The sequence below is a fragment of the Paenibacillus sp. Leaf72 genome, from assembly GCF_001422685.1.
Taxonomy (GTDB): domain Bacteria; phylum Bacillota; class Bacilli; order Paenibacillales; family Paenibacillaceae; genus Pristimantibacillus.
The window spans coordinates 1,095,758-1,326,443 of the sequence record NZ_LMLV01000001.1; the positions used below are offsets into that span (position 1 = coordinate 1,095,758).

The following is a 230,686-nucleotide window of genomic DNA, read 5'->3' on the forward strand; positions in this document are numbered from 1 at the left end:
CTACATACCCAAGCTGCTCCAGCTTGTTGATGAGCACGGTCGTCGTCGGCTGTGTGCGATGGATTTTCTCCGATAATGCCTTGACAGACAGCGGCTGCTTCTCCCGATATAAAAACATGAGAATATCGCCGTGCGAAGGTACTATTCCCGTAATTTGCTTCGCTTCCAGCTCGCTTACAATCAGCTTATTGGCTTTGTCTCGAATTTTAGCAACTAATGACAATGCGTTGTGTTTTATCATATTGCGATTATACATAGATGTCTATGTATTTTCAAGCACTTATTATTTCAATGCTAGTATTTCCCTCGCTATGCTCAAAATAATCACAAGAACGGCTTAGCCATAAAAAAAGCAGCTCCTGGCTTTCATGAGAAAAGCAGGAGCTGCTGTAGGGCAAAACGATTAAATTTTATGAGGAATCGTTATAAAAAAGGTCAGACGGTCAGGTCCATCGGCATAAATGTCAATTGTTCCTTTATACTTGTCTACAATAGATTTCACGATGGACAAGCCCAGCCCTTGGTGATCCTGATCACCCTTCGTGGAATAGCCCGCTTGGAAAAGCGGCATGGCCGCCACCTTCTCAGCATCCTCGCATGTATTCGTAATCGTAAATTCTAGAAAGCCGTTTCGCTGCAAGCCTTGCAGCTCAACCACTCGCATGCTCTCCGGATATCTCATCGTCTCATCGAAGGCATTGTCAATGAGATTGCCGAGAATACGGTTCAAATCAAGCGTTTTGACGCCCATTTCCAGCTTGTCGAAGCTTGTAAAAGTACACTCAAACATAATTCGGTAGCTTTCCGCCTGCGAAGTTTTTGAGCGAATGAGCGCGGCAATCGCCGGATTGCCAATATTAATAATATCGTTCATTTGCCGAATTTCGCCCGTCAGCTCCTTCGTATACGCAATGAGCTCCTCATGCTTGTTCAATTCTGCAAGCGAATGGATCGTCTGCACATGGTTGAGAAAATCATGGCGCTGCGCCCGAATCGATTGAAACATCTGATTGATTTCATCGACGTACGTTTGCTGAGTGACCTGCACGGCATTATCACGCGAACGGCGGTAATAGTTCATCACGACACCTGCCGTCACTAGGCTAAGCGCCGTTACAAGGACAATAATGATGGCAATATTCAGCAGCTGCGTAGACATTTGGTCACGAATAACCTGATAATCGGACACCAGCGTCAGCACATAGCTGTCCATTGGCACGCCGTTCTCATCCACAATATTCAGTCCTTTGTCCTCGGTAAAGACGGGAATGAACATTTTGAAAACATGCTTGCCGCCCACTACCTCATCGACGGTTACATTTTGCTTCGTGTTGAAGGCCTTCGACACATTAGCTACGTCGCTGTCCGCAACATAATTATAGCTCCCGTACAAGATCGGCTGCTGCAAAATATGCTCCTGCACATCGCCATTCGGGTGAACCGTCTCAAAAGGGCCTTTCGCAAACGTCTCCGGATTAAGCACTGTAACTTCCAGAAGCGCTTTATTGCTTGCAATCGTCTTCTTAATCAACGAATCTACACCTGTCAGCTCCTCGTATTCCGCCAGCTTCGTGTAGCTGACATAAGGATCGGTTATGTAATTCGTCGTCCCGTCAAAATAATAGCCCCATTTATAAATGCTGCCTGGATCGGTAGAAGCCACCTCGAATGGACCGCTCCAAAAGTTGGGCAGCGATTTGCCAAGCCAGTCGATTTCCACATTTCGCTGATCAAACAGCTGGTTAAACACGATAAACCAAGGGTCCCAAGATTTTGTGCTTTTGCCTAGCTGCGTTTTATCGGACGATTTATATAATAAAATATCGTCCTTCACGCGTTTAAGCAGCGTAATGTGGTTGACGCCAAGCTTCGCGCTCAGCTCCACCAATTGCTCATTCGTTACTTTATCGACGTCGGGATCAAGGGCATATTGGGCAGCAATCGATACGACCCGAAGCTCGTCGCCGATTAAATCCTGATAACGCTCCGCCCCTAGCCGCGATTGCTCCACTGAAAACTCAATCTGCCTGGCCACGGCGGCAACTTCCCGATTTAACGCATCTTCCAATGATTCTTTCGTTAAAAAATAATAAGCTGTGTTATTCAATAAAATAATGACCACAATAACTGAAATCGCCATAAACCATATATTTCGCTGCATGTATTGCTCCTCTATCGTGTACGCTATTAATTAGATTATGTACGATTTTTAGGCAAACGACAATAAACGTTTTTTAAACGCCGCATTGCAATCTTTGCCATTACTTGCTCCATCTTCTGAACCACAAGCGAAGAGCCCATTTTCGCTCGCCGCGTTTTTTATATTTGGGCAGCGTTCGATAAATGCGCAAGCCTTCCTCAATTGCGTTTTTCGCATCCTGCTCCTTGCCCATCGTCTTGTATATGCCCGCAAGGCGCTCGTAAGCCTCGCAGGAGGACGATTGAATGCTTTGAAACGCTTCAATATATGAAATAGCCTGAGATGCATCTTTGCCTGCATACAACGCAGCCAAACGCAAATACGGCGCGCCGTATTTCACCCGCTCGTTTAAAGTTAGCGCCCGTTTAATGGCCGCTTCGCCGCGCTCCGTCTGTCCCGTTTGCAGCAGGCAAAGGCCAAGGTCATCCCAATATTCGGCGGAATCCTCCAGCGTATGCTCCATAGGAGAAAGCCAGGCTAACGCTTCGTTATATTTTTTCTTCTCGATTAAAATTCTCGCGATTTCCTGTTTGGAGGACACATCATTGGGAGCCATATCGACATGGCGTCTCAGCTTTCTGAGCTGGCTCGATCTTCGCAAAGGACGCACAAAGCTAGGCGTCAAGCCGACAAATCGGCGATCCAGCGCATACAAAATAAGCAGCAGCACGATAATCGCAATAAACGGATTTCCCGTGAGCCAAGTCAAGAAGAAAAATAAAAAGATTTTACTCATTCGTTCCTCCCATGCCTGAATAACACCGCGAGCATATACAGCAGGGGCTCCGGCGTCGATTGGTTAAATTTTCATCTATCATACCATAAAATTCTCCGCTTGCGCCCAATTTCTCCGCCAACAGCACCATTAGTACCCGTCATTCATACTATATTTTGACTGTATCCCTTAACCTTGTTAAACCATAAAAACCCAAGCAAGGAGGGGTGACTGAAAAGGTGAAAGGTAGCGACCATAAGAGCAAGTTTTTACTGACACATCGTGAGCGCGAGGTATTCGAGCTTCTAGTCCAAGACAAAACAACACGAGATATTGCGCAACAGCTGTTCATTAGCGAGAAGACCGTCCGCAACCATATCTCTAATGTGATGCAAAAATTAAACGTTAAAGGTCGTTCGCAAGCGGTTGTCGAGCTAATCAAGCTCGGGGAGCTGCAGATTTAATTCACGGCTCTCCCTTCTTTATTGCTTTGGCAAAAGCCATTTGCTAATAGGTTGTTACCATTTATGGTATTTCGCGAGGCAGCATAGTGCGCTATGCTGTCTTTATTTTTGGTTCTGAAGCAAAGCTGATACCACAGCAAATCCATTTTTTCCCAAGCCCCTTTAGTCTCTTTTCATTATAAGGAGGTGGTACAAGCTCTGAATCAACAGAGCCTGCAGCGAGGCAACCGACAACAGCTAGTTTACAGACTAGATCGTTTTCCATAAACCCAGAACGAGGAGGCGTAACGGTTGAAAATGTCCAAATCCTTTCGATTCGCCAGCATCACCCTTTGCTTCGCTCTAATTTTGAGTGTATGGCCATTCACTGCTTCTATTCCAAAGGCCGAGGCTGCTAATGCCAGCTCCTACCCCTATCAAGCGATGAGACTGGAAAATGTCAACAAAGGCTGGAACTTGAACATTCTCGGCTACAGCAGCAATTCTGAAGTGAACGTATGGCCTACGAATGGAGAAAGCAACGAAAGATGGCGATTTGAAACGACAGACGGAGAGTACTTCAAGCTCATTAATGAAAAAACAGGCCTGCTGCTCTCTCCGCTTAATTGGTCCTTGGCAGATGGAACAGCGGCCGTGCTTTATGCAGACTCGAACAGAAACGAGCAATTGTGGAAAATAGTTGGCAACGATACCGATGTTAATGACGACTATATTTCCTATCATGTCTTAAATAAAGCTGACAGCACGAAGGCACTTATCCTTAATTTATCGACAAATAAAACGATGATAGGCACCTATGCAGGCAGCACTACCCACAAGTGGAAGCTCGTCTCAGACGGACTTGTCGGCTTTGCCGGATTCGCCAAAGATTTGAACGGGTACAATAAAACCGGAACGATCGGCGGCTTGCTGGGAAAAACGGTTTTCGTCCATACGCTTGCCGAGCTGAAAACCGCCTTGCTCGATACAAAGCCGCTGACGATCGTCATTTCCAGCAATATCGACAATGCCAACTCGGAGGTTTACGATTTACGGATCGCCTCCAATAAGACGATTATCGGATCCTTTGCAGCCAACAGGCTGACAGATGCGCGTCTGCGCACCGATGACTATTTTAAGGCAGAGGGCGTCAGCAACAATGTCATCATTAAAAACATCAACTTTGAAATCAAAAACAGGAGAGATGTTGTGACCGTCGCCATCTACGGGTCCCGCAACGTATGGATTGACCATAACACCTTTACCTCCTCACTCGGCATTGATGTTGGCGAGGTCGGCAAATTTATTTGGGTCAATACGAGCGTTTATTCCAACACCGACCCGGATTATGTCACCATATCCTACAACAAGCTTTCTAACCGCTATTGGACAGTCGCTTTCGGCACAGTAACCGCACTGAACAAAAATAATGCGACAGTTATGCTCAACAACTTTAATTCGACCGTTCGCAGAACGCCGCAATCGGGCAACGGCCGGCTGCATGTATTAAATAATTTGATTCAGCGGACGCTGCCAAGCACGGATGACGCCGGCTATGCAGCCATTATCGGCGGCTCGGGCGCACACGTATATTCGGATTCCAACATATTCCATAATTTCAAGAAAGAATCCAGCGGTTATTGGGATACGGAAATTACGATTGATTCAAATGCTACCATCAAAGATGTTGGCTCCTATACAAATAAAGGTGAAAATGCGCCGGTAGCGACGCCTTATGCCCTGCCAACTCCAGCCGGTAAGGTGACGACCTTCAATCCCGCCACCAAATACAGCTATCCAATATTGAAAGCGTATACAGCGTCAGGAAACGACGTAAAAACCTTCGCAACCCATTTTGCAGGTGCCGTAAGCAGCGCCTCAAGCTTGAAATACATTCATTATCCTGAATTCGCAAACTACCTGCAATAAGCTTTAGAATACGACTTGTGAAATTTTTATAATGCAAAAAAAAGCGCAAATACCGAGGCTGCTCGAGCGTCAGTACTTGCGCTTTCTCCTTCATCGTTGCCTACTTTAGCAATAATCAATTTGCATCGTTCCACGTGCTTGCTCCTTGCACAAAGATAGAATTGTTGGACACAGCAGCCTCTATTCCAACAAAACCACGGGTATGGCATGTGTTGCGGACTCAGGAGCCGCTAATACGCTGACAAAAGCCTTTTTGATAGGATAAGGAGGGCAATAGCGGATTTCATGTCCGCTTACTATCTGAAATCTTAACAATAGCCACAATAGCGGAACCTCAGTCCTCAAAAAAAGGAGGGATCATCCCGAGCTCTGTGATCACACACAGCTACAGTGATTTCAGCAACAATCGTATGTTGCTATTCCCCAGCCTTGGATTGTTTGATGAAATTTTCCTCGAACAAGTGCTGAGCATGGAGCAACAGGCCGACTCCGGTTTTCATACTCCCTCTAGTAAGAAAAATATATAAATCGCCCATTGGGTAATTCAGATTGATACTCTTCAAATCGAGCATATTGAGATTGATGTAGGAATGCTTCCTAATTCACATAAAGGTTTGCTTGGTTTAGATATTCTGAGGGCCTATGGTTTTATTGTAGATATGAACAAGTTAGAACTTCTCTCATCTCTTTCGGCTTTAGACACTTGAATCGCCTTTCACATCAATAGCCCCTTTTCTAAAAGTTTAAGTTTTGCTTTACATTTCCTGTTTGTGTGCTTGAAATTGTATCACATTAGTGATGCAAAAATTAAACGTTAGACCGAGCAATCAATTAAAGTAATATAAGAAGAATAAAAATGGAGTAGAGGTCGCCCTACATTTAGGGCAACCTCTACTCTATTTTACTACCCCTCCAAAACCGCAGGCTGCTCCACCCGCATGCGCTGGAACAAGGCAAATAGGACAGCACTGGTCAAAATAATGACAATCCCCGACCAGAAAAACCATGCCTGTACGCCATACTTATCGACAACAGGTCCTGCTAATGCCAGCCCGATTGGCGAAGAGAACATCATCACGCTTGTAACGAGAGAAATCACACGTCCCAGCATCGAAGGGTCAAATGCCCTTTGGATCATCGCCATATATGGCCCATTGAAGAAGGGCGCTGCCGCTCCCATAAAAAACGACACAATGACGAACAGTATGAACGCCTCCTTGCTGACCACGCCGCTAAGCAAACAGGTCAGACCAATCACAGCCAAGCTCAGGCTCATATATGTGATGTCCTTCCATTTTGAAGCGACTACCGACAGCAGCACGCCACCCACAATCATGCCAATACCAAAAATCGCTTCAACGATGCTTGCACTGTAACCCCCACGCCCAAAATGAGTCAACGTCATATAAGGAAACAAGGTCGCCAAAGGCATAAACACAGTGGAGAAAATAGCGGTAGCCAACGTAATCACGATTACGGGCTTTACTTTAATGAAAGCATCCCAGCCTAGCTTAAACTCTTTGATAAAAGAGGGAGCTTGTGTCGCCTCCGGCTTTGGCTGATGAATTTTAACAAACAATAACATGACATTTGCAATAAGCGCACCAGCCACATCAAGCAATAGCACCGTTCCAAGCGAGGTCGCTGAATAAACAGCAATGCCAAGCGCCGGCCCGATTATACTCGAAAAAGAATAAACCATCTGCTGCCAGCCCGCTACACGCGTCAACTGATCAACAGGCGCCAATAATGGAATGGCCGCTTGAAAGGATGGCCCATGGAATGCAGAAGCGGCAGAACGAACCATTAAAATAACATAGACAAACGCTAAACTCGGTTCTCCAAAAAAGAAATAAACACCTAAAACCAAACTAAAAAAGGCGATCGCACTATCAGCTATAATCATCGTCAGTTTACGGTTCCAGCGGTCCAGCCACACCCCAATAAAGGAGCCTAAAACAGCCTGTGGCAAAAATCCTGCCAAACCCGCTATCATTAAAACCGAAGCGGACCCCGACGTTTGCGTCAAATGCCAAATCACCGAAAACTGCACCATCGAACTCGTTAGTATGGAAAAGATTTGTCCACTGAAAATAATCGCGAACGTTTTTTGCCATTTAAGCTGCATGATTATAGTCTCCTTCATTCATTTTGACTATTACATATGCACCTCAAATTAACGTAAACGCATGAAATGGGCCAAAGTAGACACCTCCTAAAAATTAACATTATTATAGCAAATAATAGTGAGGCAGAAAAGACAAATTAAGCTGAACGCAAACGAAAGCAGCCGGCTCTGATTCGCCGGCTGCTTTATCATAGATGCTTTTACGTGCGTCACGCTGAATGCGTCATGCCTTATTTTTCACTAAACGTTAGTCGTAAATCATCGGGCTGCTTCTGTGGGCATTTGTATAATTATCGCGGTCTGTACGGTCGGTCATGCTGCGATAGTTCATGTTGCCATCGTAACCACGCGTTTCAATTTTGTTAGCGTTGGCCGGGAACAAGCGCTCAGCCATTGCATTAAATTCGACTAGGAAGCCTTGGATCGGATGACCGTTGCGAACATCAGTCATGTAGCTCGTCATACGGCCGACAAAATCGGGATTAGCCGATACGTAGACATTGTCTACACCTGGCTTCACCTTTTTGACTTCCTTGGCAATTTCGGCTTTAATTTGCTGAGTCAGCGCATTTTCGCCTGTGCTCATCGTGTTCATGCGGCGTTGGTAATTCGAGCCGTCACGGCCCATATAGCTGGAGTTGGTGCGGCTCATCAGCTTTTTATCGCCATTTTTGAGATTGTCCTCAAAGGATACCGCCACATAGGCATTGTTATCGGTCAGCAAAACGTTTGCGGATTTTACGTTATGCTTATTGGCAATACGTTTCGCAATTTCTTCGCTCATTTCCATTTTATAATTTTTATGACTACCTACAATATTATTGCCTCGGATGCTTTTTCCATTTACGTAATTTTTCTCATTCATATGATCGTTAGCGAAACGATCGTTTAACATTCTGTTCCCATTTGCATCTTCCCTTACCATTTTGGTGCGAATGTTCTTATTTCCCAAATCCCCTTGATTGGCTGCACAGCCTGTCAACATGGCGCTAAGCAGGGCGCCTGCGGACAAGACAGCAAAAAAATTCGTTTTACGCATGTGCCGTATTCCTCCCTTGTTGTTGTTTACAGGCCTCATGACCCGCTATTAGGATGGGCGATCGGGATTCAGACTATGCACCAATTGGACTTGACAAAATGTATGGAGAGGAGTAATTTATTATCAGGTATTAGCATCTGGTACTAAATTATGAAGGAGTTGTTTTTCATGACCATTTCCACTCTCTTACAATCCCATGCAGCAGTAACGGCTATCGGCACTTATGTACCTGATCGCATTTTAAGCAATTCAGATTTAGAAAAGCTTGTAGATACTTCGGATGAATGGATTTTTCAACGTACAGGCATCCGCGAGCGCCGAATAGCCCAAGAACAGCAATATGCCAGCGATTTGGCCATTGAAGCCGTTCGCGATTTAATCCACAGATATAACAAAACCGTTCATGATGTCGACTACATCATCGTTGCAACTTCCACACCGGATGCTTTCGTCCCAAGTGTAGCTTCACGAGTGCAGGCTTCTTTCGGCATGAAGGGCTGCGGAAATGCTGATTTGCAAGCCGCTTGCGCCGGCTTCACGTCCGCCCTGCAAATGGCCAATGGCCTATTGCTCTCCAAGCTTTGCCGCAAAATTTTAATTATTGGCACCGAAACCCTTTCGCGCGCTACCGACTATACAGACCGGACGACCTGCATTTTATTCGGCGATGGTGCCGGTGCCATGCTCGTTGAAACGCTGGAGATGGGAGCCGATTTAAGCAGTGCGTCTACCGCTGGTTCTACACTGCCTGCTGGCGACATACTCGCTTCAAATGCGAGCACCGATGGTGAGCAGGGGCATCACGTATACCGCAGCAGCCTGGCGCCACACATCGGCAGCTTCGAGCTTTCACAAAATAACATGCTCGTCCAAAATGGACGGGAAGTGTATCGCTGGGCGTTAAGCCGCGTAGCAGCAGGCGTTCAAGAGCTGCTGGACGGCAGCGGCCACACCGCTCAGACGATTGACTGGTTCGTTCCGCACAATGCCAATCAGCGTATTATAGATGCTTTATGCGAGCGTATCGGTTTTGAAGAGCAGCAGGCGCTGTCCAGCATTGAGCATTATGGCAACACCTCTGCCGCTTCCATTCCGCTTGCGCTGGATGCAGCCGTCAAAGACGGCAGAGTGAAGCCGGGTCATCTGCTGCTGTTATATGGTTTTGGAGGCGGACTTACGCAATCTGGCGTTATTATGCGGTGGTCCATTTAAGCTGCCGCAGCTAGAACAGCGTGCCCCAAGCCTCATTATGAAAATAAAATGGACAGCATCGCATGCAGCCTATGGGCATAAGTATGCTCGCTCAGCGTGCGATGCATGCCGCGAATGGCAATTTCCTTGCGCTCATTTTCATGATTCAAATAATAGTCCAGCTTTTCCACCATATCCTGCGGAGATTCATACGTCACAATTTCCACACCCGGTGTGTAGAAAGAAACGAGATCTTCCCGCACATCCGTTAGCTGGAGTACAGCACAAGCCGAAATTTCAAATGTGCGCGGATTTGGCGAAGCCGCCGTTATTCCTAGACTGTTGCTGTTAAATAAAGCATCATCATGAGCCCGGTGCATATTGATGACGATTTTGGACGCATTATAAGCAAGCGCCGTATCCTGCGGAGTCATCCATTCTCCTAGATTGATTTTAGATCGCAGCCTATCGAAATGTTCCAGCCGATCCCACCATATCCCCGATATGAGAGTATCTTTGGTAGCCAGATAGGAAGCTGCCTCGTTAAAATATTGAACTCTGTTCAAATAGCCCGAGCCGATGAAGCTGATCTCCTTGCGTTTGCTGCGCTGCGGGTTCATCGGCCTGAACTGGGCAGGCATGACGCAGAACGGCAAATAATGCACATTGGCACATCCGCGTTCCTGATAAAGCGCTACACAATTTCGATCAAGCGTAAACACGGTATCATAATGCGGGGCAAGCGTTGTCGTGATATCCGCGTAATAAGGGTCATCTGTAAACCAAATAGCTGTACGAATGCCCAAAGCGCGCATGGCATCAATTTGCGCTACATCAAACTGCAGCCCATCCAGCACAATAACATAATCCGGACGAGCTTGCGCGGCGATTTCTGCTACAGGCTCCCCCGTCTTCACGACAGTTAGCTGAGCGACCATTCCCGATAATGTAGCGGCTACCGCTTCATCCAGCGGCGAATAAGGAAATCCCTTTCCTGTGGACACGTACATGACATGTACAGGCCATACTCCTACTATGGGGGGGATACGGCTAATAACCGACTCGCATTGGCCAATCCAATAACCGTCCCCCCAGCCTGCATGGTAGCCTGCAGCTCTCCCTAGTTCCACTTCAGTAGGCGGAATCTGCCTTTGTCGCAAAGCCGATCGTTTAGCCATTCGGCTCTCCCTCCCTCATAATAAGCTGTAATAACTGCACGGCACGTGCTCTGAATGTATGGTCTCTCAGCGTCCGGCGCAGACCATTAACTGCGATCCGGCTGCGGGCTTCCTCATTTTTCAAATAAAAATCGATTTTTGCTGCGAGCTCCTCAGCATCTTGAAAAGTCTCAATTTCCTGTTCAGGCGTGTAATAATACGGCAAGTCCTCACGAATATCCGTTAGTTGAAAAGTGCCGCAAGCGGCAATCTCATACGTTCGCGGATTGATCGAGCGCCCCGGGCTTTGTAAAGCATTAAAATTGTCTGAGCCTGCCTCTGTCGTTCGATGAATATTAATGACGATTTTAGCGCTGTTATAATAAGGGATCGTCTGTTCAGCACTCAACCAGTCGGTATGAATAAACGGCTGCAGCCGCTTATAGGCCGCTAAACGCTCCCATAGCCCCCCGGACAAAAAGATTTTGCGCCTCTTTGCCAGCAACCGCTCGCTAATGGCATCAAGAAGCCCGATTCGGTTCCAAAATCCTTGCCCAATAAAGCAAACATCGCTGGCAAAAGCTGAATCCTTTCGCTGCGGCCGATACAAGCCGGAATGCACCGCCAAAGGCAAATAATGTACGTTGGTGCAGCCAATGCTGCGATACAGCTCAAGTGTCCCAAGCTCATGCGTCAGCACGATATCATAATGCGGCGCTGCTATAACCGTCTTCTCTGTCATATATGGATCATCTACGAACCATACCGCTGTGCGGATGCCGCGCTGCTTGACCTCGCCGATCTGCTGAAGATGATTGGCTGGAAAAGTATGCAGGCCGTTCATCACAAGCACGATGTCGGGGGAAATAGCTGCCGCTTGCTCAGCAAGCTGTTCTGCGCTTCCGACATGAAGCTCGGTTACACTCGCTTGCAGCGCCTCAATGAGGCCCGTGTCAATGGCTTCAAATCCTTGCGGAATATAGAGCATTCGCATTGGAACGGGCGTCAGCTCCGGCGGAGGCAACAGTCCGCTTATTGCTTCGCAAGCGCCGTCTCGCCAGCCGGTATGAAAGCCGGTTTCATACCCACTTTGCCGTACTTGCTTGCGGGAATTATTTTTTCTGGCTACCATTTGCTGCACCGCCTTGCTTCGATTTCAATCGCTGCACAACACGCTTCCAATATGTATATGTCAAAAACAGACCAGCTAAGCGGCACTTATCCCTGCATCGCAAAAATTGGCGTTTAACCTGCTTTTTCCGCCAAGATTTTTGCCATATATGGATAGGAACACAGCTTGTCCTCAGGCCAATAATCCAAAAAAAGCTCTAACCTGCTGATGGCGGAATAAACCATCAAACGGGCTGAGCTAATTTAAATATAATGTTCGCATACTTCCGTAAAGCATGACGAGGTGCGTACCGGTTACGGCGTTTGCTCATATGCCAGCTGATGTCCATCTTCAAAACCTTTCGCAAATCCAGCATTATAGCCGGAATTATACGTCTGGTTGAAGCCCTCATTAAAGGTCTCCGGCTCCATCACGCGTTGTCTGACCACTTTCCTGCGGCGGCGCAGCGATGAGCTGCTTCCTGTTCTTTTTCCTGTTGCCCTGCGCTTACGCGAGCTTTTTGGGCGGCGCGCTACAGCTTTGCTGGCAGAGCGTTTCGTTGCCCGTTTGCGGACGGACACGCGTTTTTTCATACTCAATTCCAATTCCTCCTGTTCACTTGCGGATGCCACCGCACCTGCTTTTCTCGCAGCTCGTTAAGGAGCCATGGCTTGGGCGGGCTGCCCTTCTTTACCCGGTAGCTGCGCACTGGCCAACCCGTCACGCTTTCCGCTAGCTGCTCCTGCATATTGGTTAGCAGGCGTACATTTTCACCAATTCGCTTGGCTGTTTGAGGAGTCAGCTCCGCTACATCAGCCACGCTGTTCAAAATGCGGGCAAGCGCGAGCTGGCTCCGCGCAATCGAAGCCAGCACCTCCAATTTAACCTCTCGCTCGCGGCGCACCATTTCTCTCAATTCCCGCCTCCGAAGCCACCGCCAAATTGGAAATCCGATCCCGAGGAATCGTCTTCCCCTCCATCCTTTTGCAATACGGCTTTGAGCACGGATACGATGCCTTGGCTCATTTTAGTAATGCCTTCAATCGTCTCGACCATCTGGTCATGTACAACTAGCGTTTGCTTAAGCTGCGTACGGTCGCCTGGAAACGTGCCCGTATGAACATGATTGCATATCCAGTTGCGGGCCTTCTCCGCTTCCTCCGCTTTCGCTTCCAGAATTAGTGCCACGTTCCACTGCATATTGGCTGTAGCGCCCAACATGCGCATATAGGCTTGCTCTCGGTCCATGACATGCGCTCCCCTTTTCGCTCCGTCATTCTTCCTCGCCCGGGTTCAGCTCTTTTATCATATAAGACAGCTGAGATGCCAGCGTCTCTTGCAGCTCAGCCATGCTGTTTAAATAAGCAATAACGCTGCCGAACAGCGATTGCGATTCCCCGAGCAGATCGTCTACGCCGCCAAAATTCGGTTGATGATCGGGGAGGCTTTTCACAATTTCGGCCATTCGTACCGTGACATGGCGCTTTGCCTCCAGCATTCGTGCCACCTGGCTGTTGGAATGAGATAAATGCTCAATAATTTCGGTTGCGATATGCTGCATGGCCAACGATCCTCCCTCTGGCTGTGGCTTGGCCCTGTGCCGCCACTTGAATTGGTGCAGCTATTTACAGCATATGCACGGCAATACACAGTGATACTTGGCGTCAAACAGTGGCCGGAAAACCATTTTATAGTTGTTGGCGAAGCTTGACAGTTGGTATAATCGGCAATCCCTCTGGGATCGCATGCAGCTGCTCCAATGTAAGCTGGACGGATGGCCTTGCCTTAAGCGCCCAGCCTTCAAAAGCAGCTTCCGTTATCATTTTCCGCTTCAGACCCTGCTGCATATAATAATGAAAACCATCTAGCCCGCTAACGGTTTTGCCATGAAGGTCGCTGCCTTCCATCGCCAGCATTTGCTGCCACTTGGCATGAACTTCCTCGCTAGATATCGGCGAGCCCAGCGGCCAGCGTCTGATGTCAATTTGTCCGATGCGGATGGCTTCTCCGCTAAACTCGCCTTCAACAGGGCGCCTGCTGCCGCCTTCAATCCAATACACTCTACCAGTTAATGAAGTAACCGCAATGCTATCCGGGTAATAAGCCGCTTCCCCAAGCGTCGCCAGCTCGACCTGCAGTGCAGGCTGCTCGGCAGCACGATGCTTCATAACGCTTACCAGTTCATGCGGATTGCCCCATTTATTCATATAATGCTGCAGGTTGCGGTTATTAACCTCCTCAAGCTGTGCACCTAAAGCTTTGATGCTGACGCTGCCAAAATGGTGGATAAACGAGTCGCGGGCAATGACAAGCGAATACCCCAGCAGCTTCACTCGAATGTTATAGTCATCATCTTCAAAATTGCCAATTTCAAAGCCTTCGTCAAAATAGCCAATTTTCTCCCACAGTTCTCTGCGGAGCAAAAGGCAGAAGCCCGTCAGCCGTTCAACCTGCTGCCAGCGTTTGGCATCAGGCACATTATTAAGTCTAGCAAAGTCCGGCATATCCGCCACGTTCGTATAGGGAACCTCTATCAGCTGCTCCCCGCCAATATAATTGGTGACAGGCCCGACCATGCCAATTTGCGGATTGCTGTTCAAGCAGGCCAACAAATTTTCCAGCCAATTGTCGGTTACGAGTGTGTCATTGTTTAATATAAGCATCATCGTGCCTTTAGCCATCATCATGCCTCTGTTGACTGCCCCAGCGAAGCCATAGTTTTCGCTTAAAACCCGATAGCGCACCTGGCCATCAAGCTGGGCCAAATAGCTCCCCGTCCCATCGGTCGAAGCATTATCAATGACGATAATTTCATAAGCAAGGTCCGTATGGTCTACAATACTTTCAATGCACAGCTTCAAATATTGGAGCTGATTATAGCTCGGTATAATGATGCTCGTTCCTTGAAACTTTTCATTGTAGCTAGTAAGCCCCGCTTGCCGCCCATCCTGATAGCCTTGCTCGACACCTTGGGCATACGACGCTTGCTGCCGCACGCGAGATTGTTTTGTAGTGCGGGGCCGCTTTCTTGCCGCTATTCTTCTCATTCTCCCGTCTCCTTCAACAGCCTCGCGGCCGCTTCATGCAAGGATTCGAACGTGCCCGCATCCGTCCACCATCCTGCAAGTGTATGGGAAGCGAGAGTTCCCGCACGGGCATACATATTGTTCAAATCGGTAATTTCCAGTTCGCCGCGGCCTGACGGCTCCAACCGATCAATCGCTGCAAAAACACTGGAATCATACATATAAATGCCCGTTACGCATAAATCCGATAGCGGCTCAGCTGGTTTTTCATCTATATAAGCAATTTGTCCCGCTTCCTGAAACACTGCTATGCCATAGCGATGGGGGTCTGGCACCTGTTTGAGCAGCACCATTGCGCCTTCCTGCTGCTGGGCAAATTTCCGCACATAAGGAGCCAAATTATCCTCGAACAAATTGTCGCCGAGCAGCACGATAAACTTCTCATCATTCCGTATAAAATCGCGCGCCAGCTCCAGCGCTTCCGCGATGCCGCCCGCTTCCTCCTGAATACGGTAAGTCAGCGAGACACCAAGCTCGCGGCCGCTTCCTAAATACTCCGCAAACAAACCTATCGACTGCCGTCCTGTCACGAGCAGCATTTCTGTAATGCCTGCCTGATGCAGCTTATCGATGCCATAAAAAATCATCGGATGCTTGCCTACAGGTAACATATGCTTATTCATTAATGTAGTCAGCGGTTTTAGCCGCGTCCCTGTTCCTCCTGCCAAAATGACTGCTTTCACGGTTTAACCTCCATGCCGCTTTAGCCATAGCCTAAAGCGCAAACTCGCGACAGCGACGGTAATCCTCAAAGCCGCCACGTTCATTAGATTGTGTAATGAGCCAGTGGATCGCTTCCAAATGATCCCCCACAATGAGATGCTCCAACGGGCTGCGCCGTTCGCGCTGCGGCCTGCGCCTGTTTATTTTGCCAACATTGACCGTATGCACAGCTTCAACCTTCAAACCAAGCCGAATCGCTCTCGCATGGGCAAGTGGTGGGACGCACAGCGCCTCTGCTCCGATTAGAGACAAGCATTGCCTGCTTATGGCATGGGGGACTGCTGTGAAGGAAGCTCCTTTCAAATCTGGGCGTTCCAGCACAATATTGAGCGTGTGCTTCGCAAGCACGACGCTGTGCACAGTGGTTTTGTCCACGGGACCGGTATAATCATTTAAAGCAGCATCTGCGCCGCGATGCAGTACTGCATAGACAAAATGCCGCAATTGTGCGGTGCTGATGACCATATCTCCATCCACAAACAGCAATACTTCACCTAGGGCAGCCCGCGCTCCAACGCTTCGTCCAACATCATGGCCAAGCGCCTTTTCATAACGGAGCACTCGTGCTCCTGCACGCCTGGCAATTTCGGCTGAACCATCCGTCGAGCCATTTGCAACGACGATAACCTCAGTCCGGGGATGGACACCCGCCGCCTCCCTTATAACCCTTCGAATGGTAGCCCGTTCATTCATAACGGGAATAATAACGGATACGACTGGAGACTGCATCGGCTGCGCTTCTCCGGCATATTCGTCTGCGGCCGCACCGCTCTGGGCGGGATGCGGCTTTTTCACAGCGCGGAAATTCCGGGCTTTTTTCCCCTTTGCACCCTTCGCTTTCTTCATCCGCTTTGTTCACCTCGGTATACGCCTATAGTTCAAAATGGTGCTGCAACGTAATTACACCACATTGTATGTACCTCCATCATCTGCGCAACGGCAAATGTACAACTCCCATGATGTCTGTCCCGCACCCATATCAACGGCAGTAGGCGGTTAACAGTAAAAAAAAGAAATTCCCCTCGCGCCTTGCGTGAGAGGAATTTTTTTCCGTGCTAAATTACAGCATCTTATCAGCAAATCGCTGATGGCATTTTAAGCAAACCTTATTGTCCGATTGCAATCCAGTTGATGGTGCCGATGAAAGCCTCACTGAAAAAACGGCGATTAATGGATAGGATGACATGCCCCGGCTCCTTCGCTTGAATGCATACATAGCAGGCCGGGTGATCGGTCGTTGCTGTAAGCACATATTGATTGCTTGCGAACGGTTCGTCAAAAAGAATAACCTGCTCTAACTGCTGTTTCTCAGGAGGAAAGCTGTACGGGCATAACCCAAATTGCTGCTTGCTAATGCTGCCCCTCCGACCAACGATTGGCGAAAAAGCAAGAGCCGATACCGTTACGCTGGCAGGCGCTAGATGCGCGGCGGTGACAGCACCATGCGTGATTTTGTCACTCGTTACGCTGTCGGTCGACAAATGCTCCGCCTTCACGGCTCCTTCCGCCAGCGACTCACTGCCTACACTCGCAAAGGCCAGCTTCGTCGCTGTTATGCTCGCTTCGCCCAGCTTTTCCGTTGTGACACTGCCTTCCGCTAGCTTTTCGCTCGTTACACTCTCTGCCGATAGATGCTTGGTGATCACAGCCCCTTCTGCCAACGCTTCACTGCCTACGCTCGCAAAGGCCAGCTTCGATGCCGTTATGCTCGCTTCGCCCAGCTTTTCTGTTGTGACGCAGCCATCTGCTAGCTTTTCGCTCGTTACGCTCTCTGCCGATAGATGCTTGGTGATCACAGCCCCTTCTGCCAGCGCTTCCCTGCCTACGCTCGCAAAGGCCAGCTTCGACCTCGTTACACTCGCTTCACCTAATTTTTCCGTCGTGACACTGCCATGCGCTAGCTTTTCGCTCGTTACGCTCTCTGCCGATAGATGCTCCGCCTTCACGGCTCCTTCTGCCAGCGCTTCACTGCCTACGCTCGCAAAGGCCAGCTTCGATGCCGTTATGCTCGCTTCGCCCAGCTTTTCCGTTGTGAAGCAGCCATCCGCTAGCTTTTCGCTCGTTACACTCTCTGCCGATAGATGCTCCGCCTTCACGGCTCCTTCTGCCAGCGCTTCACTGCCTACGCTCGCAAAGGCCAGCTTCGATGCCGTTATGCTCGCTTCGCCCAGCTTTTCCGTTGTGAAGCAGCCATCCGCTAGCTTTTCGCTCGTTACNAAAGGCCAGCTTCGATGCCGTTATGCTCGCTTCGCCCAGCTTTTCCGTTGTGAAGCAGCCATCCGCTAGCTTTTCGCTCGTTACGCTCTCTGCCGATAGATGCTCCGCCTTCACGGCTCCTTCTGCCAGCGCTTCACTGCCTACGCTCGCAAAGGCCAGCTTCGATGCCGTTATGCTCGCTTCGCACAACTTTTCCGATGTGAAGCAGCCATCCGCTAGCTTTTCGCTCGTTACGCTCTCTGCCGATAGATGCTCCGCCTTCACGGCTCCTTCCGCCAGCGCCTCACTGTCTACGCTCGCAAAGACCAGCTTCGACCGCGTTACACTCGCTTCACCTAATTTTTCCGTCGTGACACTGCCATTCGCTAGCTTATCGCTCGTCACGCTATCCGTCGCCAAATGCTCAGCGGCAACAGCTCCATACGTGATTTTGTCGCTCGTTATGCTGCCTGTTGACAGATGCTCCGACTTCACGGCTCCTTCCGCCAACGCCTCACTGTCTACGCTCGCAAAGACCAGCTTCGAACCCGTTATGCTCGCTTCGCCCAGCTTTTCCGTCGTGACACTGCCATTCGCTAGCTTATCGCTCGTCACGCTATTCGTCGCCAAATGCTCAGCGGCAACAGCTCCATACGTGATTTTGTCGCTTGTTATGCTGCCTGTTGACAGATGCTCTGCTTTCACGGCTCCTTCCGCCAACGCCTCACTGTCTACGCTCGCATAAGCCAGCTTCGAACCCGTTATGCTCGCTTCGCCCAGCTTTTCCGTCGTGACACTGCCATTTGATAGCTTATTGCTCGTCACGCTACCCGTTATGCTCGCTTCGCCCAGCTTTTCCGTCGTGACACTGCCATTTGATAGCTTATTGCTCGTCACGCTATTCGTCGCTAAATGCTCAGCGGCAACAGCTCCATACGTGATTTTGTCGCTCGTTATGCTGTCCGTCGACAGATGCTCTGCCTTCACGGCTCCTTCCGCCAGCGCTTCACTGTCTACGCTCGCAAAGGCCAGCTTCGAACCCGTTATGCTCGCTTCGCCCAGCTTTTCCGTCGTGACACTGCCATTCGCCAGCTTATCGCTCGTCACGCTATCCGTCGTCAAATGTTCGGCGGCAACAGCTCCATACGTGATTTTGTCGCTCGTTATGCTGCCTGTTGACAGATGCTCCGCTTTTACGGCTCCTTCCGCCAGCGCCTTACTGCCTACGCTCGCAAAGGCCAGCTTCGACCTCGTTATGCTCGCTTCGCCCAGCTTTTCCGTTGAGAAGCAACCATCTGCTAGCTTTTCGCTCGTTACGCTCTCTGCCGACAGATGCTCCGCCTTAACGGCCCCATACGCCAACGCCTCACTGTCTACGCTCGCATAAGCCAGCTTCGAACCCGTTATGCTCGCTTCGCCCAGCTTTTCCGTCGTGACACTGCCATTTGATAGCTTATTGCTCGTCACGCTATTCGTCGCTAAATGCTCAGCGGCAACAGCTCCATACGTGATTTTGTCGCTTGTTATGCTGTCCGTCGACAGATGCTCTGCTTTCACGGCTCCTTCCGCCAGCGCTTCACTGTCTACGCTCGCCAAGGCCAGCTTCGTCGCCGTTATGCTCGCTTCGCCCAACTTTTCCGTCGTGACACTGCCATTCGCCAGCTTATCGCTCGTCACGCTATTCGTCGCCAAATGCTCAGCGGCAACAGCTCCATACGTGATTTTGTCGCTTGTTATGCTGTCCGTCGACAGATGCTCTGCTTTCACGGCTCCTTTTGCCAGCGCTTCACTGCTTACGCTCGCATAAGCCAGCTTCGACCGCTTTATGCTTGCATCGCCTAGCTTTTCCGTCGTGACACTGCCGTCTGCTAGCTTTTCGCTCGTTACGCTCTCTGCTGTCAGATGTTCGGCGATTACGGCTCCTTCCGCCAGCGCTTCACTGCTCACGCTCGCAAAGGCCAGCTTCGAACCCGTTATGCTCGCTTCACCTAATTTTTCCGTCGTGACACTGCCATTTGCCAGCTTATCGCTCGTCACGCTATCCGTCGCCAAATGCTCAGCGGCAACAGCTCCATACGTGATTTTGTCGCTCGTTATGCTGTCTGTCGACAGATGCTCCGCCTTCACAGCTCCTTTTGCCAGCGCCTCACTGCTTACGCTCGCAAAAGCCAGCTTCGACCGCGTTATGCTTGCATCGCCCAGCTTTTCCGTCGTGACACTGCCGTCTGCTAGCTTATCGCTCGTTACGCTCTCTGCTGTCAGATGTTCGGCGATTACGGCTCCTTCCGCCAGCGCTTCACTGCTTACGCTGGCAAAGGCCAGCTTCGACGCCGTCACACTCGCTTCACCTAATTTCCCCGTCGTGACGCAGCCATCCGCCAGCTTCTCAGCTCGGATTGAGCCATTTTTGAGCTTGCTTCCAAAAATGCTCTCATCCTCGGCACGGTCAACCGTAATAATATCGGCTGCGAGATGCGCTATAGATAGCGAGTTTTTTCGAATATGATAGCCCTGCACCGTTTCGGCACGAAGATGCTTGCCGGCTATCGTCTCCAGCTGCAAATGGTCCCCAGATACGGAATCCTTGCCAAGCTTTGCCTCAGTCACACTGCCATCCTGCAAATTAGCACTGGCTACGCTGTTTATAGCCAAATGCTCCTCGCTGATGCTATATGGCTGAATATGCTTTTCTCCTACGGAAAGCGGGGCCAGTTGTTCAGCAGTCACCGCCTGACTTTGCAAATGCTCCGTACTGATAATAAGCGGCTGGAGCGCTGCGCTGGTGATTGCCGCCTCCTGAATATGCTCGCTTGCAACGCTTGCTTCCGCCAGATTCGCCGCTGTCACAGCTCCTTCCGCTAAATGAACATCGCGGATGCTGCCTTCCTGCACATGAATGCCCAGCACCGATCCATTGGATAAATGACGGCTGTGAATCGCTTCGCCTGCAATGTGCTTCGGATTCACAGCATCCAGCGCCAATTTCGCTGAGTGAATCGCTAAGTCAGCAACCTGCTCACTTCCAACCGCTCCAGGCTGCAAATGGGAGGCCACAATAATCCCGCTTTGCAGATGCTCTTTCTTAAGCGAGCCTAGCTGAATGTGCATGCCATCAATAACGGCTGGAGCGATGTGCTCGCCTTGAATGGTTCCTGGGGCAAGCTTAGTTCCTGTCACACTTGCTTCAGCAAGCTTTGCTCCCGTTACACTGTAATCCGCGAGCTTATCCGACGTCACCGCTTCCGGGGAAAGCTTGAGAGAATTGACACTGTGATCTGCCAAATGATGGGAAGATACAACGCCAGGCGCAATATATCTTTCTGTCACAGCTTCATAAGCAAGCTTTGCGCTCGTCACGGCGCCATCATGGAGCGTTCGAGTTGTAATCGCCTCATTCGCTACATGCTTCTCATGAATAATATGCGGCTGTAAATGATTAGCCGTTATCGTTTCAGGCGACACGGCCTCTCCCGTAACAGCTCCATTTGCAAAATGGTACGCCCGCAGCGCTTCCGGCGCGATTTTGTGAAACGTGATCGCTTCATCACGCAATTGCTTTGTATCTACCGAATTATCTGCAAGATGCGCAGCAGATACAGCTCCAGCAGCCAGCTTTGCCGAGGTGACGCTTTGTTCCGCAAGCTGTCTGGTGCCAACAGCCGCATCCGTCAAATGCTGCACCCGAATCGCTCCCGGCGCAATTTTCTCATCTGTGACGGAACCGCTGCGCAAATGCTCCGTACCAACCGCCTCTTCCCGCAGCTGGACGCCAGATACGGTATTTACCGCCAAATGACGATTGTGTATTTGTCCGTCCGCTACTTTCTCAGATGTTATGCTGAAACGGCTCAAATGTCGGGATTGCACAGCATCATCGGCGAGCTTTGCCGCAGTTACACTTTGCTCCGAAAGCTTGGAAACAGTGACGGCATGATCAACCAGCTTGATTGTCGATACGGATTGATCCATCAGCTTGGAGGCTGTTACAGCTTGATCAACGAGATGTCCGCTTTCGATTTGGCGCGGTGAGATATTCTGCCCCAGAACGGCCCCCGCCTGCAAATGAGCGCTGGACACCGCTCCGCTTGCTAGACGCTCGGCGTCTACTGCGTTCGGCTGCAATTCCCTTGCTCCGACCACGCCGGCTTCCAGATGCTGGGCGCTTATTTCGCCTGGGGCCAAATGCTTTCCCGATATTACTCCGACGGCAACATGCTCAGCGAGCAACACCCCAGGTTTAATATGCACGGAATCGATGGACTCTGGGGCTAGCTTCTCCGTATGCACAGAGCCATCACGCAGCTTGGAGCGGGTTACAGCTCCATCGGCGAGCTTGGAATTGTTTACTGCATCATTCGAAAGGTGCTCAGGACGGACGGCTCCGCTTTTGATTTTGCTAGCGGTGACAGACTGCTGTCCAAGCAATTCTTCCGTTACTAACAGCCGTTTCAAATGCCTCGCTTCAATCGAGCCATCGGCAAATTTGTCGGAACCGATCGTACGATCTGCGAGCTTCTCGGAAGTTACGCTGTTATTTTGCAGCTTCTCTCCCGTTACGGAGCCATCTGCCAGCTTTGCTCCTGCGATAGCATTGTTTGCCAGATGTTCCGATATTATCGCTTCTGGTGCGATTTTGGTGCCGGATACAGCTCCCTTAGCAATGTGAATCGCTTCAATCGCATAATCCTGCACCGCTGCTGAATCTATGCTACCCGCACATAGCTTTGTGGAATCAATTGAAGCTGGGGCAATTTTGTCGCCCGTAACCGAACCATCCACTAAATCGTCGGTATAAATAAATGGATTCGGCCCGCCAAGCTCAGGATTTTGTTTCTCCGCTACCAACGCCAGCTTCTCTTCATGGCTCAGTCCAACATTCTCTTCATGACTCAGTTCAGCAATCTCTTCATGGGTACTGGCAAATGCAAGCTCAAATGGCTGGTCAACGTCCAGCACCAGTTCCTCCTGCACATTCTGTGGTGGCGCCTCTTGCTTAAATATTTGCGACGATTCTTGTTTCCCATCCAATTGAATACTTTGCGGTTCTGTCTCAGCCTCGTTTGGCAGCAGCTCTCCTTCTTCATCTTGCAGCTGGTCAATGCTGAATGACGCTTCAGGTACCACAATCGCATTGATGCTTACCGACTTTGTCTCCCCAGCATTCGATGGCTTAGTTTCAGCCTGCTTCTGGGCTGCTTGGGCTTGCGCCTTTTTGCTATTTAATTCATCGAGCCATTTCAATTCAGAAGCATTCGGATTATCAACGTAAAAAAGCGGCCTTTTTCTTCTTGAGCTACCTGGTTTTCTGCTTTTCGCCATTGCCCTCTCCTTCTTCCACCTGATTTGTCTTAGGCAATATATGCACAAACCTATAGGCTCGTTACTTGATTTTCTAAGACTGCCAAGCAGAAACATGACAGATGGCCGTTCACATGAAAGCAGACACCCCCAGCCATTACGCATAAGTTCAAAAGGACATTCCCGTTCTCTCACGGCAGCGCCCATTTCACTTCTATACAGTAAAAGGCCTTTCGAAAACGCATAGCGCTTCGAAAGGCCTGAACAAACGATTATAAATGGAGCTGCAACCGCCTATTTGGAACGGGACAGCAAGTAAAGGAAATAGGGAGCACCAATGACGGCGATTACGATACCCGTCGGAATTTCCGAAGGCTGGAACGCCCAGCGAGCCAGCGTATCGGACACAATGACGAGCAATGCTCCCGCTAGCGCGGAAGCCGGAACGAGAATTTGATGCGTCGGTCCAACAAGACGACGGGCCAAATGCGGACCAATCAGCCCGACAAAGGAAATGCCGCCGCCAACGGCCACACATGTTGCAGCCAGACCTACCGCTGCTGCAAGCAGCTTCATCCGGTCCTTCTCAACCGGCGACCCCAGTCCCGTTGCCATCTGTTCGCCGAGGTTCAAAACGTTCATTGTACGCGACTTGTACATAACGTAAGGAATCAATAATAAAATCCACGGCAAAGCAGCAAGCACAAACTTCCAGTTTGTTCCATAAATATTTCCTACAAGCCAAACTTGAACGAGTTGATAGTCATTCGGATCAAGCGCAAGGCTGAGTACAATCATAAGCGCACTAATCCCTGCTTGCACCGCAACGCCGACCAGAATCATCCGTGTAGGCAGCAGTCCGTGGTAACGTTTATAAGATAGCGTATAAATTAGCAAGGCAGTAAGCGCAGCCCCGCCGAATGCCAGCATTGGCATAAAAAATGGCGATGCCATCTGATTGTCACGGAAAAAGGAAATATACAAAATAACCATCAGCCCTGCTCCAGCATTAATGCCGAGCAAGCCTGGATCGGCCAGCGGATTGCGGAACAAACCCTGCATCACACAGCCGGAAACGGCAAATCCTGCGCCAATCAATACGGAAATGACGATACGAGGCAGCCGGAAATCAAATAAAATGAGCTCCTGCTTCGCCGTTCCGTATCCGAATAACGTTTTAAATACATCAAGCGGAGTCAGCTTAATAAAACCTGTATTCATACTAATGACAAAAGCTGTAATAATGAGCACGCCCATAATGGTCATGACTATTATGGCTCGTCTCGTTCTGCGCTGCTCGCTTTTTGAAATTAAAGTAACGGTGCTCATAACTATAAACTCCCCCTTTGCTTAATCGCAAGATAAAGGAAGAACGGAACACCGATAATAGCAATCAGAGCGCCAACCGGCGTCTCATATGGACTATTAATCGTACGCGCTACAATATCAGCTACGATGAGCAGAAGCGCACCAAGCACGGCGGAACAAGGAATGATCCAGCGGTAGTCCACGCCTACCAAATAGCGAGCTACATGGGGAACGATGAGTCCGATAAAGCCGACCGCTCCGACAACGGATACAGATGCACCAGCCAAAATGAGCGTGACAATGATGCCGATCGTCTTCGTCAGCTTCGTACGCTGACCAAGGGACACCGCAACATCATCGCCTAGGCTGAGCAAGGATATGGAGCGTGAAATCGCAATGGCTGCTAAAATGCCGCCGATAATCCAAGGGGCAACAATGCCAATTTGCGACCATTTTGTATTGGCAATGCCGCCCGCATACCAGAAAGCAATATCCTGTCCAATTTGAAAGTGAATTTGAATCCCTTCAGACAGATTCATGAACAATGCGCTAATTGCTGCGCCCGCAAGCGTCAGCCGGACAGGCGTCAAGCCGCCCTTGGCGAGCGAGCCGATACCGTAAACGATACCTGCGGCAAGCGCCGCTCCAAAGAAACAAATAATCATAATTTCCAAATGAGACATGCCACGGAAAAAAGCAAAGCAAAGCGCCAGCGCAAAACCTGCGCCCGCATTAAGACCGAGCAAGCTCGGGTCAGCGAGTGGATTTCGGGTCATCCCCTGCATAACGGAGCCTGATACCGCGAAGGCCGCTCCTATAAGTGCAGCTGCAAGTGCCCTTGGCATCCTCAGCTCTTGAATAATCTGATGCTGGGTAATATCTGGATTAAAATAAAAGACGGCGGTCCAAACCGTGGATAAGCTAATTTTAGCTGCTCCGACTGAAATAGATAAAGCAAGGCCAAATAACACAGCAGCTGTGCCAACGATCAGAATGATGCTCGCTACTAGGGGCCTTGAACGCTGCCTCATCTGCTTCAATTCCTGTTTTTGCTCCTGTTTCAACGACATGATGCAGCTACCTTTCCCTTCATACCAAATAAAATGGCTTCATGATAACGATTCTCGTTTTCAAATATACCAAAGTTTGTTTGTTTATTCAAGCGTAAACGGCTACCGCCATCCTCTGGCGGCAAAGCTACCGTTTCGCGATGAAATCTAAGCCTATTATAAGGGGAAAACTTATATAGGCTTAGATTTCAATGAAAGAATCGTATCCTCTTAAAAATCCATCATCTCTGTTTTTATTGCCTCTTGATTTTTGGTTAGTGTTCACTTACAATACAAACATGAACAAAAAATCACATGCCGATAGTAAAAAAAAGGATATTTTGCAGGCGGCGATGCTGCTGTTTGCCACGAAGGGTGTTGACGGCGTTTCCGTCAAAGAAATTGGGCAGGCTGCCGGCGTAACGGATGCGGCGATTTACAAGCATTTTAAAAGCAAGGATGCCGTTGCTTTGGAAATCTTTGAGCAGGATTGTGCCAGCTACACCGCTTTAATCGATTATTATGTGCAGAAGGATGGCAGCAGCGCCAGCCGGTTTCGCCAATTAATCGACGAGGTGCTGCAAATGCACGACGAGGACCAATACGGACTGCTGCTGCTTTCCCAGCAGCATGAGCTGTTTTATACAGCAAGGATGGAAGGGCAGCTCAGGCAGCCGCTTGATGCATTAATAGACTTTATAGAGCAAGGCATCGAGCGCGGCGAGCTTCCAGAGCAAAATGCCCGCCTGTCGGCTGTCATGGTGATCGGCATTATAACCCAGCTAGCCGTATCCAGCATGCATGGCGATCTTCCCGCACAGCTTGCGCCGGACGCCGAGCAAATTAAGCGGCATCTATTAGCTTTAATAGGTCATTCGTGACCTTTTCTTTTTAACCTATTGGTTAGTGTTCATTAACTAAAATTCAAGGAGTGTTCCAAAACGATGAAAAACATTTTAATTATTCAAAGCAATCCCGCTGAAGGAAGCTACAGCGAGGCGCTGGCTGCCGCTTATGCTGAGGGAGCCGCTGGCGCCGAGGTCCGCACCATTCATTTGTCCCAGCTCGACTTCAATCCCGTCCTGGTCGGAGGCTACAATAACAAAGCACCACTAGAGAAGGATCTGCAGGACGCGCAGGCGCATATCAAATGGGCCGATCATCTTGTTTTTGTATATCCAACCTGGTGGGGCGGGCCTCCCGCTTTGCTCAAAGGCTTCATTGACCGCGTCTTTCTGCCCGGCTTCGCTTATAAATATGTGAAAGGCAAGGATCTTCCCAAGCAGCTGCTCAAAGGAAAAACAGCCCGGATCATCGTCACGATGGACTCGCCGGGCTGGTACTATCGTTTTTTCCAAGGCATGGCTGGCCACAAAATGATGAAAATTAACATTCTGCAATTTTGCGGCGTCAAATCCGTCCGTTTTACATCGCTGTATGAGGTCAGAAAATCATCGCTCGCCAAAAGGCAAGGCTGGCTTGCCAAGGTGAAGCAGCTCGGGGAAAAGTTCGCCTAACAGCGCCCGCCTCTCCTTGCTTATAGCAGCCTTTTGACTGTAATCTTCTATGTCCCGCTAACATATATGCGGCTTCCCGATTCCTTGAACGCCTCGGACTTTTCCTTCATTCCCGCTTCAATGGCCTCTGTCGTCTCCAGCCCATTTTGCTCGGCGTACTCTCTAATATCTTGTGTAATGCGCATGCTGCAAAATTTAGGTCCGCACATCGAGCAGAAATGCGCGGACTTAGCCGCTTCTGCTGGCAGCGTCTCATCGTGGTACGCCATGGCGCGCTCAGGATCCAGCGATAAGTGGAACTGGTCGCGCCAGCGGAACTCGAAGCGCGCTTTCGACAGCGCATCGTCCCGCAGGCGAGCCCTAGGATGGCCCTTGGCCAGGTCGGCGGCATGGGCCGCTATTTTATACGTAATAACCCCTTCCTTCACATCATCCCGATTCGGCAGCCCCAGATGCTCCTTCGGCGTCACATAACAGAGCATCGCAGTTCCGAACCAGCCGATCATAGCTGCGCCAATAGCCGATGTAATATGGTCATAACCGGGAGCAATATCCGTTGTCAGCGGCCCCAGCGTGTAGAAAGGCGCTTCATCGCACACCTCCAGCTGGCGGTCCATATTTTCTTTAATCAAGTGCATAGGCACATGTCCCGGTCCTTCGATCATCACTTGCACATCATGCTTCCAGGCGATTTTCGTCAGCTCGCCCAGCGTATCCAGCTCGGCAAACTGCGCTGCATCGTTGGCATCGGCTATCGAGCCCGGACGCAAGCCATCGCCTAGCGAGAACGAAACATCGTAAGCCTTCATAATTTCGCAAATGTCCTCAAAATGCGTATATAAAAAGTTCTCTTGATGGTGGGCCAGGCACCATGCCGCCATAATCGACCCGCCACGCGACACGATGCCCGTCACCCGCTTGGCTGTTAGCGGAATATAGCGAAGCAATACGCCTGCATGGATCGTAAAATAATCAACCCCCTGCTCCGCCTGCTCAATGAGCGTATCGCGGAACACCTCCCAGCATAGATCCTCCGCTTTGCCATTTACCTTCTCCAGCGCCTGATAAATCGGCACGGTGCCGACCGGAACCGGGGAATTGCGAATAATCCATTCGCGCGTCGTATGAATATTTTTGCCTGTAGACAAATCCATAATCGTATCCGCACCCCAGCGCGTCGCCCATGTCATCTTCTCTACCTCTTCCTCAATAGAAGAAGCTACTGCTGAATTGCCAATATTCGCATTGATTTTCACATGAAATTTCCGCCCAATTATCATCGGCTCGATCTCGGGATGATTAATATTAGCTGGTATGATCGCACGCCCAAGGGCAATCTCCGAGCGGACAAATTCAGGGTCCATCCCTTCTCTTATCGCAATAAATTCCATTTCATGGGTGATGATTCCCTGGCGCGCATAATGAAGCTGGGTGACATTATGTCCTTTTCTCGCCCGCAGTGGCCGCGTCGTTATTGGAAAAAGCTCCGCTCCGCGCTCATTCGCCTTCTCGGCCGTCCTAAAACCGTTATCCTCCGGCTTTACGCTGCGTCCGTCGTACCGCTCTACATCTCCTCGACCTTCAATCCACTCTCCCCTTACATGCGGCAGCCCTTTGTGAACATCCGCCTCATAAGCGGTATCGGTATATGGCCCACTCGCGTCATACACGCGAATCGGCGCATTCGGTATTTTTTCTCCGTTTCTGCCTGTGCTCGCTTCGAGCTCAATTTCGCGCATTGGCACCCAAATATCCAAGCTTGATCCCGACTCGTACACCTTGCTGCTGCCCGGCAGCGGATTCATAAAGATCGTCATATGCTAAAAAACCTCCCATGGCATTATGAAGATCCACCAGGAGGCCTTTAGACGTAAATTCAGTTGGAAAATGCAGCGCCCGGCGCCTGTTCCTTTGCTCCCATTCTATTAGGCGAGATAAACGCCTCACAAACAAATACGCCAAGAGGCGCTCCGCTTGCTTGCATGCTTGTTCAACCAGAGGGCAACAAAAAAACCGCTCCGGCGAAGAAGCGGCAGAATGTGCAAACATACGCGAATAATAGAGCTTCCCTATGCTAAAAAAAGCAAAACGAAGCTGCTCGCGATGAACTCACTTTCCCACTTTCCTACGCTGGCATAACCCAGATCAGGTTCAAAGGGACCAAAGCTCATTCGCTTTATCTCAGCCATGAAGGCGCCCCTAGTGGATTTCCTTGTTAGACTATACCGCTCCCATATACTGGTTGTCAATCCAAGTCGGGCAATTTCCGTTCATTCAGCACATTCATCCAGCTGCGTCCCGTATGCTGCCAAGTGAAGCTTTGCTCCACCCGCTCGCGGCTCTTCTTTCCCATGCTCGCCCTAAGCTCGGAGCTAGCGAGTAGAGCAAGCAGCTTGGCTCTCAGCTCCTTCTCCAGATTTTGCTGTGAAATCAAATAACCGGTGACGCCATCCCGTACAATCTCCTTCATGCCGCCCGCCCGTGTAGCCACTACCGGAAGACCCGTTGCCATTGCTTCGACGTTCACGAGACCGAATGCTTCACGCTGTCCCGAAGGGACGATCGCCATATCTGCGGCCAAAAACCAGCCTGGCACTTCGGTATACGGCACATAAGGAACGAAGCGCACATGATTCGGATAAGCACGGCCGAGCTGCTGGAGCTTGCGGGAATAAGCGGTGGAGCGATGCGAGCCGTAGAAGGGGCTGCCGACGATAACAGCCAGCATATTCGGATGTTTTTTTACCAGCTCAGGCATAATATGCAGAAGATGGTGAGCGCCCTTGAGCGGTATGAGCCTGCCGAGAAAAATAACGACCTCGCGGCCCTCCAGCTTTTTCGCCTGCCGCTCCCGCTTCCGCTTCTCTCGCCCTTCTTCGGTAAATCGCGATGGAAAAAGCCCCGTTTCCACGCCGGGATAGACGACCCGTATTTTCGCTGCCGCTTCAGGCGCCCTCGTCGCAACAACGCGCCGCAAAAACTCGCTGTTTACAATAATGCGATCAGCCGCTTGCAGGCTTCGGTGCAGACTGGATGGCGTTATATGACCGGGACTTAGAAAAGTAGAGGAATGCAAGCTCAGCCAAATTCGGGCGGACGGCAGCTTCTGCTTCAGGGCAAGCACGTTGTGCGGACGGTTCTCCACCTGAATAACATGCGGCTTGTAAGCAACTAAGGAACGGCCAACAGCGGCGATATAGCTGGCTTTGTTTACCGCTGGGAATCTGACGCAGGCGACGCCACGGACTAGCCCGTTGCGTTTAAGGCCTTTTGTCGTCCGCCCATAAATGCGGGGATGAATCCGATTTTTCAGAAGTGGAACGAATTTTTCGACTACCCGTTCGACCGAGCTGCTTTTTGTGGATGGGATCGGAAATGACCCTGGCGTAACAAACGCCACTCTGGCAAGCGTCATTTCGTTCAACTGCCTCCTAGCGCATTAAAATGGCAATAAGTTTGCGATAGCATACGCGCCATTTCCGCAAATTGCCACTAGCTGGACGGCCGGAGCACATTTATGGCCATTCGTGCAGGTGTATAGATAGCTAAATAAGCCCCTCCTATAATAAATACAGGATTAAGCAGCACCGCATGAATTTCCGTCATAAACACCGTGTCGCGAAGCATCGTTCTCGCTATAGCTGAAGCGATGGAAACAAACGTTGCAAAAAGCAAAATGGCTGCCAGCGCATCCATAACAAGCAGCGCCTTCCGGCTGCGGCAGCCGATCCATCCAGCTGCCAGACAGCAGGCCGCAAGTATAAGTGTGATCAAGATGGTGATGGTCATTTAAGCAAATACCCCTTCTCAGTTTGGGTTTTCTTACATGAAGCTTGGGCTTTTTGTGCAAGAAATAAACGGGAAGGCGTGAAATAAAAGCAAGGCATGGTGAATAAGACAATATAGATGCACGAGGAGAGGAGAAAAATAAGATGAATGCTGCCTATCGCTGGCTGAACGCTTTTGGACTGCTAATCGTCATTGTCGTCAATGCACTCGCCGTCACCCTGCCGCTTGGAGGCAAAACGACTGCCCAGCTTGCGGCGCAATATCCGATTCAGTTCATGCCCGCTGGCTATGCCTTCTCCATATGGAGCCTGATTTATTTGCTGCTTGCCGGATTTGTCATTTATTCCTTTCTGCCGTCAGGCAGAGCAAGCAGGCTGCCTTCCCAGATCGGCATCCTGTTTTTTGTTAGCTGCCTGTTTAATGCGGCTTGGATTTTTGCTTGGCAATACGAGAAGGTGTACGCCAGCGTATTTATTATGCTCGCGCTGTTGATCACGCTGATCGCCATCTACACGCGCGCCAGGACGCCCGGCTGGCAGACGGCAACGACTGGCGAACGCTTTTTCGTAGAGCTGCCCTTTAGTTTGTATCTCGGCTGGATTAGCGTCGCGACCATCGTCAACATTACCTCCGCGCTGTACAAGTCAGGCTGGCAGGGCTTTGGGCTGTCCGAGACGGGATGGACGATTATTTTGCTGGCGGTCGCTGCTATGCTCGCCTTAATCATCGGCTGGAGCTACCGCGATGCCGCTTTCGTCGCTGTCTTCATCTGGGCGTTCATCGCCATTATCGTCAAGCAGCAGGAGCATGATGCCATCGTATTCAGCACGCTCGCTGTCACGATTGTGCTCGCGTTGTTTATTGTTTTATTGCTGTTGTTGAAGCTGCGTAGGCTGCATGAGTAGTGGGGGAATGAAGGGAGGGGGAGAGAAAATAGTTCGCCCTAACTATGATAACGGAGTCGGGTACGTTTTTCTGTCACTCTCCCTATGAAGGGTGACAGAAAAATAATAATCGTAGTGATTCTTAAGAGTATTGTTTTAAAAAAACAAAGCTAAAAACAGGTCAATCATGCTGTGCTATCTGACCATAATCAACCTTTTCAAGGTAACGAAAAAACGTTATCCAGAGATAGATTAAACTATCATCAGGCAACTCTTAGCCTGTTACCTCAAGAAGCATATGTGTTGTATCTGGGAAAACTCCATCGCCTAGTTCTTCAGGTTCCCCATTAAAATACCACCCTTATTTTTATATTATGCTTTCTAACCCATTATAATGTTTTTGAGCTTCTGCATGTCCCCGTTCATACGTAACACCATATTTTTTTTCATATAGTTGGATTCAAATAATTCATGGTTTAGAAACAAGATATCATTCTTATTGTAATTCCCTTGTATTAGTCTTTCCCTCGCTACGTAAGCGAGCCAGATTCATGCTCTTCTTATCAGAGATTTTCCTCCATTTCCAAGATAGGTTTGGCGGACACAGCAGCAGCTATTTCAACAGAATCACGGGTTTAGTACAGGCTGCGGACTCAAAATCCGTTAATGCGCTGCAAATGGCCATTTTGAAGGGAAGATTAGAGCGATAACGGACCTCCTGTCCGCGTACGGCCTGAAATTGTAGAAAATGCCAGAATAGCGGAAGCTGTGTCCTCCAAAAATGGAGGGAACATCACGAACCGTGTGGGCTCAGCAACAGCGGTTTCAACAATAGCAGTTTCTCAGCAAAACTCGCATGCTGCGGTTCCTTATGCTATGAATCGCCCCCTCCTGTTTCCCAACCTGTAAAGGTCGCGAATCGAACCTATTGCTTTGTGATGCGGGTTGTGGCACACTGTTTGGGACAAGCACCACTATTCGAAGCAAGAAAGGACGTGACGGTACGAGCATGCTAGATGGATTACTTCGTGCCATGACGGAATTAAGCTCACGCAAGTCGATTTCGAGGTTGACTGGGCGTTTTGCGCAATCCAGAGCGAGCCGCCGTTTTATTCCGCGCTTTGCTTCCATGTATGGAATTAAGGTGGCAGAAGCCGAGAAACCGCTAAATGAATACGCTACGCTAAATGAATTTTTTACCCGTCGATTAAAACCAGGCATGCGACAAATAGACATGAGTGCGGACAGCCTTGTAAGTCCGGTTGACGCTCTTATTACAGGCATTGGCCCAATAGAAAACGGAACAATTGTCAATGTAAAAGGGCAGGACTACACGATTGAAGAGCTGCTGAACCGTTCGCCAAGAGCGGAAAACTACCTTAACGGCCATTATTTTGTCCTGTATTTGAGCCCGACCGATTACCACCGGATTCATGCTCCTGTGGACGGCACAATCGTGGAGAGCGAGCATATTCCCGGCAAGGTGTATCCGGTCAACGAGTTCGGCTTAACCAAAATGCGCCGGGTGCTCAGCCGCAATGAACGGCTCATTACGTATATTAAACATGGCGGCGGTGAAACGGCTGTCGTGAAAGTCGGCGCCATGAACGTCAGCAGCATCCGCTACGTTGACCCGCTGCCGCCGCATACGGTAAAGGGTGGCGATCTTGCTTATTTTGAGTTCGGATCTACAGTCGTGCTGCTGACTGAAAATAAAACCTTCACCCCGCTGCCTAACTTAAAGCTCGGCCAGAAGGTGAAAATGGGCGAGGCGCTTGGCCGCTTGCTGCCGCGTTAACCCACTCGCTCGCCATTCGAGCGTAATTACAACTTAAAAGTCTAATTAAAAAAAGCTCGCTGCCCGTGCGGAGAAATCTCCGCCAGGCAGCGAGCTTTTGTCTGCTTCAGCAGCAGTTGCAGCAGTTGCAGCAGTTGCAGTAGTTGCAGCAGTTGCAGTAGTTGCAGTAGTTGCAGTAGTTGCAGCAAAGCTGCTGTTGCCATCGCTTCAGCCGCGCTGCTGCTGAACCTCCTCCCAGCATGCCGCAATTCGCCGCATGCCCTCCTTAATATCGGCTTCGGCCAAATGCGCGAAGCCGAACAGCGCTGCCGGAGCGCGCTGCTCCTCCGGCTGCCGCCACAGCCGCTCGCCGCGGTTCCAGCTGACGCCTTCCCGCTGGCAGCGCTCAATCAGCCGCTCATAATCCGCGGCTGCCCCAAGCCACACGCCGTACTGATGCAAGCCTGCATCCGACGGCGTAAACCGGAACAAGCCCGCGAGCTGCTCCGCGGCTTGTTCCTTAAAGAGCTTGAGGCGCCGTCCGCAGCTGCGCCTCATCCGCCGCAAATGCCGAACATACTGCCCGCTCGCCATAAATACGGCGAGCGCCCGCTGCTCCGCGATTGAGCTTGGGCTTGGCTCAAGCAAAAACTTCGCCTGCCGCAGCGGTTCCCGCAGCGCATCCGGCGTAATGACATAGCCAAGCCTCAGGTCGGCGTACATCGTCTTGGAGAAAGTGCCGACATACACGACCCGCCCCTCGTGGTCGAGCGTCTTGAGCGGCTCCGCCGGGCGTCCGCCCCAGCGGAATTCGCTGTCGTAATCGTCCTCAATGATGACAGCACCTTGCCGGGAAGCCCATTGCAGCAGCTCCAGCTTGCGTTCAGGCGCAAGCTGTGCTCCGGTTGGATACTGGCGCGTCGGGGTCACGAACAGCAGCTTTGCATCCCAGTCCTGCGGAATAATGCCATAATCGTCGACATCCGCATCTATAATGACGCCGCCCGCTGCTGCAATTGCCCGTCTAATGCCGGGGTAGCACGGGTTTTCCACCACGACTTGATCACCAGGGTTGATCAATAGCTGGGCGAGCAGGGCAATGCCATACATAGAGCCGCTCGTAATAAATAAATGCTCTACGCTCGTGATCATGCTTCGCTCGCGGCGCAGCTCGCTAGCAATCGCTTCGCGCAGCGGCAAATGCCCTTCTATCACCCCGTAATCCTCATACTGGCGCTCCAATACTCCTCTGACCTCCGCAAACATGGCCGTCTTCCATTCATCCTGTGGAAACAGCTCAGCATCCGCGTAGCCTACATCAAACGCAATGCAATTCTCCTCGTGTACAGGCCGCTTCGTATACCCTTTAATCTGCGGCAGCCGCTGCGCCCAAGCGGATAAAGCAAGTGTACTCGCCTTGCCTTCCAGCTCAACCCCAGCTTTGGAAGCTGGCGGCTTGCTATAGGAAACATAGGTGCCGCTCCCCCTTCCCGGCCGAACAAAACCTTCTGCATACAGCATATCGTACGCTGCATTCACCGAACCGCGCGACATGCCATAGCTTTCGGCCAGCCTTCTGCTGGAGGCGAGCTGCTCCCCATCCTCCAGCACCCCCGCGACAATAGCTTCACGTAGTGCCAGAAACAGCGCATCCGCCTTGCGCCCCATCTCCTCATAATACCGCTCATAAGCCGCACGGCAGCGATCATCCATCATTCAACCTCCTATGACCATCCTGTTGCCTACTAATTCCGCCTATTCCCCCGCTCAAGCAAAAGTGGTTCAATAAAATTACTGTAAAGTGGATCTTTTTATATGTCAATATTCCGTTTACACTTGCAATTAACGAGCTGAACGCTTGGCACATCCCTTACTCAAGTTATCGCTATTGTTACGAAAGGAGCAGTCCGCTATGCGCAGAAAAGAATTTGCAATTGGAAGTGAAGATGAACAAGAGATTACCGCCTTTTTGGAGGAAATGAGCTACGGCTTTCTAGGAACAGCTAGAGCGGATGGCGCCCCTTCCATTACTCCGCTGAATTACATTTATTTGAACGGAAACATTTATTTTCACGGCAGCCGTGCAGGAGATAAAATGAAGCTGCTCGGGGCAGATCCACGAGTCACCTTCTGTGTGGCTAAGGAATATGCGATTATTCCTTCCCATTTTACCGATCCGCTGATGGCCTGTCCGGCCTCCGCCTTTTTCAAATCGGTCATTATTGAGGGCACCGCGTCGGTCGTCGAGGATTTGATGGAGAAGGGCGAGGCGCTGCAAGCGCTGATGTCCAAGCTCCAGCCAGAAGGCGGGCATTTGCCGATTGCCGGGGATGATCCTGCTTACAGGGGCAGGCTCAAGGGAGTTGCCGTCGTAAAAATTGAGCCGCAGCAAATCAACGCGAAGTTCAAATTCGGCCAAAATGCCGATGAGAACAATCGTGAAGCCATTACAAACGGCCTGCTTGCACGCGGACGGGAGCTCGATGCAGAGACGGTCGACCTTATGCGCCGATACTGCCCGCACCATAACGAAAACGCTCATCCGGGCGACTAACTATACTCAATCCATTTGCATCTGTGACATTTATACATTCTCATTTATCAAAAAAAGCCGAGCGCCTCTCCCCCCTTTGTTGTCGGGAATAAAGGCCGCACCGGCTTTTTTTTATGAACTTAACGAATTTCCGACGGACTCCGTCCGGTGTATTGCTTGAATTGGCGGCTGAAGAAAAAAATATCACGGTAGCCGAGCGCGTCCGCCACCTCCGTCACATTCATGCCCACGTGCATCAGCAGGTGCTGGGCGCGGTCGATCCGGGTGCTGATCATAAACGTCTGGACCGACATGCCGATCAGTTCCTTGAACTTCATCGAAAAATAGCGCGGCGACAGCTGGGCGCGCATCGCGAGATCCTCGACCCGGTGGGCAATGCCGGGATTTTGCCGGACATAGTTGGCGACCTCATGAATGGCCTCGGTCAGCTGATTGCTCACTTTTTTCTCCACTGGCGATTGTTTTGTCGCACGGTCCTCCCGCAGCAGATGAATCATCAGCTGCTTCAGCACTAGGCGCGCTTCAATTTCCGCCGCGTAGGTTTTGACCAAAAACAGCCGCACGTAACGCGACAGCATGTATTCAAAATCTACCGTATCAATCAGCTGGCGGTACCGTTCCGGCACCAGCTCCGGCTCTTCCGCCGTATCAAAGTGTATATAAGTAAGGACTAGAGGCTTCTGCGGATTATGGGTTGCGCTCGTATAGTCGCCTGGACGGAACAGGAAACAGCTTCCTTTACCCACTGGGTAATGAATGCCGCCCACTTCGACTTCCCCTTCACCGCTCCACACATAAAATAAATCAAAATTAGCCATCGGCTTTTCACGGCGCTGCCATTTCCAATTCGGCTCGCAAACGATCTTCGCGAAAGGCGGCAGCAGTAAATAGGCATCGGGTGTTAAATGCAGCATAAAACCCTCCTGAAACGTAAGCTTATGCCGTCATCATACACCAGCGCGAAACTTTCGCGCAACCCCAGCTGGCAGTCGTCACATTTTCCAAAAAAATTTGAAATTGAAATGGTTCCGACACGTTAAAAAATGATATAATAGCTCCCGATAAGTATGATCAGAAAATGAATTGATTTTTCGGAAGGATGGAATGAAGTTCATGAACCCACTTGCTCAGCAGTTGAATGAGACTTTGGCAGCAGAAAGCCCGAACGTCCATGCCATGTTGTCAGCTTTAGGAAAAGCCATTTATTTCCCGAAGGAAGGCATACTTAGCCAATCCGCAGAAGCGAAGGCGAAGGCCAAGACGTTTAATGCCACAATCGGCATTGCGATCGAAGGCGGACAGCCGATGCATCTTAAGGTCATTCAGGATACACTCACTGCTTATAATCCTAAGGATCTATATGAATATGCACCCCCTGCGGGCAAACCCGAGCTGCGCACAGCTTGGCTTGAGAAAATGCTCAAAGAAAACCCTTCACTTGAAGGCAAACGTCTCAGCAATCCTATCGTCACGAACGCTTTAACGCATGGGCTCAGCATTGTCGCCGATCTGTTCGCAGAAGCGGGCGATACCGTTATTATTCCAAATAAAAACTGGGAAAACTACGAGCTGACCTTTGGCATCCGCCGGGGCGCAGAAATCGTGGAATACCCTTTACTTAACGATAGCAATACGTTTAACAGTGACGGCCTGCGCGAAGCGCTGCTCGCTCAGAAGGACAAAGGCAAAGCCATCGTCCTGCTTAACTTCCCGAACAACCCGACTGGCTACACGCCAGGCCTGCAAGAAAGCGAAGAGATTGTAGCCGCTGTCAAGGAAGCGGCGGATGCAGGCATTAATGTCGTCGTCGTTACCGACGATGCTTACTTCGGCTTATTTTTCGAGGATTCGGTTCACGAGTCGCTGTTCGGCAAATTTGCCGACCTGCACCCTCGCGTCCTAGCTGTCAAAATCGACGGCGCGACGAAAGAGGATTATGTCTGGGGCTTCCGCGTCGGTTTCATTACGTATGCTGCTTCTTCCGACAAAGTGCTGAATGCGCTTGAGCAGAAGACGCTTGGCATTATTCGGGCGACGATTTCCAGCGGCCCGCACCCTTCGCAGACGTTTGTGCTGAAAGCTCTGCAATCGCCTGATTTTGACGCTCAGAAAGCGGAGAAATACGACATTATGAAGGGCCGCGCCAATCGTGTCAAAGCGCTGCTCGATAGCGGCCGTTATGGGGATACCCTAGCGTATTATCCGTTCAACTCCGGCTATTTCATGTGCCTCAAGCTCAGCGGCGTATCGGCCGAGGCTGTTCGTGTGCGCCTGCTTGAAGAATATGGCATCGGTACGATTGCCCTTGGCGAGACCGATCTTCGCGTCGCTTTCTCCTGCATCGAGGAAGCCGACCTGGAGTCGCTTTACGATACGATTTATAAAGCAGTGACCGAGCTGCTGGCTTAATTATTTCAGCATTTTATTCCTTTCCCCTTGGAAAGTAGCCGTGTATAATACGGTTACGGCCAAGGGGTTTATTTTGTTATATGATAAAATGAGGGCAGCAGAAATGGAAACTACGCTTTGTAAGAGGAGCTGAATAACGATATATACGATCATGATAGTCGAGGATGATGCGAAGATCGCTGAGCTGCTGCGGGCGCATATTGAGAAATATGGCAACGCGGCAGTTGTGACGACGGATTTTGCCCGCGTCATGGAGCAGTTTGAACAAGTAAAGCCGCATATTGTACTGATGGATATTAATCTGCCGAGCTTTGACGGCTTTTATTGGTGCCGGCAAATTCGGACCGTTTCGACCTGCCCGATTATTTTCATTTCCGCCCGCAGCGGCGAAATGGATACGGTACGCGCCATCGAAAATGGCGGCGATGATTATTTGACCAAGCCCTTCCATTATGAAGTCGTAATGGCGAAAATCCGCAGCCAGCTAAGGCGCGTATACGGCGACTATGCCCAAGCTGCTGGTGAGCGAATAGTTGAGCATGCCGGACTGATATTGTATCCCGAGCGAATGGAGCTGCATCTGCAAGGACAATTTGTAGCTTTGACTAAAAAAGAAACCGTGCTCGTGGAGACGCTGCTCCAGCGCTGCCAAAGGCTCGTGAGCCGGGAAACGATTTTGGAAAAGCTGTGGGATGATTATACATATGTCGATGACAATGCGCTTAGCGTCAATATGTCGCGTGTGCGCAAGAAGCTGGCAGAGCTTGGCATTGAAGGAGCACTCGAAACGGTGCGCGGCACGGGCTACCGCCTGAATGACAGCTGGGCAAATGGCGAGCAGCAGCGTGAGCGCCGATGAAGCTTTTTTTACGGGATCAGCTTGCACTTGTGTTATTTATGCTCATACAGCTCGTCGTAGTGACCACCGTGTTCTGGCTGGACGGCTATAGAAACTTGACCATCGCCTCGTATGCACTGCTGCTTGGACTTTGCGTATTTATTGCTTTTTTAGCTTACCGTTATTTGTCTCATCGTCGATTTTATACGCTGCTCAGCAGCAGGCAAGCAGGCCTTGAGGAGTCGATCCAGCAGCTGGGGGCCGCCCCCCTCCCTGCGTCGCTTGCCGAGCTGCTGCAGCTTCAATATCGCCATTACCAGAAAAAGATCATTGAAGGCGAGCGCAAGCAGCAAAATCATCTGACCTTTATGAATCAGTGGGTGCATCAGATGAAAACACCTCTCTCCGTACTCGAGCTCATGCTGTCGGAAGAAGCGGACGCGCGCAATAACAGCATGCGGGAAGAAACAGATCGCATCCGCAAAGGGCTGGATATGGTGCTGTACGTCGCCCGGCTGGAAACGTTCGAGCAGGATTTTCAGGTGGAGAAAATGCAATTGCGGGAACTTGCCAACGAGGTGATTTTGGAAAACAGGCGGCTGTTTATTCGCAGCTTCGTATACCCGGATATGCAAATCGAGGAAAATTTAGTCGTAGAGACCGACGGCAAATGGCTGCGTTTTATTATGCAGCAGTTGATTGCCAATGCGGTCAATTATTCAGCGGGCAGCGGTGCAAAAATAACGATTAATGGTTACCGCAGCGAGCGCTCGGTCATCCTTGAGGTGATCGATTGCGGCGTCGGCATTCCTGCCTCTGATTTGAGCCGCATTTTCAACGCCTTTTTCACTGGGGAAAATGGACGGGCGTTCAAGGAATCGACGGGCATGGGCCTCTATATCGTCCGTACCGTGCTTGATAAAATGAATCATGAGATCGAGGTTGAATCAAAAACAGGGGAAGGCAGCGGCACGACAATGCGGATTATTTTCCCCTTTGCCGCTGTTCAGTCCGTTGAGCATTAAACGTACAAGCAGACTGCCCTTATGATGGCAATCTGCTTGTTTTTCGTAATTACAAGCCTTCCACGACGATTGCTTTCCCGGTAGAGTTTGCCCATCTGATTTTTTTCAACGGTTCGTACATTTTTGAGTTGTAAAAGGCTTCGATGCTCGGTTTGTTAGGAAACTCCAAAATGACGAGTCTTTTCGGCTGCCAATCTCCTTCCATCGTCGTTACGTTGCTATCTTGAACGATTGGGCGGCCCCCGAAATGTGCAATGACAGCAAAAATCTGATTTTCGTATTCCTTGAAATTTGCCGGGTTGGAAATATCAATATCAATCACGAGATATGCACTCAAATCCAACAGCTCCTTTCGTTGATGAGGAAAGGCCATATTTCCCTTCCATGCGTTCAGTATACGAACTAGAAAGATGAATTGATCTCGCTTCCCCTAGAGATACAAAAGCAAGCAGCGTTATCTTACAAAGCTGTAAGGTAAATGAAAGCTAAGCTCATAGGAGCCGGCGCGCATGAGGGGTATACTGGGTTTATTGACAAACAAGCAAGGGGAGATCGAATTGGAATTGCTATTTGCACGAAATCTGAACAAAATTTATCCAGGAAAAGTAACCTATAAAGCGTTGACCAACATTGATTTAACGATCCAGCAAGGCGAGTTCGTCGGCATTATGGGGCCATCGGGCAGCGGCAAAACGACGCTGCTGAACATGGTATCGACCATCGACAAGCCCACTTCCGGCGAGCTGCGCATTGCGGGCCAAGACCCGTACGAACTGTCAAGGGAAAAGCTAGCTTTTTTCCGCCGGCGGGAGCTTGGCTTCGTCTTTCAATCGTTTAATTTGCTTGATACGCTAACGGTCAGCGAAAATATTATGCTGCCGCTCACGCTCGACGGCACGAACATCGTGGAAATGAAGCTGCGGGCCGCCTCCATCATGGAAAAGCTCGGCATTGCCGCGCTGGCGGACAAGCGGACCTATGAAATATCCGGCGGCCAGGCGCAGCGTACGGCCATTGCCCGAGCACTTATCCACAGCCCAAAGCTGCTGCTGGCCGACGAGCCGACCGGCAACCTCGATTCCAAATCAGCGCGTGATGTGATGGAGTTGATGAGCAAGCTCAACCGCGAGGACAATGCCACCATGATGCTCGTTACACATGACGCAATGGCGGCGAGCTACTGTCACCGGGTTATTTTTATAAAGGATGGCCAGTTTTACAGTGAAGTGAATTGCGGAGACAACCGCGCGGCTTTTTATCAGAAAATTATTAATATGCTTGCTCTGCTTGGGGGGACTGAAAATGAATTTCCGACAGTTCGCGTTTAATAATGTACTGCGCCGCAAACGGACGTATGCTGCACATTTTATGAGCAGCTCGTTCGCGGTCATGATTTTTTTCATCTATTCGGTGCTGCTGTATCATCCGGATTTGCAGGGGCAAATCGCCGCCAGCAGTCCAACTGCCTCTATGCTTGGGACGATGGGGCTGAAAATTTCGCAATATTTAATCGTTATTTTTTCATTTCTGTTTTTGATGTATTCTGCTGGCGCCTTCCTGAAGGCGCGTAAACGTGAATTCGGCATTTTGATGCTGCTGGGCATGTCCGACAAGCAGTACCGCAGGTTGATTTTTGTGGAAAATATGATCATTGGCCTCCTCTCCACTGTTTTTGGAATCGGCTTTGGCATTTTGTTCACCAAGCTTTTTTTGCTCATAACCGAACGACTGCTGGTGCTGCAAAAAGGACTCGAATTCCTCGTGCCCATCCAAAGCGTGATCATAACGACGGGCGCTTTTTTCATCGTATTTCTGCTCCTGTCCATACTCGCGTCGCGCCTTGGGCGGAAATCTCAGCTGCTTGAGCTGATTCGTTCGGATGAGAAGCCGAAGAAGGAGCCAAAAGCTTCCGTGCTGCTATCGCTGCTTGCTGCCATTCTTTTGCTTGCAGGCTACGGAATGGTCTTTTATTTTGTACTGGGTCGCGCCTTCTCGCTGGCACTGCTCGCAGCCGCCATTGGCTGTGTCATATTGGGGACTTATTTTCTGTTTACACAGCTCAGCGTGTATGTGATTCGTGCGCTGCGCGGACGGGAAAGCTTATTGCTGCGTAAAATCAATTTGCTGACGCTCTCCGATCTCGCTTACCGAATGAGAGACAATGCCAATATGTTTTTTATGGTCGCAACGGTAACGGCGGTCGCCTTGTGCGGCATGGGCACCTGCCTGGCGATCGGTGATCCGAAGCTGTCGGAAAAAGACAATCCCTACGCCTTTATTTATGAATCCTTCGGTGGCGATAGTGAATCTCTAGCTCAGAATGAAAGGCAAACGAAGCAGCACCTGGCGCTATTGGAGCATAGACTATCAGAGGGCGGCTTTGCTTATACGAAAGGCGCTTCGCATATTAAATACACGGAAGATTGGCAGTCGGTCATGAGCCTGTCCGAATACAATCAGCTTGCCACTACACTCGGCTTCTCCGCCGAGACGCTTCATGCGCCCAGTGAAGCCTTTATCGCCTCTGGCAAAGTCTCCCGTGCTCAGAACGTCACGGCATTTGAGCCCGTTGTGGATTTAGGCAACGTTGCGCCGGACGAAAAGCAGCGGAAGCTTACTGTGGTAAAAAGGCTGCCTTCTTTCGTATTAAACAATTACAATGATGTTTACGTCGTATCGGATGACTATTTCCAAGCGATGATCCGCATGAAGGACGACACGAACCAGGTCACGTATTATTATGTCATTCCCAATTGGATCGACACCATCAGCGCAGCGCAGAGCGTTATGAAGGAAATACCGCAGGACACGCAGGGCCATTATTATATACGGTCACTCGTGATTGAATGGTATGAATTCAAGCAGCTTAACGGGCTTTTGCTCATTATTAGCGTGCTTGTGGGCGGCGTCTTTTTCACCTATGCCGTCAGCTTTATCTACTTTAGGCTGTATGCCGATTTGGAGCGGGATGAGAAGCAATACCAGATGATTAGCAAAATCGGCCTCAGCGGCAAGGAGCTGAACCGGCTCGTTACAAGGCAGCTGCTCCTTATGTTTTTCCTGCCCTTTGCGATTGCCCTTGTGCATGGCATCGTCGCTTTTATAAATATTGCGCTGCTGCTCGATATTTCGATGCTGAAGGCAGCACTCCTGATCTATATTAGCTTTTTCCTCCTCCAGCTAACCTATTTCCTCATGATTCGCTGGCGGTATTTGCGCCATATGCATCTCAAGCTGACGTAGGCGAGGAGGAAAGTCGCATATAGCCAAAGCTTATGAGTATATAGGAAAAGGGTCTTGGACGCTAATAGAAGCTTTATGCAAAAATAAGGCATATTGATTTTGGCAAAGGACTGATTCGTATGCTGCATTCATTTTTGCTTATCGTATATGGCGTGTTTCTGCCGATTTCGCTGCCTGTGCTTGGAGGAGCTGCCTTGAAGCGCTGGCGGGGACTGGAGACGAAGCCCTTATCGACCATTGCCCTTTATTTGCTCAGCCCGGCTCTTATTTTGGAGACGCTGATCAGCGCCAAGCTGTCAATGGCAGATATTATTCAGACGAGCGCATTCAGCATCATCAATCTGGTCGCTCTCTGGCTCGTGGCTGTTCTCGCCTCTAGGCTGCTGCGGCTTTCTCCAGCAGATCAAGCCGGCCTCACGCTTGTGTCTGTATTTACGAACTGTGTCAACTATGGACTGCCGCTGGTGCTGCTCGCCTTCGGTCAGCTGGGACTAGCCAAAGCATCCGTCTACGTCATCTCGCAAATGATTCTTGTCAATACCGTCGGTGTTTATTTCGCTGCCCGCTCCCATTTCTCGGTGAAAAAAGCGGTCCAATCGGTTTGCAAGCTTCCCGCTTTATACGCCGTTGTGCTCGCCGTCATTATCCGGTTCACCGATATGATTATGCCTGCGGCTGTGGCAGAAGGCCTATCAATGCTGTCGAGCGCCTATGCGCCTGTCGTGCTGATTTTGCTAGGGGCACAGATGGCCGGGGCGCGCAGCAGCAAAAAGTCAGCAGATTCGGTCATGAGCAAGCCGCTCTGGACGGCTATCGCGATCCGTCTGCTGCTTTCTCCAATCATAGCAGCGCTGCTGCTCTGGCTGCTGCAAGTAAAGGGCATGCTGTTCGCCGTCCTGCTTATACTCGCCTCTATGCCGACGGCAGTCAACGCCGTCATTATGGCGGAGCAATTCGAGGCATCGCCAAAGCTCGTTTCCCGCTGTATTTTGTGGACGACGCTCGCCTCCTTTATCGTGCTGCCTTTGCTGATTGTCCTTGTGCAGCCGTCTTGACCTCTTAAGCGAACAGAAAATGACCAGTAAAAAACGTCCAAGCCCACCTTTATCAGTGGATTTGGACGTTTTTTGCTTGCTTTGTCACCGCTATAGCGGGGCTGTCATCTATAATGGGCAGCCAGATGCCATAGGTCCATCTGGCAGTTGCAGCGCCCTAATCTTCTTCCGCATCAGCGGCAAAAGCGCGGCGCAGCCTCAGCGGGCGAATCGCAAGCACATAGACGAGTGCTGCAATCGGCGCTGCTGCAGCAGCCAGCAGGCAGTTGGCACGCAGCAGCATAATGCATGACGGAAGCCACATAAGCACGGCAATGATGAGCATCGTCCAGCGGTCAAGCCGGATGAGGCTTTCCAGCCTTTGGGCATCAGGAAGCGGATAAACATGCCGCCATACCGTATAACGATGCGTATGGCGAAGTCCGCCAAGCTGGGCCCCGACAATGAGCATAAATACCGCATAGGCACAGGCAGCCCCCCAGCCGGACAGCCAAACCGCTTCCGCCATCCAATAGGCAATTAGTGCGAACAGAACGAGCAGCCTTAGCAAAATGCCTCCCATTTCCATTCGCAGCATGGAAGCCGCATATAAATAATCGTAAGTAAAGCGGCGGCGATACGGAATAAAGTTCATGATCCAGGAAAGATATTTTCGGCCGGCTGTTCGCGATGGCATCGTAGGCACATCAATAAACAAACCGAAAAAGACGTAATACCTTCTTCTCGTCGCCGACTCTTCTTCGACTAGCCGTTCCCAAGGGATAACGAATCGGCTCGGAAGCTTGTACAGCAGGGCAAATAGCAGGATGAGCAAAATAATAAAGCCTCCTGCATACAGCGGCGCACGGGTGAGCATCCCCGCCCAAGCAAGCGCTGTCGCTCCCCAGCGAGCTACTCGAAACAGCACTCTCATGCTGCTCCAGGCCAGCTGACGCTCGCGCCATGCAGCAGCTGTATTGGCAAAACGAAGCACAGCCGCAGCCAATACCAGCAGCCACATATCCGCTGGAGCGGTGCCCTGCCTGTATATAGGCCAATAAGCAAGCAGCAGGAAGGCGCATAAAGCGACCATAGCGATTATGCTTCGCTTAAAGGAAAGCCCCCAATAACGGCGCATCGCTGATTCCTGCGGCATATGGAAGACGACATCTGCCGCTTGCAGAAAGGTGCGGAAGGGGCTCCAGCAAAGTACGGGCACTAGTGCGACTATGCCAACCAACGTGGTCGGAAAATCAGCAGGCACGTCCCGAATCAGCTTGAAATAGCTAAGCACTCCGGTAATGACAAACAACGAGAGAAACAGCGGGAAGCCGCTTTGTCCCATATAGCGAAAATACGGCAGCGTCTCCTGGCGGAAGCTTCGCGCACGTTTTTTCCACAACTGCTGCATCGCCTGTTCCTTCAGCTGACGCTGCTCGGGATTAGCTGCTTGCGATTTCGCCGTCATAGCTTGTCTCCTGCAACGAGCTTATAGAACGCATCCTCCAGCGTTCCGCCGCGCATCGCCATGCCCGCCGCTTCGCATACATCGGCTAGCGTTCCGCTGGCAACGATGCGCCCATGATGCATCACAATAAACTTGTCGCAATAAGCTTCGACCGTAGCCAAAATATGCGAGCTCATCAAAATAGCCGAGCCATTCTGCTTCACTTCTACAAGCCGTTCCAGCAAGGAGCGAATGCCGAGCGGGTCCAGCCCAAGAAACGGCTCGTCAATAATATATAATGGCGGCTCGGACAGCAGCGCATTCATAATCATGACCTTCTGCTTCATCCCTTTGGACAGATGGGCGGCAAAAGCTCCTTTTTTCGCATTCATTTGGAACTCGTTCAATAAATCCATTCGCTTCTTATCAAATTCCTGAACAGAAACGCCGTAGGCCATTCCTGTCAGGCGCAAATGCTCCTCAACCGTAAGCTCGTCGAACAGCACCGGCGTTTCCGGCACATACGCAAAGGCAGAGCGGTAGCGGTCCGGATCATCCTCCAGCTTGACGCCGCCAACCTTAACCTCACCCTGCTGCGGCTTCATCAAGCCGAGAATATGTTTAATCGTCGTGCTTTTGCCTGCGCCATTGAGGCCAATTAAGCCGACCATTTCGCCCGGATGCAGCTGGAACGACACATTATGCAGGACAGGACGGCGCGGACTATATCCTCCTGTCAAATCGGCAACTTCCAATACGGGCTCTATCATTATCCATTCACCTTCATAACTATAAAATTAATATCGCTTATTCAGCATACCGAATTTCAAGGCAAAATTCAAAATTTCCCATCCGTATCGTTTCAGAATCGTTTCGGATCTTTGCGTATAATTAAAAAAAGCCCAATTTCCGCTAATGGCTGAAGTTAAAAAGGCTTGCGGAGCGCCCATAAATAATGGTTGGGCGCTCGCTTGCCTCTTCCTTCCATTTTGCTGGAAATGGGGCTTGCATTATAAACTTATTTTGCTTAAAGGCTTAGTCCTTCGTATCGCCCGACTCGCGCTTCGCTTTCAGCCATTTTGGCGCACCTTTATCCTTGCTCTTCTTCTGGCGCTCCTGCTTGGACAGCACCTTCGCCTTCGGTTTTGCCTGAACAGCCGCTTTCTGCGGCTCGTTAGCTGCGGCAGCGTCGCTTCCCGCTGTTCTTCCCTGCGCTGCAGAGCCTGCTGCATCCGTTCTGCGGCTGCCTGGCTGAACATCGCCTAGGCGTCTCTCGCCTTGCGGTGCTTTCCCGCCGGCTCCTTGTCTGAACTCGCCACGCGGCCTCTCGCCTCTCGCGGCCTCTCCTTGCGCGAAGTCGCTGCACGATGCCTGACGGCTCTTCGGTGCTCCCGTATAATCCGAGCGTTTGAATGAGGCTTTATCGTTCCGCGCTTCCTCAGGTGTAACCAGCTTGCCTCTTAACATCGCCTTCTCTGGAAGATCGATGCCGAGCTGCTTGCGGAACTTGTCCATAATAAAATGCTCCTGCGGCGTAACAATGGAAATAACCGTTCCCGTGCGGCCCATACGGCCCGTCCGGCCCGCCCGGTGCACATAATGATCGGCATCAAGCGCAGGCTCCAGGTTGATAACGAGCGGCAAGCCTTCGATATCGAGTCCCCTCGCTGCAACGTCGGTCGCAAGCAATAGCTGGCATGCGCCTTCGCGGAAGCGCGCAAGCGTAGCAGCACGACGCTGCTTGTCAGCATCGCCGTAAAGCGCCTCTACCGTAAACCCCTCATAGCTGAGCTTCGCTTCCCAGTTTGAAATCGTATCCGTCTCATTCAGAAACAGCAATGCCGATTTGGGCTTGAGCATCCGAATGATGCGACGGGCGATATCCGGCTTGTCCCGTTTGTCGCATACGAAATAATAATTCGTAATCGTCTCGGATACGCGATGCTCAGGCGCAACCTGAATGCGGTACGGCTCATTCATCCAGCGGCCTTCAAAGCGGGCCATCTGCTCGGGATAAGTCGCCGAGAAAAAAGCGATCTGACGATTTTGTCCCATTGCAAAAAGAATCGTCTCCACTTCACGCGTCGAGCTCAGCTGGAAAACTTGGTCCACTTCATCAATTACGACCTGATTGACCGCATGCAGCTTGATTTTGCGCAGCTTAAGCAGCTCATGAATACGTCCTGGCGTACCGATGACAATTTGCGGATGCAGCTTGAGCTTCTCTACTTGACGCTTGAGCGCTGCGCCGCCAATTAGCTGCTGTACACGGAGGCCCAGCGGCTTCGCATAAAATTCAGCTACTCGCACGATCTGCATAGCCAGCTCCTGCGTAGGAGCAATAACGACGCCTTGAATTTCTTTCGACGAGGCATTCAGCTTCTGGAGCAAAGGCAGCAAATACGCCAGCGTCTTGCCTGTTCCTGTCTGCGAACGCGCAGAAACGTCCTGCCCTCCGAGCAGTACGGGAATGGCCTCTGCTTGCACCGCAGTAGGCTCCTGGATACCTTCTTCAACTAGCGCTTCCGCCAGCTGTTCATTTAAACCTAAATCCAACCAATTTTGCTTACTCATGTTCGAGTCCTCTCTTGTTCAAAACACTATTTTCGATCCAGCATACCGCCGAATACTCGGTCAATTAGACGTGGAAAAAGCTGATACAGCTTAATGCCAAACGCCGCCGATTTCGGCAAATTAATTTCCGCCTTCCTGCGCTCAATAAGCCGCACGATGGCTTTGACTACATAGTCGGGCTTCATCATAAAGAAGCTGACATTTTTCACATAATTGCCTGACGGATCTGCCAGCGAGAAAAACGGCGTGTCAATCGGTCCGGGATTAACCGCCGATACGACAATCCCTTTGCCCCGCAGCTCCATCCGCAGCGAATTGGTAAAGCCGAGCACCGCATGCTTCGTTGCCGTGTAGGCCGTTGACTTGGCTGAGCCGATCTTGCCTGCGAGTGAGGCAATATTTACGATATGACCGCTGCCTTGAGAAAGCATATATGGCAGCACTGCCTTCGTGCAGCGAACGATACCCATATAATTCGTATCCATCATCTGGTCAAATGCCTCGACCGGCATCGTCTCAAAATATTCGAACTGTCCATAACCAGCATTATTAATCAAAATATCGAGACGCCCATGCTTTTGCAGGACAGATTGAATGACCTGCTGCACATCTTCCATGCTCGTTACATCCATCTGAAAATAGGAGCTATTACTGCCGATTTCTGCCACTTGCGCTTTCAGCTTCTCCACATTTCGTCCGGTCAGCACCACAATGGCGCCGCGCCGCGCAAGCTGCTTTGCAGCAAGCGCTCCAATCCCGCTGGAAGCGCCGGAAATAAGCACAACTTTGCCATTTAACATCCGTCATCACCTAAAGCTAATTCTACTTGATCAGGGCATTTTAAGCAAAGAAACCTTTGCAAAACATTGCATAGGCTCACGCCATTTTTTGATTTTGGACAATAGGCCTCTACCTCAGTACAATAATAGGGAAAGGGAGGTTAAACAAAATGAAATCCTACAAGGAATTAATGGTGCCGGAGGACGCATGGGGAGAAATTCAAAGCCTTGTATCCGAAGCCGTCAATCCCATTACTATAGTAAGCTGCTCGATCGATGATGGCAGAAAAACGCTGGAGCACCTGCAAGTTACGAATCGCTCCTATTTGGGCGCGATTGCCTTGGAATGCGGAGGAATACTTGTCGATTATGGCTGGTTAAAAATATTAGGGGCAGGAAATGAGCGGCTTTCAGGCTCTTTAGCAACATGGAACAGTCCCATTCAAAATATTTTAGTCGTAGCCTATGATCTAGTTGGCGGCTTCTTCGCCATTCATTCCAATTTTAAAACTGTTTTTTATATGGCGCCTGATACGCTTGAATGGGAAGATACCGAATGTACTTATTCCGAGTTCATAGGCTGGGCGTTGAATGGCGATCTCCAATTATTTTACAAGACCATGCGCTGGGACAGCTGGATTGTGGATTCCCAAACGATACAAGGCGATCAGGCCTTCTCCATCTTCCCCTACCTATGGACGGCCGAAGGGCAAAATATTGAGCAAGCATCCAAAAAGCCCGTAAGCGTACTCGAGCTTTATGAGCTGCATCAGGAAATGGGCAAATCATTAAATACTTTATCCCAGCCGTAGAAAGCTTTGCCTGCAAAAAGATGAAAATATAAATTCAGCTCTTATATCAAACCTTATACATGTAAAAAAACTCCCGAAGGAGTTTTTCGCCGTTACGATTACGATGCTACCAGCACCTGAATATCCAATTCACCAATTCCCTCCATAAGGAGCGGAACGGTTAATGCTTGCTGTGCTTTAAAACCAGCAGCTGCAGCAGACTGAATAACCTTCGGCGGTGTAATATCTACATGGACGCCTTGATTCGATAACATCGTGCTCGCATTCCCGCTAATCATGTTGCCAAGCTCAGAAATGGCGCTTCTGCCCATTTCATCAATTTCAGAAATCGAGAAGCCGCCCATCATAGCCGATATCATCTTCATCGCTACCGATTCGCTTAGTCCAAAAACGATAACAGCGTTCATTTGTCCGTTCAGGCCGATTTGTATCCAAATGTAATTTTCAACGAATTTAACATCTTTCAAGCCTAATTGCCCTGCCGATGGCTTTATCTGGATGACCTGCTCAATTACACTTTTTGCCGCTTCAAGAAACGGATTAATATACTCAGCCTTCATAACGGGAATACGCTCCTTTTCGACAAAGATCGCGATTTTTTATATACCTCATTATACTTTCATAAATAGGACAAGTATACTATTTTTATCATTTTTGAACCTTAAGACCTATGAGTTTATGTTCATTTTCAATTGCTTTACAATCCAATTTGGAGGTTTTTTCGTGCAAAACGCATGGACCCCTATTATTTTCGGACATAAAGTACTAGATGAACGAGGTAAAAGAGCTATGTAATCGGCTTTGCTTTGCACCATATTCTGGATCGCAATAGGCATATGCGTTATGCGCAGCCCATTTGGCCAGATGGCGGGCTCGCGACTCCTTCGGACAAATAACGAATAACACGCCACCCGTTGATTCATCCAATCCGGTGAAGCTCTCTCCCGCCATCCTTTAACGAACTGAATTTATATTGCTTGCGCCTGGTTTGCATGAGCTTTGCGGTAACGAATTCTGAGCAGCCGCAGCCGTTCATACAGCATATCCACCTGCTCATGCTTCATGCCCTCAGCCCCGTATACTTGCTGAAGCACGGGCTTCAAGTAACGGTCGCCCGACTGCTCAAACGTTTCCCAGACAAGCTGCTGCTCGGATTCTGGCATATGCAGCAGCTCGCGTGCAATAAGCGGCTCAACATCATAGCCTTCAGCCTCAAGCTGCTCGATTCTGTCCATCACTTCCCTGCGGGACAGCTCGAGGCCTGCGCCTAGCTGCTCCAGTGTCTCCTCGCTGTTCAAACAGCTGAGAATCCGCTTTTTCTGCAGCTGCTTGTCCATCTCGTTTTTGAATTTTACTTCCTTCTGCTTGTACAGCCACCTCGTAAAATCTGCCTTGTCCAGCTGCTGCTCTACCCAGTCAAGCGGGAAGCTCGTTTCACGGGCATAATTCTCTGTAATGGCCAAAATTTCAGACCCATACCGATTTTGCTTGCTCTCTCCCCAGCCGGGAATTTGCAGCAGCTCCTCAGCCGTATGCGGAACAAATGTGCTGAACATCCATAACATCCGGTTCGTTGCAATAAGGTAAGCCGACCTCTTCTCTTCTCCTGCTTTAGCTCTGCGCCAATCTCTTAATTGCTCAAACAAGGCTTGATCCGCATTCAGCTCGCCATAACACTGCACCATAGCCTGCGAGCTTCCCATTCCCGTATTGCGCCGGCCTTCCAGCATAGATTCAATGACGGGCGTATAGCCCTCTCCCATTCGTACTGCCACGCCATGGCGGAAGGCGAGCAGCATGTCCTCCCAGGAGATGCCTTCAAACCAGACATCAGGTGCAGTTGCCGTATGCTCGCCATCGGCCCATAGCACCGACCAAATGCCCTCATGTTCACAAATTGACAATTGCGCAGTTTGTACCCCCTCCTCCATCGAGGATTTTTCAAATGTGTTCAAAAAGAAAATTTGCATCTTCTCATCTCTCCCAGTCTGCTTCAATTTCAAATAAAAGGACATAAAAAAAGCACCTCCCCATAGCTCAACCAGAGCAATAGAGAGGTGCTTCCTCACGTTCAAATATTCGATTAGCAGTATAGTATCATATGATTTTCAATCTGACAAGCTTTTATATACGGCGGCAACCTTATGTTTTGCATGATGCCCTGTGAACAGGGAACAATGAAAGCACGGGTGTTGCAATTGCAAGATGGACTAGGAAAGGATGATCTACATGGACGGTTTTACCGAAGAAGACCGCAAGCGCTCCACCGACGTCTCTACCGTAGAATCACAGCGAAATGACCTCGTGCCGGAGGAATTCCCGGAAGGGCCTTACGCAGCGGAGCGGCCAGGCCTTCCGCTTGGCAAAAGCTCGCCATGGCGCCAAGACCAGCGCCCTAACAACCGTTTCAGCTATGAAAACCGCTCGCTGCATGCCGATTTGAAACGTGAATATCCCGGAGCGGATGATGCATTTGTGCTCTCCTCCGAGACAGAAGAAGAGGAACAGAGCTAGAGACGGCTAATTTGGGCTCAAGCCTGTTCAACAAGTTCTACGTACAACCGGCAAGCAACGAGCAAGTAAAAAAAAGCGTTTAGCGAGACGTCGTCTCGCTGAACGCTTTTTTGGCTATTGCCGCTTCAATGCAGGCCATAGTCTTCCCCACACTGTGCTGCCATAGTTGTGCTGTCAAGCTGTCCATTAAGGAGCTTGGAAGCAGCCGTTACCATTTCGGCAAGGAGCTGAATACAAGCGCATTGCTGAGCTCGCGTCCGGCTGGCGTAATTTGCTTGCCGTTCGCATACAGGCCGGAAGATGCGCCGCCGTCCAAGTTCATCGCCTGCTTAGCCCCTAAGCTGACCATAATTTGTCCCCATTGCTTCATCGTCGCAGCCGGAACCGTAACTAGCAAAATCGAACCGTCATTCATAATCGCAATTCCGCTTCGCGCGCCAGAATCGGTCAAAATTTTCGGACTGACAAAACCTTCGTTCGCCGGATCAACGGCCAGCTTGCCATCCTTCACTAGACGGGGGCCCGCACCAATTGCGGTATGCACCTCGCTCCAGTCAATCGCCTTGCCCGAAACATCGTTATAGCTGACGGTGTAGTCAACGTAACTGCCTTTTTGGAAACGGCTCGCCAAATGCTCCTCCTCACCTGTAAAGAAGAGGACATATCCGTCCTTCGGAATTTCGACATTCGTATTTTTGCTGACCTTCGTGACGACACCTTTGCTCACCGTTACGGCAGAGCCTGTGGTCATGCCGATTTTGCTTCCGCGCTTCGGCGTATACATGATGGCTGCCGTTCTGCCTGGAGTAGGCGTCCGATTAACGAAATACACGTACCAGCTTTGCGAGGATTTCCCGGCGCTGCTTACTTTGCCGCTTATCTTCACCTGCAGCGTGTCCATTAGCGCCGACCCGTCCCATTGAAAACCAATGCTCGTTCCCGTATTGCCAATATGCTCGACAACGCCATCGCTAATAATGTTGCCATAAGGCTCAGGAATGCCGCCATAGGATTCAAAATACGTGCCATTAATCGCGGCCGCAGCATTGTACAATGAAGCAATTCCAGATAAGCCCTGCGTCAACCCGACCGTTCTGCTAGGCAAACCTGCTGTTACGGGCATTCCTTTCGGAATCGCTACGGTTTGAACGTTGAAGGAACGTCCCCCTGCGGACACGCGCTTTGAAGCCGCCACAGCCTTGTAAGAAGTTGATGCTCCGCGGATCGTTACCGGAAGCTCAAGCTTGCCCTTATAGGAAGCGGAAGTCACATGAACGCGGATTTTAGTTTTCCCTGCAGCAACAGGGATAATAACGCCATCGCTGTTCACGCGCGCTACCGCGCCATTGCCTGATTCATACCGCAGCGCCACCGGCTCTGACAGCTTCAGCTTCGCGAGCAGCGGAAGCCTTTCATTCAGCGCAACCGTTACGGCGGATGCCGGGTATGTGATTGTCACATTTTTCACTGTCGATTGTGCTTCAGCAGCATATGCCGCACCGCCCAAGGTATAGGCCGTCTCGCCGCCCGCCGAGCTTAGCAGCAGAATTGCCGCTCCGCCGACCAAGGCAGTGCGCTGCATGTTTTTTTTCCATGATGACTGGTTTAATAATTTCATTGCTGTTTCTAGTCCTCCCTATTCAACTCCAAAATTAGGCTCTTATACCTATATCGGCAGAACTAGGGAACAAGTGAACCATTTAGTCCAACTTTGTCTATTCCTTAGGCAAATAGCTTCGTCTGACCTCCAAATTCTTTTGAAGAATAGATCGCTTCCTTCATCATTTCGAATGGACTCGATGTATGTTTCGATATTCTCCTGGAGGAATTTCTTGAATCTTTTTGAATGCTCTGTAAAATGAAATGACGTTCTGATAACCAATCTGCTCCGCAATGGATTGAATCGGCTCATCCGTCTCGGATAATAAACGTTTCGCATATTCAAGCCTGACTCTCAGAACGTAATCAATAAATTTCTCGCCTAGCTCTTCCTTAAAAAGCTGGCTTAATGAACTGGGCTGAAGTTTAAGATAGGCGCTGACCCCCGAAAGAGAAAGAACAGGATCAGCAAAATGCGTATCGATATAGCTTTTGGCTTGGAAAGCGATACTATGATGTCTTCTAGCTTGACGATCTTGAGCTGCAATCGCTTCGAATGCCGACATGGTGCTCATAAGCTCTTCCTCAAGCTCGTTCAACGTCTCCGGATGATTACAAAGCTCTGTGAACTTATACAGAAATTCATTCTTCCATATTTGTTGAATTCCCGGATACAATACGTTGATTTCTTTCTCCATTTGCATTACAAAGCTTTGAACGAACGCAGACATCTCCTGTTTGTCAAATCTCATCTCTCTTAGCTGCTTGAACAGCTGTATCAGTTTTTCATTCCAATCGCATTCATTCTTTCGGAACGAATGTACAATACTCTCTATTGCTTGCAAATAGGCGTACTTGTCAATACTAACTTTTCCTGAGCTTACACGATTATCAATCACCGTATTCGTTCCTATAACCGGCTTTAAACAAACATTCTCCTTAGCATTGCGATACGATTCCGCGATTGTCTCAATGCTATCTGAGTCTGCACCAATTCCTATCGTTACCGTCAACTCCAGATTGTGCCCAATCCAGGCTTGAAATTCACTCGCAAGCTCTGCTGTAGATTTCAAAACCGATGCTTCTGACTTGCATTGATGAACAACAAACGCAATACGATTCGGCTCCATCCAAGCATGCCAAACAAAAAGCTTATACTGCTGTCCTAAATCGTGAAAAGCGTTTTCTATAATAAATTTGAGTAACTGCTGATCACTTGGTTTATACTTTTCCGTGAAACGTGTATAATAATCCATTTCAACGATGATGACACCGAGGCGATCGAATAGATACGGCATGTTAAGAACAGTCATTTGGGTCTCGAACTGCTTGTCGGTCAAGGTCTGATGCCCTGCCAGCAAATCGTAGAATAGACGTTGCTGGCGAAGCAGACTATCTTCCTTATACAAGCTTTCATAGTCTGAGGACTTCTTAAGCAGCTGATCCAATGCCATTTCAATGAACGTGAATTCGTTTTTCACATGATTAACGCCGACCTCTTCACTTTTTCTCATGAAGCATTGCCCCATCTTATTGAGGATGGCTTGAATCGGTTTATAGTAAATATGTGTTACTAGAATAAAACCAGCAAGGGCCAATACGATAATAATGACCACGATTAACATCCATCTGCCGGAAAAAACAGATAACGCTGCATAACTTTTATCAGCTGCACTACTCGAATAGTATGCCCAGCCTGTATATTCAGAATAAACAATATTCGTGGAGTCAGTTATCCCCTCCTTCGAATTTGCAAGATCAAAATTTCTTTTATCCATTAATCCAAACGAACTGTAATCGCTTTCACTTATGCTGTTTAAATGATCCAAGATAGAGTTAACCTTCACGTTAACAACGATAGCGCCCTGCTTCTTATTCCCATGATAATAATGCTTCATGAGCGAAACAACCTTCTGCGAGTTCTCGTCGAAGCCCCATTCATCTACTAATCGCGGGACTGTCCATTTCTCAGTCGTGGATTGCGCATAATTAGCCTGAATGAAGGAGATATCTCCAAATGATTGGAGGGAGTATGTACCTGAATCGGAAATGATTCGTTGTTCAGCTTCATTATAGATATATATCGAATTAGGTAATGGAAAGGAAGCTTTCATTTCCGTTAATTTTTTCTGAATCTCAAAATCGTCAAAGGCTGTCTTTGGACGTTCTGAGTAAAATTTCTGCAGCCATTTATCCGATAAAAGCTCGCTGGCCATATTTCGTTCGATCAGCTTTAAGCTGGCGTCCGTGTTATATACCATCCGTTCCAGAATGGCTTGATTAGTCTCGATATATTTATTATCCGAATCGTGATGCAGCACCATAAAAAAAATAAATAGGAGGGAGGAAATGACGACAGAGAAAATAGAGGTATAGGATAGTATCATACGGTAATACCAATTCATCTTCTTCACAGAAAACACTCCCATTCTGCGGACAGTCTAACCTATCGCCCAATCTCCTTCTCAATTATATATAATATGGAAAATAAAGAAAAGATGAGCACCTATAGTTTATACTTTGTAAAGTATAGTTCCAACAAAAAACGTCCCATAGACATGGGACGTATGGCAAGGCTCAATAATGGGGTTCTATCCAATTCGTCTTCATCATGGCCGCTACGCGATCCCGATTCGGCGAAACGCCATAATAACGTTTGTAAATAGAGCCAAATTGGGAACTGGATACATAACCTATCGAATGAGCGATTTCTTTCATTTTCATAGTCGTGTTTCGAACAAACACACTAGCCTTTCTCATTCGAATCTGCTGCAAATGCTGCATCGGGGATACCTGATACACTCTCGTATACACGCTGCTCAAATAGACGGGATGGCAGCCTACTAATTTCGAAAGATCGTGAAGCGTAAGCGGCTTCTCATAATGCAGCAGCATATAGCGGTAAACGAAACTTATACGTTTATCGACCTGTTCATATGACCTGCGTACTGATTCCATTCCGCATCCTTTTCTTATCGGATTCGACTGAATGAATAGTCGAAGATACCGCTCTAATGCATGGATATCCTGTTCAGTCTGAACAGGCTTTTTCAATAGCTGCTGTGCCATTTCCCGATCAGCGGGTTTGGTGATTGAAATCGTCCACTCCGCTTTCTCGTCAGAGGAATCACCTTCTATATTGTAGACAATCCCTTTATAGCTAATCGTAAGATCCTGCTGCGGCGCTATGCACAGTGGCCCGGTGGCAAGCAGAATCTCCTCTCCCCCCAAAGATATGGATCGCTGCTCCTGCATAAGCTCAATCGGATTAAGCGCCAGCAGCAGCATGATTTGATCCCCTTGGATCAGCTGCAATGGCCGTTGCGACTTCCTGTTTATCGTAATCGACTGTTGAGATATTAAGGAATAGAATTGAATCTTCAACATAACCTTGTTCCTCCGTCTCTCCGCCAATTCCCGATTATTCAGGCAGCTTCAAGATTTGTGTAACAATCGCTTCTAAAGAAGCAGATGCCTCATTAACGACAATTAAATCAGGTTGCAATGGTTCTTCAAAATCCATATCCATACCAACAACCTCCTGTACCTGTCCGTTCAAAGCCCCGGTATACAGCTCCTTCTGATTTCGAGAAATTAGCGTCTCTTTGGAAACGCGCAAGTAGATTTCATAGTAATGCGAAATATTCGCCTTATTCCAGGCCCGGCAGGAATGGAACATAGAGATCGTCGCGCATACCACATCCAATCCTTGCATAGCCAGCATCCTGCACATCCTTGCATTACGCATGGCACTTGCGTGTCGGTCAGCGATAGAGTAGCCAAGATCATGGCCGAAAGCCTCTCTTAGCATATCGCCGTCAAGAAAAACAACCGCATCGCTTTGTGCCTTCAACCGGGTATATACTTGTTTACCTATTGTGGTTTTCCCTGAGCCCGCAAGTCCCGTAATCCAATATACGCGGCCCGATTCGTTCAACTTGTCCCCTCCTCGGCTCTATTCAAGCAATCTAGCAGCTGCATGAGAAGCTCGCTTTCTTTCATGCAAGCATCCAAATAAGGCCGCATAGTCAATGCATAGGCTTGCGCATCTGGCCGATCCGGCTTGACATAATATTGAACGACCTTGGTTCGGATTAACGTCCAATTGTTGTACAGATCAGTGAAACCCTTATGCAATTCATCATAGTCATTACGATCGAATATGCCTTGCTTTTGCAAATAGTCAATCAGCATTAGATTGCGTTCCTGATAAAATAACGAGTATGTCAGTCGGTGAGTCACACTGGAGTTTAGGGCATTGGCAGAGAGAGTAATCTCACAAAACTGATCGCGAAGGTATTCCAATACACCTAGACCTCTCTTTATCGTCTTTTCCTCCGTTACGATAGTTTCGCCGTAAAGCTGTTTTTCGATGTTCGACTGGATGATTCTGTAAGGAAACTGCGGATCCAGCTGCTCCTTAATAACGCGCAGCCTCAATCCAAACAACTGATCTGCGGGAATCGAGTCGTAGGAAAGCTGAAAATCCTGGTAGCTTAATTCATGCTTAATGATATTTCCTGGTGGAATGCAGTCTTCCACCAAATAGAAAGTGGATAGCTCGTCGCTATACCCATAGATCAATACGGGATGAATCAAATTCGTTTTACGGCATTCCAGGCAGAAGGGAAAATGGAAACGATTCAATCGCAGAATACAATACATGCCCTCATTCAAATAACCTTTGACGAGCTCGACTACATTGGTATCTGTATAGAGTGACAATTCTACTTTCTGAAAATATTCATCGTATAGTTCGTCTGGCAAATTCCTTGTCATATACGGGACAAGTTCCCCATTCTCTTGTTTTTCCTTGTAAGCTGCGTCAGTTATTAATTCACGCCTCGGAATCTCTATTTCGTATTGCGATGTAATGAGAGGGACCAGGCGTTCGAATGCCGAATCCCTCGTCATTAAAATGGCGATCACATTATTCCAGTAACAATCAATTCGGTTCTTGTTATAGGGTACAAAATCCAGTTTGAACACCGTAAATCCCTCCTTCCGGTTTATAGCCTGTCTCCATACTCGTTCTCATAGAGCAGCAGGTCTGATTCGTGATCAACCTCTAACCATAGTCCGCGATAAGGAATTGCCTTAATGGCAATCCCCTGTTCGATTAATCCGGCTAGCAAAGCTGTCAAATCCATGCGCTCCACTAGGCTTTGATCCTGTGTGGAGAGAAATTGCTGAATCAACCGCCACCCCTTTGGCGAAATACGGAGCAGCCCCATGAATTGCCCTTCCACCTCCTGAAGAGTTGCTGGCTTACCGCCGATTTCAATCACTCGGCTGTCGCTCCCCAGTCTGAACGTTTCGGCATCGCTTAACGGATTAGGGAATCGGGCTTCCCATAAGGGAAGCCAGTTGATATTGTAAGGAATGACAATATCGTCATCTTCATCTGCGCCCAGCATAAGCTCAATAACCTCAGACGTATAGACGATATCGGTATAGCTAACGATGCAAGGCTCGCGCTCCAGCCAATCGGAAGCACAGCACAGACTGGCAAGCATATTCGTTCGTTCCCAATCCCTATTCTCGAAGTATGTTGCTCCAGCCACTTGTATCCTACCCGCCATATATCCGCGGACGATCGCGATATCGCGGATGGAAGCCTCGTGGAACGCTTCAAGCTGTCGATCAATTAATCGTTTGCCTAGCAGCATGGTGCGGCATTTCGGCTCATGCAGGGTATGGGAGCCTAATCTGCTTCCACGTCCTGCCGCCAATAGAATAGCTTTCATCTCATGCATCCCGCTTTCTATATCGCTTGGACTGTCCAAGCTCTTGTCTTGTAAGGCACCTCAATTTCATCCATATGGCTTAAGCATAGGCTGATCTCATCCATAATTTTCTCGAACAGAATCTGCCCCGCTTGCACCTGAATATCATTTACCGAACGCCAAGCGTTCAAATAACGTTCTTTTGTCATAACAACGGTATGTGGAGCCTCCATAAATATTAAGCGATCGAACTGCCCCGTAGATAACAGCACCTCCTCGACGCCGCTCATGTGGCTCTGCGAGCCTGATGAAACACGCTTTAAATCAGGGACATAGTGTTTTATTATGCTTTCAATCTGCTGTTGCAGTTCATTTCGCTCAACATCCCGCGGATTCCATAAAGCTGTAAAATGTCCGCCTTCTTTCAAGATACGATGAAACTCGCTTAACGCTTGCTTTTGATCAGTCCAATGAAAGGAAGAGGCCATAAACACCCAGTTTACCGAATCATTCGCTAGGCCCGTTTCCTCCGCAAAACCTTTTTGCCAAGCAAACTGCTTATTGCAAGTATCCAGACGAATACCTTCTTCCCGCATCGCATCGTTAGGCTCGACAGCTACACCCCTCATCCCTAGCTTAGCCAGTATTTCGGTTAGCTTCCCCGTTCCCGCACCTACATCTGCTGCCACAAAGCCCTCGTTAGCTGCTCCCGTATGCGACATCAGCGAATGGAGAATATCTTCCGAATAACCTGGTCGGTTGACATATTGTTTGGCCAGCAAAGTAAAATCACCGTGCATCATCATACTCATTCTCATTCTCTCCTCCAAATAATTGTTTTATCATGCTCATATCGCTTGGCTCGAACGGCATTTCCCGTTCTGGATGCCACATAATCCCTTTGATGCTGGCTTGCTTGTGCATTACCGCCTCAATGGTCCCGTCGGCAGCCCTTGCGGTTACAACGAGCTTCTCCACAGACTTCCGGGCTCCGTAGCGGTGATAGCTGTTCTTGCTCCAGCTGCCTTCGTTCGTGTGCACAGCATGATGCACCGCAACATGGCCTTCGATTCTCGCAAGTTCAATGCCCCAGAAATCCTGAAGCATTTGCATGCCTCTACATACGCCCAGCAGCGGTTTGCCGCTGTCACATGCATATTGAATGAGAAATCGCTCTACCTCATCCCTCTCCGGTGACCTCCCGCCATACTTTAGAAGATCGTTGCCTCCCGTCATAATCATGCCTCTGATCGGCAGACTACGCAGCATTTCCTGAACGGTTGGCAAATGATTCGGCAGCAAAATCGGCGTATAGCCGCAGGTGGCTAAAAGGTTGATCCAGCTTTGGTCAATAGCGTCTCTTCGCTCACCATGGCTTGCTACCTCTTCGACACGCATCGTAATGCCAATCATAATCATTGGATGATCCTCATGTTTTTTCCCGCGCAATCGATGGCAAGCACCTTGGCATTGCCGTAGTGGTTATACAAATTTTCTCCTACTCCAATTACCGCGGGAATCGACAGCTCGCCAGCACGAATAGCCATATGTGAATTGACGCCTCCGTACATCGTTACAAGGCCAGCGATTCCTTTGGAAAAAATCCAGTCATAACCGGGATCGGCACTCGGAAGGAATAAAATGCTTCCCCGCAAGCTTTCATGATCTTCATGCGAGAATGCAATCTTGCTGGTTACCTGATTCATGGTAATAAAATTCGGCTCAAGCTCCGGTTGACTGAAAAACCATACATTAGAGGGCTCGGTGATCAATGGCGGCAGCTCCAGCTGCAAGGTCGCCTCATATCTTTGTCTGCCAGCCTTAACACTATCCAGCAGCAAGCCCTGTATATCGCAATCTGACTCGTAAGCCCGTTTGATCACCTCAATATTGGCAAAGGAAGCCTCCTCCTTCGAAATACCGTATTCCTCCGCCAATTGGCCGAATAGCCGAATCGCCTCGCTCAAGCTTTTTGTAAATACAAACTTGGAATATTCCCTTCCCTCAATCGCGGTCTTAAAAAAGTCGAATAGTCCAAGCACATTGCCGTCTAATAGACCGTGCTCTGTCAGCAAAGCTTGAATCCGTTTATATTGAGCAAGCGAAAGAAAGAAGGAAGGCTTCTCTATCACACGGTTAAGCTCGCGCGACGAAGAAAATTCAAAATACTGATCCGGTGCTTCATCATACCGAAGCGAACAGATTTCATAGGTTCCAGGTCGTAAATGTCCATATTTCGCTAGAAATTCCTCCATGTCTAGCTGAGCGTAATCCATACTGATTTGTGTACTGACCGTCTCCAGACTGCTCATATAATGATGGTAGTCGCTTTCCGATAGAATACCAATGGAGACGAGGGATCGAAGCATTTGTACCGCTACGAATCCTCCTCTTGCCAGCCCGGCGAATGGCAGCGTACCATAACGCTTGCAATCCTCCAGCAGCCAATAAATTTTCGACACCTTGTCGATTGAGCTGTCCAGCAATTCCGAACACCTTGCTTCCAGCTCATTGATTTTACTCAGATCATTTTGTAACAAACCATTTTCCGTACATACGATATGATTCGTGAGATCCTTCAGACAAAGACTAAGCTGCTTCAATTCCGGCTTTGTGAATCCATGCTCATAGAGTATCTCCAATCTGGTATCCAGATCGAAGGTGAAACAAGAAAATATGATCTCAAACTCGACCTTGTCATGATTCTGGGGGTTATCGATTAAGCTTTGCATATAATAATTCAGCAGCTTCTCGCTTAATTCGGCATCCAGCTCCTTTGGCAAAAAGGAGTTGAAGCTGACTCTTACATCGATATATGGAAACCCTCCCAGATCGATGAGCAGAGGAAAGCTCCTGACATTCTTGTATCCGTATCGACTCCTCTGATAGGCCCATATGCTGTCCGTCACTAATTCTTTATACAGCGATAGCGCGAGCGGCCGGGGCCGAATGCCGATTATTTCAGCTGGATTCCAGTCTGGCATGACACCATAGACCGTTTTGTGTCCATAAAGGTAAGGCTGCCTCGCTTGACCTTGTCCTACTTTGTCATAGATCCGTTTTAGTATCGCAGATTGATGGTCAAGGCTTGCTAAATCGCAGGTTAATAACAAGGGTCGAACCTGAAAAAGATAAAGCTTGCCCGCCTTGTCCACTGCAAACTCAATATCCAGCCTAGGTGTCTCGAATATGTGCTCCAGTTCATCCATTAAGTCAACAATTTGATTCAGTGGCCTCACTGCAGGCAGTGGCGAGCCCTTGAAATAATGATAGGTTTTGAGATGATTGGTTGTGCCTGAGGTGACAGCATCGGTTGCGCCGCTGACATCATCGTAGTTGATGACGATATAATTGCCGCCATTATTAGGATTGACGCCAAAGGCGACGCCGCTGATCGCAACATATGGAAGCATCGGTTGTATGAATACATGATGGACCGGATCCTCGTCTTGATAGGATGCAAGCACCCTGTTAACTGCCTGTATGGCTTCGCTCTCTCCATTCACGTCAAGAACGGAATCATAACGCCCTGCATAGGAAGCGGCAATCCCATCCTCCCAAGCCGCGCTGCTTCGTACAATGAGTGGCGCCCCCGACCATGAAAGCTGCTTAAGGCTGTCTAAAATTTCCGATTGGCGATAACGCCACTCATATGCGGTAAATTGAAGCTGGGGTAGAACGATTGCACACTTGACTAGTCTCTCAAGCCTCTCCAACGTTTCTGATTTTGTACCGAATAGGATCAACCCACTCTCACCCAGCTCCCTTATCGCACTGCACTGTCCGCTTGACGCTCAGACAATAATTGGACTTGATATTCCAATCTGTCGGTGTCGCCAAGCTCATGCTCTTCTGCGAGTAATTTCATGCATAGACGATGGACCATCGTACGAATAATGGCAGGGTTCTCTACGAACTCTCCATATTGCTTCTCAAACTTAAACGGGAATGCCAAGAGCTCCATCAGGTTATCGTAGTTGTAATAGTCGTGTCCGGGATATCCCCATGCCCGGTATTTAATTCGAAGCATGCTCTCGAGCCTGAATTTGTCGAAAGAAGACAATAACTCATCATAAGATTTCGAGATGGTACGTGTATTAAATCCGGATACAACCTCGGAAGTTAATGAATTCCACCATTTCATGCCGCCAAACGTGCTGTGAAGCAAACTTTCATCCCAATCGATGCCCAGATGCTTGCATATCAGCTTAAGAGTAGCCTCCGGCTTTACATGCAAATCCTCTAATTTCACCAAATACGTCCGGTCTGTCCAGCGTGCCGTTACAGGGACACCATGGAATAGAGCTTGCAGTTGAAAGCATAAGTTATAGACACTCGCTTTGCCTGCATGCAATTGGTAGTTCAATGCGGAAGCAAACGCAATAACAGGATTTCGAATCATATGAAATAATTTAGCGTAGGGAAAAAGCTCAATGAACTGCTCAGTCTCCGCAACGCTCGTTCCGAAGTGAATGCCCCCTTCAATAATGACTGGAAGCTCTGAGTTGAAGTCATAGGTTCTTCCCAACGCGTAGGATGCCGCAAGCTGTACGGCTTGATAGAAAAAAGTCATGTCCATCAGATCAGCCGTCTCCGTAATTTCCAGAAATGCCGTCTTAAATTGGGCTCGGTCAATCGCGAAAATCTGATCTCTATCTTCACCTAAGGCGCACATCCCGTTCTGCTTCGGTTCTTCGAATATGCAGCCTTCGTTGAACTCGCCAGGGAACGTTTTGAATATGGCATCAACGATTTCCTGGTTGTCCATGCGCCCTTCACGCGGTTTGATCGTTGATTGCCACAGCTTGAAAATTTCCATACCGTTCAACATGGTTAATATAATATTCGGATGGCCGTCCAGCAGACTTTTCATCAAATGCGTGCCGCTTCTCCCGTAGCAATAAACACTTACCACTTTATTTAATGAAGCCGCATAGTCTTTCTTCGTGAATGCAGCGTGCTCCATAAGGTTGTGAATGCGCGCAAGCTCTTTCTCAATCTTTAACATATATTCACTAGAGACTGAACAACGTTTCGCTCTCCTATAGAGATCATTGGCTTCCAGCAGCCGGCCTTGTTTTTCGTATACGGATCCGAGCTCCAGCAGCAGGGACACCTTTTGAGGTTCCTGGTACAGCTGCTTCTGCAACCGTTCCTCCTCACGATTCAGTAAATGGGGATTCATCCGAATCAACTTGCCCGTCGATGTTCTTGGAAGCTTGCTTGTCCAATAAAACCTTCTAGGTACTTTATAGTCGGCCATGTGTTCTCGGCACCATTCCAGCAAGCTGGACTCCAGCAATGATTCTTGCCGCTCGACATGAGCTTCAATAATCTTGTTGTCCTCTGATAAACAGACAAGCACATCACGGATTTTGGGGTGGTTCCTCAGCTTAAGCTCGATCTCCTGGAGATTCACTTTAAGTCCGCCGATAATCTTGATACTGTCTGAACGCCCGGCTAAATATAAAATCTGCTCCTCGTTAATGGAACCGGTATCCGATGTGTTGAACCATCCCTTGCTCCATCTTTCGTTCACGGTGCGAGGCAGATAAGGCGATTCCAGCAATTCTGCCAGCACCTCATCGTTCTCAATTCGCAAGCTTACTCCCGGTAGCGGACGACCGACGCTCTCCGGATATTTGCCGTCCCAGTCCATGGTCAGAACTCCGGTCTCGCTTGTCCCGTACTGCTGACCGATCGTGACGCCATATCTCTCGTAAAAAGCTTGATAAACCTCTAGAGAAAGAGCCTCCCCTGCAGAAATGGCATGCTTAAGCTCAGGGAGCGGCCCAGGCCCAGGCGCTTGTCCTAATAATTGATAGTGGAACGGAACGCCATACATCACCGTAATCCTTTCCTCCCGGAGTGTCTGAAGGATAGATAGGCTCTGGTGATTTCGTGGAAAATATAAGCAAGCTCCCGTGAATAAGGTGAGCAGTAGTCCATTAAGCAAACCGAATGTATGCGTAAGCGGAGACAAGGCCAGAACACGATCATCGCGTGATAATAAAGGTACAGCTGTCAATTTGTGCAGATCGCCAAGGATCGCTTCTGCCGTTCTACCGATTGCTTTCGGCTTGCCCGTAGAGCCCGATGTGAACAAATGAAGCACGCATTCATGCTCGCAGCCTTTGCTTTGCTGGAGCTTCACGATTTCGAAGGAAACTTTTTCGGCAAAGCTTGCTAGCGGATGACTCTGATCGGTTGAGCAAATATAATAGTGTGGACTATATTCCTGCAGCAACGCCTCGGTTTCCGTCCGTTTCAATCGGCTGTCCAGCAGCATCGCCTGAGCCCCTTGTTTCCATAGGGCAAACAACAAATAAACAAAAGTCAGGGAGCTTTTGATTTGCAGCGCAACGAGATCCCCTTCCTTGACGCCTGCTTCCGCTAGCTGCTGCCGCCCACTTTCGATTTCCTCGAAAAGCTGCCCGTACGTTACGGAAGAAGAGAATTTCATCGCCAATTTAGAGGGCTCTGCTGAGTTTGAAATCAACGCCTGATAAAATGCTTGCTTATCGATTGAGTTTAATAGCATGGCAGCCTCCTCCGAATTCATAATCGTAGATAATAACCGGGGCGGCTACTTCCCTATTTTTTAACCGATCGACTGCAATGACCAGATCCGCTAGCCCTTGATTGCCTGCAAACGGTCGTACAGGTGGCTCGGTGCTCAAGGGCTCAGTCAAGCTTTCGACTGCTTCAATATAAATAAGAAGCTCCTCGCCAGAATCTGAGAAATCATCTCCCTTGGCGCATTCCAGTAAGAGCGAGATCGCATGATCGCATGATCGCATGGCCGCCTCTGAATCAACAAGCTCCGCAAGCAGTTCGTCGGAACGGCTGCTTTGCAGTTCAACACCAATGACGAGTACCTGCTCAACATCAGGTTGATCCATATAGATTTCTGCTAGATCGAGCAAGGAAACAAGTCCGTTCCCGAAGTGGGAGACCGCTGATATCATACCGGTAAAGCCAAATTGTTTAGAAGCGTAGCCAAGAATGGAATTAGGAACGGATTGATAAAACAATAAAGGATTATGGACTTTGCCTTGAAGCAAATTCTGGCTTGCCCGATCTGCAGTGGCCGTATCGCCAAATGCACTGCCAAGCAAGATAGCCAGCTTCTGATGAGAGCGAATCGTCCCCGACTCCACATGGTTTTTCAAAATCTGATACACCATGGGATTGAAGGCGGATTCGATAAAACCGGGGACGGGTTCTATCGCAATGGATCGGGCCTGTTCTTCCTCTGCTTTAAGCATATCCGCATAATCGGCCAGACCTTCGATGGAATGCCCCCATGGACCGATGCATGCAGTCGCTGTCAACTTCAGCATAAATTACCCCCTCTCAATCGATTTTTGCAGAACAATAGCTGTATTGTTGCCTCCGAAGGAGGCATTTAAATTGATGACCTTGTTCAGCTGCTTCTTCCTTGGGTAATTCGGTACATAGTCCAAGTCGCAATGGGGATCCTTCTCTTCATAACCCATCGTGGGCGGAATCGTGTCGTGCTTCATAGCCATGATGGAGAGAGCCGTCTCAACCGCTCCCGTACCTTCCAGAATATGTCCCGTCATCGTCTTCGTCGATGAGATCGGTGTATCATAAGCCCTCGTGCCAAACGCCTGCTTAATCGCCGCTGTTTCTGCACGGTCATTAAGAGGAGTGCCTGTCCCATGGGCATGAATATAATCTATTTCTTCCTTCTGAATAGAAGCAGCGGCCAATGCCCGCTCAATGGCGAGCGCCATACCAGCTCCATCCGGATGAGGCTGGCACACATGGAAGGCGTCGCAGGACAGCCCCCAGCCAAGCATTTCGGCCAGAATCGTAGCGCCGCGCTTCTCGGCATGCTCCAGGCTTTCGAGCAGGAGCATAGCGCCTCCGTCTCCCAGCAGCATGCCTGATCGATTGGCCGAAAATGCCCTTACTCGGCCGTCAGCAGCAAAGGTGCGGCCCGAATTGAACTTCGCAAACATCTCCTCGGTCACCAGGGAATATCCGCCGCAAAGCGCAGTATCCGATTGCCCCCTCCGGATAAGCTCATAAGCGACGCCAATCGCGTTGCTGGAAGCAATACAGGCATTGTTTAAACTTATTGTTTTGCCGCTGCCCTTAAGCCGATAAAGGTCAGCCAATACCTTCAAATGGTAGGATGGCAGAAATTCCGATAGCGGTATAGCTGAATGTTGCCCTGAGGACTTCAACCTCCAGTACTGTTGAAGCGCATTGTAATCGCCTTGCAGGCCGAGTACGATGGACGAATCCGATAAATCGTGTAGGCCGGAGGAAGCAACGGCCTCCTCGGCCAAGCGTACCCCCAGTCCGAGCAAGCTTCCCTTGAAATCGGATTCCGCTGCGAAAGCAGTCCGGAAAGGCGTGCTGTCGAAGCGTGTAACCGGCCTGAAACGATGTTCTCCCGTAAGCACGCTTCTCTTAACGGCCTCTTCTCCGAAGCCGCTTGGAATCATTAATCCGATCCCTGTTATCACTACCCGATTGAACATCGCGTACTCCTTTCTCACATCGTGTTCGTATGCCTCTTGATCATTACTCCCTTCTCCTGGATAAGCCGGTAAATGGCATGAATGGAGTCGAAGCGCCCGTAGTCCTCGTCTTCTAGCTGCAAATGGATATGATTGCGATGCTCCAGCATGTCGAGAAACCATATGAGGCACAATGAATCCATCATAATAAGCGAATCATCGTTGAGCTCATCCGGTCTTGAGACAAACAGTTGATTTTCTAGCAGCAGCCTTTTGATGCCATCCTTACTTATTAGCGGACGCTCGTTCATACCGCATTGGCTCGCTCATGCAAAGTGCCGATCAGTTGCCCGACTGTGTACCCGCTAATTTCAATGAGCTCGCTATCGGCTATCGTCAACCCGAGCTGTGCCTCTATTCTTGCAGCAAGCTCGATAATTTGAATAGAATCAAGCGCGAGCCCCTCATCCCCAAGCGGCATCGTCTCATCAACCTCGTCTGGATTCATCTGTATATTCATCTGTCTAGTAATCATATTTATTACTTCATCAAACATTTGTTGTCTGTTCATTCTATCGTGGTCCCCTTCCTCATCCATAAATGGCTGGGTCGATTTGGTGTTCATTCGGATTATATCCGGATTAAAATATTCGATAAGATGTACCCCACTATCCTGAAAAGGAGGAAAGGTCATCTTATATTCCTTAAATGGAACCCGGCGATGCTCTTGAAATTGAAGGCGATATGGTTTATCAAATAAATCCACGGCCTCGGCTGTGAGCCTCCAGCCGTTCTGAATCATGGTTCTAATATCCCGAGTATGGCTTGCTCTCAGCACATGGCCGATTCCTTCCCTCTCACTGATAATTCGCTCCAGCAGCACAGGGGGAACGTAGGCCGGATCAATTAAAACGATATTCTGCGACACATAACGTTGCTCCCTCTCCGTAATCAGGAACGACTCGCGCAATATTTTCCCTCCGGACACATGAGATTGACTCGCAACAATGGGGTGCAGCCGCCCCATCGTTATAATCTCAAGCATATCCGTTGTACGGCTGTTTGAGGTCACGAGCATTTGCAAGATAATCCACTCCAAACGACTCAGGTCTTCCAAATTGTATTCACCTCCTTTCTATTAATCGTTAATAGCTGAAATCGCATAATGTATCCACATTTTAAGGTTCTGTTGTAGGTGCGGGCGGTTCGTGGTATTTTTAATCAAAGATGGAAAGATCAAGATTATTAGGAGCGATCAATCATGGTGCAAAGAGTAAAACGGTTTTTATCTGCGTCCGATTTTTTCGGTAACAAGTTTATACGCGTCATTCTGATATCCAGTCTGTTTCTGCAAATAGGCGTCTGGATGCGGAACTTTGCCATTCTACTGTTCGTTATGGAAATGACGAACAACGATACCGTTGCCGTGTCGATGCTCTATGTCGCCGAATTTGCTCCGATTCTCATCTTCTCTGTCATCGGCGGAACCTTTGCGGATCGTTGGAAACCCAAAAAAACGATGATTTACTGCGATTTGCTCAGTGCCCTATCGCTGCTGGCCATCTTGGCGGCCTTATTGTTAGGCTCATGGAAAGCGATATTCTTCACGACGCTGCTATCCGCGGTTCTATCGCAATTCTCACAGCCCTCCGGGATGAAATTATTTAAGCAGCATGTACCGGAGGAGCATATTCAGACAGGCATGGCGATGTACCAAACGTTGACTAGCGTCTTTGTTGTCATAGGTCCGGTATTTGGTACTTTCGTTTATAGCGCATACGGCATCAACGTTTCGCTTGCATTAGTAGCCATCGCATTTGTTTTGTCAGCCGCCACTTTAACCTTGCTGCCACCAGACAAGCTGGGCAAAATCGGGAACAAGAGGGAGTCCTTCTGGTTTGAATTGCGCGGCGGCTTTACATATGTTCTTCAAAATCCGGTACTCCGTTTGCTTGGCATCGCCTTCGGCCTAGGCGGGCTCGCGGTCGGTATCATTCAGCCGCTCGGCATTTTCATCGTCGTTGATCAGCTGCAATTGGATAAAGAATATTATCAGTGGTTTGCCAGTACCAATGTTGTAGCAACCGTTGCTGGAGGTTTATTGGTTGTAGGGATCTCGAAGCTTGTACCCTCTCAGAAAATTTTAGCCATCGGCAATCTCTTTAGCGCCTTTTCCGTGATCGGCATCGGATTTTCAACTTATCTCTCCTTATCTCTGGCGATGCAGTTCATTCGCGGTTTTGTCCTCCCCTTCATACAAGTAGGAATTAACTCCATTGTCATGAAAACGACGGATGAAGCTTATGTTGGAAGAGTTAACGGGGCATTTGGCCCGATCTTCATGGGCTCCATGGTACTCATGACCATGGTTTCCGGATGGCTTAGCACGTTCCTGCCATTAGCCTTCATGTACCTGTGCTCTGGCATTTTGTTTGTTGTCTCCACAGCTGTCATCTCTCTTATGTTCCGTTTGAAGCTTCAGATCAACCCGATTGTCGATAGCACTAGCAATAATCAACAAACTTCGCAATCCATGTAACGACTATACAATTTCGATCGATTCCAAGATATTATCTATATTTTACGGATTAACATTTATTAAATTGTGTGGATTCACCTTTTTTCAACCTTTACCATTTTTTAATATTAGCTCTATTCCTCTATGAAAATGGCGCTGTTCGCAAGTGTAGTCATGCATAGATGGGTGTACAAATCAAACAAGCCCATGCTCGTTTGCATGGGCCTTAGAATGTAAAGTAACTCACGCTTTATCCGAAGCGATGGGTATCATTATTTGTTTTGAGTTCAGGAAATTAGAGAATGGTTAATGAGGTTTATAAAAAATAAAACGGCTATCGAGATGTCCTCGATAGCCTTCGCTAATTAGTCTTTAACCAATCATTTTTAATAAAGAGGTTAGCCTATATTTTTCAAATAACATTGTTGCTGATTCCAAATTGACCTCCCATAAACACTCATCAAAGGAGCATTCAATCGGAACCTCAATGTTAATTGTGGCAAGAGTTCTTGAAAGATGCAGCATCTCTAAATCAGACTCAATTTTCGCTTTAATACTTTTCGGTAAAAGGTTTAAATTACTTAGTATGCCGTCGATTGACTCATATTCGCTCAGTAATTTAAGTGCGGTTTTTTCCCCTATTCCCTTCACCCCGGGGTAATTATCGGAAAGGAACTTGAAAATAAGTGGGAATTGAGCTACTTTTCTCTTTCAAAACTTCAGCTAAACCTTACAATTCAAAAGGGAACCTTTTTGTTTTCCCATTTATATTTTCTTTTATTAATTTGTTTTGGGAATTTCCAATTCACCTTAACGTAGGTGTAATGAATTACTTGTTAATACATACTTTATGAAGATACAATAAAAACTCCCCCTTTTCATTATCTATCATGGCTAAAGATCACATCATGCATATAATCACATTAAAAAGTAGCTGACTAGATCGTCCGCTACTCAAAAATTCCTTTAATTACATCATTTTATTTAAGAAAAATTCAGGCTTTATTCAAACGATCTTTGAGTTCTTTCTTTCTGGCTTTCTTTCTAGACTCATTTAATTCCCTCTCTAATTCCTCATAAAAAGGATCAAAACTTTCAGATACAGTTGCAATCGCTGAAACATAGTTAATGTACTCAAATTGGTAAGCAGTATTATATACATATTCTTTATTAGTAGGAGCTACCAGTTTCTCATATATAAAATGTCTGACTTCTTCCTTGCTCAAGGATTGATCTTTAATATAGTTTGCTTCAAATTCCTTCCGAACTGCTTCCATGAGGATATTAAAATGGTGGGGAATTCTATCTGTCCAGACTTTTTCTAGATTAAATGTTACAACATGCCGCTCAATACGATCGTTTTCAATAGGGTTAACCGAAGATAAAGCTTTTATTTTCACTTTCCTATTCCCGGGATATCCAGAAAGTTCAGATATAATTTTATTTTCTGCTGAACGTATATAAGGCAGATAAATGCTCGTCAGACATCCCGGTGAATTTATTGCATAAGTATTCGAAGGCCAAGCAGGAACACGATCGCCTTTTCCTTGTGTTGCTTTATTACCTATCGTAGAATTACATTTCGAACAAATTGGAACAAGATTATAAGGCTGAATTACAAGTGCTGGAAATAAACTTTTAGGGAAATAATGATCTAACTGTGAGTCTCCGAATGAAAATAATCCTAGGCAAGCTGGACAAACTTTTTTTCTTTGAGAGTTCATTATAAAATATTCATTTTTAAATCTCTCCCTGTTATTGTGTTGAGCTCCAGTTGCTTTATGATCAAAGAAATCCCTATATAATTTACCAAAAACCTTGGATAAGGTATCGATAATTTGTTCTTCACCTTTTTTTGTAAACATAACCGGGAAATTCAAACCATCAAGATATCCTGAGAATTGGAATGCTCCATTTGTATGTCCTCTAGCATAATTTAGATCAGATTTGAGAAAAGAAATTACTGAAGGCATTATAGTACTAGGAATACCATCAAACAGTTCCTTAATACGATTTTGCATTGCATCTTGATGCTGCATTAAACAACAATTTCTATACTTTTTATATTTGCGCACCTTTAGAAATGAATCTCCATTAAACTCGCCGTTGTATATCGCTAACTTATGGCAGTACTCAATAAGATCTATAAAACATTCTCCAGCCAATTTCATTTCTTTATGTATCTTAGTAGGTTTATTTAGATCGATAAGCATATCAATTCTCCATTCTATTAGATGAACCTCTAGAAGGATTTCGAAACTGATGTAAATACTCCAGCATACGATAACGTTGATAGCCAGGACCAATTTTATCGACAATTTTTTCTAAAGCTTCAACTGAAATAGTCTGATCCCTATCAAGCTTATTATTGATATATTGCATTGAATATTCTCCAATTCTTTGGTCCATAAACAACTGCATACTAACTTCGCTGCGATCAGCAGCGAAAGTCGATGTGGAAAGTGGTAGAGCTTCGAAAGCCCCTTTGGAGAAATCATCTGACTCCATGAATGATTCAATCATATAGGTCTGATCAGGGAATGCGTCAGTTAATATTAGTGTGGAATGCGTAGCAATCCAATATTCTTGGCGGTTATATCTCTCCTTTTTTTCATTCTTTTTTGTAGACTTTATAAATTCGTGTAATTTACTAATAAACTGCATTGTCCAGTTCTCATTTAGGAATACGTCTGGTTCGTCAAATAGAAATAATGTATTCTCATCATGTTCTTGTTGAGATAAGATAATTAGTGCCATTCGACATAACCATAAATATTCACCATCACTTAAACTTGTATGGTCAAGTAAATTATCTGTATCATTATGTTTTAAAAAAATATTTGTAGTGTATAGATAGTCTTCTCTCCAAGCGAACATCAACATTGTAAGAAATTCTGTTGGGTTATTTGATAATAGTTGTTCAACTGAGAAAGTGATTACTCTTACAGCTAGTGGAGCTGTTCTATCTTTTCGAAAAACAATTTTCACCTTTGAACTCCCTTCCGAATGATTAACTAGCTCTAAGAATAGTCTCTCATACCTTTTTTTATCCTCATTCGAATTTTGAAGTTTTCTAAAACTCTCTTCATCAATCTCGAGAGAAATGAAATATGGTGTAATATTCTTAACCATTAAAAGAAGCTCGTTTTTTTTAGAAATATAGTTTTCGACCTCATGACTATTTTCTGGATTTGACAACAATAAAGCTACTAAAATTAGAATGGCGTTACTTGAATCAAAATTGAGACTACTTGGCTCATAAAGTAGCTTTCCTCGTAACTGGCGAAGATAGTTGAGATTACTGCTGTTTACTTCTTTCTTATGCAATTCGTCATAAATATCACTATTTATAGCATTTAGTGGTGAATCCACTAGTACTCCCTCAAGTGAATTATTGGGCCCTGAAGCAAAACTCACTATTCTCCGTGGATGAAGGTCATCTCGCTCGCTAAATCTTTCCTTAATAACTCGACCTTTTTTAACACTAGCTAAACTATCATTTGAAATACGAATATGTAAACGACCCTTAAAGCGATACTTACTTGAATCATTCGTAAGCAATATATAAGTTGTTTTAGCTCCTCGTACAATGCTGTAAATGATTTCATACCTAAATCCAGGTGACTCATCGTTCATTGCTCTTGTGAAGATTAAACCAATAGCTTGCATAACTGTAGTTTTTCCTGACCCATTGTTTCCGACCAAAAATTTCAAAGAAACTTTACTTATATCATTATCTCTTTCTCCAAAAATACCATTAAAAACTTTAAATTGCTTGTAATTGTCTAAAGTTAAACTGTGTATTTCCATATTCGCTCTCCCTCAGGAACTACCATCCAGGTATCTATAAAACTGTATCTATCCCCGTCTAATAACTCATCAATTCGCTCTAAGTATCCTAATCGATTCAACAAATAAACGGTATCTAATGCATGCTGTATTGTTAACTTTCTCTGATCTTCAATCTCTAAACTTTGCCTAGCTTTATGAATCGCTATTGGAGAATCTGAATTACAGAAAATTTGATATAGTTTCCATTGTTCCAGCGAAAGTACATTTTTCAACCTAGAATCACTGTTATTATTGCTTGAATTAGACTGTTTAAGACGGAAGAAAACTTGTCCCTCTCCTGATATTACTGCTTCAATATACTGATCCCGTATTAATATTTGAAGTGCATTTGTAACTTCATTAACGGTTCCCAAACTTTCTAAGTATTTATACCATCCATTTATTATACGAGATGAGAAATTTAGATTATTTTGACTGTTTTCGTTTGTATAATTAGAAATCGATGATAGTATAAGCTGGTATATTTCTGGAGTCTTAGTCACTTCAGTTTCTGAATTAATTGGCGCTAAGGTGCCATTATCATTATTGTAGTCATCCCAAAACGTAGAAATTTCTTTATGTGTGAAATCTGAGATACTATACCTTTTGATACTATCAAAAGGTATACTTTTTACTCCCAAACCAACTTGAATGGGGATTAGAAAATTTCTACTAGGAATTCCTGTTGTTTTTTCAAGCATTGGTAAACTTATTATGGCTTCAATTGTGGCAATATTTTCAATTTCGGCTAGTAACTCGTTCATGTGGTTATCTAAAAAATCCTCAGATAAGACAGCAATTATCCAACCTCCTTCATCATTGCAAACCTCAAGGCCATATCGAAGATAAAATAGATCCCTCTCATAAGGAAACTCGCTGTACCTTTCTAAAGAACTATTTTTAACATCTTGAGGATATATAAATATAATATCGTGCATTTCATTGCTTCTACTGGATTTGTAACTTGTCTGTTTACGGATTCCACTTACAGTATTTAAATTCAAGATACTAAATTTTTTAACTCCATTGAGCAACAGTCGAAAAGTCGATATTCGAGTCATTACTGGAGAAATTGAGTAACCAGTGAGCTTAAATGCAGCGTTGCCCCACAATTTATGCATCTGAGTATTCATAGCAGTCAGTAGTTGACCGGAACGACAATTAATATCATGAATACTCTTTGGGTGATCTGAATGATGCATTGCAAACGATGTCAAAAAATCAGCAAATTTCTCTGGAATCCATACTTCTTGACCATCAACAGACTCTTCAAATAGCTGACTAAGTAAATGATCATACATCGATAAATCACTAGGATCATCCCAGAGATACCAACTTTCCTGACTATTATATATTTCACTTAGAATCTCAATAATTTTTACACATTGAATTGCCGTTATTGTGAGTTTATCACCTCCTTTAGCAATTCTTTTTGGTAAGTAAGATCGATGTGATTTCATAATCGGAAGAATTCTGTCTTGTATTATCTTAAGGGCATACTCCTTTTCAATCCGTAGAGACTTCCACGTATAATTAAGACTGCTCTTATATGCATATGTAAGTCGACGTGGACTATCATCTGCAAGAAGCATGGTACCCCAAAAGAAAGTTATTTGATCGGCAACAGATAAGGCACTGTTAGTACTTGAATAAACGGTGCTGATTAATTCATTTATTAATTCTTCTATTCTATTCATACCTCTTCACAGTCCTATCGTAATTAGTTCCAGTGACATCTTAGTTATGTTTCCCCTTAAGTAAGCTACTCTCGCCGTTCTTTTTCCTTTTTCGTAACGCATATCCCTTTCAACCCCTTACAATTATATACAATAATATTTTCGGTAAATGAAACAAAAAACATTAGGTCTTTTCACCTAATAATCTACTCTTGGAATCTTTAAGTTCAAATTGTATAACCTCGGTTAGAATGCCGAGTAAAACGAAACTGCACATTCCGGATTGTAAAAGAGCAACTGATCTTCTGCCTCCTTTGACCCTCCTGCAATATAATTTAACTATTTCAACCATCGTTTCCCGTAAACTAGATTTCATCTATCTTCTTGATGCCAAGCAGTCTTTCCTCGTAACATCCTCTAAACCATTTCCTTTCTTGAAAACAATGCCTCTAGTTATTACATCGATTAGTCTTCTTCATTTATTTTTCGGTATTGCCCATAAATATCCTTCTTAAGATCGCGTTAAACTGCCCATTACTTCAATGAACGACGGCAGCCGATCATGGTGTGATATGCTCCCCATACGGTAGACAGGTGAAATAATAAAAGCCTGCACACTGTGAGGGGAGCCTTTTCATGTCTAGAGAGAAATATAACGCTTTGGAGAAACTCGCCATCCTCGAAGAGGTATCGAACGGGGAGATTGGTTTTCTAGTAGCTGCGAAGAAGTATGGAATTAACAAGACGACTTTAATGAAATGGCAGCGTCGATACAAGACACATGGGTATGAAGGGCTGGAGCGTCGTACACATCTGCAGAAGTACAGTGCTGAGCTTAAGCACCAGGCGGTGAAGGACTACCTTGAGGGAGGCTTGTCTCAGTACCAGATCATCGATAAATACAAGATTGCTAGTACGAGGCAGCTCTTCAATTGGATGAACAAGTATAATGGTCATAGCAGCTTAAAAGCCAATAAAGGGGAAGAAAAAGCTATGACAAAAGGGCGCACTACGACTTGGCAAGAACGGATCGAAATCGTCCAGTACTGTCTGACCCATCCATATGATTACCAAAAGACAGCTGGACAGTTTAAGGTCTCCTATCAGCAAGTATACCAATGGGTACAGAAGTTCGAAGGTGGCGGTCAGGATGCGTTAAAGGATGGCCGGGGGAGAAAGAAAGCCCCGGAAGCGCTAACGGAGGCCGACCAGTAGAAACTCAAGAGCAGATGGAGTGCGAAATGGAGCGACTTCGGGCAGAAAATGTATTTTTAAAAAAGTTAGAGGAAATAGAAAGAAGGCGACGCTAAATCAAACACGGCAGGAAACGATTTACCTTGCCATTCAGGCACTTCAAAAGGACGCGCCAACTAGCGTTCAACTTCTATGCGAAATTGCAGGAATTGCACGCTCAAGCTATTACAAATGGCTAAATCGCAAACCCAGTTCTCGTGAGCATGAGAATGAGCAGTTGATTCAGGTGATGATGACCATCCATGAGAAAGTGGAGCGCATCTTTGGGTACCGTCAGTTAACTCTGCATATGTGTAGACAAACCGGAAAAACCATTAACCACAAACGCGTAAAGCGGCTAATGAAGGTCATGGGAATTCAGTCCGTTATTCGAAGGAAGAAGAAAAAGTATGCCAACACTACTCCACAACAGGTCGCGGAGAACGTCCTAAACCGCAACTTCCATTCGGATACGCCGAATGAAAAATGGCTCACCGATGTAACGGAATTCAAGTATGGCAACAGTCAGAAAGTGTATTTAAGCGCTATTCTCGATCTCCATGATAAATCGATCGTCTCCTATGTATTAGGGCATTCTAATAACAATCCATTTGTATTCCAAACGTTGAAACTCGCCTTGCAAGCAGCTCCAGAAAGCAGTCCTATGCTTCCGATAGAGGCTACCAATACACTTCATTGGGCTTTAAGAAGCTTCTGGATGGCAACAAAATGGTTCAGAGTATGTCTCAAGTTGGGCGATGCATCGATAACGGTCCAATGGAATCCTTCTGAGGGACCTTAAAATGCGAGAAGTATTATTTGAACAAGTACCATACTTTTAAAGAGCTTAAAAGAGCCATTGAAGTCTACATTCACTTTTACAATTACGAACGGTTACAAGCAAAATTAAACGGCCTTAGTCCGATGGAATTTAGAACCAAGGCCGCTTAAATGATTTCGTTTATTTATACTGTCTACTTGACGGGGTGCAGTGCAGTTCAGTTCAGTGCTGGCTGCCGTCGTATCTTGTTGTGCTATAGTTCCTGCACACGGAACTTGAAATAAAAAAGGAATTTTGATGTTATCTACTTTCAAATTTTTGGGTATCTTTATAATTATCAATGGGTACCAAAGCATTTTCCCAATTTTTCTGCAGCTATCATTGTTTTTATTAGGAAAATATAACGATCGATGTTTAACAGTCTTACAAGCTTCTTGTTTAGACAACGGAAACGGGTCAGTGGTTTATTCCAATGTCTATCCCAAGGGTTGCACTTCATTCTCCATATAGGAATTCTTAAAGTGTTTTCATAAGACTTTCTATAGTTAATCTATACTTTTCTCCATTGCCTTCCCATTCATGCTTTTTATCTTTAAGTTTTTGTACGAGGGGCTCTTCCAGCAAGCGTGATACTCATTCAGCTTGTTTTTTTGAATCTACTTTACCAATTCCTCGCAATGCCCGTTACCATATCTACAGTCCCATTTGAAAGACTATTATCTGGTGCACGGGATGACCACGCCTCCGAAACCAAATATCACATTGACACCGTTTTTATAGCAATATCCTCCTGTTATCTTTTCACTCTCTTGAAAGAATTACTGCAAAATAGCTTCTACAATTAGCAGAGACTAATTACTCCTGCTCAGAATGTTAGAAACTGAGCAGGAGCTTTATATATTGTAGGCATTTTAAAAATCTCTATTAAGATGAAAGCAGTCGCCGTTTTTACTCAAATTAAAGAGCAAGCTACATCAAAAGATTATAGAATATACAATCATATCTAGCTCTCTTAGTTTTGGAATCAACTGATCGTAGTTTTCATCAGAGTAAGTTTGAGTGTCATTTACGTATAAGCCGATAAGTTGACCATCCTAGATAAACAAATATGGCAAGCAATGCGCTAAAGAACCATCCAAACAAAACCCATTTGGTTAACATGTCATTATATACTTTTTGGGGATATGGTAGTAACGTAACTGGCCAGATTACCCCGACAATACATGCGTAGACAATTACTAATAATCCTAACCATAGTCCATCAGGTTTCCCATAAGTTACAAGGCTCTTCTTCTGGACAGCAATTTGATATTCTATATTCTTTATTTCTCCGTCTAAACGATCCCTTTCTAGTATTTTCGCTCTATATTCATTACCGTTAGTCGGAATGTTGGAGATATTCGGTATAGAAATTCTCATTGTAGGGAAGCTTCTACTCGAAGCGTTATCAAATAAATCAAATATTGTTTCATAATAATATCTTCGGTCTAAGTAAGCAGGCTTAATAATTTTGTAGAAATCATCAAAATCCTCAGGATACTCCTCATCATGTAATAATTGTTCCGCGAATTTAAAAAAGTCAGTCTTTACCTCAACTAATTTTTGAATATAGGGTCGATATTCATCCGCTGTTCTATAAGGGGAAACATGCGGATTAATAATTTCCTCGAAATTGGCATCGTTAAAAATAATCTCTTTACCATTTTCCCTTATGAAATCCTTAGCATCCTCCCATAAGAGCCAATCAGATATATTCTCAGATTGTTTGTTTCTAAACAGTAAATCAGATTCAAGTTCTTTTATCCGGCGGACGAAGCCGTTTTTTTCGCTCGAAAGTGTTAGTAATCTGCTGAATAAAAAACCTCCAACAATTGCAACAATCGCGGCAATCGCAGTCGCTATAGTACTTATAAGACCATTTAAATCAATACTAAACACCTCTCTCATAAATTTTATATTAGACCATTTTCACTGCGTTTTGCTATCCTATCAAACTTCGGAAAATAGGTATTAGACTTCTCAAGACCACCAGAACCCCGATTACAAAGCTGAGCATTAAGATGAGTCACGCACCATTGCTTACAACGGAAGCAGTGTTGGCGCATCAGTCAGGAACGGGAGACATAAGGACTTAACGTCGACGCCCCCCTGCACAATCCATTATTCTGGTTTTATGTCGTTTAAGAAGTCAATAAAATAAGCGACCGAGTTAGTTCAAGCACTCTTGACCAAAAAGTAAGAACCAATTCCTCAACCGACTCCCCATCCAATGTTGGATCAAAAATTCTCGTTTCGAAATAGTCCTCAGGAATTGTCATATCCATGCTCATGCCTTCATGCATGATTTCATTTCGAATATTAAGGAGCTTTTTCGACCATTTTCCGTGTTTTTCGTATACTTGTAGAATTGCTTGATGTTCTTCCCGTTTAGCTTCAATTTCATTTCTTAGATAATTTTGAATCTTATTATGAGATCCGTGATTTTTTACAGATACATTAAGCATTTTGGCGATATAACGTCCCACAGCGTCCAAATAGGCTGCCATGCGCGAAATAAAAGACTCAAATTCACAGCGGAGTGGTATATCCTCACATTGGATTAATTCAATTAAAGGGTCACTTGCTGCGCGGCGTGCTAATTTTTTTATCTCCCTCTGGATAAACCTCAAGCGGTGCATAAATTGCTTTTGATGATATCTGATTGCATGGAGTGGAAATATTATAGTATTACGTTCAGTTGCATTATCTAAATGTACTTTTTTTAAATCAAAGCCGAGTACATCTGCTATCAGAGGATCGACTTGGGCAAGAATGGCTGGTCCTTTTTCAACTCCATATCTAATTTTCACTTGGTTTACAATCAATGGATATCCTACTCGATGAAGCTTTGAAGACCTAATAAACGGAGGGATTTCCATTATAATTGGGGGATTAGTTGGTATACAGCATTGATTTGATGGTTTTTGACTTCCACAAAAGCATACTTCCATGGCGTTATTCCTTCCTGTTTTAGAGATTACGAAACCGACCCTAATGACTGAATATACGTATTACAAGTAATAGAACAAGTAAAACTGCGGAGTACGGACACCGATCGAGCTCAAGATATTAGAGCAAGTTCCAAGCGCAGAATATATACCCCGAGCAGTTACATTGACGAGAGCGCTCACTGTAGCAGCAACCTGCAACGAAGGAAGATTGGATGAACACATTCTTCTATCCTCATTAAAGAACTTAATCATTGAGATGTAACATTATAACTAAAGTTAGAGTTGAAAATCTATAATCATCTTGTTAACTCATGCCAAGAAATTCTTTTTTAGCTGAGTATCGTTATATATATCATAAAGAAATTCATTTGCAGCCTCATTGAATGCAGATATTAAATCATTTATCTATAAAATAATTATATCCCTGTTCGCGATTTCCTTTAATATTTTAGAATACATTTCATTATTATTTGCTTATTTAGGCCTCTCTTTTATTACAATCGAAGAAATCTTTTTTCCATAAGTACTTTTTCGGCAAGAAAATATTACACCCATTATCACAAAATTTCTTGATGATGAACATGGCGGAAGTATTACAAGGAACTAGGTATACATAGTTTGAGAAGATATAGAAAACTACGTTGATGTTAATGATTCCCCAAAAACCAGAGATATGTAATTTCTATCGATTGAAAACACTTATTAAAGTACTCAGGTTTTAAATCACTGTGGCTATTGATTACTCCATGCTAAGTCACATCTGCAAGAACCAAGATTAAAATGCTGCAGTTGCTCAATCCAGCTTAACCATCCCAGAAATCTATGTTTTCTAGCCTAACATTTCTTATTTTGATTAATACCCCTTACATCCTATGCATAGTTTTAAACATGTCTAAATCGTATTCCTTTATAGTAGTCTGACTAAACATTTATTTAGTACAAAATCCGACCGAGAATTTTCTCTCAGCCGGATTTTGCAAGAATATCTTGATTCTATTCTGCTCTGTATGACAGCAATGCTACTTGGCGCGAACGTTTGATTACAATATTCAGCAGGCGTTGGTCGTTGCACTTGTTCCAGTTACACGATGTGGCAAAATTTTGCGGCGCTCGCTGATAAACTTATTAAGCAGGCCTGTGTCTTACAATCAGACATCCTCAGTTCGCTCATATAGCCTGGATATTCCTCTTGACATATACCATTTTATAGAACACTTGCATAAGAACAACTATGGATAAGGTTGTATCTCTCATTTGAAATTGGACGCTTACTAATCAAAACGGTAAATCAGCATCAATAACATTAATTTTCACGCCGCCTAAACGAGTTTGAATATTGTCAATCACAATTTTTTTCTTCAACAAATCCAGCCCAACCAGTAATTTATAAAAATTTTTAACATTCTCCACTTCTATATCACATATTTTATTAAATGTGAAACTCCCCTTAATAAAACATCTAATAAGCTGAGAGTTATCTTGTATAAACGTCTCAAGTGAACTACTACGAATTAGAGCCCCTAACTTATTAAGTATATTATCAATATCATTTATTGACTCGTATTTATCGTTATAGTAAGAAATGTGATCTACTAACGCATCAGCAAACTTTATATACGTATTCTTCTCATTTTCTGAGAAATTTATCTCACTCAGTACTCCTTCAGAAATTGCTTGAGAGATATTATTAAATGAAGCATAACGTTCGTTTGGTTCTAATTTAATCATTATTTCTATAATATGATTGAACTTAAATCGCTCTACCTCTCCCTTACCTCTAAGAATGTTTTGAAACATTTTTCCTATAAAATAAATCTCAGATTGATGGTTATAAACACCCTCTAATTGAACCTCATTAGGCCATTGCGTAACAGGCCAATTAAGAAATATACTTTCCCCCCCAGTCTCTTCGGGCTCCAATTTTTTACCAAATCCAAAATCTATAATTTTTACAACTTCATTTTTGTCTATTAGTATATTTGCAGGACGGATGTCTCTATGTAATATTTTCTTTTCTTCTAAATATTCAAAAGCATAAATCACTTCTTTAAAGATATCCTCCCAGCTTTTTCCGAAATATGGTTCAAAATCAGCAAGAGTTATACCTTCTACATATTCCATTTGCAAATAGCCAGTTTTGGCTTCGGGATACAAGTAATAATTAAAAACCCTGACAATACTGTGATGAGATATATTAAATAGTATTTTAATCTCGTCTACAAAGCGACTATAGGTATCATCTGAGTTGTTATTATTCTTAGGAGCATATTTTTTAAATGCAAATAACATATCCGTCGTCTCATCCTTAAAAAGATGAGCATCCCCGGTTCCTCCAGACCCCAATGGAGAAAGATATCTGAAATTTTTCATGCTGTCGAATTTTACAACCTCTCCTGACACTAACATGGTAATCCTCCTCTTATTAATTTAAAAATAATGGTCTCACAGGTTGAATGAAGTTGTCAATTCAGGATTACTTTATTAACTTTCTAAAATATACTATATCATTAAAATTTTAGTGAACACGAGTGGCGTGTCCTAAGATAGATCGATTAGCAGTTATATTCAGGTGGCATCAAAAACTACTACGCTTAGAGATATCGATATACATTATCATAGATATGCCGTATTCGACCTCATAGAAGCTCAAAACCATAAATCCGACGCGTTTTACCCTTCGAGTCCGAACAAACAAAAACGAACACTGAAAAGTGTCCGCCAATTATATTATAATTGGAAGTGGACAATGTCGGGATAAATCCACAATTCGAAGCCTTGTGATACTGAGGAAATTTAGTGAATTAGTAAGTTAAGTTGCACTAAATTATTGTTGTCTTTTCACTTTATTGAACGAACTATTGAAAAAGAGCCTCTATAATATCTTCTATCTCTTTGTTAAGCGATTAAAATCCCTGTACTAACAAAACCATTGCAATTATTCTAGAACGTCTAAAACGCGCTCTAAATTTCCCTCTTGTACAACTCAGTTAATGACCACGATAATATTTAATCAATGGAGGATTTTCAGGATCATCGGGGGTCATATGAAAAACCTTAAGCTTATCATTATTTAGGAAATAACCTTCATATGGCGTCCCATTAGGACTGTAGAATTCCTTATCAACCATAATTAATTGTTTATCCTTAAGTTCACTCGTAAAGAGCATATAAATTAAATTATAAAAACCTTCAAAGATATCTTTATTTTCCCTCTCACTAATATTCTTCATAGGAGTATCTATCATCAAAAATGAAGGTAGATTAATATTTTTTCTAGCAGCTAAACGATGAATAGCAAGAATATAACAGCTCTTAAAAATCGTCTTTTTTCCGCCACTACCTAAATTAGCAAATTCAGTTGTAAATATTTCATCTTCACCAAAACGTGTTATTCTAGGAATAAAGTCAGTTGTATTGATTTCTAAATAATCTTTTAAATCAATGCCTGGAAATCCAACTAAAGTTAAATTATCGAGGAATAAAGATTTCAGTTCATCCAAATTACTTGCATCTAGCTCAGCATTACGTCTTGCTGTATCTAGCTCAGTTTTTAAACGTTGTTCATCTGCTCCTAAGTTTTCAACTTCTTTATATAACTCAACAATTTTCATGGGTAAAGGCAATAAATTACTTAGTTCTATTCTCCTCCCCTCAAGATTACCGATATGTCTTTCAATATCTCTTGCGGCAGCTAAATATGCTGAATCATATTCTCTCTCCAAATCATTAATTCTCTGATCATTAAATATCTTCTCTTCTGCAATATATACTTTCTCTCGTTCAATTGCTTCTTTTTGCCTTTCAAGTTTATTAATAGATTCTTTAAGTTCAATTTGACGATTTCTTAAATCCAATTGAATGATTTCTACATCATTGTTATGAATATCTTTGGGATGCTCTTGTAAACACAGCTTACAGTTGCTTTCCTCAATAATTCTATCCTCAATCTCTTGGCCACACTGAGGACAACTATGGAAGTCTATTCCCCTTAATAAGTTTTGCGCAATTGTCGACCTGCTCACCTTTAAAGATGCTAAATTATATTCGTTTTGCAATTTTACTCTTCTACTGAGCTGATTAGTTATATCAAGATAAGCAGTAGATAATTGCTCTAAATCCTTCGATTGTTCTCTCGCTTTTTGTTTATATTGTTCTATAACATGTGAATTTTCTCTTACTAAATTATGCCTTAAATTATTCAGTTCTGATCTCCGATTTTCTATTTCCTGTCCTAAACTATGAAGTTCAAACTCTATTTGTGGTGTATCTGCAATATTATTGTCTCTGAGAAAACTATCAATTCTTACTGCAGTTTCATACAGAGTAGACTTTCTGCGTCTAGTTTCAAACAAATCGGTTTCAAGCTGTGCAACATTCTCTTGGTGGAATCCTAAAATTAATCGCATAACATCACGGCTTTTTAACTTTTTAAAATCATGCTCATCTCTTCCAAGATTAAAAAACGAGCTATCAATTGCATCCTGATCTAAATAACAATACCACATCAGGTCTCTGAAGCTTAATCGAATCAAATCAGTGTCTTCTTTTATCTTACTTTTCCTTACTTTCGGTGGATTCATATCGGACAGATAGAATAATAAATCAGATAGCGTTTGAATTTCCGTATTTGGAATAATAGACCTTGAACCTAATGTTTTTTTTGCATTTATAGGAACAATTGCATTTAGCGATTCTTCCGTGTCAATAGGAACCCATGTTACATTAAGCTGATTCGAACCTTTATCACGTGATAAGAGTACATGCTTCCCATTAATTATCAAATTCAAGTCGGCACCAATAAATTCTTGTTGAAGTGCAGGAGTTTCAACTAGCTCATTGCCTAAGCAATAATCTATCAACCTTAATATGGTTGACTTCCCTGCACCCATTTTTCCATAAAAATATGTAATTGTCTCAGCAAAGTTAATGGTGAAATTTTCTTTTCGACATCTTATAGTTAAATTAGTTATAGTGATATTCATTTTTATTCCTCATCTCAATGTTAATTCCGTAAGAGCTGTCGACAGTAGACTATCTAGCTTTATTGTTGATAGTGCTAAAATATTAGTCTTTATCGCCTTACTTTGTATATGCATATTTTTAAATTCACCAAAGGACAAAATATCATTATAGAGCGATAGCCCTTTTGAAGTCTGATATATATCTAAAGATTTCTCTCGTAGTTTCCAATCAATCAAAGATTTCGCATTAAGAAGAACCATTAATTTTCTAAAGTTGGAACTCCATGGGCTAAATCTAAATGATAATATATTTGTCTCAATATTATTCATTTCGGCTTCTGTGATATGTATATCCTTCTTTTTATTCAAATTAGTTAATACACTATCTAACGCAGACGGATATTTCAATAAAAAATCCATCTTAGCTAATTTTACTAATTCAATCGTTATCTTATCGTTCTTATTTCCGATAAGTGTATAAATTAAAAGCAAGGCTCGAATATTATCTAGATCGTCTCGTTCATCAAGAATAATGATCTGCTCAATTAGTGACATCGACATTGTTCAACCAACCTCCTGGTGGCTCTTTACTGAAAGCTACTTTACATTCGTTTGTAAGTACACCAACTAACCCTTTTAATATCTCATATGGGCATTCAAACACATCTTTGGTTCTATTTATAGCTACTTCCCTCAAACGATCCTCAACTGAATGAAGCATTTCAGCGCCGTAAGGTGAATCTTCTTTTTTACATCTTGATTTTGCCTCAATGGATTGATTAAGGACAATTTTTTTAATTTGTTGAAATTCTCTTAAATACTCTTGTTGATTATCAGCTTTAATGCTGTTAGTTAAAAAATAATCTTCTGCGTCAGTTCGTAAGTCATCCATAATCTCGATTTCTTCAAAATCAATAAATCCTGAAGACATCTTACGTTTTAAAAGTTGATTAGATTTGGCTATCGTAATATCTGCTGCATTTGATCTCGAACTCAAAAAAAGATTCTTATTAAAATTTTCTTGCACGATCCTATCAACAGCTAACTTAGTAATTCGTTTGGCATTTATTTCTTCCGCTACTGAATTTATTCTTCCAGTTGCAAGTTCTGCATAATCATATATTCCATTTTCCAGAAATCTTGAAGAAGCAAAGTAAACTTTCTCGCATAATCTTCTATGAATAACTCTTAATTTTTCAATACTGGCTCCATTACATTGATGCACTTTCCCTAAATGATCATTAATAATTTTTGCATCGATATCATCTAACCCAGGACCTACCATTGTTTTTATCTTTTTGATTGTAGTTAGAACAGTCTCAATTGAGAGTTCTGATTCTTTTACAAGTTCATCTATGTATTTCCGGAGGTCACGTGGCTTAATATCTGATATTAGTGACGTATTCGTTACTTGATTTACAAGATTAATTAAACTTTTTGCAGAGTCATCATCACGAAATGAACAATTTGAAATAATCGTAAAGTTGGAGAAGGAATTCTCAAAATCAGCTTCTAGTTTTATAAATCTTAGTAGGCTCTTTTTTATTGCAGGATCCCTTAATTCAAATGGGCCATCTGAAACTTGTCTTGTTTTTACTTGTAATCCATCATAATTACCATCTTCCCTTACAGCTAAAATGTCTTCATGATGTTCACAATATAGTTCTTTATATGGAATATTACCTGCGAACATTTCAATAGCAATCAATACAGTAAAAGTATGTTGATATCTAAATCTTTTCTGAGTTTCATCCCCTGGATCATTAGATAAGGTCGTAAGTAGAGGGTCTTTTGCACTACTATCATAATTTCTCTCGATCATTCACTTTCCTCCTGCATTTATAGTAACCAGTAGCAACTCTTCAACTTCAGTATAACAGACCTATTTTGTCGAATGTTGGAGTATTATGTCATAACAATATTTGTTCTCCTCTTTTTCGAACTTAAAAATAGCCGAAAGAGACTTACGGAATTTCATAGTTATTACAGAAGAATCCATTATCAAGGAAATTAGCGGTAATACTGTGCTGAAACCAGTTTTTAATTGACAGATTGTAATATGAAGTGCGACACCTAAAAATGACCCATGACCAATTCGTAAGTAGAATGAAGTTACCACACTACCCCTACACAGGAGAATCAGGAGTCATGAGCTGCAGCAGCGCAGTGACCAGGTTGGCGCCGTGTCGCTCGGGACCGGATCGGAAGAACCAAGAGCATGAGCTTCAGTGTAGGCGTCCGGGCACGACCTTCACCGATGCGCTACTCGAGAGCGGCTTGCCCGCCAGTCTATAACTGTATTATTACGTTCTAATACTTTATTCGTATTATTAGGTCAGCCAGAGATTTCTGGTTGGCCTTTTTTCTTAGGTGTCATATGATGGCGGTAAGCCGGGAGAACGTATACTTTATTGGGGCAAACCCCGTGGTGAAAACAGTTCTCCCACTTCCTTCCAATGACCATGTTTGAGCTGGTAGAGACAAGGATCTCGCATCACAAGCGAAGCTATGGGTTTGGAACCATCATGGGAAGTGCCGGCAATTTATGAAATGGGGAGCGTATTATGGAACCAGTCGTAGGGTTGGATGTGTCAAAAGGAATCAGCGTTGTACAGGCTTTTGTTAGGCGGAATGAGCCTTATGCAAAACTGGAGTGTATCAAACATGAGGAAAGCGGCTTTAAACGGTTAGGAGAATTACTTGATGAACTGGAAGAGCTCTCGGGGATGGAGCCCGTCATCGTTATGGAAGCCACCGGTCATTACCATAGAGGGTTGGTCGCCTATCTTGTACGAGGAACTTACAAGCATTATGTGATTAACCCTCTGCAATCTAAACGCGCTAGAAGCACACAACTACGAAAAGTCAAAACCGATGCTGCGGATGCATGGCACTTAGCTGACATGTACTATCGGGGCGATGTAAAGCCACATCGTACATGGGATGAGCAGTATACGGATCTGCAGCATGTAACAAGGCAGCATGAGTTTATAACCTCGATGTACGTACAGGCGAAGCTAAATACGAGAGCCTTACTAGATCAAGTATTTCCCGCCTATGAGTTGGTATTCCGCAATCTGTTTTCCGCTACGGCACTTAAGGTATTGCAGTGTTGCCTGAGCAATGAGAATGAAGATGTGGAAAATATTATGCTGAAGCAAGTTGGGAAATCACATTCAAAGACCTGGATTGGAGAAAAAGCAGCGCAGTTGAGACAGGTCTCACTAAATGGTTCCATCGAGAAAAGGAGTTCATCGCAAAGTATAGCTCTGGCAGGAATGGTATGCCTCTTAATTGAATTTCAAAACCAATTAAGCAGGTTAGAAGAGCAGATTGAAGATGTTTCCTCCAAGTTACTAGAGGTGGAACTAGTAAAGACCATTCCAGGCATCGGCAATAAACTCGCAGCAGCGATTATAGCGGAAATCGGTGATGCACGTCAATTTACAAACGCCAAACAGCTAGTTGCCTTTGCTGGGCTTGATCCTGGTGTCTATAGTTCGGGTAAGTTTACAGCTACCAGTAACCGAATAACAAAGCAAGGTTCAAAAAGACTTCGAAGAGCTCTATTTTTAGCGGTTCAATGTGGGCTGCGACGCGGAGCTAACAATCGTTTGAAGCTTTATTACGATAAGAAAAAGAAAGAGGGCAAGCCCTACAAGGTGGTTGTGATTGCTTGCGCCAACAAGCTTCTCCATCACGTCTACGCCATCCTCATCAAGGGTCAGCCCTACCAAAACTAAAATCCAAATTTCCCCACACCTTCACGTCAATGAAGGTTTATTTGTAATGCATAAAAAGTATAACAGCATTTTAATTATTAACCAAGTCTCAAGTACTTGACATCTATTAGCTGGTTTTCAGTCTAGTACTTCATTTTTTTGACACTTGATATAGATTCTGGTCAATTCTTATGTAGTGTTTTAAAAATTTCTATGTTTGTCCACCTTCCGTGGGGCATTACATTAATAAAATAATCTTTATTAAAATCAACTCTTTAGGCTATATCCGCCAACTTCTACTCTTGCTCTCGGATGAATTTCTAGGGAGCCGAAATCATATCTTTTCGGTTGTCTTCCTGGCACTTGTCTATACCAGAGAAAACGGCAGTTTAACAAATATTGTCCTGCTTCCACTAGTAATAAGGTATCGTGGGTGATACATAGATTGGGTTCTTGTCTTGATAAGCCGAAAACTCGACGCCACTAATCTCTATTTTCCGAGTGATCGTGAGCTTGATATCGAATAGCTCAGCTTAACCCCCGGTAATTCCAAAGGAATTTTCATCTTAATATTGAAATCAAACTTATCTTCATTGCAGCATCACCATGGCTACCGGCCACTTTCTATGAATTTACATACTTAGAATTCGATTACATAAGAAATGACGGTCTCCCGTAAATAGCTGGTCTCTGATAAATCACTGTAACTTCACGATCCATCTCACCATCCATACCCGGCGCAATTAATTTGAAATGTGTGGTATCTTCACTTTTATTATCATCTCGATCATTTTTATTTTTATCCCTTTCCTACTATCTCCAATACTTTTTCATAATGAAGCACCAGGTTAAGGTACGCTCTGATTATTCTCAATATCACTCAAGGTACCGAACCATTCTTGAAATTTAAAAATCAAGTTCCTTAACGATGAATGTACGCCATGTATTATCTATTTTAATAAGTTTGATGTACCCTAGTTCACGCAGATCTTTTTTAAATTGATCTATCATTTCCAAGCCCATATGATCTGGTTCATCCTTATATACATAATTAAGCATTAATCGTGATGAGGCTTTGCTCCATCCTTTATTATCTTTTATAGAATCTTCTAGTATATAATTATAAGTATTAATTAAATATGATCGATAATTAGCAGTAGGATCGTCACGTTTACTTCTTAAATACTGAATCCTATCTTCCTTTGTTTTTTCATCCATTTTTTAAATCTCCTTCCTAACTGCTCTTCTTATCGGAACTCTTTATAGCTTCTATCTTACGTTATTATTCTGCTATTTGCATACTTCCTCATAAACCTTCAGATTACCTAATTGCTTAAAAGCTATAACTTGAGCACAGCTTGACTCGTGCTTTGGATACATATTAAATGAGAAGTTCTTTATTCGATATGTGGCTGGTCGAAGGATTTAATGAGCTCATCTATATTGCTAATATCCGTACTCCTATCTTAAAGCACTTTGTAGTCACTTTAGTCATATTCAATAACATTAAGTTGTTCTGTGTAGAAAATAAAGTAGACAGCAATCAATTGAGTGCCGACTGCTGTCTACTTCATTATGCTAACTCCGCAGATGCATTGTAATTACATGTTATTGAAAATCATCTGTCAGATCTAGAACTCGATTGCATATGTCACACGTCACCTTAATAATAATACCTAATCCAGTGGGTATGAAGATATATGCGAATTTCGCTTCTGTTGCATCAGTTGTATGACAAGAATCCCATTCTTTTATTTTTTGCAGCATGGATTCTGTAAGCTCAAATGCCATAGTACTCTTCCATTTTTCTTGTTTGGACTTTAACTTTATCAACCGTTCGTGAAGAGGGCCCACTTTAATATAATTTGGATTCTTTAGGTTGTCTTCTTCTCGTCTTATAGCTCGTTCAAATTCATCAATTAGTTTTGCAAACTCGCCTACATTTGGCTCAAGTCCAAATATGCGTTTCATCTCTCTATAATGTCGAAAAAAAACCAACTTTGCTTGTTCATCATGGTAACCTAGAAGATTGAGATGTGCAATAACACCTTGTGCATAATGTTTAGCCATTATTCTTCGATTGTTCATTCGGGGCATAATTGAATATTCTCCCTTCCATTTAGATTACTCATTCTCCATGAACGTTAATATCTGAGGTCAAAATTAACTGGAATATTTAGTACTTTGATATTGCGTGTTCCGTAGTTATTTCGATAACTTTTTAAATCCCCGAAAGTGCAAGCTCAACAGTAATTTATTTGAACGGGAGTAAGCAAGCAATTCTGAACCGAATTAGCCGCTCTAAAGAAAAAAGCATCCCGAGTGGGACGCCCAATTTTTTGTGAATTCCCTCATAACCAAAGAAGTATTATAAGTCATTATCTTATGTTGTTTTTCAACCTGTATGACAGTGAATATAAAACGGAACAGTAACATTTGATTCATTTATTGTTTGGTAAATTCGACGATAAATGATTGATTCTCTTTTTTTAATCCTTATTTTCAGGCTCCATAAATTCTCTTAGTTCAACAGCAAGCTGTTTAGAACCACTCATTCCTTTTACATATTTCAAGCGCCCATCTGCTGACCAGTCAATTTTATTTTTTATTTTTGATACATATTGCTTGATCACTTTAATATCTATATGTCTTTTATTTTCAGTTAGAGATTTTGCAATTAAATGGCTGCCAGCAATAGAAAATGCGTCGATACAAACAATATGAGTTAGCTTACTTCCTTTATAATCTGCCCACTCATTAGGAAAATTTGCTTGTAAAGCACTGTAATATTCAATTGCTGCAATTAGTTTTTCTTGCTTTTGCAAAGTAGATATTCTTGACGTAAGCAAATTAACTGTTCGATATAAGTTCTGTAAAGTAATGTGGCGACCTTTACTTCTTTTTCCGATAATGCTTCCCTTTTCATAAAATGGACTTTCTCTTCTTATTAAGAGCTCCGTTGCAATCCAACTTACGTCATCTGTATCTCTCCGTAAATATTTACTTAATGATGATCCAATCCCTTTTGCTTTCGTATTAATCGTATCAAATAATTGGATTTCCTCATCTTCATCTAAATAATGAAACGACAAAAAAGGAATATTAATCTCTGACTGAGTTTCTTGAATATACTGCTGGATTCCACCAATACGATGTTGCCCGTCCATAAGCGATGCTTTCGCTTTACAAACTAATCTACCTAAAGATGGTCTTTGTTTATCGTAACTACTGAATTCCCAATTTCCACCCGCATTTATTAAAATCGGTGTAAATAAAGAGTCCGAACCTTTTGATAGATACATGGCAAAATCACTACATCTTGATGCATCTACAGGACGTTGATACCCTTTTCCTGATGGGTGATCGTATGGTTTTACATAGGTTAAATTAAGCGCAATTGAGGCTGACATATAACTCTGATAGGTAACTTTACCGCGCATTTTACTCTGTATTACGTTTTCTATGACTATTGGATTAAGTATTGTCGTAGATGTCATTGGAGCGGCTCCTTTAGTTTTAATATCACGTCCAATAATATATGTTATTTTAGTTATTTTCAACATGAAATATATAGAATTACTATGTTCAAATTAGATGTGATGTTTCCTACTCTATTTAAGAGGAGGAATGACTATGATAGAGTTAGCAAAATTTATTGGTCAAAGAATACGTTCACATAGAAAAGCACGTGGAATCACTCAAGAACAACTAGGTGAAAAAGTAGGAATTCCTCAATCGTATATTGGCTCAATTGAAAAAGGCCAAACCTACATACAGCTTGATACTTTAGAAAGACTACTCGTTGCCTTGGATATAAACCCAAGCGATATATTTTCAACCTACAAAATATCTAACAATGCTAAACGGTTAGAAAAAGAAAAGCATCTAGATGGCCTATATGCGTTATTAATTCAACGAGATACCGAAGAAATAAACATGGTAGAAAAATTTGCGAAAGAGATACTTAAGACAATTGATTTATATAAAAAATAGTTTAATAAAAACAGAAAAGTTATTTCTAAAAAATTATAGTAAGGGTTTCCCCTATAACGTTAGAAATAATAAAACACCTGTATGAGAATGCTTCTATGTCGTAAGATGTGGATGCATTCTCTCACAGGTGTTTTTTATTTGGCAACAAGAGTTAGATACTCCGTGAAATGAAAATGCATGTGCCATACAAATGAGACTAATTGGAGCCCCTGCAACGGGGATCACAAATAAGCTTGGGATTAAGAATGTGACACAACTTAAGATTTGGATGGCGTGGTATCCAAAGAGCATACTCCACTGGCACGAGCAGGCTGTCGGCAAGCAATACAGCTTTGGTAAGGGGCCCGAATTCATTTTTAGAACTTGAACAAGTGAAAGCAAAGAATCGTTTTCTAAGGCATTAATTGGACACGCTAAAAAAGCACACCGAGCTAAAGAGGAGTTATCATTATAGATGGTAATGGCTGTATGGAACCCATTTGAGCGATATTGTGCGTGAAGCAAGCTTATACATGGCTTGGAATTGCTCGTGCAACAAGACCTATCGCTGGAGGGCAACTCATACAGCAGGTCGTGAAGAAAGGTTTACTATACAAGCACATAAATTTCGTTATGTTTTCATTAAAATTACTGATTGGCTTCAAAAGAAATGATCCTGATTTGGCATTGAAGCCCTTCTCGCTATATATTTTTTTGCACATAAGAGACAAAAACAACTGAAAATCCTGCATCTTCAATAGATTATCAGTAAAAGTATCAGTATCAATCTGAAGCTCCCTTTCGAAAACTTGTATCGGATATCACCCACTTACCTTTAAAAGGAACAATCTTATATCTATTGAGTATCTTAGACTTGTATAACAATGAAATCTTGGCTTACAGTATAGCAGGCAAGCAAGATACGGCATTTTTTTCTTGGTTCTGAAACCCGGACACCCTGCTTCGTAGCAACCAAGAAAGATACTGCACGTCTCAGGCATGATAGGAGGATACAGAAGACCAGGAAGCTATAAAGGGAATAGTCCATACAATGATCATATCTCGCAAGGAAACGCCCACTGATACACATGAAAGTATGAAACGTTCAATCTTTCGCTGTTTGATTACGGGTCCTGCTGCTTGAGTTGTAGGGAGTTTTAATACCTGTCTCACAAATGAGTATCAGTCCTCCCCTTTAGTTTGCAGGTGTCTTTTTGCACTTCAACGTCGGATATTGATTTAGGAAATTTCAAAAAACTACTTCAAAATGGATTAAATTAGTGTACAATTTAGTAATAAACTAAGTATTTTCCATGGGAGATTACACTTATGAATAGAGATTTCTATTACTCTTATGTAACTGAGAAAATTGAGGTGTTAAGCTATCGAATTAAAAGTAACGGGAAGCTAAATATACTCAACTTAAATATTCACGCAGAGTTCTTTTATAGAGATTTTTGCCGTAGTATGTTTGACATGCAATTAGAAAATGCAAACATTCTCGACCAAAATGCTGAAGCAATTGATTTAATAGATCAAGTAAACAAAACTATTATACAAGTCTCATCTACTGATACAAAAGCCAAAATTAACACTACTCTTTCAAAAGATATCCTAAAAGAATATAAACAGAAAGGATATACATTAAAATTTCTATTTTTTTCCGATGCTTCAAAACTAAAGAATAATAAATTCACTAATAAACATAATATTAGCTTTAACCCAAAAGTAGATATAATTGATAAAGGTTCGCTATTAAAAGCCGTATTAGAAGCTGGAATAGATAAGCAAAGAGATATTTATGAACTGGTGGCCGCTGAACTAGGAGAAAGACCAGATCCAGCAAAAATAACCTCTAATTTAACTGAACTAATTAAATTACTCTCGAAAGAAGATTTAAAAGTAGCAGAAGAACAGACAGAATTAAATGAATACAATATAGATTGGAAGATTGAATACAACGATCTTTTGAAGGTAAGAAGTATTATTAAAAAGTACAAAATCTACTACTCCAAACTTAATTCACTTTATGCAGAATTTGATAGACAAGGTAACAATAAAAGCATGTCTGTATTCGATAAACTATCTAGATTTTACACAGAAGAAATGCTACTAGATGATTTCAACAATAATCAAAAATTTCTAAGAATTATAAATAGAACTGTGTCATACATTCGAGAAACTGATAATTTCGTTGATTTAGCCGATGAGGAACTTGAACTTTGTGTCTCCATAATAATTGTAGATGCTTTTATTAGATGTAAAGTATTCGAGGACCCGGAGGGATACATTCATGTTACTGCCTAAAGATATTAATCCCGAATTAAGTATTTACTACAACGGATCAATTATTCTTGAACAATTATTTAATAAGAATAATGTTGAACTAATTAGCTTATATAGTGATGTAAAAGCGAAAAGTAATATGTCCTTTTTCACTTTTATTCTCTCATTAGATTGGCTTTATTTATCTGACATTGCGTTTATAACTGAAAGTGGTGAAGTTACACTATGTTGATTAAACAACTTAAAATAGAAGATAATTTCGGTCTCATTCGAGACATTAGATTTCATAAAGGAGTTAACTTAATTGTCGATAATACGGTAGGTGTCACTGAAAAAGAGACTGGAAACAGTGTCGGTAAAACTACGGTATTAACGTTAATTGATTTTTGTCTTGGGGCCGACCCAAAGCTTATTTATACGGATCAAGAAACAAAAAAAGAAATTGAAATAGTAAAAAGCTATTTGATTGAAAACAAGGTTCTGATTACTCTAACACTAACTGACAGCTTTGATGATATATATGCTCGTGAAATTATAATTGAACGAAATTTTTTGAACAACAAACACAAAATAATAAGGATTAACGGAGAGAAAATTAAAGATAAAGAATTCGAGAGTAAACTTGACGATTTAATAATTGGAGATAGATCGGTCAAAAAACCAACCTTTAGAGAAATTATCTCACACAGTATCAGGTATACTGACGATCGTATAAATAATACATTAAAAGTCCTGACAAAGTTTAACTCTCTCCCAGAGTATGAAACTCTTTATTTATATTTATTCGGAATAACTACTACAGATAGATCTCAAATATTTAAAAAAATGAAATCCGAGATTGTATTTAAAAATAGACTCGAGAAGAAACAAAGTAAAACTGAGTTTGAACTATCGCTAGCAATGGTTCAAAACACAATTAATAAAGTTGAACTTAAAAAAAATTCTTTGAATCTCAATCCAAATTTCGAAGAGAATTTAAATGATCTAAACGAAACAAAATATCAAATAAGCCTCATCAGTTCTAAAATTAGCGAATTGAGTATTAGAAGGGATTTAATACATGAAGCTGAAATGGAGCTAAAAGAGGATCAATCGAACATAGATCTTATACAATTGAAGAGGATTTATGAACAAGCTAACAATTTTATCCCCAATCTTCAAAAAACATTTGAAGACTTAGTTTCTTACCATAATAAAATGATTGTTGAAAAGATAAGATTCATCAGCCAGGAGTTACCTGAAATTTATATGGAAATAAATAAATTAAATGAAGAACTAAATATATTGTTATCGGCTGAAGTTGACTTAATAAATAAGGTGACTAAATCCGACACCTTTAGCGATCTAGAAAAAATCATTTCTGACTTGAATGAAAATTACCGTCAAAAGGGTGAAATAGAAAACTCTATTACTCAAATAAAAGAAATTGAAAAAAAAATCACCGACTTAGAAGATGAATTAAAAATTATTGATCACGATGCATTTTCAATTAAGTCTCAAGAGAAAATAAAAAATCAGCTCGTGAAATTCAATGAATTTTTCTCTGATGTATCTAATGAACTTTATAATGAAACATACGGAATAACTTATGGCATCAAAACTGACAAAAAAACAGGGAAAAATGTATATGATTTTCATTGTTTTAACGATAATAATAGTTCAGGTAAAAAACAAGGTGAGATCTTATGCTTTGATTTAGCATATATACTATTTGCAGATAAAGAAGAGATTCCGGTTCTACATTTTATCCTAAATGATAAAAAGGAACTTATGCATATTAACCAATTAATCAAGGTCGCAAAATATATTGAAGGTGATAATATACAATTAATATTTTCGATACTAAAGGATAAACTCCCAAATGAACTAAATACAGACAATCATATTGTGCTTAGACTTTCTCAACAAGATAAACTTTTTAAAATTGAAAATCGTTTCAGACAATAACTCTTAATACCTTCCTATACTCAACTTAACTGGACTTGAATGTTGATATACTGCTTTAGTGAACGCCCATTAGTACTCCAAATTTAGAAACTATGAAACATAACGAGGAATGTGCTGAAGTTTTTCAGCATCATTTGGATTATGACTAACAACCAGAAAGAGCGCTGAACAAACTTTTAGCTCTTTCATGCATTCTACACGCGAATTCTGAAGAGCTCCGAATAAGAAAATCGATTTAAACTTCAAAGAATACGCCATCTGTACAGAAATATTGATGCAGGATGGCGTTTTTATTTATATATTCTGTCTACTTCTTAATAATTGTTCAATCAATTTAATGTGGTGAACTTAGGAATTCAACTGTATAATACTTGGAGAATTAGCCACTCTTAAAAATGCATAAAACCTTTTTTTAGATTTCATATTCGAATATAAAAATTAAGAAAATCGGAGTGCTTTATGACAAAATTATCATCTGTTCAAATTGAAAGATTAGCAGTAGATGCGGTAATAAGTAAGGCTAATCACCCAACAGCTTGTTTAATCCCAAATATTTCGGCTGGAGATAAAGGGATCTCTTTTGATGGAGAGATTATTGTAAATAAGGATAATACAAGCTCTGTTAAATCTTTTATCGGAAAAGTCCCCGTACAAGTAAAAGGAAAACAAGTAACAGAGTTTACAGTTGGAAATCTTATGTACAATCTACAACTTAAACACCTTCATAATTACTATAAGCATGGAGGTATACTATATCTAGTTGTTGAACTTAAATACGATACCTCGAAAATTTACTATAAACATTTACTACCTCAAGAGCTATCAGCCATTTTAAAAATTTATGGTGAAAAGAAAAATCAAGAGTCCAGAATCATTGAACTAAGGGCATTAGAAGAAACTAGTTTGAAAAGCGTATGCCATAAGTTTCTAGAAGTACAGAAACAACAACCCCTCATTTTAATCGAAAGTGCGAAGTATCAAGAGGTTTCATTTGATAGCTACAGCGTGCAAAGTCTAACATACGATCCGTCTAATGAAGCAACCAGTAATATTTTCGATCATGACTTCACTATTTACGGCATTGATCAAGATTTATTAGTCCCTTTAAATTTAGGGCGTATAGCTGAGATAAGGAATTCCGAAGAAACTAAGATCAATTTAGGTGGGAAAACCTATAGTTTTAATGTGAAAACGACAAGGAAAGAACAGTCTTATATAGGAGATTTTGATGATGCTTTCAGAATCGTATATGACAGTAAAACCAATCAATTAACATTTAGTTTGTTAAATTTCGTTTCATTGACTGCACAACTAAAAGCTCTAGAATATATCACCGCTTGGTTCTACGAATCACAGCAGTTTTTGTTGAAAGATAATCCTGGATTGCTACAAAATCCTAAAATCATTCAATGGCTAGAAACAATAAATAGATTGCATGGTCTTATGCTCGATATTCAACGAATATATGTAGCTTTTAATGTCCCTGAGGATCTAATAATTGAGCAACTTGACCCTACTAAGAATATTTTCGAACAATTTGAGTATCTTGTTCAAACTTTTCTTCAAGATAATTTAAATGGTTTCGATATTTTTGAGGAGAATAACTCCCGTATAATTAAGTATAATGTCGGGAATAAGTGTTTTCTGCTTTATTACCAACCAACAGAACAGAAAAAATTAATAAATGCTTTCTCTCCGGAAATTATTACTGCGTTAGTGCAAGTACAAGATAATGAGAGTAACATGTTGTACACGCATAGTTTCTATTTATTTTTAGACTTAGAGTCTTTGTCATATGGAGTAAATCTAAATTTTCAACTTATTAAAGAATCCTTTGACAAGTTTGATCCTTTCGATAATCAGTTAGTTTCTAACATAACAACTGCTTTCTATTTACGATGCATTAAAGCATATGATATTTCAAAACGAGAAGAACTCTTAGATATTGCAGAACATATTTTAGACAAATATTATATAATTTCACCGCATAATCTCTTTTCTTTTGATGAGGCAGTGATCAAAATTAATACCTTACAAATAAAAATACGAAAATCAATTCCTTTTAGCGAAAGTGATATTGAAGTCTTAGTACACTTAAAAAATAAGTTTTTATTTACTGAATATATAGGACTTCATTTCTGTTGCAATGTTTTACTAAAAAACAAAGTTGAAGCAAAGTATACTTATCAAAAATTACCCGTAAATATACAAGAAGAATTTAGCCAATTACCAATCTATACATTGTATGATGAATTGCTAAATGAATAATTATAATATTTCACATTCCAAATCTAATAAGATTAAACATGGAATTTGTTGAGTAAATGCCCTGCCAAACAGCCGGTTTGTTTTCATTGTGGACGATTATTGTTATAAAAATGAATGTATTCTTCAATTCGTCTTTGTGCTCTTTCCACATATTGAATCGATTAAACTCCAGGTGCAGTAACATTTATCGTATAACATATATCTAATTTCATCTTTAATCGGATCTGTCCATAATTTTCGCAAAATGAGTTTAGCCAGGTTAATAACTGGCTAAACTCATTTTGAAAGAAATTAAATTTATGAGTTAAATCTATATAACCTCCAACATATTAATAAGTCCTCTAAATTCCAATTCATCAAATTTTTTAATTGTTGCATCGCGTTGTAATTGCCATATACATTGTTCCAACTCACATTTGATTGGAACATTCAGTCTAATTCGAGCTAAATCTCTAGAAAGATGTAGCATATCCAAATTAGCCTCTATTTTACTTCTAACGCCATTTGGAAGCTTGTCCAAATTCTCAAGGCAGCCTTCGACTGACTTATACTCACTAATTAACTTTAATGCTATCTTTTCCCCAATTCCTTTTACACCAGGATAATTATCTGCAGAATCCCCCATAAATGCTTTTAAATCAATAACTTGCAATGGCGTTAATTGCTTTGTCTCAAAGAGCGTTTTTATATCGTATACTGTGTAATTCGATCTTCCTTTATTCATGATTACAACCTTTACTTGTTCAGTAATCAGTTGAAGCATGTCATGATCTCCTGTCAAAATATACACTTCAGAATTCTCCTGAAGCATTCTTGATAGGGTTCCAATACAATCATCAGCTTCATAACCGGTTATACCAATATTAAGTACACCCATCTCCGCTACGACTTCTTTAACTAATTCAAACTGGGGACGTAGTTCAAGTGGCGCTTCTGAACGATTTTGTTTGTATTGGCTATAGCTCTCATTCCGGAAGGTACTTGCCCCCATATCCCAACAGCAAACTATATGGGTCGGATTAAACTCGTTTATTGCATCGAAAAAATATAACAGAAACCCATAAACAGCATTAGTAGGCAATCCAGCGCTAGTCTTTCGAATATTCCCTGAATAAGATGTAGCATAATAGCCTCGGAAGAGAAGTGCCATACCATCAACCATAAGAACCCTTTTTTTTACCTCAGTCATCATAATTCTCTCAACTCCAAAATAAATTGCAATACGTTTCCAGACATAAAATATGATTCAATGCAGTCTAGCATAACCTTAACAGAACATTAATTCCACAATCAATACACGATTATATATTCAATGTATCCATTCAAAGATTAACACTGTATTTATTACCTTCCTCTAGGGTGAGAAAGCTCACCCTCTATTGTAGCACAGCATATAGATGGGCTACGTGATTGAAAATATTACTATGTTGTTCTTCTGTGATAATGTCACCCCATAACTGTTTGGAAACAATGTGACTATGGGACAGGAGAAAATTATGAATAAACAGATGACATACGCTGAGGAAGCAGCCTTACTGAAAGAACACAAAGAGAGCGAATTGAGCAATTCTAGCTTGAGAGGTATTATATTGAATAACGGACCTAAACAAATCAAACAAGGACGGCTATCACTGTTTCATCAGCCACGCCAGCGCAGAGCGCAAGTAGGTGTGGAGTGGCTCGACGAACGCACTCTAGGATTTGCCCTATATGCAGCCATCAACGATGCTACGGGTATGTCGTTGTCGCGCTCTTCCGGCCTATTGATGCCACGAAGGCTATCCACAGGAACAAGCTCTACAGCACCATTGGGCCTGTACAGTGACTGACAGATCGTCTTTCGTTCACCTAACGACAAGCTCACCGTGGGACAAGAACTCGTCAATGAAAGGAAATCACTTTCCCATTTTAATAAGGCGATGGCCGATTTGAACCTCCTACGGCGGTAAAATCTATGTCTGGGCTAAACTACTCAACAGGGATTGATCGCCAACACAGCCGTGGAAATACGTCAAATGCTCTCAGGCGAGCTGTTCATCTGGGAATTAAGGATAATGACGCTGCTACTCAAGTAATCCATATGACTAGGGCGCTAGCATCCACAAAAGAAAAAGGCGAGTTCTGCGCTCTAACGCAAACCCGCCAACGATTAACCGTGGAAAAACACGTTTGACACAGCTTAACTAAGCGTAATACAAAACCAAACACGTTCCAAAACAAGATGTATTCGCAACATAACACTTATTGAGAGGGCCAATATAAGGACGATACAACTGACATTTTCACAGATGTTTGACATGATTAAAAATATTACTAACCATACATCTCCTCAAAGGGCAACAGAATTTCTCTTCTAATACATTCTATCCAATTTGGATGAATACCAGACTCCTCCAATATCCTTCTTTCGTGACGGTATGCTGGCATCCCACCTATGGAAGGAGTTTCTAGTATCTTTACAGCGTGCTTAAATTCTGATGATTTACATAATTCAGAAAGTGCTTTTACCCCTATCTTGCCCGCACCAATATTAGCATGACGATCCAATTTGCACTTCCTGTCTCCTACCGAGTCATTTATATGAAGCATACCCACCATATCAGTACCTATTAGCTTATCGAATTCCGTCAATACTTCATCAAAACGTTCTTTTATGTCATAACCAGAATCCCACAGATGACACGTGTCTAAACAAACCTTTAATTTATCGTTGTATTTAACCCCATCCAATATACTAGCCATCTCATAAAAATTCCGACCGAGCTCAGTTCCTTTTCCTGCCATATTCTCAATTACAACTTTAACATCTTGTTCCCTAGTAATTACTTCATTTAAAGATTCAATTAATAGTTTGATACCAGACTGGTAATCATTCATCCTAACATAACTTCCCGGATGAATCACTAGTTGGTCAGCGTAGTAGTAATTATCTGCAATTTCGATCTGTTTTTTCAGCAACTTTACTGATTTGGCGACGATCGTCTTATCCTCCAGATTGGATAGATTTAAACGTAAACTCGAATGTAAAGTTAGTATAAAATCGGGATGACATTTCTGTTTAATTAACTTGATACCTTCGCGTAGTTGTAATTTGGGTAAGTGCACGCTATTAAAATAATTAACAACCTCAGTAGATAAATAAATCATCGCACTTTTCAAATCCAGATACTCACATTGTTCCACTACCCTGACTAAATTATTATCTTGAAAAGCACCGCCAATTAGAGGAATCTCTTCTGTTTTTGGTTTATCCATAATATTAGGGGTTGATATAATTTTCTTACTCTTTTCTTGAAGCTTTTCAATGAACAAAACTTTAGGGTCCTTTGCTTTTTGTTGCACCATAGAATTAGGGTTTTCAATAACTTTCAAGGATGGCGGGTAAAATTTTATAGCTGAATCCTGCATTTTTAGAATTATATTTTCATCTGAGTGATAATAAATACTATTCGCTGATAAAGCTAATAATTGATCAGATTTAACAGTGTAGAAATCCACATCGTCCATTAATTTATTATTTTCTACTTGTAGTTTAGTTACCTCTTTATTTAGTTTAACAATTCTTAAATGTAGTTTTTCATTTTCTTTCTCAAACTTCAGTTTGTCTTTCGAAAGAAAATTCATCATATCAAAATCACGTTGCAATTGATTCCCCAATTTGCGAAGAGCTTGTGGGTCATTTTGACAATCTTCAATTAAACTCAAAATGTTACGTGCTTCTACGCATTCACGTTCCTCTATTTGAACTTTTATAAGTTTATTTTTCTTTTCTAGTTCAAATTTATCATTTATACGCCCTAAAATCGTCTTACGATCCACTTTAATATTGTGCTGCCGTTCTAACCACATTTTAAAATTATAAGGATTGATTTTTAGAGGAAATGCTTGCTTGTACTCCAAAAAGAAAGCTTCCAGCTCTTCCTTAGTTAGTTTTTGCTTGGTCTTCAAAACTTTCCTCCTCGGTATATACGTTCATATTTTTTCAGTTTCGCATTAATTGTTGCCTGTTGGAATTGCAACTCCCTAATCTCTTTTGCCATTTGTTTTAACCTAGCCATTTCCCAAGGATCTTCTTCTGTATTTTTTTCGAAATTAAAGTTCATTTTGCTTGCCATTACATTCAAAACATCTATTATTTCAAGCATTCGATCTTGGATATAGGAAGAACGTCTCTCATAAAACTGTTTAATTTCAATATTAAAATCCTCAGGAGAGAGATACGAGTTAGGACAATTTGTACACTCTCCCTCAAAAGAACATTTAGAAGGATCTTGTAAACATCTAATTAATGCTTCTCCATGTTGGCCAACAATGGGAAGTTTGGTGAGGTCACTATCTAATTGAGTTGAATTAAAAGTAGATTGCTCGACACGTCCATCCATTACTTCTAACCATTTTTCCAAATCGAAATATCCACTCTTATTTATTAAAGCCTTTGTTTTTAACATCTTTTCTTCGAGCAAAGCAATCTCTGACTGTGCAAACCATTTTCCATGCCTCAGATACTTTTCTTGCGTGGAAATATCTTTATGCCCGGCTAATCTTGCAATTGTAAGGGCTGATAATCCTCTCATTCTCATTTGGTAGATAGTAAAGTGTCTGGTATCTCCGAGCTTGACCCTATCAAGAGTTCTGGGTACAAAACGTCCCTTATCATTAAACTCTTTTATCAATAAATCGGGGTAATCCTCATAGATAACTTCATAAAATAGCTTTAAAAGGCGCAGCAAATGCAATTCATTAAAAAATATTGATGTTACTTTGTTATAATCGATAGATACTCTCGAGTATCTATCTTCAGTTTGTAGCATCTGAAGATACGTTGTGAATGAACATAATTGATTTACAGATGAACGATGATACGGGTTAGAAAGTTCTATATACCGATTAATATCGTTGTAAAGCTCCTCGGAAATAGGTAATTTATTTTCAATCTTGAGGCTATTAGATATCGCATTCTCGTCTTTTATACGTTCAACTTCTAACACAAAACGATTTCCTTCTTGTTGTGCGCAATCACGTTTTAAAAGAAGAAATTCAGTAGGGCGTATTGGGATGATGTTGCTTATTTTCCACCAAAGAAATAATGGGTAATAAGTAAGTAGCCTTATGGGATGGTTCTCCGCTGCTTCTTTTTCACAAAGTTGCTTAAATTCAGTTAAAGCATCATTAAAAATTAGAACGTCTGCGTAGCTTGGCAATGTACGAGATTGTTGAGGAATATCTAATGTGTCAATCGCATGAGTAATAATTTTTCTTAATTCTTTTAAATGTTCGTTCCAATTACTAAAAATTAAAAACGAATCCCAAGCATAGGCAATAATTTGAATAGATTTCTGGGGGCGAGGTTTTTCGCGAGATTCAAAATACAAATAAGTTTTAAATCTCTCAGTTGTAATTTTCGAGTTGTCTAACTCATGTCTGGTCAGAAATAAGATAATTTTATTAAACATTTTACAGACATAAGTTGCTTCAGTAGTAGTTAGTTTAATTGTTACAAAGGCACGTAGAATTTCTGTCTGCAGAGGGTCTTGAATCTGGGCAAAATTAAAATACGCGTTTTTCTGTCTAACCGTATTACGTTTGACTACCCATTGATCCTCATGATAGCTTCCTTTAACAATAGTCTTTTCATGAACCAAGTCATTAAATATTCTTTTATAATCATCTATCTTTTGCAAATCAAAAACCGTATTTACTTCCTTGGCCAATACACTGATTTCATTTAATTTTTTCACCTTTACTTTTGCAACTAAACCTCTCATTTTACTCCCCCAATAAAGTTAATTCGTACTCCATCATCCTTTTATTTTTTAGCGCCAGCTCTAATGTCTCCATGCTCTCATGATAGTGTGGTATTAATGCAAGCGTTACTTCCTCTCCAAGTTCCTCTGTTGCCTCTTGTACCAGCTTTAATAGTCTGTAAATCCATATAAACTCCTTTTGCAATTGACCCAGGTGACTAGCTAACGCCATTCTTGTTACTCTTTCTCTTAATTCATTTCCGATACTGATTAGAATTAAATCCTCAGGCAATAAAAAATCACATCCCTTACAACTAGAATTTAACGGAAATGGGCAGTGGTCCACTCCACCAGCGAGACATTGAGCATCACGTATTTTAGCAGGCATTTCTCCTCTAACTAGTGCTGAAATACATGATCGAAACTCCTCTTCATCAATTTGACAGATATCCTGTTTGATGATTTTTATTGCTAAATTTACTTTTTGAGTCTGTATTGTATTAATCATTGTGGCGAACTGCTCTGCTCCCGTGATACCATTCAACACTTGATCCATTGAATCTATCATTTTTGTTTTATTCTCATAACTGTCTACAGGCTTAAATCCACATAAACTAATGATGGACTCAATTAACTTTAATTTTGCCCCGCCAAAAAAGGTTTCATTACACAAACTTACAAGTAAATTACTCCACGGCCCATCTTTTAATTGTGCAATATAATGCTCAATCATTGTATTACCTAAACGTGCATGCCCACGTGAAGCCTGTGTCAAGATTAAGGAAGAATTGGAGTTCTTTCCATCCTCAGCAGCTTTGTATAGCAAGCGACTCATAAATGTGTTACATAATGATGAAGATGAAATAGTATTTAAATCGGAATTTGTAAGATGAGACAAAGATCTTTTAATAAATCTTCTAATGCTTACTGTGCGAATAGGACCACAAACACCACGCATATCGCATATTAAATGTTTGTATCCATTCTCATGCATATGAAGCGTACAAAGAGTAATAGCAGTCATTAAAACAATAAGGTGCGATCTCTTAACTGAGAAATTCAATTCCTTACCTTCTCTAACACGATCGTTATATTTCGACTTATTTGCTCTTAAGTCTGTGTAATGATACTGACTACGTATACGGTATGCTTCGTCTAATGATAATCCTTGATTCAGCACATATGTAAAATCTACAATACCACCGTCCTTTCGAATAAATTTTAAATCTGGAATTGCCAAGTTCGCCTTATCTCCTGATCTCCATCCTATCGAAAAGTGTAACAATAAAAATAACCAATTCATTGCATATAATCTATTAGAAACAGCCTGAGAAAGATGCATCTGAATATTAATCAAATTAGCTTCAATCTCAATGTATGTTTCTTCACTCACAATTAACGGATTTGAATTCTTATTAATTTTAACAATTTTCCAACTCACATCACCAAACTTACACTTTTCTTTATTAATCTTTAAAACATATCGCAAAAATTGCTGAAATATACTAATATTCTTACCGGTTAATAGTTTCATTTGTTGATCAATTTCTTCATGCGAGTATAACCAAATATTTTGACGTATAGGTAACAATTCATTTTGATCATTACCGCTAATTGATGTACAGAGTTTTTTGATAAAATTCGAGTAATTTCTTCCTTCTTGATGAAACCTGCTATGTTTTACACTCGTCTTCATTTTATTTAAAGCAAATTCGCAATACATTTCGAATGTTTTCTTTACAGATAGATCTATCTCGAATTCCGAAATAGAACAAAGAAATACATCTTCAGCATTCTTAAAACTTTCATAAGGAGTTCTCAAATAAGGGTCTTGATTTGCTAACGATATACATCGATCCACATCTGCCTTAAGTAACAGCTTTTGCAACACGTCTGAATCCGGGAGAACAACGAGTACTTGCTTTATTCCTTTCTCTTTGTTGTGTTTGAACAAGTTATTTGCAACCAAATTATCATACTTCGCACATAAATCCTTATGCGTATAATAAATATCTTGAAGTTTTCTTATTGAAATTTTATATTTATCTACCTCTTGTCGTGTAACAAACCATTCGTTTTTGAAATCATATATAAACAATTCTCCAAGTTGGCCTGAACGTATGAGACCCATGGTGTATTTTCTTCCAATTTTCAGCTCATCTGCAGCTTCTACTGCTGATAAACAATCATTTTTTAAAAATTCTATATAGGATTGATACTTATCAACTGACTCTTTTGTAAATAAGAAATTATAAAACAAACTACTCTGACCTTGTAACTTGTCTTTTCTCATGAGCATGTTTATACCTTGCCAGTTAATAGAAAGCTTTAACATCGTTTGCTCAAATGTATAGTAATTTGAAGTATCAAAGTTTTTATCAACAATCCACTCCTCTACTAACGACTTACTAACAATGTAACCATGTAATATATTCTTTCGAATATAGATATGATCTAAATGACGAGAAATATGTTTTTCAAGTGTTCCATAGCTCAATTGAAGGTACTCACATATGTCTGATATTGTAATTTCGAGTGCTGAGTCATATTTCGACTCACTCAATGCACTGAGTATTACATTCTTTGAAATAATTTTTCCGTAAAAAGGATTGTTAATCACTTTGTTAGGTTCTGCTGAAATCAACCTATTAAATGAATATTCATGAATATTCAACATTTCTTTCGCTTCCTTTAAGGTGATAAATACATCCCAATTCACTGAGGAAGCATACTGAATGATTTTTTGTTCATTCAAATAATTTATACCTTTTATTTTTCTAAATTTAATTTCAACCTCATTTTTAATAATTATTCTTCTAAATTTAAATTCGCTAATCCCAATTATTGCTGCAGCCAGCTTTGTGTTAATATAACACTCATTTTCAATCACAATTTTATCCATGCAATCCTCCTACTAAATAACTACTCCGAACTCTTTAAACTTTTCGTCGATTTTGCTCAATGTTTCTTCGATTTGTTCAGTTGTAATACTAGTTCCCTCTAAATAAGGTAAAGATGATAACAATGAAGAATCTCCTCTAGCATACATAAGGTCGAGAGCACTTGAACCTGATTTTGCAATGATATTGGAGAACATGCCTCTGGTAATATGAAATGCCCACTTACATTTTTCTAAGTTACTTGCTAACTGAATCTCATCCCTTGTCCCTATGCTTAAACGTTTAAGAAATTGATTTTTAATGGTATTGAATGCTTTAGACATCGCAGCTGAGGTATATGGCTTACCATATGAATTCAGAAATAGAGCATGTGAGTAATCAATTTGACGATTTGGATAAAAAGTTTCTAAAAGCTTAATATGTCTCTTGTATAGAACTACCAGCATATTATTAATATTGTATACTCGTTGATCCCTGCGTTTGATTTTAACCTTTCCATGATGGCCAGTGGATCCATTAGGGCCGAACATAATACGTTGATTTTTTATATCGACAGTAAATCCATCCTCGCCGTTTGGCCCATTAATTGTTTTAATTAAGTCTTGGTGCCTTATGTTGCAGATTTCTCCTATTCGAATACCTCCGAAAATACCAAAGTAGATAGGGAGCGCCATTTCAGGCCTTCTTATGATGGAATCCAATAAAAAAATTGGAATAAGATCAAAAGGAAGCCCGTGCAAGATTTTTTGTCTACTCCCCTGATTACGATTACTTAATACTTTAGCAGAGCGATTTTGATTTATATGTTCTGAAAATACAGATCTAACGCCATAAGAATTTAGGGTAACGGTAAAATGATTGATAAAAATATGTTTCATAGGAAATATGATCGCAAGATAGTAGAGAAAATCTGATAATCTCGCTCGCTTCTTATCAACAGTCTCTACAACATTTGGTTTTGCCTGGAACTCTCTATCCTGATCTGTGCGAATTTTTTTTCCAACGAATAGCTGAAAATTCAAAAATGATGTCATATGTTCAAATTTCAGATCAGTCAAATCATTAATTTGATAATTGTCTGCATAATCAATCCATATATGATTCAAAAAGCTTGTAACTACATAGGCATATTGCCTGAGGGTTCCACTACTCAGTCTCCCTTTTTCCAAACCAAATAGATATGCCGTAATAGGGTGATAAGTTCTCCTACCTGTCACAAGGCATTTAAGATATATGAGATATGTCGTCTTTTGATGTTCTCGTTTCGCTAGCACCTCAACTACAACAAATTTATGAGAATATCGTGATTCATCTGATTTGTATTCAGGATTTGGAAAAGAGTCAACATTCCACTCATCATATTGGTTAAACATTTAGACACCTTCTCTCACATATGTAGGAATAGAAAAAAAACCAACCGTTATGAGTAGTATTGAAAAGCCTAGATAAACTAGACCCTATCAACAAAACAACTAACAATTGGGTTAGTATATAAATATTGGTTGAATTATATCAAATAGGTAATTAATAAGCAAGTAGAGATATCATCTAAACAAACTATGACATCAATGGTTCGCAAGTAAAAATATATATTCTTACAATGTTGATTACTCCCTGTATCTTAAATTTAATTTTTATATAACCTCTGCTCTTTTTTGAATAAATTAGTCACGTCAATCGCTACAACTTGACCATAACTAGTATCCTATCCTATCATCTTCATGACAATCATCAGTACTTCCACGATGGTTTCATCCCCAAACTTCGCTTGTGATGTTTGGTCAATTTTCTCGACCAGCTCAAGCATAGTCTCATTGGAGGTAGTGGAAGAACAGTTCTATGACGTGCTCTATACCTCTATTCATCCATCGTTATCTCAGATTCCGATATCTTAAAACAACTAAAAAAAGACCAACCAGAAGTTTCTGGCTGACCTTATAATTTGAAATTGTACCGTTTAAATATTCTTCAGATAGGTGCACTTCATTCAACATATATTCGATGAGAATCTTTTCATTTACTTTGGTCTAATCACATATTCAAATTCATTGATAAACTGAGCTTAGCAAATTCTCTACATTTGGCTCGAATCTGAATGTACACTACCAATCTCTGTAAGGGCAAAAAATACAATTAGATTCTCCTGCAGGGTATCCTAATTCCCCACTGAATTTCACCCTGTATATAATGTTTATTGATCATTTTCTTACTCATGTGTGCTTTACTTGATTTCCCCCTCCCTATGATGAGTAGCGATTATTAATCAATTATATTTTTTCAGATCTCATTTTAAATAAGCATTAGTATTAGCCCAACTTTCGCAATTCAAATCTCCAAACAAACCCTTGATATATCTGGGTAAACCAGAGATCCATTCCTTTAGTTGACAAAGAACAGCCGTTTTGTTCTCCTTTGTTTTCGCCTGGGACATTTCGAGGAATAAGTTCAAGAGTTGCTGAAGTGCGGTCTGGTAATCCAGATCACGGACTTCATCGGCAAAGATGAAAAAAATCCGCCTAGTGTCCGGTCATCACTCGACTGCCGTCATTCGTACTCCATCGCCAAATAACAGCTAAATACAATGGTCGTGTGGCTAATCAATTGGTCAAAGGAACGACCTTGAAATTCGGTTCCCAGTTTCAAATAGCTTTTAGTGACTTTGAAAAAGGTTTCTATGCTCCAGCGCATACCGTAAATTCGTACAATTTCAACGGCATCCAGTGTCACATCCGTACTTAAAATGGCAAGCCATTCCCGTTTTTTATTCCGGTTGCGGACAAAAACAAGTTGCACAGGAAGCCCACAAGCCGTTTGTACGATAACGGAACCTTTAATATCTTTTGTATTCGAGGCAGGAAGGCTTTGAAACACCTCACGCAGTGTCATTCGCTTCCCTTGTATCAGATAGCGTTGCTTCATTTCTTTCAACATACCAATCACAGGAAGCCCTTGAGCAGCGAGTTCACGAAAGAGTGGAGCTTGAGTAAACCAACTATCCATAAGTACGTAGTCGGCGGTGAATCCTGCACGTAGTGCCTGTTTTAGCAAGGCTACGACAGCATCTGGCTTCCGGGAAGAGGCCTCCATACGACGTTTGTATCCGTGACTGCGTTTAGAAAGAGTCGAAGACATCTCGCACAACCGATTGGTGATTTTGGCGGAGGACAGCATGACAAAATCAAGCGGAGCAAAGCTAAATCCGTCCGACCAACCTAGTGTCAGCATGGTGTATCCTTTGGTGAATTTACCCGTAGAGTGGTCAAAACTCGAGTCAATAACTCTGCTTTTTCACTCCGGTTTCGGCTCAAAACGAAATCGTCGACAATGAACATACGTACGCGCTGAGAAGAGATGACCGATTCGAAATGACGCACGATGCGAAGACTCAAGGCCTGCAAAAAGCGTCGCCAAGCAAATGAAGCTTTATTCAAAAAACGGTAGATCACATCTTTGCCGGGAAGATCTGCTGCGCGGTCGCTTTCTAAAAGGCGGAACCAGTTCTTTCCTTCGAAGACCAAAGAGAACACGATATGAAAAATGGCTAGACTGGAAAGACCGAAAGATTTGGAAATACCCGCTTGCCGCAAGGTTTTTCCAATGAGAAGAGTAGCAAAAAGTTTGGAAAAGCGAGACTGTTCAGACAGGGAATGTTGTTGTAACATAGGATTACGCACCTTTCTTGTTGGCATGGTAAGCTCGACACTTCCATGATACCAAACAAGCGAGGTGTTTTTTGTCAATACGAGTAAATCTACTGAATTCTCCTTACGCGCTCAAGAGTTTAAGTCATTTTTCTAGGTGCGAAAGTTGAGTTAATGAATATAATAAAGTTAGAAATGGGGGAGATACCTTGAACGCCCGACAGTATTTTTATAAGAATGTAATGCCTTCGTTTGTAGGAATAAGTTATCAAAAAGCAATGAAGATTAAATTGCCACAAGGAAATAGGGCGACCAAAAAAATATGGAGACATATTCCTAAATTTAGTAATGATCGCATTGTAGAGGATATTGTTAAGGATCTGTTGAAACTACATATCCCGCGATCATACACAAACCGACTTGAGTATTTATTCGTTGCCAAATTGAGAAGTCATGAATACCAAGCTGCAGCCCTTATAAAACCACGAGAATTTCGTGGGGATTTGATATATTATCATGTTGGTCTAGCTGACTGCTTATATGAGTTTTCAATTTATTATTTCGAGTTTGTCGGTAAAAAAACGTCTAACAATATTCTAGAAGATCATGGATTGAGAATTGCGCTTATGGCTCAAGATTGGAGAAAAACACGTCCTCTTACGATTGACCTCGATCCAGATCTCGTCGTTAAGTCTTTAGACGAAAAATTAATGGCGAGAGCAGCTAATATTGCAGTTTTGACAGATAAATTTGTTATATGCCATGAAATTGCTCATCATTTACTCGGCCATACCGGAAAAGCAAACGATGCTTATTCTCTTTTAGAGAAACTGCCACAAGAACTAAAATCGTGGGATAATAATACTAATCCTCATGCAATTGAACTTCAAGCAGACGCATTAGCCACAATATTTATGCTAAAGCTTAATGAAACATCATTGATAAAAGGAATTAGAAATAAATCTCAAGAAGCATTTGAGGCAATTCTTGGGTGCCTACTAGTACTACAAGTAAATAGATTCCTTTCGAATGATCCAGATACAGCAACCAATATGTATCCTTCTGATAATGATAGATTGGATAGCTGTCTTGCAATACTTTCATATTACACCACACCGCAGTTTCCTGAATGGGTAAATGCCCATCTAATAATTATGTTCGCTTATCTAAACATGCTTCAAGATTATTCAGATATGATCGAAAATAGTTCATCTGAAAGAGAAGTTAAATCTATGAAAGATAAACTAAAACTCCTTTTGCATGTTAGAAATGGAATACCAAAGAGTACTTGAATAGACTTGTCAGTAATTTGAAAAATAGCTTTATTAAGATACAGAGGATAAAGCATTTAATTTTATGCGATCATAATGATATATTAGATATACATACAGCCTACGGTTATTTAAAAACTATTTTCCAATAAAATCCGGAAGGCAATTATTGAAAAAACTTACTCTCCTTATACTCCATACGAATAGAGTAATATTCACTTAAGTAAGAGGCGCACATGGTCTATAAATTAATTATCTTAATAAGGAGAATTTTATGAATGTAGAATTTGGGCGTTACCTAAAATGGGCTGGAAATTTAATTGCTACACCAGTATTAATATATATTATAGGTTTTGTTTTCATTCAAGGGGCGTTTGGTCCACTATTAGATAGTGGCTTCTTTTTTATGAGTGACAGATTGTCAAGCCAAGTGCGACACTTCAACCTGAAAAGCTTCGTGTGCGGTTTTCCATCCTAGACACTTTCGAGGACGGTTATTAATAAGGAACACAGCGCATGCTATTTCCTCTTCTGTAACGTCTGCGAAATCATAGCCTTTTGGAAAGAACTCTCTTAACAATCCGTTGGCATTTTCATTCGCACCTCGCTGCCAAGAGGAATAAGGATCGGCAAAATACACCTTCATCCCATGTAAAGCAGTTAGGTGTTCGTGGCAGGCAAATTCTTTACCACGATCAACGGTAGCCGTTACGAAGGCCGTTGCCGGGATCGATAGGACAGCCTGTTTATAGGCGATTTCCATGGAAGAGGCTGTACGATCCTGCATTTTAATCGCGTGGTAGAACCTTGTTTTACGCTAAGCTAATGTGGCTACGAAGGCTTTGCTTTTTCCACGATTAGAAACAACCGTATCCAGTTCCCAGTGCCCGAAGGCATCTCGCTTACGTATCTCTTTGCAGCGCTGGTGAATGGATAACCCGAGCGTAAAACGTCCGCGCCTCTCTAACGGTTGACGACGTTTTCCTTCATGCCTTAGAAAGGCTGTATTTCCTTTAACAAGCCTTCCTTGGTACAGCCATCGGTAGATCGTTTTATGGCATACCTGAAGATGGGGCTCGTCCCGTTTCATCCTGCCTTTAATCTGTTCAGGCGACCAGGTATCTGTGAGCTTCATCGTGATGTAACATTGCCTTTCAGTATTCCATTTACCCGAAGGTTTACAACGGGCTCGCTTGGTGATATACGATGTCTGGGCTCGATTTGCACAGTAAGACTCTTCTGTCCCTTGACGCTTGAGCTCGCGAGATAGGCTGGAGTGATGACGCCCAAACTTACTTGCAATTGCTCTAGCCGACCATCCCAATTGATGGAGTAAATCTAGCTGCCTTCTCTCTCTTATGGTAAGATGTTGGCAGCTCATGGCTGATTCTCCTGTGTAGGGGTAGTGTGGTAGCTTCATTCTACACACGAATCGGTCATGGGTCATTTTTAGGTGTCACACTTCATATTACAATCCGTCATATAAATAGACAAGCCACGGTACAATAATTTCAAAAATCAATTATTAAAGAATTTAGGAGGAACAAGTATGTCTAAGAAAATATCTATGCATGCGCTGGCAAAATCAATTGAGGACGAATTCTATAACAAATCAGAAAACGGCAAAGTCTCCCCTTCATATAAAACCATCGAAAGACGTTTTATGCAGTTTGTTGGGTCATTTGGTATTGATATTAAAGAATTAAAAAATAAAAATGGTGAGATTTATCTAGAGGAAACCGAAGCAGTCTTTGTTCAAGGGATCATTGCGCAGTCTCTTGATAAGAAAGGATTTGTCTATAAGTTTCTTATCACTGGAGAATTAAATGAACTCGATCTTGCTACTCTTTTAGAAATCGGGGACTTCATGAAATATATGTATGAATATATGACTGACAAAATGAGTGATGACGATCGGGACTCCTACATAATGGATTTGAACCGCAATTTTAAGTATACCGCTTTGTTAGAACGCGAAAATATATATCGGTTAATTGATGCGCTTTATTTAAACCTAAACTCACTGCTTTATTCACATCAGGTATCGCTTCTACTCGATCTTAAAAAAGTACTAGAAAAGGAATTTGTCCGGTCCAACATAGAAATTGTCCTTAATACTATCGAAGTAGCCCAAATAATAAAGGATCATAAGGAAATGACCGGCGAAGCCCGCATTGATTATGATTACTTAAACAATGATGATATTGCGGAGGAATACAGGCAAAGGGATCGGGATATACTTGTTTTTCTAGAGGAAAACCCACTCATTAAGGAGCATATAGAAACTAAATTGAACATGACAGTCGAAGAACTATTTAAATAACGTGGACAAAAACCGTCATGTACTGTCCGTGCTTGTCCCCTGCAATCATGATAGTATCAATACATACTTCAACGTAAAGGGGAAACTTCAAAATGACTAAAAAAGCTAAGAAATTTTACGGTGTCCGGCTGGACGGCGAATACGTCGCTGTACTGTATGAAAAATCCGAAGCCAAAAAAATCCGAAATCTGAAACGAGAAATTGACAGACTCATGTATTTTGAGGAGCATCAAGACGAATATGGCGATGAGCAACTTTGGGAGATGTGGCAGCACAACGGTAATCATTATGAGGTGGATAAGCTAAAACGTGTCTCCTCTTCCATTTCTACTGCTGATGATGTGGAAGATTCATCGGACTGGAGCATATGGGAATATAAGGATGGGTACAGTGGCGATACGCATAGCAGCAGTGATCTTGAAGATGTGCTGCTTGATGGGGACTCTTTGGAGAATGAACTTGAAAAACTTCAGGAGATCTTGGAGGAGCTAGGCGGTTGATAAACAGTAGTCTGGCTTTCTACCCGATTACTTCTCTTTCGAAGTGGTAGCAAACACAGGGTTATTAATGAAGAAATCCATTAATAGCCCTGTGTTAATTCTATTGATTCCACATTAACACGGGTAATGTTATCTGGGGTCTGTCAATAATTTTGTGTAAACTCATTTATAAGGAACTCCCCCGAGGGGGAGTTGGCCTGTTAGCGTAGATGCTGGCCGACTCGATCTGGGAAGAAAACGGAGAGTTGGAGCAGCATTTGTCCCCAGTTCTGAACACGACCGGTCCATTTGCGGACGACGTCCCTGGTCGAGAGATAGAGCATTTTGAGTAGAGCTTCATCCGAAGGGAAGATGCTTTTACCCTTCGTGACTTTGAGGAGTTGGCGGTGGTAGCTCTCGATGATATTGGTTGTGTAGATCAGCTTCCGAATGTCTGGTAGGTATTTGAAGAAGGTCGCCAGTTCGTCCCAGTTATTGCGCCAGGAACGGACGATTAGTGGATACTTCGTACCCCAGATTTCCTCCAATCGATCAAGCTCTGCAAGAGCAGCATCTTCTGTGGTCGCCTTGTAAATCGGCTTTAGATCAGCCGTCACTTTTTCAAGTCTTTGTAAGAGACGTAGCGCGTTGAATTGCGAATTTGATGGATGATACACTTCTGAATTTCGGTCTGCGGATAGCATGCGGTAATGGCTTGCGAGAAGCCGGTCAGGTTGTCCACACAGGTGATGAGGATGTCTTGTACACCGCGATTCTTCAGCTCATTGAGTACGCTAAGCCAAAACTTCGAGGACTCGTTCTCACCGATCCACATGCCCAGCACGTCCTTGTTCCCATCCAGATCAATGCCGATGACCATGTAAGCTGCTTTGTTTACAATGGCAACCATCTTGCTTCACTTTAAAGTGAATGGCATCGAGAAAGACCACCGGATACACGCCTTGCAACGGTCGGTTCTGCCACTCTTTAATAAGCGGTACGATCTTGTTGGTCACGTTGGAAATGAGCGTTGGCGAGACGTCGATGCCGTAAAGGTTAGCCAGATGATCCTGAATATCTCGTGTGCTTACACCCTTAGCGTAAAGCGCTACGATCTGGTCTTCAATGCCCGTTACGTTGGATTGGTGCTTCTTGATGACGAGCGGTTCGAACTCGCCTTGACGGTCGCGTGGAACAGCGATTTCTTGCTCTCCATATCTCGCTCATGACCGTTGTACGACTCTTGCCATTATGGCTGTTCGTTGTCTGCTTGTTCTTGACATCATGCTTGTCGTAGCCTAGATGCGTGTCGATCTCCGCTTCAAGCATCTCTTGAATGGTCTCTGCAAAAAGATCTTTAAGCGCATTTTGCGCATCCTGTGCCGTCACCAATTTTTTCTCCTTGATGAAATGACGCAGTTGCTCTTTTGTCCATAATCCCATGTGTTCTCCCAACCCTTCTTCTACTTCTATTTTAGTAGGTTTAGGAGTTGTAGAGTAGAAGAGCGCCTTTCCTTATAGGATTGTACGCTCCCCCCTCGCAGAACCGTGCTTGCGCTATTTACGCACACGGCTCCTCATCAAAAGATTCACACGAGAACCTTACTGTTAAACACGCTCGAATATATTTTCGGTCTCGGTAATGGTTTTTCTTTCATTAGCAATAGAAACTTTTCCCAAGTATAGCTATTTCGTTGACTTCTCCGATTCATCCATTTAAATAGCAGCTTCATTGTGCTGTACCAATAACTCGACAGCATGGGGCCATTGTCGGTGATACCGNCTCCGATTCATCCATTTAAATAGCAGCTTCATTGTGCTGTACCAATAACTCGACAGCATGGGGCCATTGTCGGTGATACCGTAGTATCTGTAGTGCCCGTGAGTTTGGCTTTAAGCTGTTCGAGTAGCGATTGAACAGGAAGGGTTCGGTTGGTCTTTATCCATGCCTTCATTCGTTGAACAGCTGAATGGAATTTCTTCCTGCTCGTTCTTCTCTTCACTCTAAACTTCCCATTCCTGCTTTTTCCGCAGTAGTGAGTAAAGCCCAGAAAGTCGAAAGTTTCCGGCTTGCCTGTTCCTCTGTTCTTCCTGTTTTGTTCAGCGAATTGGCCAAACTCTATGAGTTTGCTTTTATCTGGAGCGATCTGCAAGTTGAACTTTTCCAGCCTCTCCTGCAATTGTAGATAGAAGTTTCTAGCCTCGCCTTCGGATTGGAAACAGCANTTTGCTTTTATCTGGAGCGATCTGCAAGTTGAACTTTTCCAGCCTCTCCTGCAATTGTAGATAGAAGTTTCTAGCCTCGCCTTCGGATTGGAAACAGCATACAAAATCATCCGCATATCGARCCATATGCGACTGGCCTCTATACTGCTTCTTCATTCGTTTTTCAAACCATAGATCGAGTACATAATGCAAGTAGACATTCGCCAGTACCGGAGAAATAATTCCGMCCTGCGGCGTGCCTTGTTCGGTTTGCCGACGAGTTCCCTCTTCCATTATTCCCGCCTTAAGCATGCGCTCAATCAGTTGCAACAGTTTGCGATCCTTGATTCGAACCTTCAGGCATTTCATCATCCATTTATGGTCTACGTGATCGAAGAACCCCGCTATATCAGCATCTACAAGCCAGTTCGTTTTCTTCGTCATGATGATCGTATTTACCTTTCTCAATGCATCATGGCATCCGAGTCCGGGGCGAAATCCGAATGAAGATTCCAAAAAGTCCTGTTCGTATATCGCGGACAGGATTTTACTTACAGCTAGCTGCACAATCTTATCTTCGTATGCTGGAATGCCTAGTGGTCTCATCTTATGGGTTCCGGGCTTTGGGATATACACACGTCTGACCGGTTGCGGTTTGTACGCCATCCTACGCAGGGATTGATGGAGATCCTTTATATTCACACTTAGATTCTCCTCGTACTTCGCTTTCGTTACTTCGTCCACTCCGACGGCTTTGTTCCCGTTTAACTCCCGGTGACACATGAATAGCGATTCTTCATCCAGCAGATGGATCAGACTTGTGAATGGCTCTTTGGGCTTTTCTTTGGCTAATTGTGCTATCTTAACAAGTTTCGTTTTCAATTCGTTTCCACCTCTGCGTGTGGCAATTGTGTCCTTCGTCAAGACCTTCTGATGTGGCTGCCTTCTCTCCACTGCCATTACGCAGCTTCTTTGATACTACTCAGCCATCCGACTCCCTATCTCTCATTTGCTTTCCTTGCTTGGTTTTCGCTTGTACGGCATAACCGCTGCTTTGAGGAAGAGATAGGGTCTCCCGGGTTGCCATTCATTCTCGATCTGTAACGTGCCAAGCTCTAAGACCCCGGAGTGCCCGTTCAAGCTCACCTTATCGCTTGAACCGATTCTGCCTTCTGCATGTGTAACTACATCGGCCTGTCTCCACGTATTTTCGGGGCTCAATCACTTCAGCTTGCGCTTTCGGCCCGTTATATTGCCGTTCTACGCTTAAAACCAACCGTTACCGATTAGCCTCCAAGAACTAGCTACAGGACTGCTGGTTAGGCTTTATCCTGATGGGACTCCCACCCACTAGAATGAACGACCTTGCCCGGCCGCACTACACANTTAGCCTCCAAGAACTAGCTACAGGACTGCTGGTTAGGCTTTATCCTGATGGGACTCCCACCCACTAGAATGAACGACCTTGCCCGGCCGCACTACACAAAATTATTGACAGACCCTATTAAAACAATATTTGAACGAACGTGGTGACGTTGAAACGGATACTCTTTTCATCAATGTTGAAGGAAATGCGCGCTACGTATGCGAACGATTCATCTCACACTTTCAGGCAAACCATGGCGAAATTCTATATCTTAAATAATGTCGATGTGTTTACCCTGCAACAATTTCTAGAGCACAGCGCTTTGGATATGGTCCGTTATTATATTGAGCTCTTCAGCAAGGACATCCGGGAACAGCATTAAAAGTATAGTCCGGGCCTTTCCCCCTCATAAGTCCCAAAAATTCTATCAACGAAAAGAGTTGGGCTTCAACGTAGAATAACTTATTTACTCCTTTCAATATCGAAGAACTGAACCTACTTACAGAGCTCTTGCCGAAATTCAATAACGTCGGGGGCCTCTAAAAATCCGTGCAACATTTAACTCCCTCCCCCCATTTGGTCTAGTATGTTTAGCAAAATGCTTTACGTCTTTTTTTGCGTAATCTGTTATTTCACCCGCGCCCGCCAATAAGTCATCAAAATATGCTAAGTGCTCGTAAATAGCCTGCTCAGTTCGCTCCTGCAGCAATTCGGATTCTCTTTTCAATTTAAATGCAAAATCCCTTGTTATCGCTTTGACTACGGAACGTTCTTGTTCAGCGATTGCCTTCCTGTATTCATCGATTAACTTAATAAAAAGTTCATTCTCCTCGTCCGTCCATCTCTTTGTTTTTGTCGCTTCAGCAATCATTCTTCCCGTATTCACATACCGATCATAATGAGGAGTTCTAAGCTCCGAATATCGATCTATCTGAAACAGATAATTATTCACTGCATCAGTCACGCTCTGGAGGCCAATAACGCACTCTCTCTTTAATGCTATGTTTAAACTATTTAGTTCCTCAATGTAAATAGGATCGGATTCTTTGGAATAATTCACATCGAGCAGTAAAGGAAACGCTGAGTCCTCGTTGCAACGAAGAGTCAGAATCGTAAAAGTATGAGCCGGATTGTGAATTAAAAACAGATTTACTCTTAACCAATATAATGGTTGGCTTTGCTCCAGAATGTCTTGAAAACCGACCACCTCAATCACATAGTCTAGTTTATGTTCATTATCTTGATGATTGAGTTCCTCAAAACAATATGACATTTGTCTAAGTATTGCCTGTATATTCTCCCAAATTGGAGTGTAACTTATTAATTCGTAATTGGCATCAACCCATTGTATACGTTCCATTCTATACTCCCAATGTTATAGATTCATCACAAATGAAATTGGTAAATGATCAGAATATTCTTCCTTGTTCGGAACTAATTTCTGAACGCCGGTAGTCTTGCTTTTCATCGTCTTCAACAAGTCAATTGAACCGACCTTTTTTATAATTTTAAACGATTTATTTACAAATGCCTTGGTCTTTAATAGTTCATAAGACACCAACACCTGATCTAGTAAATGCCAATAAGGATTATAGCTATCAACCTTTGAACGATAGAAGTAGGTTCCATTTGGATAGGGCAGACTGTAAGCCTCCCATGAAGGATTATAGTAAAAATCACTTTTCACCATTCCAAATGTACGAATCGGATTATATTCAATTTCCTCGGCACACATAATAGCGTTGAAACCGGTTGCACCCATTATCCCTTTTTCATATGGATTCATGTTAAAATCACCGACAATTATTTTCTTATTAATATTATATTTGTTGATAAGCCTTCGATGTTGCCCCGCGAGATCATATAAATTACTTGCATCTACGCTGTACTTATCATGAAGATGCACCCCGGCAACGAGAACATCAGATCCATTAATGGTGTACACACAAGAAGAGACTCTTTTATCTTCATTTATTTTGGGAGTAGCTGCACTCAAATTATCAAACAGCATTACTTTTTGTTTACTAACAAATCTGGCCGTAAAAGCAGGATCCACTTTAGTGCCTAATTTTATAGAAAGCGTTGCCGGATCAACTTGATCAGCTTCAGCTAACAGCAGCACATTCACCTTTTCTTTTTTAACTAGTTGCACCAGTAAATCCGTATGGTCTTTATGGTTAATATTCCAAAATAGAAACTTGACAGGCACTATACTCCACACCTCAATTTCGAAATGAAATACTCTCTGAATCTGCAAATAGCTTAATCTCTCCATGTATGATAACAAAAAGGATGCTCCTGTAGTGGGCAACCTTAATTTAAACAGGCTAGTAATTTACCATAGTTATTAAGTTCCTTTAATCTCTAGCACTAATTTATCTTTATAAGTCTCAACATTTCGATTATCTTCGCCATTGTTCTGACTCTATCTAATCTCGTCAAATTTGCCACTACAGCCTAAATTTTTTCAAAATCACCTTAAGAGTTTCGATAGCCATCCTTTTGTGTGTAATATCTACATTTTCGATTAAATAGGATAGTTAAGCAACTTCACTTCATTTCTCAATTGTTTCAGGTTTTCTTTCTAAAAAAATGACTTTAACATCAATGTATTTTAGAGAATTAATTATATGTTCTTTATCACTATGAGTCAGTGAGTCTTTCGTAGAAGCAAGATGGAGACAGATTTCCCATTTCCGTTCATGCACGTTGCAATTCTCAATAAATTCAAGTACTCTCCGCAAAGCAGTCTCCCATTTAATTACCGTTCCTTCGCCGACTACAATATATGAATCGCTTTCAGTTCTATATAAATAAACGTTGGATGATTTTAGTGTTTTTCGTTCAATTAGATAAACAACCTCAGATAGATGTGTAGACAGTATTTGATCCAGATTACATGAAAAAAGTGCGCTGGTTCTATCTTTAGAGTACCTGTTCATAATACTATCTTTAATGTAAGTCCTTATACGTTGTTGTCCCATATAGTCTTTCAAAACCCCGCCAACTCTTGGATCTGCAACAAGATTGTTAAAGAAAGTGCTGTTCTTGTTTCTATCTTGACTAAAGTAATCCACTTCATCAGCTTGTTGATGTACTATTTTACGTATATTTTGTACAACATTACGCGGCAGTTTAATTTTACCTTCCATTATAATCCCTCCGGAAAAACAAGCTTCTCAGAATCAGCATAATCACCTAGATCAGTAATATCTTTCAACCATTCATTCACGAATCTATGAGCACTGCGATCGTTGAAAGAAACCATTCCATCTTGTAAAAATAAGACCTCGTAATCCCCTCCTTTTTTCTTTCCCTCAGTATCCATATTCATTACATCGGCAATCCTTCTTATATCCGATACAAAGTCAAGAACGACTACCTTTTCCTTCCCAGGGGATAAACGCAATCCTCTTCCTAATTGTTGGATAAAAATCCTCCTAGAATGTGTTGCTCTCAAAAAGACAAGCAAATTAACATCAGGTATGTCAATTCCTTCATTTAAAAGATCAACAGCAATAATTGCGGAATATTTCCCTAGTGCAAACGCTAGTAGCATCTTTCTTCTTTCAATTTTATTTTGTCCCGATATCGCAACACATGAAATCCCGGCAGCATTTAGCATTATTGAAAATCTGTGAGCATGTTTAATTGATGGTGAAAATATAGCAATCCTCGGGCTAGAGGTTTGAGATGATACTTTCTTGATTTCACTGATTATTGCTTCATCCCTTTGCGGAATAAAAAGCTTTTTATTAAGTTCTCGAATAGAAAGACGTTTTTTTGATATGTTGGGAATGACCCTCCAGTTGATATTGTCACAAAACAGCCTATAATCCACTTGCGCCAAGTATCCCATAGCCATACCGTCAACTAATGAAACCTGAGCAATAGGGTTCCCAAAAACTTCACTAATTGATTTTCCATCACCACGCCATGGCGTGGCTGTCATACCTACAAGAAATTGTGGCGCAAGGTGTTCGATGCATTTCCTGAATCCAGTGGCTAATGCATGATGAGCCTCATCAATCACCACCACGTCAAAAGTATTAGGCTCAATCCCACCTAAATAACCATAAAAGGTCTGATATAACCCTACGTTTATTCCATTGATAACTAAAGGTGGTGCTCCTTCGAAAAATAAATGCGTTGGTACTTCCTTAGATATTTCCGACCAAATACTTTGTTCCAGTTGCAACGCTAGGTCTTGTGCGTGACATAAAAATAATATTCGCTTATGTCCACTCTCCCAAAGATGTCTAATAATTCTTGCTGCAATAAAGGTCTTACCCAGTCCAGTGGCTACCACATATAAAGACTTTTTGTAGCCTTCGTTATACATTCCCACCACTTTAGAAATTATATCCCTTTGATAACTACGCATTTCTTTTGCTGAATGTGGGATATCCGGTAATTGCTGAACCAAACTTTTTAGAAATGAACCATTCCATAACCTTAGATCAAATCCATGATCATTTAAATCCTGTTTCCTTTTAGTTGTAGAATCTCTAAAATCCCCATTTGTGGCAACCACGGCTACATTGGCATTGTACAAGGACATTGCGTGAATAACCTGATTAATCGCTGGTGTACCTACGTAGTTACCTCTAATTACAGCCTTAACCTGAACTACCCATATCTTCGGTTTACCGTCTAGGTCACGTATTCCAATGATATCCGCACCTTTGTCACCACTACCACCTATCACTGCCACATCTCTCCAGCCAGCCAACAGCATCAAGCGAGCGACAACTCTTTCTAAAGCGCGCCAATCAAGTCCGGTCATTATAGCTTCTGTTAGAAATGTCATGAAACAATTTCTCCCATAAGAAACTCTACACTCAATGAATAACGATAAAGCTCATTTTTACTTAGACTTCCACTTCTTTCACCCAGAATAACAGCGGCGTCTTTTAAAAATGAAATTATTCGCTCACGTGCTCCGTCTTTTAAACGATCATATGCCTTCTGATCTAAACTCGCACAAGCTAAATTGTTATACATGGCTTTGAACACTTTACCGTCGAAAAGTTCTTCGGGGAATTGGCTTATTACTCTAATCAATGTTTTTACTGGGACAAATTCCAGCGCATCTATCCCGTCTGATGTTTTTAAATTAAATGCGCTGATTAGGTCCCCATTGGATAACATTGCTTGGACAGTATCTTCCGTTTCTCCAGGTGATTCCTGTACACATGCTATAACATCAGAGTATCTGTGTGCCAAACCATCTATCATTTTCTCCCTAAGGATTTGGAACAGTTCTTCCGCACGTTCCTTTAGACTTATCTTATCAATTCGGGCTTCCTTCATTTTCTCAATTGATAATTGAGAATAAATTGTTAGGAGATCATTCTCTCCCTCACGAACCATGAATTTATGAGCCAAATAAATTAGTAATAAACTTTTAGGTGTATTGGGATACTGAGATAAAAATGTATGCTTCTCGTCGTAAAAAAAATCACATTCAACACCTTCTGAAAAAAATGCGCACGGGGCAACTAAGCCATTAATTTTTATCTCACCTTTTGTTACCTCCCTAGCTCTTACTTTAAAAGAAGGCTTTGAATCATAGGTATACGATCCCGAAAGAGTTACACTTTCTCTAGAACGAAGTAAAAGTTCATCACATGTAGAAGAACTGCTCTCTTCTTCATTCTTTACAGTTGTAAAGATTCCAGGAGGACGTGGAGGAATTACATCCTTGTTTTCAGGATGTGCTACGTTTAAATATTGAAACGGATCATCGGAAGGTCTCTCCCCGGTATCTGCCTCTGGCCCAGTATCTCCTCCCAAAGTTGCGTTCGTTCTGTCAGCCTCCACAACCGCTTGCCACCATTTGGTATCATCCAGGAAGTCAGGATCATTTTTGAGAAATCTCATTAAAAACTCTCTCGCAGTCTCACGATCTACGGCTAAATTTTTTGTCCCTTTCTCGGTTCTCCGGTAGGCTGTCGCTAATAAACCGACGGGAGAAGTGTTATCTCCTTCAAACCCCATAGCTTTTCTTTGTTTGGGTAAAATCGGCCCAATCCCTCTTAATGCCTCCACGGTTTGTTGCCAAGAAATATCTGTTCTATCGAAGTCATTTTTTTGATATGTTGGTATAAGATAATCTACTTCCAACTCACCAACGATTCTTCCGCCAACAGTGCTTCCCAATTCGATGGGATACTCAAGCGTTGAAGTACCTGTCAGAGGGTTATCATATGTAAACAAAACTTTACTTGAAATAAGAATTTTCCTCCCATTTCTTATAAAGTCAATGCCGAAATCATTAGTGTCAAAATAGCATTGTATGCCAATCCAGCCTTTTAACCTTTTCTGCCTCTCAATTATATTAGGCGGCAGGTTCTCTCCTGATGTGACTTTGTAACGAAAATCAGCTTCCTGCTCGGAAGATAAGTATCTATTCTTATCGACGTCGAATAATGCGGTTCCCAGGATTCTATCTACTTTTTGAACAGCCTCGACTTTATTGCCTCCACGCATAACAAATCTTGATGCTGACCACATGCAGTACTTCTTAGGGGACAATCTAATCCCTTGAATAAAAATCGCTATATTTTTTTTACCCATAAGCGGTGCGTAAACATTTTCAATTATTCTTCTTATCTGCTTTTCAGTGTGTTTTAAATTTGAATAAACTCCTTCCTTTAAAGCTGAGACCACTATTAATGTTCCCTGTTCCTCAGGTGAATCTTTACTTTTTGAAACGACCGGTGCCGAAAAGCTACCTTTTTTTATAAGATCATTAAAATCAATTTCTACTCCTAGCCATTCTGTTTCACCTTTGCGTGTTGAATATATTGTTGTTTTTTCTCCTAAACGTGCAGTGGCAATATTAAATCCAATACCGAAAAGACCTAAATTGCTGGTTGGATTATTACTCGAATAACCTGCTTTCACTGCTTTCGTCAGTTGATCAATGCTCATTCCCATTGCATTGTCTACAATTTCAATCGTTCTATTCTGTTCTCCAACAGCTTCAGATGACCAACGAATACTAATTCGATTATCCCCTTCGCCAAGGCCTAGACGCTCCATTTCCATATATGCATCAAGCGAATTGTCAATAAACTCTCCAAAACATTGCCAAGGCTGAAATGGAATCTCTCCTAGTACTCGAAGTACTCGAGGAGTAGGAGTTATGTCAACAGAATTTTTAATCACGAGTATCTTTCCTCTCGGCTATGTTTTGAAGATAGTCCGCTATCGATGTACCTACATGGTGTGCAAGAACGGGGGGGACTGCATTACCAATTTGCATAATACTCGACGTTTTAGAATGAGCAAAAACAAACGAATCCGGAAATGTTTGAATTCTAGCACACTCTCTAACTGTCAGTCGACGTTCAAGCTTATAGTGAAAATGAACTCTTGATTTTGCGTTTGCTCTAATCGTATATGCAGGTTCATCAGCACGATTGGCTTCATCCCCTTGCCCATTTCCTTTTTTCGCCTTATTGGCTTTAAAAAATTGACTTTGATTAGGGACACTGTCATCAGTTATATTTATTAAATCTCCTATTGCCCATTCTATTGAATTAACCTCATTTGTGGGTGTCGGCATGACCGGGAAGCCCTCTAGGTCTTCTCTAACTCCTACAAAAATTAGCCGGACTCTTCCTTGAGGGACACCATAATCCTTTGCCTGCATGGTCCAGACTTCGAATCTATAGCCCGCGTCACGAAAATCAGTTAATATGGTTTCCAAGATGCTCCCCCCCCCCATCTTGGCTAAATGCGGGACATTTTCACCTATTACAAGTTTGGGTTTATGATGATTCATATATCTAATCATGGCTTTATACATTTGACCACGAATTGTAGCCAGTCCACCTTGAGGTCCGCAAGAGGAAAAATCTTGGCAAGGGAAGCCTCCAATCAGTACTTCTGCTGCTGGCATTGTGGAGGGATCCGCTTCCGACAAGTCTTCTTTCTTAGCATGATCTCCAATATTAGCTTTGTATGTATCAATACACTTTATATCGTGATCATATGCACCTAAAATTTGAAAAGGTAGTTTACTATATTCTTTGTCTTTATATAAAAACCCGCCAACTATCCCTAAATCCAATCCACCACAGCCGCTAAAATAAGAAACAACTGAAAAGTTTCTCGATTTGTTTAATGGGGGTAAGGTGTTAGTGATGTTAGAATCAGTTTGTTTTTGTTGCATAGTAACCAAATAAATACACCTCTATATTTAAATATAGTTATGGGAAGATCTTATTCATCAAGAAGTCCCTATCAATACAAAGTAACCTAAATCATACTTAAGTAAATACATTTTAGAAAAACCGACTTAAACTTTTATCTTGTTTGCCAGTTCCCAAACTGGATGCAGCATTACATGTAATTGACCTTTTGATACTTGAGAATAAACATATTGGTATCTCGTCATATGCTTTCTTAATACATCAGTTACCATTAAGGCTTCTTCCTGAGCAGACACACGAATAAGAATAGAATTAAAGACATTCATCGCTTTAAATCTATTCAAATCCACTGCAGCACATAGAATGCTTTCAAGAGCAGCTTGTTTGATGCTTAAGTTATTGGAGTATCTATATAATTCATCCATCTTATTGGCAACTACTTCGGCATAGCCAAAGTGTTTTTGTTTTATATAGCGTTCGATAATTTCGCTATACTTCCATAATAATGGCTCCACATCGTCGGACATATCAGAAACTGCCGCTTGTAACAATGTGATCGGAATTTGATCAAATAATTGCAGGAAAAATTCATCATCATTTGATACGCTCATCAATAACAAAACTAAAGTTTCGATATTTCGTTTTTCATACACATTATTCCTGAGCTTATCGTTAATTTCTTGTATAACCAAAGAGAAAGCCTTTTCTGGATTGTGTTGCGGATCCAACGAAGCCTTGAAATCATGGATGGAATCTATTAACTCTGCTACATTATCAAATCGTTCTTTTGGGTTTTGACGAACAGCCTTTTGAATAATATACCAAAGCCCTGCTGGAACACCCTCATCAGATAACAATGCGGGAAACTTGCCAGTATACAGTTGGTATAGTGTTTTACCTAATTGATATATATCCGTCTTGGCATCCGCGTTCCTTGCTCCCTCAGGGAGGAACTGCTCTGGTGCCATATATATTTCAGTTCCTATTAATGCCATTGTTTTTGTTAGAACTGTTGAATCCCGTTCTACAAATTTAACCAACCCAAAATCGGAAACCACTACTGTTCCATTTTCCATTACCATTATATTTTGTGGTTTTATGTCACGATGACATTGCCCTGCATTATGCAAAGCTTGAACTCCTTTGCATACATCTAAAAATATTTCTATTGCCCGTTCGTGATTAATTGCCAATTCATCTAAAACATCATAAGCTGAATAACTTGCTAATCCCATAACATAATAAGGGGGTGAATGTTCCAAATTCATATTTATAATCTTCATTACATTTCCATGATCAATATTTCGTATAGCTCTAACTTCTCGTTTAAATCTCCTTAAAGACCCTTCATCCATGTATTTACAATATTTCAGAGCATATTCATTCTGTTCGTCAGAAGTGGTCACTTTATAGACTACTCCCATACCACCTTCACCTAACGGCTCAATTATATGATAGTTATCGAAATGATCATCTTCCACATAGTGAAGCATAAATTCCCTCCTGATTAACAGACAATTAGTATTATTCTCATATAAAATCCCCTTGGATCTAGCCATACCAAAGCACTACTTTTCACCTTTGAAATCATTCAATAACTTACATCTATTCAACATATTATATCATGAACAGACAAAACATACGACATTCGTAGGATCCAAATTGCTTATATGCACATGTCAATATGTAGGGAATATGAACTTATTCCCTTAAAATGGATTCAAAAACCACCAAAGCATTGGTAGCTGGCGGTAGGCTATTCAATTTAACCTGAATTACGAAAGTCTAACCTCATAAAAACATAAAAAAGTGCCCCAAACTTTGGTAGAATGGTGTTTGCGAAGACAACATCACCCAAAGAGAGGAACACCCATAAGGTGAAGTTTAACACAAAAATCACATTCTTTGAAAAAGTTTTTTTTATAAATGCAACAAATTTTCAGGCAGTAAAGTCATACTTAGTTTCCTTGAAACCCTTTGTCTTAAACAAGCATTACGAACCTTAGGGCTCTCCAAAGCAACAAACGCGATTTCGCCACATATCGTATCTTGCAGTACCTTATCATGAGCTGGCTTTTGGGCTGCAATCGTCTTTTTCACTTCCGCTCGCTGCAAGGCAATGCCTTAGCCGCCCCTTCGTATGGTGGACGGATACCTAATCACACGTTCTTAAACAAAGACTTGCTTCGGCTGGGCAAAGCCCACGATCAGTTGGCGCCAGCCCTCCGAAAATTAAATATCGATATCCTTGCGCCGCAATTGCCAAGCTCACTAATTCTCGATCTGGATTCCACCGTGGAGACGGTGTATGGTAATGCGCCGTGTAGCCGTGATCCGCAAAATGCCACGCTGGGATGGAGAGCAGTCCCCGCTTGAACTTGATTTACTTTGGCAATATGAGGCCATGGTGACAACGGAAGCTTGGCAGCCATCGACGTATGGTGTTTCTATAACCAGCGCTGTTGCATGGAGAATTATATCAAGGAAGGTAATTTTCCATTTACCGCATTCCAACGCAGTCCTTTGCAGCTAATGAAATTGACCTGCTCTTAAAGTTACTTGCCTACAATTTGTTCGAAAGACTTAAGCACCATTGCTGTGACCCGATCCATCAGTCATATGCCATTCAGCGATTCCGACGAGAGCTTTTCCGTTGTGCAGGAGCGTTTGTAAATCACGCTCGTCGCATAATTTAGACTCATTATGTGATTCTCAAATCAGTTCATTTAATTCTTACAACATGGATCCCTCCAAATATCACCTGTTATAATGGAAAATTACATTTGGAAATATAAAACAAAAAGAGGAGCAGGAACCCCATCGGTTCTGCTACCTCCCTATACTCACATTCCACCTACCCATGGAACGTGTCTTTCATTCATTCAAGACTTACTCACTTTAATAAATTCAACATATCTACACACTCGACATCCAAATCCAAGTCCAAAACGACAGAAACCTTAATCTTGTCTTTAATGATCTTATTTCTGTAGTCACTGCCTTCGGTCGGTCGTAAATGTCATAAATCGCGCAAAGTGTTACAAACAAAAGATTTCTACGTAACCATCCGTTGCATTCTTACCACGCACTCCACATGTGTCGAGTACTCAGTGATAACAAAACTTATATGATGTGCCCTCCATTAATAGGTTCAAGGTTAACTTGTGCCTATTAAGTTTATTCTTCTTTTTAGCAAAAAGAAGTTAAGCCTTAAGCCAACAACACGAAGGTTGAGCTCTGGCTCATCTCAACTTAACTCAATATATCCCAACACGACACTCCTTACTTTAATTCCATAAAATCGAGTGCCTGGGAGTTCAGTGTTACTTTGACCTCTCTCCACATTGGCATATACTTGTCCATCAGTGAAACGAACCGCTCATTATGATTCCTTTCGGCAAGGTGAATCAATTCGTGAAGGATGATGTATTCAAGGCACTCCGGAGTTTTTTTGGCAAGTTGTACATTTATCCAAATTTTACCTGTTTCTGTGTTACACGTTCCCCATTTAGTGGTCATGTACTTCGTTTGCCAGCTTGACGCTTTCAAGCCCGTTGCTTTCTCCCACTTGGGTAATAAACGTGCTACCTCGATTTTCAACATTTCCCGATACCATTCGCGGATAAAATTTTCTCTCTGTTCGATACCGCTTTCCTTGCGGACAGTCAACAAAGCCTTATTGCCAGACAAAACAAGTGAATTCTTATTTCCGTATTGGGTTTGTATGTAATATTGCTTACCCCAAACGTAAAGCGTTTCACCGGAAATATATTTCCGCTCCGATTGGCGTAACTGATTATCGAAGTTACTGACCTGCATCTTTATCCAACTGATTTTGGTCCGCACAAACCGCTCTATCGCCTCGTCGCTCATTGAGAGTGGAGCTGATACCATCACGTTGCCGTTCGGTGGCTTGACGTAAAGGTGCATATTCTTAATATTCTTTTTGCACACCTCAATCGGCATACCCGAAATGATTAACATCATCTAATATTCTCCTTGTTCCACAACGATGTTGTAAACCCGTTCTACCTCGTCTCTGTCATTCAACACTTTAAACAAAGCTTGCTTAATTCTTCGCTCCTTAAACCCATTATGCCGAAAATCTACTTGTTTGCTTTCTCGTACAGCCTTATCGATAGCGATTGCTAGCGCCTCATCATTACCACAGTTATCGTAAAACGCCCGTAGCGCTCCGCTGTGTCGAATGTTTTCGGGATAGTGTGAATTGTTTTCAGGGCTCTCGGCGTTCTTAACCAATTCAATATACTTCTCCAATAGTTTCTCGTAGGCGATCACACCTTCACGCCGAGCCTTGATGAGTTCATCAAGGATAGCGGACATCTTCTCATAGTACTTAGGATTGACGAGAATTTTCTCAACTACCTTTTTACGAATATTATTCTCAATTGCCTCGGCAACAGCCTCCTTGCCTTTGCCACCAAGTTCTTCTCCCTGCGCTAATACAAAGTCAAGCAGGGTGAAATCATCAAACTCGCCGATTTTACGGCTGTCTTCAGCTTTAATGTAGGTATCGATAAGGCGGCGCATATCTGCTTCATATGATTTCAGGTCGATAAAGTCGCCGCTAGCGTTACCAATGGTTTCTTTCAATGCGATATAGAATATGACTTTCTTGTCAAAATCCGCTTGCTCAGTAGTGGTATATCCCACACTCACCATATCACCTTTTATCTCAGAGTAAGCGCGGACAAGGCGGTTCACAAGTTTGTACAGCTTCTCGCGGCTCCGAGAGTAGAATTCGTCATCTATGCCGCCTACTCCGTTCTCGCCACAGAAGTAATGGATATAGTCAATCTCGGAACGTGGGGCCGGAACTCCTCCACAGAGGTCTTCGAGTTCCTCAAGAATTACGTCAAAGTATTTCTTCGCTTCAGTAAGACGGTCTTTAATCAAGCCCTCAATATCCTCAGCGGCGTATCCTTCAAACGCACCCGATGTATATTTGTTAAGAGCATTCGCCAAATCTCCGAACAACTGCTTGTAGTCCACAATGTAGCCGAATTCCTTTTCTTCTCCATCGAGACGGTTGACACGGCAAATTGCCTGGAATAGGCCATGGTCGTGCATTGATTTATCAATGTAGAGATAGGTGCAGGGAGGTGCGTCGAAACCCGTCAATAGCTTGTTGACTAAAATGAGCAACTTCATCTGTGCCGGTTCCTCAATGAACTTCCGCTTTACTTCAGCTTCAAAGTCCTCCGCAGTCTGACCGTTTAGCATCTTTTTGTAGACCTCGTATTTCTCGAACTCCTCTGCATCTTCAGCTTCGGTGCGAAGATTGCTTTCAAGCGGCACAAACGATGTAACAATTGCGCATTGTTTGAATCCGCGTGACTGGAAAATCTCATAATACTTGCAAGCGGAGTAAATTGATTCTGCCACAAGCATCGCGTTTCCGTTACCATCGGCGAGCCGGTTCTTGATATCAAAGTCTGCTATTACATCCTCAGCAATTACCTCAAGCCGTTTGCGGGAACTGTATACCTTTTGCATATTGCCCCACTTGGACTTGAGTTTGGCCTTCGCAGCGTCATTCAGCCCTCGGGTCTTAGCCTCAAAGTAGGCGTCAATTTTGTCCTGCGCGGTGATTATCTGCTCGATGTCGCGGGCTTCGTACCGTAGGTCAAGCACAACACCATCCGCGACGGCTTCGTCATATTTGTAGGTATGAATATACCCCGGCGAAAAAACTTCTATACTTGTTTTCTTGTCTTTTACAAGTAGTGGTGTACCTGTGAAACCAATAAATATTGCGTTCGGCAGTATCTCCTTCATCGCTTCGTGAAGTAACCCACTCTGAGTTCTATGGCACTCGTCAACGAAAACGACAAATTCTCCCTTTGCCTTGAAGTCTTGCGGCAGAACAGCTTTTAGTTCTTTTATAAATTGCTCAGTCGATTTTTTCGCTTGGTTTTCATTATCTTCCGAACTGTTACGCACACCAAACTTATGAATCAATGAACAAATCAGTCGTTTCTCAGTTCTATCTAATCTCTCTACAAGGTCAGCACAGGAACTCGTTCGGTAAACTTGCTCATCTACACCTCTGAAAACTTTCTCCATTTGATCGTCCAATTCATCACGGTCAGTGACAATCAACACGCGAGCATTGGGGTTGTTCGCTAAAATCCATTTGGACAGCCATACCATAGTCAGCGTCTTACCACTACCTTGTGTATGCCAGATAATTCCACCTTGTGAGTTACTGAGTTTCATTTGCGCTTTTTTGATGCCGAAGAACTGGTTATGACGGCATGCTTTTTTAATGCCCTTATCGAACACGATAAAGTTATGAATCAGGTCAAGAAACCGCCGCTTGTAAAACATACTGAACAATTGCCAGTCTAGTTTGTCAGGGAGCTGTTCGCAGTTTTCGAGAATATCAAGCGTAACGCCATCAAGCGGCTGTGCCTCTGTGTTGACGATGTCGTTTTTCCATTCTAGATAATACTTTTCAGGCGTTTCGATTGTTCCATAGCGCAAGCCCTCGCCATTGTTGCCAGCCATAGTGAACTGAACAGTGGTGAAGAATGGCTTGTTAAAATGCTCGTTTTGATTGGAGATGGTTTGCCTTATGCCCTGTGAAACCGACACGGTGGATTTTTTAAGCTCAATCACAGCTATGGCGATGCCATTTATATACACGACAAGGTCTGGGCGACGTTCGCTTTCCGACTTAATCGTCACTTCCTCGGCGATGGCAAACTCGTTATTATGAGTGTGCTCCCAATCGATAAAATAAACAGTCTTTTCAGGATCGCCGGGGTTCTCCCTGACTTTCGCGCCATATTTGAGGAGTGAGTATACGTCCTGGTTCGCCTTATACAGCCCCTGTTGCAGGTTGCCAGCTGCCCGGACAAGAGCATCAACAGCTTTTGCAGACAGGCTTTCGCTGTACTTCTGCTTATTCACTAGGAAAGCCATTAGTTTCTCAGCTATGACATTACTGTTTATCTGATGGCGTAAATCGCCGTAATACTCATATCCGAGAACAGCCTTGTCTCGGAACAAGCCAAGTGCACGGTCTTGTGTTTTGCGCTCGGCTTCGTTAATTTTGGCCATTGTCCACATCCCCCTTTATTAACCGTATTCTACCCATTAGCAATTCACTCAACATACCTTGCTTTATGCTTCGCGCCTTTTCGAGCTTCACTGTCAGCGCGTCAATCTCCATGTCTATATCGGAGAGGATTGAGGCAATTGCAGTTTGCTCTGTGAGGGTCTGCGGGATTGTGAAAGTCAGATTTCTAATTATCGTTTGGCTGATATTGGGCTGTCCAGCACCACTCCCCAGTTCAATTATCTCAGCTCTAAGATAATGCAACAGAAAATACATGAATTTTGAATCAATATCCTTGTTGAAAAACAAAGCACAGCAGGCTTGATTTGTAGTGGCGTCAACATCTAATATCCCGAGTTTTCCAATAGTTGCACCGTACATTGCCATTAATACCGTACCTTTTGGAAAGAGCTTTGCCGATGAATTATTCAAAGCGTCAACAGTGATTTTTTCTGCCGTTGAACGAATATAATTGTCATTCAATTCACTGGTTGTAACCCAAGGGATATTGCCATTGAAATAAGTGGGAATAGACCTTGAAGGAGTTCCACCAGAACTTGTATCACCAATTTCACGGATTTTTTTTTTCACCCACTCCCCACTAAACCCTGGCAACCGACGTTTGCCTGTGAGTAGTTCTTGCATTGCGCCCTGCTTGACTGATTTTTTCTTAGCAATCAGCTGCTCTAACAGAGAGAGTACAGTGTCAGCGTCCGAGAGTGTTTCGGCAATATAGCGCTGTTCGGACTTTTCAGGTAGTTGGATTTCTATAGCAGACAATTGTTTGCCATTTGTCAATGCCCGTGTGGTATATGTGCAACCCGACATTATTGCTTTGCGAATGTCCTCAGTCATAAAGACGTACTGGCAATAGTTTATGTCAAGCTTGTCTGTAATTGGTCTGCCGCGCAGAATAAAACCACTAAAAACACAATCGTCAACTTCGTCAAGCATAACACTTGCGAACCCGACTTCATCAGGTGTTTCCGATGTTCTTGTGAAGAATACATCGCCCTTACGGACATCAAACCGCTTGATTTCTTCCGCACTTAGCGTCACTCGACCGCGTAATTGCTCGGCGTGTAAACCGCGATTCTTATACACATCCATATAGTTCACAATCGGCGTACCTTGCCCAAAGAACTCCTTGCTTTTGTTAAGACCGTTCTTAAACTCAAGCAACTCGCCGATTGTAGTTGTTTCCCATGTCACCATACAAACCCCATCCTTTCCAGATGAGATTTCACTTTGCTTTCGAGTTCTGCTGCTTCGGCTTCAAGTTCTGGCATTGTCCGCCCATAGCGGTCGGCGAGTTCTAACACCCGCTCTGCTATCCGGTGACTTACTGCCGTGTACAGCGCGTATACGCCACCTAAAATCGAACAATACCACTTAAGGTTTAGCAACAGTTCCATACACTGGTCGTCTGTGAGTTTGACGTACTGCTCCCGTGCCTTCTTATCGAGTAGGGATTTCAGGTCTTTTAGAACCGCACTCCGCTCATCTATCAGCGTATGTTTTTCCTGCAAAGACATTAAAGCCTCGTAATCGTCCGCGTAGAGTTCAGATACTTCGGCGGTCGTTCTAATTTCTGATATACGCTTTTTAATGCTCGCGGCGGTGATTGTGCCGCTATCTGTCACGGCATTCTTACAAAGCGGATTGGCGCGGACAACCGCCTCGACTTCTTTCTTTTTTGGCATAGTGGAATTCAGAAGTGCAATCAAGGCCATAATTTCTTCTGTCTCTATGCTTGAACGTATCTCTTCAATTTGTACTTTTAGTGCAGTTCTGTTCAGCTTTCCTTTATCTGTTAATACATCATTGATTGCTGAGCCATCTTCTGCGTTTTCAATAATCTCGTCGAGTTCTGCTTGCGCTGCTACAATAATCATTTCGATATCATCAATTGCTTTTTTCTCCGCAGAAAAAAACATCTCTATTACAATGCCTTTCGGCACAAGTTTGCCATCCCATCCTGTTTCTGTGGTTCTCGTTTCCTCCGTACCGTCTTTTTTCTTCTTGGTGCTGGTTTTGGTGAACACTTCAATGTCTCTAATTGCTTTATAGCCCTCTTGAACAAGCAGGTATACATCGTCAGACATTACTTCATTCCAGTAGGACAACAGAACCTCATAAGCATCATACTTATCAATAAGTGTGACAGGCTCGTATTTCACCAAGACTTGTTCGGCAATCTCCGCAATCAGCAGTTTCGGCTTAGTTGTGCCGTCTACAGTGCGTAATTTGTCGTCAACCTTATCCTTCCAACTTTCAAAGGTGTTTTCCACCTTGTCAGCATATGCGGAAAAATCCAAGTCTGAGTATATGGTGTCACGAATTGAGTCCTTGTCCACAGCAAGCGAATAAAATCCGTGGCGGAGAGGCTGAAACAACGCATCTTTTAGATTGGGAAATGTATTCCAGTAGAGAGACAGGCTTTCAACGTCTGCAATCGGTATACCGCCATTTAAGTGACCATCGATGCTCTGTAAATCCTCAGCCACGCCACCGTCTATGTAACGCGGTATGTTGAGGTTATAAGCATTCTTATGCTTTATTTCGTCATTCGGCACAAATCGCGAGTATTTCGGTAATGTAATCCGCTGATTAAATACCGTTGTAATTTTATAAACATCGCGCTCTCGCAGACGGTTCTTATTGCCATCCTTGATGAAGTCGCGGCTCGCGTCAACCATAAAAATGCCATCCCGCTCGTCGGCGTTCTCTTTGTCGATAATAATTATACAGGCGGGTATACCCGTGCCGTAGAATAGATTCGTTGGCAAGCCTATAATGCCTTTAATTAATCCCTTGTCAATAAGTGACTGCCTTATTGTCGCCTCTGCATTGCCACGAAACAATACGCCGTGGGGAAGTATGACTGCCGCCTTGCCGTTTCGCTTCAGTGACTTGATAACGTGGAGCAGCCAAGCGAAATCACCATTCTTCTGCGGTGGGCGGTCGCCGTAACCATCAAAGCGTCCATACTCTTTCAAGCCGTGTGTCCAGTTCTTATCGGAGAACGGAGGATTAACGACCGCAAAGTCAAACTGGCGCAACGCTCCGTCATCATTAGGGTTCTTAAACTGAGGGTCGGGGAACGTACTGTAACCGCCTTTAATTTCAGCGGTCGCTCGATTATGCAAAACGAGATTCATACGGGCAAGCCCTGCGGTGGTTCCGTCTTTCTCTTGGCCGTATATGGCAACATCGACTGGAGCAGATTCGGCTGCTCGGACTAATAAGGAGCCAGAACCACAAGCTGGATCGTACAGAGTGGTTTCACCCGCTTTGGCATGTTCGATTCCAACCACTTTAGCAAGTATGCGTGACACTTCGGCTGGGGTATAAAATTGCCCCTTGCTTTTACCACTTTCAGTGGCGAAGTTCCGCATAAGGTATTCGTATGCGTCGCCAATGATGTCGTCGCCTTCTGCGTGATTGCGGCCGAAGTCCGGCATTTGGTCGCGAAATATGCCGAGCAACTCACTCAGTTTGTCGACCATTTCCTTTCCTTTGCCAAGTTTGTCCTCGTCGTTAAAATGTGCGTTGTCAATAACTCCTTTGAGATTGTTTGCTTCGGCAAGTTTGGCAATAATTACATCCATTCCCTCGCCAATGTTTTTGTTACCAATCAGCAGAAGCATATCATCAAAACTACCGCCTTCAGGAACGTCGATGTCACCGTAAACCACACCCTTATATTTGTCTGAAACATACTTCACAAACAAGAGGGTTAATATATAATCCTTGTACTGTGAGGCATCCATGCCGCCTCTTAATGCATCGCAGCTGGCCCACAGGGATCTGTATAATTCACTTTTCTTTACTGCCATATAATTCCCTCACTTCTGTCTGTTAGCAAGATTTTTATTTCCTATCATCTGTCATTAGTACATATTCTATATCAAACATTAAGCATTATGGAAACTCCAGAATTTAATATCTCAGCTTCATGCCCTTCAATTAGAATTATCGAAGGTTTCTTCACTGGTCTAGAGGTTGGATACTGTTACTCGCTAAAATAATCTGAATCGGTCCTCTTGATTTCATATACGGCAAATTTCGATATACCTAGATCATAATCAATCATAAGTTTTGCTAATGTTAACCCGTCAATGAGAACGATTTCACTATCAATTAAGGATACATAATCATGCGCTTCCCTAGAGAAATTCAACGTTGTGAGGAATACTCCCTTCCTGGCCCTATAGCCTTGTAGAGCCCCCGCAAACTTTTGATTTCCAGAACGGCCTACCATGCCTTATCAACGCTTAGCCTGGATGTATATAGTCTCAAGAGTCCCAGTCTGTTTTTCTTAATAATTCCGTCAAGCCATGTGGATGCCCAGCCACCCTATTTTGAAACAAGGTTTGTCGGCCACTGGGTAGCATTTCCCTTTGTTCTTCTTCAGTCAAGTTGAACTCATCCGCGAGTGTCTCAATTAAGTTCCTTAGGGTGAGATCCTTTTTGTCCCCCGTGAGTTAAAGGTAGCATGAGTGATTGATAATCTGGGATAGGCATTCCCTTGCCTCCAATCTATATAATCCTTGAAATGTGTAAAGAACATCTCTAGCTCACATTGTAACAGCGTCGATAATCCCATGCTGACGTGAAATACACGTTAGTCCAAATCATCATATATCTCTCTATTGTACAGAGTTAAAGCACGCACCCACAAGAGTAATATATGGACGTAAAGTCCAACTTTTACGAAACAGACCTAGATAGGGTATGCCTTACGGAAGTTATTCCTTTTTTAAGAACCATTTATTGGGACACCTCTTCTCCATTTTACAGAACAAAGTTGTTGGAAGGTCTTAAAATAGATAAAAATCAGCCCCATGGAATCTATGTTTGCAAATTGCAAAGAGGATTGACGATACATCGTCAACCCTCTTAATCTTCAAACATCTAAGATTTCGTATTTCATTCCATCAAACGTAATCAGATGTTTCATAACCTTACCAATTGATATAGGCCATGCCAAAATGCTCTCCGTTTGCAGCAGATAGTCAGAAATAAAATCCTTTCTTAGCAGAAGCTTATCCTCATAACTCTCTTCATATAAACTACGACATATGCATACTCCGTTTTCATCTTCAAAGGTAAGAAACTCATCGCTCTGAAGGATTCCTAACTCCTTGATTATCATCGGCGAAAGGATGCTAAAACTAATATAGTCCCCCATGGCACCATCGCTAATATCCCATGTGTAAGTATCTGTTATCTTCTTTTGTAAAAAGCCACTTTCTCTTTTCGCGTGTATTTTGTTCAAAAAACTTTTATAAGCCTGTGACCAATAAATTTCCTTAATATATAAATCCTCTAATGGTCTTTCATTAATAGTACTCACAGTCATCAGAAATTTACGAAATGAGTCGACTTCATCTTTAGCCAGCAAGAACGGTTCCGTAAGATGATAATGCTCATCAATCCGATAATGTATAGCGTTCACCGCTAGCCATGTAATCCCGGCCATGTCTTGTTCAACGATCCTCAAGAATTTCTCTAACAACAAATCTAAACTCACCACTGAAATTTCGTAGGATTTTGAGACATCAAAGGGATGATGATAGTCGATACTCGGATCAATCTTCCGAAAGAAGCCCATTTGCCATACTCCCTCGAAACTTTCCGGCACCCCATCACTGTAATAAGTTTCACAAATTACCGGATTACTTTCGAAATAGATCGTCAAGATTTTATTTAGAGCGATCCATTCATATTTTTGTCCAAGCTGGTTTACTCTTTTCGGTCTCATGTCGCTTATTCCAATATCAAATTCTCCAAATCTCACATAATTGTACCCTGCTTTGAATATTTCTTTGATTACCATTCTCGTCAAGTTTTCACGATGATCAGGCAGAATATGATTAATAACATTCTCTAACTGGAAATCGATACGATCACTGTTGTCAACTTTAATACCAGTATACAAGCTTTCAAGCTGGGCAATGATTCGATTCTGATATAAATAAAACAAATCGAAGTCATCTACGTCGCTGAACATACCATAAGGATCCAACCTCTCAAGATGTTGTTCAGAAGAATTCAACTTCAATATATCAATCTCGTCTTGACAAACCTCATAGTAATGATCCCGACCACTATCAATTAGACGAATCTGAGTGACATCCACATATTGACCGAAGCCTTTCCATATCGTGTATTCTATAATATTAACTAGATAACCGCGAATCGTTAGGTGGGGAATCAATGTTATTCCATTGAAATATTGTTTATATACGTATTCTCCAATTTTATCCAATTCAGCAGATCGAGTATTATTCAGCACGCATCCATAGACCGCACAGAGTAAGCCTTCTAAAATGTATAAATCTTTTACATACGAAAATTTTTCAAGTAGACAGATTAATTCATCGCCGCTGTCTTTGAACAGCTTTACAAGCGTCTTGATCGATAAGTCTCTTACCTTTTCATCCGTACTTGCTAAGAACCATGTTATATTCATACCTAATAACAGCAACTTGCTCCTACTAAAAACAGAACTCTCCTCGCCTCTTTTCCAGACCCAATTCATTATCTGTTTAAAACAATCGTTTTCATCAAAGTCTTTACTTACATACACGGTCCAGAAGCTATTGAATTCTTCCAAACGTAGTTGAATGAGCTGCCGATATAGGAAATCTGCATTATAATAATGTCTCTCATCCAGAGTATACTTCAGCACCTCATCCCAAAAATCATACATATATCTTGGTTTTTGATAGCACAGAACAAAGACTTCGTTCACTATTAAAGAATGACTTATCCCCGTGATCGCTTCTGGTCTTCTCCATTTTAGACTGTGATAATAGGCTTGAATCAAATCAATATGCTTGTTATTTACTACATGTTCCGGCCAATCGTACATTTCTAACAAGGGAGGTGATATATCCGGAATAAGTACTGCTAATGCATTATATATGCCTTGTCGAGCTCCATCTCCTATAAGCACATGTGCATATGGATTCTCGTCAGAAAAGAACGCTTCTAGCTCCTGGTTACTGGTATAATGTTCGACGCTATTTTCTTCAACAATTCGCTTTGCCGCAATATGCTCGCCGAATATCTCAAATGCTAGATACGCGATCGTGAATTTATTGTTGGATTTATCGCTCATCGTACTGACTGTGACTAGATGTTCCTTGATGAGTTCATCGAAGAAATTTATCACTGACAAACTATATTTCTTAACCAGCTCTTTAACCTCGAGATAAATTTCCTCATAGAGTAGATAGTTACCGCCCTGTATTAGTAGTTTGTTAATAAAGCAAGACAATGCCTGATGCAAGGGGCTCGCATGTAATGGATATCCTTCTATGCGTTCTCTCAACCTGCTCTCCACATTATCAAAGTAGTTATCAAATATGTTCTTCATTGGATCAATCGTCTGACCAGGGCGATTAATCGAGCAGTACAACTTTAAAAACAGCGGGTTCTTAAATTCGTGCCTAAGCGAATCATTCAACGTAAAAGGAACTTGATAGTGATTAAAATATTTTCTGACCGCTTCGTCAATATCGTCAAATCCCGATAATTCGACGCGAAGCACTTTCTGAGCCTCAAAAAAATTCGTTGGAATCGTGTCTGCTTCATATGTATTCCTTAAACTCATAACCAAAGCAATATTGCGATATTTTCTAAGTGTTTCCACAAAACCGCCAATGGAGTTTTTCCAGACACGTTTAACTTGTGCTTCATTAATCGCGTCGATGAAGATTACCACACGCTCATTCTGCTCTGCACCGTACTTGTTAAAAAGCTCAAGAAATTCTTCAATATCGCAATCGATTTCTAACTGCCGCTTGAGCTGGTTGTTAATCGTATCATCATATATCAGTAATTGACCCAATACATATAGACTGACTTTGTTAGCGCTAAATAAGCGGGAAGCGTTGTGCGCCATAAAATGAGACTTTCCAACTCCTGCGGCGCCTGAAATTAAGATGTATGGATTTACAGCAGCTTTGAAGACATTATCTTGAACATAGTTGAGCATTTCATCGACTTGTTTTATAAAGAAGTACCCCCGCCCCTGTTGTTTAAGGTACAGGTCCACGAAATGTTTAAGCTCCTTAACGATCTCGACCAGATCGCTTAAACAAGTAGCAATTCTCTGATGAGAAGAGAGTTGCTCCTTCGTTTCCAATAGTCTTTCAAACGTACAATTGACTTCACTATCCTCGATTTCATCAAAATGCTTGTAACCTTCTTGCAATTGTTCGCATTTTGCAATTATGTTTGCTAGGAACTTATCGTTCAACTCGATTGCATCGATCAGTTCGGACATCTGCATTTCAACATGAAGCTTTTCAGAGTATCGCTCGTCTGCATTGGCGATATTTCGCTTAATGCGATCCAAAAACCACTGTGGATTATATTTTCGCTTCAGTGGAGACTCCAACGAGTCGAACTGAATGGGTAAGTATTCATGTTGAACCAGCAAGTCGTTAAAGTATTTTATCATGTAGACTGGAAACTGCCTGAAGGGCTCTTCAATTTCATACAAGATCCCCGTCAGGTAGTACTCTTCATCATGGCGACAAAATACACCTCCGCCTGAAAAACCTTTACAGTTATAATTCGAATCGCTATCCACAGTATCCAAGGCAGTCGTTGTAGTGACGATATTTTCATCCGAATATTTAACGTTAGTGATATTTATTCCTCGGTCAGTATTTTGTTGGTTATAAGGGTATGGAAAGCCCCGGAAGAGACAGTCGTTTTCAGTATAGACAGGATTTATAATTTTCAATTTTGGTATTTTGTTAAGAACTTGACGACCATCATGTTTAGATATCACTATGATTGCAATATCTTTCTCGTTGCTATACAAAATGCGATCAAGAGATCCCAATTCCAGAGATTCATAAACTCCATCTATCAACAATTTGATATTACCATGTGCTTCTGCACTTGGCTTCTTGTCAAACAAACAATGCTTTGCCGTTAAAAGATACAAGTATTCTTGCTCCTGCATTTGAATGAGTACGCCCGTACCACTTCCCGTGCCTATCTCTAATTTACATACAGCTCTCTGAATTGCATGGAATAACGTACCCATTCTCCCCCTCCTTCGGATAAAGACATTCAAAATTGTAAAAGGAACGATCCGAATCGGTGAAGATCGATTTAATTTCTTTATTTACATAATTAAAAATAAGTGTTATTTTTCTCGACTTATCTCTATCGGGCCGAAATACGATTCTTGACAACGCTTCTTTATGGGGGAAAAAGTATGAATTTGAGCCGTTCGCACTAATGAGAAATTTATCGCAATCAATTAGATTCAGTAATTCTGAACTTGTACTATATTTACTGCCATGATGAGACACCTTCATATAATCCACTTCCAATTTCTTTGTGTAAGAATATCCCAACCGCTTCAGCGACTCAATCACCGTCGACGGATGAGAATCCCCTAAGAATAATGCGGACTTATCTTTCACCTCGAGTAGAAAAGCGATACTAACCCGATTCTCCAATGAACACTGGTTTTCAAAAGGGCTATCAGCCAACATTTCAATGTCTAACTCCCAATCGCATGCCGCTGCAGAAATTTTGGTTCCCACAACTCTCGTCTTCTCTTCTTCCCACTTTTCTAAAAAGGCAGATAACTCATCAGGATGTGGAGACAAAATCGTAAACCTCGCTCCGTGAAGTTGGATAGGCTCCCAGCTTGAATCAACTCGATTTTTAAAATTCTTGCGGTTTGTCGATAGAAACTCGCCTAGTTGTATTCCTTGACGATAGCTGATCTCTGGTTTTTCCTCCGGCAGCCGATGATAGTCCCCGTTAAACCAATATTCCCCCACTTCCTTCGTTCCAAATTCTCTAAGGAAATTGTTAATTCCTCCAATGTGGTCTTGGTCGATATGGGTAAGGATAAAGAGGTCGATGTTTTGATCCATTTCGTATATTTTTTTAACTTCCATCTTCAATGTTCTTTTATAGGTTTTAGCGAATCCTGCATCTATAACGACATGATGGATTTCCCCATCATCTCCTATGTAACTTACCAGAATACAATTCCCGTGCAATGCCTGCAACATCTTAATAAACAAAGGTGCTCCCCCCATCAGCTTGTATTTAATGCCATTTAACATCCCCATTAAATAGTTATATCCTCTAATTCGCTATAAATCTACTATTAATGTCCTTTAGTGTACGTAAAAGTTTTTCAGATACTCTCGTCTTGGATATGCCCTTATGATACGAATTGTTGCTAACTCAGTACAATCGTTTCAATGCATAAGACCGCACCAAGAACCATCATTTGGGAAGCAAAGAGATTGCCAAGCTAAGCACTTTTTCAGTTCCTATGGACATAAAAATAAAAGAGACACCAGTTAAGGCGTCCCTTCTTCCATACCATTTCTCGTTAAGTATTATCCTTCCAGTCAAATACAGGTTCCTTCATGGGAAAAGCACCTCTTCATCCATTTCATTTCATTGTCTCTGAGCATAATCATAAAGAACAGTCTTGAAAATCAAGAATCCTATCTGACTCATATTGCTATGAGCAATGGTTGGGAAGTGCACAAAGTCTACTCAGACGATGGAATAAGCAGTGCGCGGATCATTAATCGGAGCGGGCTTCAAAGCTTGATGACAGACGCCCGTAAGAAGAAATTCAGCGCTGTGATTGCGAAATCTGTATCGAGGCTTGGACGTAATACGATAGAGTGTCTTAAAACAGCCTTTGAGATTGAGTCGGAATTAGGTATTCGACTCGTTCTTCCAGAGGATAATCATGATACTCTAACCAATACAAGCAGATATAACTTTCAACTAAGGGCTATACTTGCTGAAGAAGAAAGCGCGAAAATAGCTACCCGAATTAAGCATGGATATCGTGCAAGCGCTCAGAGAGGAAAAATAAATGCTTCTCGCCCCCATTCGGTTATAAGGCTGAGTTTGGGGAACTAGTGCTGAATGACATCTACGCCCAATCGTACGAGAGATTTTTAACCTGTACCTTTACGAGGGCCGGGGTTTCTTTAGGATCAAATCCTACCTTACCGATAAGGGCATTCATACTTCACGTTCTGTAGCTGGATTCAAGAACGCAGGAATGATTTGGCAAGAACGCAGCCTCAAATCAATACTAGAGAACCCAAGCTATACTGGTAATCTCTACTTCCATCGTGAAGAAACTCTTGATTTCATTACTAAAAAAGAAGGCTAGTGGATCCAGACCAGCAAATTATTCTTAAGAATACCCATCCCGCTATAATCACGATGGAAGAACACTTGTCTGTTCTAAAGCGGATAAGTACTAAGGGAGCTAACAAAAAGTAACGGTCAAGAAAGTTTGTTCGCACACATTGCAATTTGTGCGGATTGTGGACATGGAATGAGGTATCGGAAGGATCGCGGAAAAAAAATTGAAAGGAGGGGCATATGTGTGTGGTGGGTATGTGAAGCATACCTCTAAGTACTGCTCTTCCCATCTCATTAACTCGCAAGAGCTTCTTAAGATCGTGAAGAACGATCTACAAGAACTGATAACGAATCATACCAAGCTAGAGAAGGTCTACAAAGCCGCCTGTGGCCTAGTCGAATCGACCCAAGACCACAAACACTCATCCAGGTTCAAACAGGTCACTAGACGCCTCACACAGCTCCAGAACGATTTCCAGAAGTTATTTCAAGCTTATAGCCAAAAAATAAGTAGCCTAGAACAATTTCAAATGCAAAACAACCACATCATCGCTGAACAGAACTCCTTAAATCAACAAAAAGCCGATCTTGAGAAGCAGATCGGCTTTTTGTTGATTTGGATGAGCAGCTCAAGAAATTTAAGTAACAGCTCAACAAGATATCGATACTGGACATCAATGATGAGAAAGTCCTGAAATTTGTTATCCACAAACTTATTCAGAAAATCAAAATAGCTCACATAGGGCATGTATAAGAAATTCACTACAACTTCATGAATCCCCCGAACGAAGTGAACTGAGCCGGGCGCAGTATTATTTTGCGCCCTCCCATTTTAGTAACACTGAGCACTCCACATGCGTAGTCCACGGAAACATATCCACCGGCTGCACCTCCACGGTCCGATACCCGCCATCCTCCAGCACCCGCAAATCCCGCGCCAATGTCGACGGATTACAGCTCACATAAACAACCCTATCTGGCTGCATCGCCAGAATCGTCTCCAGCAACTCGGGATCGCAGCCTTTGCGTGGCGGATCGACGACGATGACGTCGGGCACAATGCCGCCCTCCTCGCGCCAGCGCGGAATGACGACCTCGGCAGGGCCTGCCTCGAACGTCGCATTCCCGATCCCGTTCAGCTCCGCATTGCGCTTCGCATCCTCAATCGCCTCCGGCACGATCTCCACGCCGTAGACGCGCCCAGCTTGCCGCGCCAGAAACAGCGATATCGTTCCGATCCCGCAATAAGCGTCAATGACGGACTCCGTCCCGGTCAACGCCGCATACTCCACCGCTTTGCGGTACAAGGCCACCGTTTGCAGCGGGTTCACCTGATAGAACGATCTCGCCGATATCGCGAAGCGAATACCATCGAGCTCGTCATAAATAACGTCGCTGCCCCATAGCACCTTCGTCTCATCTCCAAAAATCACATTCGTGTTCCGCTCATTCACATTTTGAACGATGCTCGTCACACCTGGCAGCTCCTCGCGGATACGCTCCACCCAGCGCTCAGCCTGCGGCAGCTTGCGCACATTCGTCACAAGCACGACCATCATCTCACCCGTTACAAAGCCCGTACGCGCCATCACATGGCGCAGTACGCCGCGTCCGCTCTCCTCATCATATCCAGTTACGCCTAGCTCGCGACCAATCGCCTTCACAGCCCGTACAATATCATCATTGCGGTCATGCTGAATCAGGCAATCGTCCATATCAATGATCCTGTGGCTGCCACGCGCATAAAAACCAGCAATCAGCTTACTTTCTGCATCATCACCGAAATTGCCATGACTTCCCGTCATCATGCCAATCGGCACCTGCGCCTTATTCCGATAGCGCCAAGGCTCGTCCATCCCAATGGTAGGATGCACAATAACGGCTGCGTCCGCCGCTTTATTTTCAGCAGAGCCGCCTGCCAGTGCCTTCTCAGCTTCCCCAGCCACACTCAGCTTCCCGATCCGCACCAGATTGTCCACCACATGCTGGCGTTTCCAGCCCAGCTGGGCGTCATAGTCCATATGCTGAAGCTGGCAGCCGCCGCATTGCTTGTAAATATCGCATGGCGGCTCGACGCGGTCGTCGCTCGCGACCAGCAGCTCCTGCAAACGCGCATAGCCATACTGCTTCTTCGTCTTCATGACCTTCGCGCGCACGCGCTCACCAGGGAGTGCGCCCTGCACAAAAAGGGTATAGCCCTCAGCGCGGCCTACCCCTTCCCCGTCATGCGTCAGTCCGATAATTTCGAGGACGACCTCTTCATTTTTGCTTACCGGCACATTTTCTGGAGGCTTCGACTGGGAATTGCTGCGCCCACGTCCGCCGCCACCTCTGTTATTCCTTCTGTTCATTGCTCTACCCGCTCCGCTCTATATCGCCATTAACGCAAGCAGGCCGCTAAGCGGCCAACTTTCTGCTCTTATACTTTTTCACAAAATGACTCGTCATCATACACGAATCCCTGATCTTTCCTATCCAATTCAGCGCATCCAGCACTAAACTTGCTTCACTCTTCCGCTCACATAAATCCATTATACTACCGATAGGTCGACTCGCCCATCTCATCGGCAAAAATTCGCAAATGCGAGGGCAGCACCGAGAACGTAAACGGCAGCTTGCCGCCGTACTCACCGTCGAGATTGATTTGCACGTAGTCTGGCGTCGTGACCTTCATCTCATTCGTGCGGAAATGGATAATATGCGGATCATTCATATGCTCCCCGCGCAGCGCGAGCGACACGAGGCGGATAAACTCCGGCAAATTGCATTTTCGCAGCAAAATGACGTCAAACAATCCATCATCGAGCTTCGAGTCTGGAGCCAGCTTCTCAAACCCGCCAACCGAGTTGCTGTTGCAGATGAGAAAAAGCATAAATTCCTCATGAAAATCGCCAACGCCTGCGGCCTGGATTTTCAGCTCCGTCGGGCTGAGGCGCGTCATTTTCTCCATGCCCTTCATATAATACGCCAGCTGCCCAATCATCGTCTTGAGCTTGCTCGGCACATCATACGTCAGCTCCGTCAACGAGCCGCCACCCGCAATATTAATAAAATAACGCTCATTCGCCCTGCCGACATCAATCGGGCGCGTATACTGCTGAATAATCAGATCGACCGCATATTCCCAATGCTTCGGAATGCCCAGCGCCCTAGCGAAATCATTCGTCGTCCCGAGCGGCAAAATGCCCAGCGGCGGCAAATTCGGCTTCTCCGCCAGCCCATTAATAACCTCATACAGCGTTCCGTCGCCGCCCGCCGCAATAATCAGATCGTAGCCGCGCTCCGCGGCTTCGGCAGCCGCAAGCGTCGCATCGCCTTCGCCTATCGTGGCATGGCAGCTCGTCTCAATGCCGCCGCGCTCCAGCCGCTGCAAAATATCTGGAAGCCTGCGCTTCATTTCTTCCCTGCCGGAAGAAGGATTATAGATCAATCTTGCTCTTTTATATGCTGACATCAGCGTGACCTCCAAGCCTTTTCCATTTTCCCATGTGTCGGCAGGCCTACCTATCGCCTTCGCGCATGCGTAATTCTTGCCTTTCTTACCCTTCTTGCCCTTCGTCCCTATAATGCCGTGCGTTCCTTCCACTTTCCCCTATTATACGGCTTCCAGCCCCGCCAGCCAATCCGTCATATTCCGCACCAGCCAGCGCTCAATCGCCGGGTCAGGCAGCATCGGCCTTCCATTATAGCGATAATCCAGTCCCGACAAGCGCTCCGGTATGACCTCATTCGTAAAATAGCCATTGCTCAAAAATAGTGGCACGACGATAACCGCTTCCTCCGGCCATTCCACCTGCATGCCTCTCAACCGCTCAGCAGCCTGATCAGGCAGCAGCATAGCCGTTTCCGCGCGCGCGAAACCGCCTAGCTCGCGTATACGACCAGCTAGCGCATTCAATCCCTGCTGCCAGCGCTCATGAAACACTGGCTCCTTGCTGCCGTGGCCAATTAATAGCAGCGCTTCGCGGCTCGGCTCTGAGCTGAGCGGCTTCATATTTTGCAGCAGCAGCTCGGCGATTTCTGGATCATCATTAATCGGGATGCCCATATGAACATGCGCGTTCACCCGAAAAGTACCCAGATCGCCCTCAAAATCCGATATCGGCGCAAAGCCAAAAGCCTGCCCAATCTCATCGATATGCGTACTTCCTGATGAAATGAACAGCGGCAGCACATACAGCTCGGTTACGCCCTGTGCCTCCAGCGCATCAATGCCGTCCTGAATAAGCCGACCTTCTATAATTTCAAGAAAAGACGAATACACGGGCACATCGGCCCGCTGCATCGTCTCTGTTGCCCGTTCTACTGCTTCATCTACAAGCTGCACCCACTGCGCATCGCGCGAGCCGTGGCTTATAACGAGAATGCCGGGTTTTGTCATGGCTTTCACGCACCTACCGTCCTAAACGTTCTAAAGCCATTTTATACCCGTCGTTGCCATAATTCAAACAGCGCTTCACCCGCGAGATCGTAGCCGTGCTCGCCCCTGTCTCCGCTTCAATCTGATTGTACGTGCTGCCCTTGCCGAGCATGCGAGCTACTTCCAGACGCTGCGACAGCGACTGAATTTCATTGACCGTGCACAAATCATCAAAAAACACATAACATTCCTCAACGGACTTTAAAGTTAAGATGGCCTCAAACAATTGATCTACCGCTTTATCGTTCAGCTTTTTGAGCTGCATATTCTTCACTCCTCTAGTCTTCAAACCGGACTTCCAATGCTCACATTGTAGCTTTTTTACCCGTTTTTTTCAAGCATTACCGTATTCACGCTTTACAGAACAGAAGAGCTAACGTGGGGCATCTGCCGTTATTTTTCTTCAATACCCGTGACATTCGTCCAATCCTTACGTTTGCCTATGCCATAGACTAATACCAAGTGTACACCGCTTCACCGCCGCTCAGGCGAGGGAGCCCGCGCTTCACCATGACCGCTCTGCACAACGCGCCTCGTCTTCCACAGGCAGAGCATTCCACCATGAGGCACGGCGATTCGACTATAAAATTTAAAAGGGTGATCAGCGTGAATTATCGCAATAATCCCGGCGGCTATCCCCAATATCCCCGCTACCCGCATGCTCAGCAGCCGCAGCATTTCCAGCATCGCAGCAGCCGCCAGGGGCAGAGCCAGCTCAGCCCCGCCGTTAACCATAACGCTAGCGTATCCGGCCTACTGAATGAAAATGCGATCCCAGAGTTCCAGCCTCCGCTTCAATCGGTTCAAGCCGTACAGCCGGAGTCCCAAACTATCGTTCCAGCTACAGCAGCCGAGCTTGCTGAAACCGTAGCCCCTGCCAAGGGCGGCGGATTCTCGCTCGCTAATTTGGGAGAGATCAAAGGCTTTGTCGACCGCATAGGCGGTATTGACGGCATTTTGACCACGGTGACGAAGGTTCAGAAGGTGATGAGCAGCGTATCCCAGATGGCTCCGCTCGTGAAGGTGATTATGGGCTCCTTTGGGAAAAAAGGGGCCGGAGACGACGCCACCGATGACGTGGAAGAGTTCGTCCCTAAGCGCAAGCGCCGCAAGTCCGGCAGCGGCTCAGGCTCAAGTCCCGCCGCCCGTAGACGCAGAAGAAAACGCCGGCGCTAAGCCCCGGCAGCGGAGAGCAGCGCCGTTATCTCGGCCTGAGTGCGCAACAAAGCGCATAAGCCGGAGAGTGTTACCTCCCGCCGCCAGCGCGAGCAGCGTTGGGCGGCGTCTCTCCTCTGTCGCCATGCGAAGCGAACAGCCCCGCATGGCGCGCTCCTCCTGCCAGCAGCAAGCGCTCCTGGCAGAAGCTTTATTTTTCACCGTCCAGCCCTCCCCGCCCAACAAAAAAGCCCGCATCCACTAACGGACCGGGCTTCTAAACGCTATGCAAGCTTAAATGAACAACAAATCCATTGCCCAGTAAACGGCCATTGCCATCAGGACAGTGATCGGAATCGTAATGACCCATGCGACCAAAATACGACCCGCCATCGACCATTTCACGCTGGAGAAGCGCTTCGCGCTGCCTACACCGAGAATCGAGGACGTAATAACATGTGTCGTACTTACTGGCAAATGCAGCACCGTAGCCGTTAAAATAACGACAGCCGAGCCTACATCGGCAGCAAAACCATTGATCGGTTCGATTTTGAAAATCTTCGTACCCATCGTTTTAATGATTTTGTAACCGCCGACGGACGTACCAAGCGCCATTGCCAATGCAGCAGATAGCTTAACCCACAGCGGCACATCCAAACTATCTTGAACACCCGCCGCAACGAGCGCGAACGTGATAATTCCCATCGCCTTCTGCGCATCATTCGTACCATGCGAGAACGATTGGAAGGCTGCCGTTACGATTTGGCTGAAACGGAAGCCCTTGTTCACCTGATGCGGGCTCGATTTGGCGAAAATCCGCTTGAGCAGCCACATAATGATGAAACCAGCCGAGAAAGCAATCAGCGGCGATAAAATGAGAGCTTTAACAATATCTGTGAAACCAGAAGCATTAATCGTGCCAATGCCTGAACCCGCAATAACCGCACCAGCCAGCGAGCCGATGAGCGCATGGGACGAGGAGGACGGAATACCGAACCACCACGTAACCAGGTTCCAGATAATAGCCGATATGAGCGCAGCGATAACGACTTCGACACCATTCGGCAAATCAGCCGGATTCGCAACGCCGCTTCCGATCGTTTTGGCTACCCCGGTAAACATAATCGCACCGAGGAAGTTCATCACCGCAGCCATCAAAATCGCTACACGAGGCTTGAGCGCACGGGTCGATACCGACGTCGCAATCGCATTCGCGGTATCATGGAAGCCGTTAATAAAATCAAAACCGAGTGCCAGAATGACAACCGTCCATAAAATATATGAATCCATTAGAGTTGACTCCCACTTTCCGCGTTAGCTATTGCGCATAATAATCGATTCCAGCGTATTGGCAACATCCTCGCAATAGTCGGTCGTTTGCTCCAGCATTTCATAAATTTCCTTGCGTTTCATCAGCTCAATCGGATCGCTTACGTTCGCGAACAAGCTTGTAATACATACGCGAAGCAGATCATCGGCTTGATTTTCCAGCTCGTTCAGCGCAATGTTCGGCTCACGAATAGCCAGCAGCTTCTTCTGTGTCAGCAAATAAATAGCTTTCTTGATCTGATGCGCGCAGCGCAGCAAAATGTCGCCAAACAGCTGGATGTACTCATCCTTCTCCTTGATGTTGTACATTTCGAAACGCGAAGCGCAAGCCTCGATTCCATCAAGCACATCGTCAAGCGAGGTCGTCAGCGCCATAATATCTTCTCGTTCAATCGGAGTGATGAACGTTTTGTTCAATTCCTTCAAAATCGTGTGCACATACTTGTCGCACTGGCTTTCGTATTCCTTCATCGTCTTGGCGAAAGCAGAGACATCGGACAAATCCGACAATCCGTTTGAGAAATACTCAACAGCGACAACGAGCGCATCGGCCATTTCTTCAAACGTTTTAAAGAAAATATCTTTTTTCTTGAACATCGTAATCCCCTTTACCGGCTGGATGTTTTGTTTGAGCATTTTGTCGACCATTGGTGACCTTTGGTGGATAAGCCCAGAATATCTTAACACAGTTTACTTTAAAATTGTTAACGGAATATTAACGTTCATGAAAAAAATTTCTTTTTTTCACTCTATGCAGTCATAACGTTCATTTCCTCCGCTTCCAAAACAAAGGCGCCGCCTCGTAAAGAGACAGCGCCTAAGCTTATATTGCCACGGGCACAGAAGCACTCTTCACCTGCTAAAAGTGTTTCCGAACCGTGCTTTTTTTACCCATACATCACATGATCAGCAATCGATTTCGCATTTGGGACAATGTGGAAAAAGGTTTTGCCCGGCACCAGAGCAAGCTCCTTGCCATCCTTCACGATCCGGATCATATTATCCGGCGCCCGTACCCACGACGCCTCCGTCATCCGACCCTGCTGGAACAGCATCGCATCTCCGCCTGCTTGCAAATCAACCGCGAGCCTGCCTTCATTGTCCAGCGTCTTATGGCTTGCAGCCAGTACGACCAGATTCGAAGCCGCAAGCTGCTCATTATTGTTAAGGTCAATATGCGCTTCATCGTTGATGGAACGCTTATATAGCTTGCTCGCCTCATCATAGGCGTAAGAAACCTTATAATCCTTCAGCGTAAAATGAATCGTTACCGCCGTCGCAGAAGTCGTTGCCTCCGCTGCGCCGTTCTCTGCAAACACGTAGGCAGGCACTGCTGTATCCTGCTTGTAATTTTTCTTCTCCGCTCCGGAACGCAGCTTCTCTAAATCCGAATACAGATTATGCGGCGCCTTGCGCTCCTTGCTGCGCCAGAAATAAGCGCCCGCGTTCGAAATTTCATCCAAATACGGCTTCTTCTGCTGCTGCAAAATCGCATAAGCGTCATTGCTGCCGCCTGCATGGGCAAGAACAGCGCCGTAGCTTTCGCCAATATTAATCAAATAAGGGCGGATGCTGCGAATCGGACCAATGGAATCGGTTATCGCATCCGTGCTTTGGAACAGCGCAACGAGCCTCGTAATGCCGCCTTCCGCTAACACCTCCCACACAACATCGGCATTCGACAATCCCGATTGCGGGCGAGCCGGCTTCAAGTTGTTGATCATGACAGCAATTGGCCGCTCCAATGCTTCTGTCTGCCGACCAATTCCCGTTAATGGCGCTTGATACGGCAGTGCTCCCGGTGAGACGCTAGGGCTTGGCAAAGCGCTTGGCTCTGGCGAAGCGGATGGAACCGCTTCCCCTTTACTGCCTCCCGCACAAGCTGCAAGCAGTACAAGCAGCAGCAGCAGAATGCTGGACGATAAACCGATTCTTTTTCCCAATTTCATGAATGATACCCGCCTTTATCCGAATGATCCAAGGTGAAACGGCTGTTGCCAATTGGGGCGCGGCGCGTTTCAATCCGAGAAATATAAGCATTTATAAGTTGAAACTTATAAATGCTTATATTTTTATAATTTCAAATCTATCCTCTAGCGTGATAGATAACATGACAATTTACGCAGCAAAAAGCTCGCAAAAGCAGCTTAGCTGCCTTTTCTACCTTTCTACTATACCACAGGATGATAGAAGGAGTAACAAATTAAGCAAAAACAGGACCTGCTCACGCGTTAGTCCCGCGTGACAGGTCCTGCCATAAAGCCGGATGCCGCCGTAAGCGGCACTACCTTTTTTTCCAATTTAAATGCTCCAGTGATGCCATTCCTGCTGCTTCTTATCCAGCCCCTCCAGCCATTCCGAGCTGATGCGAATCGCTTCCTCCTGATGCTGGCGGTTGGAGTACGTATGCGACGCCTGAAAAATAATTTCCTTGTCGCATAGCCCCTCGCTGCGGGTCCAGAACACCTTCTGATAAAGGAAGCTGTAATCGACGGGAATGAGTTCATCACTCGTGCCATGGACGAGCAGGACATCGCCGGAGAAGCGCGTTGCTGCCTGGAACGGCTGATGCTCAAGCAGAGAGTCGAAGAAGACGGGCTTCAGCGTAAAACCGGAATAATCAACAAAGCCGGATTCAACCGCTTCATCATAGCCCTTCCTGCCGACAATTCGGACAATATCATTGAAGGGATAAGCAACTGGCGACCATAGAAGGAGGCGCTTGACCCGTCTATCCTTGACGGCTGTCATAATGGAGACGGCTCCGCCTAGGCTATGTCCAAGCAATACAATCCGGCGCGGGTCGACGCATTCCATGCTCGTGATGTAGTCAAGCGCTGTGCGCGTCTGATCGACCATGCTGTCGAAGCCAAGCGAGCCGTAATCGCCATTGCTCTCGCCGCAGCCGCCATAATCGAAGCGCAGCACATACGAGCCTTGGGCTGCAAGGGCGCGGGCTGCTTTGACAAACAAGCGGTCCACACCGATGCGGCTTCCAACAAAGCCATGGCAAATAATGATCGCCTGCCGTTTGCAGTCGTCGTTCTTCTTCTCATCCGTCGGATAATGCAGCGTAGCTGCCAGCTCCAATCCTTCATGGCGCAATACCAGATGCTTCTCCATGTCCAAAACCTCCTGCCGTTTCCATACAGCGTCTTAATTATGTTAATTCCTACCCGAATACTTTGAATTTGTTAAAGTCATAATAGCACCCGCAGATGCTGCTGTCAATCCGTTATTTTATACTAGATCGCAAGCTTCAACCGGCATCCAGTGCTCATCCTGTCCATCCCATTTGACGTTGCAGCCAATCGGATTGGTGTACGGCACCGACACCTCCTTGCCCAGCGTATGCTCGGTAAGTGCACGCTCCAAATCATAAACCGTCACTTTGCTCGAATCTTTAGGCTGGTCAACTCCCCGGCCCGTATAAACCAGCTTGCGCTCTTTATCAAAAACATAAAAATGCGGCGTACGCAGCGCCCCATAAGCTTTGGCTACCTCTTGCGTATCATCGCGCAAATACGTCCAAGGAAACTCCAGCTCTTTCATTCGCTCCACCATATGCTCAAAGGAATCATGCGGCTTCGTAGCAATGCTGTTCGCATTAATGCCGACGAAAGCAACGCCCTTCTCCTTGAACTTGATGGCCGTCTTGCGCGTGAGCTCGTCCGATCCAACGACATAAGGACAATGATTACAGGTGAAAAATACGACCAGCGTGTCCGCATCGGCAAAATTCTGCAGCGAATAGCTTTTGCCATCCGTCGCCGGAAGCGTAAAATCTGGTGCTTGCTGACCAATCTGAACAGTGAAAGACATATAAATCCCTCCCAGTATGAAATGACCATCCCCTATATTGTACCACAATTAGGCAAAGCTTTTTCTGATGGTCTAACTGCGCTTCGGACATATTAATGTAGCAAGTTATTATTCAATTAGGCAGCTTTCGAGGCCGCCAAGGAAGGAGTGGAGCTTATATGCCTGCATGGATCGTATGGCTAACTGAACACTGGCTTTCCGTTATGCTAACGTTTGGTGTCGTCGTTGCTATCGTCTGGGTATTGTTCAACCGCAATCTGCTGTTTAACAAAAATTAGCCGCCCTTCCGGGCGGCTGATAAATTCTGGCTATGTTGCTGGTTTGTCCTGATGGCTGATCGGCAGCTCGATCGTGATTACCGTTCCAGCACCACGCTCGCTGTCTATTTTCATCTCGCCAGCATGCAGCTCGGTAATTTCCTTGCAGATCGCGAGCCCAAGCCCGCTTCCGCCCTGCCCCGTATTCGCCTTATAAAACTTCTCCGTCACATGGGGAATGTCCTCGGCTTCGATGCCGCAGCCGGTATCGGCAACTGTCAGCAGCGCAAAGTTCTCGTCAGGCGTAATGGAGATCGACACGCGAATGGTGCCGCCTGCTGGCGTGAACTTGAATGCATTGTCAATCAAATTAATGATAACCTGCTTCAAGCGATTGGCATCCGCATACACCATCACCGGCGATTTGCCTAGCGTGACGAGCAGCTTCACGCCCGTCTGATCCTGCCGGACACCAAGCTGGGCCGCCGTCTCCTTCACTGGGCTGTTGAGATCCAGCAGCTCCGCATGAAGCTCCATGCTTCCTGCCGACAGCTTGGAGAAATCGAGCAAATCCTCCACAAGCCCCGACAAGCGCAGCGTTTCATGGCTAATTATTTGCAGCCCCAGCTTCATTTCCTCATTGTCGGCCGGATCGCCTTCCTTCAGCGTCTCGCTCCAGCCTCTAATCGACGTAAGCGGCGTTCGCAGCTCGTGGGAAATGGAGGAGATAAAATCATTTTTGAGCTTCTCCCGATGATTCAGCTCCACGACCATCGAATTGAACGTTTCCGCCAGCTGTCCAATTTCATCATTGCTTCGCTTTGTCGCACGCCTCGTCCAGTCTCCATCGGCCATATATCTTGCCGCACGTGTCAGCTCGCGAATAGGCCGTACAATACGCTGCGCCAGCCACAGGCTTAAGCCCAGAAACAGCAAAATAACTGCCAGCCCCACGAATGCCGTCATGCGCAGCAGCTGGCTTACCATATCGTCCACAGCGCTGATGGAGGCCGAATAACGCAGCAGGGATACAACATGCGTATCGTTCCAGACCGGTATCGTAATCGACGTGACCCGTTCCTTGTAATAAGGATCATTGCCCTGCCAAATATCCGTATTCCCGTTCATCGCTGCCTGCACGTCCAGCGTGTTGTAATGTATATCTTCCACCAGCCCGTCGGAGTCCATGCGTACGTTGCCATACACATCAAGCAGCTGAAGCCGGGTATCGCCCTCCACCATATATTGCAGCATGTAATCGGCTTGATCATGCATTTTCAGCGAAGCCATCGTCCGGTTATGCGTGGCAAGGGCAGATACAGCCCGCTGCTTAACCGAGCTTTGTGCGCTGCCATAATAATAGTTGGTAATCAGTGTAGCAAAAAGTCCGCCGAGCACGACGACAACGAGCGCAATCAGCAGCAAATAGCTCCACACGATTCTCGTCTTCAGACTGTTCATCCGCTGCTGCCCCTTCTCCAGCGGTAGCCGAAGCCCCATACCGTTTCGATGAAAGCAGGCTCAGAGGAATTGTCTTCAATTTTTTGGCGCACCCGCCTAATGTTTACGTCAACGACCTTAAGGTCGCCCACATAATAACGGCCCCAAACCTCGCTCAAAATATCATCGCGGCTGACGCTTTTGCCTTCCCGCTCCATTAATAGCCGCACCAGCGTCCATTCGGTCGGGGTCAAAATAATTTCCTCATCGTTTTTCCATAGCTTGCGCGCAGATACCGACAAGCGGAATGGCCCAATGGTCAGCTCATCATCCATTACCTCCTGCACGGGAGCAGCCGCCGCCAGCTCTTGGCTAGCCACCGCCTGAAGCAGCGCAGCACTCGGCTGCATTCTGCGGTAGAGCGACTTGATGCGGGCAATCAGCTCGCCTGGGCTGAATGGCTTCTGCACATAATCGTCGGCGCCAAGCTCCAGCCCGTGTATTTTATCCTCTTCCTGCGACTTCGCGGTCAGCATAATAATGCCCATGCTGGGGAATTTGCTGCGCAGCTGCTCGCATACTTCGAAGCCGCTAATAGTCGGCAGCATCACATCAAGCAGCGCAATATCAAATGGTCCCTCCGAATCAGCCAAAGCGAGCGCCGTTTCACCGTCGCCTGCTTCCGTCACTTCCATCTCATTGCGTTTTAGATTAATGCGGACAAAGCCGCGAATCGCTTCTTCATCTTCCAGCAGCAAAATACGCATAGGTCCACCCACTTTTTCCATTAGTCCGGCCTCGGTACCAGCAATTCAGGCAGTTGATCCTTATTCAGCTGCATTGCATAAAACAGCTGGCGATCACTGATATCCATCGTTCCTGGAGGAGCAAGCTGCTGTGCAAAAATGTACACCAAGCCCGCATAATTGAACACGACATGGTAAGAGCGGTCTGTCTCTTTCCACTCTTCCTGGACGCTGCCCCACTTCGTTAATGGAACCGCATATAATGTGCCAAGCTCGGACTTGTAGCCGGTTTTTTCATTCCAATATTCAAAGGTGACGAGGCCATATTCCCGGTGGACTTCCGGGCTTCTCAGCGTATAGCGGCCCTTCCACTGATTCGGAATCGTAAAGCTGATTTGGTAGCTGTTACTCGTAAACTCTTCCTTGATCGACTTGAAGCCCTTATCTCCATCCCATTGCAGCCACTCGTTCACCCACAGCATCCCGGCATAAGGGAGATCCGGATAGCCTGCAGGCTCTTTGGGCCGGGACAGCTCAATAATGCCATCACCGTTAATATCTTCATTTTGCGTCGGCGTTCCCGACACGAGCGCATTTCCATATTCGCCCTGCCCGGATAACGCAACTGGCCGCAGCTTGCCTTTTTCCCACACATACATAAACGTATACATCGAATGGGCGCCTACCGCAGCTTCCAATACGATGCCCGTATGCCGCTCGGAAATTTTGCCAATCAACAGCCGGTCATAATTAATGACATCATTGCTAAGATCGAGCTGCTGGAGCGCATGAAGCTTGCCCTTTGTCCATTCATATACCGTCAGCTTATAGTTCGGCAGCTGCACTTCCTGATTCGCCCAATCCCCCGTGACGACCGCCAGCTCCAGCTTTCCATCTCCGTTCAGATCGCCTGCTTCCGCGTACAAATAAGGCAGGGAATCCTCCGGCTCAAGCACAAGCTTGCCTTCCTCATTGCGCACTGGCGTTTGGCTAAGCGAATACAGCTCGACCATATTGGAGCCATCATAGGAGCCGATCCAGCCGACGGCCAAATCGAGCTTGCCATCCTTGTCATAATCGCTTACTTTCATCCAGTCCATGCGCATCGATAAAGGCTGCTGAATCGTATAATAGGGCTTCCAGGTGTTGCCCCGATAGCGGAGCAGCATTAGCTCAGGAGAGCTGTATTCATTGTTAAAAGAAACGAGCACCTCGTCTATGCCATCGCCATCTACATCGAGCAGGCGCACGGCGCCAAGATTGTCATCCCGCATCGGAAGCGCAAGCTGCGCATGAGGCGGCAAAGCTTTCTGCACAGCCTGAACGAGTGCCTGCTTATCCGAGGCGATAGTAGGCTTTTCAAGCAAATCCGCAGGAGCCGCCGTATAACGGCAGCCGGTTGCTAATAAACAAAGCAAGGCGGCTGCAAGCAGCGCCCCGCTTATTTTGGATATAAACAATTGCTTAAGCCCCCTTAAACATACAGCCCGAAAGCAGACCGGAATTAAGGCATTTCGTCAATCGTAACAAACGTATAGCCTTTCTTCTGCAAGCTATCAATGACGTCTGGCAGCATGTCTACCGTGTTTTTAATCCCTTTGCCTCCAAAAGAATGCATCAGTATTATACCACCCGGCTTCGTATGCTCGCTAATGTTCTGCTTCATCACAGCTACAGACGTTCCCGCCCAGTCACGGGTATCTACATTCCAGCTTACCAATTCTCTTCCTTTGTCCTTCATTAGCTGCTTAACGGTGCTATTCACAGCACCATACGGTGCGCGCACCAGATTTGGAGTAAAGCCGACTACATCTTTGATCAGCTTATCCGTCGTGGTGATTTCGTCCCATATTTGATTCTTGGTCAGCTTCGTCAAATCTTTATGATGAGTCGTATGATTGCCAATCGTATGGCCTTCGTCCACTATGCGCTGAAGCACCTCGGGGTCCTTCTTCACTTGAACGCCGACTACGAAGAAAGTTGCTTTAATGCCCTTCTTTTTCAGGATATCCAAAATTGCTGGTGTATAACGGTTATCTGGCCCATCATCAAAGGTTAAGGCGACAAGCTTCTGCTCCTTATCCGGCTTGCCCGTTTCCTTCTCTCCTTGCGGAGACGCCGAAGGCGTTGGCGTGGGAGCCGGCTTGCTCGTTGGTGTAGCCGAGCTTGAAGGCTTAGTTGTATATGTACTGGACGTTACGCTCTTTCCCGGTTTGGAACCTTCACCTTGCGTTTTTCCGCCAGTGCCACTGGATGTACCCGATGTACCGGAACCATTCGAAGCACCGGATGCGCCGTCCGTTCCTTTCTGAGGGGAATGGGAATCATCGGTGCTCGCCGGATGGCTTGCCGTGTCCGTACCGCTGCTTGTCCCTTCCGACAACGTCGGATGGTTAATATGGATGGTATCCTCGGATGAAGTACCCTGCTGGATGTTGGCGCTGCCCTCTTTGCCAGGCACAAGAACCTCCAGGCTCGATGAAGCCTTAGTCCCGCAGCCGCCAAGCCATAAGGCTAGTGCTACAAGTAGAAAGCTTGCAATTGCTAGTTTTCGTTTTGTTCTCTTGCGCGTCTTCATGCTGCTTACTCTAGTTCGTGTGTTATACTTCATCCGATTCACCCTTCTATTCCCTGCTGATAGATTTATCTTATCGCATTCATAGACGCAGTGCGTTACAAATTAGTTACACCTTTCGCCCGCATTTGACAGCAAAAACGTGGCGATTAATCATCACTATTTATTAAATAAAAGTCCATTTCCTCTTTAAATTTTTCATTTTTTGATAACAAGACTGTATTATTTAAATCAATATCCTGTTTCAATAACACATTTATATAAATATCCCATTTATAATCTTTAAAATTAAAACTATTGTATTCTATTGAATAATATGGTAGTTTTTAATAGTATCATAATTTGGAAGGAGAGTAATAAAATTGAGAAAGAAGTTACTGACAAAGGCTATAGTACTATCTGTTCTGTCCGCTTCGTTACTACTACCAGGAAACTCATATGCTAATAATTCCGAAAGTAACGGAAAAGTTTTAATCACTGATGCTGTTTATGCTAGCATTATTGAAGAAGCTTCTGAAACTGATTTAGAAGTAATGAAAAGCGAGATTAAAGCTCAACTTGAATCAAATAGAAGCGGATCTTCTGATAATTTTGAAGAATTAAGCAAGTACTTAGAACAAGGTGATATTGAGTTTATTTACAGCATAATCGAGTTAAAAAAAGAAAATTCCCAGCTTAGCCCTGAGGAAATTGTTGAAATTGTATTCCCTATGCAAAGTAAAGCTCAAACTTTTAGTGGAATACAATTACAGGCATCACGTGAATCTAATACAGGCTGGAGCGCGTTAACAACTGCTGAAAAATGGTTAGTTGCTCTTTATCCTGCTGAAGCTTTAATCGTGAACGCAGCGAAAAATAATACTGATGCGATTACAATTGGACGTTATCCAGGTTGGTTAGATGGAGACAAGGGTAATGCATTTAGACACGCTCTGTGGAATGCAATAATGACATTAAATATTGGAAGAGTATTAGCAGAACAGTTTGGTACTGCTCATGAAAATACTGGAGATACTGATTCCGAATTAAGAAATAAGTCTTGGTTCGGATTCAATGGATTGCAACATAAACAAATGGATTTGCATAACAATCAGAAGGGGAGAGACACTGTAAACTGGTACGATGTTCCCTTCGCTGTCTCAAATACCGACTTAGCAAATAGGGTTCAAACGAAAATAAATAATAATGAGATGATTATACTATACTAATTTCTACTCAATAAAATTCCGACTCAACTATAAACAGTTTAGGAAGGATATTTAAAGTCATATGTTATACTTATTTATTAGTAATGCGAATAGGAGGAGCATATGAAAAAAAACATAAAAAGTAGATGGATAGCAGTTGGTCTAATCGCTATAGCGGCTATAGCGGCTATAGCGATTTTAGTGTTCTTCCTTATTACATATGAAAGACTCCCTGAAAATTCTCATATTATTAATCAGAATATGATGAAGTTGAAGGATGACAATCGCTCCGTCCCATTCACTGAGTTGACTCCGTTTGTTTGGGATAAAGCTTATGTACTTGATAATCCTTTCTACAATGGGCAAGCAATAGATGAAATTGTCGGGGTCACCACTCACTTAGATAGGTTAGAAACGGATCATAGACGCAGAATTGTTTTCGTGAATCAAGGTAAGTTTGTATATGATTACATTTATGATTTCAGTGCTTTCACCTATAAACCTTTTGGCATAATCGAACTTACACCAAGCAGCACGATTCGTGTACTAAAAGGAACTTCTAAAGCTCTCATTATAGAAGTAAAGTCATGATGTTGATAAACGTAATAAAGCCGCACATTGGCGACTTTCAGCATTAAAAAATACATTGGATAGACTAACAGGTATGATCTCTCGCTTTTAAAGAGAAATCATACCTGTTTTTTTAGCATACTCAAATCATATAAAGATCGCTTTCTAGCTAAAAGAAACTTCTTAAACCAGCGCTTTCGCCGCAATATCCGAACGGCTCTGCATGCCTTCGAAATGAATAACGCCCACCGCATCATAAGCACGCGCACGCGCTTCTGCGATGTCACGGCCGCGGCCGACAACGCCTAGCACGCGTCCGCCACTCGTTACGAACTGACCGTCCTTCTCAGCTGTTCCAGCATGGAACACAAGCGCGCCTTGCGCTTCGGCTTTCGCCAGCCCTTCAATAACGCGGCCTTTCGGATATGAAGCCGGATAACCCTCGGAAGCCATAATGACGCAGACCGCTGCCTCATCGCTCCAAGTAATATCCAACTGCTCCAGCCTGCCGTTCAGCGAGGCCAAAACGATGTCGACAAGATCGGTTTCCAGACGCGGAAGCACAACCTGTGTTTCCGGATCGCCCATGCGTGCATTAAACTCGATCGTTTTCGGGCCATCCTTCGTAATCATCAGACCGGCGAACAATACGCCGCGGAACGGGCGGCCTTCGCTGACCATCGCTTTCGCCGTTGGAATAATAATGTTCGCAATCGACTCGTCGATAATCGCCTGATCAATATGCGGCAGCGGCGTATATGTGCCCATACCGCCCGTATTCGGGCCTTTATCGCCGTCGAAAATCGGCTTGTGATCCTGTGCCGGCACCATCGCCCGCACCGTCTCGCCATCTACGAAAGCAAGGATGGACATTTCCTGTCCTTCCAAGAACTCCTCGATCACGATTTGGTTGCCCGCATCGCCAAACACTTTATCCAGCATCGCTTCTTTCAGCGCCTGCTGTGCTTCTTCCATCGTAAAGGCCACCGTTACGCCCTTGCCTGCCGCAAGTCCGTCCGCCTTAATGACGATTGGCGTCTGCTGTGCCTGCAAATAAGCAGAAGCCGCCTCATATTCGGTAAACGTCTCATATTTAGCCGTCGGAATATTATATTTCTTGAGCAAATTTTTCATGAAAATTTTGCTGCCTTCAATTTCCGCTGCCGCTTTATTCGGTCCATATACCGGAATTTGATGCGCTTCGAACGCATCGACGATGCCGTCAGCTAGCGGATCATCCGGACCGATGAATACGAGATCGATAGCCGCATCTTTCGCAAACTCCACCAGCTCGTCAAATTGATTGACAGCCAGCGGCACGCATTCTGCCAGCTGCGCGATGCCTGCATTGCCCGGCGCACAATAGATGCTGCGGACCTTCTCGCTTTTTTTCAGCGCCCATACGATCGCATGCTCGCGGCCGCCGCCGCCTACTACTAAAATTCGCATCTTGTCAGCTCCCTCTTAATGCTTGAAATGACGAACGCCAGTCAGTACCATGGCAATGTTGTTGGCATTTGCTGCGGCAATCGATTCGGCATCTTTAATAGAGCCGCCCGTTTGGATAATCGCCGTAATGCCAGCTTTTGCTGCCAGCTCAACCGTATCGCCCATTGGGAAAAAGGCATCCGATGCCAGTACAGCGCCAGCGGACTGCGCACCAGCCTGCTCAATTGCGATGCGAGCAGCGCCTACGCGGTTCATTTGGCCTGCGCCTACGCCAATCGTCATATTATTTTTCGCCAGCAAAATCGCATTCGATTTCACATGCTTCACGACTTTCCAGCCGAACAGCAATTGCTTCAGCTCTTCCTCAGTCGGCTTGCGGTCGGTTACGAATTGCAGGTCTGCTTCCGTCAGGCTGCGAACATCGCTTTCCTGTACGAGCATGCCGCCGTCAACCGTCGTCACGAGCAGCTCAGGCTTGCGGTCAGCCGCAGCAACGGAAAGCTCGCCGAGCTTCATGAGGCGAATGTTTTTCTTTTTTGTCAAAATATCAAGCGCTTCCGGCGTAAAGTCCGGGGCAATAATAATTTCAAGGAAAATTTGGCCCAGCAGCTCAGCTGTGTCTGCGCCGATCACGCGGTTCGCCGCAACGATGCCGCCAAAGATGGAAGTCGGATCAGCCGCATACGCTTTTTGATATGCTTCATGAATGTCAGCGCCAGTACCTACGCCGCAAGGATTCATATGCTTAACGGCAACTACAGCCGGCTCATCAAATTCCTTTACAATCGCAAGCGCAGCGTTTGCATCATTAATGTTATTGTAGGACAGCTCTTTGCCGTGCAATTGCTCTGCTGTCGTAATGTTGCCTGCCGAAGCGAGCGGCTTGCTGTAGAAAGCAGCCTTCTGGTGCGGGTTCTCGCCGTAGCGGAGATCCTGTACTTTTTCGTAAGTAACGGTATAGCTTTCTGGAAGCTCTTCGCCTGTCTGCTTGGACAAATATTCAGCAATCAGCGTATCGTAAGCAGCCGTATGGCGGAATACTTTCGCCGTCAAGCGCTTGCGCGTTTCAAGCGTCGTGTCGCCGCCTGCTTTGACTTCTTCCAGCACAGCCGCATAATCCGCAGCGTCTACGACAACGGTAACGAATGCATGGTTTTTCGCAGCTGAACGCAGCATTGTTGGACCGCCGATATCGATGTTTTCAATCGCATCCGCATATTCCACATCGGGCTTCGCAATCGTCTGCTTGAACGGGTACAGATTCACGACAACGAGGTCGATGTAGCTGAGACCCAGCTCTTCCATCACCTTTTGGTGCTCTGCATCGTCGCGAACAGCGAGCAGGCCGCTATGAACAGCAGGATGCAGCGTTTTGACGCGTCCATCCAAAATTTCCGGGAAGCCCGTCACATCGGAAATGCCGATGACCGGAATGCCCTCTTTTTCCAGCAAGCTGAACGTTCCGCCTGTCGAAATAATTTCTACGCCTTGGCTTGCCAGCTCACGCGAAAACTCCACAATACCCGTCTTATCAGATACGCTGATTAATGCTCTACGAATAGCCATTCCACAAAGCCCTCCTTTTTGTCTTAACCCGGTTACGCTCTAACTACTTTTATCGTTATGAATGCCCAATCACTCAGCTTGCTTGTTCACATCGATCCGCACCAAACGTCCGTCCAAATGAACCCGTCCGCCAGCAATTTGCCGCACGACCTGCGGGAGCAGCTGCTGCTCGGCCGCATGAATGCGTACCGCAAGCTCATCCTCCGACTCGCCGTCCGCAATGCCGACTGCCTGCTGGGCAATAATCGGGCCGCTGTCGAGGCCGCCGTCCACATAATGCACGGTGACGCCCGTCAGCTTCACGCCGTAATCAAGCGCCTGGCGAATCGCATTAATGCCGGGAAACGCTGGCAGCAATGAAGGATGGATATTGATCATCCGCCCATAGAAAGGCTCCACCAGCACTGGCGTAATGATGCGCATATAGCCTGCCAGTACAATAAGCTCAATGCCACGGCGCTCAAGCTCCGCCAAAATCACGCTGTCATGCGCTTCGCGGGACGGATAGTCCTTCGGCTTAAAAACGAACGTTTCTACGCCAGCCTTGCGCGCCCGCTCGATAACCGGCGCAGACGGCTTATCACAAACAAGAAGCTCGATAGTTGCATCGAGCTCCCCCTGCCATGCCGCATCGGCCAAGGCTTGAAAATTTGTGCCTTGACCAGATGCAAATACGGCTATACGCTTCGCTGCCATTACACCGTCGCTCCTGTAAACGTGACGATGCGGCTGCCTTCCGTTACTGTTCCAATGCGGTAAGCTTTCTCGCCAAGCTCATTTGCTACGCGAAGCGCTTCTTCCGCTTCATCAGCCGGTACAACAACTACGAGGCCAATTCCCATATTAAACGTCGTGAACATGTCACGATTCGTAATCGAACCTTTTTCCTGCATTAAGCCAAAAATGTTGTGGATCGGCCAAGAGCCGTATTCCACATTTACGTTTACGCCTTCCGGCAATACACGCGGAATGTTCTCGATGAAGCCGCCGCCTGTAATATGCGCCATGCCTTTCACCTTCACTTGCTCAATCAGCTTAAGCGCCGATTTCACATAAATGCGCGTTGGCTCGATCAATACATCGCCAAGCTTCGCGCCATCAAGCTCTGCCAGCTCCTGATCAAGCGCATAACCGCTTTCTTCCAGCAGCAATCTGCGAACGAGCGAATAGCCATTGCTGTGAATGCCGCTTGACGCAAGGCCAATGACTGCGTCTCCGGGCGCAATGGTCGTGCCGTCGATGATCTTTTTCTTATCGACAACGCCGACCGTAAAGCCCGCGATATCGTATTCGTCGCCTTGGTACATGCCCGGCATTTCCGCCGTCTCGCCGCCGATGAGTGCACAGCCTGCCTGTACGCAGCCGTCTGCAATGCCTTTGACTACCGCTTCGATTTTCTCCGGCACAACTTTGCCGCAAGCGAGGTAATCGAGGAAGAACAAGGGCTCAGCGCCTTGTACAATGATGTCGTTGACGCACATGGCAACCGCATCGATACCGATCGTGTCATGCTTGTCCATTGCAAAAGCCAGCTTCAGCTTTGTGCCAACACCATCTGTTCCCGATACGAGCACCGGCTCCTCATATTTATCCTTGTTTAGGCCGAACAGGCCGCCAAAGCCGCCAAGATCCGTCAGCACCTCAGGACGGAACGTCTTCTTGACATGCTTCTTCATTCTTTCGACCGCTTCGTTGCCAGCCGCTATATCGACGCCAGCTTTTTTATACGCTTCTGCCACATCGTTCAACCCCTTTATCGTAGCCGCCAAGCCGGCACGCCTGAACCAGGCGCGCACGCATGCAGCACTATTAATCCTAATTACACAAGCAATGCTTCATGCTGCAGCCAGACTGCCTTAAGTCTAGCAGCTGCAGCTTTTGTCCGATTCCTCATCCACAGGCGTCGGGTAATCATTATCAAAGCAGCCGAGGCACATGCCGCGGTTATAAGCACCGTCATTGCCGCCAACCGAATCGATAAAGCCGCTGTCGCTAAGGAAGGACAGCGAATCCGCATTGATCAACTCGCAAATTTCCTGCACGGTGCGGGAAGAAGCAATAAGCTCATCGCGGCTTGGCGTATCAATGCCGTAGTAGCAAGGGTTCTTGAAAGGCGGCGATGTAATTCGCACATGCACTTCCGTCGCTCCTGCTTCACGCAGCATATTGACGATCCGGCGCGACGTCGTGCCGCGAACGATCGAGTCGTCAATCATAACGACGCGTTTGCCTTCTACGACTTTGCGCACGGCGGACAGCTTCATCTTCACGCCCTGCTCGCGCAATTCCTGCGAAGGCTGGATGAACGTACGTCCGGTGTATTTATTTTTGATAAGTCCAAGCTCATAAGGAATGCCCGTCTGCTCCGCATAACCGATTGCTGCGGAAATACTGGAATCCGGCACACCCGTTACGATATCAGCATCGACGAACGATTCCATCGCGAGCTGCTTGCCCATCCGCTTGCGCGCGGAATGAATATTGATTTCATGAATGTCGCTGTCGGGACGGGCAAAATAAATATATTCCATCGCGCAGGTCGCCCGGCGCGTCACTTCCGCATAACGATCCTCTTTCATGCCATCCTGATCAAAAATAAGCAGTTCGCCCGGCTGAACGTCACGCAAATATTGGGCACCAATCGATTCAAACGCGCACGACTCGGAGGAAAACACATAACCGTCGCCAATGCGGCCTACCACGAGCGGACGAAGTCCGTTCGGATCAGAAGCGACCAATAGCTTGTCGTTCGTCATAATCAGGAAGGCGAAGCCTCCAACAATACGTTGGAGCGCTTCTTTCGCTGCCGTCACAAAATCCTTCGGCGAGCGGGCGATCAAATGCGCAATAACCTCGGTATCGCTCGTCGTCTGGAAAATAGAGCCCAGGTTTTCCAGCTCCTTGCGGATTTCCGGCGCATTTACGATATTGCCGTTCGTCGCTACCGCAAGATCGCCATCGCGATAGCGGAAGATCAGCGGCTGCGCATTCGCCAGCTTGCTCTCTCCCGCTGTCGAATAGCGCACGTGGCCGATCGAGCGATCGCCAGGGAGCCCCGCTAGGCGCTCCTTGTCGAATACTTCCTTAACGAGTCCCATGCCGCGGTGGTAGCTGAACCGATTGCGGTCCGTCGTATCGACGGTGCAAATGCCGGCCGACTCCTCGCCGCGATGCTGCAATGCATGAAGACCATAGTAGGAAAGCGATGCTGCGTCTGCATGGTTAAAGACACCAAAGACGCCGCATTCCTCGCGCAGCTTGTCGAAGAAATCCTCCCGACCGCCGCCTTGATTATAATAATCGCCTGACCAAAGCTTAGGCTGCTTTATTTCATCAGACATGGAATCGCATCCTTCCAGACCTTCTCCAGTTGTTGTACCGGCGCCTGAATGCCGGATTTGCCATTGATACTGATCGAAAGAGCAGCTCCTTTTACCGAACCGATTGCCGCGTGGGCAACGCCTTGCTCAGACAGCAATGCTTGCAGCGCTGCTGCTTGCTCCGGCTTCGCCGACAGCAAAATACGCGATTGCGATTCGCTGAACAATGCATGATCAGCGCGCAGCTCTGTATTTACATTAACTTCTGCACCAAGCTTGCCGCTTATGCAGGATTCTGCCAGCGCAGCCGCAATACCGCCTTCAGACAAGTCATGCGCCGAAGCGACCAAGCCGCTTTGAATCGCGCTCAGCACAGCGCCGAGCATCTTTTTCTCAACAGCTAGATCAATCACCGGAGGACGTCCTTCGTTCACGCCTTGCAGCACGTATTGCAGCTCGCTTCCGCCCATTTCAGCTTTCGTTTCGCCGACGAGAATGATGACGTCGCCTTCGTTTTTGAAGCCTTGAGTCGTAATATGATCGATATCATGAACGAGACCTACCATGCCGATAACCGGCGTTGGGTAAATCGCGCCTTTTGCATTTTCATTGTACAAGCTGACGTTGCCGCCGATAACTGGCGTTTCCAATACGCGGCAAGCTTCGGACATGCCGTCTGCCGATTTCTCGATCTGCCAGAATACATCCGGCTTCTCCGGGCTGCCGAAGTTCAGATTGTCCGTAATTGCCAGCGGCTCTGCGCCGGAGCATACGATGTTGCGCGCAGCTTCCGCTACGGCAATGCGTCCGCCCACTTCTGGATCAAGGTATACATAACGGCTGTTGCAATCCGTTGTCATCGCAAGTGCTTTGCGTGTACCGTTGATTGTCACGACTGCTGCGTCCGAACCCGGTTGAACCGCGGTCGACGTACGCACCATATAGTCATATTGATTGTAAACCCACTCTTTGCTTGCCACCGTTGGCGAAGCGAGAACTTTCTCAAGCGCAGCCGTCAAATCCGTTACTTCCGGATAAGCTGTTGTGTCGATTGCCGCATTTGCGCTGTAATAAGCAGGCTCCTGCGAAGGCTTGTCATAAACCGGGCACTCGTCAACGAGCGCTGTTACCGGCATATCTGCCACTTGCTCGCCTTGGTGGAACAAGCGGAGACGTCCGTCATCCGTTACTTTGCCGACTTTGGCGCAAATGATGCCCCAACGCTCGAAAATCTCTTTCGCCTGCGCTTCATGCTGCGGCTCTACAACGAAGAGCATGCGCTCTTGCGATTCGGACAGCATCATTTCGTAAGGCGTCATGCCTGTTTCGCGCTGCGGCACTTCATCGAGGTACAGCTCAAGGCCGTTGCCGGCTTTCGAAGCCATCTCGGCGCTGGAGCAAGTTAGGCCTGCTGCGCCCATATCTTGAATACCAAGCACGATGCCGGAATCGATCAGCTCAAGCGTCGCTTCCATAACCAGCTTCTCCATGAATGGATCGCCGACTTGAACCGCCGTACGCTTTTCTTCGGATTCCTCGGACAGCTCGACCGAAGCGAAGGTTGCGCCGTGAATGCCGTCGCGGCCAGTTGCCGGACCGACATAAAACACCGGGTTGCCTACCCCTTTAGCGACGCCGCGTTGGATTTTATCATGATCGATGAGGCCCACGCACATCGCGTTAACGAGCGGATTGCCCTCATAGCTCTCGTCGAACATAACCTCACCGCCGACAGTCGGGATGCCGATACAGTTGCCGTAGCCAGCGATACCGCTGACAACATTTTCGAACAAATATTTAACGCGCTCATTTTCAAGACGGCCAAAACGCAAGCTGTTCATCAAAGCAACAGGACGTGCGCCCATCGAGAAAATGTCGCGGATAATGCCGCCTACACCTGTAGCTGCGCCTTGGTAAGGCTCAACCGCGGATGGATGGTTATGCGATTCGATTTTGAATACGACCGCTTGATTGTCGCCAATATCAACGATACCCGCGCCTTCGCCTGGTCCCATTAGAACTTTAGGTCCGGTAATCGGGAATTTTTTCAAAATCGGCTTGGAGTTTTTGTAAGAGCAATGCTCCGACCACATGACGCTGAATACGCCGATCTCCGTATAGTTTGGCTGGCGGCCAAGAAATCCGCAAATCAGCTCATATTCATAATCCGTTACGCCGAACTGCGTATAAATCCGCTGATCCGCGATTTGTTCCGCTGTCGGTTCCTTAGCTGTTAACTGCTGCGCCATGCTGTTCCCTCCATGCATTCAAAATCGATGTAAACATTTTTTTGCCGTCCTCTGAGCCGAACAATTGGTTGATTGCACGCTCTGGATGCGGCATCATGCCGACTACGTTGCCGCGCTCGTTGCTCACGCCCGCGATATTCGATACCGATCCGTTCGGATTGGTGTCGCCCGCATAGCGGAAAATAATTTGCTTGTTCGCTTCCAGCTGTGCCAGCGTCGCGTCGTCGCAATAGTAGTTGCCTTCGCCGTGGGCGATCGGAATGTTGATAATATCGCCTTCCGCATACTGGTTCGTGAACGGGTTGCCATTGTTCACAACTTCCAGCGGCGTCTGATGGCAGCGGAATTTAAGGCCGCTGTTGCGAATCAAAGCGCCTGGCAGCAAGCCTGCTTCCGTAAGGATTTGGAACCCGTTGCAAATGCCGAGGATGAATTTGCCTTCCTCCGCTGCTTTCTTCACTTCATTCATGACAGGAGCAAAACGCGAAATCGCGCCGCAGCGCAGGTAATCGCCGTAGGAGAAGCCTCCTGGCACCAAAATCGCGTCAAAACCGGAAAGATCCGTCGATGTATGCCATACATACTCTACCTTTTGGCCAATCGCTTCCTCTACCGCCTTGTAACAATCAATATCACAGTTGGAACCTGGAAAAACCAGAACCGCAAACTTCATCGCCTATCCCTCCAGCTCAAAACGGTAATCTTCAACGACCGTGTTCGCAAGCAGCTTCTCGCACATTTCCTTGATGCGCTTCTCCGCTTCGCTGCGGTCGATTGCGCCCAGCTCTAGCTCCAAATATTTGCCGATCCGCACTTTTTCCACTTCGGCAAAACCCATCGAATGCAATGCTCCTTGTACAGCTGTTCCTTGCGGATCAAGTACATTTTCCTTGATTGTTACGTAGACGGTTGCTTTCATTGTTGGCCTCCTGATAATGAAAATAATAATGTAGCGCTAACGCTGCTTCGCTTTTCTTCTGCTTTAGGCGAGCACCCCACAGGCTCCCTCCAGCAAAATCGCTTTGCTTTTATCGTTTTGCTTGTATCGCTGTTGATCTATTTCTTTAGCTTGCTCTTGCTGGCTTCAACGCTGCTGCCTGCGCGGAAAAGCTAGTAGCTTTCCGCACCTGTCAAGCGGCGGTAAATATCCTGATACCGCTTCGTCGTCTCTTCGACAACCGCTTCCGGCAGCGGATCCGGCTTGCTGTTCTTGTCCCAATCCGAGCCCAGCAAATAGGTGCGCACCGGCTCCTTGTCCATGCTGTCGATCTCGATGTCATAGGCGTAATTGCCCTCTGCCCAGAAGCGCGAGGAATCTGGCGTGAAAATCTCGTCAATGAGAATCACTTTGCCGTCAATCAGGCCGAATTCGAATTTGCAATCGGCAAGAATGATGCCGCGCTCGGCGCAATAAGCGTGAGCGAACTCGTAAAGCTTGATGCTGCGGTCGCGCAGCTCTTCGGAAAGCTCGGCGCCAACCAGCTCCTGCATCCGCTCAAACGGGATATCCTCGTCGTGGCCGACGTCGTTTTTCGCCGCTGGCGTAAAGATCGGCTGCGGAAAACGCTCATTTTTGCGCATGCCTGCCGGAAGCTCGATGCCATTAATCGCAGACGTTTGCTGATATTGTCTCCAGCCGCCGCCTGTGATATAGCCGCGCACGACACATTCAATATCGATGCGCTCCGCTTTGCGAGTTACCATAATCCGGTTGCGAAGCAGCTCAGGCTCCGTAATAAGCTCGCCCAGCTTGTCCACATCGGTATGCACGACGTGGTTCGTCTGGATCGAAGCGGTCTGCTCAAACCAGAAAGCCGACAGGCGGTTAAGCACATTGCCTTTCTCCGGCACTGCCGGGTCAAGCACATAATCAAATGCCGAAATGCGATCCGTTACAACGATCAGAAAATGCTCGCCCAGATCGTAAAGCTCTCTAACCTTCCCCTTGTACAGCAGGGGCGCTTTCACATACGGCTCAGCAGTGGACAAGCTTTGAGAGATTGCAGTCATACGCCAGTAAGCCTCCTTAGTTCAATCCAAGACGGGTGAAAATCGTATCCACATGCTTCAAATGCCATGTTGGGTTAAAGCAATCGTCGATCTCTTCCGTCGACAGAAGCTCGGTAATTTCCTTCGTCGATTCAATAATGTCGCGGAATTGGCGCTGCTCTTCCCAAGCCTGCATCGCGCGCGGTTGAACGGTGTCATAAGCCTGCTCGCGGCTGAAGCCTTTGTCGATCAGCTTCGTCATGACGCGGCCGGAGAACGGCACGCCGAACGTACGCTGCATGTTGCGCTTCATATTTTCAGGGAATACTTGCAGATTGTTGATGATGTTGCCCAGACGATTCAGCATGTAGTTCAGCAGCATCGTAGCATCCGGCAAAATAACGCGCTCTGCGGACGAATGGCTAATATCGCGCTCATGCCACAGCGGAATGTTCTCGTAAGCCGTCAGCATATGTCCGCGAATAACTCTCGACAAGCCGGAAATGTTCTCGCAGCCGATTGGGTTGCGTTTGTGCGGCATAGCCGATGAACCTTTTTGACCTTTGGCGAAAGGCTCTTCCACCTCGCGGAATTCGCTCTTCTGCAAAGCGCGGATTTCCGTAGCGAACTTGTCCAGCGACGAAGCAACGAGCGCCAGTGTGCCCATGTACTCCGCATGGCGGTCACGCTGCAGCGTTTGCGTCGAAATTGGTGCAGCTTTCGTGCCCAGCTTGTTGCAGACGAACTCTTCTACGAAAGGATCGATGTTCGCGTAAGTGCCGACAGCACCGGAAATTTTGCCGTATTGCACGCCATCAGCTGCATGCAGGAAACGCTCCAGGTTGCGCTTCATCTCTTCGTGCCACAATGCCATTTTGAGGCCGAAGGTAGTTGGCTCAGCATGAACGCCATGCGTACGTCCCATCATCGGCGTATCTTTGTACTGAATCGCCTTCTCGCGCAATATCGAGATGAAACGCTCAATATCCTTTTGCAAAATCGCATTGGCTTGCAGCAGCAGGTAGCCCGTAGCCGTATCTACAACATCCGTCGATGTCAGGCCGTAGTGCACCCATTTGCGCTCAGGGCCAACCGTTTCGGATACAGCGCGCGTAAAGGCGATAACGTCATGGCGCGTATCCTGCTCGATTTCATAAATGCGGTCGATGTTGAAGCTCGCGTTTTTACGAAGCTCTTCCACGTCCTCCTTCGGAATAATGCCCAGCTCCGACCAAGCCTCGCATGCGCAAAGCTCAACCTCCAGCCATGCTTGGAACTTATTCTCCTCGGTCCAAATCGCTCTCATTTCCGGTCTGCTGTAACGCTCTAACATGTAGCTACTCCACCTTCCAAATTGTTGTTTCATCTATCCATTGCAGCGCTGCTTCCACATCTGGAGCAAGCACGTTAATGTGGCCCATTTTTCTTTTGTGAACGGCGTCCTTCTTGCCGTACAGATGCAGCTTCGGCGTTACACCGAGGCGCTCTGCCGCTTCATCCCGAGCGCCAAAACGCTGAATGATCGGCTCTACATGCTGGCCGAGCACATTCACCATCACGACTGGCGTCAGCAGCTCCGTACGCCCAAGCGGCAAATTGCATACCGCCCGTACATGCTGCTCAAACTGCGACGTATGCGCCGCTTCCATCGTGTAATGTCCGCTGTTATGCGGCCTTGGCGCCAGCTCATTCACATACAGCTCACCGTCAGCCGTCAAAAACAGCTCAACGGCGATTAATCCAACAGCGCCCAGCCCTTCGGCGATTTGCATCGCCAGCTGCTCCGCTCTGCGCTGAATGCCCTCATCGATCCGCGCCGGTACAATCGACAGATGTAGAATGTTGTCGATATGAATATTTTCCGACGCGGGGAATGCTTTCACCTCGCCCTGCGGGCTGCGCGCTGCAATGACCGACAACTCTTTTTCAAAAGAGATGAATTTCTCCAGTACCAGCTCAGTTCCAGCGCGGCTAAGCGTTTCGTACGCCTCGTCGATCTCCTCCGCGGCGCGGATGACCCATTGCCCCTTGCCGTCGTAGCCGCCCGTCGCTGTTTTTAATACGCATGGCAAGCCTAAACGTTCAGCTTCTATATGAAGCTCCGTGCTGCTGCGAATTTCGCTGTAAGGCGCAACCTTTACGCCCGCCGCCTCAATCGCCCGCTTCTCCCGCAGCCGATGCTGCGTCGTATAAAGCAGCTTGCTGCCTTGCGGCACGTAAGACTCCTTCATCAGCATCGCGGCAACTTCCGCATTCACATTTTCAAATTCATACGTAATGACATCCGAACGCTGCGCCAGCTCGCGCGCTGCCTCATGATTGTCATAAGCGCCGACTACTTGGTCTGCGACTTGTCCGCAAGGCGAATCCACCGCAGGATCAAGCGCGACGAATTTGTAGCCCATTGCGCTGCCTGCGAGCGCCATCATCCGGCCCAATTGCCCGCCGCCGAGTACGCCGATTGTGCTGCCTGGCAGCAGCGTGCGGTTGTTATCCGGCCGCTGCTTGTCTGCCTCAGCCATCATAGCGTCTCACTGCTTTCCAGCACTTCCTGCTTAACGCGCTCGCGTCTTGCGATCACGCGTGCCTGAATGTCCGGATCGAATGCCCCGAGCATCTGAGCAGCCAGCAGTCCGGCATTCGTGCCGCCTGCATTGCCGATCGCGACAGTCGCAACCGGAATACCGCCTGGCATTTGCACGATGGACAGCAGCGAGTCTAGGCCGCTGAGATTCGACGATTTGACAGGAACGCCAATAACCGGCAGCACCGTTTTGGCGGCGACCATGCCGGGAAGATGTGCAGCTCCGCCAGCCCCCGCGATAATGACCTTAAGTCCGCGCTCCGCTGCCGTTTCCGCATATTCAAACATTAAATCGGGCGTTCTGTGCGCCGATACAACCTTTTTCTCATAAGGAATTTGAAGCTCTTCCAGCACATCGCAAGCCAGTTTCATTGTATCCCAATCCGACTTGCTGCCCATGATGACGCCTACCTTCGCAGACATGCGTTCAAACCTTCTTTCATCTATATAATATAAAAACCATATAAAACCGTAACCCGAAGCTTTCCTTATCCTCTAAACTGCCCGATTCCAACAGAAAAATCCCGACAGCTACCGTAAGAGTATTAATCATACGTATGCTGCGGGACCCGAGCCAAGCGCACAGCGCAGCCTCCCGTCTTCCGGGAACCGCATGGCGCTCTTTATGCCTGAAGTTACCAGCTTCAAGCTTGCTCGTAGTCCGAAAATTGTGGTTTTCGGGTAGAAACTTTCGGGCCAATCCCCGAGATTATACGAGACCAACACTATAATGAACGGATTGCTCCGCTTCTGACCTCTTCCAGTTTATCTAATCCCCACGGGGCTGTCAACAAAATACGAACGTTAAAAAGAGTAGCTTTTATTAAAGTTCGTTTTTGGCAGGTAAAATATCATAATATGACAGGAATTTACTCGGGATTATGCACAGACAGCTATAAGGGAAGTGGATTTATGGGAGGAATATTCGCAAGTACCCCAGCTTAAAGGTGGTATTGAGCCATATGTCCGAACGAAGCATTCCTATCCCTTCCCAAACGCTGCAAGTTTAATAAAATACCGAATCTTATTGCGTTCGTCCTAAAAAACTTCTTTTTCAAAAATAATTATGCCTACGAAATTACATTAAAAATTCGAAAAATTTGTCGAAAGGATTTCTAGAGCTTTTACAGAATAAGTTTAGTACGAATGTAAATTTTATTCATATATGGAATCAGATACATTAAGGGGAGATGTAGGATGAGTATTTCATTAAAGATTGAAAGTGAATCAAAACGTACTCCTATCGCTTTAACAAACGGTCAGATTTCCGAATTCAGTTTTAAGCACAAAACACCAACAGATTCATGGGCAAAATCTACTGAAGCTTCTCACACCCTTTATATTCGAGGTAAAGCCCCTCTACGCTTATTTCCATCTGTAGCAGCCAATAGTAATAACTCCGACATGCTTTATACTTGGGCATTATCAAATGCCGGAATAGATGAGGATTATTACCGTAAATGCACCATCCTCATTATAAGAAATGAGCAAACCATTAGAAAAGTCATTTTTCCACATGCATTCGTCCATTGTTATACTGAACAAATCGATGGACGAGAAGGAACGATTAGGTTCGAGTTGGTACTTGGACAAAAACGGGATCAGTTAGACAAAGTTGAGGTTGATCCAAATTTAAAAGAAACCAATGCAGTAAAAATAATGTCGAGTAAAACTAAAGAAGATCCGTTGGTAAAGTACGGTTATAATACCAGTATACCTATGTTACTAAGCACAGCTACAACTGCATCTACAAATAAGGCAAAAGCTATAAAAGATACTAGCGGCAACTGGTGCAGAGCCACAGTAAAAGGCAAAGTCTATTCACATGCTGCTCCATGCAGCGATCCTAAACATTGCATAATGATGCCCGCGGATTTACAAAATATTTTAGACAAACCTTCAGCAAGAATTGAGTATGTATCTAAATTTTTTGAAAAGTATCAAGGGAAACACTATCCAAACCCGAGTACACAAGATATTAAAATCAATTACGGCATTGATATTATCGGATTTATGAAGTGGGAGGAACAATCTCAGAGATTTACAGATTCACCATACTGGCAGTACGTTAATGCTCAAATGATAGCCGACATCTATTGGGCTCAAGGCTCATTTATTGTAGCAAAAAATACTAAGACAGAGGAGATCTGGTCTGAAAATGAAATCAAATGGAGAAAATTCAAGACTACTCCGAATCAGGATCTTTTGTGGAAAGCACATAATGGTTCTATATTCTCTGGGCATAAGCTAGCAGTCTCAGAAGGCTATCTTGAGAAAGAAACAGCAGCAGAACAACAATTTATAAAAAATGTTATTTTCAGAGTCAGCCTCATGGAAAAGGAAGTGAATGAGATCGTCGATGTACCTTCAAACTTAGGAACGATCAATTACTTAATGGATTCAAAAACGTTCGAATATCCTAAAGATTATCCAGCTACATTTGATGATGCAGCAACTAAACCTTTTTGGGAAGTTGAAGAGTGGGTTCCTCAATATTTAATAGATAAGGCACCAAAATGAAACATCCCTATTCCATAATGCTGCTGCTCCTCATTTTACTGACAGTCGGCTGCTCCTCAAGCGATAAAGCATTTACTAATGATATTGTTGCTCGCCCTGACCACAATGGAACCCATTATTCATATGTAAACTGGTCACCTGATGGACAGCAAATCTCCTACATCCAAGATCGGAATTTATGGATCAAAAACATGAAATCAGGAAAAAGCAGAAAACTCGTTTCTGGGTCCTCTATATCTCATGCGGCTTGGATGAACGCCGATCAAATCGCCTATTTTACAACAACAGATTCTAATAGCCTACAAGGAGAGCTTGGGGCAGTCACACTTGATTCTCGTAAAAAAACCATTTTGTTCAAAAATATCGCTTGGTTTAATACTCTCTCTATCCATAATCAAATCGCCTATCTCGAAACCGGAAAACAAGGCGTTCTCAAACTCAATCTTTCCGAGAGTCTTTCCGAGCCGGACACGCTTGATCCAAACTTAACTAATGGCAGTGAGTTTGCGCTTTCACCGGATGGGAGCAAGCTGCTTTATCTGGAAAAAACAGAGGAGCGCAGCATCAACGGAATTTTCTTAAAGCAAATAAATATATATGACATTAACGAGCGTGCAACGAAACAAGTGCAGCTTTCCAAGCTTTTCGAGGTTATTTATAGCTACTGCTGGTCAGCAGACGGAAGCCATCTTGCATTTGCCGCCCAATACCCTGGGCAGCCTCCTAATCTGTACATTTATAAAATAGACAGTAAAGCCGCACCCAGCATGCTGCCATTTCCAGAAAACGCTGGTTATATGGCATGGTCGCCTACACAAAATCAAATCGTTTATACAACAGTCGGACAGCCAAGCGGAAATGAAATTAGAGTGATTGATATTCCTGATGAGCTGCTTTAATAATAATATGAAGCGGAGGAAATACAGCGATGGAAAATTACAAAGTGGGCATTCTTTTGTTTAATGATGTGGAGGTGCTTGATTTTGCCGGCCCTTTTGAGGTTTTTGCAGTAACAGCGCTGAACTGGGGGCAGGAGGATGCCTATCACCCGTTCCAAGTATCGACAATTTCTGAAAATGGGGCGCTCGTGACGGCGAAGAATGGCCTTAAGGTGACGCCCGATTACAGCTTCGCTGATGCTCCTGTATTTGATGTACTCGTTATTCCTGGCGGTATGGGCACACGCCACGAGATTCATAATAAAGTGCTGCTTGCGTGGATCACACAGCAGAGCAGGCAGGTGACGTGGTTGACCTCTGTCTGTACGGGAGCGTTTCTGCTTGCAGAAATCGGTTTGCTGGATGGCAAGCGGGCGACGACACACTGGGCAAGCATCGAACGCATGCGGACGCAGTTCCCTCAGACGACAGTCGTCGAAAATGTAAAGTATGTAGATGAAGGTAATGTCATCACCTCGGCTGGCATTTCCGCAGGCATCGAGATGTCGCTGCATATGGTGGATCGTATTTTAGGCCCACAGGCGGCTAGAAATACGGCTAGATCAATGGAGTATGATGGACAGTTTGAGCTATAGCTGACGGGATTTCTTTCTCTCCAATCAGCAAGCTTAATCAGGCATGGAAAAGCCATCGGTTAAATGCGTGCAGCCCATGTAGCTGCACGCATTTAACCGATGGCTTCTTTTAAACAGAAAACAACATCCCCTTCTCCTTTCCCCTATATAAAGTAAAAAAGATCATCTAAAACGAAAAATTCCAAATATATCATTCCAAATATCGCAAAAACCCAACTTTTGTAGTATATTAATAATAATTTTACTTTAAATCAGTAAAATAGACCTAATACTTAGGAATCACAAAAAAATGGAGGTTTATTTGGATGTTCAATGTTTCAAGAAAAATCTTAGCAGCTTTATTGCTAGTTTCACTAGTAGCTACTATCGCAATTCCTGTGAAAAAGACAGAGGCAAGCTCGCTTCCCGTTGCAGAAGGTGGCATTGAAGCCGCAGCATTAGCCTATTGGAGCGGCGCGGTTTATGTCGCTTCAGTAGATGGGGCAATCGGAGTTAAGCCTGAGCTGCAAGAGGATATTCAGATTTTTGCAAAATCGATGTGGGATGATGCCCCTGCTTCTATTAAAACTTCCATCACAGAAAGTACATATGGTATGCGAGATGGCTGGAATACACCTAATTCTTATGTCGTATCCTGGACGCCTCAGACACTCGCTTACTTGCAGGACAAATGGTATGACCATTTTGGAGGCGGAGCTACTTATTATGACAACAAAGTCATAGCGGATATTATGGGGCCAGGGGCGATTATACGTCCGAGCTCTGTTATCGCTCAAAGTAATGCTGTTGGCGAGGGAAATATAGGATACATGGCTAACGTTCAAATACGTGCGATTTATGTTGATATATCTGGAAAAGCAACCATTGAATTCAGATCAGGAGTAAATCCTAGCTACAGTGGGTTATTAGATTTAAATAATAAACCTTTCGCCAATGCCCGCGATGCCTATAATGAATTTGTTACCCGATTTAAAATTGAGAAGGGCACCTATACGACGAAACCTATCTTTGTAGATGGACGCACCAAAAGTCGTTACGTAGAAGTCGTATTCCCTTCAAGCACCGTATTCCTGAATTCCATCGTTATGCCTGCTCCACAAGGTGTACTGAATGCCGATTATACAGTTAAACAATATAAAACACCAACTATTGGACGTGCGGGCGGCGTAATAACTGGACAAATCGTTATTGGCTTTCCGAGTGTAACGGGCAACTTCGCTGCCTTAACAAAAGCAAATGCCAGCAATTATACTTTTCTCTCTTATGACAATGCGAAGCGTAATGGCAGTCCAGCACCTTATCATTCTATTGTAGAAAATGCGCGGAGCTTGCCAGTTACCGGAATACCATATAGTTCGAAGGATAATATTAAACAAGGCCAACTAGAACAAAGAAGGTATTACGGCTCCGATGGCAGGGCTGAGCTGGATATTGACTATACCAACCATGGCAACACGCAAATTAACCCAAATGTTCCACACAGGCACGACTGGCATTATAACAGCAAACCGCAGAGAGGCCCTTGGTATATAGTTGAAACCGACTCCGATTATTCTTATAACCAATTAGTAGAGGATTTGAATACGGGGCATGAAGTATCCTTTACGTTTGAAAATGTTAAATATTATATTACAGAAAATCAAGGTTCATGGTTTTTGACGAAATCGGGTGAAATCGCTCCTCTTCAATCTGCTTCGACTCCATCTCAACTTTTAACGCTTGGAACCCTCAATAATGAATCGTTGCAGACGCTATTTATTAAAGGAAGCCTCGTTAATATTTCTGTATATTAGGGTATGTATGCAGACCTGAGTCGGACTGTTGCTTGCTTTGCGCTCAGTAGGGGCCAGTCTCATCTGACTATTCAATGTTGGGTACCCGCAGCATGCGAATACTGCTGAGGCTGCGCAACTCGGGACGCTCCCTTCTTTTTGAAGGACTGAGATTCCGCTATTCTGGCTTTTGCTCTGATTTCTGGCCGCACGCGGACAGGAAATCCGTTATTGCCCTCATTATCCCGTCAAAATGGCTTTTGGCAGCGTATTAGCGGCTTCTGAGTCCGCAGCCCGAGCCATAACCCGTGATCTGATTAAATTAGCTGCTGCTGTGTCCGCCAAATCCATCTTTGCACGGGGCATGAGCCCCTAAAACGAGAAATAAATAGCATGAAGCTACCTTTCCATACACGTTCTAAACTAATTTCCGCTAAAAATGCAGGGCATTCTCGCATTAGTCTTTGACTAGTGAGAGAATGCCCTGTTTTGTTAGGAAGCATTAAGCATATTCAAGAAATACATCTACAGCTTCTTATAAATGACACCCAGCCGATCCATCTCACTATCCGCCTTGCCATAAAAACCTGCAATATACCAACCCTCCGGCGCCGTAAAGGTTACCGCATCGGACGTCGTTGTGCCGCCAGACAGCACTTGCCCTTTGTTAGTCGTAAACTTGGCATAGAAGATGTGCATGCCGCCGTTGCGGCTGCCTTGGTTCAGCACTACACTTTTCACATACTCATCAGAAGCGAGCTGAATGCTGCTCTGTGCGGCTGACGTTCCGCCAGCACTCAGCACCATGCCGCTTCCAAACCCCAGCTGGATGCCATCCAGACGCGAGCCGCTGCGGATGCTGAGCGATGTCAGCCGCTGGCCGCTCGGCAGATGCGCCAGTTGGTTGAAATGCTCACCGCCAGAGCCGCCGAACGGCGCGACCATTATGCTCGAAGCCAGCTGGGCGCTGAATACGCTGGATACGAAGGAAGCCCGCACGACGCTTAGCGGTACAGAAGGCGGCGCAGATATGACAGATGGACTGCGCCTAAACGGCGAGAAATATGGTAAACTGTACGAGAATCAAATCAAGCTCGATCCGAAGGGCGTCGATTTCTACGAAGGCAAGAAGGAATCGATGCAGGATGTGGAGATGAGGCTGTGGTTTGATGCGCTGCTGAATGATACGGAGCCGGTCGTCACGCCAGAGCAGGCTTGCGTTGTTTCGGAGATACTAGAGGCCATTTATGAATCCGCTGCGTCAGGTAAAGCGGTATACTTCGACTGAAAGCGAGGCTTCTCTTCATGCAAAAACCGATTCGCACAGCTGTATTAAGCTTCTGGCATGTGCATGCGAAGGACTACGCCTTGCAGGCACAGCAGCATCCAGGCACCGAGCTCGCCGCTATCTGGGACGAGCAGCCGGAGCGCGGCCGTGCGGAAGCTGAAGCCCGGGGAATCCGTTTCTATGAGCAGCTTGACGAGCTGCTGGCGGATGCCTCCATCGACGCTGTTATTGTGACTGCGCCAACGGTCGACCATCCGGAAATCATAAAAGCAGCAGCAGCGGCGGGCGAGCATATTTTTACCGAAAAGGTCATCGCCTTGACGCATGCGGAGTGCGACGACATTTTGGAGAGTGTGCGGCAAGCTGACGTTGCGATGACCGTATCGCTGCCCCGGCTGAATACGCCGTTCACGCAAGCCGCACAGCAGCTGGCTCGCGATGGCTTGCTTGGCGAGTTAACGCTTGTGCGCGCTCGCCTGTCCCATAGCGGCGCTTTGCCCACCGAGCTTGAACCGCTCGGCTATTTGCCGGAGGCATTCTTCAAGCAGGCTCAAAGCGGCGGCGGCGCACTAACTGATCTCGGCTGCCATCCAATGTACTTGGTGCGGCTGTTTCTGGGCATGCCAAGCAGCGTGAGCGCAAGCTTTGGTTATGTGACCGGCAAAGAAGTCGAGGACAACGCAGCCGTCACGCTGCGTTATGCGAGCGGAGCGCTTGGCCTTGTGGAGGCCGGCGGAGCAGTTTATTAAAGACAATTCCAGGAGCCCTTCACGCTGGAGCTTGTGGCAGAGCGCGTCCAGATTAGCGCGCGCCAGCTGCAGCGCATTTTCAAAACGCATTCCGACCAAACATTCAGCAGCTACGTAGAACAGGTCAGGCTGACCCATGTGTGCACGCAGCTGCTTGAAAGCAGCGAGACGGTCGAGTTGCTGGCCCAGCAGCATGGCTTTTCCAGCGCAAGCTATCTGCACCGTGTCTTTCGCAAGAAATACGGCTGCACTCCCGCTCAATACCGCAAGCATTCAAAACAACCACAAACCTAAAAAGGAGCAACATCATGGACTCCATCTATCAGCGCTTGGTGCAATTGAATGATCAGCTTGTCACTCCATCTCTTAACCTTCAAATTAAGGACTCCGCAAGCCGCAATGTCGGAGGCATCATCGACTCTTTTACAGGCCTGCCCCATCCAAGCCATGTCGGAACAGGCGCTGTTATCGCAAAGTGGACAGCTGCCTTGTGCAGTCCGGAATCGGCGTTCTACCGCGACAACCAGCTGCTTGCCAACCTTGAGCTTGCCCTGCAATATATGCTGAACCGCCAGCATAGCGACGGAACGATTACGCTAGGATCAACCAACTACCATTCGCCGCCGGACACCGGTTTTGTCGTTATTGGCTTTGCACAGCTTTATGAGCTACTGGTGCAGCAAAGTGTGGACCATCCTGCTTTTGAAAAGGCCGCTTCCCTGCTTGCGCTGTTCCTGAAGCGGGCAACGCCAGCCATGCTTGAAGGCGGCTGCCATACGCCAAACCACCGCTGGATTTTGACAGCGGCGCTAGGTCTGCTGAACAAGTCGTTCCCTGATCCGGCGCTCGTCGCTCGTGCGGATGCTTGGCTTGCGGAAGGCATTGATATTACGGCTGATGGCGAATGGACTGAGCGCAGCAATGGCATCTACAATGCCGTCAGCGATATTGCACTGTACCATGCGGCGATATCGCTTGATCGCCCCGAGCTGCTGGAGAGCGTACGCAGCAATTTGCGAATGATGCAATATTTGGTCCACCCATCCGGTGAAGTCGTAACCGACTATTCCGGCAGGCAGGATTATGGACAGCCTTCGGATATGTCCGGCTATTTTCTCACCTACCGCTTGATGGCTGCTTATGACCGCGATCCGCTATTTGCCGCATTATCCGATTATGCAGGTCCTTTCTATAAGCAGTTTTTCTCGGTGACAGACCATCCGCTCATTGGCTACCTGCTCTATCCTGAGCAAATGGACATCAGCCATATTGAGCGGGCTTCACTTCCAGACCAGTATGTAAAAGTGATCAACGGGCAGCACCCGATTCATGAAGATTTGCAGCAGATGAAAAAGCTAGGGCATCAGCTCCACATTACACACAGCTCTGCGCATACCGCCTTCGGCGCGCCGCTAGTCCGTGTCCGCAATGGAGAGACAAGCGCAACGGTCATGACGAATGCGCCATCTTTCTTCTCGCTCCGTCATGGCTCGGCGAACCTGCTCGCCGTTAAAGTATCGACCGCCTTTACACCAGGCGTTGTCAGCTTCGACCAGTTTCAAGCGGAGGACGGGCATTACAAGCTCGGCAAACGCATGTATAAAGGCTACAACGGGCCAATTCCAAAGGGCTTGCTTCCGCCGCTGAAAGCAGACGGCGTTACAGCGGCCGCTCCTTGGTACCTGCTTCCCCATGGAGAACGGGAAACGACCCATTTGCAGGAGCAGTTTATTGAATCCGAGCTAACGCAAACAGCAGATGGCTGGGACATTCATCTGTATTCCGATAAGGTGCAGGAGGATGTGATGACGCAGCTGACGTTTATTTTTGCCAAAGACGGCAAGCTTAGCGGCGAAGGTCTCGAAGCCATTGCGGGCAGCAGCAACTACTTCTTGAAGCAGGGCTCCTGCCGCTATGAAACCGCCGATGGCTCAGCGATTGAGCTGACGTCCGGCGCCTTCGAGCACTGGATGCCTTCCGTTCGCGACGATAGCCACCCGGCTGGGTGTCAAAGCGTTATTGTTAATCTGGTGGCCCCAATCGATAACCGCTTTTCGATTCGGTTATCGTCGTAAAAGATTGGTGAACGTTGGCTGCGCTGCATGAAAGGCTTGACTTCCGATCGCCATTACCGTTGGATTTCTGTGAATTAGCCCCCTAGAGGGGGAAATCCAACAGTAAAAGCGAACGCTGACGCTTCTCCAGTTCAAGCCTTTCATTCCACTACGCCCCCTTCACCATACTTTTAAAACAAAACAAATCAGAAAAGCTACAATGCCGCTTTTGGCCCCCATTTTTATTTTGGGGGCCTTTTTATTTACGAGTGAATAGTGGTAGTAGCCCACCCTCACCACACAAGTCGAAAAAGCGAAGCCGAAGTCTTTTTTCATAGAACGGTCGAATATAAGTAGATAAAGAACTTATGCTTGGGGGAGGTTGGACACGATATGTTTATCCATACCATTAAAAAAGGCGATACGCTGTGGCAGCTCGGACAGCGCTTCGGCGTCAGCACAGATGCTATCGCTTCAGCAAATGGCATATCCGCTGATGTTCCGCTCGTCATAGGCCAGGCAATCATTATACCTTCAGAGGCTGGCAATCATAAGGTGCTTCCGGGAGAAAGCCTATGGTCGATTGGCCTGAAATATGGCGTTACAATCGAACAACTCATGCGCGCCAACGAGCTCAAAAACCCCGCCCTCATTAAGACAGGACAAATACTCGTCATTCCGCAGCCAGAGAAGCCTATCATTGAAGTGAACGGCTATACGGAAAAATTCGGCGCAAACGGCGTAGCGCTCGTACATGAAATTGGCGCCAACCTTACTTATCTCAGCCCCTTCAGTTATCGTGTCCAGTTGGACGGTACACTCGTGCCACTCGACGACAGCGCTATTATTGAAGCTGCCTTTCAAGAGAAAGCAGCACCGATGATGGTGCTGACCAACTTCGAGAACGGCACCTTCAGCAGTGATATTGCCCATGCTGTGCTGACGGATGCTGCGATTCAAAATGCGGTCATTGCAAGCGTCTTGTCCGTGATGCAGCAGAAGCGCTATATAGCGCTGAATGTAGACTTCGAATATGTTCGGGCAGCGGACCGCGAAGCTTATAATGCCTTTTTGCAAAAGCTGGTGGATACGCTGCATCCCTATCATCTGCTCGTATCTACTTGTCTTGCCCCGAAGCAAAGCGCGGAACAGAAAGGCACGTTATACGAGGGGCATGATTATGAGGCCCATGGACGGATTGTCGATTTCGTTATTTTGATGACGTATGAATGGGGCTGGTCTGGCGGACCTCCGCTCGCTGTCGCTCCACTCAACGAAGTTGTTAAGGTGCTGAATTATGCGCTATCCGTCATCCCTGCCTCCAAAATCGTCATGGGCATGCCGCTCTATGGCTATGACTGGACGCTGCCCTACGTGAAAGGCGGCAAATGGGCGCCTACGGTGAATCCGCCCCAAGCCGTCGCCCGGGCCGCTAAATATGGCGCGACGATTCAATATGATCCGATAGCCGAGTCGCCTCATTATACTTATTATGATGAACAAGGCGCGCAGCATACGGTCTGGTATGAGGACGCCCGCAGCGTACAAGCCAAATTCAATATTGTGAAGGATTATAAGCTCAGAGGAGTCAGCTACTGGGTGCTCGGCGTGCCCTTTCCCCAAAAATGGTACGTCCTGCAGCAGAATTTCACCGTCCGCAAGCTCGTGTAGCAGCCCGATTGCTGCCTTGCCAAAAAAGCCCTCCGCTGCGGGAGGGCTTTCGCTTTTTGTTATGTTCTTCGTTCGTTATTACATTCGTATGTCATACCTCGGCTATCCCTTCAACGCAACAAATATATCAATCTCGTTATCCGGACTTTCCGGCTGATATCGTTCATCCCAAACTTCGAAATCATAATGCTGCGGCACATGTCCCGTTTCTTCCATCCACTCGCCATAAAGATAGTTATACGACAGGCTAAGCTCCGATTCGGGCCCAATATGCGTGTAGGCGGCATACTTGCTTTCAGCAACCGTATGGCTTGCCATCTGCAAGGGCACATTGCCCAGCTCGCTTACTTCGCAGCAAACGATATTTGTGAACCGATCTGTCTGGGGAATAAAATCAGCAGCCATCGGATAAATTTGGATTAAAAGAATATGGTCATTTTTCCTGTGCTGAATTTCTGCTTTTCTTTCGATTAAAGAAAGATAAGTCTTCTTCCCAAGTCCCGACTCAAACTCTTGAACGCTCGCTTCCACTTTATAACCGACGACATGAAAGAGCGGTAATGCTACGACCGCCGCCTCTCTTTTCTGTACCATGAGCTGTCCTCCATTCAATCCTTTATAAATAGGCAGGAAATACAGCTATTTTACCATAAAGAAGCAGCCACTCGCTCTCATCGGTCAACCGGCGGGCTGTTCAGCCCCATACGTTCAAATTGCTCTGGAGGAGCGTCATTATCCCGCATCAGCTTCGTCATCAGCTCGACCATTTTTGACTCTACCTCTGGATCCTTTAACGGATGGGCCTGCTCAGGGTCTGCCGTTACATCATACAATAGCGTTCCGAATGCATGGAGGTTGCCTCTCATCTCCGCTGGAATGCGAAGCGTCTTAACCTTTTTCGTGAAAGAAAAGGGCTCGGCAAGCTCCAGCTTTTGCAATTCAGAGGGATGAAACCGGCTGCGCATATGCGTTGGCATTAACGTATAGTTATACAGAGGTTGGTTCTCCTCAGATATGGACGCCCTCATATACACATACTGTCCATCGGTGACATTCACATGTCCGCCATGAATGCCAAATAATGCCGCTTTGCGGACTGGCTTATCTGACTCAACCGTCTGACGCAGCGGAACGCCCTGCATGTCAGGAGGCAGCTGTACTTGGAAAAATTCTAAAAGCGTGGCCGGTATATCAATGGATTGTACAAGGCTTTGCCTGCGCTCCCCCTGCACACCCGTTCGAGGATCCCAAATAAAAAGCGGCGTATGCGCAACCTCGTTATAAAATGGCTGCACACATTTTGCCCATTGGTCGTGTTCGCCCAGAAGGAAACCATGATCGGTGTTGACGATCAGCAGCGTGCTTTCCCATAAGTTATGCTTGTCCATACTATCAAGCACTTTCCCCAAGTAGTGGTCGCACATCGTTAACAATGCGGCATATTCATACCTCATATGCTGGACGTCCTCCGGGGTTTCGGTCACCGGTCCGTACATCGGCCAATCGCCCAGACCGCCTTCGTACTCATGGGCATACAATTGCTTGAATTGCTCGGGACTATAAAATGGCTCATGCGGATCGAACGTTTCCATTTGCAAAAACCAATGGCTCTCCCCCTGATTCCGTTCGATAAATTCAAGCCCGCTCGCAAACGTTTGCGCCTGCGGAAATTGCTCCTGCTCCTTAATGAACTTCCTGTTCGTGCGATCCTGCACCAGCATTCTTTTTACCTGAGGAGGAAAGTCCTTGCCAAGATTAATATCAGCGCTGTTCACTTCGGCCTTCCAAGGATCGCCTTCCTGTCCGCGAATCAATTCGAAGGAGTTAAAACGGGTATGATACGTCCCCCCGCCATCCTCCCAATAATGCTGATGATCAGTAATAAGATGCGTGTATATGCCAGCTTCTCCAAGCCTCTCGATGGCAGAATCATCGAATGGCTCCAATGGTCCCCAGCTTCGGTGCAAGAAGTTGTATCTGCCGGTATGCAGCTCTCTCCGGGCGGGCATGCAAGGCATACTTCCCACATAGCTGTTGTCGAACACAGCGGTCCGCTCGGCAAGCCGTTTGAAATTAGGCGTTTTAATCCAATCAGGCCCTCCATAGGCGGAGAGCATATGACGATTCAGCGTATCGAACATAATCATAATAGCTTTCACTAGTAATCATCCTTTCACGCTTGACGCGACCATACTGCGAATAAATTGCTTTTGGAATATGAAAAACATCGCAATAATGGGCACAGATATAAGAAGCGATGCTGCCATCAATAAATTGTATTGAACCTGGTGCTCGCCGCGAAAGGTTTGCAGACCCAGCTGGAGCGTGCGCATAGAAGCACTATTCGTATAAATGAGCGGATGGAAAAAATCATTCCAAACGCCTACGAATTTAAAAATGCCAAGCGTCGCAAACAATGGACCGCTCAGCGGCACATAAATGCGAAGGAATAAGCGAAGATACCCGGCACCGTCGATATAAGCAGCCTCATCGAGCGCCTTAGGAAATTGCAAATAAAATTGACGCGCCATAAATACGCCAAACGCTCCTGCAAGCTCCGGAACGATTAAAGCATAATAGCTGTCGAGCCATCCGCTACCGCCCGCTCCTAGCCAATCATTTCCCCCAAATAAAGGAATCGACTTCATAATTAGAAATTGCGGAATAATAATAACCTGCGCAGGCACCATCATTCCAGCCAGCAGCGTTAGAAAAATCGGCAAATTGCCTCTAAATGCTATACGCGCAAAAGCAAATCCGGCAATGGAGTTAAACAAAAGGCTCCCTGTCAGCGCAATCGACGTTACCCACACGGAATTTTTTAAATAGGTTAGCCAGTCCCCCATTTCAAGCGCCCTCACATAATTGCCGGGATGCCACTCTAAAGGCAGCAGCCGCATCGCTTGAAGTGAAAATTCTTCATCTCCCTTCATGGAAGTAAAGAAGGCCAGCAATAATGGCAATATCGTTACGAGCGAAAATAAAAGCAAGGCCGTGTAAGCCAATCCTTGTTCTGCTTTAGATAATCTCATCGTTCACCTCTACTCGCCTGCCTGATTCCGGCTGCCTATGGCATACTGAATCAAGGTGATAAACAGCGTTAATGCAAGAAGGAATACGGCCATTGCAGAGGCATACCCCATCCGATACTCTTGGAAGCTGGCACCCACGATTTGCGTAACGATCGTCGTGCTTGAATTCGCAGGGCCACCGCCCGTTAATACAAATACCAAATCGAACACCTGAAATGATCGAATCGTTGACGTAACAAAAAGAAATAATGTCATCGGCTTCAGCAGCGGTACCGTAATGTACCAGAATTTTTTCAGTACAGAAGCACCATCCAAGCTCGCCGCCTCATAAAGACTTTCAGAAATACTTTGAATGCCTGCCAAAAAAATAATCATGGCGTAGCCTATTCCGGTCCAAATACCAATGACGATGACGGTCGGCAGCGAGGTTGCGGGATCTTGCAACCAGTTCCGCCCATCGCTTCCGATAAGCCCAAGTAGACTGTTAACAGGTCCCTGCAGCGGGTCGAGCATCCATAGCCATGTCATCGCAACCGCTACTGACGAAATGACGCCCGGCAAATAGATGAGCGCACGGAACGCAGATAAAGCCTTCAGCCGCGTTGAAAGCAAATTAGCGAGCACTAGGCCCAGCAGCATGCTAGGGACGACAGTGCCCATCCAATACAAGGCTGTATTTTTAACGGCCTGATGAAAAATGCTGTCTTTCAGCAAAAGCGAATAATTTTTCAGACCTACCCATTTCGGGGTGTTCAGCATCGTATAGTCGTTTAAGCTTAAATAAAATATCCAGAGCAGCGGCACCAAAATAAACAATGTAAACAACAGGACATTCGGTAATATTAAAAAATAAGGTATGAAACGGTTCCAGCCTCTTTGCATAACACCCTCCTGAGATCGATGGGACGGCTTGTAATCCGTCCCTGTCCTCGATTGCAAATTTATTTGGCGTTTGCAATCTCCTCTCTAGCCTTTTTGGCATTCTCTTTCAAGGCTTCCTCGGCAGGTCTTATCCCGTTAAAAGCTTCTTCGAGCGCAATACGCAAATACTTTACGTTAATCGACCAGTTGCCTGAGGCGCCGTAGCCCCTTGCATCTTTAAGCGCCTCGAAGGCAATCTCATTTCCTTCCCCTAGCTTCACATATTCACCTTTAAGCGATTGAAGCGGCGGAATCGATCCCGTCTTGGAGGTAAACTCCAGCACATTGTCCTTTTCAAACCAATACTTTATAAATGCCCATGCTTCCTGCGGATGCTTCGTCTGACCGGCAGCGGACAGAAACGTCCCTAACATGAGCGCGGTTCTTTCCCCATCCGGCCCTGCTGGCGGCAGCGCCCAGCCAAGTTTGCCTTGGCCTACCGACTTTTGCAGCGACGCCGCGCCTTGCGTTGAAGTAAATGCCATCGCTGCCTGACTGTTTTGAAACGGCGTTCCCGAGACTTGCTGCTGATTGGACGGAATAATGGCTCCCGAATTGTACAAATCAACCTGCTTCTGCACAAGCTGAACGGATACCGGGGAGTCAAACGTCGGATTCCCTTCCGCATCATAAAAATCTTCCCCAAGCAACAGAAGCAGGGATAAATAAGATTGCTCCCCATTGCTGGTCTGGATGTCGATACCGCCGCGAACCGTTTTGCCGCCTTCGACGACCTTGAGCTTTTCGGCATATTCAAATATTTCATCAAACGTCTTCGGCGGACTGTCCGGATCTAAGCCTGCCTCCTTAAAGAAGTCCTTGCGCCAAGCGAGGGGACGTATTTCTGGCAGCAGCAGCCCGTATTGACCTCCTTCATATTGGCCGGCTTTCAAAATATCAGGGAAGAAGTCGGCTTGCCCCTCCCATTTATCCGCTTCAATATATGGCGTTAAATTCAAGTATTTGCCTTGGCTTACCGTAGATATCATCTGCCCGAATCCTAAGCCCTGCACGTCTGGCTGCAGTCCCCCTGAATAAGCAACGGTCAGCTTTTGAAAATAATCAGCCCATGGAATAAAGGTAGCCTCTACCTTTATTCCCGGGTTTTTCGCTTCAAACCCTTGAATCGTTGCGTTAACAGCATCCGTTACAATTTGATCCGTTCCCGGATACCACAATTTCAATGTCACCTCATCATTTGAAGTGCCAGCTGCGGTCGCCCCCTCTTTATTGGGCTGGCCCGACGAGCATGCGGTTAAAAGGGCTGTTAATGTCAGCATCATTGCAAGCGATAGAGCCGTAATCTTCTTCATACCATTTCCCCCTGGATTCTTTCATATCGAGTATACAAGCAAAATGTCATCCAGTTATCTGGTCTGAAGGTGAAACGGCTGTCTCCGTCCTTTTGGCGGCGCGGCGCGTTTCATTCCGAGAAATATAGAGAAAGGATAACGAAATGATAGACTTTCCTATATTTGAAACACAAACTTATTATTCCTATTAACTTACTTGTATTAAAGCTCGTTAATGCTTACAATTATAGCATCATGACTGTCGCTCGTATTTATCACAAGCAAGCTAATATGTTTCAAAAATACAGACTGCCGCCAGGAAAGGTCGTTCACCATGAAAAATCTCATTGAGTTTAGCAATCAAAGCTCTTTGGATCACTTGAACATTAATATCCGCTGGTTAAAGGAATGGAAGTTATCGAAGAGGCGTGAGCATATGTATATTTTCCCTTACACAACCTTCTGGATCGTCTTGTCTGGGACAGCTGTCATTGAGCTTAATCACATTCGTTATCCCCTTAAGAAAGGAGACATCGTCTCCATTGCTCCCAAAACAGCTCTAGCCTGGGGAGAGGTTAGCGCCGATCAGCCGTTTCATTATTTGTCATTGGCCTGTGAAGCCAAGGTCGGAGCGATGGATTTTATTCATTCCTACAGATTTCCCCATGTCGTCTCTGATGCTCCTTCCGAAGACATACACGCTTTAATTGAAGAATGGAGAAGGCTGGCAGACGATTATAATGCTTTTCTGCAGCCATTTGACGAAAAGGACATTAAATCGAGCGAAAAGGGCTACGACAAACCATTTCCTTTATTCAAATTAAATACAGACCAAACGATTCAGCATTTAAAAATTCGCGCAAAGGGCATGTTGTGGGTACAGCAGCTGTTTCAAACGATCCGTTACCGGCTTCCTGAACACCCCGTCTCTTATGATGACCGTGTATTCGAGATTTGTGATTATGTAGAAAAACGCTTGGATAAGCCGCCATCACTTGAAGATCTTGCCACCTATGTATCGCTTAGCAAGGAGCAGCTGCGGACGCTGTTTCAAACGACTTATGGTTTGTCTCCCATGAAATACGTTCGCCATGCCCGACTCCAGCGGGCTAGAGATTTGCTAATGCTGACCTCCTACCCGATTAAAGATATTGCAAGTCAAATAGGCTTTGAAGACCAGCACCATTTCTCCCGGGCTTTTCAGCAATCTGAGGGCATGTCGCCAATGGCGTATAGACGCCGACTGCTGCAACATGGTATCAAGCACGAGTAAGCTTGCGTATCCGTGATCCGTAGATAAGAAATCATATAAAAAGAGGGATATCGATTAATGAGTGATGAAATGAATCATCAGCCTGACAAGTCTTGTTGTGCAGCAAGACGCCAAGACAGCAGCACAGCTCCATTATCTTCATCTACTTGCTTCCATAAACCGCTGAGAGCAAGCAAACCCTCCGAAAATCCGCCTCAGCCTTCTATGATATTATTGCCAGGTGGCACTTTTCAGATGGGAACCGACGATTTAGAAGGGTTTCCCAGCGACGGGGAAGGACCAGTTCGCGAGGTTGAGCTATCTCCGTTTTATATAGATGCCTATGCGGTCAGCAACCGGGAATTCAAACAATTTGTTGATGCTACTGGCTACGCAACCGAATCGGAACAATATGGCTGGTCCTACGTATTCCATCTTTTTGTTTCGGAGGCATGTGCGCGAACGGTTACTCGATCTGTGCAACGCACACCTTGGTGGTGGGTCGTGGAGGGCGCCGACTGGAAGCATCCGGATGGGCCGGATTCCAGCATTGAAGACCGGATGGATCATCCTGTCGTACAGGTTTCCTTTAACGATGCCTTAGCCTATTGCAAATGGTCGGGGAAACGGCTCCCAACGGAGGCGGAGTGGGAGTATGCTGCTCGTGGCGGACTGGATCAAAAGCGCTATCCTTGGGGAGATGATTTGAAGCCCGACGGACAATATCGCTGTAACATCTGGCAGGGGAAATTTCCAACATTGAATACTAACATGGATGGGTATGCAGGGACTGCGCCTGTAGATGCCTATTTGCCGAATGGATATGGCCTGTACAATGTCGTCGGAAATGTATGGGAGTTCTGCGCTGACTGGTTTAGTGTTGATTATCACCAATCAGCTTCGCTCCTAAACCCCCAAGGACCTCCAAGAGGACAAAGCAAGGTGATGAAGGGCGGCTCCTACCTGTGCCATCGCTCCTACTGCAATCGTTATCGGGTTGCCGCCCGCAGCTCCAATACGCCCGACAGCGCTTCCGGCAATATGGGATTCCGCTGCGCAAGAGATGCCTGATTGCACATCAATCACTTCTGGTTTTCCTCTACAAAAAAGCTCTCCTGCTTAAAGTCGGCTTTTGTGAAGCCTGACCTCATGCAGGAGAGCTTTTTAATTAATGGCATTCATTTTGATGTAGAAGCGTACAGATTTGAATTTGCTTATTCTGTCGTCTGACCGACAAGCTTGCCGCGCAGCTTGCTGCCTGCATCCGTATCCGACGCTGCATCCGGATTTGCCGGCTGTGGCGTTGCATTCGAGGTGCGGAGCGGAATTTCTTTCAGGAAGAAGGTCAGAATAACCGCGCCCACCAAAATGAGCGTACCTGCCAGAAACACGGTAGAAAGCGACGAAGCGAGCGCCTCGCGAAGCATTTCAACCATTTTAGTAAATAACGGTTGAAGGTCGGCTGGCAAGCTTTGATGCAGCTTTTCCAGCTCCGGCTGGTTCGTCAGCATTTGCGGATTGGCAAATACGGCAAACTCTTGGGCTACTTTCGGATCAAGCTTGCTTAGGTCAACCGCTTCCCCAGACTGGGCAAGCTCCGTCAGATTATTTTTCAAGCTGGTTGAAAGCACGGTGCCCATTACAGCAATACCGATGGTACCGCCCATATTACGGAACAGCTGCATTGCCGCCGTAACGGCGCCAAGCTCCTTGAATGGAACCGCATTTTGAATGGCCAGCGAGAATACCGGCATCCCAAGGCCGAGGCCCAGGCCGAAAACAGTCATCGCCAGAACCGCCATCCACACGCTGTTCATGAACACCATCATCACCATGCCTGCCACCATGAGCGGCATGCCGATTAAGGCGAATTTTTTGTATTTGCCCGATTTGCTGATCAATTGGCCGCCAATCGCGCTCGTAATGACCATACCAATCGACATGGGCATCGTTACATATCCGGCATAGGTTGGCGAAATCGCCAGCACGCCTTGCACGAAGAAGCTGAGGTAAATCAAAGCGCCCATCATCCCGAAGTTCATCAGGAAGCCAATCACATTAGAGAGCGTTACAATTCCATTTTTGAAAAAATGAAGCGGAAGCACAGGGCTTTTTGCCTTGGATTCAACGGCTACAAAAATGATCGCTGATACGATCGTTACTGCGAATAAACCAATGGTTTGGGCAGAGCCCCAAGCATATTTCGTACCTGCCCATGTAAAAGCAAGCAGCAACGGCACAAGCGTAGTTGTCAGAAACAGCGAGCCCAAGTAGTCAATCGACTCGGATTGCTTGCGTTCCGTCTTCGGAAACAGCATCAAAATCATAATGAAGGCGATAATGCCGATCGGCAGGAAAATCCAGAACACCCAGTGCCACGCCATGTGGTCAACGATATAACCGCCGAAGGTTGGGCCAAGAACGCTGGAAAAACCAAAAACGGCTGTCATAATTCCGGTCCATTTGCCGCGTTCCCTTGGCGGGAATAAGTCGCCTACTGCGGTAAAGGCTGTTGCCATAATAATACCCGCGCCCACACCTTGTATCGCACGATAGAAAATCATTTGATAAACGTCAGTCGACGTTCCTGCAAGAAAAGCGCCGATAATGAAAAATAAAATACCGGCTAATATAAATGGCTTTCGTCCGTAAATATCCGACAGCTTGCCGACAAGAACGGTCGCGATGGTTGAAGTGAGCATGTAGATCGAAATCGACCATGTATACAGCTCCATACCGTGCAGCTCCGCAATAATTCTTGGCATCGCCGTACTGACGATGGTTTGGTTGATCGCTGCAAAAAACATAGCGAACATAATTGCCACCATAATGGTCAGCTTTCTTTTTTGTGATAAATGTTCCATAAATAAAATCTCTTCCTCTCATCCGGTGTGAATTAAGTATGAAATTGAACGCTTAGCTTTTTGAAAATCCGTTTTAAATGCGCGATGTCCTCTGGGTCCAAACAATCCAACATCATGCTCAGCGTCTCTTTTTGATCATCCGATATTTGGTCGAGTGTAGCTTTCCCTTTATCGGTAATATCGATGTATACGACACGGCGGTCTTCCTCATCCCGAACCCGATCAATGTTGCCGTCAGCAGACAGCTTATCAGCCAATCCCGTTATGGCGGCAGCGGAAATGCACATTTTCTCCGCCAGATCGGACACTCTTTGCTGACCACCCTGCTTGAGCCAATAAAGCAGCTTGAACTGGGACAACGACATATTCCCTTGCATCCGCTTGTTCCACTCTGTATTTGCATTTCTCATGATCAATTTGAACATAGTGGAGAGCTCGACGACGTCTTCCCTGCTTGGCATGTATTCACTCCTTTCTTGATTGCTTTCATCGTAATTGCTTTCCTCGAACAATCATTCCAGCGCTTAGCCATAAAGCGCAATTAATAAATATTTCATCACTAAACTATTTATCACTATAAATCTTTTCGCGAAATTAGTCAATGCTTTAGCCCATTCGATTTTGGGTCGGCTGGGAATTACTTGGGCAAAATCAAAAAGAGCCGAAATCTGCAAAACAGATCTCGGCTCTTACTTTTTCAACTATGATAGCAGTCGTTTATAATTGCTGTATTCTACAGCTCAGCCAACAGCTTAGTCAAAGCTTTATAGCTAATCTCAATGCTTTCCAGCTCGCCTTTGTTTGTTGCGTCCTGCTCTACAATGATGTATTTAGTGCTTGTATGCTTTTGGGTCGCCCGCAAAATGCCCGCAATATCAATCGTGCCTTCTCCAATTTCGGTGAATGCATCCGGGCTGCCAATCGACATGAACGTTCCCATCGTCACAGGCTCATTTTCATCAAGCGTTTCAAAAAGGTTAACCGGGTTAACGCTCGCCGGCAAATCCTTCTGATGAATAAATTCGCAGCGGCTGCCCAGCTTCTCGATATAGCTTACAGCATCAACGCCGCCGCGAAGCGCCCAGTAGGTATCAAGCTCGAAACCGACATTTTCAGGAGAAGTATGCTCCAAAATAATATCGAGCGCATAGCTTCCATTAAACTTCTGGAACTCATGGAAATGGTTATGATAAAGCAGGCTGATGCCCTGCTCGCGCATTTGGCTGCCATAGCGGTTCAGCTTCTCGCTGAAGGCAAGGACATCCTCGTAATTGGTGAAAAATGAAATCGGAATAATCGCTTTCGTACTGCCCAGCTCTTGATTGAAGGCAATGACATCAGCGATTTGCGCATCGTCCGAGACGAAAATGTGCGTGGCAATCACATTCAAGCCTGCTTGATCTACCATTTGCTTCAAATCAGCAGCCTTTAAGTCCCCCAGCTTAAACATATCCTGGCCTGTAAAATCGAGTGGGATTTCGATGTTTTTGTAGCCAATCTCCGCAATTTTATTTAAAGTGCCGGCGCGATCGCGTGCAAATTCGGTTTTGGCAGAAAACAGCTGCAATCCAATTTCCAATGTCATAAAGGTAATTCTCCTCTCGATGTGAAAATAAAAGCGTTTACACTCTTTTTATACCTTAAAGCTTGTACCTGCGTCAATGTTGGCTATTTTGCGCTGCTAAAGCTTATTCTAAATATACATATCTATCCATTTCATCCTACTCCATGGTATAATCGCAAAGTAATAGAATAGGCTTAAAGGCGCGGTCGGCTACCTCCTCAAGAAGGGAGGGATGCCCTGTGACAGTTTTCGAAGCACTCATGCTTATGCTTACCTTTGGTACGCTTATCGTAGCGCTGCTGTCCAATAAACGCAAATAGACCGCCCTCTAGCAAAGGAATGCGGTCTATTCGTGTATCTCATTCATTGCGGAGCCTACCGCCCTTAAAAGCGGCTATTGCGCAGAGAGTCGTGTTGACGCACGGCTCTCTTTGCATTGTACGCATAATCTATAAGCATTATAACATGCTTCGTTGCCTAAAGTCATACAAAAAGTCGTTTAATTGTTGACTTAACTAGCCGTCATGCAATACAGAGGCAACCGCTTGCTTCCAGCCTTTGTACAAGCGGTCTCTCTCTTGCTGCTTCATCGCAGGCGCATACGAGCGATAAGCGTTCTCCTTAGTGCTCAATAGCTGAACCAGTTGCTCCTCATTCGCCCAAAAGCCTGCACCTACGCCGCCCATATAGGCAGAGCCCATTGCGGAAAGCTCCGCTACGCCGGATTTAGCGACGGTTTGCCCGAGCATATCCGCCTGGAACTGCATGAGCACGGCATTATCCGACGCTCCGCCATCGGCCCGCAGACCCTTCAGAGCGATGCCGGTCTCCGCCTGCATCAGCTCGGCCGCATCGCGCACCTGATAGGCGATGCTTTCCAGGGCGGCGCGCACAATATGCGCCTTGCCCGTTCCCCGGCTCATGCCGGTAATCGCCGCCCGGGCATGCGGCTTCCAATAGGGCGCGCCCAGCCCAACGAAGGCTGGGACTAGATAGACGCCATCATTGTCTGGCGTCTCCTCAAGCAGCTGCGCAAGCTCGCTAAACGAGCTGAACAGCCCCAGATTATCCCGCACCCAGCGCATGCTGTCGCCGGAGGTGCGAATGACCGCTTCCAGCGCATAGGTCATTTTGCCGCTGAGCCCCCAAGCAATGGCGAGCACCAGCCCATTGCTGGAAGCGACTGGCTTGCTCCCCACATTCATCAGCACCGACGTCCCGGTGCCGTAGGTTGCCTTCGCCATGCCGGGCTCCAAGCACAGCTGCCCATAAAGCGCAGCTTGCGAATCGCCAACGACGCCCGCTATCGCGACGGGCTCAGCGAATAAATCCGAGTCGTTCGTGTAACCGAACCGCTCATCCGAGCATTTCACCTCGGGCAGCAGCGCAGGTGGAAGGCCGAACAGCCCACATAATTCCGCATCCCACTCGAGCGTATGAATATTAAACAGCGACGTTCGGCTCGCATTCGTATAGTCGGTTGCATGCACGTCCCCGCCCGTCAGCTTCCATAGCAGCCAGCTGTCGATCGTACCGACGAGCAGCCTGCCTGCTGCGAGCAGCTCCTTGGCGCCGGCGGCATGCTCCAGCAGCCAGCCCCATTTTGCCGCCGAGAAATACGGATCAAGCAGCAGGCCTGTCTTCGCCTGTACAAGCGGCTCCAAGCCCTCTGCCTTTAGCGCATCGCAGCGCTCAGCAGTACGCTGGCACTGCCACACAATGGCGCGATGAACGGGCTCGCCCGTCTCCTTATCCCACATTACAGCGGTCTCCCGCTGATTCGTAATGGTAAGGGCCGCAAGCTCGCCCGCTGCTATGCCTGCCGCCTCCAGTGCTTCCTTCGCTGTCCGCTTCACCTGCTCATAAATTTCCAGCGGGTCATGCTCCACCCAGCCTGCTTGCGGATAATACTGCTTATGCTCCGCAGCACTGCGGGACACAACCTCGCCCGCGCGATTAATGACGAGCGCCTTCGTGCCGGACGTGCTTTGATCAATCGTCAGCAGATAGCTTTTGTCCATCGCCAAGGCCCTCTACTTTCTCAGCATGCCTAGAGCAACCGCTTTTATATTGCTGCTGCTAATGCCATAATGGTCAAACACTTCGGACGATTTCCCAGCTATCGCCGGCTCATCGGGAATGCCCAAAATCCGCATCGGTACCGGATGCTGCTGCACGACTACCTCGGCAACCGCTGCGCCCAGCCCGCCATGAATGCTGTGCTCCTCAACGGTAATGATGCCGCCCGTTTCCTGCGCAGCCCGCACAATGGCTTCCTCGTCAAGCGGCTTGATCGTATGCATGTTCAGCACACGTGCCGACACGCCTGCTTCCGCCAGCTCTGCCTGCGCATCCAAGGCGATGCGTACCGTCTCTCCCGTCGCAATGATCGTAATATCGCTGCCTTCACGCATCGTAACCGCTTTGCCAATGACAAATTCGTAGTCATCCGACTCGTAGCTGTCTTCGACCGGATTGCGGCCGATACGGACGTACACGCCGCCCTCATGTACGGCAAGCGCTTCGGTCATCCGCTTCGTCTCATGGCGATCCGCCGGCAATATAATCGCTAGCCCCGGAATCGCCCGTGCCACAGCGATATCCTGCACCGAATGGTGCGACATGCCGAGTGCGCCGTAGCTAATGCCGCCGCTAATGCCAACGAGCTTCACATTTGTGCCAGAATACGCGACATCGACTTTTATTTGTTCGATGCTGCGCATGCTCAGGAAGCAAGCCGGCGACGTCACGAATGGCTTTTTGCCGCTGTGGGCAAGGCCTGCTGAGATGCCGACAATATTTTGCTCCGCGATGCCGACCTCTACAAACTGCTCGGGATAAGCATTGGCGAAAGGCGCCATTGCCGCCGAGCCGCGCGAGTCGCTCGCCAGCACCATAATATCTTTGTCTTCCTGCGCCAGCGTCACCAGCGTCTCGCAAATGACTTGCCGATTCGGTATTTTATTCGCCATCGCTTATTGCACCTGCCCTTCCTGTGAGTAGCTGTTGATGACGGCTTCAAGCTCAGCTAGCGCCTTTGCCAGCTCCTCATCGTTAGGCACATGATGATGCCAATGCGGAACATTTTCAGCAAATGACACTCCTTTGCCCTTCACCGTATTCGCCATAACGAGCGTAGGTTTGCCAGCCACAGCCGGGGCAGACTCGAAAGCTTCTACAAGCGCGTCTATATCATTGCCATCGATGGAGACGACATGCCAGCCGAAAGCGGCCCATTTTTCCTCCAATGGCTCCAGTCCCATAACCTCTTCCGTCGAACCGCTAATTTGCAGCCGGTTGCGGTCGATAATGCCAACCAAATTGTCGAGCTTGTAATGAGCGCCAGCCATCGCCGCTTCCCAGACCGAGCCTTCCGCCTGCTCGCCGTCGCCCATTAGGCAAAATACGCGGCTCGCTCTCGCATCCTTCTTCGCAGCAAGCGCCATGCCTACCGATATCGCCAGCCCGTGCCCAAGCGCTCCCGTATTCATCTCAATGCCTGGCACTTTATTGTTCGGATGGCCGATGAGCCTTGTTCCAAACTGGCTGAACGTCGCAAGCTCCTCCTTCGGGAAAAAACCGCGGTCAGCCAAAATGCACCATAATGATTCGACAGAATGCCCTTTGCTTGCAATAAAACGGTCGCGCTCCTGCCATTTTGGACGGGCCGGATCAATCGTCATAATTTTATAATATAAGGCCGTTAAAATATCCGTATTGCTCAATGAACCGCCCGTATGTCCCGTCTTTGCGCCATGAATCATGCGCAGCAAATCCATCCGGATTTGTGCTGCTTTGCTTTTGAGCTCCTTGCTGCTCATGCTTGCGTTGCTCCCCATCGCTAGCCCTCCTCGTTGTTTTCCTCCGCGTTGCCTTCTATCCCGATTACAAGCCTGAGCCGCGCAGCCATGCCTGAATTTCCCGCTCTGTCGGATCAACCGCATCTGGCTTCAAGCCAGGAATATATTGGCACGCTTCATACAGCGCTGGAATCGCATTGGCGTGAATGCCGACGGAGTGGTGAACGTAAGGGCCTTTAACCAGCTTTTCTTCCCATAGCGGCCAATCGTTAACCTCGACCCATACATACGAACCGCGCGTATAAGGTCCCTGAATCCCGCGTGCTTTGCCCAAAAACAGCTGGTATTCGCCGTGGTCGCCGTCGAAGCGGGCAAGCGTCATGCCGCCGCCTTTAATCTCTCCTTCATGTGTTCCCGGCGCATGATCGTCAAACAGAAAATGCTTGCGCAGCTTTGGCTTGTTCTCGACAGACAAGGAAACCGGGAAGTTGCCGCAATGGAAAAGCAGCTCGCCATTGGCGTTTTCCGGGTGGCGCACAGTCAAATCCGCGAAGAAGGTTGGATGCTGATTCATCGTTGCAGCTTGCACCATGACTGACGTAATAGCGCCGTGAATATCTGTCTCACAGGTAACCGGAATTTGCTCATCGGTGAGGATTGCATTGGCTAGGCAAGGCATAATGCCCATCGCATCCTGAAGCGAAGACCAGCATTGGATTGCAATCGCTGTGCTGCCTGTCTGCACCGCATATTGCTTCATCGCTACCTTAAGCGCAGCAATACGGCGCACATCGGCTTCCGTCACTTCCGACCAGTCGAGCTTCGCTTTAATGTAGTCGATCGCTTGCGCCAGCTCGGAGCTATTGCCTTTCTCAATGCGCTGCGAAGCGCGCTGAATATCGACGAGCGTAATCGGATGAATTTCAATGCCGAACCGCTCAAGCAGCTCGCCTTCATTGCACATCATCGTCCAAAAGGAAGCAGGGCGCGGCCCGATTTGCAAAATTCTTAAAGAACGAAACTTACGGACCACATTGGCCGCGGCGATAAAGTTCGTGAACCCGCGCTCAAACACCGGATCATCGACCCTTGTGTTCGTTACATAGGTGAACGGCACGTTGAAGCGGCGCAGCACCTTGCCGGAAGCGAATAGTCCGCACTGCGTATCGCGCAGGCGCATGCCGTCCTCAAGCGGCGACTCATCGCGCGGGCCCCACAGCAGCACCGGCTTGCCGAGCGCCTTGCCTACGCGGGCAACGGTATCCTCCGTGCCGAAGTTGCAATGCGGGAAAAAAACCGCATCGACATTTTCACGCCGGAAATGCTCTGCAATCTCCTCCGCATTAATATGATCATCATAGAGCAGCCCCTCGCTGTTGAGACCCTCCAGATCGACAATGTCAATATCCATGCCGAAGCTTTCGATTTTTTCCTTAATGAGCACCTTATACCGAAACGCATCCTCTGCACTAAAAACAAACCGCCTTGTTGGCGCGTAGCCAAGCTTCAACTTTTTCACCGCTGACTCCCCCTTGTTGACTCATAATGAACGATTAGGCCAAGCTATTATCCATTCGTATTTGCACGCTGCATTCGAATCGCCATATATGGCCTGCCCGGCAGCTCAATGCGAAACGTTCCTTCATAAATACCAGCCTGCTTGGTCACCGTCATGTTCCACGTATCCAGCACTTCCACCTCATACGCGATGCCCGGCTTCATCGTAAAGTTCCGATAGCGCGGCTGATTGAAGCCGTAATAAAACAAATAATAAGTGTCGGCAATGCCAGCCGATGGTGCGTCCCACTCGGATCGCAATGGATTTAGGCCCTGCTCCGGCCCTTCCTCCTGCACTTTTTTCAGAAAGGCAATCCGCTCTGGGCTTGTGCCATGCAGCTTGCCGCCCTTCGACCACCACAAAATGTCCTCCGGGTGCAAATAAGTCTCTCCATGGCCGACATAGCCGCCGCGAACCGCACCTTCCCAGAAGCGGCGCACCATTTCTTCGCCCGAAATATTGCCCCAGCCCATATCGATATCGCCTTCATAGGCACATTCGTCAATGACGATCGGCTTATTCCAGTCCTTGCGCCACTGGTCGGTGTTCTCCGCTGTCCGGTACACATCCACTCGCTGAACGCTGCAATGCGTCACCCAAGGTCGGGTGTAGTCATAAAAACCGAAGCAATTATGGATGGAAATGAGATGCCCGTATGGATCATTATCCGTAACGATCTGGGCAAAACGCTCCCAATCCGGCTCCTCCTTCGCCCACATCAGGTCATATTCATTGGCGAGCGACCACCAGACGTTGCGGTAAGCCGCCAAACGCGCTGTAATGTAGCGCAGGTAGCGGTCATCTGCCGCTTTCGACATTTCGGAGAAGCCCCAGCGATCATACGCATGGAACAAAATCAAGTCCGCCTCGATGCCCAGCTTTCCTAAATCAGCGATCCGCTGTTCCAAATGGCGGAAATACGCCGGATTAAAGCGCGTGAAATCCCATTGTCCATCTGCCAAGCGCTCATACGGATAAAGCGGCGGTTCATTATCATTAAATAGGTAGGCTTTAGGGAATACGCACATCCGCAGCTTGTTGAACGGCGTCTGCGCGAGCGTGGCGAGCGTCTGCTCCTCCAGCTCCAGCCCCTGATGCGTCCACGCATAGCAGGTAGTACCTATAGGCAAATAACGGCTGCCGTCCTCGTAGGAAAAATGATACGTGTCCGCTACCCGCACCGGACCGTGGTTGCCGGCTTCGGCCCCGCGGCAGGCGAAGCTGCCGGCAATGCCGTTCATGGCGCGGACGCTGCTGCTCGTGCGGTAGCGCCACTCGCCTTCGGCATCGGGCATGAAGCGCACGCGATAGATGCCGTCTCCGTCGTAGAAGCCTTGTGCGGTCAGGCTTCTGTTTCCTTGGCTGAACACGGCGCTGAGAGCCGCGTCCGTGAAAGGGTTGCCATGAGCGGGGCCATGCAGCTCCAGCTCATAAACGGCCCAGCGCGCGACTTCGCTCTGCGCGAGCAGCTTCGCCGACCCCTCAGCCTCTAGCGGTGCCTCGTTCGGCAGCTGTGCTGCTGAAGCTTCCTTGCTCACCGTATCTAAAGCAGAAGCAGCCTCCTGCGCCGTTTCATCCTCAATTACGTATTCAATGCCAGCAAGCTCAGCCAGCACCTCCGCCACCCATTCCGGTGAGCGCATTAACGCTTGGTTTGAGGTTGCGAAGCGCGGCAGTGTGTTCATTTTTATAAAAGAAAGATAAGGCGAATGCGCAAGCTCAGGAGCATGCTTCAGCAAAACCTTCCGTCCCTCGGGGCTCGCCCAAATGTATCCGATCTTCGTTTCCTCACTAAAAATCATCCTCGCATCCTCCTATTGGCTGCTGCTTCTAGCCTATTACAAGTTTAGCGAAACAAACTAAACTAAAACGAAACTTTTGATGGACTTTTCCTGCATTCATATTCCCAATTTAGCAGCAAAGCAGCGACTAGTCAATAAGTTTATATAAATAAAACGCTTTAATTTAGTATATTAACTAAATTATTTAGCTAAACCACGAATGTCCATTGCATTTAATGCCCGCTGGATATACACTAAACTTACTAAACAAACGGCTTGAAGCTCGAAGGGAGAATCACTTATTGTGAAAATGGAAGACATCGCCGCCCTTGCTGGCGTTTCGAAATCAGCAGTTTCGCTTGCCTTCAGCGGCAAGCCGGGAATCGGACAAGAAACCCGCGAGCGCATTTTGCAGGTTGCCAAGGACAATGGCTATCTGCCTAAAACACGAGCTGCACAGCCGGAAGCCGCCAGCAAAACGCTGACCTTTCTCGTTTTAGCCAATTCTGGCATCGTACTGGAGCAATATTATCAGCAGCCTTTTTTCCGTGAGCTCATTCATTACATAGAGGTACGCTGCCGGGCCAAGGGCTATTCACTGCTGTTTACGTCAATTGACGTCAACGCTTTTTCCAGTGACAGCCATGCCTTGGCGGAGGATATCCGCAGCGATGGCGTCATTTTGCTCGGCACGAACCTCGATAGAGAGCAAATTGCCAGTTTGGCTGACCGCTTGCCCGCACAGCTCGTCGTGCTTGATACCTGCTTTGAGACGCTTCCCGTCCATTTCATTACGATCAACAATGTGATGGGCGGTTATCAGGCGGGTGAGCATCTATGCCAGCTTGGCCACGAGCATATCGGTTATTTGGCATCCAATGTACGGATCAGCAATTTTGATGATCGGCGCAAAGGATTCATGTCCGCATTAGAGGAGCGGGGGCTGTCGATCGACGAGAAAGACATTTTTTCCGTCGCCCCGACGATAACCTCATTTCAGGAGGAGCTGAAAAATCAGCTCGCGGCCTATCAAGCGGCCGGACGCCAGCTGCCAACCGCCTTTTTCTGCGAATGCGACTACATCGCGATCAGCGCCATTAAGACGCTGACTGACCTTGGGTTCCGCGTTCCCGAGGACACCTCTGTCGTTGGCTTCGACAACATTTCTGAGGCGCGAATTGTTTCGCCAGAGCTCACGACCGTACATGTTGAAAAAGAGCGCATGGCCCATCTTGCCGTTGATTTGGCGATTGAAGCTATCGAACAGGACCATGCGGTCAAAACTAAAATTGCCGTCGACACGCAATTTATCGTCCGCCATTCATCCAGCGCGCCATCCTATCGATGACGAATAGCCCTTCCAGGAACGCGTTAAGCGGAAGCCAGGAGGGCTATTTTTTTTATATTATTTTGCATATGCATGATTAAGCAGCTTGTTTAGATCAACTGAGGTGTGTATGCAAAACATAGTCTACCTAATGCTGCAAGCTTAGAGCTTACTGAGGTCAATCTCATCTCACGCTTTAATGGTGTGGAAACGCAGCCTACGATTGATGCTGAGCTCACGCAGTACAGGTCGGAATGCTCAGACCTTTTTGCGAGGACTGAGGTTCCGCTATTCAGGCTTTTGACCCGATTTCAGGTTCTACGCGGACAGGAAATCCGTTATTGCCCTCATTTTCCCGTCAAAATGGCTATTTCAAGCGCATTAGCTGCTCCTGAGTCCTCAAACGGTGCCATACCCTGGATTCTGTTGAAATAGCAGCTGCTGTGTCCGCCAAGCCACTCCCTTACGCACGATTTAAATCCCTGAAACAAAAAGGACGAAGCTATCTTTCTGCACGTATGGTCATTGGTGAAAAGAACGAGCAATCTTTCAACACGTATGCTCGCACTGATGAAGAGAACGAAGCTATCTTGAAGTAAGTATGCCCGCTTTGATAAGGAGTAGCACTCCCGGTAACGGAAATACGTTTGGCGCTAAATTCGATCAGCAGTTGGCTTTCTTACGTTTGCATAGATGCCCTAGGTACAGCGACGATTTTGTTTGTACATATCAAGCTTTATTTGTACGTATAAGCCTTATTTATACGTATAAGCCTCAATATATAGCGCCGAGGCATAATCGCCTACCGCAATGCGATACGCAGACTCATCACCGTTCAGCACTCTGCCTCGAACCCACTCATTTTGCTCGAATGTTCCTTCCTCCACGCGAATCAAGCCGACCTTCGCGCGTTCGCCCTGTTTGGGCAGAAGCTCCACCGAAAAACCGATCCCCGCGAAAATAAAACGATCCTCGGACAGCTCAATGATGAGCCCGCCCGCTGGAGGCGTCCCTTCTGCCGGCCGTTTATAGGACAGCTTCACATCGTAGCGGGAAAAGGGAAGAATGCAGCCGCCATCGTTTTGCTGGAGAAAGCCGGTCATTTTTCCCGTGCCGCGATTTTGCTGAATTAGCCCGAGCATGCCGCCAAGCAGCTTGTAGCTTTGGGCAAGATAAGGCCCTGTCCCATTAACGACAAACCCGGAAAAATCAATATTCAGCGCCATCATAATGCTGAAATCTGGTCCGCCGCTTGCAGCTTCCTCAGGAAAAAAGCCTTCTATGCCGAACGGCGCAAAGCCTAGTGCATCGTGCTTGCCCATAGCGTAAAACACATTGGCAGCTGAGGAAACATCGCGCCGCGCTTCAGGGATGAACAGCGGATTGCCATCCTGCGTGTACTCTTGGCATACGTCCGCAAAGCTGGACAAATAAATATCCGGGGCATACAGGCAAAGGGTTGGTGCTGCAAGCTTCCACATTTTCATCACTTTGGCGACTGGCCCGCCGCTTGGATACGTGCCTGCCCGCCATGGATATTGCTCCAGCCATGCGTTGACGAACATCGGCAGCGGATATGACTCACTGCCTGCGCTCGCAATACGTTCAACCCCAAGCGCGTAATGGTACGCCATGAACCATTCGCCTGCATCCGTTCCAAAAGCTTGCTCCCAGCTGCCCTGCACGCCATAGGCCTCAGCTACCTGCGTAGGCACAGCCGCTTCAAATCCAGCGTTCGCCGCTGCTGAATAATCGCGTTCACTGCCTAGAAAGCCGATTTCATTTTCCACCTGAATCATTATTACGGTGTGGGTTCCCTCATCAAACGCTTTAAGAAACGCCATCAGACGCTTGAAAGCTGCCGCATCAGCCGTTACCGCCGCTTCGCACAGCGGAGAAATCGTATCCGAAGGCGAGCCATCGGCATAACAGGCACGGAAATACGTCGCATAATCCCGTTTCACCCAGCTCGGCACATAGCTGGACTTGCCATTTTTCCATAAGCCGAACCAAAGGAGCACTAAACGAATATTTTCCGCACGAGCCTGCTCAATTAACCCCTCAACGAGCGAAAAATCAAACGTGCCCTGCTCTGGCTCGATTAATTCCCAATAGACCGGGGCAATAATCGTATTTAAATTCAGCTTGCGAACTTCTGGCCACACTTTCTCCTGCATATAGGCAAGATTTGAAGCGCTGGAATTATGAATTTCCCCGCCAAGCGCAAGGTAAGGCTCACCATTTACGTACAAAGTGGATGTTCCATTCTCGCTCACTAAATGAGGGATTTGCTCCATAGTGTCTAGCTCCTTTCGGTTTAACCATCTAAGTATAGAACGCGGCGAAAAAGGAGCCTTACTCCATCGTTTTCACCACGCTTCGGTTTACTGCTCTACAAATTTCGCTGCTGCCTTGGCCCTTAGTCCTTACCCCTTAGACCTTCGGCGCTACAAGCAGCTGTACGGGCCCAATCAGGCCACCCGGCTCCTGCTGCATAAAACGCGAGAAGAAATCCTTCTGCTGCTTGCCCAGCGTATTAGTCACTTCAATGACAAGCCGGTTCGTTCCCGGCTTAATGGCCATTCCAGCTGCAAAGCGATAAGGCGGGGCAATCGCCGTACCCAGCTTCACGCCATTCACCGCTGCCTCCGCCGTTTCAAACGCCGCACCCAAATCCAAGTACAACGGCTCGCCCTCGCCATCCCAATCGAATGCAAGCTCATAACGGATCGTTCCGGTGAAATCCGGCAGCCGTTGCGGGCCGTTGATATTTTCCAGCTCGCTCAGCTTCCCATAGCTTTCAAATACCGGATATTGAAATGAGCCGGAGGTTGAAACCGTCCATTCGCCATACAACTCTATCGGCACACATGCTGTATAATTGGGCAGCGTCTGCACCGTCGCTTGCGGCAGCTCTTCGCCAGACAGCACGATCAAAGTCTCGTAAGCACTCAGCCTAATTCTCAGGCGGTTCACACCATCTATATGTTCCACATTCGCATCGCTCAGTTGATTGTCAAAGGCGTTATAAACCATCATCCGCGCAGAAGTTTGAAAGCTGACAACCGTATCCACAACCTCATAAGGATGCTCGTTGAAAAAGAAATAAACATCGCTGTCCTGATGTCCATAATGGTAATAACGCAAGTACGGCGCGGCATCCGCCGTCTCAATATCGTACAAACCTTCATCGCGCAGCGTCGCCGCAAGCTCTGCAAGCGGAACAATTGCTGCGTGTTCCAGCGCTTTCAGGCGCTTAAGCTCCGCCGCTTCTCCGCCTCCCTCAATGGTGCGGGCAGGCAGCCCATCTACAAACAGCAGCTTCAGCCCTGCTTCAGCCAGCTCTGCCAGCTGCTCCACGAGCACTGCCGGCAGCGCTTCAGCATAAGGCACGATGAGGCATTGATACGCCTCATTTCCCACAAGCAGCTCGCCGCCGCTCACCATGGCAGCTCCTGCTGCCAGAACATCAAACGGAATGACATCGCAATCGATTTGCGCCTGCATCAGTGCCTTAATCGGCTTCTGAATCAGCATCGCCTCAGCGCCTGACCACTCCGCATCCGCATGGTATAGCACCGCCGCCGTCGCATAATGGCGTCCTCCGTTCAGCAAATGGCTGATGCGGTTCGTATAATCGTTCAGCTGGCGATAATAGCGATATTGCGGATTTTCGCCGCGTGCATACAGATGCGGCGGGCAGTCGGCATCCGGGAACTCTTTTTGCGAAAAAGCATGGGGTACGAAATAGTTAATGCCGCGAACGAGCATATGGTCGGTCAGCCATTTCATCAGCTTGAGGCCTTCGCTCCAGCCGTAGGCGCCGAATACTTCGCACATCGCCCGGCCCTTTTTCTTCGGATCGATATGCGCCAGTGACGAGCCAAGCTTCGCAAGGGCATAATGGAAAAACTCGCTGTCCGTTTCCCCGGCGATCCATGTAAACGGCACCTCGTCAAAACCCGGCATAATTTGATGCAGCACAACGTCAATGCCCGCCATATCCTGGCCCCACATCGAGCGGAAGAAATGTCCCGGCCCGCAGCCGAGCCGCGCATGCACATTGTTGTCTTCAATGATATGACCGATATATTCGACGCCGCGCTCGCGGCACCAGTCGCCCAGCTTGCCGCTGAAATGCTCGGCATACAGCTTGCTGACCGTATTCATGAACGTATAGCGCAGCGCCTCCGTCTGCTCGCCGCCCTCGTACCAAAGCAGCGGCAGCAGCGCCGCAGCAGGCTGCCCGAATTCGGCGGACAGCAGCTCCAGCATGTCGTGGCGCCACGGCAGGACGATACCCTTTTTGCCTAATCGGGAATTGAAGTCAAACGTCGTTTTATCGTTGTAGAAGCCCGGCTCATCGGAGAAAAAGCCTGCCAGCGTCTTGCCGAAATCATCCCGATACCGCTCGTAATAGCCCTCATAAATCGCGTCGATTAACACCTGCGTAGACTCCGGCACAATCGGATTAATATAGTTCCGCTTCGCTTCCTCCGCGCCTTCCGCCGTCTCAATCAGGACGAAAATGCGCCAGAAGCCTTCGGGAATATCCCAGTAAAGCACGCTATTTTGCACGCTGGATGTCAGCTCGATAAATCCGCTAAGCTGCTCAGCGCCAGTAACGCCTAGTTTCCCTCCACGCTTAACCGCCACAACCGCGACCAGCTTATCGCCTGGATGGAGCAGCGTATTGAGCAGGAAGGAGGCTTGCGGAGCCGGCCCGACAGCGTCGATATGCCGCTCCGCCAAATACGTTCTGCGCAGCTCAGCCGGAGCTTCCTTCAGCTTGCCTGCTGCATGTCCCGTTGGAAAATGGTCGTCATCGAAAAACCACACCTTCATGCCGCGGCTGCGCGCCTCGTCCATAATGATATCGATATCCCGCCACCAGCCGGGACCAAGCATATCTGGATGCGGGCGCGATTCCACGATGACCGCCTTAATGCCTGAAGCATATATTCGCTCCATTTCCTCGCGGATCTGCCCTTCCTCCTCGCCGCGCTGCCACAGAAGAGGCATAATGTAGTTTTCTTCCTCTCCTGCAAGCACATGCCGTAAACGTTCCGCCATCGCCGTCGTCCCCCTATCCTTTTACCGCCCCGATTGTAATGCCTTTAACAAAATATTTTTGGAAAAAAGGATACGCGATAAGGATTGGAATAACGCCGACTACTGCAATCGCCATCCGCACGGTGCCGCTTGGCATTTTGGCCATGCTTTGACCTGCATTGGAGCCAAGGCCGCTGTTCGACAGAAATTGAATGTCCGTCAGTATCCGGTTCAAAATGTTCTGAATGCTGAACAGCTTCGGATCTGTTAAATAAACGAGCCCGTTGAACCAGTCATTCCAATAGCCAATCGTCTGGAACAGGCCAATCGTTGCCAAAATCGGCAGCGACAGCGGCAGCACGATCGAACGGAACGTTCTGAATTCAGTTGCCCCGTCAATGTAAGCCGATTCCAAAATCGGGACAGGAATGGACGTAATGAAAAACGTGCGCATGAGCATAACGTTAAAGCCATTCATCAGGAGGCCCGGAATAATGAGCGCCCAGATCGTATTTTTAATATCGAGATATTGGGTGTAAATGAGGTAAGTCGGCACAAGCCCGCCGTTAAACAGCATCGTGAAAAAGACGAAAAACGCCAGTGGGTTGCGCAGCGGAATATCTCTTCTCGACAGCGGGTAAGCCAGCATAGATGTAATAATTAAGCTGACCGATGTACCTAGAACGGTAACCAGTATCGTAATGCCATAAGCCCGCAGCAGTTCCTGCGATTGATCAAGCAAATAACGGTAAGCCGTCAAGCTGAATTGTTCTGGAAAAAAGGAATAGCCATTGCTGATAATTGCCTGCTCATCGGTGAAAGAAGATATAACCAGCAAGGCGAAGGGCAGCAGGCAGGCAATCGATACGGCCATCATAAACAGGTTGGCTGACCACTGCCATAATTTATTTTCATGCGTCATGTCATTCACTCCTTAGAATAATGCGTTGTCTTTGTTGATTTTGCGTACAATGTAGTTGGCTAGCAGAACCAGAAGGAATCCGACCAACGATTGATACAAGCCTGCCGCAGAGGACATCCCGATATCACCGAGCTGCATCAAGCCGCGATATACATAAGTGTCGATAACGTTTGTCGTATCACTGAGCGCTCCTGCGTCCATAGGAACTTGATAAAACAAGCCGAAGTCGGAGTAAAAAATCCGGCCGATCGCAAGCAGCGTCATCATCGTAATCACTGGCGATATGAGCGGCAGCGTAATCGATTTAATTTGCTGCCATTTGGATGCGCCATCGAGCGTTGCCGCTTCATAATATTCCTGATCGATTCCAATAATCGCCGCCAAATAAACGACGCAGTAGAAGCCAACGCTTTTCCACACATGCACAATGGTTAAAATATAGGGCCAGTATTGCGCCTCGCTGTACCAGGAAATAGCGTCGAGTCCCAGAAACGGCAGAACCGTCTTGTTCATAAAGCCCGTTTCAATGCTAAGCACCGCATAAACCAAATAGCTGACAATAACCATGGATATGAGAAAGGGCAGCAGCACGACGCTTTGATAAAAGCGGGCCATAATTTTACTGCGAATCTCATTGAGCAAAATCGCTATTCCTACCGCTATGACCAAATTCAAAATGATAAAGCCGCCGTTATACAAAATCGTGTTCCGCGTAATGATGTAGGCATCTGTCGTTTTGAACAAATATTCGAAGTTTTGCAGCCCGATCCATTCGCTGCCCCAAATCCCTTGTGCAAAATTGATGTTTTTGAAGGCGATAATGAGGCCGAACATCGGTGCATAATTGTTAATGATCAAATACGCCAGCCCCGGAAGCATCATCAGAAACAAAGGCAAATAGCGCTTGAACTGTTTCTTTTTCACGTTTGATTTGGCAACCTGCTTTGCCTGCTGGGGAGCTGCCGCTGCCACTGTCCCTTTATTTCCCGTCGTTTGTTCCATAGGTGAACCCCTTCTTTCTTCAGCATGAGCTTGTCGCTGTCTTATACTTTGATGATAGTGCATGCACCCTTGCGCCCTCTACCGCTCAGACGACTTCTCATTTGCACTATTACGACGCTCCTGCTCCACCATTGAGAGCCTCGTGCCAGCCAAAAAAACAAATAGGCTGTTCCAAGGCCCATTTGCATGACCTTTGGAACAGCCTATTTGTTTTTAATAATAGAATCAGGATTGGGTATGAATCAAAATTTTAGCCTGCGCTTTGTCTTTGATGAGCAGCTCCAGACCTTCCTCAACGAGGTTGTCCAGCTTGATTTTTTTCGTAATGACCTTCTTCACATCAAGGCGGCCCGAAGAAACCATGGCGATGACCTCTGGGAAAATATGATGGTAGGCCAGTGACGTTTTAATCGATATCTCTTTCACCAAGATGCTGTTCACATCCAAAGTAACCGGGCTGGCATAACCGGCAATAATGAGCAGCTGCCCGCCTTTTTTGATGACCTCAAGAGCACTGGTAAATGTCGCTTGTGCGCCTGCTGCTTCAAAGGCCACATCGACGCCGTTCACATGCTGGGCCAATATTTCTGTCGTTGCATCTGCTTCCAAGCTGTTCACAACCGAGGTTGCGCCAACTTCAAGCGCTTTGCTTAAACGTTCCGGCGAAATATCTACAGCCATAATGCTCGCAGCTCCAGCCGCCTTCGCTGCCATAATCGTTAACAGCCCAATTGGGCCCGCCCCGTAAACGACGACCGAATCACCGATCTTCAACTGGCTCTCCTTAACGGCATGAACCGTTACGGCAGTTGGCTCCATCAATGCCCCTTCTTCAAGTGTTACATTATCCGGAAGCTTATGAGCTTTGCTGGCATTTGCGACTGCATATTGAGCAAATCCGCCGTCGTCCTGCAAGCCAAGGAAAGCAAACGGACTAGCCAGATTGTATTTGCCTCGCTGTACATAATAATCATCTTCGGCATACACGATCGGCTCTACAGCTACGCGGTCCCCAACAGCCAGATTGGTTACTCCTTCGCCAAGCTCGGTCACAACGCCCGCAAACTCATGGCCTAGCACAAGCGGAAGGCCGCGACCTGTAACGGGATGAGGCTCGGCCGATACGCCAAACCCATGATGGTAGGCATGCAGGTCGCTTCCGCAAATCCCGGCCCATTCCACCTTTATTTTCACTTGGCCTGCCGCAGCTGCAGGCTCGTTCACATTTTCGATACGGACATCTTTAGCTCCATAAATAACAGCAGCTTTCATAAACAGCATCTCCTTTAGCAACAAAATGATAGCGCTTATATTGCCTTACCGCTATTGTACTCCTGTTGTTAAATTAAATATATTTAATTATACTTACATTTAATTAAGCAAAACTTATGTAAAGGAAGCGACCTATGAACCTTGAGCAGTTGATGTATGTCGTCGAACTAAGCAAATCCAAATCCTTATCCGAAGCAGCGGCGAATCTTCATATTTCCCAATCTGCCCTCAGCCAATCCCTCACTAGTCTTGAAAAAGAACTCGGGCTGAAGCTGTTCAAACGTGCCCGAACCGGAACCTTGCCTACTGCTGAGGGTGCAGCCATTATAAAAAAAGTGCATGAAGCAGCCAAAATAATCGAGGAAATCCGCCTCGAAGCCGCTAGCAATCTGAGCAGCCTAAGCGGCGAGCTTCGCTTGTCCACGATGCCCGCCCAAATGAAGACGATGGTTAAAGTGATCGCCTGGCTGAAAAAGGAGCATCCCGCTCTCCGCATCGAGGTAACGGAGGATGGCTCATTGAATACGCTTGGCAGCGTGCGGGAGGGAATGGCTGATCTCGGCATGATTGCCATGCGGGAAGACAAGCTGCCGATAGACGGTCTCTCGTTTCATTCACTGTGCAAGGGAAAAATGGTCGCACTCATTGGCGCCCAATCTCCGCTTGCCTCCCGAGCTACCATATCGCCGGAGGAATTGCGGCAATACCCATTCGTCCTGTACAAGGACGACCACGTCGACCAGTTCATCCATGATTTTACCAGGCAGCACGGGCCCGTGGAGGTGCTGTTTCGAACCGATTACGATGTCGCCATTCAAAGCGCTTTGCTGGAGGGGCTGGCCGTCTCGATCGGCCACGACTATTCCTTTAGGCAAAACGCCAACGAAACGATCCGGCAATTTGCGATGCTGGAAATTGAAGATTTTTTTCAGCAGCCTGTCCACTTTGGCTGGGTTCGGGCGAAAAACCGGCCGAATGCGCCGGTGATGGATTATTTTATCAATCGCTTTGAGCATGAATATACGTTCAAGTAGGCCACTGCCGTGGGAAACAAGCAGGCTGAAAAAAAGACCTTACGCCTGGCCTGCCTCCTTGGCAGGCCAAACATAAGGTCACCCGTTCGCGATAGACACGGCCTCCTCGCTTATTTTCCGCGCTTCGCCTTGGTGCATTTCAGCTGGTAGGTTTTTCCGTAGGCTTTGCCATACCGGACGATACGGCGCAGCATGGACTTATCGGCAAGCAGCGAGAACGGGCAAACGGCCGGCACGGTATTCACCTCTAGAATCCATGGCTTTAGCTTCGCATCGATGGCAAAGTCGAGGCCCAGTTCCTTGATGCCGGGAGAAATGCCGCGCAGCAGCCGCGCTGTACGAAGGCCAAGCCGATCCATGCTTTTCAGCAATTTCCAGCGCCCTGCTGGCCCAGCATGTGACTTAAGCACTTGCACGGTCGAATAGATCGAGCCGCCTTGGCTGCCATTTGTTACAATTTTGCCCGGATGGGCCGCTCTGCCAAGCGTCCCGGTCGCTGCCCAGCCGCCCTGCGGTGCGCGCTGCACCATAAGCCGAATATCGAAACGGCGTCCTTTATGCTTTAGCAGGCGAATGCCCTTCTGCACCAAATATCGCTTCCCCTTCATTTCCTTATGAATCGAACGGTAAGCTGCCTCGTAAGTGGTGAAGGTCGATTTTTTCGAACCTAATTGATACGTGTACTTCGCCCCCAGCTTCTGCATCTTCATGACCCCGCGCCCCTGTGAGCCATGTGACGGCTTCACATAGACCATTCCGTATTGCTTCAGCATGCTGCGCAAGCTGTCCTTCGTCGCCAGCTTTGTCCGCGGGATGTGCTTCTTCAGCGTTAGATCCTTCCGCATCGCAATCGTTTTGCTCCACTTACCCCCAATAATTCGACCTTTAGTACGTACACTTTTGCTTCCCTTGCCACCATGGCTCCTTGCTCGCAAACCCTTCGCTAACTTTCTGTTCCTCGTCACTTTACCCCTCCATTCCAATTCTCTATTAGCATACGAACCTTTTCAAAAATGGTTGTAGGCCGCTGTCGGCATAGAACGAACCATCATGCTGCGGCATCATATGCTTAATTAAGGCAGCCTGTCAGAATGTTTGTTCGATTCTAAGAATTTATAAGTTTCATCCTTATATCCGCTTAGAATTCTAGGGCAAAGCTCTTCGCTCGTCCCAGAAGGACGACAAAGTCGTTTTTGCTTCGATTCCCAATACGTGACCGCCAGCGGTCCATTAGTTAGGAGGCATATGCATAGATGGAGCCAAAACAGACGATTCAGCAGCAGCTTGCTCTTATTTGCCATTTTCATCCTTGGTATGGAGAGCTGCTTGCAGAGCGAGGCATTGATCCAAACGCCGCCATACTGCCAGAACTGCCGCTGATGACGGCAGACAGGTTGGAGGCGCATTATTTCACGCAGGAGCTGCGTACGGAACCCGGGCTCTCCGTGTACCGTACGTCGGGAACGTCCTCCGGCATACGCAAAGCGATTTATTATTCTCCGGAGGATGACGAGCAATATATCGCCAGCAAAGCGGCCTGCTTCCGGGAGTGGCTGGCAAGGGGCCCGGCAGTTGTCACAAGGGCGCTCGCCGATATGGGAACGGGACATGCGGCTAGCACCGCCATTACGATTTTTCAGCAGCTTGGCTTCCAAGCAGACTCGCTTTCCTTCGCCTTGCCGATAGAGGAGCATATCAAGCGCCTCGCCACTTTTCGCCCGCAGCTGCTGTATACGATGCCTTCCATTCTCGATGCCATCGCTGCCGCCGCACCAGATCCGAAGGCCTTCGGCATACAAAAAATCATTATTGTCGGCGAAATTGCGCCGCCAGCCTGGCAGGCCAATATGGCTGCACGGTTCGGCATCGGCGCAAGCGATATTCTCGACACCTACGGCTCCATAGAGATCGGCGCCATTGCTTCCTACTCTCACGAGCATAGCGTTTATGTGCTAGATGCCGGCATTCATGCCGAAGCGCTCCGCGCAGACGAAGTAGATCCACGCTTTGATACGCTCGATGACAATGAAACGGTGCTTGTGCTTACGTCATTTAAGCGTACCCTGTTTCCCGCCGTCCGTTATGTCACCTACGATGTGGTTAGGGATTTCGGCACTGTCACGATTGATGGACAGGTAAGGCAAACATTCAGCTGTATCTCGAAACGGATCGGAACCGATCTGAAGCACGGGGAAAAAATAAGCCTCTACGACATCGAAAGCGTCGTCCAGCAATTCGTCAATGACGCCGAGCTGCGCGTCCGGCTGCAGGGCAATAAACTGTCCATCCATATTCGCAGCAAAATTTTGGAAGATAGCATGCTTGCCGTTATTCAGCAAGCCATTGAGCAAAAAATTGAAGCGATTGGCCAAATGATTCGGGGTCGCATGCTGTCCGGCATCGTGGTGACGCGGGCAGCGGAGGATGAGACGCTTGAGCGGGGAGCGGTCAAGTCGAAAAAACTTTATTTTTAGGAGGCGGTAATCGCCCATGAGAAAAGATTGGCTTTCTTGTATCGGTCAGACGCCGCTCGTCCATCTGTCAAAGCTGTTTGCGAATGATCGCGGAATTACCGTGCATGCCAAGCTGGAAATGCTTAACCCGAATGGCAGCGCGAAGGACCGCTCCGCCGCTCGCATTATTGCTGCGGCCTTGGAGCAGGGCCGCATCGGGCCCGGCTCTGTCATCGTCGAATCCAGCTCGGGCAATATGGCAATCAGCCTCGCCGCGATCTGTTCCTATCTCGGAATGCGGTTTATTAGCGTCGTAGACCCTAGAACGACGCAGCAAAACATCCGCATTATGCGCGCTTATGGCGCCGACATTGAGCTCGTTGAGGAGCCAGACCCAGACACGGGCGAGTTTCTGCCTGCCAGGCTGAACCGCGTTCAGCAGCTGCTTGCCGACATTCCGGGCAGCTACTGGCCGAATCAATACAACAATGAGCATAATTATTTGTCGCATTATGAGGGCACCATGCAGGAAATTGTCCAGGCGCTGGGCCGGGTTGATTATGTCGTTGGCGGCGTCAGCACCTGCGGCACCATGCTCGGGTGCGCGCTGTATGCCCGCGACCATAAGCTGGATACGAAAATTGTGGCGGTCGATGCGGCGGGCAGCGTTATTTTTGGCGGTGTCAGCGGGAGCAGATTGTTTCCGGGCCTCGGAGCCGGCATCGTTCCTCCGTTCGGGCAAAGCCGATTTATGGACTATGCGATAAAAGTGAACGATGCCGATATAGTTGCTGGCTGCCAGATGCTGGTGAAGCAGGAGGCGATTTTGGCCGGGCCATCGTCCGGCGCCGTTATTTTTGCCCTTCAATCGATGATGCATGAGCTGCCAGATGGCTCTGTTTGCACCGTTATTTTACATGATCGCGGCGAACGCTATATGGATACGGTCTACAATGATGATTGGGTTCAGCAGCAATTCCACCATGAGGAAGGGGAACGAGCTTGATTTACCTTGGGGAAAAACATATCCGTGCCGTTGGACTCCATTGGCAGGAGCTGGCGGATCAGATTGAAGATGCGGTGCATGTAATGGATAGCGGCGATTATGCCCAGCCGGTAAAGCCATATTTGCGATACGGCGGCCATGCGGCAAACCGAATCATTGCCATGCCCGCCTATGTCGGTGGCAGCATGCACACAGCCGGCATAAAGTGGATTGCCAGCTTTCCTGGCAACCTTCATGCCGGACTGCCCAGAGCGCACAGCCTGCTGGTGCTGAATGATGCAGACACGGGCAAGCCGTATGCGATTGTCCATGCACCGCTGCCGAGCGCAGCACGGACAGCTGCCGTTAGCGCTGTGCTGCTTCGCCAATATTTGCGTGCGCGCAGCGCGCAGCAGCCAAGCAAGCCGCATCGCATAACGCTCGGCATTATCGGCTTCGGCCCAGTCGGCCAGCTGCATTACGACATGTGCGGGCAGCTGTTCGGCGAAACAATCGATGAAGCTTATGTTTATGACATTCGCGGAGTTGAGCTGGACGATATCAACCTTGCCGCAACTACTGCTGCCGATGTTGTCAGCACTGCTGTCACCGATGCCGCCGCTGGTAAGAAAGTCGGACTACGTGGACGAACGAAGGTGGCAGGCAGCTGGCAAGAGCTATACAGCCGCTGCAACGTCATTATTACTTGTACGGTAAGCGACAAGCGCTACATTGATCTTCCGCCCCTTCCAGGCAGCCTGCTGCTGGACGTTTCGCTGCGCGACTACACCGCGGCAGCCTTGAGCAGCGTAAACGCCATCATCGTCGATGATTGGGATGAGGTATGCCGGGAAAACACCGACATTGAGATGCTCCATAAGGAGCGGGGGCTGGAGAAAGAAGGTACCCGCTCGCTCGCCGATGTCGTATGCCGCAGCGCGCTTGCTGGATTCGATCCGGCTGAGCCCGTTCTATTTTGCCCGATGGGAATGGCCGTCTTTGATATTGCAACAGCGAACTATTGGGTGCAAAAGGCTCGGGAGCTCGGCATTGGTCTGGAAATCGAAGCGTAATCGGTAAAATACAAGCAACCGCCAACCCTCACGAGGAGGATTGGCGGTTGCTGTGTTTGTGCCAGATTGCTTTGCCTATTTTATTTCGCTGCCGCCCATGCATCAAGCTGCTTCTGTTTTTCGGCTACGATTTTGTCGATGCCTGCTGCTTTCAGCTTGGAGATAAATTCTGGCAGTGTTTTGTCCGGATCAAGCGTACCTGTTTCCAGACCCAGCTTGTATTGATTCAGAACATTCGTTACCGAAGCAAACTCGGTTTTTACCGACGCGGAATCGAAGGTAAAGCCTAGTGCCTTGGATTTTGTTGCGTTTTTGTTAAATTCATCTGTTTCTTTCCAAATATCCGGGTTGTCCCCTTCAAAAGAATAGGACATGAACTGGTTGCCGAATAACCAGCCTGTATTCGGGTTGTAGCCACTGTTGTTGGCATCTACGCCATCTGCATATTTAATAACGTTCTCTTGATCGGTTTTCACATAATGCTTGCCTTCAATGCCCCAGTCCATCAAGTTAATAATATCTTTGTCGCTGTACATCAGGTTCAAGAACTTCATGGATGCTTCAGGATTCGTCGCATTACGCGGAATGCCCCACATAATGTTAGTTACCGTTTCTGTTTTGGAAACTGGAGCCGTAATTTCACCCTTCACAATTGTCGTACCCACAATGCGCGATTCCTGCATTTCGATGCCAGGCTTCAGGTTAGCCACATAAGCAGCGGTACGTCCCGCTTTAATCAAATCCGCGATGCCTTCTTTGTTCGTCGCCGCATCCTTCAAAATATAACCGGCTTGATACCAGCCGCGAATACGCTTGAGCAGCTCCGCATATTCTGGCGTCTCAAAGTAGTTGACTACTTTTAAATCATCCTGCCCGTTGTTAATCAGAACGCCAAAGCCGTCACCTAATTTATCAAGCTTGAGCAGGTAGTCAGCAATCGATTGCCCAGCCGCTCCCGGAGAGATAGCCGCCATGCTCGGCTCGTTCTCTTTCAGCGTTTTCATCATTCCTTCCAACGCGTCAAGAGAGTTGATCTTGGAGGCGTCGATGCCGTATTTATCAGCAAGATCCTTCCGGACCAGCACGCCATAATTGACCGCCAAATCACGAATCGAAGGCACAGCATAAATTTTGCCGCCAATGCTGCTTGCTTTAATAAAATCTTCGCCTACTGCCGATTTAATGCCTTGTCCATACTGCTCTAGCAGATCGTCAATCGGAAGCAGCTGGCCCTTCGCTACTTGCGGCGCATAACCAAACGTCGCGCTGCTGCCCGTTACGATCAGATCCAGCTTCTCGTTGCTCGTAAGCATGAGATTCATTTGCTGGTTCCAAGCGCCGATACCGATTGGGAGAAGCTTCACCGTTGCATTGATTTTCTCTTTAGTCAGCTTGTTCAGCTCATCTTGAACCGCCTGCAGGTCAGTAGGCGTATTGCCGAACGTCACATACGCAACGGTAAGCTCTGCTGCCGCATCTGTTTTGCCGCCCGAATTGGTTGCTCCTGCTGTGCCTGTGCCCGCTTCTCCATTGCTGCCTTTGTTGCCGCCGCCGCATGCGCTCAGCACCATGCCCAGCACGAGGACCAAGCTAATCATTGTTGTTATCCTTCTCATTCGTAATTCCCCCGATGCTTTATAGTATCGAGATTCGGCTCGTCTCTAACGAGTGAATCTATCCTCATTGTAGAGAATCCCCATACCCGCTACTGCCCCGCAGACGACTTTTTGGTAAGCGTTTTCCGACCATTTCAACGGCCCTGCTGTTCGAGCTCATAGTTTTGCCTGAATTCCAGCGGATTGACGCCTGCGTACTTCTTAAACATCCTTGAAAAATGCGAGAAGTTCGCATAGCCTACGTGAACCGCTATCGCGCTGACCGGCATATCCGTCTGCATCAGCAGCTCCTTCGCTACAAGCAGACGCTCATTGAGCAAATAATCGGAAATGGACAAGCCTGTTTTCTTTTTGAAAATACGCGTTAAGTAGTCTGGGTTCAAAAACACATGATTCGCCAGCTCCTCGCGCGTAATTTCCTTGTTCTGATTCAGCTTAATATAAGCAATGACCCGCTCGACTACCGTCTGAGTCTCTTCAACAGACTTCGCATAATCCGCCGCTTTGGTCACAATATGATCGATCCAGGCATACATGTCCGTCACCGAACGGCTCGCCCGGCTCGACAGCTCAATAGACTCATCATCGCCAAACAATTGATGGGCCCCAATACCCTTCAACTGGAGCATATAATACATCATTTGCAGAAAATCCTGATGAAACGTATGCAGCCGCTTCGCATCAAGCGTTCCCAGCCGAATGCACTCCTTAAGATGAGCGTCTATTGCCGCGAGCAGCTTGTCCTTGGAGCCTTCCTTCAGCAGCACGGCCCACAGGCTTAAATCGGGCAGCTTCATCTCTGGCGTCAGGCTTGATCTGCCGCTAGTATGCAAAACGATATTGCTAAGCGCAACATTGTTCTGATCGAGGCCGGCTAGCCGCCTTGCCATCGCCGACAGCTGGTAGCTAGGCACGGGCTCGCCAATGTAGCAGGAAAGATCGCAATAGAAATAGGCATTGCAAGCCGAAATAAACAAGGAGCAGGCGTCTCGCAAAGCCGCAAGCTCCGGCTCGTTATTGATCTCCATCGGCAGCAGCGCAACGAGCTTGTCTTTTTCCCATTGCACCAAATGCCCGCTAGCGCCATGGTTCAAAATCGTCTCCTCCGCCGCATTGCGCAGGGCGATTTCCATAATTTTTTCATCGCGTACCGACAGCTTTTTGCGCCAGCGCTGAACCGAGATCAGAATCGGCAAATGCCGCAAATGCTCCATATAGGGCAAATAACGCTCAGTTGCCGCCTCTTTAATCGAGATTTCATAAGCTGGAATCGTCTGGTTCAAAATGTCCAGCCAAAACCGCTCCGTCATAATCGGCTGCTGCTTAAACCAATATTGCCCGTATTCGCTGAACTGGGCGAGCTCGCTGTCCTTATTGATTTTGTCGGTCGCTTTGACAATAACCTTCTCCAGCTCCGCATAGGGAATCGGCTTGAGAATATAATCAAGGCTGCCGAGCTTCATCGCCTGCTTCGCGAATTCAAAATCGGCGTGGCAGGTCAGAAACACCGACTCCGTCTTCGGGTATTTCTCACGCACCCACCCCAGCAGCTCCAATCCGCTGCCCTGCGGCATTTCAATATCGCACAGCATCAGATCGATGGCCTGCTGATCGAATATTTCCTTCGCTTGGCGGATATTATAGGCGGTATACACTTCGCTCACTTGAAGCTTGTCCCAATCGATGGCCGATTCAATCGCCTTGACCGCATGCACTTCATCATCGACAATGAGTACCGAATACATGTAAACTCCCCCTTCGCTAGCTATGCTCCGCTTCCGCATTCATCGGCAGGATGATTTCAACAATCGCCCCTCCACCGTGAGCGTTGGCGAATGATATTTGCGCCCGGCCTTCATAGAGCAGCCGCAGCCGTTCGCAAATGTTCCAAATGCCGACCTGTCCGCCTTGTTCCCTCATTAATTTCCGTCCTTCCTGAAGCTCCTTCAACACCTCTTCCTCGAAGCCTTTGCCTGTGTCCTGCACGACAATTCGCATTTTGGGTTCATCGGTCGTATCCAGAAGCTCAATGCGAATATGAATATGCACCGCTTCATCCAGCGTAACGGCGTATTTTACGGCATTTTCAACAAGGGACTGAATAATGAGCGGCGGCAGGCTGGCATTCATCAAATAATCAGGCGCGTCAATGCTGCTTGTCAGGCTGTCCGGATAACGCAGCTCCTGAATGCGGACATAGTTGCTTACATGATCCAGCTCCTGCTTCAAGGAAACGAAGCTGAGGTTGCTGCGGAACATATAGCGGAAATAGCCTACCAAACACAGCGTCAGCTCTTGAATCAGCTCATAATTGCGCACCTGGGCGAGGCTGTACATCATATTCAGAGAATTCATGAAAAAATGGGGATTGATTTGCAGCTGCAAATGCTGCAATTCCGCCTTTTGCTTGCTCAGCTGCTCCTCGTATACATCAATTCGCAGCTGCTGAATATCCGCCATCATCGTATTGAATGTTTCGTTAACTAGCTTGAACTCCTCGGCACTAGGAGCAGCCTTGATTCGGACGTCCAGATTGCCTTCACGTATCCGCTTCATCGCCGCTAAAATCCGGTTCAGCGGGATCAATATTTCCCGGCGCAGCATAAGCAGTCCAAGCGGTAAAATGATCAGCGAGCCCAGCGCGACAAAGGTGATCAGACTCCGCAAATAAGGGAGATTTTCAAGTATTTTTTCATCTGGTATGACCGCAACTAGATTAAAATCCCCTCGAAGCGAAGGGGAGCCTACGACAAGAAACCGGGTTTGATCCCCGGTCATATAATAATCAGCCAAGCTATGATTGAGCTCAATACCATGTTCCTGAAACAGACTGGACGTCGTTAGCGGGATTCCATCGCTCGTCGTCAGCAGCGACTGTCCCTTTTCACCCAGATCAATCAATCCCAGCGCGCCAATTAATCGATTGGCATTTACCCAGGCACCAATATAGCTGCCGCCCGATTCCACGATATGATAAATATAATATTGATTATTCAACTGCGTAATTTTCCAATGAGCGGTATTCAGCAAGCTTCCGTTGCTGTTCTTGTCGAGCATCACCTGGTTCAAAAACCCCCGCATTCTTTCCCGTTCTCCGAAGGGCCTGCCTACTTGCGGACTAAGCATTAATTCCTTCTCCTGATCCGAATAGACGAAAAAAGCGTCCATGCTTTTATAAATCGCCAGCGCTTGCGACAGCTTGTTGGACAGGCTGATTTTCGCCATATAATATTCATCCGGCTGCCTTGTCGTGCCCATTACGAGCAAATCCGGATCAACAGCGGCGATGCTGTTCACATATTGATCAACATCCTCGAGGCTCTGGTCAATCTGATCCATATACAAGGTCATCATATTCCGGTTCGAGTTGGCCACCTGATTGCGCACGACATCAATCGAATAAAAGCTGTTATACAGCAGCAATACGATGAGCGGCAATGTAAATAGTAAAACGCTGGTAATCAATCTCGTTCGGATCGAGCTCCACGATAAAATTTTCAATCGACTGTTCATCCACAAGCCCCCCGTTCTCCGCGACTACATAGATAATGAGCCAAAATTTCAATGCCATTATCATGAAACTTAGCACGCTCTAGGAAGGAAGATCAATCTTTATCGGGAAATTTGTCGAAACCTTTGTCGAAAATCGCTCCCAGCTGCCATACGCTTCCTGCTATGCCTCTATTTCATATTTGAACCAGTCGAAGTACGCTGGCGCTGTACTGTTTTCTCCATTTCCCGTTGCATAAAGTCCGGCATACACCCCTGTAAAGCCGCCAGCTACCTCTTTGGATAACATGGCACATTCTCCCGTTCCTAATACATGCGTCTGCCCATCCGGTACTGAGTAGGTAAACGTATAATGGGTTTCATTTGCTGCAATGCCGAGCTCGATAAGAGTGTCGTTGTAATCCGCCGAATGCTCAATTTTCCAAAGGCTTCCGATCCGGCGGCGCAAAATCACCCGATTTTTGCCCTCCAGCCTGGCGAGTGCAATTTCATAATGGTAGCGCTCATTCATGAGCACCGTCATCCCCGCTTCCTCTCCGTCCTGCTGCGGCTGAAATGCCATTAAAGTCGACCATTTTGCCTTAAAATGCTGCTGCCTCCGGCCAACAAATGCAGGCGACTCCGTATCGTCCAGCGTATAGGCGCTGCCGTGCAGCGCCAGCCAGCCCGGACGCTCCGCAAGCGACCAGCTTGACTCGCTCGGATTCCGCAAAAAATTCCAACTGAGCGCGAGCTGCGGTTGATTGAAATCATCCAGCTCCTGCCACGCTTCCCGCTCGCTGAGCGGCAATGACGGCGCCTCCAGCTCTAATGCCGCCCGGCCATGGTTGCCAATGATCGGCCAGCCGTCCGCAGTCCAAGTCACTGGCGCGCCAAACGTTTCGCGGCCCAAATGATGCGCCGCCGGGTAGCCTATCGGGCGGATGCCAAGAAACACCGCCCACCATTGCTGCTCGGAAATTTGGATAAGCTCGGCATGTCCGGTCGCCTGTATCGGGTTATCCGTGCTGCGCTGCGTCAAAATCGGATTATGCGGGCAGCTTTCAAACGGTCCAAACGGCTCCTTGCTCCTCGCCGCAGTGACCATATGCCCGTATTCGGTACCGCCTTCGGCAATGATGAGGTAGTACCACGCGCCGATTCGGTAAAGATGCGGCCCTTCAGGAAAGGAACCGCCTGTTCCTTCCCAGATCAGCTTCCGCTCGCTAAGCAGATGGCCCGACTGCAAATCCAGCTCTGCCTGGTAAATGCCCGGAAGCTCACCGCCAAACATGACGCTCGTTCCGGTAATATAGACTTTCCCATCCGTATCGAAGAGCAGCGACGGATCGATACCCGGCCAATCCTCAAGCCATACCGGCTCCGACCAAGGGCCCTCAGGGCTGTCCGCCCATACGTAAAAATTTTTGACTACCGATACATTCGTCGTAATCATATAGAAGCGCCCATTGTGATGCCTTAGTGTCGGCGCAAAAATCCCTCTGGAGCTTGGGCTTCCGTGCAGGGCTACTTGGCTTTCTCTCGTCAGGCAGTGCCCGATTTGCCGCCAGTTGACCAAATCCGTACTATGAAAAATCGGAACGCCTGGAAAATATTCAAACGAGCTCGTCACCAAGTAATAATCGTCCCCGACACGGCACACGCTCGGATCAGGATAAAAACCGCTTAATATAGGATTAGAAAATAGCATATTCAGTTCCTCCTCTGGAAGGGCAGTGACCAAGCTCGCGGTTATTCACCAGGCTGCTCATCTGTTTTTCTTCATTGTAGTCTGGCCTTCCCTCGATGTGCCGCCGCTTGGACGACCTATCACTGCCAGTTTCACGACTTTTTTATCGGCTTAAGTGTCCTGAAGCTGCTATTCCACGCCAAAAAGCCTCCCATCCCCGCATGCTAATGCGGTTCAGGAAGGCTTGGGACTTCGGCTATTAAAATCTATAATTCATTTTACCCTTCCAGCCATACCGTCTTATCGGAGACGGATGTCCGTTTCGCTTCCAATGGCTGCATATCGGGATATCCGAGATAAATAAGGGCAACAAACTGCTCCTCCGCATCAAGGCCAAATGTGTCCTTCATCAGCGGATGGTACATGGGCTCGCCTGAGCGCCAGATGGCGCCCAGTCCATTGGCATGGGCCGCGAGCAGCAGGTTTTGCACAGCGGCATGCGCGGCCGCCAGCTCTTCCGCATAGACAGCGCGCGGGTCCTCTGCCGGCGAGCATACGACGCCAATGACGACAGGCGCCCGGTAGGCTTTAGAGCGCTCCTTCGCCAGGCGGTCCTCAAGAGCGGTACCTATGCCGGTCTCCAGTGAAGCCAGCGCAACGCGCGCGTAGCCTTCGCCCAGCTTGGCGCGGCCCTCTCCTGTCATGACGATAAATTTCCATGGCTGCGTATTATGGTGGCTCGGCGCCCAGCTAGCCGCCTCCAGCAGCTTTTCAATGAGACGGCGATCAATCGGGTCCTGTTTGACCCTTCCGATTGTACGTCTTCCCCTTATAGCCTCTTCCACTTGCATGTCCATTCCCCCGTTCCTCAAATTAAGCTTTCAACCAGGCCGCATACTCGCCATAGCCCTCTGCCTCAAGTTGATCCTTTGGAATAAAACGAAGAGCTGCGGAATTAATGCAGTAGCGCAAGCCATTTGGTCCAGGGCCATCATTAAAAACATGCCCCAGATGCGAATCAGCCGCCTTGCTGCGGACCTCCGTACGGATCATAAAATGGCTAATATCGCGGTGCTCCGTTACTTTCGATTCCTGAATCGGCTTCGTAAAGCTTGGCCAGCCGCAGCTTGAATCAAACTTGTCGCGCGAGCTGAACAGCGGCTCTCCCGACACGATATCCACATAGATGCCTTCTTCTTTATGATCCCAATATTCGCCGGTAAATGCCCGCTCCGTGCCGCTGTTTTGCGTCACTTCGAACTGAATAGGCGTCAGTCGCTCTTTCAGCTCTCCCAGACTCTTCTTATATTGCCAATGGTTTGCGAGGAAATCCTCACGTC

At 46.0% G+C, this 230,686-nt stretch carries 183 protein-coding genes, 8 pseudogenes and 2 riboswitches (2 of these 193 cut by a window edge); of the genes and pseudogenes, 55 read left to right on the forward strand and 136 right to left on the reverse strand.

What is annotated here, in order from left to right; translation table 11 throughout:
* The 3 genes from ASF12_RS04835 to ASF12_RS04845 form a co-directional block, all read right to left on the reverse strand.
* Positions 1–241, reverse strand: the 5' portion of a protein-coding gene (locus tag ASF12_RS04835; RefSeq protein ID WP_056032827.1) for a MarR family winged helix-turn-helix transcriptional regulator. Its footprint begins 185 nt before the window's first position; 241 of the gene's 426 nt are visible here — the first part of the coding sequence; it begins with the start codon at positions 239–241; the stop codon falls past the left edge of the window.
* Positions 242–403: 162 nt separating this feature from the next.
* Positions 404–2,161, reverse strand: a complete 1,758-nt coding sequence (locus tag ASF12_RS04840) for a sensor histidine kinase (protein WP_056030269.1) — start codon at positions 2,159–2,161, stop codon at positions 404–406.
* 100 nt (positions 2,162–2,261) lie between these two features.
* Positions 2,262–2,936: a tetratricopeptide repeat protein gene (locus ASF12_RS04845; RefSeq protein ID WP_056030272.1), complete on the reverse strand. Its 675-nt coding sequence runs from the start codon at positions 2,934–2,936 to the stop codon at positions 2,262–2,264.
* A gap of 218 nt (positions 2,937–3,154) precedes the next feature.
* Here ASF12_RS04845 and ASF12_RS04850 point away from each other — a divergent pair, with 218 nt between their 5' ends.
* Both ASF12_RS04850 and ASF12_RS04855 read left to right on the forward strand, forming a co-directional pair.
* Positions 3,155–3,379: a helix-turn-helix domain-containing protein gene (locus tag ASF12_RS04850; RefSeq protein WP_006040330.1), complete on the forward strand. Its 225-nt coding sequence runs from the start codon at positions 3,155–3,157 to the stop codon at positions 3,377–3,379.
* 297 nt (positions 3,380–3,676) lie between these two features.
* Positions 3,677–5,287, forward strand: a complete 1,611-nt coding sequence (locus tag ASF12_RS04855; protein ID WP_056032829.1) for a pectate lyase family protein — start codon at positions 3,677–3,679, stop codon at positions 5,285–5,287.
* A gap of 904 nt (positions 5,288–6,191) precedes the next feature.
* Here ASF12_RS04855 and ASF12_RS04860 read toward each other — a convergent pair.
* Positions 6,192–7,415 (reverse strand): MFS transporter, encoded by a 1,224-nt coding sequence (locus tag ASF12_RS04860; protein WP_056030275.1) that lies wholly within the window; start codon positions 7,413–7,415, stop codon positions 6,192–6,194.
* Positions 7,416–7,662: 247 nt separating this feature from the next.
* Complete coding sequence (locus tag ASF12_RS04865) at positions 7,663–8,454, reverse strand: YhcN/YlaJ family sporulation lipoprotein (protein ID WP_056030278.1); 792 nt, start codon at positions 8,452–8,454, stop codon at positions 7,663–7,665.
* 168 nt (positions 8,455–8,622) lie between these two features.
* Here ASF12_RS04865 and ASF12_RS04870 point away from each other — a divergent pair, with 168 nt between their 5' ends.
* Entirely contained in the window at positions 8,623–9,666 is a 1,044-nt protein-coding gene (locus ASF12_RS04870) for a ketoacyl-ACP synthase III (RefSeq protein ID WP_056030281.1), read from the forward strand.
* Positions 9,667–9,701: 35 nt separating this feature from the next.
* On the opposite strand, the gene ASF12_RS04875 is transcribed toward ASF12_RS04870, so the two are convergent.
* The 12 genes from ASF12_RS04875 to ASF12_RS04935 form a co-directional block, all read right to left on the reverse strand.
* A complete protein-coding gene (locus ASF12_RS04875) occupies positions 9,702–10,823 on the reverse strand; it encodes a CgeB family protein (protein WP_056030283.1) in 1,122 nt (373 codons plus the stop codon).
* Entirely contained in the window at positions 10,816–11,934 is a 1,119-nt protein-coding gene (locus ASF12_RS04880; protein WP_056030286.1) for a CgeB family protein, read from the reverse strand. Before ASF12_RS04880 ends, ASF12_RS04875 begins: the two co-directional genes overlap by 8 nt.
* A gap of 293 nt (positions 11,935–12,227) precedes the next feature.
* A complete protein-coding gene (locus ASF12_RS04885) occupies positions 12,228–12,512 on the reverse strand; it encodes a hypothetical protein (RefSeq protein WP_155972781.1) in 285 nt (94 codons plus the stop codon).
* Positions 12,509–12,829 carry a hypothetical protein gene (locus ASF12_RS04890; protein WP_056030292.1) on the reverse strand — a complete coding sequence of 107 codons (321 nt, stop codon included), beginning with the start codon at positions 12,827–12,829 and terminating at the stop codon, positions 12,509–12,511. The genes ASF12_RS04885 and ASF12_RS04890 overlap by 4 nt, the downstream gene beginning before the upstream one ends.
* Positions 12,826–13,161 (reverse strand): hypothetical protein, encoded by a 336-nt coding sequence (locus tag ASF12_RS04895; protein WP_056030294.1) that lies wholly within the window; start codon positions 13,159–13,161, stop codon positions 12,826–12,828. Before ASF12_RS04895 ends, ASF12_RS04890 begins: the two co-directional genes overlap by 4 nt.
* Before the next feature lie 25 nt (positions 13,162–13,186).
* Positions 13,187–13,474 (reverse strand): hypothetical protein, encoded by a 288-nt coding sequence (locus ASF12_RS04900; protein WP_056030297.1) that lies wholly within the window; start codon positions 13,472–13,474, stop codon positions 13,187–13,189.
* Positions 13,475–13,601: 127 nt separating this feature from the next.
* The gene (locus ASF12_RS04905) at positions 13,602–14,960 is read right to left on the reverse strand and encodes a glycosyltransferase family 2 protein (protein ID WP_056030300.1); all 1,359 of its coding nucleotides are present in this window, start codon (positions 14,958–14,960) and stop codon (positions 13,602–13,604) included.
* Positions 14,957–15,682 (reverse strand): sugar phosphate nucleotidyltransferase, encoded by a 726-nt coding sequence (locus ASF12_RS04910; RefSeq protein ID WP_056030303.1) that lies wholly within the window; start codon positions 15,680–15,682, stop codon positions 14,957–14,959. The genes ASF12_RS04905 and ASF12_RS04910 overlap by 4 nt, the downstream gene beginning before the upstream one ends.
* 31 nt (positions 15,683–15,713) lie before the next feature.
* Positions 15,714–16,451: a glycosyltransferase family 2 protein gene (locus tag ASF12_RS04915; RefSeq protein ID WP_056032832.1), complete on the reverse strand. Its 738-nt coding sequence runs from the start codon at positions 16,449–16,451 to the stop codon at positions 15,714–15,716.
* A 377-nt stretch (positions 16,452–16,828) separates the two neighbouring features.
* The coding region (locus ASF12_RS04920; protein WP_235533043.1) for a WIAG-tail domain at positions 16,829–17,938 on the reverse strand (1,110 nt) is incomplete at its 5' end.
* A 5,572-nt stretch (positions 17,939–23,510) separates the two neighbouring features.
* On the reverse strand, positions 23,511–24,545 hold the full coding sequence (locus ASF12_RS04930; RefSeq protein WP_056030310.1) for a FecCD family ABC transporter permease: 1,035 nt from the start codon (positions 24,543–24,545) through the stop codon (positions 23,511–23,513).
* A 2-nt stretch (positions 24,546–24,547) separates the two neighbouring features.
* Positions 24,548–25,594, reverse strand: coding sequence for a FecCD family ABC transporter permease (locus ASF12_RS04935; RefSeq protein WP_056030314.1), 1,047 nt, complete (start codon positions 25,592–25,594; stop codon positions 24,548–24,550).
* Between the two features lie 278 nt (positions 25,595–25,872).
* Between ASF12_RS04935 and ASF12_RS04940 the strand changes: the two genes are divergently transcribed.
* Positions 25,873–26,454, forward strand: coding sequence for a TetR/AcrR family transcriptional regulator (locus ASF12_RS04940; protein ID WP_056032835.1), 582 nt, complete (start codon positions 25,873–25,875; stop codon positions 26,452–26,454).
* A 63-nt stretch (positions 26,455–26,517) separates the two neighbouring features.
* A complete protein-coding gene (locus ASF12_RS04945) occupies positions 26,518–27,090 on the forward strand; it encodes an NAD(P)H-dependent oxidoreductase (protein WP_056030317.1) in 573 nt (190 codons plus the stop codon).
* 47 nt (positions 27,091–27,137) lie between these two features.
* On the opposite strand, the gene thiC is transcribed toward ASF12_RS04945, so the two are convergent.
* From thiC to ASF12_RS04960, 3 genes are all read right to left on the reverse strand, one after another.
* Positions 27,138–28,907, reverse strand: a complete 1,770-nt coding sequence (gene thiC / locus ASF12_RS04950; protein ID WP_056030320.1) for a phosphomethylpyrimidine synthase ThiC — start codon at positions 28,905–28,907, stop codon at positions 27,138–27,140.
* A gap of 288 nt (positions 28,908–29,195) precedes the next feature.
* A riboswitch (TPP riboswitch) is annotated at positions 29,196–29,301 on the reverse strand.
* A 34-nt stretch (positions 29,302–29,335) separates the two neighbouring features.
* On the reverse strand, positions 29,336–30,505 hold the full coding sequence (locus ASF12_RS04955; RefSeq protein ID WP_056030323.1) for a glycosyltransferase family 4 protein: 1,170 nt from the start codon (positions 30,503–30,505) through the stop codon (positions 29,336–29,338).
* Positions 30,506–30,582: 77 nt separating this feature from the next.
* Positions 30,583–30,879 carry a hypothetical protein gene (locus ASF12_RS04960; protein ID WP_056030326.1) on the reverse strand — a complete coding sequence of 99 codons (297 nt, stop codon included), beginning with the start codon at positions 30,877–30,879 and terminating at the stop codon, positions 30,583–30,585.
* Positions 30,880–31,022: 143 nt separating this feature from the next.
* Here ASF12_RS04960 and ASF12_RS04965 point away from each other — a divergent pair, with 143 nt between their 5' ends.
* Positions 31,023–31,784 carry a tryptophan-rich sensory protein gene (locus ASF12_RS04965; RefSeq protein WP_056030329.1) on the forward strand — a complete coding sequence of 254 codons (762 nt, stop codon included), beginning with the start codon at positions 31,023–31,025 and terminating at the stop codon, positions 31,782–31,784.
* A gap of 988 nt (positions 31,785–32,772) precedes the next feature.
* On the forward strand, positions 32,773–33,561 hold the full coding sequence (gene asd, locus ASF12_RS04970) for an archaetidylserine decarboxylase (protein ID WP_056030334.1): 789 nt from the start codon (positions 32,773–32,775) through the stop codon (positions 33,559–33,561).
* Between the two features lie 41 nt (positions 33,562–33,602).
* Here the strand turns inward: asd and ASF12_RS34220 are convergent, their stop codons facing one another.
* A complete protein-coding gene (locus ASF12_RS34220; RefSeq protein WP_155972785.1) occupies positions 33,603–33,764 on the reverse strand; it encodes a hypothetical protein in 162 nt (53 codons plus the stop codon).
* A gap of 4 nt (positions 33,765–33,768) precedes the next feature.
* Positions 33,769–35,256 carry a MocR-like pyridoxine biosynthesis transcription factor PdxR gene (pdxR, locus tag ASF12_RS04975; RefSeq protein WP_081418613.1) on the reverse strand — a complete coding sequence of 496 codons (1,488 nt, stop codon included), beginning with the start codon at positions 35,254–35,256 and terminating at the stop codon, positions 33,769–33,771.
* Between the two features lie 196 nt (positions 35,257–35,452).
* Here pdxR and ASF12_RS04980 point away from each other — a divergent pair, with 196 nt between their 5' ends.
* The gene (locus ASF12_RS04980; RefSeq protein ID WP_056030340.1) at positions 35,453–36,094 is read left to right on the forward strand and encodes a pyridoxamine 5'-phosphate oxidase family protein; all 642 of its coding nucleotides are present in this window, start codon (positions 35,453–35,455) and stop codon (positions 36,092–36,094) included.
* Positions 36,095–36,213: 119 nt separating this feature from the next.
* Here the strand turns inward: ASF12_RS04980 and ASF12_RS04985 are convergent, their stop codons facing one another.
* Positions 36,214–37,008 carry a helix-turn-helix domain-containing protein gene (locus ASF12_RS04985; RefSeq protein ID WP_056030343.1) on the reverse strand — a complete coding sequence of 265 codons (795 nt, stop codon included), beginning with the start codon at positions 37,006–37,008 and terminating at the stop codon, positions 36,214–36,216.
* Between the two features lie 199 nt (positions 37,009–37,207).
* Between ASF12_RS04985 and ASF12_RS04990 the strand changes: the two genes are divergently transcribed.
* The 3 genes from ASF12_RS04990 (at position 37,208) to ASF12_RS05000 (ending at position 40,366) form a co-directional block, all read left to right on the forward strand.
* Positions 37,208–38,503: an aminotransferase class I/II-fold pyridoxal phosphate-dependent enzyme gene (locus tag ASF12_RS04990; protein ID WP_056032837.1), complete on the forward strand. Its 1,296-nt coding sequence runs from the start codon at positions 37,208–37,210 to the stop codon at positions 38,501–38,503.
* Between the two features lie 139 nt (positions 38,504–38,642).
* Positions 38,643–39,362, forward strand: coding sequence for a response regulator transcription factor (locus ASF12_RS04995; protein WP_155972788.1), 720 nt, complete (start codon positions 38,643–38,645; stop codon positions 39,360–39,362).
* The gene (locus ASF12_RS05000; RefSeq protein WP_056030349.1) at positions 39,359–40,366 is read left to right on the forward strand and encodes a sensor histidine kinase; all 1,008 of its coding nucleotides are present in this window, start codon (positions 39,359–39,361) and stop codon (positions 40,364–40,366) included. The genes ASF12_RS04995 and ASF12_RS05000 overlap by 4 nt, the downstream gene beginning before the upstream one ends.
* Positions 40,367–40,415: 49 nt before the next feature.
* On the opposite strand, the gene ASF12_RS05005 is transcribed toward ASF12_RS05000, so the two are convergent.
* Positions 40,416–40,703, reverse strand: a complete 288-nt coding sequence (locus tag ASF12_RS05005) for a DUF1330 domain-containing protein (protein WP_063892510.1) — start codon at positions 40,701–40,703, stop codon at positions 40,416–40,418.
* Positions 40,704–40,923: 220 nt separating this feature from the next.
* On the opposite strand from ASF12_RS05005, the gene ASF12_RS05010 reads away from it, so the two are divergent.
* The 3 genes from ASF12_RS05010 to ASF12_RS05020 all read left to right on the forward strand — a co-directional run bounded on the left by ASF12_RS05010 (position 40,924) and on the right by ASF12_RS05020 (position 44,664).
* A complete protein-coding gene (locus ASF12_RS05010; protein ID WP_056032841.1) occupies positions 40,924–41,694 on the forward strand; it encodes an ABC transporter ATP-binding protein in 771 nt (256 codons plus the stop codon).
* Complete coding sequence (locus tag ASF12_RS05015; protein WP_056030355.1) at positions 41,669–43,609, forward strand: ABC transporter permease; 1,941 nt, start codon at positions 41,669–41,671, stop codon at positions 43,607–43,609. The genes ASF12_RS05010 and ASF12_RS05015 overlap by 26 nt, the downstream gene beginning before the upstream one ends.
* A 119-nt stretch (positions 43,610–43,728) precedes the next feature.
* On the forward strand, positions 43,729–44,664 hold the full coding sequence (locus ASF12_RS05020) for an AEC family transporter (protein WP_056030358.1): 936 nt from the start codon (positions 43,729–43,731) through the stop codon (positions 44,662–44,664).
* 157 nt (positions 44,665–44,821) lie between these two features.
* Here the strand turns inward: ASF12_RS05020 and ASF12_RS05025 are convergent, their stop codons facing one another.
* The 4 genes from ASF12_RS05025 to ASF12_RS05040 form a co-directional block, all read right to left on the reverse strand.
* On the reverse strand, positions 44,822–46,111 hold the full coding sequence (locus ASF12_RS05025) for an ABC transporter permease (protein ID WP_056030361.1): 1,290 nt from the start codon (positions 46,109–46,111) through the stop codon (positions 44,822–44,824).
* Positions 46,108–46,860, reverse strand: a complete 753-nt coding sequence (locus ASF12_RS05030) for an ABC transporter ATP-binding protein (RefSeq protein WP_056030364.1) — start codon at positions 46,858–46,860, stop codon at positions 46,108–46,110. Before ASF12_RS05030 ends, ASF12_RS05025 begins: the two co-directional genes overlap by 4 nt.
* A gap of 265 nt (positions 46,861–47,125) precedes the next feature.
* The gene (locus ASF12_RS05035; protein ID WP_056030366.1) at positions 47,126–48,664 is read right to left on the reverse strand and encodes a DEAD/DEAH box helicase; all 1,539 of its coding nucleotides are present in this window, start codon (positions 48,662–48,664) and stop codon (positions 47,126–47,128) included.
* A 26-nt stretch (positions 48,665–48,690) separates the two neighbouring features.
* Positions 48,691–49,464 (reverse strand): SDR family NAD(P)-dependent oxidoreductase, encoded by a 774-nt coding sequence (locus tag ASF12_RS05040; RefSeq protein ID WP_056030368.1) that lies wholly within the window; start codon positions 49,462–49,464, stop codon positions 48,691–48,693.
* Positions 49,465–49,613: 149 nt separating this feature from the next.
* On the opposite strand from ASF12_RS05040, the gene ASF12_RS05045 reads away from it, so the two are divergent.
* Positions 49,614–50,255, forward strand: coding sequence for a DUF2625 family protein (locus tag ASF12_RS05045; protein WP_056030371.1), 642 nt, complete (start codon positions 49,614–49,616; stop codon positions 50,253–50,255).
* 98 nt (positions 50,256–50,353) lie between these two features.
* Here ASF12_RS05045 and ASF12_RS05050 read toward each other — a convergent pair whose 3' ends face one another.
* The gene (locus ASF12_RS05050) at positions 50,354–50,815 is read right to left on the reverse strand and encodes a chemotaxis protein CheX (protein ID WP_056030374.1); all 462 of its coding nucleotides are present in this window, start codon (positions 50,813–50,815) and stop codon (positions 50,354–50,356) included.
* Positions 50,816–51,223: 408 nt separating this feature from the next.
* A complete protein-coding gene (locus tag ASF12_RS05055) occupies positions 51,224–52,270 on the reverse strand; it encodes an HRDC domain-containing protein (protein WP_235533044.1) in 1,047 nt (348 codons plus the stop codon).
* Between the two features lie 214 nt (positions 52,271–52,484).
* Here ASF12_RS05055 and ASF12_RS05060 point away from each other — a divergent pair, with 214 nt between their 5' ends.
* Complete coding sequence (locus ASF12_RS05060) at positions 52,485–52,769, forward strand: hypothetical protein (protein WP_056030377.1); 285 nt, start codon at positions 52,485–52,487, stop codon at positions 52,767–52,769.
* Between the two features lie 208 nt (positions 52,770–52,977).
* Here the strand turns inward: ASF12_RS05060 and ASF12_RS05065 are convergent, their stop codons facing one another.
* The 14 genes from ASF12_RS05065 to ASF12_RS05130 all read right to left on the reverse strand — a co-directional run bounded on the left by ASF12_RS05065 (position 52,978) and on the right by ASF12_RS05130 (position 69,706).
* Complete coding sequence (locus ASF12_RS05065; protein ID WP_235533045.1) at positions 52,978–54,387, reverse strand: phosphodiester glycosidase family protein; 1,410 nt, start codon at positions 54,385–54,387, stop codon at positions 52,978–52,980.
* Between the two features lie 163 nt (positions 54,388–54,550).
* Positions 54,551–56,773, reverse strand: coding sequence for a helix-turn-helix domain-containing protein (locus ASF12_RS05070; RefSeq protein ID WP_235533097.1), 2,223 nt, complete (start codon positions 56,771–56,773; stop codon positions 54,551–54,553).
* Positions 56,774–56,945: 172 nt separating this feature from the next.
* Complete coding sequence (locus ASF12_RS05075) at positions 56,946–57,755, reverse strand: AraC family transcriptional regulator (RefSeq protein ID WP_056030384.1); 810 nt, start codon at positions 57,753–57,755, stop codon at positions 56,946–56,948.
* Positions 57,756–57,789: 34 nt separating this feature from the next.
* On the reverse strand, positions 57,790–58,305 hold the full coding sequence (locus ASF12_RS05080) for an adenylyl-sulfate kinase (RefSeq protein WP_056030387.1): 516 nt from the start codon (positions 58,303–58,305) through the stop codon (positions 57,790–57,792).
* Positions 58,302–59,357 (reverse strand): hypothetical protein, encoded by a 1,056-nt coding sequence (locus ASF12_RS05085; RefSeq protein WP_056030390.1) that lies wholly within the window; start codon positions 59,355–59,357, stop codon positions 58,302–58,304. The genes ASF12_RS05080 and ASF12_RS05085 overlap by 4 nt, the downstream gene beginning before the upstream one ends.
* A 20-nt stretch (positions 59,358–59,377) precedes the next feature.
* A complete protein-coding gene (locus tag ASF12_RS05090) occupies positions 59,378–60,115 on the reverse strand; it encodes a phosphocholine cytidylyltransferase family protein (RefSeq protein WP_056030393.1) in 738 nt (245 codons plus the stop codon).
* Positions 60,116–60,132: 17 nt separating this feature from the next.
* Entirely contained in the window at positions 60,133–60,906 is a 774-nt protein-coding gene (locus ASF12_RS05095; protein ID WP_056030394.1) for a class I SAM-dependent methyltransferase, read from the reverse strand.
* A complete protein-coding gene (locus tag ASF12_RS05100; RefSeq protein ID WP_056030398.1) occupies positions 60,884–61,513 on the reverse strand; it encodes a gamma-glutamyl-gamma-aminobutyrate hydrolase family protein in 630 nt (209 codons plus the stop codon). The genes ASF12_RS05095 and ASF12_RS05100 overlap by 23 nt, the downstream gene beginning before the upstream one ends.
* Positions 61,510–63,840, reverse strand: coding sequence for a PEP/pyruvate-binding domain-containing protein (locus ASF12_RS05105; protein WP_056030401.1), 2,331 nt, complete (start codon positions 63,838–63,840; stop codon positions 61,510–61,512). Before ASF12_RS05105 ends, ASF12_RS05100 begins: the two co-directional genes overlap by 4 nt.
* Positions 63,841–63,860: 20 nt before the next feature.
* The gene (locus ASF12_RS05110) at positions 63,861–66,635 is read right to left on the reverse strand and encodes an AMP-binding protein (protein ID WP_056030404.1); all 2,775 of its coding nucleotides are present in this window, start codon (positions 66,633–66,635) and stop codon (positions 63,861–63,863) included.
* The gene (locus tag ASF12_RS05115; protein ID WP_056030408.1) at positions 66,613–67,437 is read right to left on the reverse strand and encodes a hypothetical protein; all 825 of its coding nucleotides are present in this window, start codon (positions 67,435–67,437) and stop codon (positions 66,613–66,615) included. Before ASF12_RS05115 ends, ASF12_RS05110 begins: the two co-directional genes overlap by 23 nt.
* A gap of 3 nt (positions 67,438–67,440) precedes the next feature.
* Positions 67,441–68,610, reverse strand: coding sequence for a beta-ketoacyl-[acyl-carrier-protein] synthase family protein (locus ASF12_RS05120; protein ID WP_056030411.1), 1,170 nt, complete (start codon positions 68,608–68,610; stop codon positions 67,441–67,443).
* A 14-nt stretch (positions 68,611–68,624) separates the two neighbouring features.
* Positions 68,625–68,900, reverse strand: a complete 276-nt coding sequence (locus tag ASF12_RS35015) for a hypothetical protein (protein WP_056030414.1) — start codon at positions 68,898–68,900, stop codon at positions 68,625–68,627.
* Positions 68,897–69,706, reverse strand: a complete 810-nt coding sequence (locus tag ASF12_RS05130; RefSeq protein WP_056030417.1) for an acyl carrier protein — start codon at positions 69,704–69,706, stop codon at positions 68,897–68,899. Before ASF12_RS05130 ends, ASF12_RS35015 begins: the two co-directional genes overlap by 4 nt.
* Before the next feature lie 144 nt (positions 69,707–69,850).
* Between ASF12_RS05130 and ASF12_RS05135 the strand changes: the two genes are divergently transcribed.
* Positions 69,851–71,128: an MFS transporter gene (locus ASF12_RS05135; protein WP_056030420.1), complete on the forward strand. Its 1,278-nt coding sequence runs from the start codon at positions 69,851–69,853 to the stop codon at positions 71,126–71,128.
* A 351-nt stretch (positions 71,129–71,479) separates the two neighbouring features.
* Here ASF12_RS05135 and ASF12_RS33465 read toward each other — a convergent pair whose 3' ends face one another.
* The 4 genes from ASF12_RS33465 to ASF12_RS05150 all read right to left on the reverse strand — a co-directional run bounded on the left by ASF12_RS33465 (position 71,480) and on the right by ASF12_RS05150 (position 76,635).
* Positions 71,480–71,791, reverse strand: coding sequence for a 5'-3' exonuclease H3TH domain-containing protein (locus ASF12_RS33465; RefSeq protein WP_081418617.1), 312 nt, complete (start codon positions 71,789–71,791; stop codon positions 71,480–71,482).
* Positions 71,792–72,102: 311 nt separating this feature from the next.
* Positions 72,103–73,320: an HNH endonuclease gene (locus tag ASF12_RS05140; RefSeq protein ID WP_056030422.1), complete on the reverse strand. Its 1,218-nt coding sequence runs from the start codon at positions 73,318–73,320 to the stop codon at positions 72,103–72,105.
* Between the two features lies 1 nt (position 73,321).
* Positions 73,322–74,917: an AAA family ATPase gene (locus ASF12_RS05145; protein WP_056030425.1), complete on the reverse strand. Its 1,596-nt coding sequence runs from the start codon at positions 74,915–74,917 to the stop codon at positions 73,322–73,324.
* Positions 74,899–76,635 (reverse strand): hypothetical protein, encoded by a 1,737-nt coding sequence (locus ASF12_RS05150; RefSeq protein WP_056030428.1) that lies wholly within the window; start codon positions 76,633–76,635, stop codon positions 74,899–74,901. Before ASF12_RS05150 ends, ASF12_RS05145 begins: the two co-directional genes overlap by 19 nt.
* Positions 76,636–77,250: 615 nt before the next feature.
* On the opposite strand from ASF12_RS05150, the gene ASF12_RS05155 reads away from it, so the two are divergent.
* The 3 genes from ASF12_RS05155 to ASF12_RS36475 are packed head-to-tail and all read left to right on the forward strand — an operon-like array spanning position 77,251 to position 78,798.
* Complete coding sequence (locus ASF12_RS05155) at positions 77,251–77,829, forward strand: helix-turn-helix domain-containing protein (protein WP_081418618.1); 579 nt, start codon at positions 77,251–77,253, stop codon at positions 77,827–77,829.
* Positions 77,830–77,848: 19 nt separating this feature from the next.
* Complete coding sequence (locus ASF12_RS05160) at positions 77,849–78,649, forward strand: IS3 family transposase (RefSeq protein ID WP_081418619.1); 801 nt, start codon at positions 77,849–77,851, stop codon at positions 78,647–78,649.
* Positions 78,650–78,666: 17 nt separating this feature from the next.
* Positions 78,667–78,798, forward strand: coding sequence for an IS3 family transposase (locus tag ASF12_RS36475; RefSeq protein ID WP_081418620.1), 132 nt, complete (start codon positions 78,667–78,669; stop codon positions 78,796–78,798).
* A gap of 892 nt (positions 78,799–79,690) precedes the next feature.
* Here the strand turns inward: ASF12_RS36475 and ASF12_RS05165 are convergent.
* The 7 genes and pseudogenes from ASF12_RS05165 to ASF12_RS05190 form a co-directional block, all read right to left on the reverse strand.
* On the reverse strand, positions 79,691–80,566 hold the full coding sequence (locus ASF12_RS05165) for a hypothetical protein (RefSeq protein ID WP_155972794.1): 876 nt from the start codon (positions 80,564–80,566) through the stop codon (positions 79,691–79,693).
* Positions 80,567–80,808: 242 nt separating this feature from the next.
* Positions 80,809–81,618 (reverse strand): hypothetical protein, encoded by an 810-nt coding sequence (locus ASF12_RS05170; protein WP_056030436.1) that lies wholly within the window; start codon positions 81,616–81,618, stop codon positions 80,809–80,811.
* Between the two features lie 993 nt (positions 81,619–82,611).
* A pseudogene (gene rpsR / locus ASF12_RS33475) lies at positions 82,612–82,760 on the reverse strand (30S ribosomal protein S18); the annotation flags it as partial.
* Between the two features lie 133 nt (positions 82,761–82,893).
* Complete coding sequence (locus tag ASF12_RS05175; RefSeq protein WP_056030439.1) at positions 82,894–84,024, reverse strand: protein kinase family protein; 1,131 nt, start codon at positions 84,022–84,024, stop codon at positions 82,894–82,896.
* A gap of 581 nt (positions 84,025–84,605) precedes the next feature.
* Positions 84,606–86,600, reverse strand: coding sequence for an ATP-binding protein (locus tag ASF12_RS05180; RefSeq protein WP_056030442.1), 1,995 nt, complete (start codon positions 86,598–86,600; stop codon positions 84,606–84,608).
* A 9-nt stretch (positions 86,601–86,609) separates the two neighbouring features.
* The gene (locus ASF12_RS05185) at positions 86,610–87,140 is read right to left on the reverse strand and encodes a hypothetical protein (protein ID WP_056030445.1); all 531 of its coding nucleotides are present in this window, start codon (positions 87,138–87,140) and stop codon (positions 86,610–86,612) included.
* Positions 87,121–88,401, reverse strand: a complete 1,281-nt coding sequence (locus ASF12_RS05190; RefSeq protein WP_056030448.1) for a dsDNA nuclease domain-containing protein — start codon at positions 88,399–88,401, stop codon at positions 87,121–87,123. The genes ASF12_RS05185 and ASF12_RS05190 overlap by 20 nt, the downstream gene beginning before the upstream one ends.
* A gap of 742 nt (positions 88,402–89,143) precedes the next feature.
* On the opposite strand from ASF12_RS05190, the gene ASF12_RS05195 reads away from it, so the two are divergent.
* Positions 89,144–90,322, forward strand: coding sequence for an IS110 family transposase (locus ASF12_RS05195; RefSeq protein ID WP_056030451.1), 1,179 nt, complete (start codon positions 89,144–89,146; stop codon positions 90,320–90,322).
* Between the two features lie 885 nt (positions 90,323–91,207).
* Here the strand turns inward: ASF12_RS05195 and ASF12_RS05200 are convergent.
* The 3 genes from ASF12_RS05200 to ASF12_RS05210 all read right to left on the reverse strand — a co-directional run bounded on the left by ASF12_RS05200 (position 91,208) and on the right by ASF12_RS05210 (position 93,798).
* Positions 91,208–91,519, reverse strand: coding sequence for a hypothetical protein (locus ASF12_RS05200; protein WP_056030454.1), 312 nt, complete (start codon positions 91,517–91,519; stop codon positions 91,208–91,210).
* A gap of 390 nt (positions 91,520–91,909) precedes the next feature.
* The gene (locus tag ASF12_RS05205) at positions 91,910–92,398 is read right to left on the reverse strand and encodes a hypothetical protein (RefSeq protein WP_056030457.1); all 489 of its coding nucleotides are present in this window, start codon (positions 92,396–92,398) and stop codon (positions 91,910–91,912) included.
* Between the two features lie 392 nt (positions 92,399–92,790).
* Positions 92,791–93,798, reverse strand: a complete 1,008-nt coding sequence (locus tag ASF12_RS05210) for a DGQHR domain-containing protein (protein ID WP_056030460.1) — start codon at positions 93,796–93,798, stop codon at positions 92,791–92,793.
* Positions 93,799–93,934: 136 nt separating this feature from the next.
* Between ASF12_RS05210 and ASF12_RS05215 the strand changes: the two genes are divergently transcribed.
* The 5 genes from ASF12_RS05215 (at position 93,935) to ASF12_RS35165 (ending at position 100,774) form a co-directional block, all read left to right on the forward strand.
* Positions 93,935–94,294 (forward strand): helix-turn-helix domain-containing protein, encoded by a 360-nt coding sequence (locus ASF12_RS05215; protein WP_046234901.1) that lies wholly within the window; start codon positions 93,935–93,937, stop codon positions 94,292–94,294.
* Positions 94,295–95,602: 1,308 nt separating this feature from the next.
* The gene (locus ASF12_RS05230) at positions 95,603–96,580 is read left to right on the forward strand and encodes an ABC-three component system protein (RefSeq protein WP_056030467.1); all 978 of its coding nucleotides are present in this window, start codon (positions 95,603–95,605) and stop codon (positions 96,578–96,580) included.
* A complete protein-coding gene (locus ASF12_RS05235; RefSeq protein ID WP_056030471.1) occupies positions 96,567–96,791 on the forward strand; it encodes an ABC-three component system middle component 6 in 225 nt (74 codons plus the stop codon). Before ASF12_RS05230 ends, ASF12_RS05235 begins: the two co-directional genes overlap by 14 nt.
* Positions 96,785–98,506 carry a DUF2326 domain-containing protein gene (locus tag ASF12_RS05240; protein WP_056030474.1) on the forward strand — a complete coding sequence of 574 codons (1,722 nt, stop codon included), beginning with the start codon at positions 96,785–96,787 and terminating at the stop codon, positions 98,504–98,506. Before ASF12_RS05235 ends, ASF12_RS05240 begins: the two co-directional genes overlap by 7 nt.
* Before the next feature lie 459 nt (positions 98,507–98,965).
* A complete protein-coding gene (locus ASF12_RS35165) occupies positions 98,966–100,774 on the forward strand; it encodes a DUF4365 domain-containing protein (RefSeq protein ID WP_056030477.1) in 1,809 nt (602 codons plus the stop codon).
* Between the two features lie 83 nt (positions 100,775–100,857).
* Here the strand turns inward: ASF12_RS35165 and ASF12_RS36480 are convergent, their stop codons facing one another.
* Positions 100,858–100,923: a hypothetical protein gene (locus tag ASF12_RS36480; protein WP_442952514.1), complete on the reverse strand. Its 66-nt coding sequence runs from the start codon at positions 100,921–100,923 to the stop codon at positions 100,858–100,860.
* Positions 100,924–101,084: 161 nt separating this feature from the next.
* Positions 101,085–101,963 carry a 5'-3' exonuclease gene (locus ASF12_RS05250; RefSeq protein ID WP_056032850.1) on the reverse strand — a complete coding sequence of 293 codons (879 nt, stop codon included), beginning with the start codon at positions 101,961–101,963 and terminating at the stop codon, positions 101,085–101,087.
* Positions 101,964–102,270: 307 nt separating this feature from the next.
* On the opposite strand from ASF12_RS05250, the gene ASF12_RS05255 reads away from it, so the two are divergent.
* Positions 102,271–102,603 carry a hypothetical protein gene (locus tag ASF12_RS05255; protein ID WP_056030480.1) on the forward strand — a complete coding sequence of 111 codons (333 nt, stop codon included), beginning with the start codon at positions 102,271–102,273 and terminating at the stop codon, positions 102,601–102,603.
* A 484-nt stretch (positions 102,604–103,087) separates the two neighbouring features.
* Here ASF12_RS05255 and ASF12_RS05260 read toward each other — a convergent pair whose 3' ends face one another.
* From ASF12_RS05260 to ASF12_RS05280, 5 genes and pseudogenes are all read right to left on the reverse strand, one after another.
* Positions 103,088–104,722, reverse strand: a complete 1,635-nt coding sequence (locus tag ASF12_RS05260; RefSeq protein ID WP_056030484.1) for a deoxyribonuclease IV — start codon at positions 104,720–104,722, stop codon at positions 103,088–103,090.
* Positions 104,719–106,539, reverse strand: coding sequence for a site-specific integrase (locus ASF12_RS05265; RefSeq protein ID WP_056030487.1), 1,821 nt, complete (start codon positions 106,537–106,539; stop codon positions 104,719–104,721). The genes ASF12_RS05260 and ASF12_RS05265 overlap by 4 nt, the downstream gene beginning before the upstream one ends.
* 1 nt (position 106,540) lies before the next feature.
* Positions 106,541–109,420 carry a hypothetical protein gene (locus ASF12_RS05270; RefSeq protein WP_056030489.1) on the reverse strand — a complete coding sequence of 960 codons (2,880 nt, stop codon included), beginning with the start codon at positions 109,418–109,420 and terminating at the stop codon, positions 106,541–106,543.
* Between the two features lie 12 nt (positions 109,421–109,432).
* Positions 109,433–110,791, reverse strand: a complete 1,359-nt coding sequence (locus tag ASF12_RS05275) for a site-specific integrase (protein WP_056030492.1) — start codon at positions 110,789–110,791, stop codon at positions 109,433–109,435.
* Between the two features lie 911 nt (positions 110,792–111,702).
* Positions 111,703–113,080: pseudogene (locus tag ASF12_RS05280) on the reverse strand (IS4 family transposase).
* 188 nt (positions 113,081–113,268) lie between these two features.
* Here ASF12_RS05280 and ASF12_RS05285 point away from each other — a divergent pair.
* Positions 113,269–114,351 (forward strand): ImmA/IrrE family metallo-endopeptidase, encoded by a 1,083-nt coding sequence (locus ASF12_RS05285; RefSeq protein ID WP_056030495.1) that lies wholly within the window; start codon positions 113,269–113,271, stop codon positions 114,349–114,351.
* A 400-nt stretch (positions 114,352–114,751) separates the two neighbouring features.
* On the opposite strand, the pseudogene ASF12_RS05290 reads toward ASF12_RS05285, so the two are convergent.
* Positions 114,752–115,711 (reverse strand): annotated as a pseudogene (locus ASF12_RS05290) (IS30 family transposase).
* A 168-nt stretch (positions 115,712–115,879) separates the two neighbouring features.
* Here ASF12_RS05290 and ASF12_RS05295 point away from each other — a divergent pair.
* Entirely contained in the window at positions 115,880–116,653 is a 774-nt protein-coding gene (locus tag ASF12_RS05295; protein ID WP_056030498.1) for a hypothetical protein, read from the forward strand.
* Positions 116,654–116,745: 92 nt separating this feature from the next.
* Positions 116,746–117,153, forward strand: coding sequence for a hypothetical protein (locus ASF12_RS05300; RefSeq protein WP_056030501.1), 408 nt, complete (start codon positions 116,746–116,748; stop codon positions 117,151–117,153).
* Between the two features lie 200 nt (positions 117,154–117,353).
* On the opposite strand, the pseudogene ASF12_RS05305 reads toward ASF12_RS05300, so the two are convergent.
* The 3 pseudogenes from ASF12_RS05305 to ltrA all read right to left on the reverse strand — a co-directional run.
* A pseudogene (locus ASF12_RS05305) lies at positions 117,354–118,575 on the reverse strand (IS256 family transposase).
* Positions 118,576–118,943: 368 nt separating this feature from the next.
* Positions 118,944–119,357: pseudogene (locus ASF12_RS35450) on the reverse strand (hypothetical protein); the annotation flags it as partial.
* 1 nt (position 119,358) lies between these two features.
* Positions 119,359–120,297, reverse strand: a pseudogene (gene ltrA, locus ASF12_RS35455) (group II intron reverse transcriptase/maturase); the annotation flags it as partial.
* Positions 120,298–120,908: 611 nt separating this feature from the next.
* Between ltrA and ASF12_RS05320 the strand changes: the two are divergent.
* Positions 120,909–121,085, forward strand: a complete 177-nt coding sequence (locus ASF12_RS05320) for a tyrosine-type recombinase/integrase (RefSeq protein WP_200931600.1) — start codon at positions 120,909–120,911, stop codon at positions 121,083–121,085.
* A 138-nt stretch (positions 121,086–121,223) separates the two neighbouring features.
* On the opposite strand, the gene ASF12_RS05325 is transcribed toward ASF12_RS05320, so the two are convergent.
* From ASF12_RS05325 to ASF12_RS05355, 7 genes are all read right to left on the reverse strand, one after another.
* Entirely contained in the window at positions 121,224–122,063 is an 840-nt protein-coding gene (locus ASF12_RS05325; RefSeq protein ID WP_056030509.1) for a hypothetical protein, read from the reverse strand.
* Between the two features lie 15 nt (positions 122,064–122,078).
* Positions 122,079–122,990, reverse strand: coding sequence for an endonuclease/exonuclease/phosphatase family protein (locus ASF12_RS05330; RefSeq protein WP_056030513.1), 912 nt, complete (start codon positions 122,988–122,990; stop codon positions 122,079–122,081).
* Positions 122,991–123,258: 268 nt separating this feature from the next.
* Positions 123,259–123,855 (reverse strand): hypothetical protein, encoded by a 597-nt coding sequence (locus ASF12_RS05335; RefSeq protein ID WP_056030516.1) that lies wholly within the window; start codon positions 123,853–123,855, stop codon positions 123,259–123,261.
* Complete coding sequence (locus ASF12_RS05340; RefSeq protein WP_056030519.1) at positions 123,855–125,513, reverse strand: DEAD/DEAH box helicase family protein; 1,659 nt, start codon at positions 125,511–125,513, stop codon at positions 123,855–123,857. The genes ASF12_RS05335 and ASF12_RS05340 overlap by 1 nt, the downstream gene beginning before the upstream one ends.
* Positions 125,510–127,876, reverse strand: coding sequence for an ATP-binding protein (locus ASF12_RS05345; protein WP_056030522.1), 2,367 nt, complete (start codon positions 127,874–127,876; stop codon positions 125,510–125,512). Before ASF12_RS05345 ends, ASF12_RS05340 begins: the two co-directional genes overlap by 4 nt.
* Positions 127,869–128,885, reverse strand: a complete 1,017-nt coding sequence (locus tag ASF12_RS05350; RefSeq protein ID WP_235533098.1) for a DNA cytosine methyltransferase — start codon at positions 128,883–128,885, stop codon at positions 127,869–127,871. Before ASF12_RS05350 ends, ASF12_RS05345 begins: the two co-directional genes overlap by 8 nt.
* 126 nt (positions 128,886–129,011) lie before the next feature.
* Positions 129,012–130,358, reverse strand: a complete 1,347-nt coding sequence (locus tag ASF12_RS05355; protein ID WP_056030528.1) for a serine/threonine protein kinase — start codon at positions 130,356–130,358, stop codon at positions 129,012–129,014.
* Between the two features lie 1,014 nt (positions 130,359–131,372).
* Between ASF12_RS05355 and ASF12_RS36485 the strand changes: the two genes are divergently transcribed.
* On the forward strand, positions 131,373–131,561 hold the full coding sequence (locus ASF12_RS36485) for a hypothetical protein (RefSeq protein WP_442952515.1): 189 nt from the start codon (positions 131,373–131,375) through the stop codon (positions 131,559–131,561).
* Between the two features lie 586 nt (positions 131,562–132,147).
* Here the strand turns inward: ASF12_RS36485 and ASF12_RS05365 are convergent.
* The 8 genes and pseudogenes from ASF12_RS05365 to ASF12_RS05395 all read right to left on the reverse strand — a co-directional run bounded on the left by ASF12_RS05365 (position 132,148) and on the right by ASF12_RS05395 (position 146,070).
* Positions 132,148–132,852 carry a M48 family metallopeptidase gene (locus ASF12_RS05365; protein WP_056030534.1) on the reverse strand — a complete coding sequence of 235 codons (705 nt, stop codon included), beginning with the start codon at positions 132,850–132,852 and terminating at the stop codon, positions 132,148–132,150.
* Entirely contained in the window at positions 132,853–135,951 is a 3,099-nt protein-coding gene (locus tag ASF12_RS05370) for a type I restriction endonuclease subunit R (RefSeq protein WP_056030537.1), read from the reverse strand. It abuts the gene before it with no gap.
* On the reverse strand, positions 135,938–137,164 hold the full coding sequence (locus ASF12_RS05375; RefSeq protein ID WP_056030540.1) for a restriction endonuclease subunit S: 1,227 nt from the start codon (positions 137,162–137,164) through the stop codon (positions 135,938–135,940). Before ASF12_RS05375 ends, ASF12_RS05370 begins: the two co-directional genes overlap by 14 nt.
* Positions 137,158–139,788: a type I restriction-modification system subunit M gene (locus ASF12_RS05380; protein ID WP_056030543.1), complete on the reverse strand. Its 2,631-nt coding sequence runs from the start codon at positions 139,786–139,788 to the stop codon at positions 137,158–137,160. The genes ASF12_RS05375 and ASF12_RS05380 overlap by 7 nt, the downstream gene beginning before the upstream one ends.
* Before the next feature lie 176 nt (positions 139,789–139,964).
* Positions 139,965–140,213, reverse strand: a complete 249-nt coding sequence (locus tag ASF12_RS35460) for a restriction endonuclease (protein ID WP_056030546.1) — start codon at positions 140,211–140,213, stop codon at positions 139,965–139,967.
* 34 nt (positions 140,214–140,247) lie between these two features.
* Positions 140,248–140,415: pseudogene (locus ASF12_RS35465) on the reverse strand (winged helix-turn-helix domain-containing protein); the annotation flags it as partial.
* 443 nt (positions 140,416–140,858) lie between these two features.
* On the reverse strand, positions 140,859–145,022 hold the full coding sequence (locus ASF12_RS05390; RefSeq protein WP_056030549.1) for a trypsin-like serine protease: 4,164 nt from the start codon (positions 145,020–145,022) through the stop codon (positions 140,859–140,861).
* Complete coding sequence (locus tag ASF12_RS05395; RefSeq protein ID WP_056030552.1) at positions 144,982–146,070, reverse strand: ComEC/Rec2 family competence protein; 1,089 nt, start codon at positions 146,068–146,070, stop codon at positions 144,982–144,984. The genes ASF12_RS05390 and ASF12_RS05395 overlap by 41 nt, the downstream gene beginning before the upstream one ends.
* A gap of 406 nt (positions 146,071–146,476) precedes the next feature.
* Here ASF12_RS05395 and ASF12_RS34240 point away from each other — a divergent pair, with 406 nt between their 5' ends.
* From ASF12_RS34240 to ASF12_RS34250, 3 genes are all read left to right on the forward strand, one after another.
* On the forward strand, positions 146,477–146,887 hold the full coding sequence (locus ASF12_RS34240; RefSeq protein WP_155972803.1) for a recombinase family protein: 411 nt from the start codon (positions 146,477–146,479) through the stop codon (positions 146,885–146,887).
* Between the two features lie 76 nt (positions 146,888–146,963).
* Positions 146,964–147,146, forward strand: a complete 183-nt coding sequence (locus tag ASF12_RS34245) for a recombinase family protein (RefSeq protein ID WP_235533099.1) — start codon at positions 146,964–146,966, stop codon at positions 147,144–147,146.
* A gap of 168 nt (positions 147,147–147,314) precedes the next feature.
* Positions 147,315–147,395 (forward strand): hypothetical protein, encoded by an 81-nt coding sequence (locus tag ASF12_RS34250; protein WP_235533100.1) that lies wholly within the window; start codon positions 147,315–147,317, stop codon positions 147,393–147,395.
* A 538-nt stretch (positions 147,396–147,933) separates the two neighbouring features.
* On the opposite strand, the gene rlmD is transcribed toward ASF12_RS34250, so the two are convergent.
* The 4 genes from rlmD to ASF12_RS05425 form a co-directional block, all read right to left on the reverse strand.
* Positions 147,934–149,472: a 23S rRNA (uracil(1939)-C(5))-methyltransferase RlmD gene (rlmD, locus tag ASF12_RS05410; protein WP_056030560.1), complete on the reverse strand. Its 1,539-nt coding sequence runs from the start codon at positions 149,470–149,472 to the stop codon at positions 147,934–147,936.
* Between the two features lie 185 nt (positions 149,473–149,657).
* A complete protein-coding gene (locus ASF12_RS05415) occupies positions 149,658–150,575 on the reverse strand; it encodes a diacylglycerol kinase (protein ID WP_056032851.1) in 918 nt (305 codons plus the stop codon).
* Between the two features lie 141 nt (positions 150,576–150,716).
* The gene (locus tag ASF12_RS05420) at positions 150,717–151,502 is read right to left on the reverse strand and encodes a sirohydrochlorin chelatase (RefSeq protein ID WP_056030562.1); all 786 of its coding nucleotides are present in this window, start codon (positions 151,500–151,502) and stop codon (positions 150,717–150,719) included.
* Between the two features lie 13 nt (positions 151,503–151,515).
* Positions 151,516–151,806 (reverse strand): YerC/YecD family TrpR-related protein, encoded by a 291-nt coding sequence (locus ASF12_RS05425; RefSeq protein ID WP_046231556.1) that lies wholly within the window; start codon positions 151,804–151,806, stop codon positions 151,516–151,518.
* 341 nt (positions 151,807–152,147) lie between these two features.
* Here ASF12_RS05425 and ASF12_RS05430 point away from each other — a divergent pair, with 341 nt between their 5' ends.
* A complete protein-coding gene (locus ASF12_RS05430; protein WP_155972809.1) occupies positions 152,148–152,717 on the forward strand; it encodes a tyrosine protein kinase in 570 nt (189 codons plus the stop codon).
* A gap of 273 nt (positions 152,718–152,990) precedes the next feature.
* On the opposite strand, the gene ASF12_RS05435 is transcribed toward ASF12_RS05430, so the two are convergent.
* The 9 genes from ASF12_RS05435 to ASF12_RS33495 form a co-directional block, all read right to left on the reverse strand.
* Positions 152,991–153,986: an inorganic phosphate transporter gene (locus ASF12_RS05435; protein ID WP_056030567.1), complete on the reverse strand. Its 996-nt coding sequence runs from the start codon at positions 153,984–153,986 to the stop codon at positions 152,991–152,993.
* A gap of 24 nt (positions 153,987–154,010) precedes the next feature.
* Complete coding sequence (locus ASF12_RS05440; protein ID WP_056032854.1) at positions 154,011–154,622, reverse strand: DUF47 domain-containing protein; 612 nt, start codon at positions 154,620–154,622, stop codon at positions 154,011–154,013.
* A 290-nt stretch (positions 154,623–154,912) separates the two neighbouring features.
* Positions 154,913–155,974, reverse strand: a complete 1,062-nt coding sequence (locus tag ASF12_RS05445) for a DUF3048 domain-containing protein (protein ID WP_056030569.1) — start codon at positions 155,972–155,974, stop codon at positions 154,913–154,915.
* 352 nt (positions 155,975–156,326) lie between these two features.
* Positions 156,327–157,148, reverse strand: a complete 822-nt coding sequence (locus ASF12_RS05450) for an alpha/beta hydrolase (RefSeq protein ID WP_056030572.1) — start codon at positions 157,146–157,148, stop codon at positions 156,327–156,329.
* Between the two features lie 117 nt (positions 157,149–157,265).
* Positions 157,266–157,847 carry a thioredoxin family protein gene (locus ASF12_RS05455; RefSeq protein ID WP_056030576.1) on the reverse strand — a complete coding sequence of 194 codons (582 nt, stop codon included), beginning with the start codon at positions 157,845–157,847 and terminating at the stop codon, positions 157,266–157,268.
* Between the two features lie 308 nt (positions 157,848–158,155).
* The gene (locus ASF12_RS05460) at positions 158,156–159,565 is read right to left on the reverse strand and encodes a sensor histidine kinase (RefSeq protein WP_056030579.1); all 1,410 of its coding nucleotides are present in this window, start codon (positions 159,563–159,565) and stop codon (positions 158,156–158,158) included.
* The gene (locus ASF12_RS05465) at positions 159,562–160,311 is read right to left on the reverse strand and encodes a response regulator transcription factor (protein ID WP_056030582.1); all 750 of its coding nucleotides are present in this window, start codon (positions 160,309–160,311) and stop codon (positions 159,562–159,564) included. The genes ASF12_RS05460 and ASF12_RS05465 overlap by 4 nt, the downstream gene beginning before the upstream one ends.
* Positions 160,312–160,331: 20 nt before the next feature.
* Positions 160,332–161,750, reverse strand: a complete 1,419-nt coding sequence (locus ASF12_RS05470; RefSeq protein WP_056030585.1) for an FG-GAP repeat domain-containing protein — start codon at positions 161,748–161,750, stop codon at positions 160,332–160,334.
* 44 nt (positions 161,751–161,794) lie between these two features.
* Positions 161,795–162,901 (reverse strand): polysaccharide deacetylase family protein, encoded by a 1,107-nt coding sequence (locus tag ASF12_RS33495; RefSeq protein ID WP_235533047.1) that lies wholly within the window; start codon positions 162,899–162,901, stop codon positions 161,795–161,797.
* Positions 162,902–163,227: 326 nt separating this feature from the next.
* Here ASF12_RS33495 and ASF12_RS05480 point away from each other — a divergent pair, with 326 nt between their 5' ends.
* Positions 163,228–164,073, forward strand: a complete 846-nt coding sequence (locus ASF12_RS05480) for a DUF6973 domain-containing protein (RefSeq protein WP_056030588.1) — start codon at positions 163,228–163,230, stop codon at positions 164,071–164,073.
* 102 nt (positions 164,074–164,175) lie between these two features.
* Positions 164,176–164,643, forward strand: a complete 468-nt coding sequence (locus ASF12_RS05485) for a hypothetical protein (protein ID WP_056030592.1) — start codon at positions 164,176–164,178, stop codon at positions 164,641–164,643.
* 162 nt (positions 164,644–164,805) lie between these two features.
* Here the strand turns inward: ASF12_RS05485 and purD are convergent, their stop codons facing one another.
* From purD to purE, 12 genes are all read right to left on the reverse strand, one after another.
* Complete coding sequence (gene purD / locus ASF12_RS05490; protein ID WP_056030595.1) at positions 164,806–166,071, reverse strand: phosphoribosylamine--glycine ligase; 1,266 nt, start codon at positions 166,069–166,071, stop codon at positions 164,806–164,808.
* Between the two features lie 15 nt (positions 166,072–166,086).
* Complete coding sequence (purH, locus tag ASF12_RS05495; RefSeq protein WP_056030598.1) at positions 166,087–167,637, reverse strand: bifunctional phosphoribosylaminoimidazolecarboxamide formyltransferase/IMP cyclohydrolase; 1,551 nt, start codon at positions 167,635–167,637, stop codon at positions 166,087–166,089.
* Positions 167,638–167,706: 69 nt separating this feature from the next.
* Entirely contained in the window at positions 167,707–168,333 is a 627-nt protein-coding gene (gene purN, locus ASF12_RS05500; protein ID WP_056030601.1) for a phosphoribosylglycinamide formyltransferase, read from the reverse strand.
* The gene (purM, locus tag ASF12_RS05505; RefSeq protein WP_056030604.1) at positions 168,333–169,376 is read right to left on the reverse strand and encodes a phosphoribosylformylglycinamidine cyclo-ligase; all 1,044 of its coding nucleotides are present in this window, start codon (positions 169,374–169,376) and stop codon (positions 168,333–168,335) included. Before purM ends, purN begins: the two co-directional genes overlap by 1 nt.
* 123 nt (positions 169,377–169,499) lie before the next feature.
* Positions 169,500–170,978 carry an amidophosphoribosyltransferase gene (purF, locus tag ASF12_RS05510; protein WP_056030607.1) on the reverse strand — a complete coding sequence of 493 codons (1,479 nt, stop codon included), beginning with the start codon at positions 170,976–170,978 and terminating at the stop codon, positions 169,500–169,502.
* Complete coding sequence (purL, locus tag ASF12_RS05515) at positions 170,963–173,206, reverse strand: phosphoribosylformylglycinamidine synthase subunit PurL (RefSeq protein ID WP_056030610.1); 2,244 nt, start codon at positions 173,204–173,206, stop codon at positions 170,963–170,965. Before purL ends, purF begins: the two co-directional genes overlap by 16 nt.
* On the reverse strand, positions 173,184–173,879 hold the full coding sequence (gene purQ / locus ASF12_RS05520; RefSeq protein ID WP_056030613.1) for a phosphoribosylformylglycinamidine synthase subunit PurQ: 696 nt from the start codon (positions 173,877–173,879) through the stop codon (positions 173,184–173,186). Before purQ ends, purL begins: the two co-directional genes overlap by 23 nt.
* Positions 173,880–173,882: 3 nt before the next feature.
* Positions 173,883–174,125: a phosphoribosylformylglycinamidine synthase subunit PurS gene (gene purS / locus ASF12_RS05525; RefSeq protein WP_056030616.1), complete on the reverse strand. Its 243-nt coding sequence runs from the start codon at positions 174,123–174,125 to the stop codon at positions 173,883–173,885.
* A 191-nt stretch (positions 174,126–174,316) separates the two neighbouring features.
* Entirely contained in the window at positions 174,317–175,216 is a 900-nt protein-coding gene (locus ASF12_RS05530; RefSeq protein WP_056030626.1) for a phosphoribosylaminoimidazolesuccinocarboxamide synthase, read from the reverse strand.
* 16 nt (positions 175,217–175,232) lie between these two features.
* Entirely contained in the window at positions 175,233–176,528 is a 1,296-nt protein-coding gene (gene purB, locus ASF12_RS05535; protein ID WP_056030629.1) for an adenylosuccinate lyase, read from the reverse strand.
* 4 nt (positions 176,529–176,532) lie between these two features.
* Positions 176,533–177,717 carry a 5-(carboxyamino)imidazole ribonucleotide synthase gene (purK, locus tag ASF12_RS05540; protein WP_155972949.1) on the reverse strand — a complete coding sequence of 395 codons (1,185 nt, stop codon included), beginning with the start codon at positions 177,715–177,717 and terminating at the stop codon, positions 176,533–176,535.
* Positions 177,717–178,202 carry a 5-(carboxyamino)imidazole ribonucleotide mutase gene (gene purE / locus ASF12_RS05545; protein ID WP_046231578.1) on the reverse strand — a complete coding sequence of 162 codons (486 nt, stop codon included), beginning with the start codon at positions 178,200–178,202 and terminating at the stop codon, positions 177,717–177,719. Before purE ends, purK begins: the two co-directional genes overlap by 1 nt.
* Positions 178,203–178,416: 214 nt before the next feature.
* Positions 178,417–178,516: riboswitch (purine riboswitch) on the reverse strand.
* A 460-nt stretch (positions 178,517–178,976) separates the two neighbouring features.
* On the opposite strand from purE, the gene ASF12_RS05550 reads away from it, so the two are divergent.
* The 4 genes from ASF12_RS05550 (at position 178,977) to ASF12_RS05565 (ending at position 183,626) form a co-directional block, all read left to right on the forward strand.
* Positions 178,977–180,299, forward strand: coding sequence for a hypothetical protein (locus ASF12_RS05550; RefSeq protein WP_056030635.1), 1,323 nt, complete (start codon positions 178,977–178,979; stop codon positions 180,297–180,299).
* Positions 180,296–181,198 (forward strand): TolB family protein, encoded by a 903-nt coding sequence (locus tag ASF12_RS05555; protein ID WP_056030638.1) that lies wholly within the window; start codon positions 180,296–180,298, stop codon positions 181,196–181,198. Before ASF12_RS05550 ends, ASF12_RS05555 begins: the two co-directional genes overlap by 4 nt.
* A gap of 29 nt (positions 181,199–181,227) precedes the next feature.
* Entirely contained in the window at positions 181,228–181,833 is a 606-nt protein-coding gene (locus ASF12_RS05560; RefSeq protein ID WP_056030641.1) for a DJ-1/PfpI family protein, read from the forward strand.
* 305 nt (positions 181,834–182,138) lie between these two features.
* Positions 182,139–183,626, forward strand: coding sequence for a hypothetical protein (locus tag ASF12_RS05565; protein WP_056030644.1), 1,488 nt, complete (start codon positions 182,139–182,141; stop codon positions 183,624–183,626).
* 219 nt (positions 183,627–183,845) lie between these two features.
* On the opposite strand, the gene ASF12_RS36135 is transcribed toward ASF12_RS05565, so the two are convergent.
* Complete coding sequence (locus tag ASF12_RS36135; protein ID WP_268795404.1) at positions 183,846–183,971, reverse strand: hypothetical protein; 126 nt, start codon at positions 183,969–183,971, stop codon at positions 183,846–183,848.
* A 159-nt stretch (positions 183,972–184,130) separates the two neighbouring features.
* Complete coding sequence (locus tag ASF12_RS05570; RefSeq protein ID WP_056030647.1) at positions 184,131–184,550, reverse strand: jacalin-like lectin; 420 nt, start codon at positions 184,548–184,550, stop codon at positions 184,131–184,133.
* Here ASF12_RS05570 and ASF12_RS05575 point away from each other — a divergent pair.
* The 5 genes and pseudogenes from ASF12_RS05575 to ASF12_RS05595 all read left to right on the forward strand — a co-directional run.
* Positions 184,537–184,893: pseudogene (locus ASF12_RS05575) on the forward strand (gfo/Idh/MocA family oxidoreductase); the annotation flags it as partial. The gene ASF12_RS05570 and the pseudogene ASF12_RS05575 sit on opposite strands and share 14 nt — an antisense overlap.
* A 17-nt stretch (positions 184,894–184,910) precedes the next feature.
* A complete protein-coding gene (locus tag ASF12_RS05580) occupies positions 184,911–185,642 on the forward strand; it encodes a Gfo/Idh/MocA family protein (RefSeq protein WP_056030653.1) in 732 nt (243 codons plus the stop codon).
* A gap of 33 nt (positions 185,643–185,675) precedes the next feature.
* Positions 185,676–185,936 carry a helix-turn-helix transcriptional regulator gene (locus ASF12_RS05585; protein WP_056030656.1) on the forward strand — a complete coding sequence of 87 codons (261 nt, stop codon included), beginning with the start codon at positions 185,676–185,678 and terminating at the stop codon, positions 185,934–185,936.
* 14 nt (positions 185,937–185,950) lie between these two features.
* Positions 185,951–187,717, forward strand: coding sequence for a hypothetical protein (locus ASF12_RS05590; protein WP_056030659.1), 1,767 nt, complete (start codon positions 185,951–185,953; stop codon positions 187,715–187,717).
* A 372-nt stretch (positions 187,718–188,089) separates the two neighbouring features.
* Positions 188,090–189,367 carry a LysM peptidoglycan-binding domain-containing protein gene (locus ASF12_RS05595; RefSeq protein WP_056030660.1) on the forward strand — a complete coding sequence of 426 codons (1,278 nt, stop codon included), beginning with the start codon at positions 188,090–188,092 and terminating at the stop codon, positions 189,365–189,367.
* Between the two features lie 102 nt (positions 189,368–189,469).
* Here the strand turns inward: ASF12_RS05595 and ASF12_RS05600 are convergent, their stop codons facing one another.
* The 5 genes from ASF12_RS05600 to ASF12_RS05620 form a co-directional block, all read right to left on the reverse strand.
* On the reverse strand, positions 189,470–189,961 hold the full coding sequence (locus ASF12_RS05600; protein ID WP_056030663.1) for a GyrI-like domain-containing protein: 492 nt from the start codon (positions 189,959–189,961) through the stop codon (positions 189,470–189,472).
* Between the two features lie 77 nt (positions 189,962–190,038).
* A complete protein-coding gene (locus ASF12_RS05605; RefSeq protein WP_056030667.1) occupies positions 190,039–191,526 on the reverse strand; it encodes a sulfatase in 1,488 nt (495 codons plus the stop codon).
* A 6-nt stretch (positions 191,527–191,532) separates the two neighbouring features.
* Positions 191,533–192,399, reverse strand: coding sequence for a carbohydrate ABC transporter permease (locus tag ASF12_RS05610; protein ID WP_056030671.1), 867 nt, complete (start codon positions 192,397–192,399; stop codon positions 191,533–191,535).
* 9 nt (positions 192,400–192,408) lie between these two features.
* Positions 192,409–193,281, reverse strand: a complete 873-nt coding sequence (locus ASF12_RS05615) for a carbohydrate ABC transporter permease (RefSeq protein WP_056030674.1) — start codon at positions 193,279–193,281, stop codon at positions 192,409–192,411.
* Positions 193,282–193,340: 59 nt separating this feature from the next.
* On the reverse strand, positions 193,341–194,633 hold the full coding sequence (locus ASF12_RS05620; RefSeq protein WP_056030677.1) for an ABC transporter substrate-binding protein: 1,293 nt from the start codon (positions 194,631–194,633) through the stop codon (positions 193,341–193,343).
* A gap of 313 nt (positions 194,634–194,946) precedes the next feature.
* On the opposite strand from ASF12_RS05620, the gene ASF12_RS05625 reads away from it, so the two are divergent.
* Both ASF12_RS05625 and ASF12_RS05630 read left to right on the forward strand, forming a co-directional pair.
* Positions 194,947–195,885 carry a helix-turn-helix domain-containing protein gene (locus tag ASF12_RS05625; protein WP_056030679.1) on the forward strand — a complete coding sequence of 313 codons (939 nt, stop codon included), beginning with the start codon at positions 194,947–194,949 and terminating at the stop codon, positions 195,883–195,885.
* A gap of 57 nt (positions 195,886–195,942) precedes the next feature.
* Positions 195,943–196,935, forward strand: a complete 993-nt coding sequence (locus tag ASF12_RS05630) for a formylglycine-generating enzyme family protein (protein WP_235533048.1) — start codon at positions 195,943–195,945, stop codon at positions 196,933–196,935.
* A 143-nt stretch (positions 196,936–197,078) separates the two neighbouring features.
* On the opposite strand, the gene ASF12_RS05635 is transcribed toward ASF12_RS05630, so the two are convergent.
* The 3 genes from ASF12_RS05635 to ASF12_RS05645 all read right to left on the reverse strand — a co-directional run bounded on the left by ASF12_RS05635 (position 197,079) and on the right by ASF12_RS05645 (position 200,313).
* The gene (locus ASF12_RS05635) at positions 197,079–198,728 is read right to left on the reverse strand and encodes an MDR family MFS transporter (RefSeq protein WP_056030682.1); all 1,650 of its coding nucleotides are present in this window, start codon (positions 198,726–198,728) and stop codon (positions 197,079–197,081) included.
* Between the two features lie 32 nt (positions 198,729–198,760).
* A complete protein-coding gene (locus ASF12_RS05640) occupies positions 198,761–199,189 on the reverse strand; it encodes a MarR family winged helix-turn-helix transcriptional regulator (RefSeq protein ID WP_056030685.1) in 429 nt (142 codons plus the stop codon).
* A gap of 272 nt (positions 199,190–199,461) precedes the next feature.
* On the reverse strand, positions 199,462–200,313 hold the full coding sequence (locus ASF12_RS05645) for a sugar phosphate isomerase/epimerase family protein (protein ID WP_056030689.1): 852 nt from the start codon (positions 200,311–200,313) through the stop codon (positions 199,462–199,464).
* A gap of 218 nt (positions 200,314–200,531) precedes the next feature.
* On the opposite strand from ASF12_RS05645, the gene ASF12_RS36490 reads away from it, so the two are divergent.
* The gene (locus tag ASF12_RS36490; RefSeq protein WP_442952516.1) at positions 200,532–200,612 is read left to right on the forward strand and encodes a putative holin-like toxin; all 81 of its coding nucleotides are present in this window, start codon (positions 200,532–200,534) and stop codon (positions 200,610–200,612) included.
* A 195-nt stretch (positions 200,613–200,807) separates the two neighbouring features.
* On the opposite strand, the gene glpK is transcribed toward ASF12_RS36490, so the two are convergent.
* The 5 genes from glpK to ASF12_RS05670 all read right to left on the reverse strand — a co-directional run bounded on the left by glpK (position 200,808) and on the right by ASF12_RS05670 (position 207,452).
* On the reverse strand, positions 200,808–202,313 hold the full coding sequence (glpK, locus tag ASF12_RS05650) for a glycerol kinase GlpK (RefSeq protein WP_056030693.1): 1,506 nt from the start codon (positions 202,311–202,313) through the stop codon (positions 200,808–200,810).
* A gap of 12 nt (positions 202,314–202,325) precedes the next feature.
* Positions 202,326–203,264, reverse strand: coding sequence for a transketolase family protein (locus ASF12_RS05655; protein WP_056030696.1), 939 nt, complete (start codon positions 203,262–203,264; stop codon positions 202,326–202,328).
* Between the two features lie 3 nt (positions 203,265–203,267).
* A complete protein-coding gene (locus tag ASF12_RS05660; protein WP_056032860.1) occupies positions 203,268–204,113 on the reverse strand; it encodes a transketolase in 846 nt (281 codons plus the stop codon).
* Between the two features lie 64 nt (positions 204,114–204,177).
* Positions 204,178–205,611: an L-fucose/L-arabinose isomerase family protein gene (locus tag ASF12_RS05665; protein WP_056030699.1), complete on the reverse strand. Its 1,434-nt coding sequence runs from the start codon at positions 205,609–205,611 to the stop codon at positions 204,178–204,180.
* Positions 205,612–205,658: 47 nt separating this feature from the next.
* Positions 205,659–207,452, reverse strand: coding sequence for a DUF5605 domain-containing protein (locus ASF12_RS05670; protein ID WP_056030702.1), 1,794 nt, complete (start codon positions 207,450–207,452; stop codon positions 205,659–205,661).
* Between the two features lie 283 nt (positions 207,453–207,735).
* Between ASF12_RS05670 and ASF12_RS05675 the strand changes: the two genes are divergently transcribed.
* Complete coding sequence (locus tag ASF12_RS05675; protein WP_200931585.1) at positions 207,736–208,779, forward strand: LacI family DNA-binding transcriptional regulator; 1,044 nt, start codon at positions 207,736–207,738, stop codon at positions 208,777–208,779.
* Positions 208,780–209,513: 734 nt separating this feature from the next.
* On the opposite strand, the gene ASF12_RS05680 is transcribed toward ASF12_RS05675, so the two are convergent.
* From ASF12_RS05680 to ASF12_RS05700, 5 genes are all read right to left on the reverse strand, one after another.
* Positions 209,514–211,055, reverse strand: a complete 1,542-nt coding sequence (locus tag ASF12_RS05680) for a GH35 family beta-galactosidase (protein ID WP_056030704.1) — start codon at positions 211,053–211,055, stop codon at positions 209,514–209,516.
* A 136-nt stretch (positions 211,056–211,191) separates the two neighbouring features.
* Entirely contained in the window at positions 211,192–213,831 is a 2,640-nt protein-coding gene (locus tag ASF12_RS05685; protein ID WP_056030706.1) for a glycosyl hydrolase, read from the reverse strand.
* Between the two features lie 13 nt (positions 213,832–213,844).
* Positions 213,845–214,732, reverse strand: a complete 888-nt coding sequence (locus ASF12_RS05690) for a carbohydrate ABC transporter permease (RefSeq protein WP_056030709.1) — start codon at positions 214,730–214,732, stop codon at positions 213,845–213,847.
* A gap of 12 nt (positions 214,733–214,744) precedes the next feature.
* Entirely contained in the window at positions 214,745–215,614 is an 870-nt protein-coding gene (locus ASF12_RS05695; RefSeq protein WP_155972952.1) for an ABC transporter permease, read from the reverse strand.
* Between the two features lie 345 nt (positions 215,615–215,959).
* Positions 215,960–217,006 carry a 2,3-butanediol dehydrogenase gene (locus tag ASF12_RS05700; protein ID WP_056030715.1) on the reverse strand — a complete coding sequence of 349 codons (1,047 nt, stop codon included), beginning with the start codon at positions 217,004–217,006 and terminating at the stop codon, positions 215,960–215,962.
* 134 nt (positions 217,007–217,140) lie between these two features.
* On the opposite strand from ASF12_RS05700, the gene ASF12_RS05705 reads away from it, so the two are divergent.
* Positions 217,141–218,040, forward strand: a complete 900-nt coding sequence (locus ASF12_RS05705) for a LysR family transcriptional regulator (RefSeq protein WP_056030717.1) — start codon at positions 217,141–217,143, stop codon at positions 218,038–218,040.
* Between the two features lie 110 nt (positions 218,041–218,150).
* Here ASF12_RS05705 and ASF12_RS05710 read toward each other — a convergent pair whose 3' ends face one another.
* Positions 218,151–218,975, reverse strand: a complete 825-nt coding sequence (locus tag ASF12_RS05710) for a YheC/YheD family protein (RefSeq protein WP_442952517.1) — start codon at positions 218,973–218,975, stop codon at positions 218,151–218,153.
* Between the two features lie 318 nt (positions 218,976–219,293).
* Here ASF12_RS05710 and ASF12_RS05715 point away from each other — a divergent pair, with 318 nt between their 5' ends.
* The 3 genes from ASF12_RS05715 to ASF12_RS05725 are packed head-to-tail and all read left to right on the forward strand — an operon-like array spanning position 219,294 to position 222,551.
* Positions 219,294–220,514 carry a hypothetical protein gene (locus ASF12_RS05715; protein ID WP_056030721.1) on the forward strand — a complete coding sequence of 407 codons (1,221 nt, stop codon included), beginning with the start codon at positions 219,294–219,296 and terminating at the stop codon, positions 220,512–220,514.
* Between the two features lie 16 nt (positions 220,515–220,530).
* Entirely contained in the window at positions 220,531–221,499 is a 969-nt protein-coding gene (gene sbnA, locus ASF12_RS05720; RefSeq protein ID WP_056030724.1) for a 2,3-diaminopropionate biosynthesis protein SbnA, read from the forward strand.
* Positions 221,496–222,551 carry a 2,3-diaminopropionate biosynthesis protein SbnB gene (locus tag ASF12_RS05725; protein ID WP_056030727.1) on the forward strand — a complete coding sequence of 352 codons (1,056 nt, stop codon included), beginning with the start codon at positions 221,496–221,498 and terminating at the stop codon, positions 222,549–222,551. Before sbnA ends, ASF12_RS05725 begins: the two co-directional genes overlap by 4 nt.
* Before the next feature lie 80 nt (positions 222,552–222,631).
* Here the strand turns inward: ASF12_RS05725 and ASF12_RS05730 are convergent, their stop codons facing one another.
* The 6 genes from ASF12_RS05730 to msrB all read right to left on the reverse strand — a co-directional run.
* Positions 222,632–224,149 (reverse strand): ABC transporter substrate-binding protein, encoded by a 1,518-nt coding sequence (locus tag ASF12_RS05730; protein ID WP_235533049.1) that lies wholly within the window; start codon positions 224,147–224,149, stop codon positions 222,632–222,634.
* Between the two features lie 152 nt (positions 224,150–224,301).
* Complete coding sequence (locus tag ASF12_RS05735; protein WP_056030736.1) at positions 224,302–225,912, reverse strand: response regulator transcription factor; 1,611 nt, start codon at positions 225,910–225,912, stop codon at positions 224,302–224,304.
* Positions 225,913–225,928: 16 nt separating this feature from the next.
* Positions 225,929–227,680, reverse strand: coding sequence for a sensor histidine kinase (locus ASF12_RS05740; protein WP_056030739.1), 1,752 nt, complete (start codon positions 227,678–227,680; stop codon positions 225,929–225,931).
* Positions 227,681–227,840: 160 nt separating this feature from the next.
* Positions 227,841–229,367, reverse strand: coding sequence for a glycoside hydrolase family 43 protein (locus ASF12_RS05745; RefSeq protein ID WP_056030742.1), 1,527 nt, complete (start codon positions 229,365–229,367; stop codon positions 227,841–227,843).
* A gap of 257 nt (positions 229,368–229,624) precedes the next feature.
* Entirely contained in the window at positions 229,625–230,197 is a 573-nt protein-coding gene (locus ASF12_RS05750; RefSeq protein ID WP_081418702.1) for a nitroreductase family protein, read from the reverse strand.
* Positions 230,198–230,219: 22 nt separating this feature from the next.
* On the reverse strand, positions 230,220–230,686 hold the end of the coding sequence (gene msrB / locus ASF12_RS05755; RefSeq protein WP_056030748.1) for a peptide-methionine (R)-S-oxide reductase MsrB. Its footprint extends 523 nt past the window's final position; only the last 467 of its 990 coding nucleotides appear in the window; its start codon lies off the right edge, out of view; the stop codon is at positions 230,220–230,222.

What these genes read in the sequence shown, in the direction of transcription:
- ASF12_RS04840 (WP_056030269.1), bottom strand. Translation starts at nt 2,161, where the DNA reads ATGCAGCGAAATATATGGTTTATGGCGATTTCAGTTATTGTGGTCATT.
- ASF12_RS04845 (WP_056030272.1), bottom strand. Translation starts at nt 2,936, where the DNA reads ATGAGTAAAATCTTTTTATTTTTCTTCTTGACTTGGCTCACGGGAAAT.
- ASF12_RS04855 (WP_056032829.1), top strand. Translation starts at nt 3,677, where the DNA reads ATGTCCAAATCCTTTCGATTCGCCAGCATCACCCTTTGCTTCGCTCTA.
- ASF12_RS04860 (WP_056030275.1), bottom strand. Translation starts at nt 7,415, where the DNA reads ATGCAGCTTAAATGGCAAAAAACGTTCGCGATTATTTTCAGTGGACAA.
- ASF12_RS04865 (WP_056030278.1), bottom strand. Translation starts at nt 8,454, where the DNA reads ATGCGTAAAACGAATTTTTTTGCTGTCTTGTCCGCAGGCGCCCTGCTT.
- ASF12_RS04870 (WP_056030281.1), top strand. Translation starts at nt 8,623, where the DNA reads ATGACCATTTCCACTCTCTTACAATCCCATGCAGCAGTAACGGCTATC.
- ASF12_RS04875 (WP_056030283.1), bottom strand. Translation starts at nt 10,823, where the DNA reads ATGGCTAAACGATCGGCTTTGCGACAAAGGCAGATTCCGCCTACTGAA.
- ASF12_RS04880 (WP_056030286.1), bottom strand. Translation starts at nt 11,934, where the DNA reads ATGGTAGCCAGAAAAAATAATTCCCGCAAGCAAGTACGGCAAAGTGGG.
- ASF12_RS04895 (WP_056030294.1), bottom strand. Translation starts at nt 13,161, where the DNA reads ATGGACCGAGAGCAAGCCTATATGCGCATGTTGGGCGCTACAGCCAAT.
- ASF12_RS04900 (WP_056030297.1), bottom strand. Translation starts at nt 13,474, where the DNA reads ATGCAGCATATCGCAACCGAAATTATTGAGCATTTATCTCATTCCAAC.
- ASF12_RS04905 (WP_056030300.1), bottom strand. Translation starts at nt 14,960, where the DNA reads ATGAGAAGAATAGCGGCAAGAAAGCGGCCCCGCACTACAAAACAATCT.
- ASF12_RS04915 (WP_056032832.1), bottom strand. Translation starts at nt 16,451, where the DNA reads ATGCAGTCTCCAGTCGTATCCGTTATTATTCCCGTTATGAATGAACGG.
- ASF12_RS04930 (WP_056030310.1), bottom strand. Translation starts at nt 24,545, where the DNA reads ATGAGCACCGTTACTTTAATTTCAAAAAGCGAGCAGCGCAGAACGAGA.
- ASF12_RS04935 (WP_056030314.1), bottom strand. Translation starts at nt 25,594, where the DNA reads ATGTCGTTGAAACAGGAGCAAAAACAGGAATTGAAGCAGATGAGGCAG.
- ASF12_RS04940 (WP_056032835.1), top strand. Translation starts at nt 25,873, where the DNA reads ATGAACAAAAAATCACATGCCGATAGTAAAAAAAAGGATATTTTGCAG.
- ASF12_RS04945 (WP_056030317.1), top strand. Translation starts at nt 26,518, where the DNA reads ATGAAAAACATTTTAATTATTCAAAGCAATCCCGCTGAAGGAAGCTAC.
- thiC (WP_056030320.1), bottom strand. Translation starts at nt 28,907, where the DNA reads ATGACGATCTTTATGAATCCGCTGCCGGGCAGCAGCAAGGTGTACGAG.
- ASF12_RS04955 (WP_056030323.1), bottom strand. Translation starts at nt 30,505, where the DNA reads ATGACGCTTGCCAGAGTGGCGTTTGTTACGCCAGGGTCATTTCCGATC.
- ASF12_RS04960 (WP_056030326.1), bottom strand. Translation starts at nt 30,879, where the DNA reads ATGACCATCACCATCTTGATCACACTTATACTTGCGGCCTGCTGTCTG.
- ASF12_RS04965 (WP_056030329.1), top strand. Translation starts at nt 31,023, where the DNA reads ATGAATGCTGCCTATCGCTGGCTGAACGCTTTTGGACTGCTAATCGTC.
- asd (WP_056030334.1), top strand. Translation starts at nt 32,773, where the DNA reads ATGCTAGATGGATTACTTCGTGCCATGACGGAATTAAGCTCACGCAAG.
- ASF12_RS34220 (WP_155972785.1), bottom strand. Translation starts at nt 33,764, where the DNA reads ATGGCAACAGCAGCTTTGCTGCAACTACTGCAACTACTGCAACTACTG.
- pdxR (WP_081418613.1), bottom strand. Translation starts at nt 35,256, where the DNA reads ATGATGGATGATCGCTGCCGTGCGGCTTATGAGCGGTATTATGAGGAG.
- ASF12_RS04980 (WP_056030340.1), top strand. Translation starts at nt 35,453, where the DNA reads ATGCGCAGAAAAGAATTTGCAATTGGAAGTGAAGATGAACAAGAGATT.
- ASF12_RS04985 (WP_056030343.1), bottom strand. Translation starts at nt 37,008, where the DNA reads ATGCTGCATTTAACACCCGATGCCTATTTACTGCTGCCGCCTTTCGCG.
- ASF12_RS04990 (WP_056032837.1), top strand. Translation starts at nt 37,208, where the DNA reads ATGAACCCACTTGCTCAGCAGTTGAATGAGACTTTGGCAGCAGAAAGC.
- ASF12_RS05000 (WP_056030349.1), top strand. Translation starts at nt 39,359, where the DNA reads ATGAAGCTTTTTTTACGGGATCAGCTTGCACTTGTGTTATTTATGCTC.
- ASF12_RS05015 (WP_056030355.1), top strand. Translation starts at nt 41,669, where the DNA reads ATGAATTTCCGACAGTTCGCGTTTAATAATGTACTGCGCCGCAAACGG.
- ASF12_RS05020 (WP_056030358.1), top strand. Translation starts at nt 43,729, where the DNA reads ATGCTGCATTCATTTTTGCTTATCGTATATGGCGTGTTTCTGCCGATT.
- ASF12_RS05025 (WP_056030361.1), bottom strand. Translation starts at nt 46,111, where the DNA reads ATGACGGCGAAATCGCAAGCAGCTAATCCCGAGCAGCGTCAGCTGAAG.
- ASF12_RS05030 (WP_056030364.1), bottom strand. Translation starts at nt 46,860, where the DNA reads ATGATAGAGCCCGTATTGGAAGTTGCCGATTTGACAGGAGGATATAGT.
- ASF12_RS05035 (WP_056030366.1), bottom strand. Translation starts at nt 48,664, where the DNA reads ATGAGTAAGCAAAATTGGTTGGATTTAGGTTTAAATGAACAGCTGGCG.
- ASF12_RS05040 (WP_056030368.1), bottom strand. Translation starts at nt 49,464, where the DNA reads ATGTTAAATGGCAAAGTTGTGCTTATTTCCGGCGCTTCCAGCGGGATT.
- ASF12_RS05045 (WP_056030371.1), top strand. Translation starts at nt 49,614, where the DNA reads ATGAAATCCTACAAGGAATTAATGGTGCCGGAGGACGCATGGGGAGAA.
- ASF12_RS05050 (WP_056030374.1), bottom strand. Translation starts at nt 50,815, where the DNA reads ATGAAGGCTGAGTATATTAATCCGTTTCTTGAAGCGGCAAAAAGTGTA.
- ASF12_RS05055 (WP_235533044.1), bottom strand. Translation starts at nt 52,270, where the DNA reads ATGTCCTTTTATTTGAAATTGAAGCAGACTGGGAGAGATGAGAAGATG.
- ASF12_RS05060 (WP_056030377.1), top strand. Translation starts at nt 52,485, where the DNA reads ATGGACGGTTTTACCGAAGAAGACCGCAAGCGCTCCACCGACGTCTCT.
- ASF12_RS05065 (WP_235533045.1), bottom strand. Translation starts at nt 54,387, where the DNA reads ATGAAATTATTAAACCAGTCATCATGGAAAAAAAACATGCAGCGCACT.
- ASF12_RS05070 (WP_235533097.1), bottom strand. Translation starts at nt 56,773, where the DNA reads ATGAATTGGTATTACCGTATGATACTATCCTATACCTCTATTTTCTCT.
- ASF12_RS05075 (WP_056030384.1), bottom strand. Translation starts at nt 57,755, where the DNA reads ATGTTGAAGATTCAATTCTATTCCTTAATATCTCAACAGTCGATTACG.
- ASF12_RS05090 (WP_056030393.1), bottom strand. Translation starts at nt 60,115, where the DNA reads ATGAAAGCTATTCTATTGGCGGCAGGACGTGGAAGCAGATTAGGCTCC.
- ASF12_RS05095 (WP_056030394.1), bottom strand. Translation starts at nt 60,906, where the DNA reads ATGAGTATGATGATGCACGGTGATTTTACTTTGCTGGCCAAACAATAT.
- ASF12_RS05100 (WP_056030398.1), bottom strand. Translation starts at nt 61,513, where the DNA reads ATGATTATGATTGGCATTACGATGCGTGTCGAAGAGGTAGCAAGCCAT.
- ASF12_RS05110 (WP_056030404.1), bottom strand. Translation starts at nt 66,635, where the DNA reads ATGCTATTAAACTCAATCGATAAGCAAGCATTTTATCAGGCGTTGATT.
- ASF12_RS05115 (WP_056030408.1), bottom strand. Translation starts at nt 67,437, where the DNA reads ATGCTGAAGTTGACAGCGACTGCATGCATCGGTCCATGGGGGCATTCC.
- ASF12_RS05120 (WP_056030411.1), bottom strand. Translation starts at nt 68,610, where the DNA reads ATGTTCAATCGGGTAGTGATAACAGGGATCGGATTAATGATTCCAAGC.
- ASF12_RS35015 (WP_056030414.1), bottom strand. Translation starts at nt 68,900, where the DNA reads ATGAACGAGCGTCCGCTAATAAGTAAGGATGGCATCAAAAGGCTGCTG.
- ASF12_RS05135 (WP_056030420.1), top strand. Translation starts at nt 69,851, where the DNA reads ATGGTGCAAAGAGTAAAACGGTTTTTATCTGCGTCCGATTTTTTCGGT.
- ASF12_RS05140 (WP_056030422.1), bottom strand. Translation starts at nt 73,320, where the DNA reads ATGCTTATCGATCTAAATAAACCTACTAAGATACATAAAGAAATGAAA.
- ASF12_RS05145 (WP_056030425.1), bottom strand. Translation starts at nt 74,917, where the DNA reads ATGGAAATACACAGTTTAACTTTAGACAATTACAAGCAATTTAAAGTT.
- ASF12_RS05150 (WP_056030428.1), bottom strand. Translation starts at nt 76,635, where the DNA reads ATGAATAGAATAGAAGAATTAATAAATGAATTAATCAGCACCGTTTAT.
- ASF12_RS05155 (WP_081418618.1), top strand. Translation starts at nt 77,251, where the DNA reads ATGTCTAGAGAGAAATATAACGCTTTGGAGAAACTCGCCATCCTCGAA.
- ASF12_RS05170 (WP_056030436.1), bottom strand. Translation starts at nt 81,618, where the DNA reads ATGGAAGTATGCTTTTGTGGAAGTCAAAAACCATCAAATCAATGCTGT.
- ASF12_RS05175 (WP_056030439.1), bottom strand. Translation starts at nt 84,024, where the DNA reads ATGTTAGTGTCAGGAGAGGTTGTAAAATTCGACAGCATGAAAAATTTC.
- ASF12_RS05180 (WP_056030442.1), bottom strand. Translation starts at nt 86,600, where the DNA reads ATGAATATCACTATAACTAATTTAACTATAAGATGTCGAAAAGAAAAT.
- ASF12_RS05185 (WP_056030445.1), bottom strand. Translation starts at nt 87,140, where the DNA reads ATGTCGATGTCACTAATTGAGCAGATCATTATTCTTGATGAACGAGAC.
- ASF12_RS05190 (WP_056030448.1), bottom strand. Translation starts at nt 88,401, where the DNA reads ATGATCGAGAGAAATTATGATAGTAGTGCAAAAGACCCTCTACTTACG.
- ASF12_RS05195 (WP_056030451.1), top strand. Translation starts at nt 89,144, where the DNA reads ATGGAACCAGTCGTAGGGTTGGATGTGTCAAAAGGAATCAGCGTTGTA.
- ASF12_RS05200 (WP_056030454.1), bottom strand. Translation starts at nt 91,519, where the DNA reads ATGGATGAAAAAACAAAGGAAGATAGGATTCAGTATTTAAGAAGTAAA.
- ASF12_RS05205 (WP_056030457.1), bottom strand. Translation starts at nt 92,398, where the DNA reads ATGCCCCGAATGAACAATCGAAGAATAATGGCTAAACATTATGCACAA.
- ASF12_RS05210 (WP_056030460.1), bottom strand. Translation starts at nt 93,798, where the DNA reads ATGACATCTACGACAATACTTAATCCAATAGTCATAGAAAACGTAATA.
- ASF12_RS05215 (WP_046234901.1), top strand. Translation starts at nt 93,935, where the DNA reads ATGATAGAGTTAGCAAAATTTATTGGTCAAAGAATACGTTCACATAGA.
- ASF12_RS05230 (WP_056030467.1), top strand. Translation starts at nt 95,603, where the DNA reads ATGAATAGAGATTTCTATTACTCTTATGTAACTGAGAAAATTGAGGTG.
- ASF12_RS05235 (WP_056030471.1), top strand. Translation starts at nt 96,567, where the DNA reads ATGTTACTGCCTAAAGATATTAATCCCGAATTAAGTATTTACTACAAC.
- ASF12_RS05240 (WP_056030474.1), top strand. Translation starts at nt 96,785, where the DNA reads ATGTTGATTAAACAACTTAAAATAGAAGATAATTTCGGTCTCATTCGA.
- ASF12_RS35165 (WP_056030477.1), top strand. Translation starts at nt 98,966, where the DNA reads ATGACAAAATTATCATCTGTTCAAATTGAAAGATTAGCAGTAGATGCG.
- ASF12_RS05250 (WP_056032850.1), bottom strand. Translation starts at nt 101,963, where the DNA reads ATGACTGAGGTAAAAAAAAGGGTTCTTATGGTTGATGGTATGGCACTT.
- ASF12_RS05255 (WP_056030480.1), top strand. Translation starts at nt 102,271, where the DNA reads ATGAATAAACAGATGACATACGCTGAGGAAGCAGCCTTACTGAAAGAA.
- ASF12_RS05265 (WP_056030487.1), bottom strand. Translation starts at nt 106,539, where the DNA reads ATGAGAGGTTTAGTTGCAAAAGTAAAGGTGAAAAAATTAAATGAAATC.
- ASF12_RS05270 (WP_056030489.1), bottom strand. Translation starts at nt 109,420, where the DNA reads ATGGATAAAATTGTGATTGAAAATGAGTGTTATATTAACACAAAGCTG.
- ASF12_RS05275 (WP_056030492.1), bottom strand. Translation starts at nt 110,791, where the DNA reads ATGTTTAACCAATATGATGAGTGGAATGTTGACTCTTTTCCAAATCCT.
- ASF12_RS05295 (WP_056030498.1), top strand. Translation starts at nt 115,880, where the DNA reads ATGTCTAAGAAAATATCTATGCATGCGCTGGCAAAATCAATTGAGGAC.
- ASF12_RS05300 (WP_056030501.1), top strand. Translation starts at nt 116,746, where the DNA reads ATGACTAAAAAAGCTAAGAAATTTTACGGTGTCCGGCTGGACGGCGAA.
- ASF12_RS05320 (WP_200931600.1), top strand. Translation starts at nt 120,909, where the DNA reads ATGCGCGCTACGTATGCGAACGATTCATCTCACACTTTCAGGCAAACC.
- ASF12_RS05325 (WP_056030509.1), bottom strand. Translation starts at nt 122,063, where the DNA reads ATGGAACGTATACAATGGGTTGATGCCAATTACGAATTAATAAGTTAC.
- ASF12_RS05335 (WP_056030516.1), bottom strand. Translation starts at nt 123,855, where the DNA reads ATGGAAGGTAAAATTAAACTGCCGCGTAATGTTGTACAAAATATACGT.
- ASF12_RS05340 (WP_056030519.1), bottom strand. Translation starts at nt 125,513, where the DNA reads ATGACATTTCTAACAGAAGCTATAATGACCGGACTTGATTGGCGCGCT.
- ASF12_RS05350 (WP_235533098.1), bottom strand. Translation starts at nt 128,885, where the DNA reads ATGCAACAAAAACAAACTGATTCTAACATCACTAACACCTTACCCCCA.
- ASF12_RS05355 (WP_056030528.1), bottom strand. Translation starts at nt 130,358, where the DNA reads ATGCTTCACTATGTGGAAGATGATCATTTCGATAACTATCATATAATT.
- ASF12_RS05365 (WP_056030534.1), bottom strand. Translation starts at nt 132,852, where the DNA reads ATGATGTTAATCATTTCGGGTATGCCGATTGAGGTGTGCAAAAAGAAT.
- ASF12_RS05370 (WP_056030537.1), bottom strand. Translation starts at nt 135,951, where the DNA reads ATGGCCAAAATTAACGAAGCCGAGCGCAAAACACAAGACCGTGCACTT.
- ASF12_RS05375 (WP_056030540.1), bottom strand. Translation starts at nt 137,164, where the DNA reads ATGGTGACATGGGAAACAACTACAATCGGCGAGTTGCTTGAGTTTAAG.
- ASF12_RS05380 (WP_056030543.1), bottom strand. Translation starts at nt 139,788, where the DNA reads ATGGCAGTAAAGAAAAGTGAATTATACAGATCCCTGTGGGCCAGCTGC.
- ASF12_RS35460 (WP_056030546.1), bottom strand. Translation starts at nt 140,213, where the DNA reads ATGGTAGGCCGTTCTGGAAATCAAAAGTTTGCGGGGGCTCTACAAGGC.
- ASF12_RS05390 (WP_056030549.1), bottom strand. Translation starts at nt 145,022, where the DNA reads ATGGGTACGTTATTCCATGCAATTCAGAGAGCTGTATGTAAATTAGAG.
- ASF12_RS05395 (WP_056030552.1), bottom strand. Translation starts at nt 146,070, where the DNA reads ATGGGGATGTTAAATGGCATTAAATACAAGCTGATGGGGGGAGCACCT.
- ASF12_RS34240 (WP_155972803.1), top strand. Translation starts at nt 146,477, where the DNA reads ATGAGCAATGGTTGGGAAGTGCACAAAGTCTACTCAGACGATGGAATA.
- ASF12_RS34250 (WP_235533100.1), top strand. Translation starts at nt 147,315, where the DNA reads ATGAGGTATCGGAAGGATCGCGGAAAAAAAATTGAAAGGAGGGGCATA.
- rlmD (WP_056030560.1), bottom strand. Translation starts at nt 149,472, where the DNA reads ATGAACAGAAGGAATAACAGAGGTGGCGGCGGACGTGGGCGCAGCAAT.
- ASF12_RS05415 (WP_056032851.1), bottom strand. Translation starts at nt 150,575, where the DNA reads ATGTCAGCATATAAAAGAGCAAGATTGATCTATAATCCTTCTTCCGGC.
- ASF12_RS05420 (WP_056030562.1), bottom strand. Translation starts at nt 151,502, where the DNA reads ATGACAAAACCCGGCATTCTCGTTATAAGCCACGGCTCGCGCGATGCG.
- ASF12_RS05425 (WP_046231556.1), bottom strand. Translation starts at nt 151,806, where the DNA reads ATGCAGCTCAAAAAGCTGAACGATAAAGCGGTAGATCAATTGTTTGAG.
- ASF12_RS05435 (WP_056030567.1), bottom strand. Translation starts at nt 153,986, where the DNA reads ATGGATTCATATATTTTATGGACGGTTGTCATTCTGGCACTCGGTTTT.
- ASF12_RS05440 (WP_056032854.1), bottom strand. Translation starts at nt 154,622, where the DNA reads ATGTTCAAGAAAAAAGATATTTTCTTTAAAACGTTTGAAGAAATGGCC.
- ASF12_RS05445 (WP_056030569.1), bottom strand. Translation starts at nt 155,974, where the DNA reads ATGAAATTGGGAAAAAGAATCGGTTTATCGTCCAGCATTCTGCTGCTG.
- ASF12_RS05450 (WP_056030572.1), bottom strand. Translation starts at nt 157,148, where the DNA reads ATGGAGAAGCATCTGGTATTGCGCCATGAAGGATTGGAGCTGGCAGCT.
- ASF12_RS05455 (WP_056030576.1), bottom strand. Translation starts at nt 157,847, where the DNA reads ATGTCTTTCACTGTTCAGATTGGTCAGCAAGCACCAGATTTTACGCTT.
- ASF12_RS05460 (WP_056030579.1), bottom strand. Translation starts at nt 159,565, where the DNA reads ATGAACAGTCTGAAGACGAGAATCGTGTGGAGCTATTTGCTGCTGATT.
- ASF12_RS05465 (WP_056030582.1), bottom strand. Translation starts at nt 160,311, where the DNA reads ATGCGTATTTTGCTGCTGGAAGATGAAGAAGCGATTCGCGGCTTTGTC.
- ASF12_RS33495 (WP_235533047.1), bottom strand. Translation starts at nt 162,901, where the DNA reads ATGAAGTATAACACACGAACTAGAGTAAGCAGCATGAAGACGCGCAAG.
- ASF12_RS05485 (WP_056030592.1), top strand. Translation starts at nt 164,176, where the DNA reads ATGAAAAAAAACATAAAAAGTAGATGGATAGCAGTTGGTCTAATCGCT.
- purD (WP_056030595.1), bottom strand. Translation starts at nt 166,071, where the DNA reads ATGCGAATTTTAGTAGTAGGCGGCGGCGGCCGCGAGCATGCGATCGTA.
- purH (WP_056030598.1), bottom strand. Translation starts at nt 167,637, where the DNA reads ATGGCTATTCGTAGAGCATTAATCAGCGTATCTGATAAGACGGGTATT.
- purN (WP_056030601.1), bottom strand. Translation starts at nt 168,333, where the DNA reads ATGGCAGCGAAGCGTATAGCCGTATTTGCATCTGGTCAAGGCACAAAT.
- purF (WP_056030607.1), bottom strand. Translation starts at nt 170,978, where the DNA reads ATGTCTGATGAAATAAAGCAGCCTAAGCTTTGGTCAGGCGATTATTAT.
- purL (WP_056030610.1), bottom strand. Translation starts at nt 173,206, where the DNA reads ATGGCGCAGCAGTTAACAGCTAAGGAACCGACAGCGGAACAAATCGCG.
- purQ (WP_056030613.1), bottom strand. Translation starts at nt 173,879, where the DNA reads ATGAAGTTTGCGGTTCTGGTTTTTCCAGGTTCCAACTGTGATATTGAT.
- purS (WP_056030616.1), bottom strand. Translation starts at nt 174,125, where the DNA reads ATGAAAGCAACCGTCTACGTAACAATCAAGGAAAATGTACTTGATCCG.
- ASF12_RS05530 (WP_056030626.1), bottom strand. Translation starts at nt 175,216, where the DNA reads ATGACTGCAATCTCTCAAAGCTTGTCCACTGCTGAGCCGTATGTGAAA.
- purB (WP_056030629.1), bottom strand. Translation starts at nt 176,528, where the DNA reads ATGTTAGAGCGTTACAGCAGACCGGAAATGAGAGCGATTTGGACCGAG.
- purK (WP_155972949.1), bottom strand. Translation starts at nt 177,717, where the DNA reads ATGGCTGAGGCAGACAAGCAGCGGCCGGATAACAACCGCACGCTGCTG.
- purE (WP_046231578.1), bottom strand. Translation starts at nt 178,202, where the DNA reads ATGTCTGCGAAGGTAGGCGTCATCATGGGCAGCAAGTCGGATTGGGAT.
- ASF12_RS05550 (WP_056030635.1), top strand. Translation starts at nt 178,977, where the DNA reads ATGAGTATTTCATTAAAGATTGAAAGTGAATCAAAACGTACTCCTATC.
- ASF12_RS05555 (WP_056030638.1), top strand. Translation starts at nt 180,296, where the DNA reads ATGAAACATCCCTATTCCATAATGCTGCTGCTCCTCATTTTACTGACA.
- ASF12_RS05560 (WP_056030641.1), top strand. Translation starts at nt 181,228, where the DNA reads ATGGAAAATTACAAAGTGGGCATTCTTTTGTTTAATGATGTGGAGGTG.
- ASF12_RS05565 (WP_056030644.1), top strand. Translation starts at nt 182,139, where the DNA reads ATGTTCAATGTTTCAAGAAAAATCTTAGCAGCTTTATTGCTAGTTTCA.
- ASF12_RS36135 (WP_268795404.1), bottom strand. Translation starts at nt 183,971, where the DNA reads ATGCCCCGTGCAAAGATGGATTTGGCGGACACAGCAGCAGCTAATTTA.
- ASF12_RS05570 (WP_056030647.1), bottom strand. Translation starts at nt 184,550, where the DNA reads ATGGTCGCGCCGTTCGGCGGCTCTGGCGGTGAGCATTTCAACCAACTG.
- ASF12_RS05580 (WP_056030653.1), top strand. Translation starts at nt 184,911, where the DNA reads ATGCAAAAACCGATTCGCACAGCTGTATTAAGCTTCTGGCATGTGCAT.
- ASF12_RS05590 (WP_056030659.1), top strand. Translation starts at nt 185,951, where the DNA reads ATGGACTCCATCTATCAGCGCTTGGTGCAATTGAATGATCAGCTTGTC.
- ASF12_RS05595 (WP_056030660.1), top strand. Translation starts at nt 188,090, where the DNA reads ATGTTTATCCATACCATTAAAAAAGGCGATACGCTGTGGCAGCTCGGA.
- ASF12_RS05600 (WP_056030663.1), bottom strand. Translation starts at nt 189,961, where the DNA reads ATGGTACAGAAAAGAGAGGCGGCGGTCGTAGCATTACCGCTCTTTCAT.
- ASF12_RS05610 (WP_056030671.1), bottom strand. Translation starts at nt 192,399, where the DNA reads ATGAGATTATCTAAAGCAGAACAAGGATTGGCTTACACGGCCTTGCTT.
- ASF12_RS05615 (WP_056030674.1), bottom strand. Translation starts at nt 193,281, where the DNA reads ATGCAAAGAGGCTGGAACCGTTTCATACCTTATTTTTTAATATTACCG.
- ASF12_RS05620 (WP_056030677.1), bottom strand. Translation starts at nt 194,633, where the DNA reads ATGAAGAAGATTACGGCTCTATCGCTTGCAATGATGCTGACATTAACA.
- ASF12_RS05625 (WP_056030679.1), top strand. Translation starts at nt 194,947, where the DNA reads ATGAAAAATCTCATTGAGTTTAGCAATCAAAGCTCTTTGGATCACTTG.
- ASF12_RS05630 (WP_235533048.1), top strand. Translation starts at nt 195,943, where the DNA reads ATGAGTGATGAAATGAATCATCAGCCTGACAAGTCTTGTTGTGCAGCA.
- ASF12_RS05635 (WP_056030682.1), bottom strand. Translation starts at nt 198,728, where the DNA reads ATGGAACATTTATCACAAAAAAGAAAGCTGACCATTATGGTGGCAATT.
- ASF12_RS05640 (WP_056030685.1), bottom strand. Translation starts at nt 199,189, where the DNA reads ATGCCAAGCAGGGAAGACGTCGTCGAGCTCTCCACTATGTTCAAATTG.
- ASF12_RS05645 (WP_056030689.1), bottom strand. Translation starts at nt 200,313, where the DNA reads ATGACATTGGAAATTGGATTGCAGCTGTTTTCTGCCAAAACCGAATTT.
- glpK (WP_056030693.1), bottom strand. Translation starts at nt 202,313, where the DNA reads ATGGACAAAAGCTATCTGCTGACGATTGATCAAAGCACGTCCGGCACG.
- ASF12_RS05655 (WP_056030696.1), bottom strand. Translation starts at nt 203,264, where the DNA reads ATGGCGAATAAAATACCGAATCGGCAAGTCATTTGCGAGACGCTGGTG.
- ASF12_RS05660 (WP_056032860.1), bottom strand. Translation starts at nt 204,113, where the DNA reads ATGAGCAGCAAGGAGCTCAAAAGCAAAGCAGCACAAATCCGGATGGAT.
- ASF12_RS05670 (WP_056030702.1), bottom strand. Translation starts at nt 207,452, where the DNA reads ATGATTTTTAGTGAGGAAACGAAGATCGGATACATTTGGGCGAGCCCC.
- ASF12_RS05680 (WP_056030704.1), bottom strand. Translation starts at nt 211,055, where the DNA reads ATGGAGCAAATCCCTCATTTAGTGAGCGAGAATGGAACATCCACTTTG.
- ASF12_RS05685 (WP_056030706.1), bottom strand. Translation starts at nt 213,831, where the DNA reads ATGGCGGAACGTTTACGGCATGTGCTTGCAGGAGAGGAAGAAAACTAC.
- ASF12_RS05690 (WP_056030709.1), bottom strand. Translation starts at nt 214,732, where the DNA reads ATGACGCATGAAAATAAATTATGGCAGTGGTCAGCCAACCTGTTTATG.
- ASF12_RS05695 (WP_155972952.1), bottom strand. Translation starts at nt 215,614, where the DNA reads ATGATGCTTCCGGGGCTGGCGTATTTGATCATTAACAATTATGCACCG.
- ASF12_RS05700 (WP_056030715.1), bottom strand. Translation starts at nt 217,006, where the DNA reads ATGAAAGCTGCTGTTATTTATGGAGCTAAAGATGTCCGTATCGAAAAT.
- ASF12_RS05705 (WP_056030717.1), top strand. Translation starts at nt 217,141, where the DNA reads ATGAACCTTGAGCAGTTGATGTATGTCGTCGAACTAAGCAAATCCAAA.
- ASF12_RS05715 (WP_056030721.1), top strand. Translation starts at nt 219,294, where the DNA reads ATGGAGCCAAAACAGACGATTCAGCAGCAGCTTGCTCTTATTTGCCAT.
- sbnA (WP_056030724.1), top strand. Translation starts at nt 220,531, where the DNA reads ATGAGAAAAGATTGGCTTTCTTGTATCGGTCAGACGCCGCTCGTCCAT.
- ASF12_RS05730 (WP_235533049.1), bottom strand. Translation starts at nt 224,149, where the DNA reads ATGATTAGCTTGGTCCTCGTGCTGGGCATGGTGCTGAGCGCATGCGGC.
- ASF12_RS05735 (WP_056030736.1), bottom strand. Translation starts at nt 225,912, where the DNA reads ATGTATTCGGTACTCATTGTCGATGATGAAGTGCATGCGGTCAAGGCG.
- ASF12_RS05740 (WP_056030739.1), bottom strand. Translation starts at nt 227,680, where the DNA reads ATGAACAGTCGATTGAAAATTTTATCGTGGAGCTCGATCCGAACGAGA.
- ASF12_RS05745 (WP_056030742.1), bottom strand. Translation starts at nt 229,367, where the DNA reads ATGCTATTTTCTAATCCTATATTAAGCGGTTTTTATCCTGATCCGAGC.
- ASF12_RS05750 (WP_081418702.1), bottom strand. Translation starts at nt 230,197, where the DNA reads ATGCAAGTGGAAGAGGCTATAAGGGGAAGACGTACAATCGGAAGGGTC.